General features: G+C 68.0%; 178 protein-coding genes and 3 tRNA genes. 94 read left to right on the top strand and 87 right to left on the bottom strand.

Annotation, left to right across the window (positions count from 1 at the left end; genetic code table 11):
- Positions 1 to 644, top strand: a 644-nt coding sequence (locus RS83_RS05425) for an ABC transporter ATP-binding protein (RefSeq protein ID WP_231587727.1), incomplete at its 5' end; no start/stop codon positions are given.
- A 108-nt stretch (positions 645 to 752) separates the two neighbouring features.
- Here the strand turns inward: RS83_RS05425 and RS83_RS05430 are convergent.
- The 3 genes from RS83_RS05430 to RS83_RS05440 all read right to left on the bottom strand — a co-directional run bounded on the left by RS83_RS05430 (position 753) and on the right by RS83_RS05440 (position 4288).
- The gene (locus tag RS83_RS05430) at positions 753 to 1154 is read right to left on the bottom strand and encodes a DUF779 domain-containing protein (RefSeq protein WP_045278516.1); all 402 of its coding nucleotides are present in this window, start codon (positions 1152 to 1154) and stop codon (positions 753 to 755) included.
- Between the two features lie 137 nt (positions 1155 to 1291).
- Positions 1292 to 2842, bottom strand: coding sequence for an aldehyde dehydrogenase family protein (locus RS83_RS05435; RefSeq protein ID WP_045278517.1), 1551 nt, complete (start codon positions 2840 to 2842; stop codon positions 1292 to 1294).
- A gap of 123 nt (positions 2843 to 2965) precedes the next feature.
- Positions 2966 to 4288: a GAF domain-containing protein gene (locus tag RS83_RS05440; RefSeq protein ID WP_045278518.1), complete on the bottom strand. Its 1323-nt coding sequence runs from the start codon at positions 4286 to 4288 to the stop codon at positions 2966 to 2968.
- A 107-nt stretch (positions 4289 to 4395) separates the two neighbouring features.
- Here RS83_RS05440 and RS83_RS05445 point away from each other — a divergent pair, with 107 nt between their 5' ends.
- A complete protein-coding gene (locus tag RS83_RS05445; protein ID WP_045278519.1) occupies positions 4396 to 4749 on the top strand; it encodes a FitA-like ribbon-helix-helix domain-containing protein in 354 nt (117 codons plus the stop codon).
- Entirely contained in the window at positions 4736 to 5128 is a 393-nt protein-coding gene (locus tag RS83_RS05450) for a hypothetical protein (RefSeq protein ID WP_045278520.1), read from the top strand. Before RS83_RS05445 ends, RS83_RS05450 begins: the two co-directional genes overlap by 14 nt.
- Position 5129: 1 nt before the next feature.
- Here the strand turns inward: RS83_RS05450 and RS83_RS05455 are convergent, their stop codons facing one another.
- The gene (locus tag RS83_RS05455; RefSeq protein WP_045278521.1) at positions 5130 to 6557 is read right to left on the bottom strand and encodes a CCA tRNA nucleotidyltransferase; all 1428 of its coding nucleotides are present in this window, start codon (positions 6555 to 6557) and stop codon (positions 5130 to 5132) included.
- 48 nt (positions 6558 to 6605) lie between these two features.
- Here RS83_RS05455 and RS83_RS05460 point away from each other — a divergent pair, with 48 nt between their 5' ends.
- Positions 6606 to 7211 carry an HD domain-containing protein gene (locus RS83_RS05460; protein ID WP_045278522.1) on the top strand — a complete coding sequence of 202 codons (606 nt, stop codon included), beginning with the start codon at positions 6606 to 6608 and terminating at the stop codon, positions 7209 to 7211.
- Positions 7212 to 7353: 142 nt separating this feature from the next.
- On the opposite strand, the gene RS83_RS05465 is transcribed toward RS83_RS05460, so the two are convergent.
- On the bottom strand, positions 7354 to 7878 hold the full coding sequence (locus RS83_RS05465) for a DUF6578 domain-containing protein (protein WP_045278523.1): 525 nt from the start codon (positions 7876 to 7878) through the stop codon (positions 7354 to 7356).
- A 154-nt stretch (positions 7879 to 8032) separates the two neighbouring features.
- Here RS83_RS05465 and RS83_RS05470 point away from each other — a divergent pair, with 154 nt between their 5' ends.
- From RS83_RS05470 to RS83_RS05520, 11 genes are all read left to right on the top strand, one after another.
- Positions 8033 to 10582: a purple acid phosphatase family protein gene (locus RS83_RS05470; RefSeq protein ID WP_045278524.1), complete on the top strand. Its 2550-nt coding sequence runs from the start codon at positions 8033 to 8035 to the stop codon at positions 10580 to 10582.
- Between the two features lie 173 nt (positions 10583 to 10755).
- Positions 10756 to 11781 carry an Lrp/AsnC family transcriptional regulator gene (locus RS83_RS05475; RefSeq protein WP_045278525.1) on the top strand — a complete coding sequence of 342 codons (1026 nt, stop codon included), beginning with the start codon at positions 10756 to 10758 and terminating at the stop codon, positions 11779 to 11781.
- Positions 11782 to 11896: 115 nt separating this feature from the next.
- Positions 11897 to 13387, top strand: coding sequence for an aldehyde dehydrogenase family protein (locus tag RS83_RS05480; protein WP_045278526.1), 1491 nt, complete (start codon positions 11897 to 11899; stop codon positions 13385 to 13387).
- Positions 13384 to 14142, top strand: coding sequence for a gamma-glutamyl-gamma-aminobutyrate hydrolase family protein (locus tag RS83_RS05485; protein WP_045278527.1), 759 nt, complete (start codon positions 13384 to 13386; stop codon positions 14140 to 14142). Before RS83_RS05480 ends, RS83_RS05485 begins: the two co-directional genes overlap by 4 nt.
- Positions 14139 to 14609: a DUF3830 family protein gene (locus tag RS83_RS05490; RefSeq protein WP_045278528.1), complete on the top strand. Its 471-nt coding sequence runs from the start codon at positions 14139 to 14141 to the stop codon at positions 14607 to 14609. The genes RS83_RS05485 and RS83_RS05490 overlap by 4 nt, the downstream gene beginning before the upstream one ends.
- 39 nt (positions 14610 to 14648) lie before the next feature.
- Positions 14649 to 15734: an extracellular solute-binding protein gene (locus RS83_RS05495; RefSeq protein ID WP_045278529.1), complete on the top strand. Its 1086-nt coding sequence runs from the start codon at positions 14649 to 14651 to the stop codon at positions 15732 to 15734.
- Positions 15731 to 16558 carry an ABC transporter permease gene (locus RS83_RS05500; protein WP_045278530.1) on the top strand — a complete coding sequence of 276 codons (828 nt, stop codon included), beginning with the start codon at positions 15731 to 15733 and terminating at the stop codon, positions 16556 to 16558. The genes RS83_RS05495 and RS83_RS05500 overlap by 4 nt, the downstream gene beginning before the upstream one ends.
- Before the next feature lie 2 nt (positions 16559 to 16560).
- Positions 16561 to 17361: an ABC transporter permease gene (locus RS83_RS05505; RefSeq protein ID WP_045278531.1), complete on the top strand. Its 801-nt coding sequence runs from the start codon at positions 16561 to 16563 to the stop codon at positions 17359 to 17361.
- Positions 17361 to 18401 (top strand): ABC transporter ATP-binding protein, encoded by a 1041-nt coding sequence (locus RS83_RS05510; RefSeq protein ID WP_052678888.1) that lies wholly within the window; start codon positions 17361 to 17363, stop codon positions 18399 to 18401. Before RS83_RS05505 ends, RS83_RS05510 begins: the two co-directional genes overlap by 1 nt.
- Before the next feature lie 59 nt (positions 18402 to 18460).
- Positions 18461 to 20218, top strand: a complete 1758-nt coding sequence (locus tag RS83_RS05515) for an alkaline phosphatase family protein (RefSeq protein ID WP_045278532.1) — start codon at positions 18461 to 18463, stop codon at positions 20216 to 20218.
- 22 nt (positions 20219 to 20240) lie between these two features.
- Positions 20241 to 20702, top strand: coding sequence for an ASCH domain-containing protein (locus tag RS83_RS05520; protein ID WP_045278533.1), 462 nt, complete (start codon positions 20241 to 20243; stop codon positions 20700 to 20702).
- Between the two features lie 16 nt (positions 20703 to 20718).
- On the opposite strand, the gene RS83_RS05525 is transcribed toward RS83_RS05520, so the two are convergent.
- From RS83_RS05525 to RS83_RS05545, 5 genes are all read right to left on the bottom strand, one after another.
- The gene (locus RS83_RS05525; RefSeq protein ID WP_045278534.1) at positions 20719 to 22668 is read right to left on the bottom strand and encodes an MSCRAMM family protein; all 1950 of its coding nucleotides are present in this window, start codon (positions 22666 to 22668) and stop codon (positions 20719 to 20721) included.
- 78 nt (positions 22669 to 22746) lie between these two features.
- Positions 22747 to 23232 carry a GNAT family N-acetyltransferase gene (locus RS83_RS05530; RefSeq protein ID WP_052678890.1) on the bottom strand — a complete coding sequence of 162 codons (486 nt, stop codon included), beginning with the start codon at positions 23230 to 23232 and terminating at the stop codon, positions 22747 to 22749.
- Positions 23229 to 23627: a DUF4440 domain-containing protein gene (locus RS83_RS05535; protein WP_197072068.1), complete on the bottom strand. Its 399-nt coding sequence runs from the start codon at positions 23625 to 23627 to the stop codon at positions 23229 to 23231. The genes RS83_RS05530 and RS83_RS05535 overlap by 4 nt, the downstream gene beginning before the upstream one ends.
- Before the next feature lie 23 nt (positions 23628 to 23650).
- On the bottom strand, positions 23651 to 24706 hold the full coding sequence (locus RS83_RS05540) for an LLM class flavin-dependent oxidoreductase (RefSeq protein ID WP_045278537.1): 1056 nt from the start codon (positions 24704 to 24706) through the stop codon (positions 23651 to 23653).
- Between the two features lie 277 nt (positions 24707 to 24983).
- The gene (locus tag RS83_RS05545; protein WP_156153127.1) at positions 24984 to 26492 is read right to left on the bottom strand and encodes a DUF7059 domain-containing protein; all 1509 of its coding nucleotides are present in this window, start codon (positions 26490 to 26492) and stop codon (positions 24984 to 24986) included.
- A gap of 98 nt (positions 26493 to 26590) precedes the next feature.
- On the opposite strand from RS83_RS05545, the gene RS83_RS05550 reads away from it, so the two are divergent.
- The 4 genes from RS83_RS05550 to trxA all read left to right on the top strand — a co-directional run bounded on the left by RS83_RS05550 (position 26591) and on the right by trxA (position 31858).
- Positions 26591 to 28774: a DUF6049 family protein gene (locus RS83_RS05550; RefSeq protein WP_045278538.1), complete on the top strand. Its 2184-nt coding sequence runs from the start codon at positions 26591 to 26593 to the stop codon at positions 28772 to 28774.
- Positions 28767 to 30383 (top strand): murein biosynthesis integral membrane protein MurJ, encoded by a 1617-nt coding sequence (gene murJ / locus RS83_RS05555; RefSeq protein WP_045278539.1) that lies wholly within the window; start codon positions 28767 to 28769, stop codon positions 30381 to 30383. Before RS83_RS05550 ends, murJ begins: the two co-directional genes overlap by 8 nt.
- A gap of 107 nt (positions 30384 to 30490) precedes the next feature.
- Positions 30491 to 31465: a thioredoxin-disulfide reductase gene (trxB, locus tag RS83_RS05560; RefSeq protein WP_045278540.1), complete on the top strand. Its 975-nt coding sequence runs from the start codon at positions 30491 to 30493 to the stop codon at positions 31463 to 31465.
- A 69-nt stretch (positions 31466 to 31534) separates the two neighbouring features.
- Entirely contained in the window at positions 31535 to 31858 is a 324-nt protein-coding gene (trxA, locus tag RS83_RS05565; protein ID WP_045278541.1) for a thioredoxin, read from the top strand.
- Between the two features lie 83 nt (positions 31859 to 31941).
- Here the strand turns inward: trxA and RS83_RS05570 are convergent, their stop codons facing one another.
- The 11 genes from RS83_RS05570 to rpmH form a co-directional block, all read right to left on the bottom strand.
- On the bottom strand, positions 31942 to 32469 hold the full coding sequence (locus RS83_RS05570; RefSeq protein WP_045278542.1) for a GrpB family protein: 528 nt from the start codon (positions 32467 to 32469) through the stop codon (positions 31942 to 31944).
- A gap of 17 nt (positions 32470 to 32486) precedes the next feature.
- Entirely contained in the window at positions 32487 to 32822 is a 336-nt protein-coding gene (locus RS83_RS05575; RefSeq protein ID WP_045278543.1) for a hypothetical protein, read from the bottom strand.
- A gap of 9 nt (positions 32823 to 32831) precedes the next feature.
- Complete coding sequence (locus RS83_RS05580) at positions 32832 to 34280, bottom strand: sugar porter family MFS transporter (protein WP_045278544.1); 1449 nt, start codon at positions 34278 to 34280, stop codon at positions 32832 to 32834.
- Positions 34281 to 34362: 82 nt separating this feature from the next.
- Positions 34363 to 35325 carry a ParB/RepB/Spo0J family partition protein gene (locus tag RS83_RS05585; RefSeq protein WP_082071541.1) on the bottom strand — a complete coding sequence of 321 codons (963 nt, stop codon included), beginning with the start codon at positions 35323 to 35325 and terminating at the stop codon, positions 34363 to 34365.
- Positions 35325 to 36251, bottom strand: coding sequence for a ParA family protein (locus RS83_RS05590; protein ID WP_045278546.1), 927 nt, complete (start codon positions 36249 to 36251; stop codon positions 35325 to 35327). Before RS83_RS05590 ends, RS83_RS05585 begins: the two co-directional genes overlap by 1 nt.
- A 2190-nt stretch (positions 36252 to 38441) precedes the next feature.
- The gene (rsmG, locus tag RS83_RS05595; protein ID WP_045278547.1) at positions 38442 to 39065 is read right to left on the bottom strand and encodes a 16S rRNA (guanine(527)-N(7))-methyltransferase RsmG; all 624 of its coding nucleotides are present in this window, start codon (positions 39063 to 39065) and stop codon (positions 38442 to 38444) included.
- Between the two features lie 33 nt (positions 39066 to 39098).
- Complete coding sequence (locus tag RS83_RS05600; RefSeq protein ID WP_045278548.1) at positions 39099 to 39596, bottom strand: protein jag; 498 nt, start codon at positions 39594 to 39596, stop codon at positions 39099 to 39101.
- Positions 39593 to 40663 carry a membrane protein insertase YidC gene (gene yidC / locus RS83_RS05605; protein ID WP_045278549.1) on the bottom strand — a complete coding sequence of 357 codons (1071 nt, stop codon included), beginning with the start codon at positions 40661 to 40663 and terminating at the stop codon, positions 39593 to 39595. Before yidC ends, RS83_RS05600 begins: the two co-directional genes overlap by 4 nt.
- A 3-nt stretch (positions 40664 to 40666) precedes the next feature.
- Positions 40667 to 41017, bottom strand: coding sequence for a membrane protein insertion efficiency factor YidD (gene yidD / locus RS83_RS05610; RefSeq protein WP_045278550.1), 351 nt, complete (start codon positions 41015 to 41017; stop codon positions 40667 to 40669).
- Positions 41014 to 41370 (bottom strand): ribonuclease P protein component, encoded by a 357-nt coding sequence (rnpA, locus tag RS83_RS05615; protein WP_082071542.1) that lies wholly within the window; start codon positions 41368 to 41370, stop codon positions 41014 to 41016. The genes yidD and rnpA overlap by 4 nt, the downstream gene beginning before the upstream one ends.
- 6 nt (positions 41371 to 41376) lie before the next feature.
- Positions 41377 to 41514, bottom strand: coding sequence for a 50S ribosomal protein L34 (gene rpmH, locus RS83_RS05620; RefSeq protein ID WP_045278552.1), 138 nt, complete (start codon positions 41512 to 41514; stop codon positions 41377 to 41379).
- Between the two features lie 441 nt (positions 41515 to 41955).
- Here rpmH and dnaA point away from each other — a divergent pair, with 441 nt between their 5' ends.
- The 12 genes from dnaA (at position 41956) to RS83_RS05680 (ending at position 55352) form a co-directional block, all read left to right on the top strand.
- Positions 41956 to 43245, top strand: coding sequence for a chromosomal replication initiator protein DnaA (gene dnaA, locus RS83_RS05625; RefSeq protein WP_419760971.1), 1290 nt, complete (start codon positions 41956 to 41958; stop codon positions 43243 to 43245).
- A 493-nt stretch (positions 43246 to 43738) separates the two neighbouring features.
- Positions 43739 to 44881, top strand: coding sequence for a DNA polymerase III subunit beta (gene dnaN / locus RS83_RS05630; RefSeq protein ID WP_045278554.1), 1143 nt, complete (start codon positions 43739 to 43741; stop codon positions 44879 to 44881).
- A 58-nt stretch (positions 44882 to 44939) separates the two neighbouring features.
- Complete coding sequence (recF, locus tag RS83_RS05635) at positions 44940 to 46241, top strand: DNA replication/repair protein RecF (RefSeq protein ID WP_045278555.1); 1302 nt, start codon at positions 44940 to 44942, stop codon at positions 46239 to 46241.
- On the top strand, positions 46234 to 46746 hold the full coding sequence (locus RS83_RS05640; RefSeq protein ID WP_045278556.1) for a DUF721 domain-containing protein: 513 nt from the start codon (positions 46234 to 46236) through the stop codon (positions 46744 to 46746). Before recF ends, RS83_RS05640 begins: the two co-directional genes overlap by 8 nt.
- A 118-nt stretch (positions 46747 to 46864) precedes the next feature.
- Positions 46865 to 48976 carry a DNA topoisomerase (ATP-hydrolyzing) subunit B gene (gene gyrB / locus RS83_RS05645; RefSeq protein WP_197072069.1) on the top strand — a complete coding sequence of 704 codons (2112 nt, stop codon included), beginning with the start codon at positions 46865 to 46867 and terminating at the stop codon, positions 48974 to 48976.
- Positions 48977 to 49064: 88 nt separating this feature from the next.
- The gene (gene gyrA, locus RS83_RS05650) at positions 49065 to 51629 is read left to right on the top strand and encodes a DNA gyrase subunit A (protein ID WP_045278557.1); all 2565 of its coding nucleotides are present in this window, start codon (positions 49065 to 49067) and stop codon (positions 51627 to 51629) included.
- Positions 51626 to 52030 carry a DUF3566 domain-containing protein gene (locus RS83_RS05655; protein ID WP_045278558.1) on the top strand — a complete coding sequence of 135 codons (405 nt, stop codon included), beginning with the start codon at positions 51626 to 51628 and terminating at the stop codon, positions 52028 to 52030. The genes gyrA and RS83_RS05655 overlap by 4 nt, the downstream gene beginning before the upstream one ends.
- Before the next feature lie 165 nt (positions 52031 to 52195).
- Complete coding sequence (locus RS83_RS05660; protein ID WP_045278559.1) at positions 52196 to 53485, top strand: sensor histidine kinase; 1290 nt, start codon at positions 52196 to 52198, stop codon at positions 53483 to 53485.
- Positions 53473 to 54162, top strand: coding sequence for a LuxR C-terminal-related transcriptional regulator (locus tag RS83_RS05665; RefSeq protein ID WP_045278560.1), 690 nt, complete (start codon positions 53473 to 53475; stop codon positions 54160 to 54162). The genes RS83_RS05660 and RS83_RS05665 overlap by 13 nt, the downstream gene beginning before the upstream one ends.
- On the top strand, positions 54159 to 55094 hold the full coding sequence (locus tag RS83_RS05670; protein ID WP_045278561.1) for a DUF4097 family beta strand repeat-containing protein: 936 nt from the start codon (positions 54159 to 54161) through the stop codon (positions 55092 to 55094). The genes RS83_RS05665 and RS83_RS05670 overlap by 4 nt, the downstream gene beginning before the upstream one ends.
- 85 nt (positions 55095 to 55179) lie before the next feature.
- Positions 55180 to 55253, top strand: a tRNA-Ile gene (locus RS83_RS05675).
- A 26-nt stretch (positions 55254 to 55279) separates the two neighbouring features.
- Positions 55280 to 55352, top strand: a tRNA-Ala gene (locus tag RS83_RS05680).
- A gap of 108 nt (positions 55353 to 55460) precedes the next feature.
- Here the strand turns inward: RS83_RS05680 and RS83_RS05685 are convergent.
- Positions 55461 to 55856, bottom strand: a complete 396-nt coding sequence (locus tag RS83_RS05685; protein WP_045278562.1) for a VOC family protein — start codon at positions 55854 to 55856, stop codon at positions 55461 to 55463.
- A gap of 55 nt (positions 55857 to 55911) precedes the next feature.
- Entirely contained in the window at positions 55912 to 56739 is an 828-nt protein-coding gene (locus tag RS83_RS05690; RefSeq protein WP_045278563.1) for a helix-turn-helix transcriptional regulator, read from the bottom strand.
- A gap of 77 nt (positions 56740 to 56816) precedes the next feature.
- On the opposite strand from RS83_RS05690, the gene ilvD reads away from it, so the two are divergent.
- Positions 56817 to 58721, top strand: a complete 1905-nt coding sequence (gene ilvD / locus RS83_RS05695; RefSeq protein WP_045278564.1) for a dihydroxy-acid dehydratase — start codon at positions 56817 to 56819, stop codon at positions 58719 to 58721.
- Positions 58722 to 58811: 90 nt separating this feature from the next.
- Here ilvD and RS83_RS05700 read toward each other — a convergent pair whose 3' ends face one another.
- Positions 58812 to 59822, bottom strand: coding sequence for a LacI family DNA-binding transcriptional regulator (locus tag RS83_RS05700; protein ID WP_045278565.1), 1011 nt, complete (start codon positions 59820 to 59822; stop codon positions 58812 to 58814).
- Positions 59823 to 60010: 188 nt separating this feature from the next.
- Here RS83_RS05700 and RS83_RS18225 point away from each other — a divergent pair, with 188 nt between their 5' ends.
- Positions 60011 to 66034, top strand: a complete 6024-nt coding sequence (locus RS83_RS18225) for a GH92 family glycosyl hydrolase (RefSeq protein WP_052678892.1) — start codon at positions 60011 to 60013, stop codon at positions 66032 to 66034.
- Positions 66035 to 66175: 141 nt separating this feature from the next.
- Here the strand turns inward: RS83_RS18225 and RS83_RS05710 are convergent, their stop codons facing one another.
- Positions 66176 to 67291, bottom strand: a complete 1116-nt coding sequence (locus RS83_RS05710) for a M24 family metallopeptidase (protein WP_082071556.1) — start codon at positions 67289 to 67291, stop codon at positions 66176 to 66178.
- Positions 67292 to 67353: 62 nt separating this feature from the next.
- Positions 67354 to 67803 (bottom strand): DUF1801 domain-containing protein, encoded by a 450-nt coding sequence (locus RS83_RS05715; protein ID WP_045278566.1) that lies wholly within the window; start codon positions 67801 to 67803, stop codon positions 67354 to 67356.
- 121 nt (positions 67804 to 67924) lie between these two features.
- On the opposite strand from RS83_RS05715, the gene RS83_RS05720 reads away from it, so the two are divergent.
- Both RS83_RS05720 and RS83_RS05725 read left to right on the top strand, forming a co-directional pair.
- Positions 67925 to 69517: an amidohydrolase gene (locus RS83_RS05720; RefSeq protein WP_045278567.1), complete on the top strand. Its 1593-nt coding sequence runs from the start codon at positions 67925 to 67927 to the stop codon at positions 69515 to 69517.
- A gap of 43 nt (positions 69518 to 69560) precedes the next feature.
- On the top strand, positions 69561 to 69995 hold the full coding sequence (locus RS83_RS05725) for an NUDIX hydrolase (protein WP_045278568.1): 435 nt from the start codon (positions 69561 to 69563) through the stop codon (positions 69993 to 69995).
- Between the two features lie 25 nt (positions 69996 to 70020).
- Here RS83_RS05725 and RS83_RS05730 read toward each other — a convergent pair whose 3' ends face one another.
- Positions 70021 to 70482 carry an aminoacyl-tRNA deacylase gene (locus RS83_RS05730; RefSeq protein WP_197072070.1) on the bottom strand — a complete coding sequence of 154 codons (462 nt, stop codon included), beginning with the start codon at positions 70480 to 70482 and terminating at the stop codon, positions 70021 to 70023.
- 56 nt (positions 70483 to 70538) lie between these two features.
- Positions 70539 to 71042 carry a hypothetical protein gene (locus tag RS83_RS05735; protein ID WP_045278671.1) on the bottom strand — a complete coding sequence of 168 codons (504 nt, stop codon included), beginning with the start codon at positions 71040 to 71042 and terminating at the stop codon, positions 70539 to 70541.
- A 146-nt stretch (positions 71043 to 71188) separates the two neighbouring features.
- Between RS83_RS05735 and RS83_RS05740 the strand changes: the two genes are divergently transcribed.
- Positions 71189 to 71746, top strand: a complete 558-nt coding sequence (locus RS83_RS05740) for a peptidylprolyl isomerase (RefSeq protein ID WP_045278569.1) — start codon at positions 71189 to 71191, stop codon at positions 71744 to 71746.
- A 21-nt stretch (positions 71747 to 71767) separates the two neighbouring features.
- Positions 71768 to 72655: a rhomboid family intramembrane serine protease gene (locus RS83_RS05745; RefSeq protein WP_045278570.1), complete on the top strand. Its 888-nt coding sequence runs from the start codon at positions 71768 to 71770 to the stop codon at positions 72653 to 72655.
- Between the two features lie 146 nt (positions 72656 to 72801).
- Here RS83_RS05745 and RS83_RS05750 read toward each other — a convergent pair whose 3' ends face one another.
- Positions 72802 to 73041, bottom strand: a complete 240-nt coding sequence (locus RS83_RS05750) for a cell division protein CrgA (RefSeq protein ID WP_045278571.1) — start codon at positions 73039 to 73041, stop codon at positions 72802 to 72804.
- A 92-nt stretch (positions 73042 to 73133) separates the two neighbouring features.
- Here RS83_RS05750 and RS83_RS05755 point away from each other — a divergent pair, with 92 nt between their 5' ends.
- Genes RS83_RS05755 through RS83_RS05765 form a run of 3 tightly spaced genes read left to right on the top strand, consistent with a single transcriptional unit; the run spans position 73134 to position 74760 of the window.
- Positions 73134 to 73928 (top strand): class E sortase, encoded by a 795-nt coding sequence (locus tag RS83_RS05755; protein WP_045278572.1) that lies wholly within the window; start codon positions 73134 to 73136, stop codon positions 73926 to 73928.
- Positions 73929 to 73975: 47 nt separating this feature from the next.
- Positions 73976 to 74131, top strand: a complete 156-nt coding sequence (locus RS83_RS18930; protein ID WP_045278573.1) for a hypothetical protein — start codon at positions 73976 to 73978, stop codon at positions 74129 to 74131.
- Positions 74128 to 74760: an anthranilate synthase component II gene (locus RS83_RS05765; protein ID WP_045278574.1), complete on the top strand. Its 633-nt coding sequence runs from the start codon at positions 74128 to 74130 to the stop codon at positions 74758 to 74760. Before RS83_RS18930 ends, RS83_RS05765 begins: the two co-directional genes overlap by 4 nt.
- 23 nt (positions 74761 to 74783) lie before the next feature.
- Here the strand turns inward: RS83_RS05765 and pknB are convergent, their stop codons facing one another.
- The 7 genes from pknB to RS83_RS05800 are packed head-to-tail and all read right to left on the bottom strand — an operon-like array spanning position 74784 to position 83661.
- Positions 74784 to 76475, bottom strand: coding sequence for a Stk1 family PASTA domain-containing Ser/Thr kinase (gene pknB, locus RS83_RS05770; RefSeq protein WP_045278575.1), 1692 nt, complete (start codon positions 76473 to 76475; stop codon positions 74784 to 74786).
- A gap of 55 nt (positions 76476 to 76530) precedes the next feature.
- Positions 76531 to 78285 (bottom strand): protein kinase domain-containing protein, encoded by a 1755-nt coding sequence (locus RS83_RS05775; RefSeq protein WP_045278576.1) that lies wholly within the window; start codon positions 78283 to 78285, stop codon positions 76531 to 76533.
- On the bottom strand, positions 78282 to 79736 hold the full coding sequence (locus RS83_RS05780) for a peptidoglycan D,D-transpeptidase FtsI family protein (protein WP_045278577.1): 1455 nt from the start codon (positions 79734 to 79736) through the stop codon (positions 78282 to 78284). The genes RS83_RS05775 and RS83_RS05780 overlap by 4 nt, the downstream gene beginning before the upstream one ends.
- Positions 79733 to 81118, bottom strand: a complete 1386-nt coding sequence (locus RS83_RS05785) for an FtsW/RodA/SpoVE family cell cycle protein (RefSeq protein ID WP_045278578.1) — start codon at positions 81116 to 81118, stop codon at positions 79733 to 79735. Before RS83_RS05785 ends, RS83_RS05780 begins: the two co-directional genes overlap by 4 nt.
- The gene (locus RS83_RS05790; RefSeq protein ID WP_045278579.1) at positions 81115 to 82428 is read right to left on the bottom strand and encodes a PP2C family protein-serine/threonine phosphatase; all 1314 of its coding nucleotides are present in this window, start codon (positions 82426 to 82428) and stop codon (positions 81115 to 81117) included. Before RS83_RS05790 ends, RS83_RS05785 begins: the two co-directional genes overlap by 4 nt.
- 7 nt (positions 82429 to 82435) lie before the next feature.
- Positions 82436 to 82948, bottom strand: coding sequence for an FHA domain-containing protein FhaB/FipA (locus tag RS83_RS05795; RefSeq protein WP_045278580.1), 513 nt, complete (start codon positions 82946 to 82948; stop codon positions 82436 to 82438).
- Positions 82945 to 83661, bottom strand: a complete 717-nt coding sequence (locus RS83_RS05800; protein WP_045278581.1) for an FhaA domain-containing protein — start codon at positions 83659 to 83661, stop codon at positions 82945 to 82947. The genes RS83_RS05795 and RS83_RS05800 overlap by 4 nt, the downstream gene beginning before the upstream one ends.
- A 144-nt stretch (positions 83662 to 83805) precedes the next feature.
- On the opposite strand from RS83_RS05800, the gene RS83_RS05805 reads away from it, so the two are divergent.
- Positions 83806 to 83888: transfer RNA gene (locus RS83_RS05805), tRNA-Leu, on the top strand.
- Positions 83889 to 84203: 315 nt separating this feature from the next.
- Here the strand turns inward: RS83_RS05805 and RS83_RS05810 are convergent.
- From RS83_RS05810 to RS83_RS05820, 3 genes are all read right to left on the bottom strand, one after another.
- Complete coding sequence (locus RS83_RS05810) at positions 84204 to 85556, bottom strand: AAA domain-containing protein (protein WP_231587728.1); 1353 nt, start codon at positions 85554 to 85556, stop codon at positions 84204 to 84206.
- Between the two features lie 1112 nt (positions 85557 to 86668).
- Positions 86669 to 87181 carry a hypothetical protein gene (locus tag RS83_RS05815; protein ID WP_156153128.1) on the bottom strand — a complete coding sequence of 171 codons (513 nt, stop codon included), beginning with the start codon at positions 87179 to 87181 and terminating at the stop codon, positions 86669 to 86671.
- 323 nt (positions 87182 to 87504) lie between these two features.
- A complete protein-coding gene (locus RS83_RS05820; RefSeq protein WP_045278584.1) occupies positions 87505 to 87888 on the bottom strand; it encodes a hypothetical protein in 384 nt (127 codons plus the stop codon).
- 574 nt (positions 87889 to 88462) lie between these two features.
- On the opposite strand from RS83_RS05820, the gene RS83_RS05825 reads away from it, so the two are divergent.
- Together RS83_RS05825 and RS83_RS05830 are read left to right on the top strand one after the other, a co-directional pair.
- Positions 88463 to 89704: an amino acid deaminase gene (locus RS83_RS05825; protein WP_045278585.1), complete on the top strand. Its 1242-nt coding sequence runs from the start codon at positions 88463 to 88465 to the stop codon at positions 89702 to 89704.
- Positions 89705 to 89771: 67 nt separating this feature from the next.
- Positions 89772 to 90845 (top strand): M20/M25/M40 family metallo-hydrolase, encoded by a 1074-nt coding sequence (locus RS83_RS05830; RefSeq protein ID WP_231587729.1) that lies wholly within the window; start codon positions 89772 to 89774, stop codon positions 90843 to 90845.
- Here RS83_RS05830 and RS83_RS05835 read toward each other — a convergent pair.
- On the bottom strand, positions 90829 to 91674 hold the full coding sequence (locus tag RS83_RS05835; protein ID WP_045278586.1) for a M55 family metallopeptidase: 846 nt from the start codon (positions 91672 to 91674) through the stop codon (positions 90829 to 90831). The genes RS83_RS05830 and RS83_RS05835 overlap by 17 nt on opposite strands.
- Before the next feature lie 110 nt (positions 91675 to 91784).
- Between RS83_RS05835 and RS83_RS05840 the strand changes: the two genes are divergently transcribed.
- From RS83_RS05840 to RS83_RS05885, 10 genes are all read left to right on the top strand, one after another.
- Entirely contained in the window at positions 91785 to 93398 is a 1614-nt protein-coding gene (locus tag RS83_RS05840; protein ID WP_045278673.1) for a PucR family transcriptional regulator, read from the top strand.
- Positions 93399 to 93682: 284 nt separating this feature from the next.
- Positions 93683 to 95113: an ABC transporter substrate-binding protein gene (locus RS83_RS05845; RefSeq protein ID WP_197072071.1), complete on the top strand. Its 1431-nt coding sequence runs from the start codon at positions 93683 to 93685 to the stop codon at positions 95111 to 95113.
- 74 nt (positions 95114 to 95187) lie between these two features.
- Entirely contained in the window at positions 95188 to 96126 is a 939-nt protein-coding gene (locus RS83_RS05850; RefSeq protein ID WP_197072072.1) for an ABC transporter permease, read from the top strand.
- A 1-nt stretch (position 96127) separates the two neighbouring features.
- Positions 96128 to 97954 carry a dipeptide/oligopeptide/nickel ABC transporter permease/ATP-binding protein gene (locus RS83_RS05855; protein ID WP_052678896.1) on the top strand — a complete coding sequence of 609 codons (1827 nt, stop codon included), beginning with the start codon at positions 96128 to 96130 and terminating at the stop codon, positions 97952 to 97954.
- Complete coding sequence (locus RS83_RS05860; protein ID WP_045278589.1) at positions 97951 to 98763, top strand: ABC transporter ATP-binding protein; 813 nt, start codon at positions 97951 to 97953, stop codon at positions 98761 to 98763. The genes RS83_RS05855 and RS83_RS05860 overlap by 4 nt, the downstream gene beginning before the upstream one ends.
- A complete protein-coding gene (locus RS83_RS05865) occupies positions 98760 to 102089 on the top strand; it encodes a serine hydrolase (RefSeq protein WP_045278590.1) in 3330 nt (1109 codons plus the stop codon). The genes RS83_RS05860 and RS83_RS05865 overlap by 4 nt, the downstream gene beginning before the upstream one ends.
- Entirely contained in the window at positions 102086 to 102919 is an 834-nt protein-coding gene (locus RS83_RS05870; protein ID WP_045278591.1) for a hypothetical protein, read from the top strand. Before RS83_RS05865 ends, RS83_RS05870 begins: the two co-directional genes overlap by 4 nt.
- A gap of 1 nt (position 102920) precedes the next feature.
- A complete protein-coding gene (menC, locus tag RS83_RS05875; RefSeq protein ID WP_045278592.1) occupies positions 102921 to 104057 on the top strand; it encodes an o-succinylbenzoate synthase in 1137 nt (378 codons plus the stop codon).
- 2 nt (positions 104058 to 104059) lie between these two features.
- Positions 104060 to 105616, top strand: coding sequence for a GMC family oxidoreductase (locus RS83_RS05880; protein ID WP_045278593.1), 1557 nt, complete (start codon positions 104060 to 104062; stop codon positions 105614 to 105616).
- 37 nt (positions 105617 to 105653) lie between these two features.
- On the top strand, positions 105654 to 107072 hold the full coding sequence (locus RS83_RS05885) for an aldehyde dehydrogenase family protein (protein ID WP_045278594.1): 1419 nt from the start codon (positions 105654 to 105656) through the stop codon (positions 107070 to 107072).
- Between the two features lie 9 nt (positions 107073 to 107081).
- Here RS83_RS05885 and RS83_RS05890 read toward each other — a convergent pair whose 3' ends face one another.
- Positions 107082 to 108134 carry a serine hydrolase domain-containing protein gene (locus tag RS83_RS05890; RefSeq protein WP_052678899.1) on the bottom strand — a complete coding sequence of 351 codons (1053 nt, stop codon included), beginning with the start codon at positions 108132 to 108134 and terminating at the stop codon, positions 107082 to 107084.
- A gap of 145 nt (positions 108135 to 108279) precedes the next feature.
- On the opposite strand from RS83_RS05890, the gene speB reads away from it, so the two are divergent.
- The 3 genes from speB to RS83_RS05905 are packed head-to-tail and all read left to right on the top strand — an operon-like array spanning position 108280 to position 110823.
- Positions 108280 to 109251, top strand: coding sequence for an agmatinase (speB, locus tag RS83_RS05895; protein ID WP_419760968.1), 972 nt, complete (start codon positions 108280 to 108282; stop codon positions 109249 to 109251).
- Positions 109248 to 110342 carry a C45 family autoproteolytic acyltransferase/hydolase gene (locus tag RS83_RS05900; RefSeq protein ID WP_052678900.1) on the top strand — a complete coding sequence of 365 codons (1095 nt, stop codon included), beginning with the start codon at positions 109248 to 109250 and terminating at the stop codon, positions 110340 to 110342. The genes speB and RS83_RS05900 overlap by 4 nt, the downstream gene beginning before the upstream one ends.
- Before the next feature lie 40 nt (positions 110343 to 110382).
- On the top strand, positions 110383 to 110823 hold the full coding sequence (locus RS83_RS05905; RefSeq protein WP_045278678.1) for a winged helix-turn-helix domain-containing protein: 441 nt from the start codon (positions 110383 to 110385) through the stop codon (positions 110821 to 110823).
- Between the two features lie 56 nt (positions 110824 to 110879).
- Here the strand turns inward: RS83_RS05905 and RS83_RS05910 are convergent, their stop codons facing one another.
- Genes RS83_RS05910 through RS83_RS05930 form a run of 5 tightly spaced genes read right to left on the bottom strand, consistent with a single transcriptional unit; the run spans position 110880 to position 116227 of the window.
- Positions 110880 to 111635: an SDR family NAD(P)-dependent oxidoreductase gene (locus RS83_RS05910; RefSeq protein WP_045278595.1), complete on the bottom strand. Its 756-nt coding sequence runs from the start codon at positions 111633 to 111635 to the stop codon at positions 110880 to 110882.
- Between the two features lie 20 nt (positions 111636 to 111655).
- Positions 111656 to 112795: an acyl-CoA dehydrogenase family protein gene (locus RS83_RS05915; protein WP_045278596.1), complete on the bottom strand. Its 1140-nt coding sequence runs from the start codon at positions 112793 to 112795 to the stop codon at positions 111656 to 111658.
- Between the two features lie 20 nt (positions 112796 to 112815).
- The gene (locus RS83_RS05920) at positions 112816 to 114138 is read right to left on the bottom strand and encodes a dihydrolipoamide acetyltransferase family protein (RefSeq protein ID WP_045278597.1); all 1323 of its coding nucleotides are present in this window, start codon (positions 114136 to 114138) and stop codon (positions 112816 to 112818) included.
- Between the two features lie 14 nt (positions 114139 to 114152).
- A complete protein-coding gene (locus tag RS83_RS05925) occupies positions 114153 to 115124 on the bottom strand; it encodes an alpha-ketoacid dehydrogenase subunit beta (RefSeq protein WP_045278598.1) in 972 nt (323 codons plus the stop codon).
- Entirely contained in the window at positions 115121 to 116227 is a 1107-nt protein-coding gene (locus RS83_RS05930; protein WP_045278679.1) for a thiamine pyrophosphate-dependent enzyme, read from the bottom strand. The genes RS83_RS05925 and RS83_RS05930 overlap by 4 nt, the downstream gene beginning before the upstream one ends.
- A 160-nt stretch (positions 116228 to 116387) precedes the next feature.
- On the opposite strand from RS83_RS05930, the gene RS83_RS05935 reads away from it, so the two are divergent.
- Positions 116388 to 116891 carry an Lrp/AsnC family transcriptional regulator gene (locus RS83_RS05935; protein ID WP_045278599.1) on the top strand — a complete coding sequence of 168 codons (504 nt, stop codon included), beginning with the start codon at positions 116388 to 116390 and terminating at the stop codon, positions 116889 to 116891.
- A 366-nt stretch (positions 116892 to 117257) separates the two neighbouring features.
- Positions 117258 to 117740, top strand: coding sequence for a hypothetical protein (locus RS83_RS05940; RefSeq protein WP_419760972.1), 483 nt, complete (start codon positions 117258 to 117260; stop codon positions 117738 to 117740).
- 14 nt (positions 117741 to 117754) lie between these two features.
- On the opposite strand, the gene RS83_RS05945 is transcribed toward RS83_RS05940, so the two are convergent.
- From RS83_RS05945 to RS83_RS05975, 7 genes are all read right to left on the bottom strand, one after another.
- The gene (locus RS83_RS05945) at positions 117755 to 117967 is read right to left on the bottom strand and encodes a hypothetical protein (RefSeq protein WP_045278601.1); all 213 of its coding nucleotides are present in this window, start codon (positions 117965 to 117967) and stop codon (positions 117755 to 117757) included.
- A 13-nt stretch (positions 117968 to 117980) separates the two neighbouring features.
- Positions 117981 to 118574, bottom strand: coding sequence for an isochorismatase family protein (locus tag RS83_RS05950; protein WP_045278602.1), 594 nt, complete (start codon positions 118572 to 118574; stop codon positions 117981 to 117983).
- A 76-nt stretch (positions 118575 to 118650) separates the two neighbouring features.
- Positions 118651 to 119916: a family 1 glycosylhydrolase gene (locus RS83_RS05955; RefSeq protein ID WP_045278603.1), complete on the bottom strand. Its 1266-nt coding sequence runs from the start codon at positions 119914 to 119916 to the stop codon at positions 118651 to 118653.
- Positions 119917 to 119924: 8 nt separating this feature from the next.
- Positions 119925 to 120794, bottom strand: a complete 870-nt coding sequence (locus tag RS83_RS05960; RefSeq protein WP_045278604.1) for a carbohydrate ABC transporter permease — start codon at positions 120792 to 120794, stop codon at positions 119925 to 119927.
- The gene (locus RS83_RS05965; RefSeq protein WP_045278605.1) at positions 120791 to 121747 is read right to left on the bottom strand and encodes a carbohydrate ABC transporter permease; all 957 of its coding nucleotides are present in this window, start codon (positions 121745 to 121747) and stop codon (positions 120791 to 120793) included. Before RS83_RS05965 ends, RS83_RS05960 begins: the two co-directional genes overlap by 4 nt.
- A 64-nt stretch (positions 121748 to 121811) precedes the next feature.
- Positions 121812 to 123077 (bottom strand): ABC transporter substrate-binding protein, encoded by a 1266-nt coding sequence (locus RS83_RS05970; RefSeq protein WP_230114224.1) that lies wholly within the window; start codon positions 123075 to 123077, stop codon positions 121812 to 121814.
- 142 nt (positions 123078 to 123219) lie between these two features.
- Positions 123220 to 124257 (bottom strand): LacI family DNA-binding transcriptional regulator, encoded by a 1038-nt coding sequence (locus RS83_RS05975; protein WP_045278607.1) that lies wholly within the window; start codon positions 124255 to 124257, stop codon positions 123220 to 123222.
- 222 nt (positions 124258 to 124479) lie between these two features.
- On the opposite strand from RS83_RS05975, the gene RS83_RS05980 reads away from it, so the two are divergent.
- Entirely contained in the window at positions 124480 to 126576 is a 2097-nt protein-coding gene (locus tag RS83_RS05980) for an RICIN domain-containing protein (protein ID WP_045278608.1), read from the top strand.
- A gap of 112 nt (positions 126577 to 126688) precedes the next feature.
- Positions 126689 to 127153 carry a heme-degrading domain-containing protein gene (locus RS83_RS05985; protein WP_045278680.1) on the top strand — a complete coding sequence of 155 codons (465 nt, stop codon included), beginning with the start codon at positions 126689 to 126691 and terminating at the stop codon, positions 127151 to 127153.
- Here the strand turns inward: RS83_RS05985 and nhaA are convergent.
- Both nhaA and RS83_RS18935 read right to left on the bottom strand, forming a co-directional pair.
- Positions 127150 to 128376 (bottom strand): Na+/H+ antiporter NhaA, encoded by a 1227-nt coding sequence (gene nhaA / locus RS83_RS05990; protein ID WP_331454291.1) that lies wholly within the window; start codon positions 128374 to 128376, stop codon positions 127150 to 127152. The genes RS83_RS05985 and nhaA overlap by 4 nt on opposite strands.
- A gap of 81 nt (positions 128377 to 128457) precedes the next feature.
- Entirely contained in the window at positions 128458 to 128628 is a 171-nt protein-coding gene (locus RS83_RS18935) for a hypothetical protein (RefSeq protein ID WP_197072073.1), read from the bottom strand.
- 371 nt (positions 128629 to 128999) lie between these two features.
- Between RS83_RS18935 and RS83_RS05995 the strand changes: the two genes are divergently transcribed.
- The gene (locus RS83_RS05995; protein WP_045278610.1) at positions 129000 to 129578 is read left to right on the top strand and encodes a hypothetical protein; all 579 of its coding nucleotides are present in this window, start codon (positions 129000 to 129002) and stop codon (positions 129576 to 129578) included.
- Here RS83_RS05995 and RS83_RS06000 read toward each other — a convergent pair.
- The 3 genes from RS83_RS06000 to RS83_RS06010 form a co-directional block, all read right to left on the bottom strand.
- A complete protein-coding gene (locus RS83_RS06000; protein WP_045278611.1) occupies positions 129560 to 130063 on the bottom strand; it encodes a hypothetical protein in 504 nt (167 codons plus the stop codon). The two genes, RS83_RS05995 and RS83_RS06000, sit on opposite strands and share 19 nt — an antisense overlap.
- Positions 130060 to 130656: an RNA polymerase sigma factor gene (locus RS83_RS06005; protein WP_045278612.1), complete on the bottom strand. Its 597-nt coding sequence runs from the start codon at positions 130654 to 130656 to the stop codon at positions 130060 to 130062. The genes RS83_RS06000 and RS83_RS06005 overlap by 4 nt, the downstream gene beginning before the upstream one ends.
- A 100-nt stretch (positions 130657 to 130756) precedes the next feature.
- A complete protein-coding gene (locus RS83_RS06010) occupies positions 130757 to 131134 on the bottom strand; it encodes a helix-turn-helix domain-containing protein (protein ID WP_045278613.1) in 378 nt (125 codons plus the stop codon).
- 120 nt (positions 131135 to 131254) lie between these two features.
- On the opposite strand from RS83_RS06010, the gene RS83_RS06015 reads away from it, so the two are divergent.
- From RS83_RS06015 to RS83_RS06030, 4 genes are all read left to right on the top strand, one after another.
- On the top strand, positions 131255 to 132301 hold the full coding sequence (locus tag RS83_RS06015; protein ID WP_045278614.1) for a hypothetical protein: 1047 nt from the start codon (positions 131255 to 131257) through the stop codon (positions 132299 to 132301).
- A complete protein-coding gene (locus RS83_RS06020; RefSeq protein WP_052678904.1) occupies positions 132298 to 132705 on the top strand; it encodes a GntR family transcriptional regulator in 408 nt (135 codons plus the stop codon). Before RS83_RS06015 ends, RS83_RS06020 begins: the two co-directional genes overlap by 4 nt.
- Before the next feature lie 72 nt (positions 132706 to 132777).
- Positions 132778 to 133578, top strand: a complete 801-nt coding sequence (locus tag RS83_RS06025) for a siderophore-interacting protein (RefSeq protein WP_045278615.1) — start codon at positions 132778 to 132780, stop codon at positions 133576 to 133578.
- The gene (locus tag RS83_RS06030; protein WP_082071548.1) at positions 133578 to 134570 is read left to right on the top strand and encodes an aldo/keto reductase; all 993 of its coding nucleotides are present in this window, start codon (positions 133578 to 133580) and stop codon (positions 134568 to 134570) included. Before RS83_RS06025 ends, RS83_RS06030 begins: the two co-directional genes overlap by 1 nt.
- 8 nt (positions 134571 to 134578) lie before the next feature.
- Here RS83_RS06030 and RS83_RS06035 read toward each other — a convergent pair whose 3' ends face one another.
- On the bottom strand, positions 134579 to 135067 hold the full coding sequence (locus RS83_RS06035; RefSeq protein ID WP_045278616.1) for a MarR family winged helix-turn-helix transcriptional regulator: 489 nt from the start codon (positions 135065 to 135067) through the stop codon (positions 134579 to 134581).
- A gap of 89 nt (positions 135068 to 135156) precedes the next feature.
- On the opposite strand from RS83_RS06035, the gene RS83_RS06040 reads away from it, so the two are divergent.
- Positions 135157 to 135942: an SDR family NAD(P)-dependent oxidoreductase gene (locus RS83_RS06040; protein ID WP_045278617.1), complete on the top strand. Its 786-nt coding sequence runs from the start codon at positions 135157 to 135159 to the stop codon at positions 135940 to 135942.
- Positions 135943 to 136085: 143 nt separating this feature from the next.
- Here RS83_RS06040 and RS83_RS06045 read toward each other — a convergent pair whose 3' ends face one another.
- The 4 genes from RS83_RS06045 to RS83_RS06060 all read right to left on the bottom strand — a co-directional run bounded on the left by RS83_RS06045 (position 136086) and on the right by RS83_RS06060 (position 141369).
- Entirely contained in the window at positions 136086 to 136685 is a 600-nt protein-coding gene (locus RS83_RS06045; protein WP_045278618.1) for a hypothetical protein, read from the bottom strand.
- 224 nt (positions 136686 to 136909) lie between these two features.
- Entirely contained in the window at positions 136910 to 139450 is a 2541-nt protein-coding gene (uvrA, locus tag RS83_RS06050) for an excinuclease ABC subunit UvrA (protein WP_045278619.1), read from the bottom strand.
- A 111-nt stretch (positions 139451 to 139561) separates the two neighbouring features.
- Positions 139562 to 140188 carry a response regulator gene (locus tag RS83_RS06055; RefSeq protein WP_045278620.1) on the bottom strand — a complete coding sequence of 209 codons (627 nt, stop codon included), beginning with the start codon at positions 140186 to 140188 and terminating at the stop codon, positions 139562 to 139564.
- A complete protein-coding gene (locus RS83_RS06060; RefSeq protein ID WP_045278621.1) occupies positions 140185 to 141369 on the bottom strand; it encodes a sensor histidine kinase in 1185 nt (394 codons plus the stop codon). The genes RS83_RS06055 and RS83_RS06060 overlap by 4 nt, the downstream gene beginning before the upstream one ends.
- Before the next feature lie 164 nt (positions 141370 to 141533).
- On the opposite strand from RS83_RS06060, the gene RS83_RS06065 reads away from it, so the two are divergent.
- Both RS83_RS06065 and RS83_RS06070 read left to right on the top strand, forming a co-directional pair.
- Positions 141534 to 142604 (top strand): FtsX-like permease family protein, encoded by a 1071-nt coding sequence (locus tag RS83_RS06065; protein ID WP_045278683.1) that lies wholly within the window; start codon positions 141534 to 141536, stop codon positions 142602 to 142604.
- Complete coding sequence (locus RS83_RS06070) at positions 142601 to 143293, top strand: ABC transporter ATP-binding protein (RefSeq protein WP_045278622.1); 693 nt, start codon at positions 142601 to 142603, stop codon at positions 143291 to 143293. The genes RS83_RS06065 and RS83_RS06070 overlap by 4 nt, the downstream gene beginning before the upstream one ends.
- Before the next feature lie 22 nt (positions 143294 to 143315).
- Here the strand turns inward: RS83_RS06070 and RS83_RS06075 are convergent, their stop codons facing one another.
- Positions 143316 to 144200, bottom strand: coding sequence for an aldo/keto reductase (locus RS83_RS06075; RefSeq protein WP_045278623.1), 885 nt, complete (start codon positions 144198 to 144200; stop codon positions 143316 to 143318).
- A 119-nt stretch (positions 144201 to 144319) separates the two neighbouring features.
- Between RS83_RS06075 and RS83_RS06080 the strand changes: the two genes are divergently transcribed.
- Together RS83_RS06080 and RS83_RS06085 are read left to right on the top strand one after the other, a co-directional pair.
- Entirely contained in the window at positions 144320 to 144580 is a 261-nt protein-coding gene (locus tag RS83_RS06080) for a type II toxin-antitoxin system prevent-host-death family antitoxin (RefSeq protein WP_045278624.1), read from the top strand.
- Positions 144577 to 144840: a type II toxin-antitoxin system RelE family toxin gene (locus RS83_RS06085; protein ID WP_045278625.1), complete on the top strand. Its 264-nt coding sequence runs from the start codon at positions 144577 to 144579 to the stop codon at positions 144838 to 144840. The genes RS83_RS06080 and RS83_RS06085 overlap by 4 nt, the downstream gene beginning before the upstream one ends.
- 55 nt (positions 144841 to 144895) lie before the next feature.
- Here RS83_RS06085 and RS83_RS06090 read toward each other — a convergent pair whose 3' ends face one another.
- The 4 genes from RS83_RS06090 to RS83_RS06105 all read right to left on the bottom strand — a co-directional run bounded on the left by RS83_RS06090 (position 144896) and on the right by RS83_RS06105 (position 149227).
- Positions 144896 to 145477 carry a putative glycolipid-binding domain-containing protein gene (locus RS83_RS06090; protein ID WP_045278626.1) on the bottom strand — a complete coding sequence of 194 codons (582 nt, stop codon included), beginning with the start codon at positions 145475 to 145477 and terminating at the stop codon, positions 144896 to 144898.
- A gap of 63 nt (positions 145478 to 145540) precedes the next feature.
- Positions 145541 to 146806: an NAD(P)/FAD-dependent oxidoreductase gene (locus tag RS83_RS06095; RefSeq protein WP_045278627.1), complete on the bottom strand. Its 1266-nt coding sequence runs from the start codon at positions 146804 to 146806 to the stop codon at positions 145541 to 145543.
- On the bottom strand, positions 146799 to 148355 hold the full coding sequence (locus tag RS83_RS06100) for a cryptochrome/photolyase family protein (protein WP_045278628.1): 1557 nt from the start codon (positions 148353 to 148355) through the stop codon (positions 146799 to 146801). The genes RS83_RS06095 and RS83_RS06100 overlap by 8 nt, the downstream gene beginning before the upstream one ends.
- A gap of 44 nt (positions 148356 to 148399) precedes the next feature.
- The gene (locus tag RS83_RS06105) at positions 148400 to 149227 is read right to left on the bottom strand and encodes an SDR family NAD(P)-dependent oxidoreductase (RefSeq protein WP_045278629.1); all 828 of its coding nucleotides are present in this window, start codon (positions 149225 to 149227) and stop codon (positions 148400 to 148402) included.
- A gap of 224 nt (positions 149228 to 149451) precedes the next feature.
- On the opposite strand from RS83_RS06105, the gene RS83_RS06110 reads away from it, so the two are divergent.
- The 5 genes from RS83_RS06110 to RS83_RS06130 all read left to right on the top strand — a co-directional run bounded on the left by RS83_RS06110 (position 149452) and on the right by RS83_RS06130 (position 160054).
- Positions 149452 to 151002, top strand: a complete 1551-nt coding sequence (locus RS83_RS06110; RefSeq protein WP_082071549.1) for a SpaH/EbpB family LPXTG-anchored major pilin — start codon at positions 149452 to 149454, stop codon at positions 151000 to 151002.
- An 80-nt stretch (positions 151003 to 151082) separates the two neighbouring features.
- Positions 151083 to 152069 carry a class C sortase gene (locus RS83_RS06115; RefSeq protein ID WP_082071550.1) on the top strand — a complete coding sequence of 329 codons (987 nt, stop codon included), beginning with the start codon at positions 151083 to 151085 and terminating at the stop codon, positions 152067 to 152069.
- 101 nt (positions 152070 to 152170) lie between these two features.
- A complete protein-coding gene (locus tag RS83_RS06120) occupies positions 152171 to 155584 on the top strand; it encodes a DUF7507 domain-containing protein (protein ID WP_052678906.1) in 3414 nt (1137 codons plus the stop codon).
- A 143-nt stretch (positions 155585 to 155727) separates the two neighbouring features.
- Complete coding sequence (locus RS83_RS06125; protein ID WP_045278631.1) at positions 155728 to 157452, top strand: sigma-70 family RNA polymerase sigma factor; 1725 nt, start codon at positions 155728 to 155730, stop codon at positions 157450 to 157452.
- A gap of 199 nt (positions 157453 to 157651) precedes the next feature.
- Positions 157652 to 160054 carry a DUF11 domain-containing protein gene (locus RS83_RS06130; RefSeq protein WP_156153130.1) on the top strand — a complete coding sequence of 801 codons (2403 nt, stop codon included), beginning with the start codon at positions 157652 to 157654 and terminating at the stop codon, positions 160052 to 160054.
- 93 nt (positions 160055 to 160147) lie between these two features.
- Here RS83_RS06130 and RS83_RS06135 read toward each other — a convergent pair whose 3' ends face one another.
- The 9 genes from RS83_RS06135 to RS83_RS06180 form a co-directional block, all read right to left on the bottom strand.
- Positions 160148 to 160435 carry a hypothetical protein gene (locus RS83_RS06135; RefSeq protein WP_156153131.1) on the bottom strand — a complete coding sequence of 96 codons (288 nt, stop codon included), beginning with the start codon at positions 160433 to 160435 and terminating at the stop codon, positions 160148 to 160150.
- A gap of 42 nt (positions 160436 to 160477) precedes the next feature.
- On the bottom strand, positions 160478 to 161008 hold the full coding sequence (locus tag RS83_RS06140; protein WP_156153132.1) for a hypothetical protein: 531 nt from the start codon (positions 161006 to 161008) through the stop codon (positions 160478 to 160480).
- A 589-nt stretch (positions 161009 to 161597) separates the two neighbouring features.
- On the bottom strand, positions 161598 to 162254 hold the full coding sequence (locus RS83_RS18710; protein WP_156153133.1) for a hypothetical protein: 657 nt from the start codon (positions 162252 to 162254) through the stop codon (positions 161598 to 161600).
- A 534-nt stretch (positions 162255 to 162788) separates the two neighbouring features.
- The gene (locus tag RS83_RS06155) at positions 162789 to 163742 is read right to left on the bottom strand and encodes a sugar kinase (RefSeq protein ID WP_045278637.1); all 954 of its coding nucleotides are present in this window, start codon (positions 163740 to 163742) and stop codon (positions 162789 to 162791) included.
- Entirely contained in the window at positions 163739 to 164383 is a 645-nt protein-coding gene (locus tag RS83_RS06160; RefSeq protein ID WP_045278638.1) for a bifunctional 4-hydroxy-2-oxoglutarate aldolase/2-dehydro-3-deoxy-phosphogluconate aldolase, read from the bottom strand. The genes RS83_RS06155 and RS83_RS06160 overlap by 4 nt, the downstream gene beginning before the upstream one ends.
- Positions 164373 to 165599 carry a D-mannonate dehydratase ManD gene (gene manD, locus RS83_RS06165; RefSeq protein WP_045278639.1) on the bottom strand — a complete coding sequence of 409 codons (1227 nt, stop codon included), beginning with the start codon at positions 165597 to 165599 and terminating at the stop codon, positions 164373 to 164375. The genes RS83_RS06160 and manD overlap by 11 nt, the downstream gene beginning before the upstream one ends.
- A 79-nt stretch (positions 165600 to 165678) precedes the next feature.
- Positions 165679 to 167073, bottom strand: a complete 1395-nt coding sequence (locus RS83_RS06170) for an MFS transporter (RefSeq protein ID WP_045278640.1) — start codon at positions 167071 to 167073, stop codon at positions 165679 to 165681.
- A 39-nt stretch (positions 167074 to 167112) separates the two neighbouring features.
- Complete coding sequence (locus RS83_RS06175) at positions 167113 to 168117, bottom strand: L-idonate 5-dehydrogenase (protein WP_045278641.1); 1005 nt, start codon at positions 168115 to 168117, stop codon at positions 167113 to 167115.
- Positions 168114 to 169592 carry a mannitol dehydrogenase family protein gene (locus RS83_RS06180; RefSeq protein ID WP_045278642.1) on the bottom strand — a complete coding sequence of 493 codons (1479 nt, stop codon included), beginning with the start codon at positions 169590 to 169592 and terminating at the stop codon, positions 168114 to 168116. Before RS83_RS06180 ends, RS83_RS06175 begins: the two co-directional genes overlap by 4 nt.
- Before the next feature lie 113 nt (positions 169593 to 169705).
- Between RS83_RS06180 and RS83_RS06185 the strand changes: the two genes are divergently transcribed.
- Positions 169706 to 170650, top strand: a complete 945-nt coding sequence (locus RS83_RS06185; protein ID WP_231587731.1) for a LacI family DNA-binding transcriptional regulator — start codon at positions 169706 to 169708, stop codon at positions 170648 to 170650.
- A gap of 12 nt (positions 170651 to 170662) precedes the next feature.
- On the opposite strand, the gene RS83_RS06190 is transcribed toward RS83_RS06185, so the two are convergent.
- Positions 170663 to 171481: an SDR family NAD(P)-dependent oxidoreductase gene (locus RS83_RS06190; protein ID WP_045278644.1), complete on the bottom strand. Its 819-nt coding sequence runs from the start codon at positions 171479 to 171481 to the stop codon at positions 170663 to 170665.
- 90 nt (positions 171482 to 171571) lie between these two features.
- Between RS83_RS06190 and RS83_RS06195 the strand changes: the two genes are divergently transcribed.
- The 3 genes from RS83_RS06195 to RS83_RS06205 are packed head-to-tail and all read left to right on the top strand — an operon-like array spanning position 171572 to position 173269.
- Positions 171572 to 172180: a TetR/AcrR family transcriptional regulator gene (locus RS83_RS06195; protein ID WP_230114985.1), complete on the top strand. Its 609-nt coding sequence runs from the start codon at positions 171572 to 171574 to the stop codon at positions 172178 to 172180.
- Positions 172181 to 172214: 34 nt separating this feature from the next.
- Entirely contained in the window at positions 172215 to 172808 is a 594-nt protein-coding gene (locus tag RS83_RS19090) for an ArsR family transcriptional regulator (RefSeq protein ID WP_156153134.1), read from the top strand.
- On the top strand, positions 172805 to 173269 hold the full coding sequence (locus RS83_RS06205) for a hypothetical protein (protein ID WP_156153135.1): 465 nt from the start codon (positions 172805 to 172807) through the stop codon (positions 173267 to 173269). Before RS83_RS19090 ends, RS83_RS06205 begins: the two co-directional genes overlap by 4 nt.
- Positions 173270 to 173287: 18 nt before the next feature.
- On the opposite strand, the gene RS83_RS18720 is transcribed toward RS83_RS06205, so the two are convergent.
- Complete coding sequence (locus RS83_RS18720; protein ID WP_156153136.1) at positions 173288 to 173437, bottom strand: hypothetical protein; 150 nt, start codon at positions 173435 to 173437, stop codon at positions 173288 to 173290.
- Positions 173438 to 173475: 38 nt separating this feature from the next.
- Between RS83_RS18720 and RS83_RS06210 the strand changes: the two genes are divergently transcribed.
- From RS83_RS06210 to RS83_RS18235, 5 genes are all read left to right on the top strand, one after another.
- Complete coding sequence (locus RS83_RS06210) at positions 173476 to 173892, top strand: amidohydrolase family protein (RefSeq protein WP_231587733.1); 417 nt, start codon at positions 173476 to 173478, stop codon at positions 173890 to 173892.
- Positions 173893 to 173995: 103 nt separating this feature from the next.
- Positions 173996 to 174268, top strand: a complete 273-nt coding sequence (locus RS83_RS06215; RefSeq protein ID WP_045278649.1) for a hypothetical protein — start codon at positions 173996 to 173998, stop codon at positions 174266 to 174268.
- Positions 174265 to 174498, top strand: coding sequence for a hypothetical protein (locus RS83_RS06220; protein WP_045278650.1), 234 nt, complete (start codon positions 174265 to 174267; stop codon positions 174496 to 174498). Before RS83_RS06215 ends, RS83_RS06220 begins: the two co-directional genes overlap by 4 nt.
- 327 nt (positions 174499 to 174825) lie before the next feature.
- Positions 174826 to 180537 (top strand): CshA/CshB family fibrillar adhesin-related protein, encoded by a 5712-nt coding sequence (locus RS83_RS06225; RefSeq protein WP_052678910.1) that lies wholly within the window; start codon positions 174826 to 174828, stop codon positions 180535 to 180537.
- A gap of 193 nt (positions 180538 to 180730) precedes the next feature.
- Entirely contained in the window at positions 180731 to 182479 is a 1749-nt protein-coding gene (locus RS83_RS18235) for a sigma-70 family RNA polymerase sigma factor (RefSeq protein ID WP_052678912.1), read from the top strand.
- Positions 182480 to 182712: 233 nt separating this feature from the next.
- Here RS83_RS18235 and RS83_RS06235 read toward each other — a convergent pair whose 3' ends face one another.
- Positions 182713 to 183531 (bottom strand): shikimate 5-dehydrogenase, encoded by an 819-nt coding sequence (locus RS83_RS06235; protein WP_197072076.1) that lies wholly within the window; start codon positions 183529 to 183531, stop codon positions 182713 to 182715.
- 641 nt (positions 183532 to 184172) lie between these two features.
- On the opposite strand from RS83_RS06235, the gene RS83_RS06240 reads away from it, so the two are divergent.
- Positions 184173 to 184379 (top strand): cold-shock protein, encoded by a 207-nt coding sequence (locus RS83_RS06240; protein ID WP_042540947.1) that lies wholly within the window; start codon positions 184173 to 184175, stop codon positions 184377 to 184379.
- Positions 184380 to 184483: 104 nt separating this feature from the next.
- Here RS83_RS06240 and RS83_RS06245 read toward each other — a convergent pair whose 3' ends face one another.
- Positions 184484 to 185149: an HAD hydrolase-like protein gene (locus RS83_RS06245; protein WP_045278651.1), complete on the bottom strand. Its 666-nt coding sequence runs from the start codon at positions 185147 to 185149 to the stop codon at positions 184484 to 184486.
- 155 nt (positions 185150 to 185304) lie between these two features.
- On the opposite strand from RS83_RS06245, the gene RS83_RS06250 reads away from it, so the two are divergent.
- Positions 185305 to 185649, top strand: coding sequence for a hypothetical protein (locus RS83_RS06250; RefSeq protein WP_045278652.1), 345 nt, complete (start codon positions 185305 to 185307; stop codon positions 185647 to 185649).
- Positions 185650 to 185679: 30 nt separating this feature from the next.
- On the opposite strand, the gene nucS is transcribed toward RS83_RS06250, so the two are convergent.
- Both nucS and RS83_RS06260 read right to left on the bottom strand, forming a co-directional pair.
- Positions 185680 to 186375: an endonuclease NucS gene (nucS, locus tag RS83_RS06255; protein WP_045278653.1), complete on the bottom strand. Its 696-nt coding sequence runs from the start codon at positions 186373 to 186375 to the stop codon at positions 185680 to 185682.
- Positions 186376 to 186422: 47 nt separating this feature from the next.
- Complete coding sequence (locus RS83_RS06260; protein WP_045278654.1) at positions 186423 to 187658, bottom strand: MFS transporter; 1236 nt, start codon at positions 187656 to 187658, stop codon at positions 186423 to 186425.
- A gap of 60 nt (positions 187659 to 187718) precedes the next feature.
- On the opposite strand from RS83_RS06260, the gene RS83_RS06265 reads away from it, so the two are divergent.
- Positions 187719 to 188783, top strand: coding sequence for a LacI family DNA-binding transcriptional regulator (locus RS83_RS06265; protein WP_045278655.1), 1065 nt, complete (start codon positions 187719 to 187721; stop codon positions 188781 to 188783).
- A gap of 32 nt (positions 188784 to 188815) precedes the next feature.
- Here the strand turns inward: RS83_RS06265 and RS83_RS06270 are convergent, their stop codons facing one another.
- Positions 188816 to 190315, bottom strand: coding sequence for a hypothetical protein (locus tag RS83_RS06270; RefSeq protein WP_045278656.1), 1500 nt, complete (start codon positions 190313 to 190315; stop codon positions 188816 to 188818).
- Between the two features lie 233 nt (positions 190316 to 190548).
- Between RS83_RS06270 and RS83_RS06275 the strand changes: the two genes are divergently transcribed.
- The 7 genes from RS83_RS06275 (at position 190549) to RS83_RS18725 (ending at position 197239) form a co-directional block, all read left to right on the top strand.
- Entirely contained in the window at positions 190549 to 193494 is a 2946-nt protein-coding gene (locus RS83_RS06275; RefSeq protein WP_045278657.1) for a Na+/H+ antiporter subunit A, read from the top strand.
- Positions 193494 to 194066, top strand: coding sequence for a Na(+)/H(+) antiporter subunit C (locus RS83_RS06280; protein WP_045278658.1), 573 nt, complete (start codon positions 193494 to 193496; stop codon positions 194064 to 194066). The genes RS83_RS06275 and RS83_RS06280 overlap by 1 nt, the downstream gene beginning before the upstream one ends.
- Positions 194063 to 195616, top strand: a complete 1554-nt coding sequence (locus RS83_RS06285; RefSeq protein WP_045278659.1) for a Na+/H+ antiporter subunit D — start codon at positions 194063 to 194065, stop codon at positions 195614 to 195616. Before RS83_RS06280 ends, RS83_RS06285 begins: the two co-directional genes overlap by 4 nt.
- Entirely contained in the window at positions 195613 to 196197 is a 585-nt protein-coding gene (locus tag RS83_RS06290) for a Na+/H+ antiporter subunit E (RefSeq protein ID WP_045278660.1), read from the top strand. Before RS83_RS06285 ends, RS83_RS06290 begins: the two co-directional genes overlap by 4 nt.
- A complete protein-coding gene (locus RS83_RS06295; RefSeq protein WP_045278661.1) occupies positions 196194 to 196463 on the top strand; it encodes a monovalent cation/H+ antiporter complex subunit F in 270 nt (89 codons plus the stop codon). The genes RS83_RS06290 and RS83_RS06295 overlap by 4 nt, the downstream gene beginning before the upstream one ends.
- On the top strand, positions 196460 to 196849 hold the full coding sequence (mnhG, locus tag RS83_RS06300) for a monovalent cation/H(+) antiporter subunit G (protein ID WP_045278662.1): 390 nt from the start codon (positions 196460 to 196462) through the stop codon (positions 196847 to 196849). The genes RS83_RS06295 and mnhG overlap by 4 nt, the downstream gene beginning before the upstream one ends.
- Before the next feature lie 213 nt (positions 196850 to 197062).
- Positions 197063 to 197239, top strand: coding sequence for a hypothetical protein (locus RS83_RS18725; RefSeq protein ID WP_156153137.1), 177 nt, complete (start codon positions 197063 to 197065; stop codon positions 197237 to 197239).
- Position 197240: 1 nt separating this feature from the next.
- Here RS83_RS18725 and RS83_RS06305 read toward each other — a convergent pair whose 3' ends face one another.
- The 3 genes from RS83_RS06305 to RS83_RS06315 all read right to left on the bottom strand — a co-directional run bounded on the left by RS83_RS06305 (position 197241) and on the right by RS83_RS06315 (position 202856).
- A complete protein-coding gene (locus tag RS83_RS06305) occupies positions 197241 to 198002 on the bottom strand; it encodes an alpha/beta fold hydrolase (protein ID WP_045278663.1) in 762 nt (253 codons plus the stop codon).
- Between the two features lie 156 nt (positions 198003 to 198158).
- Positions 198159 to 200840, bottom strand: coding sequence for a penicillin acylase family protein (locus tag RS83_RS06310; protein ID WP_082071557.1), 2682 nt, complete (start codon positions 200838 to 200840; stop codon positions 198159 to 198161).
- Positions 200841 to 200978: 138 nt separating this feature from the next.
- Positions 200979 to 202856 (bottom strand): YhgE/Pip domain-containing protein, encoded by a 1878-nt coding sequence (locus RS83_RS06315; protein ID WP_045278690.1) that lies wholly within the window; start codon positions 202854 to 202856, stop codon positions 200979 to 200981.
- Positions 202857 to 202902 lie beyond the last annotated feature (46 nt).

The following is a 202902-nucleotide window of genomic DNA, read 5'->3' on the forward strand; positions in this document are numbered from 1 at the left end:
CCCCTGGGTTGCTGAGCCCCGCCACACCCGGGTCGCTGAGCCCCGCCACCCCTGGGTCGCTGAGCCCCTCCGCCCCTGGGTCGCTGAGCCTGTCGAAGCGCCGCGCGCTGATGCGCCGGTTCCGCGCGAGCGTGCAGCCGGTGTTCCAGGATCCGTACTCGTCGCTCGACCCCCGCCAGCGCATCGACCGCATCATCGGCGAACCGCTCCGGTCCCTCGGACTGGCAACCGGCACGGATGCGCAGCGCCGCATCGCCGAGGCGCTCGAGTCCGTCGGCCTGCCCGCCGACGCCGCTCGACGCTACCCGCACGAGTTCTCCGGGGGCCAACGTCAGCGCATCGCGATCGCCCGCGCCATCGTCTCGCGCCCACGCGTGCTGCTCGCCGATGAGCCGGTCAGCGCACTCGACGTCACCACCCGCGTGCAGGTGCTCGAACTGCTCGACCGCCTGCGTCGAGAGAACGGCCTGTCGCTGATCATGGTGTCGCACGACCTGACGGCGATCGCCTCGGCCTGCGACCGCACGGTGGTGCTGCAGCACGGACGCGTCGTCGAGCAGGGCCCGACGGCATCCGTGCTGCATGCCCCGCAGGAGCCGTACACCCGCGCTCTGGTCGACGCGGTTCCTCGGCTCCCCCGCTGAGTCTGCGTGCGCCGAGTTGGCACCTCTGGTCGCTTCACTCTCGGAATTGCGACCAGAGGCGCCAAGCCAACATCTGGCAACCGGCGCGACTTGGCACCTCTCGTCGCTTCAGCCCGCCGACGGCGCCAGCCCGAAGTACGCAAGCTCCGCGTCGTTCAGCATCCGGGAGCGGATCAGGAACCGCATGCCCGTCGGCCCCTCGACGCTGAACCCCGCCCCTCGACCCGGCACGACGTCGACCGTGAGGTGCGTGTACTTCCAGTACTCGAACTGCGACTCCGACATGTAGATCTCGACGGGCTGATCGAGGCCGACGTCGAGCGTCCCGAGGAGCACGTCGCCTGGACCGGTGATGAACATGCCGATCGGATAGCACATGGGCGATGAGCCGTCGCAGCATCCGCCGGACTGATGGAACATGAGCGGGCCATGCTGCACGGTGAGGTCACGCACGAGGGATGCCGCGGCATCCGTCACATCCACCCGCTGGTAGCTGCCGATCTTCACCATGGTCATTCCTTTCGTCCGGATCGCTGAGCCTGTCGAGGGTGCTTCGACAGGCTCAGCAACCCATCGGGTGGCTCAGCAACCCATCGGGTGGCTCAGCAACCCATCGGGTGGCTCAGCAACCCATCATCGGGTCGAACTCAGAAGAAGCCCATCGGGCCTTCCGCGTACGAGACGAGCAGGTTCTTCGTCTGCTGGTAGTGATCGAGCATCATCTTGTGGTTCTCGCGCCCGACGCCCGACTGCTTGTAGCCACCGAACGCGGCGTGCGCGGGGTACTGGTGGTACGTGTTCGTCCAGACGCGACCTGCCTCGATCGCACGGCCAGCACGGTACGCGGTGTCGCCACTGCGGCTCCAGACCCCGGCCCCCAGGCCGTACAGCGTGTCGTTCGCGATCGAGATGGCATCGTCGAAGCCGTCGAACGAGGTGACCGAGAGCACAGGGCCGAAGATCTCCTCCTGGAAGATGCGCATGTCGTTCGTGCCCTCGAACACGGTCGGCGCGACGTAGTAGCCCTCGCTGAGGTCGCCGCCGAGATCGACCCGCTCTCCGCCCGTGAGCAGCCGAGCCCCGCCCTGCTTTCCGATATCGATGTAGCTGAGGATCTTCTCCAGCTGGTCGTTCGACGCCTGCGCGCCGATCATCGTCGCGGGGTCGAGCGGGTTCCCCTGCACGACCTTCTTGACGCGCTCGAGTCCGTCGGCGAGGAAGGCGTCGTAGATCGACCGCTGGATCAACGCGCGCGAGGGGCAGGTGCAGACCTCGCCCTGGTTCAGCGCGAACATCGTGAAGCCCTCGAGCGCCTTGTCGTAGAAGGGGTCGGCGGTGTCGCGCGCGACGTCTTCGAAGAACACGTTCGGGCTCTTGCCTCCGAGTTCGAGCGTCACCGGGATGAGGTTCTGCGACGCGTACTGCATGATCAGGCGGCCTGTGGTGGTCTCGCCGGTGAATGCGATCTTGCGGATGCGCTTGTGCTGCGCGAGCGGCGCTCCGGCCTCGATGCCGAATCCGTTGACGATGTTCACGACGCCGGCCGGCAGCAGGTCGCCGATGATGTCGAACAGGAACAGCAGGGATGCCGGGGTCTGCTCGGCCGGCTTGATGACGACGCAGTTGCCTGCGGCGAGCGCGGGCGCGAGCTTCCACACGGCCATGAGGATCGGGAAGTTCCACGGGATGATCTGACCGACCACGCCGAGCGGCTCATGGAAGTGGTACGCGACGGTGTTCTCATCGAGCTGGCTGATGCCGCCCTCCTGCGCCCGCAGCACGCCGGCGAAGTAGCGGAAGTGGTCGACCGCGAGCGGGATGTCGGCGGCGAGCGTCTCGCGCACCGGCTTGCCGTTCTCCCAGGTCTCGGCGACGGCGATCTCCTCGAGGTGCTGCTCGATGCGGTCTGCGATCCTGTTGAGGACGACGGAGCGCTCCGCCGGGCTCGTCTTGCCCCAGCTCGCGAAGGCCTGCCACGCGACCTCGACCGCCCGATCGATGTCTTCGCTCGTGCCACGGCCGACTTCCGTGAACGGCTTGCCGTTGACGGGGCTGACGTTCTCGAAATACTGGCCCTTGACCGGATCGACGAACTCGCCGCCGATGTAGTGGCCGTAGCGGGCACGGTAGTTCGCGAGGGCTCCGGGCTGGCCGGGGGCCGCGTAGGCAGTGGACACGTCTTCTTCGACGATGGTCATCGTGACTCCTTCGACGGGCCGCGCTTCGGTGCAGCGGCTGTGATCCGAAGGTAGGTCGCGAGGGGTTGCACCCCGATGCGCAACGTTGCAGGAGGTTGCACGGTCGCGTCCGCCCGGTCGGGTCTACTCGAGGCGTTCGATGCGGGCGACGAGTCCGGCCCGTTTCGGCGACCTCGCCGGCAGCATCTCGAGCGCCAGTCGCAGGATCTCGGCGTCCATCTGGCCCTCGGGGATCTCGGCGTACGCGAGCAGCACGTCGAGGCTGGCCTCCGACAGCATCGCCTCTCGCAGCGCCCGTCGCACCGAGTCGCGGAACTCCACGACGCCGGGCGAAGCGGACTCCGGCAACACCGGTCCTCGGTACGCGGTGAGCGCCACCCGGTGCGCGCCGCGGTCGAGCAGCGACAGCACGTCGTGGGCGTCGGTCTCGAGCGGGATCGGAAGGCGGTACGGCCTCGACTCCGGCACGAGCTCGGGCGCGCGCCGTTCGAGCACCTTGCGCAGTCGCACCATCTCGGGCCGCAGGGTGTCCGGCGAGACCCCGGGTCCGTACACGAGCTCGCAGAGGTGCTCGGCTGACAGCCCCCGCGAATGCACCGCGAGCATGAGCAGGATCGCCGCGTGCCGCGCACTGAGCTCGATCATCGACTCCTCGTGCGAGGCCTCGGTCTCCAGCCGAGCACGGTCCCGCCCGAGCACGTGCAGGGTCGCTCGAGACGTGGCACGGGTGCGGGATGCCGCGGCATGCGGGCGGTTGGATGCCTCGCTGCGTGAGCGCAGCCGCGCGACCATCAGTTCCGACTCGACGGCCCTCGCGGTGGCGTCGACCAGCAGGCGCGCCTGCGGGCTCACGACCTCGGCGCCGCCGGTGATGTCGATCACGCCGAGCACCCGCTGCGTCTCCGGATCGCGCACCGGGGCAGCGCTGCACGACCAGGGGTGCACGAGCCTGTTGTAGTGCTCGGCCCCGCGGATCTGCACGGACTGCCCGAGTGCGAGTGCCGTGCCGGGGGCGGTCGTGCCGACGGCATCCTCCGCCCAGTTCGCACCCGCGACGAATCCCATGTCGTCGGTGAGCGACTGCAGCTGTCGATCGCCTTCGATCCACAGCAGGCGTCCGGCCTGGTCGCCGACCGCGATGATCACGCCGGCGTCTTCGGAATCACCCGGCAGCAACAGCGCTCGGATCATCTCCATCGCGGAGGCGAGCGGGTGCGCCAGCCGGTACGCGTCGAGCTCATCGGTGGCGAGGTCCAGCGTCGGCGCCGCCTCCGGACCGACACGGCGACGCCAGGACCTCTCCCAGGATTCGCGCACCAGCGGACGAACCTGCGCCAAGCGTTGGTCGTCAAGGTTGCCGGCCAGCAGCTCCTCGTGCGCACGCTCGATGATCAGGCGTGAGGCCGCAGGGAGCAGGTCACGTGAGTCGTGCCACGACGCAGACACGGCAGTCTCCGTTCATCGACGGTGGAGCGTGTCCCCAGTGTACGAGCCGGATACCCCTGGGGGAATGGGGTTCCCCGGTGCTAGCATTCTGCTGTCAGGAGGCGATCATGGCCACGGTGACCATCCGGAATCTGAGCGACGAGGTCGTCGCCGCATTGAAGGAGCGTGCGCGGCGCAACTCCCGGTCGATGGAGGCGGAGGTGCGCGACATGCTCGTGCGCTCCGTGCGCAGCGAGGAGTCGGCCAGCGGCGTGGAGGACGACCTGGCGCGACGGCTCCCCCCGCCACGGCGGTGGACCGTTCGGGGTGATGAAGTCATGGCTTGGATCGACGCGAATCCGCTGTCTGATCAGCAGAGGCGAACGCGCGCTGAGTGGGCCGCAGAGATCGAAGCGGATCGCGGGAACCCGGTGCTTCGCGACACCATCGAGGATCCGTGGGAGCAGCATGATCCTCGTTGACACGAACGTGCTGATCCGGATCGAGGAAGTGCAACTGCCCAGCGAGCAGATCGTGCTCAGCGCGCTGAGCTACGGTGAACTTCGGTTCGGCATCGAGCGGACCCCGGACGCAGTCGTCCGACGGAGGCGCCGGTCTGAGTTGGTGCGCCTGACCACGATGTTTCCGTTGGGGTGGCTGCCCTTCGATCGCGAGGCGGCCCAGAGCTTCGGCCGCCTCGCCGGTGTCGTATCACGGCAACGACCCGCGCACGCCCGCAGCACCGGCATCATGCTCGCCGGGCAGGCTGACGCACTCGGAGCCTCGTTCATGACCTTCAACGCGAAGGACTTCGAACTCGTGGCCGACCAGGTCGAGATCGTCGTCCCGACCCTGCGCTGACTCAGCTGCGAGCTGCCCACCACTCGCGCAGGCGCTGTTCGGCGACTTCTGCTCCGAGCACTCCCTCGTCGAGACGCAGCTCGAGGAGGAACTTGTACGCCTCGCCGACCTCGCGTCCGGGCGAGATGCCGAGGATCTGCTGGATGCGGTTGCCGTCGATCTCGGGCCGCATGGAGTCGAGCTCCTCCTGCTCGCGCAACGCCGCGATCCGGGACTCGATGTCGTCGTATGCGGCGGCCAGGCGTCCGGCTTTGCGCTTGTTGCGCGTGGTCACGTCGGCACGGGTGAGGATGTGCAGGCGTTCCAGCAGATCACCGGCATCCCGCACATACCGGCGGACCGCCGAATCCGTCCAGGCGCCCTCCGCGTAGCCGAAGAATCGCAGATGCAGCTCGATGAGCGTGGCGACGGCATCCGTCGTGGCCGTGTCGAAGCGCAGCGACTGCAGGCGCTTGCGCGCCATCCGCGATCCGACCACGTCATGGTGGTGGAACGTGACCGCACCGCCGTCTTCGAGCTTGCGGGTGCGCGGCTTGCCGATGTCGTGCAGCAGCGATGCCAGGCGCAGCGCCACATCGGGCTCGGCGCCGGGATGCCGGGCGTGCTCCAGGGCGATGGCCTGGCTGAGCACCGTCAGCGAGTGCTCGTAGACGTCCTTGTGGTGGTGGTGCTCGTCGACCTCGAGCCGCAGCGCGCTCACCTCCGGCAGGAACTCCTCGATCAGCCCGGTCTCGACCAGCACGCGCACGCCGCGGACCGGGTCGTCGGTCTGCATGAGGCGCACGAGCTCGGACTGGATGCGCTCAGGGCTCACGATCTTCAGCGTCTCGCGCAACTCGGCGATCGCGTCGGCGGTGGCGTCATCGACGCGGAAGCCGAGTTGTGCGCTGAACCGCGCGGCACGCAGCATCCGCAGCGGATCGTCACCGAACGAGATGCGCGGGTCGGCCGGCGTGCGCAGGATGCCGGCGACGAGGTCCTCGACGCCGCCGGTCGGATCGACGAGCTTCACCGACGGCACCTGCAGCGCCATCGAGTTCACCGTGAAGTCGCGGCGCACGAGGTCGCCCTCGATCGAGTCGCCGAACTCGACGGTCGGCTTGCGCGTCACGCCGTCATAGCTGTCTGCGCGGTAGGTGGTGATCTCGACCTGCTCACGCTGCACGCGTGCCCCGATCGTGCCGAACGCGCGACCGATGTCCCACTGGGCGGTCGAGATCGGCTTCACGATCGTCAGGATCTCGTCGGGCGACGCGTTCGTCGTGAAGTCGAGATCGTGGGTGGGCCGACCCAGCAGCGCATCGCGTACCGGGCCACCGACGACTGCGAGGTCGAAACCGGCATCCGAGAAGGCCGTCGCGAGCGTACGGACGACCGGATGCTCAGCGAGCGCACCGAGACGAGCGAGGCCGTCAGCCATGTTGAGCATGGGTTCCAGCGTACCGGGCGGGGTCGCGGGGATAGTCTGAGGCCCATCATGCAGCTGAGCACCTTCACCCCACCGGCCACCCCCGCGGCGAGCGCAGCCCGGGCACTGGCGGCGCAGTACCACTCCGAGTCGTTGCAGAACCACGTGGTGCGATCGTGGCTGTGGGCCGAGGCCTTCGCCGCCGTCGAAGGCCGGGCCGACATCGATCACGAGTTGCTGTACGTGTCTGCGATGCTGCACGACATCGGCATCGTGCCCGAGTTCGACAACGTGCACCTGTCGTACGAAGAGGCGGGCGGCCACGTCGCGGTGGCCCTGACGAGGGGCGCCGGGTGGGACGCCGATCGCAGCCGTCGTGCGCTCGATGTCGTCATCCGGCACAACTGGCCGTCGGTCGATCCCGCGATGGATGTCGAGGGCTACCTGCTCGAGATCGCCACCGGACTCGATATCTCCGGCGCGAGGGCCGACGTGCTCCCGGCGACCTTCGTCCGAGAGGTGCTCGCTGCGTATCCGCGCCTGCAGCTCGCTGCCGAATTCGGCGACGGCGTCGTCGACCAGGCGGCACGCAAGCCGCACACCTCCGCGAACCGACTCGTCACCGGTGGCGTCGTCGGCAAACTGGCGAACCACCCGCTCGAACGGCTGATCTGACGGGCTGGTCTGACCTGCGATCCAGGTCGGTTCAGAACAGCGGGTTCTCACCCCTCGCCCTGGCGACGGCCTGCGTTCTCGCCTGCATCTGGCGCACCAGCAGCGCACTCATGTCACTCATTCCCGCAGGCCAGCGACGCGGTCAGGCCCACTCGGACGACCCTCCTTCCGCGGACTCGTCCAGCTGGCGCTGCCGGACGTCGACGTCGACGTCGACCATCCACCCACTCTGCACCCGCCGGCGTCGCTCCTCATGCGCCTCGCCCTCCCCAGACGATTCACGAGTCACCGCCTCCACGCCCTCTCGCACTCTGGACGGCACATGGACGACCTGCTCGAGTCGCGTCGTACCGGGAACGGGCTCGATCCTGACCGATTCGCGCCGCAGGTTCGAGCGCGCTCCAAGCCCCGGTGAGTACCGGAACCTCCGCTCAAGGACTTCATGGGTCACCTCGTACGCTGCGAGCACCCGGCCGCGCACCCGATCCGCGTACTCCTCTTCGTGGTGCGACTCCAAGGCGGCCACGGTGACCACCAGCTCCGGCCCGAGCATCTCGACCAGACTCGTCGGATCACGTGTCCATATGCCGAAGTCGACTCGGTCGCCGACGGCGAACGGATCACCGCAGCACGCCCACTCCCAGCGACTCAGCCACACACGTGTCATTTCGCCAGGCTAACCCCGAGGCACGACAGCGGATGCCGCGGCATCCGTTCATCTCCCGGTCGCCGTGCCGTCAGCGCCCGGTCATGCGGCTTCGATGGGCTGAAGGGGCCCCGTGCGGCTGAGCACGGAACCCCCACCCCCACGAAGGACTCACATGACCTCCCCCACCTCTGCGGTGCGATGGCGTCGTCACGGACTCACGTCTGTCGCGCTCCTCGCAGTGCTCGGCGGTGCCATCGTCGCGCCCACGGCGATCGCCGCATCCGATTCGCCTGACGTGCCGACCGATTCGCTGATCACCGGCGACACGGCCTGGCACTACCTCGACGACGGATCCGACCCTTCGCCGCAGCCCGCTGCGCTGCGCGACTGGACGCTCCCGGCCTACGACGACTCCGCCTGGAAGACCGCCCCCGGGTCGTTCGGCGCGAAGAACGGCAAGCTCGGCGCCGTCGGCCCGCAGACGCCGAAGACGCTGCTGAACCACTACCTCGACGGCACCAAGGCACCGACGGTGCCCACCTCCTTCTTCCGCACGACGTTCGAGATCGAGGCGGGCGTCGCCGAGCAGGTCGCGGCGTTGCAGAGCACGATCACGTACGACGACGCGGTCATCGTGTGGATCAACGGCACGGAGGTCGCGCGCTACGTCGACGGACGCATCACCGACACGAAGAACGTCGAGTACGCCGGCGACTCCAACGGCGATCCGCTCACGAGCACCTTCAGTGCCGAGGGCGATGTGCTGCACGACGGCACGAACACGATCGCTGTGTCGCTCTTCCAGGACCGTGAGTCCAGCTCCGACATCTACTTCGACATGTCGTCGCTGACGCTGGTCGAAGCCGCAGACCCGGGCACCCCGGTGGTCGCGGCACCGACCCGCGTCATCCTCACCCCGACCGAGCAGCCCGCCATCTCGCAGTCGTTCTCGTGGCTCGCCGGCGACGCCTCGCACACCGTCGGCCAGGTCGAGATCGCCCCGGCAGTCGGCGGCGACACGCGCACCGTCGACGCCTACGACGCCGGTGTGGTGAACGGCAACCCGAACAAGCACTTCTCTGCGACGGTCACGAACCTCACGCCGGCCACCGCGTACCGCTACCGCGTCGGGCTGCCGGGCAGCTGGAGCGACTGGTTCGAGTTCCGCACGGCCGACCCGAAGGCCACGGACTTCCAGTTCATCTACTACGGCGACGCGCAGATCGGTCTCGACACCACGTGGCCGAGCGTCGTGAAGCAGGCTGAGGCGAACGCGCCCCGGTCGATCGGATCCGTGCACGCCGGTGACCTGATCAACACCTCGAGCAACGAGAACGAGTGGCTCAACTGGTTCAAGGGCATGGAGGACTCCGCGGTCCGCACCAACGTGATGGCCGCACCCGGCAACCACGAGTACTCCGGCGACAAGCTGCTCACGGCATGGAAGGCCGCGTTCGAGTACCCGCACAACAACCCGTCGACCAGCTCGATCGGTGAGCTCGCGAACCTCGCGAAGGGCGACTCCGAGGTCGCGCAGCAGTACCGCGCGTTCTTCGACCACTGGAGCTCGTTCGCCGCCGAGACCGCGTACTCCACGGACTACCAGGGCGTGCGCTTCATCACCCTGAACGCCACCCGCGACACGACCTTCCTCACCCCCGCCGGGCTCCCGTCCTGCACAGGTGCGGAGTGCCCGTCGAGCCAGATCGGCGTGCTGTGGACCCGCTTCCAGGGTGCGTGGCTCGACCTCCTGCTGCAGAACAGCCCGTCGAAGTGGAACGTCGTCACGTTCCACCAGCCGGTGTTCTCGGCATCCGAGGGTCGCGATGAGCCGGTGCTCCGCGCCGAGTGGCTGCCGGTGTTCCAGCGCAACGACATCGACCTCGTGCTCATGGGTCACGATCACACGTACGCCCGCGGCTATGTGAACACGGATGCCACCGAGACCCCCGGTCTCACCACCGGCCCGGTCTACGTCGTGTCGAACTCGGGTGCGAAGCACTACGACCTCGAGACGCCGGAGAAGAACGTCTGGACCAACAACGGCGCCACCCAGGTGCTGCGCGGCCAGGGCGTGACCACGTACCAGGTGATCGACGTCTCGAAGAACCAGCTCGTGTACCGCTCCTACCTCGCGGAGAAGCAGCCGGGCGCGACGACCGACCTTCCCGTCGGCGCGGTGTACGACACGTTCACGGTGACGAAGTCGGATGCCGGGGAGAAGTGGGTCACCGAGGCCGGCGTCACGTCTCCGGTCACCCCGGAGCCCGAGGTTCCGGCCGAGATCGAGCTGGGCGCGGCATCCGTGCAGGCCGGCGGCACTGTCACCGTCGCGGGCTCCGGCTTCGCGGCCGACGCCGAGCTGCGGTTCGAGCTGCGGTCAGACCCGGTCGACCTCGGTACCGCCACGGCCGACGCGAACGGCTCGTTCAGCCGCACGCTCACGATCCCGGCGGCAACCCCGGCCGGCACGCACACCCTCGCGGTGATCCGCGCTGATGGCACCGAGGTCACCGCCTCGCTCACCGTCACCGCAGCATCGACCGGCAGCGTCGGCACCCCCGGCGACGACAGCTCGGTTGGCGCCGGAGACGGCGATCTCGCCACGACCGGCGCAGACAGCACGCCGTACATCGTCGCGGCGATCGTCCTCCTCGCGCTGGGCCTCGGCCTGTTCGCGATGCGACGCCGCCGCCAAGGCGCCACGGTGGACACCGAATAGTCCACGGCATCCGTCCAGGAGGGCGCCATCGGAGCTTCGGTTCCGGTGGCGCCCATCCTCGTTGTGCAGCTGGGTATCGCCCTGGGTGGCGCGTTCGAGCCGGCTTCCGCACCAGCCGACGCCACCGACTGGGATAGCCTTCACCGGAGCCCGTCCCCGCCGAAGGAGAGCAAGTGCCCGCGAACGATGTGCTGGCCGACGAGACCGATCGGATCGTCGCCGCGGCCCTGCAAGTGAACGGTCGTGCGTCCTGGGGCGAGATCGCCCGCGTGGTCGACCTGCCGGAGCGCACGGTGGCCCGTCGAGGGCAGGGGCTGCTCGATCGCGGTCTCGTGCGCGTCTCGACCTACGTCGACCCGGCCAGGGTGCTGCACGCCAGAGCAGTGTTGTTCCGCATCACGACCGAGCCGCACGCACTGTGGCAGGTTGCACGCACGCTGGCACGGCGGGCGGATGCCTCGTCGGTCTCGGTCCTCGAAGGCAGCAGTGACATCGCCGGCATGCTGCTCCCGCGAGACGATGCCTCGATCCGCGAGCTGCTGTTCACCGACTTCCCCGAGCTGGAGGGCATCGACTCGATCAACGTCACGACGGTGCTGAAGTTCTTCCGATCGGGGCACGACTGGCGTGCCGGAGTGCTCACCGACGAGCAGGCGCGCATGCTCGACGAGTCGTCGGGCTCCGAGGTCGATCCGGCTGACTCGCTGAGCGACGACGAGGAGGCGCTCATCCGTCTGCTGCTCAAGGACGGACGGATGCCGGTGGCACAGCTCGCCCGTTCCCTGGGGTTGAACGTCACCACCACCCGTCGACGAATGGAGTCCTTGAGCCGCCGTGGACTGATGCATCCGCGCACCGAGGTCGTACCGAGCCTGTTCGGGCTCGGTCTCGAGGCGCTCGTGTGGCTTCGTGTGCCCATGGCTCGTCTCGAGAAGGTGGGCACGGCTCTCGCAGCAGCGCCCGAGGTGAAGTTCATCGCCGCGACCACCGGCACGTCGCAGCTGCTCGCCAATGTGCTCGTCCGGGATGCCGACGAGTTCTATGCATTCCTCACCGGACCGGCGGTTGCCGGGCATGAGGGCCTCGAGGTCGTCGAGTCGCTGGTGGTCATCACACCTGTACTGCGCGGCTCGCTGATCGTGGATGAGGCGCCCGATGCACAGGCTGATGACCTGCCAACGGGTGCGATCCGGCTGTAGGCCGATTCTGTTACTGGCATGTAACAAAATGGCGAGATCGTTCTTTATAGCTTGACCTAGTGGCGAAATAGAGCAAGTATCCTCTCCAGGGCCATCACCCCTGGAGAGGACGAACGTGTTCACGGCTACTGGAGACGACTGGGCAGAGCGGGCTGCGGTGCTGCCCCTGCGCACGCGCATGTTCATCGACGGCGTGTGGGAAGAAGGATCGGCCGAACCCCTGACCCCGGTCAGCCCCCGAGACGGTCGCGCGCTCCCACCGATCGGCACCGCATCAGCGGCCGACGTCGATCGCGCCGTGCGCTCGGCGCGCACAGCCTTCGAGGCAGGCGTCTGGTCGCGCATCGCTCCCCGTGAACGCGGCCAGCTGCTGATCGCCTTCGCGCAGAAGATCCACGACAACGCGGAGGAGCTCGCCCTCACCATCTCGCTCGAGATGGGCAAACCCGTGCGTGAGGCGCTGCAGACCGAGCTCCGCGCGGTCGTGAACTGCTTCCGCTGGTACGGCGAGGCCGCGGACAAGGTTCTCGACGAGATGCCCGTCACGGCACCGAACAGTCTGGCGCTGGTCACCCGCGAGCCCGCGGGCGTCGTCGCCGCGGTCGTGCCATGGAACTTCCCCCTGACCATGACCGCCTGGAAGCTCGCCCCGGCACTCGCGGTCGGAAACAGCGTCGTGCTGAAGCCGGCCGAACAATCCAGCTTCTCCGCTCTGCGTCTGGCCGAGCTCGCGATCGAGGCCGGAATCCCCGCCGGCGTCCTGAACGTCACGCCGGGCACCGGGCAGGTCGCCGGCCGCGCACTGGGCGAGCACCGCGACGTCGACGTCGTGACATTCACCGGGTCGCCGGACGTCGGCCGCATGTTCCTCGGCTATTCAGCCGCATCCAACGGCAAGCGGGTCTGGCCCGAACTGGGCGGCAAGACCGCCAGCCTGGTGCTGCCGGATGCCGATCTCGAGCGTGCCGTCAGGTCGACCGCCGATGGCTGTTTCTACAACCAGGGTCAGATGTGCACGGCATCCTCTCGTCTGCTGGTTCCTCGCGACCGGTACGACCGCGCACTCGAGATCGCCGCCGATGTCGCGCGCACCAGCCTTCCGGCCGACCCCTTCGATGTCACCACCTCGATGGGTGCGATCGTCAGTGAGCGCCAGCTCGCCGGCATCGCCGGCTTCGTGGAACGCGCCGAGGCCGAGGGCGGTGAGCTCGCGGCAGGCAGCGCCGAGCGCTTCCGGGCCGTCGACGGCGGCAGCTACTTCGCGCCGGTCGTGCTCGGCGTCACCCCCCGGCACGAAGTCGCCCAACGCGAGGTCTTCGGCCCCGTGCTCTCGGTCATCGCCTATGACGATGTGGACGATGCGCTCTCCATCGCCAACGGCACCGAGTTCGGCCTCGCCGCTGCGCTCTGGAGCAACGACCTCACCGCCGTGCACACCCTCTCGCGTCGACTGCGCGCCGGCATCGTGTGGGTGAACTGCTTCGAGGAGGGCGACATGACCATCCCGTTCGGCGGCGTCAAGGGATCGGGCTTCGGCCGCGACAAGAGCCTGCACGCCCTCGAGAAGTTCACCGACCTGAAGACCACCTGGATCGAGCTCTCATGAGTCGCCCGCTCATCGGCATCACCACCTGGCGCCGGTTCATCGACACCGACCTCGGCACCGGTCGTCCCGCGCACAGCCTCGGCGCGGAGTATGCCGCGCCAGTCGAGGCTGCCGGCGGTGCAGTCGTGCTGCTGCCTCCCACAGCGGGTGTCGATGAGGTGCTCGACCGCCTCGACGGGCTCGTGCTCTCCGGTGGACAGGACGTGCACCCCGGGCGTTACGGCGCCGAGCCGCAGCAGGGCAAGGACTACGACCCCGCCCGCGACGAGTTCGAGACCGCACTCGCGCTCGGCGCCCGTCGCCGTGGGCTCCCCGTGCTGGCGATCTGTCGCGGACTCCAGGTGAGCAACGTCGCGTTCGGTGGATCCCTGCTCGTCGACATCCCCGTCACGGAGCACCACGAGCAGGTCCGCGGCGCCGATCAGCAGCTCGCGGCACGGCATCCGATCCTCCTCGCGGAGGACAGCCGCCTCGCCGCGCTCTACGGCACTCGGCAGCGCACCGTGAACACCATCCACCACCAGTCCATCGACGTCCTCGCCCCCGGCCTCCGGCCCGTCGCCTGGGCGCCGGACGGTGTCATCGAAGCCGTCGAGTCGAACGGCGACTGGCCGTTCTGGGCCGTGCAGTGGCACCCCGAGAAGATGATCGCCCCCGACGAGGCCGCAGAGGAGATGCCGCTGTTCGCGGCATTCGTCTCGGCCGCCAGTGAAAACGCAGCGGAACACCCCGCGGCAGAGAAAGGAACACGATGACCAAGCAGGTCTTCCTCGAGTACGAGAACGGCGTCCGCGCCATCGCCACCCTGTTCGAGGACCTCGCCCCTCGCACCTGTGAAGCCATGTGGGGTGCGCTGGAGAAGCCGGTCACCATGCAGGCGATGCACGCGATGTACGCCGGACCCGAGGTCATGGTCGGACTGCCCGAAGAGGCGCAGAACTTCGACCCCGAGAAGGTGCCGTTCGAGAACCAGCAGGTCGTGCCCGCACCGGGTGATCTGCAGTGGTACTGGCAGCGTCCGATGCAGATGGGCGGCCTGCCGTTCGAGTGGTACGAGATCGGCGTCTTCTACGATCGTGGTGCACGTACTCTCGGACCGCTCGGATGGACACCCGTCAACATCTGGGGCGGCATCACCGAAGGACTCGCCGAGTTCGCCAAGGAGAGTGCGGCCATCCGCATCGACGGAGCGAAGCAGCTCACCATCGGACGCCTGGTCTAGGCGTCACTCAGTGCTGGACCAATCCCGAAGGAGCAGTGCATGAATACCCGAAGAATTCTCACCACCGGAGCGCTCGTCGCAGCCGGAGCCCTCGTCCTCGCCAGCTGTGCGGCCGGTGACGACACAGCAACGGGCGGCGGCGACGACAAGCAGTTCGCCGGCGAGACCATCGTCGTCACGTCGTTCGGCGGCGACTGGGAGAAGGCCTTCATCGAGGCCGTCGTCGACCCCTTCGAGGAGGAGACCGGCGCCAAGGTCGAGCTGATCACGCTGTACAGCGCAGACGCCCTCGCGCAGGTCACCGCCCAGAAGGCGAGCCCGCAGATCGATGTGGTGCACTTCTCCGGTGGCCAGGAGTTCACTGCCGCGAAGGACGGTCTCATCGCGCCGATCGCGGCCGACGAGCTCTCCGAGTCCGGTGACCTGATCGACCTCGCGACGGCTGGGCTCGAGCGCGGCGAAGGCCCCGTCATCCAGCTCGCCCCGATCGGGCTGGTCTACAACACCGAGGCGGATGCCCCCGCTCCCACCTCGTGGCTCGACCTGTTCGACGACGCCTACGCAGGGCACGTCGCGCTCACGGACTTCTCGAACACGTACGGCGTGCTCTCGATGCTCCGTGTCGCTGACGCGCTCGGCGGCGGCATCGACGACCCGTCGCAGGCGATCACCGACCTCGGCGAGCTCGCCTCTTCGGGTGATGCGATCGTCGTCCCGACCTCGCCCGACCTGCAGACCGCGTTCGCCCAGCGCGCGACCTGGATCGCCCCCTACGCGATGGACTACGCCGGAACGCTGCAGGATGCAGGGCTTCCGGTCGAGTTCATCGTTCCGGAGGAAGGCGCCACGGCATCCCTCATCACCGCGAACGTGGTCGAGGGCCGCGACAACCCGGAACTCGCCAAGCTCTTCATCGACTTCGAGCTGCGCCCCGAAGCGCAGACCGTCTTCGCGGAGAACATGCGGTACTCGCCGGTGAACACCAAGGTCGAGCTCTCGGGCGACGCCGCGGATGCGGTGCTGACCGGCGACGAACTGGATGACGTGGTCGTCTACGCCCCCGGTGACATCGCGGCCGGCCGGCCGGCCTGGACCGATGAGTGGAATGCGCTGATCACCAAATGAGCGTCCGAACCCGGAGGGAGCCCTGGCTCCTGCTCCTGCCGGCGATCGCGCTGCTCGCGCTCGCCTTCATCACCCCGGTGGCCGGCATGCTCCTCATGAGCGTGCAGTCGTCGGCAGGCGGGTTCACCCTCGACAACTTCACCCGGTTGTTCACGAGTGACTATCACCTCCAGGCGGCGCTGCGTTCGCTCCGCCTGGGGGTGATCCAGACGATCATCACCCTCGTGCTGGCCATCCCGCTCTCATACGTGATGGCTCGCGCAGGATCGAAGGTCCGCTCGTTCCTGCTGATCGTCGTCATCCTGCCGCTCATGACGAGCGTCGTCGTCCGCACGTTCGGATGGGTGGTGCTGATGGGACCGTCGGGGCTTTTGATGAAGATCCCCGGGGCCGAGTTCCTCGTCGGCGGCACGCAGGGCTTCCTCGGCACCGAGACGGGCGTCGTGATCGCGATGGTCCAGGTGCTCCTGCCGTTCGCCGTGCTCAGCATCCTCGGGGTCATCTCCGGCATCACTCCCCAGTTGGAAGAAGCATCCCGCACGCTGGGCGCAGGTTTCTGGCGCACGCTCCAGCACGTCGTGCTCCCCCTCGCCGTCCCCGGCATCGTCGCCGGCGCCTCGCTCGTCTTCGTACTCTCGGTGAGCTCGTTCATCACCCCCCGCTTCATCGGCGGCGCGCAGATCCCGGTGTTCGCCCAGACGATCTACATCGACGCGACCACCAACCTCGACTGGTCGTTCGCGGCAGCGCAGGCCGTGCTGCTGTTCGCCGGCGTCATGCTCGTGCTCGCGGCGACGTCGCGACTCGGGAAGCAGAAGGTGTGACCATGGTCCGTTCCGTTCCGATCCTCGGCAGAGTCCTCGCCATCATCCTCGGCGTCGTCGTGACGCTGTACATGCTCGTGCCGCTCATGGTCGTCGCCGGCGCATCCATCGGCGAGAACCGCTTCCTCACGTTCCCCGGCCAGGGCTTCACACTCGACTGGTACGTCGAGGCGCTCACCTCCGACAAGTACCTCGAACCGTTCCGACTGAGCCTGATGGTCGGCATCACGGTCGCGGTCGTCGCCGCCTCGATCGGCACCGCAGCCGCGCTGGCACTCACCCGCTTCAAAGTCCCGGGCGGCGCCGCCATCCAGGCACTCCTGATGTCGCCGCTGACGATCCCCACGATCATCCTCGCCATCGGCGCGCTCTCGATCTCCTCCCTCACGATCGGCGCTCCGAACGTCGGCGTGCTCATCGCGATCCATGTGGTCATCGCGATCCCGTACGTCATGCGCACCGTCACGGGTGTCATGACCAGGGCCGACCACTTCACGGAAGAGGCCGCGCGCACACTCGGCGCCAGCGCATGGAACCGCTACCGACTCGTCGTGCTCCCCATCGCGCGCCCCGGTATCGCCGCCGGTGCCTTCTTCGCCTTCAACATCTCGTTCGACGATGCGGTCATCGCCCTCTTCCTGCGCACCCCGCAGCTCGAGACGCTCCCCATCGCCATCTACGGCCAGCTGGAGTTCAGCACCTCGCCCACCGTGGCGGCAGTGTCGACCCTCATGGTCCTGCTCACCGTCGTCCTCATGATCGCGCTCGAACGCATCATCGGCCTGGGAAGGTTGTTCGTCTGATGACAACACTCACCATCACCTCACTCACCAAGGACTTCAAAGGAACGTCGGTGCTCAAGGGCATCGACCTCTCGATGCAGTCGGGGGAGTTCGTCTCTCTGCTCGGCCCCTCCGGGTGCGGCAAGACGACACTCCTCCGCTGCATCGCGGGGTTGGAGTCGCCCAGCGGCGGCACCATCGAGATCGCAGGACAGGACGTGACCAAGCTCCCGCCGGAGAGGCGCCATCTGGGCATGATGTTCCAGAGCTACGCCCTCTTCCCGCACATGAGCGTCGTCGAGAACGTGCGGTTCGGACTGCGGATGTCCGGCGAGAAGTCGAAGGCCGAGCAGAAGGAACTCGCCGTCCGCGCGCTGGAGCGCGTGCAGATGGGCCACCTCGCCGATCGGATGCCGGCACAGCTGTCCGGTGGACAGCAGCAGCGCGTCGCGCTCGCCCGTGCGATCGCGTTCGAGCCCCGCGTGCTGCTGCTCGACGAGCCGCTGTCGAACCTCGATGCCCGCCTGCGGGAGGACATGCAGGTCGAGTTGAAGGAACTGCACCGCACGTTGGGCCTGACCACCGTGTTCGTCACGCACGACCAGGAGGAGGCCATGAGCCTGTCCGATCGGATCGTGCTCATGAACGCCGGGGTGATCGAGCAGGAGGGTGCTCCGGCCGAGCTCTACGGCGCACCTCGCACGCCGTTCGCAGCCGACTTCATCGGGGCGGCGAACCTGCTGCCGGCCACCCGCAGCGGCGCCGTGGCGACCCTCGAGGGCACCGACATCCGGGTGCCGATGACCGAGGACGGCCCGGACGGCCCGGGTGAGATCATGCTCCGCCAAGAGGATCTGCGGCTGTCGCCAGCGGTCGACGGCGCGTCACCCGTGAGCGTCGAGGTCGTCACGCACGTCTACCGTGGAGCGGACATCGTCTACATCGTCGAACTCGCCGGGCGACGGCTGCGAGTGGTCCGGCCGCGACACGAAGCGCCGATCCCCCTCGGCACAGCCGGTCTCAGCTGGCGCGACGGCTCGGTCCGCTGGATCGCCTCCTGACGGCGGCCGCCCAGGAGCATCCGGTTCCGCGTCGGTCTCCCCGGTCATAGGATCACGGTGTGGCCGCCGACGACTCTGCATCCTCTCCCGCCCCCTCCCGTCGCGGGTTCCTCAAGATGGGTGGTGCGGCGCTGGCCGGCGCGGTGGTCGGTGGGGCCGGCGGGGCGGCGATCGGTGCAGGGATGGCGGCGAACGGCCGCAGCGGTTTCGCTGCGGCGCCCGATCCCTTCGCCGCACTGACACCTCGGAGCGAACCGGGCTTCGACCACGTCGTGGTGGTGATGGGCGAGAACCGCTCGTTCGACAACCTGCTCGGCTACCTCTACTCGAAGGAGACGCTGCCCAGCGGCGAGACCTTCGACGGTCTCGCGTTCGGCGACCACAGCAACACCGCGCCGGACGGCACGGTCGTTCCGGCGCACGTGCACCAGGGCGACACCGACCGGATCATGAGCATGCCTGATCCGGATCCGGGCGAGGAGTACCCGCACGTCAACACGCAGCTGTTCGACACGATCGATCCGAAGTCGAACGCCGACCTGTACGTCGACGGCATGTCCGCACCGTTCAATGCCCCGGTGGCGGGCACGAAGGCGACCATGGCCGGGTTCCTCACCGACTACTTCGTCAACCTCAGGCGGCTGCGCAAGGGCGACGAACCCACCCTCGACGAGGCGCGGCAGATCATGGGCTCGTTCTCGCCAGAGATGCTGCCGGTGCTGTCGACGCTCGCCTCGGAGTTCGCGGTGTTCGACAACTGGTACGCCGGCGTCCCGTCGCAGACGTTCTGCAACCGTTCCTTCTTCCACGCCTCGACCTCGCACGGTTTCGTGACGAACCAGGCCGGCGGCGGCTACCGGAAGTGGCTCGATGCACCCGCCGCCCCGACGGTCTTCAACCGGCTCGAGGACGCCAAGCTCAGCTGGAAGGTCTACATCGACAAGCTGCAGCTCGTCTCCTTCACGGGGATGCTGCACGCAGCCGTGCTGGAGAAGTACTGGCGCACCGAGCATTTCGGCACGATGGAGGACTTCTACACCGACACGAAGAACGGCACGCTCCCGGCGTACGCGTTCATCGAGCCGCGGATGGTCTACGACCACAACGATTTCCACCCGCCGTTCGGGTCGGTGCGCGCGAGCGACGTCGACGGCACGGAGATCTTCGACAGCGCGATCTCCGATGTGCGTGCCGGTGACCGGCTCATCCACGACATCTACGAGGCGGTGCGCACGAGCGCCTCGCCGAAGGGGTCGAACGCGGTGAACACCCTGCTGCTGATCACGTTCGATGAGCACGGCGGATGCTACGACCATGTGCCGCCGCCCTCGGCGACGAAGCCGACACCCGACACGGGGGCCGGCGAGATGGGCTTCACCTTCGACCGACTCGGATGCCGCGTGCCGGCGATCGCCGTCTCGGCGTACACGCGTCGCGGCACGATCATCCACGATGAGATGCACCACGGCTCGGTCACCGCGACCCTCTCCCGCCTGCACGGCCTGAAGCCGTTGAACGACCGCGACCAGTCCGCGAACACGCTCCTCAATGTGGTGAACCTCGACCAGCCGCGGCATCCGGCCGACTGGCCGATCACGGCACCCGCCTACACACCGCCGAACCCGGAGCAGGGCGCTCCGCACCCCGGCGAGGCCGATCACGACAAGCCGCTCACACCCCCGGCCCGTGGCCTGCTCGGGCTGCTGATCGCGAAGTACGGTCGCCCTGACGAGCCGGAGCCCGAGACGTTCGCCGACGCCTATCGGCTGCTGCACGAGCACGGTGAAGAGCTCTTCGGGCCGCCGAAGGGTAGCTGACCCCGCCGCCTAGGCTGGGGTCATGACCGACCCCGCCCCGATCGAGACCTTCTGGCACGGGCTGCGGTCGGCCGATCCGACCCTGCCTGAGGCCGTCCCGGAGGCCTGGGCGTTCGGTGCCACACGAGCGCAGGCCGACGACCTGCTGGCCCTGGTCCTCGACGGCATCAAGACCGGCACGGCGTCCTCGCTGTGGGACTACGAGGCAACCGGGGATCCCCTCCCGGCCGTCGGCGATCTGAGCATCCTCCTCGACGGTGATGGGATGCCGCGAGCGCTGATCGAGACGACGGATGTCCGAATCCGGGCGTTCGACGCGGTGCCTTCCGAGCATGCGTTCGCAGAAGGCGAGGGCGACCTGACGCTCACGCACTGGCGAACGGTGCACGAGCGGTTCTGGCGCGAGCATTCCGAGAGCCCTCGAGGCTTCGAACCGGACATGCCGGTCGTCTGCGAACTGTTCCGCCTCCGATACCCGCGTTGAGCGCTCGCGTCGCTCCTCAGTCGCGGTTCGAGCGGCGTCGGGCGGCGATCAACAGGGTCGCGCCGAGCACCAGCACCACGCCACCGCCGATCGCCCACGCGAAGGTCTCCGGTCCGAGCCCGGTCGCCGGCAGTCGAACCCCACCGTTTCCGGGATCGGTCGTCGGGGTGACGGTGTCGGTCGGCGTGGGCGTCGGAGTCGGGACCACCTCGTCTGGGGCGAGCACGAAGTCGAGGTCCACGATCGCCTCACCCGCGGCCGTGATCGACAGCGTCCGCGTGGCGGTGCCGACGACGGTCGTGTCATCGGGCGGCATGACCGTGAGCGTGTAGGTGCCGGGCTCCAGCGATCCGAGGCCGAATGCGCCGTCGGCATCCGTGGTCAGCTGCTGCGGGCCGCCGGGACCGGTGACCTCGATCGTGACCCCGCCGAACGGACCGCCGTCATCGGTGGTGACCGTGCCGCTGAACGCGCCGAGGCGTGCGAGCGCGAAGTCCACATCGGTCACGTCGTCTGCCGCGACCTGCTCGGGTCGGGTGCTCGGACCGTCGACGACGTAGCCGTCGGGCGTCGTGATCGCGATGTCGTAGTCACCGGCGGGGAGCCGCGGGAAGGTGTAGCCGCCAGTGCCGTCGGTCACCGTGGTCAGCGTTCCGCCCGGGCTCGTCGCGGTGACGGTTACTCCGGCCACGCCGGTGCCGTTCGACGTGACGGTGCCCGAGAGCGTCGGGTTCTCTGCCAGCACGAAGTCGACGTCTTCGATGGGCTCCTCACTGCCGTCAGGGACCTCGAACTCGGGAGGAGCGCTCGTGATCGTGAAGCCGGGAGGCGCTGTGATCGTCGCGGTGTGGGTGCCCACGGCGATCTGGTCGAACAGATATCGCCCGTCGGCGCCGGTCGTGGTGGTCTGCCCGTCGATCGTCACGGAGACCCCGGCGATCGGGGTGCCGCCGTCATCGACGACCTGCCCTGAGACGGCGACCGGGATGATGTCGCGAACCTCGAAGTCCGCCACTGCATCGGTGTCGGTGAGGTCGGCGGGGATCACGGTCGCCGTGGTCGCGATCTTTCCGGTCGGCGGGCTGACCCGCACCGTGTAGCCGTCGGTCGCGACGAATCCCGGGAACGAATATGTGCCGTCCGGCGCAGAGGTCGTCGTGCCGACCACCGTGCCGTTCCCGTCGGTGAGGGTGAGCGTCACGCCATCGAGGGGGCCGTCTGCGATGTCGACCACCGAACCTGTGATGTCGCGGGCGAGGGAGGCGAACCAGGTCTGGTACACCGGGAAGCCCGAGCGGCGCGTGAAGATGAAGCTGAGCGAGGTGATGGGCGTGCTCGGTTCGAACCACGCCGCCGAACCGCTCGTGTCTGCGGCCGCGGCGTTGCCGGTGAGGGTGAGCGTGGTCGGATTCCAGGTGGGGACGTCGGTCGCGGCGCCGGTGCATCCCGGCTTGCCGGCGATTCCAGGGGCGCAGTAGTTGAACCCGCCGCGGAAGCCGAGATCGGCGGCCTGCAGCGGCTGCCCGTCCGTGCCGATCGCCTGGATGCGCACCGAGTCGGCGTCGATGTCGCCGAGCACGAAGGTCCAGCCGGAGGTCGGGGTGGGCGCGTTGAACGAGTACGTGGTGGTCGAGGGACTCGTGGCGGTGTCGGCCTTCGGCCGCAGGTTCAGATACGGCTGCCCCTGACTGGTGCCGTACTTGGCGCCGACGTCGGTTCCCTGCGCGAGCCAGACGGTCGCACCCGAGATCACCCCGACCTGACCGGCGCGCGAGTCGCTCGTGACCGTCGCGCTGAGTTCGGGCTGCGCGGCGATGTCGACCGAGGTCGTGAACGCGTCGCCCGACCCTGTGAGCGGCTGCCAATCAGCCCAGTCCGAGGTCGTGGCCGCCGATGCCGGCACGGCGATCGCCACGGCTGCCAGCACGGCGACCGCTCCGACGAGAAGGCTCCTGGGGGCGCGCATGCGGCCAGGCTATACCGATATATCAGGGCAGAACAGGTTTCGCCCCTGACGGATGCAGCGCCGCCCGAGCCGACCGGATCAGGTGAGCCGCATGCAGACGAGCTCGGGACGGGCGTCCCAGGACTCGACGGGAGTGAACCCGAGCGCGAGATACATGCCGATCGCCTGCTCCCGCCACGCCCAGACCGACAGCCGCAGCGGACGCGCAGACTCATCGATCGCATGCCGCAGGAGCGCGCCGCCGACCCCACGTCCACGGCTCGCGGGGCTGGTCCAGAAGCGCTTGATCTCGTCTCCCTCGGCATCCGCCGCCCCGACGATCAGCACGCCGCACGGAGTCCCGTCCAGCGTCGCCAGCAACGTGCGCTTGTCGGCGAACGCCGTCGCAGGATCGGCGATCTCCCTCGCGTAGCGCTGGTCGAGCGAAGCATCCGCGTCCGCCAACCCTCGCTCGGCCTTCTCGGCCTCGGTCTGCAGCAGGTAGTCGCGGACGAGCGATGCCACGGCATCCGTGTCTTCAGGGAAACGCGCGGTCCTGACGACGGGAGCATGAGGATCTGTCACGGTTCGAGCGTATTGCCGCTGATGCGATCAGACGAGCTGGTATCGCGCGCTGCCGGCGTTCCCTGATGGAAGAAGCACTGCACTGATTCCCCCGTCCTCCGCCAGAGCGACGAGCGCAGGCTCGTCCGCCCTCCGAACTGCAGGCGATACGTGAGCAGCACCGTATCGAGCGAGATCACTCGCGCTCCACGTTCGCTGATCCTCACCTCGGCATCAGCTTCGATGTCGTCCACGAGCGCTGCGACGACCTCGGCTCGATCCCAGCGTCTGCCCGACTGCCCGATCTCGGAGAAGTCCGGGGCGAGCAATTCACGGAGGCGTGTCTCGCTGCCGCGTACTCCCGGGGAGAGCAGCGCTTCCTCTCCCCGCCATGCGAGCTCGGTCAGATCATCCATGCGTCCGACCATATCGATGCAGGTCAGACCGGGTCGCCCTGCACCGGCCCCTCGAAGTTCGGCTTCCACCCCAGTGCCGGAGCGACGTGCTCGGCGAACGCCTGCAGCACGTGCAGGTTGTACTCCGGTCCGAGCTGGTTCGGGATCGTGAGCATCAGGGTGTCAGCCGCCATCACGGCCTCGTCCTGCTTCAACTGCTCGATCAGCACGTCGGGCTCGGCCGCGTAGGTCTTGCCGAACGTGGAACGGAAACCGTCGATCACGCCGATCTGGTCGCCGCTGTCGGCGCTGCGCAGCCCGAAGTAGGCGCGGTCCATGTCGTTGATCAGCGGGAAGACGCTGCGGCTCACCGAGACGCGCGGGCTGCCGGTGTGACCGGCCTCCTTGTACGCGGAGCGGAACAGGTCGATCTGCTCGCGCTGGAGCTGGTCGAAGGGTGCGCCTGTCGCCTCGGTGATGAGCGTCGAACTCATCAGGTTCAAGCCCTTGCGTCCGGTCTCCTCGGCCGTCGCGCGCGAGCCGGAACCCCACCAGATGTGGTCGCGGAGCGTCGGCGACTGCGGTTCGATCGCGAGGTAGCGTCCCTCGCCGACCATGCGGGGGTCGCCCTGGGCGAGCCGCTCGCCGTCGATCGCGCGCAGGAAGATGTCGAACTTCTCACGGGCCAGCACGCTGCCGCGTTCCGGGTCCTCCTCGTCGCGGAAGCCGAAGGCCTCGTAGCCGCGCAGTGCGGTCTCGGGTGAACCGCGGCTCACGCCGAGTGCGATTCGGCCGTCGGCGATCCAGTCGAGCGCTGCTGCCTCCTCGGCGAACTGCATCGGGTTCTCGTACCGCATGTCGATCACGCCGGTGCCGACCTCGATGCGCTTCGTGCGGGCGGCCATCGCCGACAGCAACGGCATCGGCGATGCGGCCTGCTTCGCCCAGTGGTGCACGCGGACGGATGCGCCGTTCACGCCGATCTCGTCAGCACCCTCGGCGATCTCGATGGTCTGCTTCAGCATGTCGCCGGCGGTGCGGGTCGCCGAGCCCTGCACATCGCCGTAGTGCCCGAACGAGAGGAATCCGAAAGCCTTCATGTTCTATTCGAACGCATGGATGCTGCGGGCTATTCCGCACCCGCGGATCACAGCATCCTCGGCGTTCCAGCATCCCTCGGCTCTTGCGGCACCCGCAGGTGTCTCACATGGTCGCCTCAGTCTCGCCGACCCGGCCATCTGCGCCACCTCCAGAAGGGGAGGTGACGCGAATGGACGCGTCGTGGCTCATCAAGCGGCCATCTGCGACCCCCGCCGAGGCACGCCCGACAGCAGCAGCCCCCCAAAGCAGGGGAACACCACGCATGGATGCTGCGGGCTATTCCGCCGCCACGAGGAACCCGTCGAACACGAGCGAGCGGATGCGCGGCTCCAGATCGTCCCAGAGCTCGCGGAACGGCACCTCGAACAGGTCAGCCAGTGCCGCGGCGATCTGGCCCACGGTGAGGTCGCCGTCGCAGGCCCCGACGAATGCGGCGAGCGCTGGATCGACGTTCACCGTACGCGCGAAGCCCCCGCCTTGGCGCAGCTCGATCACACTCGGGTCGTCGTTGCCCGGCATCAGGTGCCGCGCCTCGGTGACGTCGGTTGCGGTGAGCAGCATCGCCGGCATCCCCTGCGCGAGCAGGTCGTGCGCCTGGATGCCGACGCCGAGCGCCGCTCCGACCCCGGAGACCGGCTGCGCCAACCGCTCGGTGCGACGCAGCGGCGTTCCACTCCCCCGTCGGAGCAGCACGTACCCGAACCCGATCGACGAGACGTCGCGGGCGGCGAAGTCGTCGAGCCAGGCGGTGAGCAGCGGGGTGAAGGCCGCGTCGCGCGGCGTCGTGCCTCCGTCGCGGATCCACAGCTCGGCGTAGGCGAGCGGTGACAGCTGTTCGCGTTCGATCACCCAGAGGTCGAGCTCCCCCGGCACCCATGCTTCGAGACGAGCGAGTCCGGTGACGCCGCCCTTGGACTCCCAGTTGCCGAGCAGCTGGGCGATGCCACCAGGGGTGAGGAACGCGGGCGCCGTGCGCACGAACTGCTCCACGAGCGCATCGCCGACGAGTCCGCCGTCGCGGTACTCGTACTCGGGAACGCCCTCGCTGCGCGGAGTGATGACGAAGGGCGGGTTCGAGACGATCAGGTCGAACGCCTCACCCGCCAGCGGTTCGAACATGCTCCCCTGCCGGAACTCGATATTCGAGACCCCGTTGAGCTGCGCATTGAGCTCTGCATACGCCAGGGCCCGCGCCGAGATGTCGGTCGCGACGACCGAGCCTGCGCGCCGCGCGACCAGCAGCGCCTGGATGCCGCAGCCGGTACCGAGATCGAGCGCACGCTCCACCTGCAGCGGCACGACGAGCTCGGCGAGGGTGCGCGACGCCCCGCCCACACCGAGCACGTGGTCGGACGGAAGCGCCCCGTCGAGCGCCACCTCGTCGAGATCGCTGGCGATCCACCACTCGCCGATGCCGTCGGCGTCGACGAACGACTGGGGACGCAGCAGGGCGGTCGGGGTCACGAGCTCCGTGTCGGCGGTCGCGAGCCCGAGGGCGACGAGACCGTCGACGCCGAGCCGCGGCAGGGCCGCCTCCACGAGACGTCGCGGCTGCGGCATCCCGAGCACGAGCAGCCGACCGAGCGTCGCGAGCACGCTGGTGTCATCCGCCACCGCGCGCAGGATCGGTTCGCGCATTCCGCGAGCCAGCGCGTCGTCGGCCTCCTCGCCCCAGAGCCTCCTGAGCGGCTCTGAGCGGAGGTCGGCCGCCTCGAGATCGGCGGCGAGCGCGGCGCTGCGAAGGGGCTCTGGAACGGGTGCAGGGGTGTCGGACACGGCCGTCACTCTACGCGTCTTCAGGGTTCTCCTCTGTCCGGCCTCCTAGAATCGCTAGGTCAGTACTCACGGACAGCCTCATTCACTGGCGTTCGAGGAAGACCTTCATGACCGCGACCACCCCCGATGACACCGGCTTCCGTCCGCGCCTCCGCAGGCTCGTGCGCAAGACCGTCGTCTTCGCGATCGCACTCGGCGTCAGCGGCATGCTCGCGCCGACGGGCGCATTCGCCGCGACCGAGCCGCCGAACGACAACGAGGGCAAGGTCGAGCTGTACGTCTCCGCCGGTGCCCGCGGCACCGTCACCCTGGGTGCGGCGACGTCGGCGGTCGTCACGGTCCAGAACGAGACGGATGCCGAGGTCTCGCCCGGTCGCGTGCTGGTCGAGCTGAACCGGACACCGCTCGCAGATGATGCGGCGATCACCTCGTGGCTCGATGGCGACGAGGTCGAGGGCACCTTCGCGGCGCTCGGCACCGAATCGACGGAATCGGTGGATGCCGGAGCATCCGGAACCACGACGATCTCGGTGCCGCCGGAGCTGCTCGCCGACCTGGCCCCTGGCGTGTATCCGCTGCGTGCGGGGCTCTCGGGCGCGACCACCGGTGCGGTCGGCTCCGACGACGTCGTGTCGCGCAACGTCTCGGCGACGAGCGTGCTCGTCGTGTCCGCCGGTGAGTCCGCGCAGGTCGCGGTCGTGGTGCCGATCACCGCCACTCCGGCGAACGGCACGCTGCTGACCAGCGAAGAGCTCGCCTCGCTCACCGCCGAGGACGGCGCCCTCACGGCGCAACTCGACGGAGTGACGGGCACGGCCGCGATCCTCGGCATCGATCCCGCGATCGTCGCCGCGATCCGCGTGCTCGGTACGTCGGCCCCGTCCGAGGCCAAGGACTGGCTCGAGCGCCTCGACGAGCTTCCGAACGAACGGTTCGCCCTGCAGTTCGGTGATGCGGATGCCACGGCGCAGGCACAAGCGCAGCTCCCCGCGCTGCTGCAGCCGACCACCCTCAGCACCTTCCTCACCCCCTCGAACTTCCCGAGCACGCCGGCGACGCCGACTCCGGGCACCGAGCCGGCCGACTCCCCCTCCCCGACACCGACACCGTCACCGACGTCCGGGCCGGCACTCCCTGACGACGAAGCACTGTCGGAGATCGCAGGCGCGACCCCGGGCGTCCTGTGGCCGCGCGGTGGGGCCAGCCAGGCCGATCTCGCGATGTTCGCGGGCTACTTCGAGGGGGCCGCGACCACCATCCTCCCGTCGTCCGACACTGCCGGCGCCGCATCAGCGCACGCACTCGCGGGCGACGCCGAGGTCCTCGTCTCCGATGATGAAGCCGCAGGGGCGCTCTCCCTGGCCGCCGGTGAATCCGATTCCAGCGCTCGGCAGCGTCACCTCGCTGCGGCCAGCGCGCACCTGTTCCTCGCAGCGCAGCGCGCACCGGGAGCACCGCTGCTCGTCGGCCTCGAGCGCGACGAGACGCGAACGGCTTCCGCGCTGCGGGATGCGATCTCCACGGCGGACACCCCCGGGTTCTCCCTGTCAGCGCTTCAGGGGCTCCCGACCGCACCCGTGACGGTGACCGGTGCGGCTGATCCTGCATACGCGGCGGCGGTCGGCACGCTCCTCGGTGACGAGCAGACGCTCGGCCAGTTCGCGACGATCCTCAGTGACCCGCAGCTCCTCCTGAGCCTCGAGCGCATCCGCATCATGCGCACCCTCGCCGTCGGCGTCCCGACGGACTCCTTCGCGAAGGCGGTCGCACAGCATCAGAGAAACACCCAGGAGACGCTCGGAGCCGTGAGCATCCCGCCGTCCAGCACGATCCAGCTGCTGACCGCTGCCGCAGATCTGCCCTTCGGTGTCCGCAACGATCTGCCTTGGCCGGTCACGATCCAGCTGTCGGTGGCGCCGACCGACCCGCGTCTCGAGGTGAAGCCGGTCGTCGAGCAGACGGTGCAGGCGAACACCAGCATGCGCATCAAGGTGCCGGTCGAAGCCCGCGTCGGCAGTGGCGAGGTCGGCCTGCGTCTGAAGCTGTCCAGCCCGACCGGGGTGCCCATCGGTGGCACCGAGGTCGTGCGTGTCGCCGTGCGAGCCGAGTGGGAGGGCATCGGGATCGGCGTCTTCGGCGGCATGATCGTGCTGCTGATCGCGCTCGGCGTGGTGCGAACGGTACGTCGTCGCCGCCGCGAGGCGATCGAGAGCCAGTCGGCGCTTGCCGAGGAAGAGGAAGCCGTGCTGTCGAGACCGTTCCCGCCGGAGAGCAAGGACGGGCGTGAGTAGCCTCGGCCGCGCAAGCGCGGTCATCGGTGCCGGCACGCTCGTCTCCCGCATCACCGGGCTGCTGCGCAGCATCGTGCTCGTCGGGGTGATCGGGTCCGTCGCCTCCGAGGCGGCTGACGCCTTCACCTACGCGAACCAGCTGCCGAACAGCGTCTTCTCGCTCATCTCGGTCGGCATCCTCACCGCTGTCATCGTGCCGCAGATCGTGAAGGCCACAGCGGATGCAGATGGCGGCAACGCCTTCATCTCGAAGTTGTTCACCCTCGGCACCGTCGTGCTGGTCGTGGTGACAGCGATCGCGACCGCCGCCGCTCCGTGGCTCGTGCATCTCGCCGCAGGCAAGGCCAACGAGGCCACCCTGGCTCTCGCCACAGCGCTCGCGTACTGGTGCTTGCCGCAGATCCTGCTCTATGGGCTCTACGCGATGCTCGGCGAGGCTCTCAACGCGCGGAGGATCTTCGGGCCGTTCACGTGGGCCCCTGTCGTGAACAACCTCGTGTCGATCGCCGGCTTCCTCACGCTCGGCGCCCTGTTCGCCCCCGTCTCACGCGATGCCACGGACTGGACGCCGCAGATGATCACGGTGCTCGGCGGCACGGCGACGCTGGGCATCGCGCTGCAGGCCGTGGTGCTGCTGGTCTTCTGGCGGCGCACCGGGCTCGCGTTGAAGCCCGACTTCCGCTGGCGCGGGGTCGGACTCGGCAACGTGGGACGGCTCGCCGGCTGGACCTTCCTGATGGCATTCGCGAGCCTCGCCGCCGGGTTCATCCAGGGGTTCATCGTCAGTGAGGTCGCCGGTCTCGGCGCATCCGCGACGGTGACGGCCAACGCCTGGCTGATCTTCATGCTCCCCTACTCCGTCATCGTGCTCTCGATCGGAACGCCGTATTTCACGCAGATCAGTGCGCATGCGGCCGCTGGACGGCACGACGAGGTGCGCGCCGACATCGGCCGCAGCATCCGCACCCTGTTGTTCTTCATGGTCGCGGCGACCGCCGCCGTCGCCGCCGCCGTGCTTCCCGCCTCCCGCGTCTTCACGGATTCGGCCGCTGACGCGCAGGCCGCCGGTCTGGTGCTGATCGGCTATCTCTTCGGACTGATCCCGCTCACGATCCTGTTCATCGTGCAGCGCACCTTCTATGCCTACGACGACACCCGCACCCCGTTCTGGTTCACGATCTTCCAGTGCGTGCTCATCGTGGGAACGGCTCTCGCAGCGCTCGGCCTTCGGGAAGCCGGCATCATCCCCCTCACCTCGCTCGCTGCTGCCGTTGCACTGGGCCAATCGATCGCGAGCATCGTGCAGACGATCGTCGCGACCTGGCTCCTGCACCGCAAGATCGGCGGCCTCCAGGTGAGCTCCTGGATGGCGGCGATCGGGCGCTTCGCGATCGCCGGCATCCCCGCCGGTCTCGCCGGCTGGGGCGTCTTCCTGCTCCTCGGCGGTGTCGACGGATGGACCATGTCGGGTGCGGTGCAGGGCGCGATCGGCACCGCGATCGTCGGTCTCGCCGTCGTCGTCGTGTACCTCGCCATCCTCGCGCTCCTGCGGGCCCCTGAGCTCAAGGTCGCCGGCTCGCTGGTCCGTCGGTTCCTTCCCGGTCGCTGAGCCCATCCCCAGTCCGCGGTGCGACCCTGGTGAGGGAATGCCCCGCGGTTACCATGGGTTGAAGCAGTCGAAGGTCATTCGACCGCAGTTTCACAGACGGAGAGCACATGCGTCAGGTCATCATCATCGGCTCCGGCCCCGCCGGATTCACGGCTGCCATCTACGCGGCCAGAGCGAACCTCAAGCCGCTGCTCATCGCGAGCTCGGTCGAAGTCGGCGGCGAGCTGATGAACACCACCGAGGTCGAGAACTACCCCGGCTTCCCCGACGGCATCCAGGGCCCTGAGCTCATGGCCAAGTTCCAGGAGCAGGCTGAGAAGTTCGGCACGGAGGTCGTCTACGACGACGTCACCGATCTCGACATCGCCGGCCCCGTCAAGAAGGTCACCCTCGGCAGCGGTACCGTGCACGAGACGCAGACGCTGATCTACGCGACCGGCTCGGCATACCGCAAGCTCGGCGTCACCGGCGAAGAGCGCCTCTCCGGCTACGGCGTCTCGTGGTGCGCGACCTGCGACGGCTTCTTCTTCCGCGAGAAGACGATCGCCGTCGTCGGCGGCGGCGACTCCGCGATGGAAGAGGCCACGTTCCTCACCCGGTTCGCCTCGAAGGTCTACGTCATCCACCGCAAGGACTCCCTGCGCGCGTCGAAGATCATGCAGGAGCGTGCTTTCGCGAACGAGAAGATCGAGTTCATCTGGAACAGCGAGGTCGCGGAGATCCTCGGCGAGACCGCCGTCAACGGCGTCCAGCTGCGCTCCACGGTCGACGGCACGCTGCGCGACCTTCCGCTCGACGGCCTGTTCGTCGCGATCGGCAACGACCCGCGCACGCACCTCGTGCACGAGAAGCTGCAGCTGACCTCCGAGGGCACGATCTGGGTCGACGGACGCTCGTCGGTCACCTCGGTGCCCGGCGTGTTCGCCGCCGGTGACGTGATCGACCCCCACTACCGTCAGGCCATCACGGCTGCCGGTTCGGGTACGGTCGCGGCCCTCGACGCCGAGCACTTCCTCGCCGACCTGGAAGACATGTCGGTCGAGGTCCCCGCTGCAGAGGCCGCAGAGATCATCACCGCCTGACCGGCGGTGGGAACACATTTCCCTCGTCCGCTGTTATAGCTGACGAACCTCGAATCAAGGAGAACTCTGATGAGTGCAAAGGCTACGAGCCAGGCGACCTGGGAGCAGGACGTACTGCAGGCCGACGGTCCCGTGCTGGTGGACTTCTGGGCGGAATGGTGCGGCCCGTGTCGCATGGTCGCCCCGGTGCTGGACGAGATCCAGTCGGACAACCCCGACAAGATCACGATCCTCAAGCTCAACGTCGACGAGAACCCTGAGCTCGCCATGAAGTACCAGATCACGTCGATCCCGGCGATGAAGGTGTTCCACGGCGGTGAGGTCAAGACGACCATCATCGGCGCCAAGCCGAAGTTCGCCCTCGAGAAGGACCTCGCCGACTTCATCGGCTGATCCCCCTCACGCGAATCGGGCCGTCGTCTCTCCTCCGGGAGGCGGCGGCCCTTCGTCGTGCACGGCGCGTCCCGCCCGTCAGCTCACTTGTCGGAGACGTCGACCGAGGGCAGTCCCCGCGCCTGGCGAGCGCGATCCACGATGTCCTGGATCACCGGCGTCTTGGCGGCGTTGTACGTCGATGTCCCACGCGCCGCAGCGGCCACCGCGTCACACTTCGCATGCGTGTACCGCTCGGCGTCCTCGGGGTGCGCCAGGAGCCAGTCGCGCAGGATCCGCTGGTTCACGGCCTCCCACGCAGACGCCGTGAAGAAGTGCGCGATCCGGGTCCGAATGCCGTGCTCCTCGAACACCATGACCGGATGGCTGCGCACACCACTGCCGACCCGCCACCCGATCGCCTCCAGTGCCCCTCGATGAGCGTCGACGTCACCGGCATCCTCGATCCGTACCGCGAGGTCGATGATCGGCTTCGCGCGCATCCCTGGGACCGCGGTGGAGCCGATGTGCTCGATCACCCAGTCGGGGTCGCCGTGCGCCCGCAGCTCCGCCGCGATCACCTCGAAACGCTCCGGCCACGTCGGGTCGTACGACACGAGCTGTCGGGGCATGATCGGCGAGCGAGCGGTCAGGACGCGTCGGCGACGGTCGGATCCCAGCGTCGGTGGCGCTGTTTCTCGTCGAGCAGCCCCCAGACCGCCGGGGTGAGTTCGGGGTACTCCAGGGCGATCTGGCGCAGCACGCGGTAGTGACGGGCCTCGTTCGGGCGTACGCCGTCGTTCGCGGTGATGTTGTCGGCGCGCAACAGGTAGACGACGAGCTCGTCGACGCTCGGCAACTCCTCCATGAACTCCCAGGGGTCCTCCCCACCGAGGAGGCGCTCCTGCACGATCACCGCGAGTTCGTCAGCCGCTTCGGCTCGCAGCACTTCCAGGCTGGCGCGACGGGGGACGGACTCGGTCATGCTTCCAGCCTACGCGCGACTCCGACGTGGTCGGCGCTCGACCTTGGTGTCCTCCTGCATCTCCTCGAGCTCCTTGCCCTTGGTCTCCGCGACCTTGAAGTACACGAAGAAGAACGACAGCAGTGCGAAGAAGGCGTAGAAGCCGTAGGCGAACGGCAGGCCGATCGCAGAGAAGGCGGGGAACGTCGTCGAGATGAAGAAGTTCGCGACCCACTGGGCGGCCGCAGCCACGGCAAGAGCGCCGGCGCGGATGGAGTTCGGGAACATCTCCCCCAGCAGCACCCAGACCAGCGGCCCCCAGGTGGCACCGAAGAACACGACGAAACCGTTCGCGCAGATGAGTGCGACGGTCGCCCACGGATCCGGCAGTGTCACCGCGCCCGCAGCGTCGAGTGTGCCGAAGGAGAACGCGAGCGCCATCAGACCGAGCGTCAGCGTCATACCGACGGAGCCCACGAGGAGCATGATCCGACGGCCGACCCTGTCGACGAGGAGGATCGCCACGATGGTCACCACGATGTTCGTCACGGAGGTGATCACGGTGATCAGGAGGGCTTCGGACTCCCCGAATCCGACCGACTGCCACAGCGTGGTCGAGTAGTAGAAGATCACGTTGATGCCGACGAACTGCTGGAAGACCGAGAGCAGGATGCCGACCCAGACGATCGGCTTCAGGCCGAGACGGTTGCCGCGCAGGTCGCGCAGCGACTCGGTGCGCTCGGTGTTGAGCGTGCCGGTGATCTCATCGATCTTCGCCTTCACGTCGACGGCACCGGTGACGGTCGTCAGCACCTCCGTCGCCCTGTCGATCTGCCCCTTCGCCACCAGGTATCGGGGCGATTCCGGCAGCCGCAGCGACATGACGCCGTAGACGATCGAGGGAACCGCTCCGGCGATGAACATCCAGCGCCAGGCATCCAGACCCCACAGGGGCTCGGCCGCTCCCCCGGCGACGTTGGCGAGCATCGCGTCCGACAGCAGGGCGATGAAGATACCGGTGACGATCGCGAGCTGCTGCAGCGATCCCAACCTTCCGCGCACGTGCGCCGGTGACACCTCGGCGATGTATGCAGGGGCGATGACGGATGCCGCACCGACACCGAGTCCGCCGACGACCCGCCAGATGATCAGATCGACGACCCCGAAGGAGAAGCCGGATCCGAGCGAGGAGAGCAGGAACAGCACGGCGGCGACGACCATGACGGGGATTCGGCCGAAGCGGTTCGCCAGCGGACCTGCGAACCAGGCGCCGACGGCGCAGCCGATCAGCGCCGACGACACCGCGAAGCCCTTGAGGCCGACCCCGAGGTCGAAGCCCGACTGGGTGCCGGCCAGGGCGTCGACAGCGCCGTTGATCACGGCGGTGTCGAACCCGAACAGGAAGCCGCCGAGAGCGGCAGCGATACTGACCGCGATGACGCGACCTCGTATGGGTGAACCAGGCTGTGTGCGCGACATTGTGCCCCTCCTCGACATCATCTGACGCGAGTCTAAGCCTGTCGATCCCGTCTCTGTGGATCAGTCGCGGCCTGGGGACGGATCAGCTCCGACCGTAGCTCTCCTCGCCCAGTTCCTCGAGAATTCGGTTGAGATCCTGGATGGATGCGAAATCGATGGTGACCTGGCCTTTGCGAGCACCCAGAGCGATCTTCACACGGGTGTTGAGTCGGTCGCCGAGCTTGCCGGCGACCTCGTCGAGATAGGCGCGGCGCGCGCCGGGCGTCGCCTTGGGCGTCTTCGCACCGGCAGAGGGCAGGTTCTTCGCGGCTTCCTCGGTCGCGCGAACGGAGAGATCCTCGTTCACGACCTTGTCAGCGAGGCGCTGCATGGCCTCCGGGGAATCGAGACTGAGGATCGCTCGCGCGTGGCCCGCCGTGAGCACGCCGGCTGCGACGCGCTGCTGCACGGGCACCGGCAGCTTGAGCAGACGGATCGTGTTGCTGATCTGCGGCCGCGAGCGTCCGATGCGGGTCGCCAGCTCCTCCTGCGTGATGCCGAAGTCCTCGAGCAGCTGCTGGTAGGCGGATGCCTCTTCCAGCGGGTTGAGCTCAGAGCGGTGCAGGTTCTCGAGCAGCGCGTCACGGAGCAGGTCCTCGTCGGCGGTCTCGCGGACAATCACGGGGATCGTCTCGAGTCCGGCCTCACGGGCAGCGCGCGTACGCCGCTCGCCCATGATCAGCTCGTACTCGCCCTCACCGTTCTTGCGGACGACGACAGGCTGCAGCACACCGAACTCACGGACGCTGTGCACCAGCTCCGCGAGGTCTTCCGGGTTGAAGTGCGTACGCGGCTGGCGCGGGTTCGGGACGATCGAGTTCGGGTCCACCTGCACGAGGTGGATGCCGGGGACTGCGGCGAGATCGGCTGCCGGCTCCGGCGCTGTGGTCTCGGATGCCGGACGCAGGCTCGCTCCGGGGAAGAACACGTCGACCGGCCGCTCAGCCTGGTCTGCGGTGGGGATGAGAGCGCCGATTCCACGGCCCAATCCAGTGCGCTTCGCCATCATTTCTCCTTGCTCTGCGCCGCTGCACGCGACGCGATCTCGACAGCTGCTTCGCGGTAGGCGATCGCGCCGGCGGATTGCCCATCGTAGGCGATCACGGTCTGTCCGAAACTCGGTGCCTCCGACACCCGCACGGAGCGCGGGATGACGGTCTCGAGCACCTGGGTCGGGAAGTGGGTGCGCACCTCATCCGCCACCTGCTGCGCCAGGCGTGTACGCCCGTCGAACATCGTCAGCAGGATCGTGGAGAGGTGGAGTTTGGGGTTCAGATGCTTCTGGATCATCTGGATGCTGCCGAGCAGCTGGCTCAGTCCCTCGAGTGCGTAGTACTCGCACTGGATCGGGATGAAGACTTCGGATGCAGCGGTGAACGCGTTGATCGTCAGCAGGCCGAGCGACGGCGGGCAGTCGATGATGACGAAGTCGACGGGGTTGTCTTCGAGGTACTCCTCGAGCGCACGACGCAGACGGTGCTCACGTGCGACCTGGCTGACCAGCTCGATCTCTGCACCGGCCAGGTGAATCGTGCTGGGGGCGCACAGAAGGTTCGGATTCTCTGGGCTCTCCTGCACGATGTCAGCCAGAGAGGTGTCGTTGATCAGCACGTCGTACACGCTCGGCGTGTCCGCACTGTGGGGCACGCCGAGCGCGGTGGATGCATTGCCCTGGGGATCGAGGTCGATCACCAGCACCTTCGCCCCGAGGCCGGCAAGAGCGGCGGCGGTGTTCACGGCGGTCGTGGTCTTCCCCACGCCACCCTTCTGATTCGACACTGTCAGCACGCGGGTCTCCCCGCTGAACTCCACCTTCGTGGATTCCAGAGTGCGTCGGCGAGCCGAGAGGTCTGCGAGTTCCCGCGCGAGCGGTGTATCCATACCGAACGATTCGTTCGAGGATGCCTTTTCGGACTGTTTCACGTGAAACATCCACTCCTTTCGGGGCCGCGTTCCACTCTAATCGCTGGGGTGGACGTTCACTCACACCACCCGCGCGAATCCCCCGTGGATGGGTCGCTGAGCCTGCCGCGCACAACCGCCCCTCCCTTCGCCCGCCCTCCTCCATCTGGGTCGCTGAACCTGTCGAAGCGCCAGTCGCGAGCGCATCGTCCCTCCCCCAGCCTCCCCCGGCTGGGTCGCTGAGCCTCTCGAAGCGCCAACCGCGAGCGCTCCAGCCCGCCCCCAGCTGGGTCGCTGAGCTTGTCGAAGCGCCTATCGTCTGGCGCTTCCCTACCCAAGGATGATTCGATCTTCAATGCATCCACACTCCAGCGCATCACCGGGACACGCGTGCACAGTGAAACCGCGTCCGACTTGGCGCCCAATTGCCGTAGCCAGAGCCAGGACGACCGATGACTGCACGCTCGAGCCATACGCGGGCGGGTCGCCGAGCGCACCGAGGCCAACAAAACGACGACGGAATCGAGATGTTTCACGTGAAACGCGTGGTGGCCGGCTGCTTTGATGAGCGCCCACGCTCGCCGTCGACCGGTTCAGCCAATAACTCCGTAGCGCCACACACGCCTGGCACATCGAAGCGGCGACGACGGAACAGACCTGCCGTAAGCACAGTCCAACCAGGTGGGTCGCTGAGCTTGTCGAAGCGCCGAACTGATCACTGTCCAGCGGTCCATACCCAACCCAACGCTCGGGAAGTCACGAGCACCGTCAATCGACATCTCAGCTGAGACCCCAGGGTGCGACCGCCGGGCCCCGCACCGCCACTGAGCGAGCATCCATAACGACGAACCCGTGGGTCGCTGAGCCTGTCGAAGCGTCGTGCGCACCCACAGTCTGTCGTGTTTCACGTGAACGCTCGAGACTCCCCGATTCTCTTGAACGATGACCATGTCGCCGCCCGTGTCGAGCGTCACGGCAGAGCACTGCTCGCCTCGAAGGCGTCGAAGACAGCAACAATGGCAGCGGTAGATCAAGGCATCAGCCATCGAGTCGTCCGCTGAGCTTGCAGAAACGCAACAAAGAACCGAAATCGCGAGCCGTTTTACGTGAAACCTCTGGCACTCCCCTACCCGAGAAAACATCGCTATTTGAGCGCACTTCCGGCGAGATGGCCGACACCCAGCGGCCCAGCATCGTGCACATCGAAGGACTTCCATGGCAGCAAACCACATACTGCCTTTCGCGGTACGTACATGGACGGCTTGGGGCTCAGAGACTCTCACTTCCATCCGTGTTGCCCTGACCGTGCGGCTTCCTCCCCCGGCATCGATGTGCCGCTGCCGGCGCAGCGGAACGGCTGTTTCGAGTCGAAGGCAGGTGGCGGCTGATGTTTCACGTGAAACGTAGCCGATTGTGAGGCGCCCGGCGCTTCGACAGGCTCAGCGACCCAGTTGAGGGAATCTACGTCATCTCGGAGCAATGACAATTCTCGAGCCGCGACTCTACCCCCGCATCCGAGGACACTCGGGCCGGCTGAGAGCACGCACCCGCCGTGAAGAATCTGATGTTTCACGTGAACGTAGGCCATAGTGAGGCGTAGGGAGCTTCGACAGGCTCAGCGACCCAAGTATCTCGGAGCATTGACGGTTCTCGAACCGAGCGATCCTATTCACGCATCCGAAGACACGCAGGCCGGCTGAGAGCACCCACTCTCCGCGAAGAGCCTGATGTTTCACGTGAAACGTCGGGGCGGTTGTGAGGCGTGCGACGCTTCGACAAGCTCAGCGACCCAGTTGAGAGTATTTACGTCGCTCCGGGGCATTGATGTTCATCGACGACGGTACCCCCAGGTCGTGACGATGGCCGCGCGTGAGTGCATCTATGAACGACCACGAAGGTGATGTTCCACGTGAAACATCACTTTGTCGGTCGGATCGACGCTTCGACAGGCTCAGCGACCCACGTAGGAGCGAGTCGCGCGATTCTCGCGTCCCGCGTCAGCAACCAAGGGTCCACCCGGACCCGGGGATTCCAAGCTCATATATGAGAACCCCGGGCCGGACGCTCGCACGGGCCTGACTGGTGAGGTGTTTCACGTGAAACATCACTCGATTGTCGGCGGGTTCGGCGCTTCGACAGGCTCAGCGACCCAGTTCGGAGCACACACCTCTGCGCCCGAGCGCATCGGACGAGACCGCGATGTTTCACGTGAAACACCTACTACCGGACAACCGCCCGCACAACGCGAGTCGTCTCAGCGAGAACGCCTTCACCGAGAACCTCGACGCGGACATCCGTCAGCTTGAATTTCTTGATCTGCTTCTGCGCAGCATCGATCTCGTTCGCTGCGTTCATCCCCTTGAGTACTGTGATCTCGCCACCGTCCCGCACCAACGGCGCGGTGAGGGGGATCAAGGTCCGAAGAGCACTCACCGCGCGGGCAGTGACGACATCGAACCCCTTCGGGCGACCGACGTCCTCAGCGCGCGCCCGCACGATCTCGACGTTGTCGAGCGCGAGTGCATCAACCTGCTCTGTGAGCCAGTTGACCCGACGCTCCATCGGTTCGATCAACGTCCAGTGCACGTCGGGGCGAGCGATCGCGAGGACCACACCAGGGAGGCCGGCGCCGGAACCGATATCCGCAACCGACCCGTGGAAGAGTGGAGCGGCAATGACACTGTTCAGGATGTGTCGCGTCCAGAGCCTCGGGAGTTCGATCGGGCCGATGAGCCCGCGCTCCTCCCCCTGCTGCGCGAGGGCATCCGTGAACGCACGCGCGACATCGATGCGATCCCCGAACAGTTCCGCTGCGACGGGAGGCTCGACCTCGACGTCACTCATTGGAGCATCCGACGCAATGTTTCACGTGAAACATCAACGACGGCGAAGAACCGTGTGGCGGTCTGCACCCTCGCCATAAGACTCGGAGACGAGTCCGCGCTCGGAAGCGATGTCATGCACCAGCTTGCGCTCGTAGCTCGACATGGCGGGCAGTGCTGCCTGCGACGCGCCCTCGTCGAGCTTGACGCCGGCAGCATCCACCAGCTTCTCCAGCTGACGACGGCGCGCATCACGCGATCCACCGATGTCGAGAATCAGACGCGAGAACGCGCCGGTCTTGTTCTGCACCGCGAGGCGGGTCAGTTCTTGCAGCGCCTGCACGGTGTCAGGTGCGGAGAGCAGCGCGAGGCCGTCATCCTCAGCCTCGACCGACACGTAGGCACGGCCCTGACGCACGTCGAGGTTGAGGTCGCCATCGATGTCTGCGATGTCGAGGAGCTCCTCGAGGTAGTCCGCCGCGACATCGCCCTCGTTCTCGAGCTGAGCAACGGTGGGCTCGTCGTTCGTGGTGGTGGTGACGCTGTCGGTCATGACGCGCTGCCCTTCTTCTTCGCACGCTTCTTGCCAACCGGCTGCTGACGCTTGGGGGCTTCTGCCTTGGCCTTCTCGGCCTCAGCGAGCAGACGCTGCTGCTCTGCCTCGTACGCGGCCATCGGGATGATCTTGCCCGAGGAATCGATCGCCTTGCCCTTGCGCGCCAGTCGCTCTTCACGAGCCTTGGCTGCTTCGGATCCGGGCGTCGGCATCTCGCGGATGACGAGGAACTGCTGACCCATGGTCCAGAGGTTCGAGATGAACCAGTAGACGACGACGCCGAGCGGGAAGAAGACACCGGAGAAGATGAAGCCCAGCGGCAGGATGTAGAGCATGATCTTCTGCATCTGGTACGCCTGGCCGGTCTTGGCCTCAGGCGACAGGTTCTTCGAGATGATCTGCAGCTGAGTGAAGAACTGCGAGCCGATCATCAGCACGACGAGCGTCACCAGGATGACGATCGCCGTCGTGTTGCCCGTGTCGACGGCGTTGCCCAGGGTCTCGTGGAGTGAGGCGACGTCGAACAGCTTGGCGTCGTAGAACTCCTTGGTGAGCTCGGGGCTCATGAAGCCCACGCCACCGATTCCAGCCTCTGCATGCTTCTTCACATCGCTGAGCACACTGAACAGGGAGAAGAAGATCGGCATCTGCACCAGGAGCGGTAGACAGCTCGACATCGGCGTCGTGCCGTGCTTCTTGTACAGGCCCATGGTCTCGCGGCTCATCGCCTCACGAGAGAGCTGATCCTTCTTGCCGCGGTACTTCTCCTGAACTTTTCGCAGTTCAGGGGCGATTTCCATCATCTTTCGCTGGCTCTTGATCTGCTTCACGAACAGCGGGATCAGCGCAGCGCGGACCACGATGACGAGACCGACGATCGAGAGGACCCAGGTGAGACCTGACGCGGCGGGCATGCCCACCGTGGTGAGCAGCCAGTGCCAGGCGACGAGCACGAGCTCGACGACCCACTTCAGCGGCCAGAGGATGGTTCCGATCAGATCGAAACCACCGGAAGACGGGGCCGGCGACGGTGTGACGCTGGCGAGCAGGAGATCAAGGCCCACCGTTCAGTCCTTTCGGGAAGGGACGACGAAACCGGATGCAGTCAGGTCGTGATGGAAGTGCTTGTGCGGCTGTACGTCGTCGACGCCACCGCGAGTCCAGGGGTTGCAGCGCAGGATGCGCCAGACCGAGAGAGCAGTCCCTCGCACAGCGCCGTGCTGCTGCACCGCACCTACAGCGTAAGCCGAACAAGAGGGATAGTAGGCACACACATCCCCGTACATCGGCGAGATCACCTTGCGGTATCCGGTGAGGAATCCGAGCACGAGGTTCCGAGGCACGAGCGGGATGCTCCGCCAGACGTCGGCGCCGCGCAACTGTGCCGTGCCGATGGAGGAGGCGGGCAGGGCAGTCATGCCGACACCTCGAGCGGAGTTCTCGTCAGACGGCCGAGGCACCGGTTCACATCGGCGCTCAACTCGGCGTAGGTCGCGGTGGCGGATGCAGGAAGGGCACGGATGACGACATCCGTGCCCTCGGGAACGCGTGGCAGCGCCTCCGCGCAGACGGCTTTCAGTCGCCGACGAACGGTGTTGCGCACGACGGCGTTCCCGACCTGCTTGCTGATGATGAATCCGAACCGTACGGCTCTGCTCTCACCCGTCGACCACATCGAGGTGACGACGCGCGCCCCGCCACAACGCGATCCGCGTCGAACGACCAGACGATAGTCGCTCCCGCGGGTCAGTCGATACGGGCGGGCGAGCACAGCGGCTTACGCGGAGAGCTCGGTGCGGCCCTTCGCACGGCGGGCTGCGAGGATGCCGCGGCCGGCACGCGTGCGCATGCGAGCACGGAAGCCGTGCTTCTTGGCACGACGACGGTTGTTGGGCTGGAAGGTGCGCTTAGTCATGGAATCACTCCGAGAATGCTGCCACCGGATTCACTCTGACCGGAGACATGGGGAACTGCCAAAAAAATGGCATAAGTCAACCAAGTAAGGGTACGTCCTGGCGGCGCACAGAGCAAATCTGTGCGCCGTGACGCGGCCTCCGGTGAGTACCGCACAGCCATTATCCACAACCTGGGCGCAGCAGCCTCGCACAACACGCGCGCGTGTTTTCAAGGCCAGGTTGCTGATCGTGGCCGTGGTGACTACCGTGGCAACCGAAGTTATCCACAGGTCACCGGAGTACGAACGGGGCCTCACCGAACCCCCGCGCGGAGCGTCATGTCATCACCAGCCCAGCCCGACGTTCCGATCTGGACCACGGTGCAGGAGCTGCTGGTCGACGACGACCGCGTGACTCCCCAGCTGCAGGGCTTCCTCAGCCTCGCGGTACCGGCGGGCGTGATGGCGGCGACGCTGTATCTCGACGTGCCGAACGACCTCACTGCAGCGCAGATCAACAAGCGTCTGCGCCTGCCGATCATGGAGGCGCTCTCGCACATCGGCGACGAGGTCACCTCCTTCCGCGTCGTGGTGAACCACGAGCTCGCCGAGCAGCCGACCGCCCCGATCTCGATCGGCGACTTCGGCAGGCAGGACGGCGACTTCGCGCGTCAGGAGCATCAGCGGGTCGAGTCGCCCATGGAGCAGCCGACGCAGATGCGCCACGAGTCGCGCCTCAATCCGAAGTACACCTTCGACAACTTCGTGATCGGTCAGTCGAACCGCTTCGCGCACGCCGCGGCGGTCGCGGTGGCCGAGGCGCCGGCGAAGGCATACAACCCGCTCTTCATCTACGGCGACTCCGGGCTCGGCAAGACCCACCTCCTGCACGCGATCGGCGACTACGCGCAGTCCCTCTATCCAGGGGTCAAGGTGCGGTACGTCTCGAGCGAGGAGTTCACGAACGACTTCATCAACTCGATCGCGAACAACCGCGGCGCCGCATTCCAGGCTCGCTACCGCGAGGTCGACATCCTCCTGATCGACGACATCCAGTTCCTGCAGGGACGCGCCGAGACCCAGGAAGCCTTCTTCCACACCTTCAACACGCTCCACGACCACAACAAGCAGGTGGTCATCACCAGCGATGTCGCACCGAAGCACCTGACCGGCTTCGAGGATCGGATGCGCAGCCGCTTCGAGTGGGGCCTCATCACCGACGTGCAGGCGCCCGACCTCGAGACGCGTATCGCGATCCTCCGGAAGAAGGCGCAGAGCGAGGCCCTGCACATCCCCGACGAGGTGCTCGAGTACATCGCGACCGTCGTGTCGTCGAACATCCGCGAGCTCGAGGGTGCGCTGATCCGCGTCTCCGCCTTCGCGAGCCTGAACCGCTCGGCTCTCGACATCTCACTCGCCCAGACGGTGCTCCGCGACATCGTCGACACGGCGGAGGACAACATCATCTCGCCGACCGACATCATCACGGCGACCGCGCAGTACTTCAAGCTCACGGTCGACGACCTGTACGGATCGAGCCGCTCGCAGCAGATCGCCACGTCTCGACAGATCGCGATGTATCTGTGCCGAGAGCGGACGAGCCTCTCGCTCCCGAAGATCGGGCAGCTGTTCGGCAACCGCGACCACACGACAGTGATGTACGCGTACAAGAAGATCAGCGAGCTCATGAAGGAGCGTCGCTCGATCTACAACCAGGTCACCGAGATCACCACGCAGCTGGGTCGTCGCTGACACGCGATCCGCGCGGCCACGAAGGGGGCATGGCGTCCGAAAGGGATGCCATGCCCCCTTCACCGTCTCGACACGCCCTCGATCGAATCCGATAGATGCCTCTATGCACATGTGGATAACTTGTGGATGAAGTGCGCTCGGGTCGGGACGAATGTGTGGGAAATCCAGAAACCTGTGGATAACTCCGGGGAAGTCCACTTCGCCTCGGATGCCGTCCAGCCCCGTATTCCTCAGGGTTTCCACAACTGACAACCGTGTAGTTCCCTACTCGCGTCTGCTTTCCACCGACTTATCCACAGTTTCAACAGTTGTTAACACCGTTAAGGAGTTAACCCTGAGAGAGCTCGATCCGATCACCAGACGGTGGATGGATCCGGATCCGAATCCCAAAAGCCCTGAGCGTAGGGATCAGCAGGACTGTGGGGCTAGCATGGGAAGCCCTGCACCGGGGAAGACGACGATCACGTCTCAGAATGACGACAAGGGAGCACCAGTGAGGTTTCAGGTCAACCGCGATGTCTTCAGCGAGGCTGTCTCGTTCGTCGTCAAGCTGCTGCCGCAGCGCAACCCGCAGCCGATTCTCGCCGGAGTCCTGATCGAGGCCGACGGATCCGGGCTCACACTCTCGGCATTCGACTATGAAGCCTCGGCCCGCACGACGATCGAAGCCACCGTCGACACCCCCGGCACGATCCTGGTGCACGGTCGTCTGCTCTCCGACATCGCGAACCGCCTGCCGAACGCTCCGATCGAGATCGCCGTCGAGGAAGACGGCGGCATCACGGTGACCTGCGGCTCCGCTCGCTTCACGCTCGCGGCCATGCCGGTCGAGGAATACCCGTCGATCCCAGAGGTGTCCGGTTCATCGGGCGTCGTCCCGGCCGACGACTTCGCCACCGCGATCGCGCAGGTCGGCTTCGCCGCCTCACGCGACGATGTGACCCCGGTGCTCACCGGTGTGCAGCTGGAGGTCTCCGGTCAGAGCCTGAGCCTGGTCGCGACCGACCGATACCGTGTGTCGCTGCGTGATGTCCCCTGGGACGGCGAGGCAGTCGAACAGTCGGCGCTCGTCCCGGCTCGCACCCTGCTCGAGGTCGGAAAGACGTTCGGTCACGCCGGCACGATCCAGATCGCGTTCTCCGGCGCAGGCGACCGCGAGATCATCGCGTTCACCTCGGGCAACAAGACCGTGACGTCGCTGCTCATCAAGGGCAATTTCCCGCCGGTCCGCCGTCTCTTCCCCGAGCAGACCGACCACTACGCGGTCGTCAACACCGCTGACCTCGTCGAGGCCGTTCGCCGTGTGGCACTCGTGCTCGACCGTGCTGCTCCGCTCCGGTTCACCTTCTCGCATGACGGCGTCACCATGGATGCCTCCGGCAGCGAGCACGCCCGTGCATCCGAGTCGGTCGACGCGATCCTCAACGGCGGCGAAGAGGTCACGCTCGGTCTGAACCCGCAGTACCTGATCGAGGCCCTCGGCGCGGTCAAGAGCGAGTTCGTCCGCGTGACCTTCACCTCGAGCGACAACGCGAACAAGCTCAGCCCGGTCCTGATCACGAGCCAGACCTCGGTCGACCAGGCAGGCCTCGACTCGTTCAAATACCTGCTGCAGCCCAACCTGCTCCTGCGCTGAGCTCGCGAGTCCGCATCGGGCTCGGCTGCATGTCGGATCCCGAAGGTAGTGTGAATCCGTGATCGTGGAACACCTGAGTCTGGTTGATTTCCGCAATTACGCGACCGCCGATCTGGCTCTCCACCGGGGTCCGAATGTGCTCGTCGGCCGCAACGGGCAGGGCAAGACCAACCTCGCAGAGGCAGTGGTCTTCCTGGCCACGCTGGGTTCGCACCGGGTGTCATCCGATGCTCCGATGGTGCGCGACGGCCAGGAGTACGCGATCATCCGCGCACGGCTGGCGCACGGCGAGCGTCGAGTGCTCGTCGAGGTCCAGCTCAACAAGCAAGGGTCGAACAAGGCACGCATCAACGGTTCGCCGTCGAAGGCGAACGAACTCCCCCGCTATGCGCACGTCGTGCTCTTCGCCCCTGAGGACCTGCAGATCGTCCGCGGCGACCCCTCAGCTCGTCGTCGCTTTGTCGACCAGCTGCTGATCCAGCGCACGCCGCGGATGTCGTCGGTGCTCGCCGACTACGACCGGGTGCTCAAACAGCGCAACGCGCTGCTGAAGTCGGCTCGGGCGAGAGGCATCAAGGGCGAGGGGCTCAGCACGCTGGATGTCTGGGACGACAAGCTCGTCGCCCTCGGATCCGAGATCATCGCCGCCCGACAGCGACTCGCGGCCGACCTGCAGCGGCCGGTCGCCGATGCGTATGCGTCGATCGCCGGCGAGGATCACAGCCCGCAGCTCGACTGGGCGCTCTCGGTCCGCGGTGCGGATCCGGAAGACGGCGTGGATGCTCCTGCCGAGACCTCGGGCGACATCGCCGAGATGTTCCATGCCGCGCTGCGTGAGAAGCGATCGAACGAACTCGAACGCGGACTCACCCTGACCGGACCGCATCGCGACGACCTGATCCTGCGGGTGCGCTCGTTGCCGGTGAAGGGTTATGCCTCGCATGGTGAGTCCTGGTCGATCGCGCTCGCGCTCCGGTTGGCGTCGGCCGAACTGCTGCGCAGCGAGTCGCCCGCCGGCGATCCGGTGCTCATCCTCGACGACGTCTTCGCCGAGCTCGACGCCGACCGCCGGCAGCGCCTTGCCGCGTTGACCGCCGGCTACGAGCAGGTGGTGGTCACGGCGGCGGTGGAGGAGGATATTCCTGCGGTGCTGCACGCCCACGTGGTGCGGATCACCGCCGGCACCATCAGCGATGAGCGGGACCCTTCGACAGGCTCAGGGACCCAGGTTGGGGCCGGATCAGAGGTCCAGGGCGGAAGTGGATCTGAGACGCCGGGGGCGGTGGATTCGGAGCCCGACGGAGCGACAGTGTCGGAGGTCCAGGGCACAGTGGAGCAGGAGGAGGCGACGCATGACTGACATCTCGGCGAACATCGCCGCCGCGGCATCCGATGCTCCGGAGACCGTCGCGACCTACCTGCGCCTGCGCGGTCTCAACCCCAGTTCGAAGAACTGGAAGCGCAAGCGTCGCGTGGCCGTCGATGACGACAACGCGCCGTTCACCCCCGGTCGTGACCCCGGCGCCCTCGGTGCTGTGCTCGACAAACTCACCCGCGACGCCGGCTGGCAGGTGCCGCTGGCGCGGGAAGACCTCGTCCGTCAGTGGGCCGATCTCGCCGGCGCCGACACCGCCAAGCATTCCGAGCCGGTCTCGCTCGAGCGCGGACTGCTCACCGTGAAGTGCGACTCCACTGCCTGGGCGAAGAACCTCCAGTACATGCGTGCGACCATCATCACCGAGATCGGGCGACGGTATCCGGATGCCGGAGTCGAGAACCTCCGCTTCATCGGACCGGACGTTCCCTCCTGGAAATGGGGTCCCAGAGTCGTCCCAGGGCGGGGTCCGCGCGATACCTACGGGTAGGGCACCATCGAGGGGGTTCCGACGGCTGAGAGGGCCACACACGGCCGTTCAGCGGGATTTCGCATCGAAACCCCGCTAGAATGGGAGTTCGTGATATCGATGTGGAGAATGCCCTCTGATGACGCCTGAATCCCCTGCTGACGAGACGGAATCGACCAACGGGAGCACCCCCGACCCTTCGACCGGCTCGGAGGCCGAGACTCCCGCTGAAGAGGTCCGTTCCACCTCGATCTCGCCCAAGGTGAAGCAGCCCGGTGAATACGGTGCCGACTCGATCCAGATCCTCGAAGGACTGGAAGCCGTTCGCAAGCGCCCCGGTATGTACATCGGCTCGACGGGCCCCCGTGGCCTGCACCACCTGGTCTACGAGATCGTCGACAACTCGGTCGACGAGGCACTCGCCGGCTACGCCGACACCATCACCGTGACCCTCCTCGCCGATGGCGGCGTGCAGGTCATCGACAACGGCCGCGGCATCCCGGTCGACCCGCACTCCTCTGACCCGTCGAAGTCGACCGTCGAGGTCGTGCTCACGATCCTCCACGCCGGTGGGAAGTTCGGTGGCGGCGCCTACGCCGTCTCGGGCGGTCTGCACGGTGTCGGCTCGTCCGTCGTGAACGCGCTGTCCACCCGCTTCGACGTCGCAGTCAAGCAGAAGGGCTTCGTCTGGCGGCACAGCTTCGCCGAGGGCGGCGTTCCCCAGCAGCAGCTCATCAAGGGTGAAGCGACCGACGAGACCGGTACGAGCATCACGTTCTGGCCGGACGCCTCGATCTTCACCGAGACGATCGACTTCGACTACGACACGCTGCGCACCCGCTTCCAGCAGATGGCCTTCCTGAACAAGGGCCTGCGCATCGAACTCCTCGACGAGCGTGAGGCATCCTCCTACGAGATCGAGGAGGACGGCGCCACGACGACCAAGCAGCCGGGTGACGTGTTCTTCTACGAGCGCGGACTCGTCGACTACGTCGAGTATTTGAACAAGGTGCGTCACGCCGAGGTCGTCAACGACGAGATCATCGCCTTCGAGTCCGAGGACACCGCTCGCAAGATCTCGCTCGAGGTCGCGATGCAGTGGACCACCTCGTACACCGAGAACGTCTTCACCTACGCGAACACGATCAACACGCACGAGGGTGGCACGCACGAGGAGGGCTTCCGCGCCGCACTGACGACGCTGGTCAACAAGTACGCGCGTGCGAACAACATCCTCAAGGAGAAGGACGACAACCTCTCCGGCGACGATGTGCGAGAGGGATTGACCGCGGTCATCTCGATCAAGCTCGGCGAGCCGCAGTTCGAGGGCCAGACGAAGACCAAGCTCGGCAACACCGAGGCGAAGGCATTCGTGCAGAAGGTCGTCGGCGATCAGCTCGGCGACTGGTTCGACCGCAACCCGGCGCAGGCGAAGAACATCATCCGCAAGGCGTTGGATGCCGCGACCGCTCGTCTCGCTGCGCGCAAGGCCCGCGAGACCGCACGCCGCAAGAGCGTGTTCGAGTCGGCGGCGATGCCCGACAAGCTCAAGGACTGCACCAGCAAGGATCCGTCGATCAGCGAGATCTTCCTCGTCGAGGGTGACTCGGCAGGTGGCTCGGCCGTGCAGGGTCGCGACCCGCACACGCAGGCGATCCTCGCGCTCCGCGGCAAGATCCTGAACGTCGAGCGCGCGCGTCTCGACAAGGCGCTCGGCAACCGCGAGGTCCAGGCGATGATCCAGGCCTTCGGCACCGGCATCGGCGAGGACTTCGACATCGAGAAGGCCCGCTATCACAAGATCGTGCTGATGGCGGATGCCGATGTCGACGGCCAGCACATCACGACGCTGCTGCTCACGCTGCTGTTCCGCTACATGCGCGGACTCATCGAGGCGGGCTTCGTCTACCTCGCGATGCCGCCGCTCTACCGTCTGAAGTGGTCGAACTCGGCGCACGAGTATGTGTTCAGCGACGCCGAGCGCGACGCCCTGCTCAAGCACGGCCTCGATAACGGCAAGCGCATCCCGAAGGACGCCGGCATCCAGCGCTACAAGGGTCTCGGCGAGATGAACCCGAAGGAGCTGTGGGAGACCACGATGGATCACGCGACGCGGACGTTGCAGCAGATCACGATCGAGGATGCCGCCGCGGCCGACGAGATCTTCAGTGTGCTGATGGGCGAGGACGTCGAATCCCGCCGCAGCTTCATCCAGCGGAACGCCAAGGACGTGCGCTTCCTGGACATCTAGCCAGCCTCGGTTCCCTGCGCTCGTCGAAGGGAACCCGGATGCTTCGACAAGCGCAGCGACCCAGAACTGAACGACCGGAATCGAACACATGACTGACGAAGAACGCCCCGAGCCGGCACACGAACACGGCAAGATCGACCAGGTCGACCTGCAGTCCGAGATGCAGCGCAGCTATCTCGACTACGCGATGGCCGTGATCGTCGGCCGTGCCCTCCCCGACGTCCGCGACGGACTGAAGCCGGTGCACCGCCGTGTGATCTACGGCATGTACGACGGCGGGTTCCGCCCCGACAAGTCCTTCTCGAAGTGCGCCCGTGTGGTCGGCGAGGTCATGGGTCAGTACCACCCGCACGGCGACTCGGCGATCTACGACGCCCTGGTTCGTCTCGTGCAGCCGTGGTCCTTGCGGTATCCGCTCGCGCTCGGTCAGGGAAACTTCGGCTCGCCAGGCAACATGGGCGCGGCCGCTCCTCGGTACACCGAGACGAAGATGGCTCCGCTCGCGCTCGAGATGGTGCGCGACATCGAAGAGGAGACCGTCGACTTCACCGACAACTACGACGGTCAGACGCAGGAGCCGACGGTGCTCCCGGCGCGCTTCCCGAACCTGCTCGTCAACGGTTCTGTCGGCATCGCGGTCGGCATGGCCACGAACATCCCGCCGCACAACCTGCGCGAGGTGTCGGATGCCGCACTCTGGGCGCTCGACAACCCAGACGTCACCCGCGAGGAGCTCCTCGAAGGTCTGATGCAGCGCGTCCCCGGTCCTGACTTCCCGACCGGCGCGCAGATCCTCGGCACGAAGGGCATCCACGAGGCGTACCGCACCGGTCGTGGCTCGATCACGATGCGCGCCGTCGTCAACGTCGAGGAGATCCAAGGCCGTACGTGCCTCGTGATCACGGAGCTCCCGTACCAGGTCAACCCCGACAACGTCGCGGTGAAGATCGGCGATCTGGTCCGCGACGGCAAGATCGGCGGCATCGCCGACATCCGTGATGAGTCCTCCGACCGCACCGGGCAGCGTCTCGTCGTCGTGCTGAAGCGCGACGCGGTCGCCAAGGTCGTGCTGAACAACCTGTACAAGCACACCCAGCTGCAGGAGAACTTCGGCGCGAACATGCTCGCGATCGTCGACGGCGTGCCGCGCACGCTCGCGATCGACGGGTTCATCACGAACTGGATCGCGCACCAGATCGACGTGATCGTGCGTCGCACCGAGTTCCGTCTGCGCGAGGCCGAGAAGCGCATGCACATCCTGCGCGGTTACCTCAAGGCGCTCGACGCGCTCGACGAGGTCATCGCGCTGATCCGTCGTTCGCAGACCACACAGGAGGCGAACGAGGGACTGCAGGGTCTCCTCGAGATCGACGAGATCCAGGCGGATGCGATCCTGCAGATGCAGCTCCGCCGCCTCGCCGCCCTCGAGCGTCAGAAGATCATCGAGCAGGCTGCCGAGCTCGAAGCGCTGATCACGGACTACAAGGCGATCCTCGCCGACGAGGGCCGTCAGCGCACGATCATCCGCGAGGAGCTCACGGCGATCGTCGACCGCTTCGGCGACGAGCGCCGCACGCACATCCTGCACGGCTTCGACGGCGACGTCTCGATGGAAGACCTCATCGCCGAAGAGGAGATGGTCGTCACCGTCACGCGCGAGGGCTACATCAAGCGCACACGCAGCGACAACTACCGCTCGCAGCACCGCGGCGGCAAGGGCATCAAGGGCGCGCAGCTGCGGGCGGATGACATCGTCGAGCACTTCTTCGTGACGACGACGCACCACTGGCTGCTGTTCTTCACCGACAAGGGTCGCGTCTACCGCGCGAAGACCTACGAGGTGCCGGAGGCCGGCCGCGACGCGAAGGGCACGCACGTCGCGAACCTGCTCGCGCTGCAGCCCGATGAGAGCATCGCCCAGGTGCTCGACATCCGTGACTACAAGGTCGCGGACTATCTGGTGCTCGCGACGCGCGAGGGTCTGGTCAAGAAGACCCGCCTCGACGTGTACGACACGAACCGCCAGGGCGGCGTCATCGCGATCCGCCTGAACGACGAGGACGAGCTGGTCAGTGCACTGCTCGTCGACGCGACGGACGACATCCTCCTGATCAGCCGCCGCGGCATGTCGGTGCGGTTCGAGGCGACCGATGAGGCGCTTCGTCCCATGGGCCGTGCGACCGCCGGTGTGCGGGGCATGAAGTTCAAGATCGACACGGACTGCCTGCTCTCGGCATCCGTCGCCGCCCCCGGGAAGTTCGTGTTCGTGGTCACCGACGGAGGGTACGCGAAGCGCACCGCCGTCGAGGAGTACCGCGTGCAGGGACGCGGTGGAACAGGCATCAAGGTCGCCAAACTCAACGACGATCGGGGCACGCTCGCGGGCGGTCTGATCGTGTCTGAGGACGACGAGGTCCTTGTGGTTCTGTCCAGCGGCAAGGTGGTACGCTCTGCCGTGGCCGAGGTGCCCGCCAAGGGTCGCGACACCATGGGAGTGGTGTTCGCACGGACGACGGAAGCCGACCGGATCCTCGCCATCGCCCGCAATGGCGAGCGGGGCCTCACCGAGGAAGACGATTCGGCCGAGGTGGAGACGGCACCCGAAGCCGCCGCCTCCGAGACGACAGAGAACCCTGAGGAAGCAGACGCATGAGCACGGTAGCCGACAAGCTGGCGAAGAAGTCCACGCGCAAGACCGGGGGCAAGCAGGTCCGCCTGCGCCTCGTGTACGTCGACTTCTGGTCGGCCGTGAAGCTCTCGTTCCTCGGCGCTGTCGCGCTCGCAGTGGTCACGATGGTCTCGTTCTTCCTGATCTTCCTCGTGCTGCAGGCGACGAACATCATGACGACGGCCGATGAATTCGTGCGGAGCTTCTCCGACGGTGCGATCTCGCTGTCCGAGGTCGTCGGCCTGCCGCAGGTCATGGCCTTCGCGGCGGTCGTCGCGATCCTGAACCTGATCGTGTTCACGGTGCTCGGTGCCGTCATCGCCGGTATCTACAACCTCGCCGTGAAGGTGACGGGCGGTCTGCTCGTCGGCTTCATGTCGAACTGACGCCGACCGGCTCACGAGCCGATCTCCGAAGGGGCGGATGCTGCGGCATCCGCCCCTTCGTCGTTCCCGAACCCCTGAGGACCCCATCGGGAGTAGGGAAAACCCGAACCAGGGTGTCCGGGTTCCTCGGTGTCGGCGGGATGAGCCCAGCCGTACCTTTGAAGCATGACGACACAGACTGCCACGCCACCACGGGCGACGGCCGCGAAGCCACCGTTGCGCATCTTCCTCACGATCCTGCAGCTCGCCGGCGTCGGGATCATCGGCGGCATCATCTTCACGACCCTCTCCGGCATGCTCGGCACAGGCCTCGGACTCCTCTTCGTCGCTGGTGTCGGGGCGATCCTGCTCGTCGGCCTCGTGTACGCGCTGTTCGGCGTCGGTTGGTTCGAGGTCACCCGCGTCAGCACCCTCTACCGGGAGCCGATCGCCCCGCTGCGCTGGCGGCCACGCGATCGCCCCGGTTTCCTCGGCTGGCTCCGCTCGCTCGGACGCCAGGCGATCGACGGTCGCATGTGGCGCGCACTCGCGAACTTCGCGATCGCTGCGATCCTCGGCGTCATCGTGCTGCGACTCGCCTGGACCCTGGTGTGGTCGATCGCGATCTCGTTCGCCCCGCTCACCCCAGCCGGTTCCGTGATGGGACCCTTCGGCGGCGGTGGCATCCCTGTCGCCTGGGCGCCGCTCGTCGGGATCCTCGGCGTCGCGGCATCCGTCGCCGGCATGATCGGCCTCGCGCTGCTCCACCGGGTGCTGGCACTTGCGATCGTGGTCCGCAGTCGTGAGGCCGAGCTGACCGAGCGGGTGCGCACGACCACCGCGCAGCGGGAGGGTGCGGTGCGTGCAGCCGACGTGGAGCGCACCCGGATCGAGCGCGACCTGCATGACGGCGTCCAGCCACGGCTGGTCTCGGTCGGGATGACGCTGGGGCTCGCACAGCAGAAGATCGACACCGATCCGGATGCCGCGAAGGAACTCATCGCGGAGGCGCACACCTCGACCAAGGCGGCGATCACCGAGCTGCGACAGCTCGCTCGGGGCATCCATGCGTCCGTCCTGGATGACCGTGGACTCGACGCGGCGCTGTCGGCGCTCGCCGGCCGGTCGCACATCCCCGTGCACCTGGACGTCCGGATGGACCCGTCGACCGGCCAAGGGACTCAGCGACCGAGTCGCGAGGCGGAGGCAGCCGTGTACTTCTCGATCGCCGAGTCGCTGACCAACGCGGCCAAGCACTCCAGGGCCAGCGAAGCCCGCGTCAGCGTGCGGATCCGTGAGGGCAACACCCTCTGGGCTCGCGTGGAGGACAACGGCATGGGTGGTGCGCAGGTGCAGCCGGGCGGCGGACTCGATGGCATCGCGAACCGCATCCTCGCCGCCGGCGGCACCTTCCGCCTCGACAGCCCCCAGGGCGGTCCGACCAGCCTGGAGGTGAACGTGCCATGCGCATCCTGATCTGCGAGGACTCCGTCCTGCTGCGCGAAGGACTCGTGCGTCTCCTCGAGGACGCCGGACACACCGTGGTCGCGGCGCTCCCCGACACGAACGGCCTCGCCGAGTCCGTCGCCGACACCGACCCTGAGCTCTGCATCCTGGATGTGCGGCTTCCTCCGACGTTCACCGACGAGGGGATCCGCGCCGCACTCGGCCTGCGCTCGCTGCATCCGGCACTCGCGATTCTCGTGCTCTCGCAGTACGTGGAGGAACGATATGCATCCGACCTCATCGCAGCGCAGGGAGGACCCCTCGGCTACCTGCTCAAGGATCGGGTCGCTGACGTGGCCGAGTTCCTCGCCTCGGTGCAGCGCATCGCGGAGGGGGCGACGGTGCTCGACCCCGAGGTCGTCGCCCAGCTGCTCACACGTCGCAACCGGGACGATCGGATGCTCCGCCTCACCGAACGCGAACGCACGGTGCTCGCACTGATCGCCGAGGGCAAGTCGAATCAGGCGATCGCCGGGCTCCTCTTCCTCTCCGAGGCGAGCGTCGAGAAGCACATCACCGCGATCTTCCAGAAGCTGGGCTTCGAGCAGGGCGAGTCGGGCAACCGCCGCGTGCTCGCCGCCCTCGCCCACATCGAGAACACGGGCGGCGCGACGCCGCCCGCAGGTCAGACAGGAGTGGCACGATGACCACCGAGAACGACGACGTCCAGGGCGGGCACACCCCGCTCACTCCCCCGCCCCTCGCGGAGCCCCAGCAGCCGACACCGGCCCAGCAGGCGGATGCTCCCCGGCGTACCTCGGGTGCCACCGCGATCATGGTCGTCACGGCCGTTGTCGGCGGAATCGCCCTGCTGGGATCCGGCGGAGCGGCTGCCGCTGCCGCGACCGGCTCACTGTTCGCGCCGACCGTCGACCGCGTCTTCGGCGCAGACCACGGCGACTCGCTGCGGAGCGTCGACGTCGCAGGGATCGACGGCATCGACGTCGACGTGGACGCGGGCAACATGCGTATCGAATTCGGCGATGTCGACGAGGCGCAGCTCTCGGTCACGAACGGGCGAGGCGCCGACTGGACGTTCGAGCTCGACGGCGGCACGCTGCAGGTGCACAGCCCGGACTTCCGGTTCGGCTGGTGGTTCGGGAGCTGGTTCGGCGATGACGAGTCTGCCGTGCTGACGCTGCCGGAGAGCCTGCGCGACTCCGCGCTCGACGCCGACCTGACGTTGGATGCCGGCAGCCTCGATGTGGTCGGTGACTTCGGTGCCCTCGACGTCGACGTCAATGCCGGTGCGCTCGACGTGCAGGGCGCAGCGGAGCGGCTGGGCGTCGAGATGAGCGCAGGCCGAGCCGACGTGCTGCTCGACGGCGTGACCGAGGCCGACCTCGGCGTCTCGGCCGGCAACCTGACCGCGGAGCTGACGGGCGCCGCCCCCACGCGGACCAGCATCGATGTGAGCGCCGGTTCGGTCGACCTGACCGTCCCGAACGTCGCGTACACGATCGAACAGGACATCAGCGCAGGTTCGCTCGATGCGAAGGTCGAGCAGTCCGAAGGAGCCCGACGGACGATCGAGGTGACGCTCGCTGCAGGGAGCGTCACGGTGCGCCCTGGCCGCTGAACCACGTCGAGCGCGGCGACCCGCCCGGGGTGCCGCGCTCGATTGGGTAATTCCGGAATTCTCCGGTAAAGTCTTGGAGGTTGACGGGGCCATAGCTCAGGTGGTTAGAGCGCTTCACTGATAATGAAGAGGTCCCAGGTTCAAGTCCTGGTGGCCCCACACTTCAACTCAAAAATATCCCTCACGGGGCCTTAGCTCAGTTGGTAGAGCGCCTGCTTTGCAAGCAGGATGTCAGGAGTTCGAATCTCCTAGGCTCCACACTGTGTTGAGACAGTTCAGAACGGCCCCGCTTCGGCGGGGCCGTTCTGTTTCCCCGTCATCCACAGGTGTTAACAACCCTGTTAACAACTCACTGTCGGCCGCGGGTCAGCGCGCGGCGAGCACGGAGAGCACGTTGCCGGCCGGGTCCGTGAACCACGCGATGTCGGGCCCCCGACCCGGCGCCCCGTGCGCGATGCCCTTCTCGTCGGTGCCGGAGTCAGGGTCCGTGTAGATCTTGGTCACGACGCCGCGCGCGTTGAGTTCATCGACCGCGGCCTCGACGTCGTCAACCGGGAAGTTCAGGATCGTGAAGCTCGCAGGCTCGTGGTTCGGCTTGGGGTAGACGAGGATCGACCCGCCCTGGGGCAGTGCGATGTCGAGGAAGCCCATGGCGTTGGTCGTGACATCCATGCCGAGGGTGTCGCCGTAGAAGGAGCGGGCTGCCTCGATCGAGTCGACGCTGAACCCGCTGAACGCGTGCGTGGTCTGGAATGCGGTCATGCCTTCAGGATGCGCTCATCATCGCCGAGTGTCCAGGGGTAGACCGAGCGACCGGTCAGCGATCCCTGGCACCGAAGCGCGTGCGCGTCTCGCCGACCGGCGTGTAGACGACGAGCTGGATGTCGGTCTGATCCGACGGACGAAGCTGGTGGTGCTCGAAGACGAGGCGTCCGAGCTCAGGATGCTGGAACACTCGCTCGCGAGATGTGAACCCGCGGATGTCGTGGCTCTCCCACCGCTCGCGGAAGTCGGGGCTCGCATCGATCAGGCGTTCCACGAGATCGCGGTACCTCGGGTCGCCGAGGCGAGGGCCGACCTCGGCACGGAACTCGGCGAGGAAGCGGCGGCTCGTCACATCCCAGTCGTCGAGCAGTGAGCGCACCGACGGGTCGGTGAAGATCAGCCACAGCAGGTTCCGCTGTTCCGGCGCGGTCTGCGCCACGTTCGGGTACAGCTTCTCGTAGGCCCGGTTCCAGCCGGCGACACCCCAATCGGGGGCGAGGGCGTAGGCGGGGTGATCCTCGAGCGCATCGAGGAAGCGCTGCACGTGCGCCGGCGCCGTCTCCACGGCCGCGACCGAGCCGGGCCGTGCAGGGGCGAAGCCCGCGAGCGTCAGCAGGTAGTCGTGCTCGGCGAGCGTGAGATGCAGCGCGGTGGCCACGGCATCCAACACCTGTCGAGAGGGGTTGATGTCGCGACCCTGTTCCAGCCAGGTGTACCAGGTGACGCTGACGCCAGAGAGGTACGAGATCTCTTCGCGGCGCAGTCCCACCGTGCGCCCACGTCCGGCAGGCGGCAGGCCGAAGGCAGCGCGGTCGAGGTGCTCGCGCCGTGCCCGCAGGAACGTCCCGAGTTCTCTGCGCTGCTCCTCGTCGCTGGCCATGCGTACAAACCTAGTACTCCCACTACTAGTGCCAGCGCCGTCTTCCCAGGCCGGCGAACCGGGGGCAGGGTGGAAGAATGCCCACCCCTCTTCGCTCCCGTACCGTCACGCACGGCCGCAACGCCGCCGGAGCCCGTGCCCTCTTCCGTGCCGCCGGCGTCAACGCAGCCGACTTCGGCAAGCCGATGATCGCCGTCGCGAACAGCTTCACCGAGTTCGTCCCCGGCCACACGCACCTCCAGCCCGTCGGACGCATCGTCTCCGACGCGATCTCGGCCGCCGGCGGCATCCCCCGCGAGTTCAACACGATCGCGGTCGACGACGGCATCGCGATGGGGCACGGCGGGATGCTGTACTCGCTGCCTTCGCGCGACCTGATCGCCGACTCGGTCGAATACATGGTCAACGCGCACCAGGCCGACGCGCTCGTCTGCATCTCGAACTGCGACAAGATCACGCCGGGCATGCTGATGGCCGCGCTGCGCCTGAACATCCCGACGGTCTTCGTCTCCGGTGGCCCGATGGAGGCAGGGCGGGCGACGCTCGTCGACGGCTCCGTGCGCACGCTCGACCTGGTCGACGCGATCTCCGAGGCGGCGAACGACACGGTGTCGGACGCCGACATGAAGCGCATCGAGGAGAACGCCTGCCCGACCTGCGGCTCGTGCTCCGGCATGTTCACCGCGAACTCGATGAACTGCCTCGTCGAGGCACTCGGCCTCGCACTGCCAGGCAACGGCTCGGTGCTCGCGACCCACACCGCCCGCCGCGCGCTGTACGAGCGCGCCGGCGAGGTCGCGGTCGAGATCACCCGCCGCTTCTACGACGAGGACGACACCTCGGTGCTTCCCCGCGAGGTCGCGAGCTTCGCGGCGTTCGAGAACGCGATGGCCCTCGACATCGCCATGGGCGGTTCGACGAACACGATCCTGCACCTGCTCGCCGCGGCACACGAAGCCGGCATCAGCTTCGGCCTCGACGAGATCGACGCCGTCTCTCGCCGGGTGCCCTGCCTCGCGAAGATCGCACCGAACCCGGCATACGGCCGCATGTACTACATGGAGGACGTGCACCGCGCCGGCGGCATCCCCGCCGTGCTCGGCGAGCTGCGCCGCGGAAACCTGCTCGATGAGAACGTCTCGACCATCCACTCCACGTCGTTCGCGAGCTGGCTGGATGACTGGGACATCCGCGGGGGCAAGGCGACGGCGGAGGCGAAGGACCTCTGGTACGCGGCTCCCGGCGGCGTGCGTTCCTCGAGCGCGTTCTCGCAGTCGGAGCGCTGGGCGGCACTCGACACGGATGCCGCGACCGGATGCATCCGCGATGTCGAGCACGCGTACTCGGTCGACGGCGGATTGGCCGTGCTCCGGGGCAACCTCGCGGTCGACGGCGCGGTCGTGAAGACCGCAGGGGTCGACCCCTCGATCCTGGTGTTCTCCGGGCCAGCGGTGGTCTGCGAGTCGCAGGAGGAGGCCGTGGCGAAGATCCTCGGCAAGAAGGTGCTGCCCGGTGACGTCGTGGTGATCCGCTACGAGGGCCCGAAGGGCGGGCCTGGCATGCAGGAGATGCTGCACCCGACCTCGTTCCTCAAGGGGCGTGGCCTCGGCAAGGTGTGCGCGCTGATCACCGACGGACGGTTCTCGGGTGGGACGTCAGGTCTCTCGATCGGCCACGTCTCGCCCGAGGCGGCCGGCGGCGGCGTGATCGCCCTGGTCGAGGACGGCGACATCATCGACATCGACATCCCCTCGCGCTCCATGGTGCTGCGAGTCGACGACGCGGAGCTCGAGGAACGTCGTGCGCGGCTGCTCGAATCCGGCGGGTATCGGCCGAAGGACCGGGTGCGTCCGGTATCGCTCGCGCTGCGTGCATACGCCGCCATGGCCACCTCCGCCGACCGCGGGGCTGTGCGCGATGTCGAGGCCGTCGAACGCGCGCTGCGCGAGCAGGAGCAGCGGCAGGCCGCCGCGCTCGTGTGACCAGGGCGCCGCGAGGGGTCAGAACACGCCGCGAGTGCGCGCGCCCGCACGGCATGTTGTGACCTCTCACGCGCCGGCGATGCGCGAGCGTCAGCCGGCCGTCGACCGCCGCGCGATAAGCCGCATCGGGATCACGACGCTCTCGTACGGGCGGGTCCGGTCGCCGAGCCGGGCGACGGCGAGGCGCGCTGCCTGGCGCCCGAGTGCCTCGACGTCTCCGGTGACGACGCTGATGCCGAGCACCTGTGCCCACTCGGGCTCGTCGAAGCCGATCACGGCGGGGGCGGATGCCGCGTCGTCGGCGATCTCCTCCATGACGCCGAGCAGGATGCGGTTGTTCCCCGCCACGATCGCGGTGGGCGGGTCGTCGAGGGCGAGCAGCTCGCGCATGCACGCGCGGGAGGACGCGACGTCGTGGGCGTCGGTGCGCAGCAGCTCGCGCCAGTCGCCGTCGTGCTCGTCGAGCACGTCGCCCATGCCTGCCAGGCGCGCTCGGTAGGTGGGCAACCAGGCGTAATCGCCGATGAACGCGATGCGGTGATGGCCCGCGTCGATCAGGTGCTGGGCGGCGAGGCGCCCGCCCTCGCGGTTGTCGAAGACGACGGAGTCGGCATCGAGCTGCTCGGCTGGGCGGTCGACGAAGACGACGGGGATGCCGCGGGCCTGCAGCTGCGCATAGCCGCTGTGATCGGTCATGGCCGAGACCGTGATCACGGCGGTGGTCTGCCGGTCGGCGAGGTCGCTCGCGACGCGCTGCTCCTGCTCGCCCGATTCCCGCGAGTTCGCCACCGAGAGGTGCATGCCGCGGGGGCGGATCTCGTCTTCGACCGCCTGCGCGAGCGCCGAGTAGAACGGGTTCGTGAAGTCGCCGGTGATGAGGCCGATCGAGTCGGCGAGGCGTCCGCTGGCCAGCAGGCTCGCCGCGGCGTTGCGCTGGTAGTCGAGCTCGGCGGCTGCTGCCAGCACGCTCGCGAGTGTGCGCTCGCTCACGTACGACTCACCGCCGAGGGCGCGGGATGCGGTCTTCAGACTCACGCCGGCGCGCGCGGCGACCTGTGCGAGCGTGGGGCGCGGTGTCGCGCCATCATCCGGTCGATGCATGCGTCCCCTTGGTGACCGTCGGAGTGGATAGCTCATTATGTCTGCTCGACCAATGGCTGGAGCGCCTTCCGCACTCGGCGGACTCTGTGATAGCGTCCTCAGCATATGACAGCGATGTCATAGCGTCGCGCGGTGCCGATTCCCGCGAGTGACGAACGACACACTGCAGTGGAGTTTGAGGAGCAAGCATGAGGGTCCCCAGCCCGACGAACGCACGACCCGCCCGACGAGCATGGGCGGCAGCCGGCATCGCCGCGACCGTCGGCCTCGCGATGCTGACACCCGTGTCGGCGACCGCCGCTCCGGCGACGAGATTCGGCTCGTCCTTCGAGGCAGCGGATGCCGCACCCGTCCTCGCCGGCACGGGCGAAGCAGTCAACGTCACGGGGAGCCAGTTCTCCCCCGGCAGCGTGCTGCCCGGCGTGACGGCAGTGACGGCATCCGCCCAGAACACCCCGAACGAGGCCGCCGCCTTCATCGCCGACGGCAACGCCTCGTCGAAGTGGCTGGCGTTCACGAACACGGCATGGGTGCAGTACCAGCTCGCCCAGCCGCAGCCCATGGTGCGCTACACGCTCACCTCCGGCAACGACGAGCCCGACCGCGACCCCACGAACTTCCGGGTGCAGGGCTCGAACAACGGCACCGACTGGGTGACGGTCGACGAGCGCAGCGGCGAACTGTTCACCGGCCGCGGCGAGACCCGCACCTTCACCCTCGCGACGCCCAGCGCCGAATACGCGTCCTACCGGCTCGACGTGCTCGCGACCAGGAACCCGAGCAAGAACATCGTGCAGCTGGCCGGCTGGGAGCCGATCGCGGTCGACGGAGCCACGCCCGAGCCCGCTGATCTGAAGCTGCAGATCGGCAACGGTCCCACCAGCTCCGACACCGCCAAGACCGGCGTCGGTTTCACCGGCACCAAGGCGCTGCAGTACACCGGCCGCCACCTGGACGCCGGTCCCGCGTCATCGACCACCGTGCTCTACGACGGCGTCGACATCGAGGTCGAGGGCGACAGCGAGCTCTCCTACCTCGTCTTCCCGAACCTCGACGGTGAGCAGACCTATGCCGCGACCTTCGTCGCGGTCGACCTGACCTTCGACGACGGCACGACCCTCGCCGCGAGCGGCGCCGTCGACTCCTACGGTTACGGCGCGAACGCGCGCCAGCAGGGCCAGGCGAACGTGCTGTGGCCGAACCAGTGGAACAAGGTGACGGTCGACCTCGGCCAGTTCGCTGGACGCACGGTCGACGACATCCTCTTCACCTACGATCACCCCGGTGTCGAGGTGAAGGGCGTCGAGGTGCCCACCGGCGCGACCGCGTTCAGCGGCTGGCTCGACGACGTCGAGATCGGCGCGGCAGAGGCGCTCGACACCTCCGACGGACTCGTCTCCTATGTCGACACCCGTCGCGGCACGAACTCCACCGGCGGATTCTCGCGGGGCAACAACCTGCCGGCGACCGCGTGGCCGAACGGCTTCAACTTCATCACCCCGATGACGAACGCCGACAACGTGGGCACGATCTACCAGTACCAGCGCGCGAACACGGCGCAGAACCTGCCGGCGCTGAACGGCATCGGATTCTCGCACCAGCCGAGCATCTGGATGGGAGACCGCAACCAGATCGCGGTGCTGCCTGCCGCGAACGCCAACCCGACGTCGTCGCTGAACGACCGCAAGCTCACGTTCCACCATGAGAACGAGACCGCGCGCCCCGACATCTACGGTGTCGAGTTCGACAACGGCATCGACACCGAGGTCACCGCGACCGATCACGGCGCGATCTACCGCTTCGAGTTCACCGGTGACGCGAGCTCCGTGCTCATCGACCAGCTCGTGAACTCCTCGAAGCTGACCATCTCCGGCGACACCGTCTCCGGCTGGGTCGACGGCGGATCCGGATGGCCGGGACGCACCCGCATGTTCGTCTACGGCACGTTCGACCGCGAGCCCACGGCATCCGGTGCGACGACGCGCGGTGACCGCAACGGTACTGCCCGGTACGCGGCGTTCGACACCACGAGCGATCGCACGGTCGAGCTGCGCCTGTCGTCGTCGTTCATCTCACAGGAGCAGGCGGAGAAGAACCACGCCTTCGAGCTCGATGGCGTCTCGTTCGACCAGGCGCACGCCGCCGTCCGCGACGCGTGGAACGACCGCCTCGGCGTCGTGCACGATGTGCAGGGCGCGAGCGACACCCAGCTGGTGACGCTCTACTCGAGCCTCTACCGCCTGAACCTGTATCCGAACTCGCAGTTCGAGAACACCGGCACCGAGTCGGCCCCCGTGTACAAGTACGCGAGCCCGGTCTCGGCCACGAGCGGCTCGGCGAGCGACACCCAGACCAACGCCAAGATCGTCGACGGCAAGATCTACGTCAACAACGGCTTCTGGGACACGTATCGCACCGCATGGCCGCTGTATTCGATGCTCTACCCCGAGGTGACGGAGGAGCTCGTCGACGGATTCGTGCAGCAGGCGCGTGACGGCGGATGGATCGCACGCTGGTCCTCCCCCGGCTACGCCGACCTGATGACCGGCACGAGCTCCGACGTCGCGTTCGCCGAGGCGTATCTCGCAGGGTCGCTCAGCACCGAGACCGCACTCGAGGCCTACGACGCGGCGGTCAAGAACGCCACCGTGCTGCCGGCATCCAACGCCGTCGGCCGCAAGGGTCTCGGGCAGTCGATCTTCCTCGGATACACCGAGGCCACGACGCACGAGAGCGCATCGTGGGGTCTCGAGGGCTACATCAACGACTTCGGGATCGCGGAGATGGCGAAGGCACTCTCTGAGGACCCGAACACGCCCGCCGAGCGCGTCGCGCAGCTGCAGGAGGAAGCGACCTACTTCGAGGCGCGCGCCGAGCACTACGTCGAGATGTACAACCCCGACGCTGGCACGTTCACCTCGCGCAATGCCGACGGCAGCTGGACCGCGGGCGCCGAGTTCGACAAGAAGGCCTGGGGCGGTGCCTTCACCGAGGCGAGCGCCTGGACCTTCGCGTTCCACGCTCCGCACGACGTCGACGGACTGGCCGCGCTGTACGGCGGACGCCAGGGCCTGGTCGACGAGTTGCACGAGTTCCTCACGGTCCGCGAGAAGGCCGACTACTCCGGCATCCACGAGGCCCGCGAGGCGCGTGACGTGCGACTCGGCATGCTCGGCATGTCGAACCAGATCGCGCACCACATCCCGTACGTGCTCGCCGAGGCCGGTGATCCCTCGGGTGCACAGGCGCTGATCCGCGACATCCAGGACCGCCTGTTCGTCGGCTCCGACATCGGTCAGGGCTACCCGGGCGATGAGGACAACGGCGAGTTCTCGGCCTGGTACGTCTTCTCGGCCCTCGGGTTCTATCCGCTCGAGGTCGGGTCGGGGGACTACACGATCGGTACGCCGCTGTTCGACAGCGCAACGCTCTCGATCGGCGACACGGACCTCGTGATCAACGCACCCGGTGCGTCGGCTGGCAAGGACTACGTCGCCGGCGTCAGCATCAACGGCGAGCCGATCGACCAGACGACGTTCGACGGCGACCTGGTGCGAACGGGTGGCACGCTCGACTTCACGATGAGTGACACGCCCGCAGCCTGGGGCGCGAAGGACCTCGACGAGCAGCTCGAGGTGCCGACCACGCTCGTGGACGCGACCAAGCCCGGCCGCGGCACGCTCACGGCGACCGACGGCACTCCCGTCGGCTCGCTGGTCGACGACAACATGAACTCGAAGGTGACGTTCGCGGGCAAGACTGCCGAGCTGGTGTGGACCTCGCAGTCCGGACCCGTCTCGATCGGGCAGTACACGCTGACGAGCGCGGCGAAGGGCGATGCCCCGTCGAGCTGGAAGCTCGAGGGCTCGATCGACGGCACCACGTGGACCGAGATCGACAGCCGCGATGGCGAGTCGTTCGCCTGGGACACCCAGACCAGGCCGTTCTCGACCGATGGAGCCGACGGATACACGAGCGTGAAGCTCACACTGACGTCGTCGAGCGACACCCTCGCGCTGTCGGAGGTCGAGCTGTTCGCCTCTGCATCCGCCGCGGATGGACTCTCGATCTCGGCCGGAGCCCCGCAGCGGGTGCAGGTCGGCACCGAGTTCGCAGGTCAGCTCGCCACCATCGTCGGGACCGAGACGGATGCCGCCGGCTACACCGTCACTGTCGATTACGGTGACGGCGATCCGGTCACCGACGTGGCGCTGACGCGTGACGATCTGGGCGGCTGGAAAGTGAGCGCACCGCACACCTTCACGGCCCCCGGTACGTACTCGGCCGTCGTCTCAGTGCGCGACTCGGGCGGAGCGGTGGCGCAGGCCACGGCCACCGTCACGGTCTTCCGCGATGAGACCCTGGTCGGCGCGTTCAACAACGTCTGCTTCGGCGACCTCGGGGTGACCGCGGCCAACTGCGACTCGCAGGGGCACGGCTACTTCCGCGACAAGATCAACGCCGACGGCTTCGTGCAGGGCGAGACCCTGACGATCCCCGGCAGCGAGCTGACGTACGACCTGCCGGCGATCCCGGCCGGTCAGCCCGACAACATCACCGGCGAAGGCCAGACCGTGCGCTTCTCGCTTGGCGACGGCGCGACGCAGCTGGCGTTCGTCGGCACCGCGACCGAGAGCAACCGCGACTCGCAGGCCGTGCTGCACTTCACCGACGGCTCGACGCAGACGGTGACGATCAGCCTCGGCGACTGGGTCGGCGCATCGGGCAGCCCGTACAAGGGCAACACCGTGCTCACGATCTCGGAGGGACGACTCTCCGGCACCGGAGCCGAGTCGAGCGTGAAGAACACGGCGATCTACGCCACGGCTCCGATCCTGCTGGACACGGATGCCGATGGCGCACCGAAGATCGTCGAATCGCTCACGATGCCGAAGGAAGCGGGTTCGCTGAACGACGGACGCGTGCACATCTTCGCGATCGCCTCGGACGGCGACCGCGCGGCATCCGCACCTTTGGGCGTCGAGGCAGGCACAGTCGACGACCAGATCGCGGGAGCGGCGTTCGAGGCCACGCTCGCGAAGGTCACGGGCGGTGCCGGAGAGACGTCCGCGATCGTGAACTGGGGTGACGGTTCGCCCGTCACCGCGGTCGAGGTGACCGAGGGGTCCGTCGCGGCGGGACACACCTACGCGACGGCCGGAACCTACACGGTCACGGTCACGGCTGACGACGGCGTGCAGTCGGCGGATGCCACGCTCGAGATCACGGTCGACGAGCCGGTGCCCGCCTACGATCCGCGGATCGCGGCGCCGGAGCAGGCACGTCCCGGTGACATGGTCGAGATCACCGGCACCGGCTTCGCGCCGGGCGAGCGCGTCTCGATCCGCATCGACGACGAGGAGCCGACGGTCGTGACTGCCGATGATGACGGCGCGATCCGCGGCGACATCACGGTGCCGGAGAACGCGGTGGATGGCGATCACCCCGTGGTGGCGCTCGGCGACGTCTCGAACGTCGAGGCGAGGGCGTCGCTCCGGGTCAGTGCCGACACGACGGCACCGAAGAGCACCTCGGTCGCGCTGTCCGCAGGGTCGGATGACCCGGTCGCCGGTGAGACCATCACGCTGAACGCGACGGTGAAGCCCGCGGATGCCGCCGGCACCGTCGAGTTCGTCGAGGGCGAGACCGTGGTCGGCTCGGCCACCGTGACCGCGGGCGGTGCGTCGGCCGAGGTGCTGATCGCCACCTCGGGTGAGCACACCTTCATCGCGCGGTTCGTGCCGTCCGACCCGGAGGCGTACAGCGGCTCCGAGTCCGACCCGCTCACCCTCGACGTGCGGGCGACCCCCGTGCTCGAGGCGGAGCTCGTGCTCGGCGCGGACAGCGTGGTGCAGGGCGGCTCGCTCGAGGTCGCCGGTCGCGGATTCGCGGCGGGCGAGCGGGTGACGCTGACCCTGCACTCCGACCCGATCCGGATCGCCGAGGTCACGGTCGACGGAACCGGAGCCTTCCGGGCAACGGTGACGGTGCCGGCATCCGCTCCGGTCGGTGCACACACGCTGATCGCGGTCGGCGCGGACTCCGGGCTGAGCGCCGATGGTGCCCTCAAGGTGACCGCGGCGGCAGGCACCGGCGGCGACGGTCTGGCCGGAACAGGCGGGGCGGTCCCCTTCGCGCTCATCGCCCTGTTCCTGGCGCTGCTCGCAACCGGTGGCGTGCTCGTCATCCGTCGGCGCCGCGTGGAGTCCTGACCCCCGCAGGCCTCCACCCGAACCGCCCTTCCCCCTCCCGGGGAGGGCGGTTCGTGTTTCCCCACCCCCCACCCGCTGAGGGGTCAAGACCCGCCGCGCCTGGTCGGGCGCGCGCGGCGAGTCTTGCCCCCTCGGCGAGCGTCAGACGGAGGTCAGTGCGTGCGGGGCGACGTTCAGCCGCTCGCAGCCGTCGGCCGTCATGACCACGATGTCCTCGATGCGGGCACCCCAGGCCCCCGGGAAGTAGATGCCGGGTTCGATGCTGAAGGCCATGCCCTCACGCAGCACCAGGTCGTTGCCCGGCGCGATGTAGGGCTCCTCGTGCACCGAGACGCCGATGCCGTGCCCGGTGCGGTGCAGGAACGCCTCCCCCAGGCCGGCTGCGGTCAGGACGTCGCGGGCTGCGGCGTCGACCTCGGATGCCGCGACTCCAGGTCGAGCGGCATCGACGGCCGCCTGCTGCGCGCGCACGAGCACCGCGATGCGCTCGGCTGCCTCCGGTGCCGGCTCGCCCACGACGTAGGTGCGGGTGCTGTCGGAGTTGTACCCGCTGGGCACTGCTCCCCCGATGTCGACCACGACGATGTCGCCCTGCTCGATCACCCGGTCGGACACCTCGTGGTGCGGATCCGCCCCGTTCGGCCCCGAGCCGACGATCACGAACTCGACCGTGCGGTGCCCCTCGGCCACGATGGCGTCGGCGATGTCTGCGGCGACTTCGCGTTCGGTGCGTCCGGCGCGCAGCCACTCGGGCACTCGGCGGTGCACCGCGTCGATGGCCGAACCGGCGCGACGGAGTTCGATGATCTCCTCGGCATCCTTGATCATGCGGCTCTCGCGCAGCACTGGGGTGGCGAGCTCGAGCCGCACGTCCAGCCGCTCGCCCAGCGGCACGACGTGCAGTGCGGGCAGTGCGTCGGAGACGCCGACGCGAGTGACGTCGCCGACGGCAGCGGCGACCAGGTCGTAGGGATTCTCGCCGTCGACCCAATCCGAGAGCCGCAGCTCGAGGGCGCCGACAGCGGTCGTGCGCACCTTCGCGAGCTCCATGCGGGGCACGACCACGGTCGGCGCCAGTGCGGGCCCGATCACGAGCGCGGTCAGTCGCTCGATGGTGTCGCCCTCGACGCCGACGAGGTACTGCAGATCGGGGCCCGGCCCGACGATGATCGCGTCGAGGCCCGCCTCGGCGGCGAGGGCGGCTGCACGGTCGAGTCGGGCGGCGTACACGGACGCGGGGAAGGGCAGAGTGCTCACGGAGGCCACGCTACTGCGCGGTGCCGCCGCTGTCTCGGCCCTTCCAGCGGGGATGGGTTTCTTCAGCCGATGGCGAGACGAATGCGCTCGGCGAGCAGCTTCCGGTTCGCAGATGTCAACTCCAGCAGCGCGTACGCGGTCGGCCACATCGTGCCGTCGTCGAGGTTCGAGATCGGCTCGAAGCCGAACGTGCCGTACCGCACCTTGAACTTGCTCGCCGGCTGGAAGAAGCACAGCACCTTGCCGTCCTTCCCCCACGCGGGCATCCCGTAGTAGGTGCGCGGCATGAGGTCGGGGGCCACTTCCATGACGAGCTCGTGCAGACCCGTCGCGAGCTCCTTGTCGTTCGCGTCCGACAGCTTCTCGATCGCTGCTTTGAGGTCGGCCTCGCCTTCGGCGCGCTGCTCCTCCGGTGACTTCTTCGCTCGCGAGCGCTTCGCCTTGGCCTCCTTGGCGGCGGCCTGCATGGCCTCGCGTTCCTCGGCGGTGAAGTTCTTCGTGTCCTCGGCCATGACGGTTCCTCTCGACGGATGGCGGGTGATGGATTCAGCGTAGGGACCGTGGACCCAGGGTGGCTTCTCGATTCGTGATCGATTCCGGGACACTGCCCGTCGGCACTGCCAGACTGGCGCCATGACGACAGTCTTCACCGGCCGCATCCGTCCGCTCGCGCCCGCGATCGACACCGACGCCGAGGCGATGGCGGTCGACGGGGGCCGGGTGGTGGCGGTCGGCACGGCGTCGAGTCTGGCTGCGCGGTTCCCGGATGCCGAGACGATCGCTCTCGACGGCTGGGTCATGCCTGGGCTGATCGAACCCCACGGGCATCCCGCGTTCTCGGCGATCGTCCTGTCCGACCTCGTCGTCGACGTCCGCCCGGTCGGGGTCCCGGATGCCGATGGCGTGCTCGCGAGAGTGCGGTCTGCCGTCGCGGACGCCGATGGAGCCGTGTTCGTGAACGGTTGGGACGGGCTCCTGCAGCGCGGACTCCCCGACCCCGACATGCGCTTCCTCGACGGACTGGCCGGGGAGGTGCCACTGGTCGTGATCCACAACTCCGGGCACTCGGCATACTTCAACAGTGCTGCAGCGCTCGCCGCAGGAGTCGACGATTCCACGCCGGACCCGGTCGGCGCCTCGTTCGGCCGTGACGCCGACGGTTCGCTCACGGGCGTCGCACTCGAGGCCGCCGCGGTGGAGCTGATAGTCGCTCCCCTGCTCGCGGCCGCGCAGCAGCGGATGCCGCAACTGCTCCTCGACCACCTGCGCGACCTCGCATCGCGCGGAATCACGACGGTGTCCGATCTGTCGTGGAACACCGGGCTCGATCCGTTGATCGCCGCGCTGCGCGAGCAGGGTGTCCTGCCGGTGCGACTGCGGTGGTACGAGATGTCGCGGCCCGGGGGCATCGCCGCTCCCCCGGCCGATGATGATCCCGTGTTCCGGCAGACCGGCGTGAAGACCTGGTCGGACGGCTCGCCGTGGATCGGCAACATCGCCACGTCGTTCCCCTACCTCGACACTCCTGCCACGCGTGCCCTCGGTCTCGAGCCGCACCACCGCGGCAGCGCGAACTACACGGCCGCCGAGCTCCTCGAGATCGCGGAGCCCTATGCCGCCGGCGGCTGGCAGCTCGCGTGCCATGCGCACGGCGATCTCGCGATCGATGCGACGCTCGACGTCTACGAGCAGATCATCGCGCGGCACGGCCTCGCCGACCACCGCTTCCGCCTGGAGCACTGCGGTGCGATGACCGCACCGCAGTTCGAGCGCGCTGCGACCCTCGGCGTCACCGTGAGCCTGTTCGTCGACCACATCACGTACTGGGGCGAGGTGCTCGTCGACGACCTGTTCGGCGCGGAGCGCGGGGGTGCGTGGGCCGATGCCGGCGCAGCCTTCGCCGCAGGCCACCGGGCGACCTTCCACAACGACGGCTGGGTCACCCCGAACGAGCCGTTCCGGAACATGGCCGTCGCCGAGACACGCACCACGCGCGCGGGCTATCGGATGCCGGGCGGTACCCCGGTCACGCGCGAGCAGGCGCTCGCCGCGCATACCGTGAACGCAGCGTGGCAGCTGTTCAGCGAGCACGAGGTGGGCGCACTCGCGCCAGGGCTGTTCGCCGACTTCCTGGTCGTGGATCGCGACCCGCTCAGCGTCTCGGCGGAGGAGCTCGCGAGCACCGTCGTACGGGCGACCTATCTGTCGGGCGCACGGGTCGTCTGACACACGGTCAGGGGTGTCGCCGGTGCCGGATAGTGTGTGACGCATGGATATGCGTGTCGCGGCATACGCGGTCGTCACCGATGACGACGGCCGGCTGCTGCTCGCGCGCTGGATCGACGGACGCCGGGTGGCCTGGACCATGCCGGGCGGCGGTCTTGAGCCGGGAGAGTCGCCCGAGGATGCGGTGCGCCGTGAACTCCGCGAGGAGACCGGGTACACGGTCAAGGTCGGCGAGCTCCTGGGCATCCACTCCCGTGTGATCCCGGCGACACGGCGCGTGGAGAAGTCGTCCGAGCCGTTGCACACCCTGCGCATCGTCTATCGGGCAGAGGTCACGGGCGGAAAGCTGCAGTTCGAGACCGACGGCTCCACCGACAGGGCCGAGTGGTTCCCGCTGAAGTCCGTCGCCGCGCTGCAGCGCGTCAAGCTCGTCGACATCTCGCTGCGGATGGCCGGGCTGCTCGCGTCGAGGCCCTGACGGTCTCAGCCGTGCAGGGGCGGGGTCAGGCGCGCGGCTGCTCCGGCACGGAGATGTCGGCCACGACCGCGCCGTAGGCAGCGATCAGGTCATCGGCGTCGACGAACAGGCTGTATCCGTGGGCCCCTGCACCCATCGCGATGCGCTGACCGACGATCGACTCGTCCGCGTAGACGGGCCAGTCGGTGGTGCTGCCGATCGGCACGATGGTGCCGCGCTCGTAGCCGGTGGCGGCGAGGGCGAGCTCGGGCTCCGGCAGGCGCAGCTTGTTCACACCGACGACGGCTCGCAGCTTCGGCCAGGAGATCGAGCGACCGCCGGGCACGAGTGCGAACAGGTACGTGTCGTCGGCGCGCTTGACCACGAGCGTCTTCACGATGCCCGAGGGCGCGATACCGAGCAGCTCGGCCGCCTCGAACAGACTGTTCGCCGCAGGGCGTTCCTGGATGTCGATCGTCAGGCCGCGCGCCGCGGCCGCATCCCGCACCCGGGCATGCTGATCCCCTCCGGCACCCGAAGCGGCGGAGGGGAGATCAGACGGGGTCACGCGTCAGGTGCGTTGAGCGGGTCGTCGGCGACCCACAGCTCGTCGTCTGCACGAAGCGCCTGCCATGCGGCGTAGAGCACGCCGGCTGCGGCTGCGGCACCGAGGATGATCGCGACGACGGAGCCGAGTCCGACGCTCTTCTGCTTCTTGCCGAAGGCACCGCGCGGAGCCGGGGCTGCGACGCCGTGACGCTTGGCGTTCGCGACGTCCCATGCCGTGAGGGCACTGCCGACGACACCGCCGACGATCGGGACGACCTTGTCGTCGACGACGTGGCGACCGAGCTTCACTCCGCGGTCGACGACCGGGGCGAGGCGGCGGTTGTAGGTGTCCTGCACGACGGGGAGCACCTGCTCACGACCGAGGTCGCCGAGCTGACGGCTCGCCTCGCGGGCGACGTCTGCAGCATGGCCGACGACGACCTGCTGGGACTCCCAGAGCTGGTTTGCTTCCTTCTGCAGACGACGCAGTTGCTTCTTCCGCTTACGGCTGAGGCTCACGATGCTCTCCTGTCGGTTGGAGTACGGATTCCCCATCTTGCCAGACGAGTCTGTATGGGGGGAGGGAATCGCTCACCCCTTGACATCTGCCGTGAAGTCCGTGTGATCCAGGGCGCAGACACCGGAAGCTCTGAGATGATGGAAGCATGCCTCACGCTTCCCACGTCGCAACCCTGCACACCAACCACGGTGACATCGTCATCAACCTCTTCGGCGACCACGCCCCGAAGACGGTCAAGAACTTCGTCGGACTCGCCGACGGCACCCAGGAGTGGACCGACCCCGCCACCGGCAAGCCGGGCGAGGGCGCGCTCTACAAGGACGTCATCTTCCACCGCATCATCCCGAACTTCATGATCCAGGGCGGCGACCCGCTCGGACAGGGCGTCGGCGGCCCCGGGTACAACTTCGATGACGAGATCAACGCCGAGCTCGACTTCAACAAGCCGTACATCCTCGCGATGGCGAACGCCGGCCTCCGCCGCAACGCCATCACCGGCAAGGCAGAGGGCACCAACGGCTCGCAGTTCTTCATCACCACGGACCCGACTCCGTGGCTGCAGGGCAAGCACACGATCTTCGGTGAGGTCGCGGATGACGCGTCCCGCGCCGTCGTCGACGCGCTCGGCGCCGTCCCCACGGCTGCCGGCGACCGTCCGATCGAGCCGGTCGTGCTGCAGTCGATCGACATCGTCGCGGCCTGACACCCGTTTCCGCCGATCCGGATGACCACTCCTGAGTTCGCGAGCAATCGCGAGAACTTCTGTTACCGGCATCCGGATCGGCAGAGCTTCGTGCTCTGCCAACGCTGCATGCGCACCATCTGCGGCGAATGCCAGACGCCGGCTCCGGTCGGGGTCATCTGCCCCGAATGCATGAAGGCCGAGCGTCAGAACCGCACGCCGGCGCAGAAGCGCGCTGCGCGGCGCTGGGGCGGCGGCTCGACGATCACGGCGACCCGCAGCGGCAAGCCGATCGTCACCTACGTGCTGCTCGCGGTGACCTCGTTCATCGGGCTCCTGCAGCTCATCCCTGGCCTCGGCGACGCGATCACGTCGCAGCTGCTGTTCGCTGCCGGCTACCTGTACCCGACCCTGTCGCTGTACCCGTTCGAGCCGTGGCGCCTGCTCACGGCCATGTTCGTGCACGGCGGGTTCATCCACCTGGCGCTGAACATGCTCGCGCTGTGGATGCTGGGGCAGAACCTCGAGCCGATGCTCGGGCGGGCGCGTTTCCTGGCGCTCTATCTGATCAGCGGCCTCGGCGGGTCTGTCATGGTCGCGGTCCTCGCCCCGAGCACCGCGACGGTCGGAGCCTCGGGCGCGATCTTCGGCCTGATGGCGTCGCTGCTGATCATCGGTCGGCACATCGGTGCGAACGTCACCGGTCTGCTCGTGATCCTCGGCGTGAACTTCGCCTTCGGCTTCTTCGTCGGCGGCATCGCCTGGCAGGCGCACCTCGGTGGTGCCATCGTCGGCGCGCTCCTCGCGCTGATCCTCACCCGTACGAAACGGCCGGAACAGCGGATCTGGCAGGTGATTCTGTTTGCGGCGACCGTCGTCCTGTTGATCGTCGTCGTCGCCTTCGTGCCGCCGCTGATCATTCTCGCCTGATCAGAGGTTGTTAACAGGGTTGTGCACCCCTGTGAATAACACCGGTGTAATTCTCCCCAGGCTGTGGACAGAACTGTGGATAACTCTGGGGATACGAAAAGGCCCCTCGCAGTGCGAGGGGCCTTTCGAGAATCCGGGGGAGCCGGTCAGCGCCAGCGAGTGGTCATCAGGAAGCCGATGAGGGCGATGCCGAGACCGATCGCCAGGTTCCAGTTGTCGAGACCGGGGATCGGGAACTGCATGCCGGAGATGTAGAACACGAGGATCCACACCAGGCCGAGCAGCATGAAGCCGACCATGACCGGCTTGAACCAGACAGCGTTGGGTGCCGCCTCGCCTTCTGCGCGCTCGACAGCAGGTTCTTGGTTCTTGTGGTCTCGGGCCATGCCGACAGTCTACCCACGAGACCTGTCGGACTTCGATGTGGGATGCATGCGTCTGCTGCATCCCTTCAGCGGTGGGAGGTAGGATCGCGCCTATGACTGCATCCGTCGCGCCTGGGGGGCGACGCCCGCACCGCTCTCGGCCACGATCCAGGGCGACGTTCGCGAGCGTGTTGGGTGAGCTGCTGCTCACTGCGGGTGTGCTCGTCCTGCTGTTCGTCGCGTGGCAGATGTGGATCGGCGACATCATCATCGCAGCGCAGAAGAACGAGGAAGGCGCGCAGGTCTCTGCGGAGTGGGACCAGGGCCCGACGCCGGAGCTTCCTCCCCTCGTCGAGACCGGCAGCGGTGAGACCGTCTACGCGCCGGTGATCCCCAAGGTGCCGGCCGACACCGAGAACCTCGGTCAGATGCACATCCCGCGCTTCGGCGCCGACTACAACTTCGGCATCTACGGCGGCACCACTCGCGCCCGCACGCTCGACAAGCTCGGTATCGGTGTCTACACGAACTCGAAGATGCCGGGGGAGCCGGGCAACTTCGCCATGGCCGGGCACCGCACCACGTGGGGCAAGCCGTTCAACCAGCTCGACAAGCTGCAGCTCAACGATGCGATCGTCGTCGAGACGCCGGACGGCTGGTTCACGTACCGCTTCCGCACCCTGGAGTACGTCAAGCCGACGCAGACCGATGTGCTCGCCGACGTGCCGCAGTTGCCGGGCGTCGAGACCGGCGAGAGCTACATCACGCTCACGGCGTGCTCGCCCCTGTACTCGCTGGCCGAGCGCATCGTCGCCTATGGCGTCTTCGAGAGCTTCCAGCCGCGCGCAGAGGGGCCCCCGAAGGCGCTGACCGATCCGCCACCGCCGCCCGCGGCACCGTCGGTGTAACTTGTGGAGAACCACCAGCCCGTGACCCGCGACGAGAGGGAAGACTGATGTACGCCGCACTCTGGCGCCTGCTGCCCGGACCCTGGTGGATCCGGCTGCTCATCGTGCTCGTGGTCGTCTCCGCAGTGCTGTACGCGCTGTTCTACTACGTGTTCCCGTGGGTCAGCCCGCTCATCACCCCCGGCGAGGTCGACCTCGAATGACCCGCGTGCTCGTGGTCGACAACCACGACAGCTTCGTGCACACGCTGGTCGGGTACCTCGAGGAGCTCGGCGCCGACATCACGATGATCGAATCGGATGCCGTGGACGCCGCGGCGCTCGCATCGCTGCTCCCGACGTTCGACGCACTGATGCTCTCACCGGGGCCAGGGTCTCCTGCTGACGCCGGCGTCTCGCTCGAGGCGGTGCGCCTCGCCGCGGCACAACGGATGCCGCTGCTCGGCGTGTGCCTCGGCTTCCAGACCGTCGGTGCAGCCTTCGGGACTCCCGTGACCGAGGCGCCGGAGCTGATGCACGGCATGGTCTCCGCGGTCACGCACGCGGGCATCGGACTGTTCGAGGGGCTGCCGTCACCGCTCGACGTCGGCCGATACCATTCGCTCGCCCTCGCCGAGCGCGACCTGCCGTCGGACCTGATCGTGACCGCGCGCACCGAGAGCGGCACCGTCATGGGCATCACGCATCGAGACCTGCCGATCGACGGCGTGCAGTTCCACCCGGAGAGCGTGCTCACGCACGGTGGCTACCGTCTGCTCGCGAACTGGCTCGCGTCGGTCGGCGACACCGTGGCCGTCGAACGGTCGGAGCAGCTGCATCCGCTGAACCGCTGACGCACCGCGCAGGTCGGTGTGCCTCAGCCGCCGGTGCAGTACCGCAGCTCGACGGTCGAGCCGACGCCCACGTCGCCCGGCGCCGCAGACATCGACGAGACGGTGGGCGGGTCGGTGGCGGGGCAGTCCGGAGATGCGACCGGTGTGGGCACGAGTCCGAGGCTCTCGAGGTTCTGCGTCGCGGCCTCGAGCGTCCAGCCGACGACATCGTTCAACGTCACCTTGCCGCTCGCCACGACGAGATTGATCACGGTCTTCGGCGCCACCTCGGTGTCTGCCTCTTCACTCGAAGAGATCACCGTGTCGGCCTGGAGCGCGTTGTCGTTGCGTTGGACCACCGTGCCGAGTTCGAGCCCGGCGGCGGCCAGCGCCCGCTTCGCATCGACCAGCGACATGCCCTCGAGTGGTGGAACCACCACCGTCTCGACGCCGGATGAGACGTAGACGGTGACCGCACTGCCTTCGTTCACCGCGACGCCGGACTCGGGGTCGGTCCGGATCACGTTGCCCTTGGTGATCGACGTACTCGATTCGATCACGAGGTTCGCCGTGAGATCGAGTTCGGCGAGATCGCTCTGCGCGCGCTCCGACGACACGTTGATGAGGTCGGGGACAACGCGAGAGGTGCTCGGCACGTCCGTCGGACGCATGCTGATCGTGACGACCCAGAACAGCACGGACACGAGCAGCACGGCGAGCAGGGCCACACCGGCCCAGATCCACGCCACCGGGGGACCGGACTGCGTGCGGGCCATCGTGTTGTCGGTGCTCAACTGGCGCAGCGATCGAGCGGTCTCCTGCGCCTGCCGCGGGCTCGGGCCGTACAGCTCGCTCGTGAGCGCACCCAGCTGCTTGCGGCTCGGGGCGCTGCCGGTGACGGCGTCGTCGAGTGCGGCGCGGAAGTGCGCGGCATCCGGGTAACGCTGGTACGGATCCTTCGCGAGCGCGCGCAGCACGATCGGGTCGAGTGCGCCAGGGGCGTCCTCATTGACCTCGGTCGGCGCGAGCGGAGTCTCGCTGACGTGCTGGTAGGCGACGGCCACGGGGGACTCGCCGCGGAACGGCTGACGGCCGGTGAGCAGCTCGTAGAGCACGACGCCGGTCGAGTACAGGTCGGCGCGAGCATCGACGGGCTCGCCCTTCGCCTGCTCCGGTGAGAAGTAGGCGGCGGTACCGATGATCTGCGTGGTCTCGGCGACGGTCGAGGAGGAGTCGGACACCGCGCGGGCGATGCCGAAGTCCATGACCTTGACCTGGCCCTTCTCGGTGACCATCACGTTGCCCGGCTTGATGTCACGGTGCACGACACCGGCGCGGTGCGAGTAGTCGAGGGCTTCGAGGATGCCATCGACGTAGCGGACGGCATCCTCGACCGGCACCGGGCCGGCCGCGATGATGTCCTTCAGCAGTCGCCCGCTGATCAGCTCCATCACGATGTAGGGCGGGTCGTCCGATGCGTTGTCGGGTGTCGACGGGTCGCCGGCATCGTAGACGCGCACGATCGAGGGGTGCGACATCCGCGAGGCAGCCTGCGCCTCCAGACGGAAGCGGGTGCGGAAGGCCGTGTCGCGGGCGAGCTCAGGGTCGAGGATCTTGATCGCGACCTCGCGGCCGAGCGTCAGATCATGGCCACGGTAGACCTTGGCCATGCCGCCGTGCCCGATGAGCTCGCCGACGCGGTACCTACCCGCGAGAATGCGTGGCTCTTCCGACACTTCTTGACCCCCTGGAACGAACGACGAATTGATGGATTACAGGCTACCGCTGCGCTCAGCCCTGGCTGTCTCCGCCGTCTTCGCCATCCACGGGCGTCGCCGGGAGGATGACACCCGACTGGCCCTGATCCGACATCTCGGACGGGCGGTCACCGCAGAATGCGCGGTACGTGGCCGTCACGACCTGGCCGGCCTTGCCGGTGTCGATCTTGATCGGGCTCGTGCGCGTGTTCGGGGTGAAGCTCAGCACGGTGGCAGTGGTGCCGTCCGGCTTGGTGAAGGTCGCGTTCGTCAGCGTCACCTCGTACGAGGCCAGCGCCCCCGTGCCGGAGGGGCACGAGAAGGCGGTCCAGTTGAGGGTGGCGGTGCCGCCCTCGGTGAACGTGCCGGAGAACGTCGGCGGGTTCTGCGGCTTGCCGACGGCGGTCTGGTCCGCGTACAGGTACAGCGTGATGTCGCGACCGACCTCGACCGAGCCGCGGGGGTCGACTCGCTCGACCGCACCGACGAGGTCGGCGGACGGCGCCGTCGTGGTGCCGGTGACGCAGTTGGGCACGAGGCCGGCGTCACGAGCGGCGGCCAGCGCGGCGTCGCAGGTCATGCCGACGAGGCCGAGCGAATCGACGTCGACCGGTTCAGGGTCTGCCGTCGGTGTCTCGGACGGCGTCACGGGCGGAGGCGTGGTCGTCTGCGCGGTCGTCTCCGTGGGCTTCGGGTCGCCGTCGCCCTGGTTCAGCAGGGCGAACACCGCGCCGCCGAGCACGATCGCGAGCAGCACGACGAGTGCGATCAGCGGCCACGTCCAACGGCTCCGCTTCTTCTTCTCGGTCTCGCCCTCGGCCGCCTCGGCGCCGGTGGGGAGCTGCGCCGTGGTCGGCAGGATGCGCGTGGTGCCGTTGTCGCCGCTCGCCGTCAGGATGCGCGTGGCGTCGTCCCCGCCCGCCACCCCACCGGTCGCGATGGCCGGCACCGCGATCGCAGCAGAGTTCAGGTCTCCGCGACGCAGCGCCTGCGCGGCACGGGCGACCGTGGCAGAGGAGGACGGCCGGTCGGACGGCTTCTTGGCGATCATCGCCATGACGAGGTTCTGCACGGGGATCGGCACGGTCGGCGGCAGCGGCGGCGGCTGCTCGTTGATCTGCGCCATCGCGATCGCGACCTGCGACTCGCCCGTGAACGGACGCTTGCCGGCGAGGCACTCGTAGGCCACGATGCCGAGCGAGTACGTGTCGGTCGCGGGGGAGGCCGGGTGACCCGACGCCTGTTCCGGCGACAGGTACTGCACCGTGCCCATGACCTGACCGGTCGCCGTCAGCGGCACCTGGTCGGCGATTCGCGCGATGCCGAAGTCGGTGATCTTCACGCGTCCGTCCGGCGTGATCAGCAGGTTGCCGGGCTTGATGTCGCGGTGCACGAGGCCGGCCGCGTGCGCGGCCTGCAGTGCGGATGCCGTCTGGGCGACGATGTCGAGCGTCTTGTCTGCGCTCAGCGCGCCGTCACGCTCGAGCACGGTCGACAGGGCCTCACCGGGCACGAGCTCCATGACGAGGTAGGCACTGCCGTTCTCCTCGCCGTAGTCGAAGACACTGGCGATTCCCTCGTGGTTGACGAGCGCAGCATGGCGCGCCTCAGCACGGAACCGCTCGAGGAACCCTGGGTCCCCCATGTACTCGTCCTTGAGGATCTTGATCGCGACGGTCCGTCCGATGACGTGATCAGTCGCTTCCCACACCTCGCCCATGCCGCCGATCGCAATACGCGACAGCAGCTCGTAGCGACCACCGAACGACACACCCTGCGTCGGCCTCATCTGCCTAGCACCGCCTCAATGACCTTTTTTGCAATCGGAGCGGCGATGGTGTCACCGGATCCTGATTGTCCCTGACCGCCGCCGTCTTCGACGACGACTGCTACTGCAACCGCGGGGTCGTTCGCCGGTGCGAACCCGGTGAACCACAACGTGTGCGGCCTGTTTCCGTTCTCAGCGGTACCGGTTTTCCCGGCAACATCGACCCCGTCTATTCTTGCACCCTGCGCAGCGCCCGTTGAGACGCTCGCGACCATGGCGGCAGTGACCTCATCGGCCACATCCTTGTCCATCGCGCGCCCGAACTCGCTGTTCTCGAAGGCGCGGATGACCGAGAGGTCCTCGCCGATCACGGCATCCACCATGTGCGGGTTCATGACCACCCCGTCGTTCGCGATCCCGGCTGCGACCATGGCGATCTGCAGGGGCGTCGCGGTGACCTGGCCCTGACCGAATCCGGTCAGCGCGGTCTGCGCGTCGTCGAGGGCGCGGGGGTAACTGGAGGGTGTCGAGACGAGCGGCGTCTCGAAGCTCTGATTGAAGCCGAACTTCTCCGCCATCTCGCGGATCTTGTCGTCACCGAGCTCGACGGCGAGTTCGGCCATCGGGATGTTGCAGCTCAGCCGGATCGCCTCGGCGATCGTGACGGTCTCACCGGGGCCGCACGCGCTGCCCCACGCGTTCGAGACGCGGTTGTTCGAGCCGGGCAGCGTGTAGATCGCCGGGTTCGGGAGCGTCGATTCCGGTGTGAAGTCGCCGCTCGCGAAGGCGGCTGCAGCCACGAGGATCTTGAACGTGGAGCCGGGCGGGTTGAGGTCGCCGGCGATCGCACGGTTCGAGAGCGGTTTCGACGGATCTGCCGCGAGCTGGTCGTAGGCGGTGTTCGCGGCATCCGCGTCGTGCGTCGCCAGCAGGTTCGTGTCGAACCCGGGGGTGGATGCCATCGCGAGGATGCGCCCGGTCTTCGGCTCGATCGCGATGACCGCGCCCTTCAGGCCGTCGAGGGCCTCGTAGGCTGCGCGCTGCGCCGCCGTGTTCAGTGAGAGCTCCACGCTGAACCCGCTCTGCGGCTGGCCGGAGATGATGCGCTCGATCTCCGCGAGGAAGGCGTTGGAGCCGGTGCCGGAGAGGTCGGCGTTCATCGCCTGCTCGATGCCGGTGCGGGCGTCGAGGGGAGCGTTGAAGTACCCGGTGACCGGTGCCCACATCGCGGCATCCGAGTACTCGCGCTGGAACTGGTACCGGTCGTCGCTGGGGATCGAGGTGGCGATCGCGACGCCGTCCACGATGATCGAGCCGCGCTGGATCTCGTAGCTGTCGAGCCGCGTGCGCTGGTTGTTGCTGTTCTGGGCCAGCGAGTCGGACTCGACGACCTGGATCCAGCTCGTGGCGGCGAACAGTGCGATGAACATGAACAGCATCACGATGCTCAGACGGCGGAGTTCCCTGGTCATCCGATCACCACCCTCGGCTGGCGGCGGACGCCGTCGGAGATGCGCAGCAGCAGCGCCACGATGATCCAGTTCGCGACCAGCGATGAACCACCCGCAGCGAGGAACGGCGTCGTCAGACCCGTCAGCGGGATCACGCGAGTCACACCGCCGACCATGATGAACACCTGCAGCGCGATCGTGAACGACAGGCCGGTCGCGAGCAGCTTGCCGAAGTCGTCCTGGCCGGCGAGTCCGATGCGAACGCCGCGGCTCACGAACACCATGTAGAGGCAGAGGATCGCGAACAGTCCGATCAGACCGAGCTCCTCGCCGAGGCTGGTGATGATGTAGTCGCTGTGAGCGAGCGGGGTGACCTCAGGCCGCCCCTGACCCCAGCCGGTGCCCATCAGGCCGCCGTGCGCCAGCCCGAACAGGCCCTGCATCGGCTGGTACCCGGCGCCGTCGGGGTCGACCTGATTCGGGTCGAACAGGAACAACCAGTTGATGAAACGACCGCGCACATAGCTGAGGATCTGCGTCGCGAGGGCGACGCCGGCGACCACGAGCGTGAGGCCGATCACGACCCAGCTGGTCTTGCCGGTCGCGACGTAGAGCATCGCGACGAACATGCCGAAGATCAGGGTTCCGGTGCCGAGGTCGCGCTGCAGCACGATGATGCCGAGCGAGATCACCCACACCACGAGCACCGGGCCGAGCTCGCGCATCCGCGGCCAGGTCATGCCGAGGAAACGCGTGCCGACCGAGGTCAGGCTCTCTCGCGTTCGCACCAGATAGCCGGCGAAGAAGAGCGCGAGGCTGATCTTGGCGAGCTCACCCGGCTGGAACGCGAATGCGCCGCCGAGCGAGACCCACACCGCTGCGTTCGCGTCGTCGATGCGGAGACCGGGGACGAACGGCAGCAGGAGCAGCAGGATGCCGACGAGGCCGAAGATGTACGTGTACCGGAACAGCACGCGGTAGTTGCGGAGCAGCAGCACCACCGTGATGGCGCCGGCCAGCGAGATCGCCGTCCACGCCAGCTGCTTCGTGGAGTAGGCGTCCCAGGCGGTGAGGTGCTTGGCGATGTCGATGCGGTAGATCATCGAGATGCCGAGACCGGTCAGCAGCGTGGCGATCGGCAGGACGAACGGGTCGGCGTCGGAGGCGACGAGGCGCAGCACGATGTGCAGGGCGAACGCGAGCACGGCGAGACCGCCGCCGATCGCAAGCACGACGGGGTCGATCAGGCCGAGGGCGCCGAGCTGCACGAGGGTCAGTGAGGCACCGCTGATCGCGCAGGCGAACAGCAGCAGCCAGAACTCCCGATTGCGCTGTGTCTGCGGGAGCCGCAGTCGCTTGAGGGCCGTGATCACGCTGGTGTCCGCGTTGACGTCGGTGCTCATCCCTCACCTCCTGCTGGTGTCTCCACCGGCACGGGCAGGTCGGTCGGGCTCGGCGTCGGCAGGGGAGTGGGCAGCGCGTTGGCGTCGGCACCGGCGCGGAGCCGCTCGACGATGGCCATGGCATCAGACAGCGAGCGGGCCGAGATGGTGCGCTCCACCGAGGCCCGCTGGTACTCGGGCAGGTTGGCGAGCAGGATGTCGGTGTCCTCGATCGGGCTCGAGAGCGTGATCGGTCCGATGTTCTGCTGCACGCCCTGGAAGATCACGACGCTGTCGTCGTCGGCGCCGATGAAGTACCGCGTCTGGGTCCAGCTGTACGCCGCGAACGCAGCGAAGCCGAGCACCGCGATGACGACGAGCACCCCGGCGATCCAGCCGAGGCGGCGACGCTTGGCACGCCGGCGGTCCTCTTCGATGAGCTCCTCGAGGTACTCGGCGGCGGGCTCGAAGTGGCTCGGCTCGTTGGCCGCCTGGCGCACCGGGTGCAGCCAGCCGGAGCGCTGCGGTCGGGCGGACGGCACCAGGATGCCGGAGGGGTTCGAGGCGGCGCCGACGATGGTCGCGGTGCCGGAGGAGAGCGGATGCTGTCCGCCGACGTCGACCAGGACGATCGTGACGTTGTCGGGGGCACCGCCGTCGAGGGCCTGCTTGAGCAGGTTGTCTGCCGTGCGACCGGGAGCGAGGCCGAGACGCATCGCCCGCAGGATGCGGGTCTCGTCGACCACACCGGAGAGACCGTCGGAGCACAGCAGCCAACGGTCGCCCGGACGCGTCGGCATGACGAACGTGTCGAGCTCCGGGTCGGAGTCCATGTCGCTGAGCACGCGCATCAGCACCGAGCGGCGCGGGTGGTAGCGGGCCTCTTCCGGTGTGATGCGACCGGAGTCGACCAGGCGCTGCACGAAGGTGTGATCGGCGGTGATCTGCGTCAGCGCCTCGTCGCGGTACAAGTAGATGCGCGAGTCGCCGATGTGGCCGATCACGGCGTAGTCGTCAACCATGATGATCGCGCTGACCGTGGTGCCGAGGCCCGCGAGTTCCGGACGCTCCTTGGCGGCGCGGATCAGGTCGCCGGCCGCCGTGGTGACCGCAGCCTGCAGCGACGCCTGCGCGTCATCCGTCGAGGCATAGCCCTGGTCGAGCGGCTCGAGGCGCTGGATCGCGATGCTCGATGCGACGTCACCGCCGGCGTGGCCGCCCATGCCGTCGGCGACGGCGAACAGGTTCGCCCCGGAGTACCCGGAGTCCTGGTTGTTGGAGCGGATCTTCCCGGTGTGGGAGATCGCGGCGCTCGAGCCTTCGAAGACCATGCGGGCGTCAGGCTCGCAACTCGAAGGTCGTGGCGCCCACCTTGATGGGCGTGCCGAGCGCGAGGGAGACGGGCGGACCGGTCACGCGCTGGCCGGCGACGAAGGTGCCGTTCGTGGAGTCGAGGTCCTGGATCGCCCAGGCGTCGCCTCGCAGCATCAGACGCGCGTGATGGCTGGACGTGTAGTCGTCGCGGATCACGAGGGCCGACTCGCTGGACCGGCCGATGGTCAGCGAATCCGCGCTGAGCGGGAGTTCGAGGCCGGCCTTCGGGCCGGAGGTGATCACGAGGCGCTTGGCGGTCGCGACGGTGGCGGGCCCGGTCGACGGGCGCGCTGACGCCGGCTTGGCGACGGGAGCCGCGGGGGCGGGCGCTGCTGCGCCGGCGGTCGCCTCGACCGGGAGCTTGCGCACCTTCACGCCGAACAGGTCGGCGCGCAGCGAGTAGACGACGCCGAAGACGAAGAACCAGAGGATCAGGAGGAAGCCGATCCGAAGGAGAAGGAGGACGAGTTCACTCACGGCATCGCTCCGAACGCGCGGGTGGAGTCATCCGTCGGCCGCGACGGTGCGGCGACCGGGACGATCCGGAACACGAGGTCGGTGCGACCGATCGTGATCGTGGTGTCGGTGGGGAGTGCGGCTTCGCGGAGCTTCTGGCCGTTGACCTTGGTGCCGTTCGTCGAACCCATGTCGCGCATCATGGCGCGCTCGCCGTCCCACAGGATCTCGGCGTGCTTGCGGCTCGAACCGGCATCCGAGATCGTGATGTCGGCATCCGTGCCGCGTCCGATCACGGTACGGGCGCGGGTGATCGTGTGGCGGCGGCCGTCGACATCGACCACGGCCTGCCAGCTGACGCGGCCCTCGACCGTGCCGGAGCTCACGCGTACCGTGCCGGTGGCGACCTTCTCATCGGCTTCGAGGGCGATCGAGAGCGGACCGGCGAAGCTGTACCCCTGCGCCTTGGAGTGCTTGGTGAGCAGCGCGTGCAGCTCGTCGGTGAGTGCGCCGCCGAGTCCGCGCATGCGCTCGGCGTCGTCGGTGCTGAGGCGCACGACGTAGTTGTTGGGCGCGATGATGCGATCGCGGCTCACGACCGCGGCCTTCGTATCTGCTTCACGTCGAAGGGCCGAAGCGATCTCCACTGGTTGGATGCCGCTGCGGAAGGTCTTCGCGAACGCGCTGTTCACAGCGCGCTCGAGACCCTTCTCAAAGCTGTCAAGTAGTCCCACTGGGCTCCTCTGGCATGCCGACCGGTAGGCCCATCGTAGCCAGGTGACCTGGGGGAACGCCGCCGACGCCCTGTTTCAGGTGTGCAGCGAGGCGGAAATCGCGTGATAAACTCGCAAAGTTGAGTTCTTCGGAGCGAGACACACGCGCGAGTGGCGGAATGGTAGACGCGCTGGCTTCAGGTGCCAGTATTCGCAAGGATGTGGGGGTTCGAGTCCCCCCTCGCGCACAGGGGGCCCTGTTCGTAAATACAGGGCAATCTGTTCGTAAATCGAAAGAGCCGGTCAGGATGAATTTCTGGCCGGTTTTTTCGTTCTAGTGATCGCGGCTGTAACAACGCCTACTCTTCGAGGTTGTGTCGGATCACCTTTGGGATGGTTCGTTAAAGGTCCCATTGGTCGTGCGCGTCATTGGCGCCGTCAGTCGCATGGGCGCGCCGCTCGGGACCCCAGTTGTTGCTGCGGACGACAACGGCCCACCCCCCGTTAGGCGAAGACCCTCAGATGGTGGGGTGGCCGTGCTCGGTTTCGGAACGACCCGAGATTCACGTCCGCCATCGCAGTTCGACGGACACATCGCCCAACGGAGACGGAAGCTGGACAAGGAGCTCGTTCGAACAGAACACGTCCACGAAGTCCTTCAGCATCTCGCTGGTGCGGATGGTCTCCAGGTCGTTACTCGTGTGCTGAATGATCTCGCGACTCGCCATGACAATGAGCTTCGCGCGTGCGCGGGTCGCGAGCACATTGAACCGGTTGAGGTTGTGGAGGAAGTCTTCCTCCTCCGCGACGGTGTCGGGGTCGCCCACCGCGTAGGTGGCGAGGATGATGTCCCGCTCTTGACCCTGGAAGCGCTCGACCGTATCGACGGCGCTTTCAATCCATCCAGGGAGCCGCGGGTCCGAGGTGAGGGTCATGAACGCCGCTCTCAACAGTTCGATGACTCGGGAACGCTGAGCGCGGTGAAGGCTCACCACGCCGATGGCTTCAGTCCAGAAGTACTCGTCGGTCATCGGCGCTGTGTGAGTGGAGCTCAACCCAAGAACGAGCGTGTCGTGGTACCAACGAACAAGGTCCGCCGTCGTCATCGCTTCGAAGTCGTTCCACTGCCCGGAGACGCCTTCGAGGTAGGTGACTGCCACGGCCACGCGTTCCGGGTCCGCGACGGCGACGAGGTCCTCGCTGAGTCCCAGCTCGATGCGAACGTCCTCGAGGGAGACATCGTCTCGATACTGGATGCGGAGGTCTGGACGCTCGGCGCGAAGCGCATTCGGGTAGCCGGCGAGTTTGCCCAGCTCTAACAGCGTGGTGTTCGACCGGTAGTTCACGAGGAGTTGCTCCTGCAGAACTCCCTGGTCGTGGAGGAGGTAGTTGTAGATCGAGGCCTGGAGAGGCACCTCGCGTCCATCAACCATGATGAGAACGCCCTGGTCGTCCACGATGACATCGTCGTAGTGCACGAAGGGCAGTTCGCCCGGGCGGAGACCGGCGCCGGCGCACAGGGTGAGCATGAGCATCGCTCTGTCGCGCTTGAGGTCGGTGAGCTGCGCGCCCGCCCATTCGCGGAAAGAGTCCATCTCCCGCTCGGTATAAGGAGCGACCGTGGTCCGCGTGGACAGCGGGGTCTGGCGTTCCGGGTGCTCTTCAGGCATCAGCACCTCGCTGATACGCAGCAGGAACGTGCGGTAGTTGCGGCGGGTGCCTTCGCTGCACTCCTGGTTCGCCGTCGTGGAGTAGATGTCGATGCCGCGCACGGACCAGATGACGTTGGCCTCAAGCGGCCAGCCCTGTCCCTTGCACCAGAGGACGTACCGGGCGGTGTGGGAGAGGAGGAGCTTCGCGGCGTACGGGGTGTGGGGGGCTGCGAGGGTGACGGAGTCGCGGATGAAGTCGTCCATCGGTGAACCGGGGACCACTCCAGGGAGCTTCCGGTCCGTCACGAGCGCCCGCACTTCCTTGCTGAGGCGAGCGTAGGTGTGCTCGTCCAGGATGCGCGCGGTGCGCTTGGGGTGGCCTTCGCCGCGGAAGCGGCCGAGGAACTGCGCGAGCAACTCCGAGTGGGTGGCCGCTGCGGTGGTGTCGTCGAACTTGGTGATGCGGTTGAGGTAGGTAGGTGTTTGCATGCACCTCTCGTGCGCAGCGAGGGCGGAAGCCTCGAGAGAATGCGCAGGATATTCAGTATCTGCTGGTCATCGGGCACAACAAACCGGACCTCGCCGTCATGCCGGACGAGGATCACGGCACCCGCCGCGGGTATGGACATTGGGATTGCCCGTGCACCCTATGCCGCTCGGCGGGGACCAGGATGCGGGCGGACGCGCGCGCCAGAAAACGCGCTGAGCACGATGGTCCCGCCGAGGTCCGCCGTTACAGCTACCGGATCTACCCGGAGCCTGAGGCGATGGACAGTCTTCGGCGCGTGTTTGGATCGTTCGTGCCGCTTCGTCTATAACGCGTACATCGCCCTCGCCCGAGAGCGGTACGCCACAGGTGCGAAGCACCCGTCCGGATACGACGCCACGAAGGTGCTCGTCACCGAAGCTCGACGTAGTTCGGACACCGCGTGGCTCGCAGAGGTGTCGCACATGGCGCTTTCCGCCGCCGTTCAAGACGCCGCGGACGCCTACCAGCGCTTCTTCGACTCCGCCGCCGTCAAGATCAAGGGGCGCCGAGTCGGACACCCGAAGTTCAAGTCACGTCGCACCGCGCGCAAGTCCGCTCGATTCGCCGAGAACGCTTTCATCATCCGAGGGGGATGGCAGAACACCGGACAGGGTGGCGGTCGCCTCCACCTTGCGAACATCACCCAGGACATCGCCGTTAACTGGCATCGCCCCCTCCCCGGCTACCCCAGCGCCGCGACCGTTCGAGAAGACCCCGATGGCAAGTTCTGGGTGTCGTTGCCGATCTTCGTCACCGTCTGCTCCGCGATCTTCGCCGCCATCTCACCTTCGGTGGCGAGCGTCTTGTGGTCAGCTTTCGATGAGTCGAAAAGCGGAATGGGCGCACGTCAGGGTGACGTACCCACGCTCACTCCGTACTTCTCTGCGTTGTCTGTCATCGACAGGCTCACCGACTCGTCACCAGCCCGCTGCACGAAGACCGGAGGACAGTCCAGGTCCTCGAACGACAGCACGCCCGCCCCGATGCGGCCTGTGATCTCCCCACAGCTGTGCCGCGACTGACTAGTGGTCGTTAGTCCACTCGCGCGGTACACGCTGTCCACGATGAAGATCGAGAATGTCACGGATCCGTCGCTGTTCTCCCTCATACCGAAAAGTGCTCGCGTCTGGATCGCGTCCAGTGGTTCGGTCTCGTAGTTCCTCGCATCTGTCAGGAAGATCGAGATGATGTCCTCTGTCGAGATCTCACTCGCCGCAGAGCGCTCCGCGAGAAGGTCGGTGGCCTGCGTCGTCGTGATCTCCAGTGAGAGAGCCACACCCTGCTCCGCCTCAGTCACAGCTTCTTCGTAGATGCGCTGGCCGCCGTCGCACCCGGCGAGCCCGCCGATGAATAACAGCACGGTCGCGGCCGCGGCCGTTCGCGCTAACGGTAAAGATCTCCGGTCCACGTCTGATTCCCTCCTTCCGGACATGCTTTCGTCAGCCGAGCATTCATCGCGTAAGTGTTCCCCGGTAGGTCTGGTGTGTTCAACGAGCATGGCGCATTGCGATATCACAGGAGCGGGGGCGTAGTTTTGCCCCCGGTCATCACACTCTCGCTCCCGAGGGCTCTTGTGTCAGCGACCGAATCAGCGCCGGTTTCTGTAACGTCCGCCAACTCGAACGTTTGCGGTGCCGTATCGCGTGACGCCGGAACGAGGAGTCGGAGCGAGTGATTGTGTCGTCAGTTGGTGATGTAGACGCTGTCCGAGATGCTCTTGGAGTCCTTCGGTCCCTGGGGGCCGGCGAGACTGATGGTAAACGTTTCTCCGTCGGGCCGGATGGACAGTGGCAGGGCGTCGTCGCATTGTGCGAGGTTGCTGCTTCCGTTGAAGAGAAGAAGGCAGTTCTTCCGGGTGTTCTCATCCCCCGTGGTCCGCGCGATGAAAATTTCCCATCCTGATTGCTCTGCGATGAAGCGGGATGATTCCGCACTGTAGGGCGTGGAGTCGAAGGCTTCGCTGTTTGGCAATGCGTCCGCCGATACCTGCGCGCGGTCGAACTCGGGAACCGGGACACCGGCCCCCACACACCCGCTGAGCACGAGGACGAGGAGCGCCACGGCCATTACTGAAAATGTTCTCCGTTTCATGGGCGGACGCTCCTCTTCGTGTTTATCGCTCGTACCAGCACTGTAGTGCGTATTTTTTGGGCTGGTGCGCGCTTGTCGATTTCCACTGACAGTAGGAACTCGTATTCACCAGAGCGTGAGTTAGCGTCGCAGTGCTTCCCCCGCTCTGGGTCCCAACTCCCACCTGTGTGACCTGGGCGTACGTGGTCAGCACGAGGGCCTGTGCACGCCCACCGCTCATCTGCTTGGTTCCCGACGACAGCGTTTGATTCTGGCTTGATGAACCGTCGAAGTAGAGGTTCCAGCTAGCGGCTGACGCGGCCAATGGGAAGCCGAGGACAAGGAGTGCGGTTACGGCAGCAGCCGCGAGCACCTGTCCGAACCCTCGCCTGGCTTTCATTCGACAGGCTTCCTGAGAGAAGTGACCGGATGCCGTCGTCGAGACCGCGGAATGCGGATTGGTCACTTGCCTGAACAGACGTCTGAGTATTGAGTCTCGAGCCCCAATCTCCGAGGACGCCCTCGAGAGATACTCGGACTGGACGTGGAGGGCCGACAGCGAGGAGCTGACATGACGGATGACGTGGTCACTTGGCGAGACCGGGCTTTCCCCGACGGTGGCGTGCCGCTCGCCGAAGTCGGTGCGCAGGGATGGAATCTCCTGAACGGTGACTTCCATCTGCCAGTGGTCGCGTTGCGGGACAACGCCATCGAGCGCAATCTCGGATTGATGCGGGACTATTGCGCGCGCCATGACGTGCTTCTCGCGCCGCACGCGAAGACCACGATGAGTCCGGCCCTGGTCGAACGCCAGCTCGCGGCCGGGGCGTGGGGTGTCACGGTCGCCAACGTCCAGCAGGCGAGGGTCTTTCTCACCGCTGGAGTGCAGCGCATCCTGATCGCCAATCCGGTCGTCGGTCCCGCCGACCTCACCTACCTCGCCGCGTGCCAGCGGGCGGATCCCGACCTTCAGGTGCTGATGCTGGTCGACTCCGTCGAGACGGTCTCCGCACTCGCGGATCGCGTGATCGGTGCCGACGATGATCCTCGCCCCCAATCCGTGATGATCGAGCTCGGCTATTCCGGCGGACGCGGAGGGGTGCGGTCCACGGAGGAGGCCATGCGTATCGCGCAGGCGGTCCACGAGGCCGACGGGTTGCAGCTCGTCGGCCTCGAAGGATACGAAGGACTCGTGCCTGGACGTGACCTCGACGAGCGTCGACGTCACGTCGCAGAGTTCCTCGGATGGTCCGCGACCGTGCTCCACGATCTCTTGGACCGCGGAATGCTTCCCGCGCGCGGTGCCCTCGTGTCGTTCGGCGGCAGCTCGTACTTCGATCTGGTCGTCACGCAGTTCCGCGAAGCCTGGACCGGAGACCGCATCGAGGTGGTTCTGCGCAGCGGGTGCTATCTGACTCATGACCACGGCCTCTACGCGCGCACATCGCCGTTCACAGGGCGCGATCCGGAGCCGCTGCCGGCGCTCGAAGTGTGGGCCGAAGTACTGTCCTGCCCGGAGCCGGGGCGTGCGATCCTCGGCGCCGGTCGCCGCGACGTCTCGACCGACGCGGATCTGCCCCTGCCCTTCGCCGTCCGACGCGGCGGACGCACGCAGCCGGTCGAAGGGCTCCAGGTCACCGGAGTCAACGACCAGCACGCAATGGTCTCCGTCCCGGAGCACCTCTCCCTCGAGGTCGGCGACCTCGTGGGTCTCGGCATCTCACACCCCTGCACGACGTTCGACAAGTGGCGGCTCATCCCGGTCGTCACCGATAGATACGAGGTGACAGGTGCTGTCCGTACCTACTTCTGAGGCGGTTCGGAACCTCGAAGGTTCACGCTTCGAGCTCCTGGAGTTCCTCGCTGACCTGGAACACCTGGTGACGATCGAGTCGCCGTCGGCCGATCACGATGCCGTCGCCCGCTCTGCTGTCGTGCTCTCCGACGTGATCGAGCACCGGCTGGGCAGGCGCCCCGAGACCCTGCGGATCGACGGGGTCGACCACGTCGTGCTGCAGGGTCGTGACAGCCGGGTGCTGCTGCTCGGCCACCATGACACGGTCTGGCCGATCGGAAGCCTTGCGGAATTGCCGTTCACCGTCGACGGAGGAGTCATCCGCGGCCCCGGATGCTTCGACATGCTGGTGGGGGTCGTACAGATCGTGCATGCGCTCGCGATGCTCCGTGCCAGGCACGGTGACGGCGTGCTCGACCAGGTCACGGTCTTGGTGACCGGTGATGAGGAAGTCGGATCCGTCACCTCGCGCGCGCTGATCGAGTCCAGGGCCACCGGATGCCGCGCCGCCCTCGTGCTCGAGGCCGCAGGGCCCGGTGGCGCGCTCAAGACCGAGCGCAAAGGCGTGTCGTTGTACGAACTCGAGGTGCTCGGTCGGGCGGCGCACAGCGGGCTGGAGCCCGAACGGGGGATCAACGCCACGGTCGGCGTGGCGCACCTCGTCATCGCCCTGGCCGCTCTGGCCGACCCCGCCGTCGGCACCACGGTCACACCAACGCTGATGTCATCCGGCACGACAGGCAACACCGTGCCGGACCGCGCAACGGTCGCGGTCGACGTCAGAGCGACGACCATCGCCGAGCAGGAGCGGGTCGACACCGCGATGAGAGAGCTGCGCCTCGGTGTCGAGGGGGCGACGCTCGTCGTGCACGGCGGGGTCAACCGTCCTCCTCTGGAAGCCGCGGCATCCGCCGACCTCTTCGCGCGCGCGGCGGCACTGGCCGCAGACCTCGGCCATCCACCGCTCGTGGGGATGGCCGTGGGAGGAGCATCGGACGGCAACTTCACGGCCGGTGCCGGTGTGGCGACCCTCGATGGGCTCGGAGCAGTCGGCGGAGGAGCGCACGCTCGCGACGAACACGCCGAAGTCAGCGCGATCCAGCCGCGCACCGAGCTGTTGGCAGCCCTGGTGCGCGACCTGATCAGCGACGGTTCGTGAGCACCTGCCGGGCGTTCTCGCTGCCCTGCGCCAGTTCGTAGAGCACGGTGATGAGCCCCAGCAGATCCGCGGCGTTGTCGAGTTCCGCGGTGATGGTGCGGTCGGCGGTGCGATGGCACCCGGGGATGCAGGCGCCGAGCTCGGCCGCCACCGGCGAGGGCATGTCGACCTCGAGGGTGAGGGGGAGCTCGGTGACGGGGCGGCGGAGCGAGGCAGCATCGGCGACCGCGCGAGCGGCTCCTTCGCGCACCAGCTCGCGGGCGACGCTCGGCGCGACGGTGTCGGTGGCGGAGAATCCGTGGGCCCTCTTGACCGTCACGATCGTCGCACCCGAGAACACGTCGGAGGCGATCGCGCCGATCACGTCGTCGCCCGTGACGAGTCCGACCGGAACGCCGAGAGATGCGGCGTAGATCGCGTTGACCTCGGCCTCCGAGACACGGGCTCCGTTGATCCGCACCTCGCCGAAATGGGCCGAGAAGGTGTGGGCCAGGACACCCGGTGCGCCTGCCGGCGCGTGGTACCCCACGAACAGGGCGACATCGCAATCCTCGGTGAGGCCTTCCGCCATGCACTGCGCCTTCGGGGAGCCGAAGACGAGGCGGGCGCGCGGGTCGAGCCGGTCGTGCAGCAGATTGTCCATCGTGCCGTGGGAGTCGTTGACGAGCACGCTGGTCGCCCCGCCCTCGAAGGCTCCGGCGATCGCCGCATTGGCCTCGTGCGTCATGAGCTCCTGGGCTCTGGCGTACCCGGTGCCCCCGCGGACGACCTGGTCGAGGGTTGCCACACCGGCGATGCCCTCCATGTCGATCGAGATGTAGACCTTCACCGTTGACTCCTCATGCTCATGCGCGGACTCTCACCATTCTCGCCTCGGCGGCGACGCAGGCGATCGTGCGATCGACCAGTATCGAAGTCCTCCTGCTGTACGCTCATCCCATGTCGGCCGCGACGTTCACGACCAACCTGGGGCAGCTGACCGAGCGCCTGGGGACGACTCTGCTCACTCTCGAAGCGGGGCGGGCGCAGGCCGCGCGGCCGGTGTCGACCGTCGTGCTGCACGATCCGCTGGATCCGCCGGAGATCACGCAGGACGCGATCGTGCTGGCGGTGGCGGTGGCGACCGATGACGACCTCGCCGATCTGGTGCGCCAAGCAGGTGAGGCGCGTGCGGCCGCGCTGATCGTCCGCGAATCGCTCCCGGTGAGTCGCGAGGTCGCCGCGAGCGCCGAGCAGTACCAGGTCTCGCTCTTCGGCCTGGTGCGCGGCGCGTCGTGGGTGCAGGTCGCGACCCTGCTCATCAGTGCCCTCAACCTCGGTCCGAGCGGTGCGGAGCAGGGCGCCAATGACCCCGCGCGGGATCTCTTCACGCTCGCCGACTCCGTGTCAGCGCTGCTGGGCGCGCCGGTCACGATCGAAGACCGCTCCTCGAGGGTCGTGGCCTTCTCGGCCAACCAGCTCGGCACGGACGAGGCCCGCCGACTCACCATCCTCGGCCTTCAGGTGCCAGAGGTGTACAGCAACCATCAGCGCACGCAGGGTGTCTTCCCTCTCATCTACGGCTCAGAGCGCCCCATCTTCCTGGCCAAGCCGGCGCCCGACACGATGCCGCGAGTGGCGATGCGCATCGCGGCGGGTGACGAGGTGTTGGGCTCGATCTGGGCGGTGACGCCAGAGCCCTTCGACGCCGAGCGCGAGCTGCGCATGATCGAGGCCGCGCAGGTCGTCGGTCTGGCCATGCTGCGCGCCCGGGTCAGTGCGGATGCCGCGGAGCGGGTGGCCGAGTCCTTGGGGATGATGCTGCTCGACGGAGGATCGTCGGCGCGGGAAGCCGCGCAGCAGCTCGGGTTCGAGAGGTCGCCCGCCTGCGTCCTCGTGCTGGGGCCGCTCCAGGATGAGGACGAGATCCGCACGGTGTCCGACACGCAGCGCGCCGCCGCGGCGCTCCGCATGCATCTGCGCTCCGTGCACCCCCGCGCGATCGCGATCCCGATGGGTGGACTCGTCTACGCGGTCGTTCCACTGCGCAGTGCCGACGAGCATGCGGTCGCGGCGGTCGAGCGCTTGGCGACGGAGTTCGTCGGCCGCCTCGACACGTCGACGGAGTTCTGTGCCGGCCTCGGCGATGTGGTGAGCGATGTGAGCGGGCTGTCGCTCTCGCGGCGCAACGCGGAGGCGACGCTGCGGGTGCTCCGCTCGCGACCGGAGCGCGTCGGCAGAGCCGCCAGGTTCGCCGATGTCCAGATCGACGCCCTGATGTTCCGGATCGGCGACCTGCTCGACGCTGACGGTGTCACGCTCGACGGACCGCTCATCGTGCTGCGGGAGTACGACGCGTCCCACCGCACCGAGCTGGTGGCGACCCTCCGAGCCTGGCTCGAGCATTTCGGCGACGTGCTCGCCGCTTCTCGCGAGGTCCACATCCACAAGAACACGTTCCGGTATCGGCTCGAACGCATCGAGGAGATCACGGGCGCGGATCTTCGAGACCCTGACACTCGTTTCGGGCTGCTGCTGCAGCTGCGTCTCGAGGCCCTCGTGCCGTCGAACTGACGCCGGCACGGCCTTCGGGGGCTGCTCTCTCGGAACCACCCCGTCTAGAACTAGGTCGATCGTCCAACGGATCCTGCGATTCATCAGCTGAACGCACGATGAGCGATCTGCGAGCGCGGGTGAAACTGTGAGGAACATCAGCCCATTCAGATCAATGGCGGTCCCGAATCATGAGAACCCGAACTTATGCACTCCCGCTCCTTCTCGCCGTAGCGCTCGGTATCACCGCATGCGGCGGCCCGTCGTCGTCAGGTGAGGACTTCGTGAAGGATGGCTCCTTCTCGGTGGCCATCAACTCGGACCCCGGCGATCTGAACCCGTTGACGACGAACATCGTCAACGCGCAGATCGTGGGCGCATACTCCTACGACACGCTCCTGTACGTCGATCCGGAGACCGTGAAGCCCGAGCCCTACCTCGCCGAGAGCTGGACCGAGAGCCCGACCAAGGTCACCTACACGCTGCGCGACGGCATCACCTGCGCGGATGGCACGCCGTTCACGGCGGAGACCGCCGCCGCGAACCTGAACTGGATCCTCGATCCGGCCAACGAGTCGCCGAGGCTGGAGTCAGTGGTGCCCTCCGACGCCACCATCACGGCCGAGGGCAACACCCTCACCGTCTCGACCACGCAGCCGCGCCCGTTCATGCTCTACGACCTCGGCAGCCAGCAGATGGTGTGCGACGCGGGTCTCGCCGATCCCTCCAGCCTCTCCGCCGGCAGCAACGGCACCGGCCTGTTCCAGATCGATGATGTCGTCGCCGGCGACTCGATCACGCTGACGCGTCGCGACGGCTACGAATGGGGTCCCAAGGCGACGACGAGCACGACGGAGGGTGTGCCGAAGACGGTGACCATCAAGATCGTGCCGAGTCCGTCGACGGCGGCCAACCTGCTGCGTTCGGGCGGGCTCAACGCGGCGGTGGTCAGCGGGAAGGACGAGGAACGACTGGGCGAGCTGAAGTCGCTGTCGTCCCCGACGATCTCCGGGATGATCATCTACAACCACAACGCCGAGATGCCGACCGCCGACACCGGCGTGCGCAGGGCGCTCACACAGGCGGTCGATCTCGACACGCTCACCGACATCCTCACAGAGGGCAAGGGTGAACGTGCGAAGTCGCTGCTCGGTGAAGAACCGAGCCTGTGCAGCTACGACTCGATCGACGGGACGCTGCCGACCTACGACCCCAAGGCCGCAGCCTCGGCATTGGCCGGGGTCAAGGGCGCCGAGATCACCCTCATCTACGACAACAGCACGGCTTCCCGGAGCGCAGCGGCGGAGTACGTCGCCACGCAGTGGGAGGACGCCGGGGTCAAGGTCACCCTCGACGGTGGCGACGAGAACTACGTCCTCGCCAACACCTTCGCCGCAGAGGACCCGACCAAATGGACGGCCAGCCTCGGCCTGATCCTGCAATCGGGAACGCCGGCGATCTTCCCGCAGTACCTGAGCGGTCCGGTGCCCCCCGACGGCACGAACTTCGCCGGGATCGAGAACGAGGCCTACGTGGAGGCCGCCACCGCAGCCGCCGACCTGGCGGGCGAGGAGGCGTGCAACACCTGGCGCGACGCCGAGGCCGCACTGTTCGACGCCGCAGACCTCGTCCCGGTCTCGATGACCCCGTTCAAGATGTACTTCAACGGGGCAGAGTCGATCATCCGGCCGGTCGGCGGATACCTGCCCGGTGCGGCGATCCGCGTCCTCTCATGACCACCACGCTGCCCCGGACGGATGCCCTGGCAACCGTCCGGGGTCGGCGGGCTCGTTCCTCCCGGGGCGGGGCCGTGGGCGCCTTCCTCCTGCGCCGGGTCATCCGCCTGTTCTGGTCGGTGGTCGCGCTCGTGACCGTCGTCTTCCTCATGGTGCGCATGATCCCCGGAGACCCGGTGCGCAACGCGCTCGGCACCAACGCGACAGCGGCCATCGTCGAAGCCCGTCGTGAGAGCCTCGGGCTCAACGACCCGCTCTGGCAGCAGTACCTCTCCTTCTGGAAGGGACTGCTGACCGGGAATCTGGGCGACTCGTTCTCGCTGAACCTCCCGGTCACCACGATCCTCGAACAGCGCCTTCCGGCGACACTCGAACTCGCGTTCCTGTCGCTCGCGACCGTGCTGGTGGTCTCGATCCCGCTGGGCATCGTGATCGCCGCGCTGACCCGCGGCGGACGTCGCCCCGGTCTCGACGTGGCCTACACCTCGGTCAGCGGACTGGTCGCCGTCATCCCGGAGTTCGTGATCGGCGTCGCTCTGGTCTACGTGTTCGCCGTGCAGACGACACTGCTGCCGGTCGCCGGCCGCGAGGGTGCGAACTCCTACGTGCTGCCCGTGCTCGCGCTGTCGATCGGGCTCATCGCTGGGGTCTCCCGCATCGTGCGCGTCGAAGCGCTCACCGTCTTCTCGCAGGACTACATCCGCACCGCCCGCGCCAAGCGCATGTCGCGGCGTCGCCTCTACCTCAACCACGCACTGCCGAACCTCGTGACCCCCGCGCTCACCGTCGGCGGCCTCGTGCTCGGCTCGCTCGTCGCCGGCACGGTGCTCGTGGAGACGATCTTCTCGTGGCCGGGACTCGGGCTCACGATCGTGGACGCGGTGCGGAGCAAGGACTTCCCGCTCGCGCAGGGCATCGTGCTCGTCTACGGGCTGATCGTCCTCGTCGCGAACCTCCTCATCGACTTCGTCCTGGTGTGTCTCGACCCACGCTCGACGCTGAAGGACGCCTGACATGACGACTCTCCCTCCCCCGATCCCCGCGGTGCCCGCTGCATCGTCGTCCTCGCAGCATGCGCTGGTGACAGCGCTGCGCTCGCCGTTGGGCATCATCGCCTCCGTGCTGCTCGTGACACTGATCCTGCTCGCCACATTCGGACCCGTCATCTGGGGCGAGACGGCGAAGGTCGCCGACCTGACCCAGCTGTCGATGGCACCCAGCGCCGCTCACCCTCTCGGCACCGACGCCGGCGGGCGCGACGTGCTCGCGAGGCTGCTGAGCGCGACCCGCATCTCGGTCGTGACGGCCTTGCTCGCGACGTTGATCGGGGTGACGCTGGGCGTCCTCCTCGGCCTGCTGCCGACCGTCGCACCGAACTGGGTGGCCCGCGTGGTCAACAGCATCCTCGGAGTCGCGCTGGCCTTTCCCTCGCTGCTGCTCGCGATCGTCGTCTCGATCATCGTGGGAGTGGGTGTGGTCAGTGTGACCCTGGCGATCGGGCTGGCGATGGCACCCGCTTTTGCTCGCCTGGCGCAGACGCTCGGCGCATCCGCTGCCGGTCGGGACTACGTGGACGCCGCGCGCGTTCTCGGGGTCTCCCGCTTCCGCATCCTGACCCGGCATGTGCTCCCCAACGTCCGCGACCCGCTGATCGTCAACGCCAGCATCGGCGCCGGCACGGCGCTGGTCGCCTCGACCGGACTGTCGTTCCTGGGCTTGGGCGTGCAGGCACCGGACTACGACTGGGGACGGATGCTCAACGAGAGCCTGGACGGCATCTTCGTCAACGCGGCGCCCACCCTCGGACTGTCGGCTGCGATCGTGTTCGCCGGTGTCACGTTCGCTCTCGTGGGTGAGACCCTCGCGCGTGCCTTCGGCCTGAACCGTGCTCCGAGACGGCAGCGACGCCGTCGGGGAGCGCCGATGAACGAGGTCGCACCGCTGCATGTGGTCGACGATCCGGTGCTGCGGGTGCGTGATCTGCAGGTGCGCGTGCCGCGCGGCGACGGCTGGGCTGACCCCGTGCGCGGGGTGAGCTTCGACGTCGGTCGCGGCGAGATCGTCGGTGTCGTGGGTGAGTCGGGGTCGGGCAAGTCCCTGACCTGCATGGCCGTCGCTGCCCTGCTCGAGGAACCGATCGAGGTCGCGGCCTCGACGGTGCAGTTCGAGGGGACGGAGCTGGCGGCCGGCGGGCGGGTGTCCAGCCGGATCTCGTCGGCAGGCGTGGCGCATCAGCTGGGTGCCCGCATGGCCTTCGTGTTCCAGGATCCGGCGACATCGCTGAATCCCGCCCTCCACGTCGGCACACAGGTCGCAGAGGTCGGCCTGCTGCACGGCGGACTCAACCTGAAGTCGGCGCACCGTCGTGCGGTCGACCGGCTCGACGCGGTGCGCATCCCCGATGCCGAACAGCGCGCACAGGCCTATCCGCATGAGTTCTCCGGCGGTATGCGCCAGCGCGCCATGATCGCGATGGGGTTGATGGGGGAGCCGGCGTTGCTGATCGCCGACGAACCCACGACCGCGCTCGACGTCACGGTGCAGCGCGAGGTCATGAGCCTGCTCGCCGAGGTCAACGAGGTCAAGGGCACGGCGCTGCTGTTCGTGTCGCATGACATTGCCCTGGTGTCGTCGTTCTGCACCCGGGTGCTCGTGATGTATCGGGGGGCGATCGTGGAGGATCTCGCCGCCGCCGATCTCGCCGCCGGCCGCGCCCGGCATCCGTACACCCGTGCTCTCGTCGAAGCCATCCCGCATCTCGAAGCGGAGCCGGGAACCGCGTTCGCGACGATCGCCGAAGACGCGGAGTTCCCGACCGAGCCCGTGGGGAGTCGATCATGACAGAGCTGGTACTCGAGGACGTCCGCGTGCGATACGGCAGCGGACCCTCCGCCCATGACGCCGTGCAGGGGGTCAGCCTGACGGTCGCGAGCGGACGCACCGTCGGCCTGGTCGGCGAGTCCGGATCGGGGAAGTCGACCATCGCACGCGCCATCGTCGGTCTCCACGAACCCCACGCGGGGCGCATCCTGGTCGACGGCACGGATGTCGTCCGCGCCCACGGCCGGACCGCCGCGCTGCGCCGCGATGTGCAGATGATCTTCCAGGATGCGAGCTCGTCGCTCGACCCGCGGATGAATGTCGGCGCCTCCATCGCGGAGGCGCTGGAAGTACGGCGGCCCGACCTGAAGGACGGGAAGGCTCGTCGCGCGGAGGTCGCGCGGCTCCTGGAGATCGTCGAGCTCGATCCGGCGCGGATCGGCGACCTGCCATCGCAGCTCTCCGGCGGTCAACGTCAGCGCGTCGCGATCGCCCGTGCGCTCGCCGCCGCGCCCCGCGTGCTGCTGGCCGACGAGATCACCTCGGCGCTCGACGTCTCCGTGCAGGGCACCGTGCTCAACCTGCTTCGCAAGGTGCAGCAGGAACTCGACCTGACGGTGCTGTTCATCAGCCACAACCTCGCCGTCGTGCGCCAGCTCTGCGATGAGGTGGCGGTCATGAAGAACGGTCTCCTCGTCGAGAGCGGACCCACGACCCGGGTGATCGATGCGCCGGAGCATCCGTACACGCGCGAACTGGTGCGCGCCGTCCCCCGACTCGGCGTCCCGCTCGCCGAGACGCCCCTTTCCCGGTCAGGAGACCACCGATGACCTCGCGCAGCGCGCGGCTCGACGACCTGCACCGCGTCGTCGTCGCCACAGAGACCGCGATCTCGCCGGACGGCGGCGACGTGGTGTTCACACGGCGCGAGGTCCGAGACGCGCACACGGTGACCTCGCTGTGGAGCGTCGACCGCGACGGCGCGACCACGGCGCTGACCCACGGACCGTCGGATGACGCCCCGCAGTTCTCTGCGGCGGGTCTGCTGTTCCGACGGGTCGTCGACGGAGTGCCGCAATTGCATCTGCTCCCAGAGACCGGCGAGCCGGTGCCGCTGACCTCACTGCCCTCGGGAGCAGGGCGGCCGTTCGTGAGCCCGGCAGGGGACCGCGTCGCATTCCTGGCACCGGTGGAGCGCGGGTCAGACGATCCGACCGCGCCGATCGTGATCGACACGCTCGATCACACGATCGACGGCGTGGGGTGGGCCGGCAGCGTCCGTCATCACATCCTGGTGCTCGACCTCGCCGACGGCGGCATCCGTCAGATCACCGACGGCTCCTCCGACGTGGGAGAGCCGTCATGGTCTCCTGACGGCACTCAGCTCGCGTACGCGGCGGCGACGTTCCCGCGTTCCGACGTCGAGCGCGAGTGCGCCGTGCACGTCGTCGATGTCGATGACCTCCTCACGCCAGCCCGCCGGATCGGCGCCGCGACCGGCATCACCGGCCCCCTCCTGTGGATGCCGGACGGAGAGTCCGTCGTCGCCGTCGGTCTTCGCCGCATGCGGATCGGGCACACCCGCCTGCTGCGTCTGCATCTGGACGGTCGGGCGGACGATGACCTGACCGCGGGGCTCGACCTCAACGTCATGCCGGGTGCCGTCGGCTACCCCGGGGGCCGGCCCGCGCTCACGCATGACGGCACGCAGATCCTGTTCTGCGCGCGTGACCGCGGCTGGACCCACCTCTACGCGCTCGACCTCGCCGACGGCACGATGCGGCCGGTGGTGGCAGCGGAGCATCGTGTCGTGTCGGCGTTGTCGGTCGCCGCCGCGAGTCCCTACGCCGCGATCGTCGTCACGACTCAGGATTCGTTCGCCGAGGTCGCCCTGGTGAACGTCGAGACCGGTGAACACCGTGAGCTGACGACGCTGACCCGCGATGCCCTTCCCGAGGTCGAGCTGCTGCACCCCGAACCGCGCGTCTTCACGATCAGCGACGGAAACGTCGTGCACGGGTGGCTGCTGTCCGCGCCGGGAACGAAGGGTGCAGCGCCCCTGCTGCTCGACATCCACGGTGGTCCCCACAACGCATGGAGCGGGGTGGCCGACGAGGTGCATCTCTCGCACCAGGTGCTGGCGAGTCGCGGCTGGCGGGTGCTGACACTCAATCCCCGCGGCTCGGACGGGTACGGCGAGGACTTCATGACGGCGGTCCACGGCGCCTGGGCGCGGGTCGATCTTCCGGACTTCCTCGAGCCGCTCGATGCGCTGGTCGCCGAAGGGCTGGCCGATCCGGAGCGTCTCGCCGTGGCCGGCTACAGCTATGGCGGGCTGCTGACCTGCGCGCTGACGGCGCACACCGATCGCTTCGCCGCAGCCGTTCCCGGCGGGCTGCTCTGCGACTTCGCATCCCTGGCAGTTCAGCGGCTGGAGCCGGAGGGCTTCTTCTCCGAGTCGACCGCTGGACTGGAACCGACCGAGATCGTCCGTCTCGCCGAACTCTCGCCGATCGCCCGCGCGGAACGGGTGACGACGCCGACCCTCGTGCTGCACGGCGAACTCGATGAGACGTGCCCGAGCGCGCAGGCAAGGGAGTGGTACTCGGCCCTGCGGATCACGGGAGTGACGAGCCGGCTCGTCATCTACCCCGGCGGTGGGCACCTGTTCATCGTCACCGGACCCGTCGAGCATCGGATCGACTACCAACGACGCCTGATCGAGTGGGTCGAGCGGTACACCGCCCCGCGGATCACGCAGGCGAAGCCCGGTCGTGCCGCCATCGAGCCCGCCGCGCGCGATGCCGCCGAATGGCAGCACCGGCTCGACCTGCTGCGCCGCAGATACGGTGTGGTGGGGGCGCAGTTCGGCATCCTGCAGCTGACCGGCGAGGGGACCATCCTCGATCGGTGCACGGTCTCGTCCGGCGTGCTCGACGCCTCGACCGGGGTGCCCGTGACCGACGACGCGGTGTTCCAGATCGGATCGATCACCAAGGTCTGGACGACGATGCTCATCCTGCAGCTCGTCGAGGAGGGGAAGCTCGATCTCGACGCCACGGTGCGCAGCATCCTGCCGGACTTCCGACTCGCCGACGATCCGGAGCCGACCGTCACGGTGAGAGAGCTCCTGCATCACACCAGTGGCCTCGACGGTGACGTGTTCACCGACACCGGGAGGGGGGACGACTGCGTCGCCGCGTACGTGGAACAGCTGGCGGGAACCGAGCGCCTGCACCCGCGCGGCGAGCGGTTCTCCTATTGCAACTCCGCGTTCGTCGTCGCGGGGCGCATCATCGAGGTGCTGTGCGGGACGACCTGGGACGAGGTGCTCAAGACGCGCCTGATCGACCCCCTCGGGCTGCAGCACACGTTCTCGCTGACCGATGACGCACCCAGGTTCGCCACGGCGACGGGACACACCGGGGGCGGCGCCGCGGCGGTTCCGGTGCGCAAGTGGGGGATACCGCGTTCGATGGGACCGGCGGGGTTGATCTCGGCCAGCATCGGCGACCTGCTGGTCTTCGCCGAGACCGCGCTGCGTGGAGGGGTGACCCCGGAGGGAACCCGCGTCCTCTCCGCGGAGAGCGCTGGTCTGATGGCGACCGAGCACGTCGACCTTCGCGCCAGCGTCGGTGCCACCTCAGGATGGGGCCTGGGGTGGTTCCTGCAGGACTGGCAGGGGAGTCGCGTGTATGGGCACGACGGCGGCACGATCGGTCAGCGCGCCTACCTGCGGATCTTTCCGGAGACGGGTCTCGCGGTGGCGCTGTTGACGTCCGGAGGGCAGCCGGACGGGCTCTACCGCGAACTCTTCGACGATGCCGCGCGGGCGTTCGACGGCGGCGGGATCCACCCCGTGCTGTTCCCCGACCGTGCGCGCACGCCGGAGCAGGTGACAGGCACCTGGGAGTCGGCGGGGTTCGTGGCCGACATCGCCCCGCGAGACGGCGGCCTGCGCCTCGTGCTGCGAGAGCGCAAGAGCTACGCCGACCCCGTCTCCCCCGACGAGGTGCAGGAGGTCGAGCTGTTCGCCTCGAACGTACCGGGGGTCTACGCCTACACGAGCGATGAGACCGCCGGGTGGGAGCAGGTGCGGCCGGTACCGGGCGGCCTCTACCTCGGCTACCGCTTCCTGCGGGAGACGGTCTCATGAGCGGCACGATCGATGCGACACCGCTCGAGGGGGGAGCCGGTGCGCCGGAGGCGGGGATGGAACTGCGGATGCTGCGCCTGCCGTCCGAGATGGTTGCCGCGACGGAGCTCGTCGCCGGCGTGTGGCAGGTCGACGTCGAGCGGGCGCACGTCAACCCCGGGCTCCTCACCGCGCTCGCCCACGCCGGCAACTATGTCGCCGGTGGCTTCCTCGGTGACGAGCTCATGGCGGTCTGCGTCGGGTTCTTCCATCCGCCTTTCGACCGCGCGCTGCACTCCCACCTCGCGGGGGTCCGTCTCGACGCGATCGGCCAGGGATGGGGACACGCGATCAAGAGTCATCAGCGCGCCTGGTGCCTCGAGCGCGGCGTCACGCGCGTGACGTGGACCTATGACCCGCTCGTCGCCCGCAACGCCTACTTCAACCTGCACAAGCTCGGGTGCACGATCGACAGCTATCTGCTCGACTTCTACGGCGACCTCGGCGATGGCGTGAACGGCGGTCAGCGCAGCGACCGGGCGCTCGTGGTGTGGGATCTCGAGCGGCCGGTCGGTCCTCGCCCTGCCGCGACCGCCGGCGTCGAGATGCCGCCGGCGGTCCTGTGGGCCGATGACGAGCGGCCGGTGCTCGACCTCGATCGTGCGCACCACCTGCAGGTCTGCCGCATCGACATCCCGAGCGACATCGAGAAGATGCGGCGGGTCGCCCCCGACCTCGCCGCGCGCTGGCGGGTCGCCCTCGGGCATGCGCTCGGCGGGCTGCTCGCCGAGGGGTGGAGCGTTTCCGATTTCGACCGCCGTGGTCACTACACACTCACGAGGAGTTCCTGAAATGCATATCGATCGCGTCGAGCTGATCACGGTACGGATGCCGTTGGTCCATCCGTTCACCACCTCGTTCTCGACCCAGACGGAGCGGCGTCCGCTGCTCGTGCGCATCACCGCGTCGCGAGACGGCCGCACCGTGACGGGCTGGGGCGAGTGCGTGGCCCTGTTCGATCCCTCGTACTCTCCGGAGTACCTCGACGGTGCCAGGGAGATGCTGCGACGGTTCCTGGTCCCCTCGCTGCTGGAATGGCAGGATGCCGGACGGCCGGTGACCGCCGAGACCGTGGCTGCGGCGACGGCGCATGTCGTCGGCCACCGCATGGCCAAGGCGGCACTCGAGATGGCGGTGCTCGATGCCGGTCTCCGCCTCGACGACCGTCGGTTCGCCGACCACCTCGGTGTCACGCGTGCGGTCGTGCCGTCGGGGGTCAGCGTCGGGATCGAGTCGTCGATCCCCGATCTGCTCTCCCAGGTCGGGGGCTTCCTCGACGAGGGATACGCGCGCATCAAGCTCAAGATCCAGCCCGGCTGGGACATCGAGCCGGTCCGCGCCGTGCGCGAGAGGTTCGGCGACGTGCCGCTGCAGGTGGATGCCAACACGGCCTACCGTCTCTCGGATGCGCCGTTGCTGCGCCGGCTCGACCCCTTCGACCTGCTCCTGATCGAGCAGCCCCTGGCCGAAGACGACCTGCGCCAGCACGCGCTGCTCGCCCAGCAGATCGCCACGCCGGTCTGCCTCGACGAGTCGATCGTGTCGGTCGAGGCGGCTGCCGATGCGATCGCGATGGGAGCGGCGAGCGTCATCAACATCAAACCGGGCCGAGTGGGCGGATACCTCGCGGCCCGCCGCATCCATGATCTCGCCGAGGCCAACGGGATCGCCGTCTGGTGCGGTGGCATGCTCGAGACCGGAATCGGGCGTGCGGCCAACATCGCCCTCGCCGGCCTGCCCGGATTCACGTTGCCCGGTGACGTGTCGGGCTCGAACCGGTTCTATGCGCAGGACGTGACCGCGCCGGTGGTGATGAAGGACGGCGTCGTCGCGATACCGGACGGGCCTGGCTTCGGGGTGGAGCCGCTCGTCGACGTGCTGGCGGACGTCACGATCGACGCAGTCGACATCGCGGCGCACCGGAGCTGACCGTGCGCGCCCGAGGCTCTCACGCCGACGTCATCGTGGTCGGCGCGGGCTCGGCAGGGTCGGCGCTCGCGGCACGACTCGTGCAGTCGGGGCGTCATGTCCTTCTGCTGGAAGCGGGGAGAGACGCTCCGGCATCCGAACTCCCGGAGTCGTGGCGGCTGCCGAATCCGATGGCGGCGATGGAGGAACCGGGGAGCGCATCGCTGCTGTGGGCCGAGCACCTCGCGTCGCGGACGGCGACTCAGGAACCATCCTTGTACTGGCGGGGCAAGGGTCTGGGTGGAAGCTCGGCCATCAACGGGCAGATCGCGATCCGCCCGCCGATGGAGGACTTCGACGACTGGGCTGCCGACGGCTGCACCGGGTGGTCCGCGGAGGACGTGCTGCCGGTGCTCGCCGCCCTGGAGTCGGACCAGGAGTACGGAGAGCGCCCGCACCACGGCGCCGATGGCCCGATCCCCGTGCACCGCTACCCGCAGGAGGTGTGGGGGTCGGTCGATCGCGCGCTGCGCGACGCCGCACTGGCGACGGGTCGGCCCTGGGCGCCCGACGTCAACGCGCCGGGCGCGACCGGAGTCTCGCCCTATCCGGTCAACTCGATCGACGGACGGCGGGTCTCCTGCAACGACGCCTATCTTGAGCCGCTTCGGGGGGACCCCCTGCTCACGATCAGGGGCGAGGCGCTGGTCGACCGCGTCGTGTTCGCAGGGAAGCGCGCCGTGGGGGTGCGTCTCGCGAACGGCGAAGTGCTGAGTGCGGATCTCGTCGTCCTCTCCGCCGGCGCCACGGCGACGCCCTCGATCCTGATGCGCTCGGGGATCGGCCCCGCCCGGCATCTGGTGGAGCAGCGGATCGCCGTGCGCGCCGATCTGCCCGTCGGTGAGGGCATGCAGGATCATCCGATGGTGCTCGTCGGCATCCCGCTCACGCCGGAGGCCACGGCCGGCCCCTGGGACCGTCACACGAACTGCTGCATCCGCTACTCCAGTGGGATGACAACCGACACGAACGACATGATGATGGTCGCTCTCAACCAGAACGCGCTCGCGATGGCCTCCGCGGATCCCCGTGCCGGGGCCGGCGCGGTCGGTGTCTTCGTCAACCGCACCTACTCCCGTGGCACGTTGCGCCTGCAGAGCCGCGATCCCCGGACCCAGCCGCACCTGTCGTTCAACATGCTCGACGCGGCGCTCGATGTGGACCGGCTCGCGGAGGGAGTCCGCCGACTGGCCGGATTGGTGGATCACGAGGCGTTCGCCGACATCACCGCGTCGGATGTCTGGGCGGGTAACACGGCGCTGCGCGCGGCACTCGACGGGCCGGAGGACGCGCTCCGCGCATACCTGCGCGACACCGCGGTCGACACCCAGCACGCGACGAGCACCTGCCGCATGGGTGATCCAGCCGCCGCGACCACCGTGGTCGACCCGGAGGGTCGCGTGCTCGGCATCGACGGGTTGCGCGTCGCTGATGCGTCGATCTTCCCGTTCGTCCCCCGAGCCAACACCCATCTGGCGAGCGTCCTGGTCGGCGAGATGCTGGCCGCACGCCTGACCTGAGACCTGCCCGACTGACACCTGCTGCCGAGGAGCCGCCATGGACCACCAGTGCCACGTGATCGACGGTGTCGCCGTCGCATCGACCGATCCGCAGACCCTTCCGGTCGTCTCGCCCTGGACCGAGGAGGTGATCGCCCGCATCCCGGTCGGCTCAGCCGAAGACGTCGATGCGGCGGTCCGCTCGGCGGTGGCCGCGCAGCGCGACTGGTCCCTGCGCGCGCTGGACGAGCGCATCCATCTTCTCGCGGGGGTCGCCGACACGGTGGAGCGGCACCTCGCGGAACTCGCGCGGATCGAGAGCGACGAGATGGGCAAACCCGTCCCGCTCGCTGAGCAGTTCATCGAGGGCGGGATCGCGGGGTGGCGCCAGGGCCTCGACCTCGCGCGCTCCTACCCCTTCGTGGCCGATGTCACGGTGCCGGGCGAGCCAGGGCAGACCGTGGTCGAGCGCCGACCCGTGGGCGTGGTCGGGCTCATCATCCCGTGGAACTTCACCGTCGCCTCGATCCTCGGGAGCCTGCTTCCCATGCTCGCCGCAGGCAACACCGTGGTGCTCAAGCCCTCGGAGAAGTCTCCGCTGTCGGCGGCCCGGTTCGTCGAGCTGCTCGATCTGCCGCCCGGCGTCGTGAATCTCATGCTCGGCGATGCGCGCGCGGGTGGGCCGCTCGCGGCCCACGACGACGTGGCGCTGCTGCACTTCACCGGCTCGGTCGAGGTCGGCCGCGCGGTCGGGATCGCGGCCGCATCGCGTCTGAAGCGGTCGGTGCTCGAGCTCGGCGGCAACGACCCGGTGATCGTCGACGCGGATGTCGATGTGGCCGCGACCGCTGAGGCGGTGGCGATGTCGTCGTTCGTCAACAGCGGGCAGATCTGCACGTCGTCGGAGCGCATCTACGTGCACCGCGACGTCGCCGAGGAGTTCATCGCGGCCCTGGTCACGGCGGCCGATTCGTACGAGCTCACCGCTGACCGGGACGGCACGGGCCTCGGTCCTCTCGTCGACGCCCGCCAGCGCGCCCACGTGCACGCACATGTCGCGGAGGCGGTCGAGCGTGGCGCGACGGTGCTGCGCGGCGGTGTGCTTCCGGACGGTCCGGGATTCGGCTACCCGGCCACGGTTCTCATCGGGGCGACGGCGGACATGCGGGTGATGCGCGAGGAGACCTTCGGTCCCATCGCTCCCGTCGTCGTCGTCGACTCGTTCGATGAGGCGGTCGAGCTCGCGAACGGCACCGGATTCGGACTCGCCGCGACCGTGTACACGCACGACCCCGTCCACCAGCAGCGCGCGGGAGACATCAGTGCCGCCGTGATCTGGATCAACGGATGGCAGCAGGGCGGTGTCAACGCCGTCTCGGAGCCCTGGGGCCTCAGCGGTGTGGGAGCCGCCGGCGCCGCCGCGGACTTCGACGCGGCGACGCGGCCCGTCTCACTGCTCCGGGCCGCGACCGCCTGACCGCAGCGCTCAGACGATCGCGGGCGCGAGGAGCCCGCGGACGCGCATCGCGATCGTGTCGGCGGGGTTCGTGTGCTCGATCGACTCGTTCGCGGTGGCGAGCACGACGACCGTCGTCCCGGTCTCGGGGTCGTGGCCGGTGAAGGTCTGGAAACCGGGCAGCTGGCCGTTGTGGCCCCTGATCCCGCCGAAGTCGGCGATGCCGAGCCCGTAGGACCAGTCCGTCCCGGCGATCGGGACGCCCGTCATGCGCATGCGCTGCGTCTGCTCCGAGAGGAGGTCGCCGCGCACGAGCGCCTCGACCAGGATCACGAGGTCGTCGGCAGTGGAGAGCGCGTTGCCGGCCGTCCAGGCCCACGAGGGGTTGATGTCGGTCGCGTCGACGAGTGCAGTGTCATCGCGCAGGTAGCCGCGCACCCGAGGGTCGGGCAGCGCGGTCCCCTCGGGGGAGCGCGGAGGCAGCGACGTGCTGTGCAGTTCCAGCGGCTCGAACACGAAACGCGCCGCGAGGTCCTCCACCAGGACACCGGTGACCTGCTCCGCCAGCAGCCCGAGCAGGATGTAGCCGGTGTTGCTGTACTCCCACGAATCGCCCGGTGCGAAGTGCTGCGGGCCGCGCTGCGCGAACTCCACCAGCTCTCGCGGCTTCCAGATCCGCTCCGGTGCGGCGAGCAACGCGGTGAGGAACTCCTCGGTCGTGTACTCCGGCAGGCCCGCTGTCATTCTGAGCAGGCGCCGCACGGTGACCCCGCTCGGCAGGTTCAGGTGCGGCAGGTGGGTCTGAGCCTCGTCGTCGAGCCCGAGCTCGCCCGTCTCCGTCAGGCGCAGGATCACGGTGGCGACGATCGTCTTGGTCACGCTGCCGATGCGCAGCACGGCGTCGACGGCGAGCGGCTCCCCGGTGGCGACATCGCGGGTGCCCAGCGCGGCCGACCAGCGTTCCCCGTCCGGTGTCCGCACCGCGAGCACGACGCCGGGAACGTCGAGCCGCTTCCGCTCGGCATCGACCTCGGCGAGGATCGCGGCGGCGGCGGACGAGAGATCGGGAGGCACGGGTGTCATGCTCCGATCCTGCCGCGATTGCTCGCGCGCCGCATGGTGCCAGGGACCGAGTGGGTCACGTGGATCTCGGTCGATCGGCCGATCTTCGCCCCGGGCGTCCTCCCTATCTTGGGAAAAGCCCGCCCACCGAGAAGGAGTGACTCTCATGTCCGAGGATGCCGCGACCGAGAAGCGAACGATCATCATGCCGCCCAACTCGATTCAGGCGGTGCCGCGGTACGCAGGAGCCTCGACCTTCGCCAGGCTGCCCCGCATCGACGAAGTCGACCGCGCAGACGTCGCCGTGCTCGGCGTGCCCTTCGACTCCGGCACCAGCTACCGTCCCGGCGCGCGCTTCGGTCCGGAGGCCGTGCGGGCCGCCTCGAAGCTGCTGCGCCCGTTCCACATCGGGCTGGAGGTGGAGCCCTGGGTGACGATGCAGATCGCCGATGCAGGCGATGTGGGCGTGACGCCGTTCGACATCGCTGAGGCGATCGCCGGGATCGAGCAGGCCGCCCGTGCTCTCTCCACGAGAGCCGACCGCATCGTCGCGATCGGCGGCGATCACACCATCGCGCTCCCGATGCTGCGTGCGGCCCACGCCCAGCACGGCCCGGTCGCGCTCGTGCACTTCGACGCCCACTTCGACACATGGGACAACCTGTTCGGTGCGCAGACGGTGCATGGCACCCCGTTCCGCCGCGCGGCCGAGGAAGGCCTGCTCGATGTCGGCGGCTCGGCCCATGTCGGCATCCGCAGCACCACGCCCTCCGCGCAGGACTTCACCGACGACGCAGAACTCGGATTCGCGACCTTCACCACACTCGACGTCGCGCGACGGGGGATCGACGACATCATCGACCGCGTCCGGACGCGCGTCGGCGATCGCCCCGTGTACGTCAGCATCGACATCGATGTGCTCGACCCGGCGCACGCCCCGGGCACCGGCACGCCCGAGCCCGGCGGCCTCTCGACCAGAGAGCTGCAGCTCATCCTGTACGGGCTGGCCGATCTGCACGTGATCGGCGCCGATGTCGTGGAGGTCGCCCCCGCATACGATCACGCGCAGATCACCGCGCTCGCCGCCGCAGGCGTCACCTTCGATCTCCTCGCCATGATGGCGAAGGCGGCACGGTGAAGCCACAGGCGGATGCGATCGACGCCGGTGGTGCGGCGCCGATCATCGAGCTGAGCGGCGACGGGCTCACCCGTGGGCGCACGCACGGCGAAGCAGTGCGAACGCTCATCGCCACGTCGATGGAGCGCTGGCGTGATCGGATCGCGCAGCTCACCGGGCGCTCCTCCGACGAGCACGTGGCACGCTTTCTGGGCGCCTCGCGGCTGATCGACACGGTGCGCACAGGCTCCCCCGACCTCTATGACGAGGTGCTGGGCATCGCGGAGGCCAGCGGGCAGCCTCTCGACGACATGTTCGCGTACAACTTCATGGACGAGGAGTGGCGGTACTCGGGTACGTCCGCGATCGGGTGCAGCGTCGTCGGCATCGAGGGGGAGCGGGGTGTGCTCCTCGGTCAGAACATGGATCTCCCCGTGAGCATGGACGGCTCGCAGGTGCTCCTGCACATCCGCGGGGATGCCGACCCCGAGCAGTTCGTCGCGAGTGCTGCGGGGATGATCGGCGTCCTGGGAGTCAATCGCGAGGGTGTCGCGTGTTGCGTGAACACACTCGCCCAACTCCCCAGCGCGCTTGATGGCATGCCTGTCGCCTTCATCGTTCGCGAAGTCCTCCGCAGGCGGACAAGGCCAGAGGCCGGCGCATATCTTCGGTCCGTGAAGCATGCATCGGGACAGCACTATGCCATCGCGGATCGACACGGAATCGACTCGTACGAGGCCTCATCCGTCGGCATCGCCGCTCGCCCGATCTCGAATCCTCGCCTCGTGCACACGAACCATCCGCTGTGGACTCCCGGGTCGGCTGAGCTCGCGGCGAAACCCGAGGAGCTCGAACTCTCCGGTACGCGGTCTCGATACAACTACCTGAGCGTCGCGGTGCCGCAGATCCGAGAAGCGGCGGAACTCGAGTCCGTGTTCGCCTCGCGCGACTCCGGCGTGTGCGTGACACCTCGCCCGCCGCGGATGACCAGTACCTTCTGCGGCGCCCTGTTCGAGATCGGCCAAGACGAGGTCCGCGTTCGGTTCGTGCTGGGGCAGCCAGGGGTCGTCGAGTGGAAAACTGCGCCGTGGATCACTCCGGCGAGGGTGTGACCGTGCTCGGGCTGTGCGCGATCGACTCGCGGTTCGCGACATGAGCGACGAGCAGCAGCGACCGGACCCGGTGCGCACGACGTCCGCGCAGCTCAAGGCATACGCGCATGAGACGCGTCGAGACATGCTGACGTTGCTCCGTCGGCGGGATCGTCTGCGAGCGGCCGATATCGCAGAGGCGCTGAATGTCGCAGCCGGCACGGCCAGCTTCCATCTGCGGGTCCTCGCCGAGGCGGGCTTCATCGAAGAGGCTCCGGAGCATGCTCGCGATCGCCGCGACCGGGTCTGGGTGGTGCGCGCCCCGGTCGAGGTCCGGACGATGTTCTCGCAACGCGCTGTGCGGCTGACCCCTGCCGAGCTCGATGCACTGACGGAACGGATCGAGGGTGTGATCTCGACGGCCGTCGATGCACACGACCGCAACGATCCGGACGGCCGTTCGTGGCAGATCGACCTGCTGGCCGTCGATGGCCGGATCTGACGGGGCCGCATCCAGGGCATCGAGAAGGTGCCCCGGTCGGCGACGAATCCTGAGATCTATCGGGCGCCCATGCGGAGCGCGCCGTCCATGCGGATCGTCTCGCCGTTCAGATAGTCGTGCTGGATGATCATCGTCACCAGTTGTGCATACTCCGTCGGATCGCACAGTCGGTGGGGGAAGGGAACGCTCGCGGCGAGGTTCGCCCGGTACTCGTCGCTGACCGTCGCGAGCATGGGCGTGTCCACGATGCCGGGCGCGATGGTGCAGACACGGATGCCGTGCGTGGCCAGGTCACGCGCGGCCGGCAGCGTCATCCCGACGACGGCTCCCTTCGACGCTGCATATGCCACCTGACCGATCTGACCGTCGTAGGCGGCGATGGAAGCGGTGTTCACGATGACGCCGCGCTGCCCGTGTGCGTCGGGTGTCTGCGCCGCGATGGCTTCTGCGGCCACGGACATCACCAGGAAGGTGCCGACCAGATTCACACCGACCACCTTCTCGAAGAGCGCAGGGTCGTGCGCCCCGGCGCGTCCGACCAGACGAGCCGAGGGGGCGATGCCTGCGCAGTTGACAGCGACACGCAGAGGAGCCCCTGCGCTCGCGGTCCGCACGGCGTCACGCACCTGTGCCGCATCGGTCACATCCGCCGCGACGAGGGTGACGCCGTCGACGGTGGGCGCCGAGGTGATCGCTGCGGGGAGGTCGAGCGCGAAGACCTCTGCGCCGTGCGCGGCCAGGGCGCGGGCTGTCGCCGCACCCAGACCCGAGGCGCCTCCGGTGACGATGGCGGATGAGCCGTTCAGCTGCATGATGGTCCTTTCCTGGTCGTTCAGTGAGCCAGTCCGCGGCTGATGACGAGTCGCTGAATCTGGTTCGTCCCTTCGAAGATCTGCATGACCTTCGCTTCGCGCATGTACCGTTCGGTGGGGAAGTCCTTGGTGTAGCCGGCGCCGCCCAACACCTGCACCGCATCGGTCGTGACTTTCATCGCGTTGTCGGTGCACACGAGCTTGGCGATCGATGCCTCGTGCGAGTATGCACGACCAGCATCCTTCAGCCGCGCCGCGGCGAGGTAGGTCGCGCGAGCCGACGCCACTGCGGCCGCCATGTCCGCGAGCAGAAAGGCAAGGCCCTGATGCTCGATGATCGACCGGCCGAAGGCCTCCCGCTCGCGGGCGTACTTCACCGCCACCTCGAGCGCCTCCTGCGCGAGGCCCGTCGCCACAGCGGCGATACCCAGCCTTCCCGCATCCAGTCCGGACAGCGCGATGGGGAGCCCCTGTCCTTCCGCGCCGAGTCGGCGCTCGGCCGGGATGCGCACCTCCTCGAAGATCATCGTGGCCGTCGTGGAGCTCATGAGCCCCATCTTGCGTTCCGGGTTGTCTGCGGAGAGGCCGGGGCTGTCCGCAGGAACGAGGAAACAGGAGATCCCGCGGCTGCCCTCGCCGGTGCGAGCCATGACTTTGTAGAAGTCGGCCTTGCCGCCGTGCGTCGTCCAGGCCTTGGCGCCGTTGAGGACATATTCGTCGCCGTCGAGCACTGCTCGGGTTCGCATCGCCGCGGGGTCGGAGCCGGCATGCGCTTCGGACAGGCAGTATGCGCCGAGGAGATCGCCGGAGAGCATCTCCGGAAGCCAGCGCTCCTTCTGCGCGGCGCTTCCGGCGGTGAAGAGGCCGAAGCAGGAGAGGATGTGGACGCTCACTCCGACCCCCACGGACGCGGATGCGGATGCCACCTCTTCCAGGACCTGAAGGTAGACCTCGTAGCTCTGCCCGCCGCCGTCGTACTCTTCCGGGTAGGGCAGGCTCAGCAGCCCCGCTCGGCCCAACGTGCGGAACACATCACGGGGGAAGGATGCCGTCGCGTCGAGTTCCGAGACGACGGGGCGCAGCTCCTTGCCCAGGATCTCGCGCGTCAGCTCGATGAGATCGGCGGACTCCTCCGTTGGCATGATTCGGGTGACGGGCATGTCGGCTCCTCGGTGGATGGTCAGAGAACGGCGAGCTCGGGCTCGCGAAGGAACGCGGCGGTGTCGGCCAACAGCTCGGACGCCTGCTGTCCGTCGAGCACCCGGTGGTCGAATGACAGTGACAGGGTCGTCACCCAGCGCGGCATGAGCGTCTCGGCGTCGCCGCTTCCGAGGACCCAGGGGCGGCGAGTGATGCTGCCGACGCCGAGGATGACGGTCTCGCCAGGATTGAGGATCGGCGTTCCCGCGTCGACGCCGAACATCCCGAAGTTGCTGATCGTCGCGGTGCCGTGGTTCATGTCCTCGGGTGCTGTCTTGCCGGCGCGAGCCGTGGCGGCGAGGTCGGCGATGGCCACGCTGAGATCGCGCAGGCCGAGGCGTTGAGCGCTGCGGATGTTCGGAACCACGAGACCGCGAGGTGTCGCAGCGGCGATGCCCAGGTTGATCTCCGACAGCTGCACGATCTCCTGCGTCGCCTCCTCCCATCGAGAGTTGGAGATCGGGGTGCGTTCGATGGCGCGGACGAAGGCCCGGGCGATCAGGCTCAGTGGACTGAGCTTGACGTCGGCGAACTCCTTCCGAGCGGCCAGGCGCGAGCGGAGTTCCATCGAGCGCGTGATGTCGAAGGTCACGTACTCCGAGACGTGCGGAGCGGTGAACGCCGAGCTGACCATCGCCGCCGCCGTGTGCTTGCGTACTCCTCGGATCGGTATCCGGATCTCGGGGGAGGACTCGGCCGTCGATCGGGGCGCGCGGTGCGTGTCCGCCGCGGACAGGACGTCGTCCTGTGTGATCGTCGTCGCGGGTCCGGTCGGCGTGACCGTCGCGAGGTCGACGCCGAGATCCTTCGCCAACTTCCGCACGGGAGGGGTGCAGCGGATCGGCACTGCCGCCTCGATGGGGGCGGTCGTCGCGGGATCGATCGGGGCCGTCGCTGGAGCCGCCTGATCGTCCGCGCCTCGTCGCCGCCTCGGTCGCGGTGCTCCTGGACCGTAGCCGACGAGGAGCTTCGGCTCTTCCTCCGGGTGCTCTTCAGGCTCGATGACCGGGTCGACGACTGCGCCGGCATCGGCTCCCGTATGCGGTTCTCGGTCGAGTGCACCGGTCGAGATGCTGATGATGGCGGCGCCGACGTCGACGGTCTCGCCCTCGGCGAAGTGCAGCGCCACGACCTCGCCGGCGAACGGCGAGGGCAGCTCCACCAGGGATTTCGCCGTCTCGATCTCGACGATGACCTGATTGGTCTCGACGATGTCTCCCGGCTGCACGGACCACGAGACGATCTCAGCCTCGGTGAGTCCTTCCCCGACGTCGGGGAGCGCGAACTGTTGGATCTCTGCCATGTCTTCCTCGACGTTCAGTAGGTGAAGCTGCGATCGATGGCGTCGAGCATGCGGTCGGCGCCGGGGAGCCAGTCCCGTTCGAGTCGGCTGGCCGGGTAGGGAGTGTCGTACCCGGTCACCCGGATTCCGGGGGCGGCCATCGAGTAGAACAGCGTGTCCTGCACGCGGGCGATGATCTCGGCACCGAGCCCGGCGGTCTGCGAGGCTTCGTGGGCGACGACGAGCCGACCTGTGCGCTCGACCGAGGCGAGGATCGTCGCATCATCGATCGGAGACAGGCTGCGCAGGTCGATGACCTCGATCGAGCGGCCGTCGAGCGCGGCCTCCGCAGCGACAGTGAGGGCGGTCGGCACGAGGGCGCCGTAGGTGACGAGCGTCAGATCGCGTCCTGCACGGACCACCCTCGCTGCGCCGAGCGGCAGGGGTGTCGCATCCTGATCGATGTCGCCCTTGAGCCAGTAGTTGTGCTTGGGTTCGAGGAACACCACCGGGTCGTCGCTCTGGACAGCGAGCCGGATGAGGTCGAACGCCTCCTGCGCTGACGAAGGGCACACCACACGCAGCCCTGCCGTGTGGGCGAAGTAGGCCTCCGGCGATTCCGAGTGGTGTTCGATCGCGCCGATACCGCCGCCGAAGGGGATGCGGATGACGACCGGGAGAGACACCATGCCCTCCGAGCGGTGTCGGTACTTGGCGAGCTGGGTGATGATCTGGTTCATCGCGGGGAACACGAATCCGTCGAATTGGATCTCGCAGACGGGGCGGTAGCCGGCCATCGCGAGACCGATCGCGCTGCCGACGATGCCGGCCTCGCCCAGAGGGGAGTCGACGACCCGCAATTCGCCGAACTCCTGCTGCAACCCGTCAGTGACCCGGAAGACGCCACCGAGGCGTCCGACATCCTCACCGATGAGGATCACCTTCTCGTGCTCAGCGAGCAGTGAGCGGAGTCCGTCATTCAGTGCTCGGGCGATCGCTGTGCTCATGATGCTGTCGCCTCTCCGGTGGCGACGAACGCGAGGTGAGCGGCGAGTTGCAGCTCGAGCTCGGCCGGCATGGTGGCGAGCGTGTGCAGAAATGGAGTGGCCGGGTCGGGTTCGGGGAGCGCGCGGCATCCGGACCGGATGCGTTCGGCGAGGAGCTGCTCCTCCGCGGCGACCTCGGCGAAGAAATCCGGGGCGACCCCGCTGCTCTCCAGATGGGTGCGCAGCCGGGCGATGGGATCCAGGGCGCTCCAGTGCTCGGTCAGCCCCGCATCGCGGTAGCGGCCGTCGTCGTCGGAGGTGGTGTGCGGGTTGCGCCGGTACGTGATCGCCTCGATCAGCGTGGGACCACCTCCGGCCCTGGCCCGGTCGAGCGCATCGACGGTCGCCGCATGGCTGGCGACGACGTCGTTGCCATCGACCCGCACACCGCGGAAGCCGAATCCCTGGGCGCGCTGGGCGACCGAGACACGACTCTGCACGGAGTAGGGGGCGGAGATCGCCCACTGGTTGTTCTGGCAGAAGAACACGACCGGCAGGTTCTGCGCTGCCGCCCACACGAACGCCTCATTGGTCTCGCCCTCGCTGAGCGCCCCGTCGCCGAGGAAGACGAGCACGGCTCGATCGCGATCCGGATCCCCGGTTCCGACATCGCCGTCACGGACGATGCCCATCGCGTAGCCGACGGCGTGCAGCGTCTGGGCGCCGATGACCAACGTGTAGAGGTTGAAGTTGTTCTCGCGAGGGTTCCAGCCGCCCAGGGTGGTGCCCCTGAACAGGCCGAGCAACTGCACGGGATCGACACCGCGGCACCACGCGACGGCGTGTTCGCGATACGTGGGGAAGGCGATGTCGCGCGGACGGAGCGCACGCCCGGCGCCCACCTGCGCGCCTTCCTGACCGAGCATCGACGGCCACAGCCCGAGCTCGCCCTGGCGCTGGAGAGCAATCGCCTCGGTGTCGACTCGGCGGCTGAGCACCATGTCGCGGTACATCACGAAGAGATCGCCGCCGACGGTCGTCTCCCGGTGGAGCACGCCGTCGGGGCCGAGGCAGGTGAGGATCTCGTCGTCGAGGGCGGCCTCGGCCGTCTCGGGGTGCAGCATCGTCACGTGGTGATCTCCTTCTCTGCCGTCAACACAGATCCTCAGGTGATCATGTTGTCAAGTTACAATGTCTTGAGCGCGGCGATAGGCGCAATTGATTCCTGAATAACTAAGCGGTCTGTATAGCTACGGCCCGCCGACCACAACGGAGGTGGCGGCAATGATCAACATCGATCGACTCGACTCGGAGATCATCGGACGGATGGTCAGTCACGCCCGACCAGGAATCGCCGAGCTGGCTGGTGCCCTCGGGGTCGCGCGCAACACCGTGCAGTCGCGCCTGCGCCGCTTGGAGGAATCGGGTGTGCTCATGGGCCTGCATCCGATCGTCGACCTGGAATCGGCCGGCGTCGCGGTTCAGGCCTTCGTCGCCCTCGAACTCGACCAGCGGAAGCTGCCCCGGGTCGTCGAAGAACTCGCCGCGATCGCGCACGTGCTCGAGATCAACACCCAGGCGGGACGCGAGGACCTGCTTGTGCGCGTCGCTGCACGGACGCACCGCGACCTGCAGGGTGCCGTCACCCGGATGATCGAGATAGACGGGGTGCGCAGCACTGTGACGACGATGATCGTGTCCACGCCGCTGCGGCTCAGGACTCAGCCGCTCCTGGCCCATCTGACTGCCCAGGCGGGGTTCGGTCGCTCCACACCCGCCCCCGACTAGGGCCGGAGGCTTCGTCGCATGACCTGCGTGAACGCGAACGACGACCTGTGCCTGCGACACGGTGCACTCAGCAGATAACCGTGTCACAGGCGCAAGCCGCCGTTGTTCTCGTCGCATTTCCGACGATGCGTTCTCACACGTCCGTCTTCATTGCCAGTTCTTCGGCCGGCTTCCCGGAGTCTGTCGAACCGTGCGATGCGAGCCTAATAATCGACTGGCCGGCGACTCAACATGTTCCGGTACAACTGTGCGAAGCACGTAGCTGGGCGTCGTGAACGCAACTCCGAACTGTGCAGACTGGTCAGCAGAAGCTGGCAAGATGATCGTGTGTTTTCGAGACCTCGACGTGCAGCGATGGTGAGCGTGATGCTCGTGACGGCCGGGTTGATGGTGAGCGCCTGCGCGCCGACCCCGTCACCGCAGGTGACGCCAGATCCGACTGCGGCTGCGACTCCGTCCGCCTCCGCCGATTCGAGCACGCCGGAGCCCACGGCGCAGCCCGGCCCGGTCGAGAGCTTCCTCGCCTGGATCGACGCATCGCGTGCTCCTGACGTCGAGAAGGCGTGCGCGGGGCTGACGCCGGAACTGGCCGACCGGATGATCGCTGAGATGAACAGCAGCGGCCCGGTGCACGTCACGGACTGCGCCGGGATGATCACCGCCACCGCCGAGCTCTATCGCGCGCTCGGACAGAGCGCCGAGGTCGACGTGACGGTGCAGGAGCAGACGGACAGCGCCGCCACGCTGTTCGCGACCTACGTCGACTCAGGAGACTGCGGCACCGTCGTGATGGAGCGATCGGCGAGCGGCTGGATCATCAACGAGCTCTCCGAGGAATGCGCGGCCTGATCCACCGGCGAGCGTCAGAACCAGTGCAACCAGTCCCCGAGGAAGAAGACTCCGACCGCGACGACGAGCGCTCCGACGCCGATCGACGACCAGAGCATCCCTCGCTTGGTGGTGTCCGAAGGTGAGAGCTCGCGGAACGACGGAGTCATCTCGTTGCCGTTGATGCCCGGCATCTGCGCGAAGTCCTGACGATACGGTTCGAACGCGTCCGACTCATCCCGATCCATGGCGACCTCTCCGTCAGCGCAGGTCGCCGACGTTTGCAACCACCGTGGCATACAGGTCGGCGATACCGGCCAGCGCCGCGCGATGCAGTTGATCGGCTGGCACGTCGCCGGCGACCGACGGCAGGCTGCGGGTGGCGGTCGCCGCCGCGACGACGGTGACGCGGTTGCCGCGGAGGAAGGCGCCCTCAGCCGTGTAGTTCACGCACATGTGGGTCATGAACCCGGCGATCACGAGGTCGTCGTTGCCCGCCGCATCCACCAGCTCGCCGAGTTCCGTGCCGACGAACGAGTTCGGGGCCTGCTTGACGACGACCGCCTCGCCGTCGATCGGTGCGACGCGCTCGTGGATCGCACCGATGTCCTCCCGGATGTCGTACGCCGACCCGATCCCGCCGTCGTGCTGCACGTGGATCACCGTCGCACCCGCGTCCCTCGCCTTTCCGAGCAGGTCGGCGGCGGCGTCGAGCGCGGCATCCCACCCCTCCAGCTCCATCTCGCCACGCGTGTACGTGTTCTGGAAGTCGACGAGCACGACGGTGGATGCCGCGAGGGCGGCCGGGCTGTCGACGATGCCGCTGAGCGAGCGGAGGGTGGCTGACGTGGTCATGGTGGTCCTTTCGCGACCGCCACGGGAAGCGCGGCCGTCATGAGTAGTCTGGCCCACCCTGAGCATCCGTCGGCTGCTATCGCCCCTCCGGCAGTGACAGCGCCCGCTGGCGCGCATGCATCGCGAAGCGGTCGGCGGCGGCGTTTCGTCGCCGCTCGAGCGAGGCGGGTCCTTCGACGAGATCGAACAGCCCCATGCTGAGCAGGTGATCAGCGCGGGGCGCCGTGCTGTGCCGGTACGTCCATTCGTACATGTCGAACAGGGGCCACCACGTGTAGCCGACGACATCGGTGCCCTCGGCGCGCAGCTCCTCGACCGCCCGGACCGAGTCGTCCATCCACGTGATGCGGGTCTCCACGTCATCCGTCACGCAGGTCTCCGCGAGCATCACCGGCGCTCCGTAGCGCTCTGCGTACGACCGCAGCATATCCTTCAGCCCGTCGACCCCGTCGTCTCTGGTCGGGCGCGGGTCGGCGAATCCTCCGCCGTGGTGCACGCCCGCCTCGAACAGCTCGGTGGAGTGCCGCGGGTAGTAGTTCACACCCATCACATCGGGCTGCACTGCGTGGTCGCGGAACCACTCGAGGCGTTCGTCGGAGACCCCGTGCGTCCGCAGCAGCGCCGCGAGCGGATGCCGATCGTCGACCCGGCCGGTGACGAGGTCCTCGACCAGGAATCCCTGATGTGCGTATCGGCCCGCCGTCTCGCGGTGCTCGGGGGCATCGATGTCGCCGGCGTACCGCATCGACGCATCGACGTGGACGAATGTCGCGCGCTCGCCGAGGGCATCCGCCACCGCCTGCTGGGTCAGCACGAACCCGCGGGCGATCGCCGTCGCGATCTCGACCAGCCCCCCTGCCCCCCGACGGTACGGCGGCCAGTACGCGTACTCCCCGCTGAACATCGAGTGGATCATCGGTTCGTTCACCGGGGTGTAGTCGGTGGCGACATCTCGGTAGCGCTCAGCGGCGCGCGCGGCGTACTCCGCGACGAACTGCGGGTAGTCGGGATGCGCGAACTGGTCGTCGATCCACAGCGGAGTGCCGTAGTGCAGCACGTCGACGATGGGGCGGATGCCGAGCTCGCCGAAGCGGTCCATCACTCGGTCGGTCCACGACCACTCCCATCGACCGCGCTCGGGGGAGACGATGTGCCATGGGATGCCCCACCGCATGAACTCGGCGCCGACCGACGCGGCGAGCCCGAGGTCGTCGCTCCACTGCGCGTAGTGCTCGGTGAGGTCGTACTCGTCGATGGGGCGTTCGCCCGCTCGTTCCTGCGGGACGAAGGTGTTCTCGATGCCGAGGCCGAAGTGGAGCAGGCCGTCGCGGTACCAGGTCATGGGGAGGCTCACTTCAGTCCGGTCGAGGCGATGCTCTCGACGAAGCGTCGCTGGATGAGGAGGAACACGATGGCGAGGGGGAGCACCGCGATCAGCGAACCGGCCATCATGACGCCCTGCGGGATGATGCCGCCGGGGCCGGTCAGCAGTGTGAGCCCCGAGGTGACGGTGCCCATCTCGGCATCCGTGGTGAACACCAGCGGCCAGAGCAGGTCGTTCCAGTTGTTGACGAAGACGTAGATGCCGAGCGTCAGCAGCGCAGGCACGGCGTTCGGCAGCACGACGCTCCGGAAGATGCGGAACTCGCTCGCTCCGTCGATGCGCGCCGCATTGTCGAGGTCGCGCGGCAGGGAGAGGAAGAACTGCCGCAGGAAGAAGATGCCGAACGCGTCCGCGGCACGCGGCGCGATGAGTCCCGCGTAGGAGTTCACCCAGCCGAGGTCGGAGACCAGCTGGTAGATGGGGATCAACGTCGCCTGGAACGGGATCATCAGGCTGGCGATGATCGCGATGAGCAGGACCCGGCTGCCCCGGAAGTCCAGGCGGGCGAGTGCGTAGGCGGCGAGCGAATCGAACACCAGCGCGAACACCGTGACGCCCCCGGCGAACACGAAGCTGTTCAGGATGAGCCGTGCGAACGGGAGCTCAGTGAAGATCCGCGTGAAGTTGTCGAGCGTCCATGCGCCGGGGAAGAGCGTCGGCGGGTAGGCGTTCACCTCGGAGACGGGCTTGAAGGCCGTGAACACGATGATGAGGATCGGGAGCATCACGGCGAGGGTCGCCACCGCGGCGACGATCAGCAGGGCGACGGATGCGATCCGCCGACGCGTCGCATGCGGGGAGCGCCGGAGCGCGGCTGACGAGGCGATGGCGGTCATGAGGCATCCTGCTCTCGCCGGGAGAAGAAGAGGAACTGGACCAGGCTGAGCACCAGCGTGATGAGCAGCAGCACGTACGACAGCGCGGACGCGAAGCCGAGTTCGAGCTTGCGGAAGCCCGATTCGTAGATCTCCATGACGATGGTCTGCGTGCTGCCGTAGGGGCCGCCCCCGGTCATCACGTAGATCTGGTCGAATGCCTGCAGCGCGGCGATCAGCGCGACGATGAGGACGAAGCCGAGTGAGTTGCTGAGCATCGGCAGCGTGATGCTGCGGAACCGCTGCCAGGCGCTGGCGCCGTCGACGCGGGCCGCTTCGTACAGGCTGCCTGGGATGTCCTGGAGTCCGGCGAGGAAGATCACCATGTAGAACCCGAAGCTCTTCCAGACGGCGACGAGCACGACGGTGGGCATGGCGAGCACCGGGTCCTGCAGCACGTTGCCCAACTGGATGCCGAAGCCTCGCAGCCAGTAGTTGAGGAGCCCGATCTGCGGATCGAGGAGGTACGACCACGCGAAGGCGGCGACTGCGAGAGAGACGATGAACGGGAGGAACAACATGGTGCGGAAGGCGCCGCGCCCCGGCAGGAGTCGGTTGTTCAGGAGCAGTGCGAACGCGAGTGCGAGCACCACCACCAGCGGGGTGAAGAGCAGTGCGTACACGGCGGTGTTGCCCATCGCGGTGAGCACGCCGGAGTCCGTGAAGACGTCGATGTAGTTCTGCAGTCCGACCCATTCCTCGTCGCCGAATCCGCTCGCGTCGGTGAACGACAGTCGCAGCGCGGAGACCATCGGCCACGCGACGAAGACCGTGAGGATGACGATGGCGGGGAGGAGGAACGCGATCACCGTCAGGCGATACCTGTTGCTGCGACGGAGTGGCGTTCTCCCGCCGAGTTGGGCTGGGGGACGGTAGTGGCGCCGGGTGGGCGGCGCTGCGGTGTGCGTCGACATCGGCGCTCTCTTCTCGATGAAGGACGTGAGAGGGGCGACGTGGGCGCCCCTCTCACGAGTTCGGTCACTTGATGGCTTGCTGGATCTCGCTCTGCGCGGCAGCGAGCAGTTCGTCGATGTCGCCTCCGGCAACGGCCTTCTGGGTGAGGGTGTCGATGGCTGCGAGCACGTCGACGCTGTTGACGACTCCCGGCAGGAGTGCCCGGCCGGTCGGTGCGATCTCGGTCAGCGACGCGACGACCGGGTTCGACTCGACCGAAGCCGGCGGGATGTCCGAGCGCAACGGCGGCCACCCAGACGCGAGTGACCATTCGGTGGCGATGTCCTCCTGGAAGAAGTAGGAGAAGAATGCCTCGGCGCCGGCGACCTGGGCGTCATCGGCCTGCTCGGTGATACCCATGGACACCCCGATGGCGGATGCCGCCTGCTGCTCGGGTCCGGCAGGAATCGCTGCGATGCCGTAGTCGATGTCGTTGTCGGCCGCGATGAACGACATCCAGGGCCCGCCGACGTGCATCGCGGCCTTGCCGGAGCTGAACAGCTCGTCAGCGCCGATGCCGTCCAACCCCGTCGGGGAGATCTTGTCGTTCGTGATGGCGTCGACCCAGTAGGCGATCGAGTCGGCGTTCTCGCTCGAGTCGATGACGGCATCCGTCGCCCCGTCGACGATCGAGCCGCCGCCGCTCAGGAGCAGGCTCGGCCACAGGCCGTTGGCCACCGTCGCGTGGTCGGGGAGTGCGAGGCCGTACTGCTCGGGTGTGCCGTCGCCGTCCTCGTCGACGGTGAGCGTCTTCGCTGCGTCGACCCACTCGTCCCACGTGGTGGGGAACCGGTCGATGCCTGCGGCCGTGAACAGCGCCTTGTTGTAGAACACCGACAGCGGCACGAATCCGGTCGGTACGCCGTACGGGGTCCCGTCGACGGTGACCATGTCGACGGACTGGTCGACGAGTTCGGACGTGTTGCTGTCCTTCGACGCGTAGAAGTCGCTCAGGTCGACGAAGGCGCCGCGGTCGGCGTACACCGGCATCCGCTCGGCGGGCATCGCGACGATGTCGGGGCCCTCATCGGAGGAGAGCGCCGGCAGCAGGGTGTCGTCGATGACTGCCCAGGTCTTGGTCTCGGTCTTGATCACGTAATCGTCCTGCGACTTGTTGAAGTCGTCGACGATCTGGTCGAGGACGTCGCCGTCGGCTTCGGTGTATCCATGCCAGAACGTGAGGGTGGTGGGTCCATCCTCTGCGGCGTCGTCCGCCGGTGCCGCGCATCCGGCGAGAGCGAGGGCTGTCGCACTCACCGCCGCGACGGCCATGATCTGTCGTCTCATCATCGTTGATGCCCTTCTGTGACTGCATTGTCGGTTCGGCTCGGGATGCCGGGTCAGGTGCTCGGGTTTTACAACGTTGGAGGTAAACGTTGTAAATGGATGATCGCGCCTCATCGGGCCGGTGTCAAGAGGGCGCGACTCCGGGTCAGCGCCTGGGCACCGTCGACTCGCGCTCGACGAGCGAGAATCCGGTGAAGATCTCCCGTGGCGGGCCATCGTCGGTTCCCCGGATCCGAGCGACGAGGAGCTCGACCGCAGTCCTGGCGATCTCGGATCGTCCTGGGGCGATGGTCGAGAGCGCAGGCAGGCTGTAGCGGGTCTCGTCGAGGTCATCGAAGCCGATCACCGCGACGTCATCCGGCACATGCACGCCTCGCTCCAGCAGCACACGAAGCGCACCGAGAGCCAGCGAGTCGTTGAAGGCGACGACGCCGTCGAACTCGACCCCGGCATCGAGCACCGCGCGCATCGCGTCGGCGCCGTCTGCGCGGTGCCAGAGGTCGACCGGCACCACGAGTGCGTCGTCGAGCGCGACGCCGGCCTTCGCCAGGGCATCCGCATAGCCGCGCAGCCGCAGCCCGGGGGATCCGACCTCCTCGTCGGGGTGCGACCCGAGGGCGAGGATGCGTCGACGGCCGATTCCGAGCAGGTGGGCGGTTGCTGCTTCCGCGCCCTCGGTGTTGCGCATCGTGACGTGATCGCGCGAGGAGTCGAAGATGCGCTCGCCGAGCAGCACCATCGGCACGGGGACGCGCTCGAGCAGCGCCGCATCACCCGGTTCGAGCGTGAGGACGGAGTGCAGGATGCCGTCGAGTCCGCGAAGGTGCGCATCGCGCAGCGCGGCGAGCTCGCTCTCGCGATCGAGGTCGAACTGCTCGATGAGCACCGAGAAGCCGAGCTCACGCGCTGCCCGCATCACGTCGTCGGCGAGTTCGGCGAAGTAGGGGTTGCGCAGATCGGGGACGATCAGTCCGATCATGTCCGTGCGTCCGGAGCGCAGGCTTCGCGCGGCTCGGTTCGGCTTGTACTGCAGCAGCTCGATCGCCGCCTCGACCCGCCCGCGTGTCTCAGGACGGATGTGCTGATAGCCGTTGATGACGTTCGAGACCGTCTTGATCGACACGCCCGCCGCCCGAGCGACGTCGTGCAGAGTCGCCGTCGCCTCTGCCCCTGCTGGTTTCATTCTGGGCACTCTACAACGTTTCCCCTGCGGCCCAGGGAGACGAGCGGATCCCGAACCGGATGCTTGACGCCGGAGCGACGGCACCATACTGTTGCCGCGGGTCTCTACAACGTTGCAGAACCCGCAATGTCGAGGCTTGCATCACCAGACAGAGTGCAAGGGCACGCGCTACGTGGGCGCGCGCACGCTCTCGCCCCCCGGAGAACTGAGGAGCAGGAGAACATGCAAGATTCCCAACCACCGCGCGGCCGTACGGCCAGGAGAGTCGCAGCCGCCCTGGCAGGCCTCGCCCTGATCGCAGGCGCCGTCATCGCCCCGAGCGCAGCATCCGCCGTGACCACCGGCAACGGCGCACTCGTGTATTCGCCAGCCGCCGGATCGTCGTTCAATCCCGAGGGCGGTGCCCCAGCCGGCACCACCTACGCCAAGATCATCGTGCTGAAGAACAACGGATCGAACAACGGCACCCAGCTCGTGACCTTCGATCAGCTGGTGCTGCAGAACGGGGTGCAGGTCTACCCGATCTACCGCAGCACCAACGACGGAGCATCGTGGACCAAGGTCGCCGACGTCAACCCGAGCGCGACCTTCCCGACATTCACGCGCACCGCGCAGCCGTTCCTGTACGAAGTGACGCAGACCACCGGCAATCTCGCAGCGGGAACCATCCTCCTCACCGGCATGATCATGCCGGAGGACCGGTCGAGCAGCAGGCTCGTGGTCTACAAGAGCACTGACCGGGGATCGACCTGGAGCTTCCTGAGCACCATCGATTCCGGTGGCCCTGCCGTCTACGACCCCTCGCCGTCATCCACGACCACCACGGTGTGGGAGCCGTCGCTCGCCATCGACGCCAACGGCGGTCTCGTCGCGTACTACTCCGACGAACGGCAGAAGGCGAACGGGGTGCTGCAGGCGGTCTCGTATCGGCGGTCGACGGACGGCGGGCAGACCTGGGGTTCGCTGGTGAACGTCTCGGCGCCCACCAATCAGAGCGACAGGCCGGGCATGATCACGGTCGCCAAGCTCCCGGACGGTCGGTACATCGCCACCTTCGAGGTCGTGAACCGGCCGAGCCAGACGCAGAACACCGCTCCGGTCTACTTCAAGATCTCGAACGACGGACTCAACTGGGGCACGACCACCAGCATCGGCACGCCGATCCAACTCGCGGACGGTCGCGGGATCGGATCCTCGCCGTTCGTGAAGTGGGTGCCGTCCGGCGGCCCGAAGGGCGCGTTGATCGTCGCCTCGAAGTGGTCGTTGACTCCATCCGGAGCCATCGACGGCGGCCAGAACTTCTTCGTCAACTACAACCTCGGCGCCGGTCCCTGGGAGCGACTGCCGATGGCCGTGACGTATGACGCGACCGACACGCAGGGCGGGAACTTCAGCGGGTTCGCGCAGGGCATCGACGTCGGTGCAGACGGGCGCACGCTCTATCAGGCGACGAACGTCGAGAACACCGTGACCGGCCTCAACGATGTGCGCGTCGGCTCCATCCCCCTCGACGCGCAGCAGTACGAGGCCGAGAAGGCGACGCTCAACGATGCAGCGGTCGTCACGCATCCGCAGGCCAGCAACGGACAGAAGATCGGGAACATCAACAACGCCGGAAGCTTCGTGCAGTTCACGGTGCGGGTCCCCGCGGCAGGCACCTACACGCTGAATGCGCGATACGACAACGGGTTCGGTTCTGCGGCGACCCACAACGTGAGCGTCAACGGCGGCACGGCATCCTCCATCAGCTATCCGGCGACGGTCGACTGGGGGCGGTACGGGTGGGCGCAGAAGTCGGTCACCCTCAACGCCGGGACGAACACGATCCGGTTCACCAAGGGCACCAACTTCGCGGAGCTCGATGCGATCCACCTGTATCGCAGCACGGCATTGGACCCGCAGTTCCAGGTGGTGAACCGCAACAGCGGCAAGCTCCTGGAAGTCCTCAGCGCTCTCACGACGGACGGTGCAGCGGTCGGGCAGTGGGGATCGACGGGCAACGCCACTCAGCGTTGGAATCTGAAAGCGTCAGGGACGTCGACACAGCTCGTGAACGTCAACAGCGGGAAGCTGCTCGAGATCCCGTCGGCGGCGACCGCTGATGGCGTCGATGCGGTGCAGTGGGGCTCGACCGGTTCCGCGACCCAGAACTGGAACGCGGCCACCAGTGGCGGCTGGTGGACCTTCACCAATGCCAACAGCGGGAAGCTGCTCGAGATCGACGGATGCTCGGCCGCCGACGGCGCAGTCGCTCAGCAGTGGGGCTCGACCGGGGCGACCTGTCAGCAGTGGCGGCTCGTGAAGGAGGGCATCCAGTAAGAGTGAGCGCGCGGATGGCGACGGGTTCCCTGGAGCCCGTCGCCATCCGTGCGTTTCGAGGAGAATGGGCCAAGGCGACCGGCGCCCGCACGACCGACGCGACAGGACGACGATGACCGACGACGCATGGCTGACCCGACTCGAAGACGAGCACCGGGACCTGGAGCTGAGCCGCTTCGACAGGGCCGACGCCTGGCGTCTCGGCAGTTCCATCGCGGAGCGCGCACTGGCCGCGTCGTACCCGGTCGCGATCGATGTGCGCACGGCATCCGGCATCCTGTTCCATGCCTCGATGCCGGGCGCGACCGCCGACAACGACGAGTGGGTGCGACGCAAAGCCGCCACCGCGTTCCGCTTCGAGACGAGCACGGCGCTGCTCGAAGCGCGCGTCGCCGCCGGGGGCCGCGACTTCTTCGAGCCAGGGTGGCTCGATGCCGCCGAGTACGCGGTCGCCGGCGGCGCGGTGCCCATCCGGGTGACGGGCGTCGGGGTCGTGGCCGTCGTGACCGTCTCCGGTCTGCCATCGGCCGATGACCACGCCCTCGTCGTGCAGGCGATCGAGCAGCTGCGGGGCTAGCCGCGCAGTCGCGCTCGTCGGTTCCGCGCGCCCAGCAGCATCCCGCCGATGATCGCCGCGATCAGGGATCCGAGCAGCACCCCGATCTTCACGTGCTCGTCGGCGATCGAGCGCTGCCCGAACGCGAGCTCGCCGACGAGCAGTGACACCGTGAAGCCGATCCCGGCAAGGAACGACACTCCCACGAGGTCGGGCCAACGCAGCGTCTCGTCCATGCGAATCGCTGGGATGCGGCTGAGTGCGAAGGTCGTCGACAGGATGCCGATGGGCTTGCCGAGGACGAGTCCGACGATGATCCCGAGGGTGATCGGGTCGCGCACCGCCGAGACCAGACCGTCGACACCGCCGATCGAGACGCCGGCGGCGAAGAAGGCGAACACCGGCACGGCGACGAGCGTCGCGACCGGGCTCCAACGGTCGGCGAAGTGCGCCGCGAGACCCTCATATGCCCCGCCGGGCATGCGTACCCTCGCGCGCACCGTCGGCAGCACCGGCACGAGGAAGCCGAGCAGCACACCGGCGACGGTCGCGTGCACTCCTGACGCGTGCACGCACACCCAGGTGGCGACCGCGAGCGGCAGCAGTGCCCACCACTGGCGGACTCCTCGCTGCACCAGCGCACCGAATCCCGCGAGGGGGAGGAGTGCGAGCGTGAGCCACGGCAGGCTGATCGACTCGGTGTAGAACGTGGCAATCACGGTGATCGCGATGAGGTCGTCGACGATCGCGAGCGTCAGCAGGAAGACCCGCAGGGCCGGAGGGAGGAAACGACCGACGACCGCGATCACCGCCACAGCGAACGCGATGTCCGTCGCGGTCGGGATCGCCCAGCCGCGCATGGCGTCGGGGTTCCCGAGATTCACGAGCACGAAGCACAGGGCCGGCACGATGACGCCGCCGATGGCCGCGGCGATCGGCAGCGCAGCGGCACGCGGGTCGCGGAGGCGCCCTGACACGAACTCCTCCTTGAGCTCGAGGCCGACGACGAAGAAGAAGATCGCGAGCAGGCCGTCTGACGCCCAGGCGCCGAGGCTCAGCTCCAGGTGCAGTTCGGGGATGCCGAACGTGAAGTCGCGCAGCGACGTGTACCAGCCGGCGGCCGGACTGTTGGCGAGGACGAGCGCCGTCGCGGTCGCGAGCAGCAGCAGCGCGCCACCGAAGACGTCGCTGCGGACGGTGGTGCGGATGCCGCGCCACAGCTCGTGCGGCGCGACGGAGAACAAGGGACGAGAAGAAGACATAGATATACCCCGATGGTGGGCGAGCGCGGATGCAGAGGAGCCACGCCGCCCGAAGGGCGTGGCCTAGCGCGCTGGCGGCGGGCAGCCGGCGATCTCGCCGTGCGACAGGGTGCCCCACACGCTCGTCCACCCGTTCGTCCCAGGATGCAGCAGCACGCGCATCCACTCGACGAACGGCGTCGCGGACGCCAGCAGTCGAGGGGCGCGGGATGCACCGAGCACAGGGGAGAGCATGTCTCCCAGCGTATCGGGGGTGCCTGACACGAAACCAGGAGCGGGTGCGGTGGTCCGTTTGCCCACCCACCGCACCCGCGGAGAGGACCGGAGCGCTCGTGACGGTGTCGCCGCGGGTGCATACCCCCCGGTAAGCGGTTCCGCGACAGCCGAGCACGGCGCGCTGGGACTGATCCTCTGACCCATTCGTCACCCGATGACGGTGGGTTCTTCGAGCCTATGAGCCTCGCGCGCGAACCCCACTACAGAATCCGCGCCAGCATCCGTCGGACATCCGGCGGATTCCCGCCGAACGACCCTCGAACGACCGGAACCCACCGACAGGGCTTGGACATACCGAAGCGAATCCAACCCCTATCGGAGGAGCTTCCATGTCTCTACGTCTCTGGTCTGCAACGGCCGCTCTGGTCACCGCGCTGGTGGTCATCCCGTCGGCGTCCGTCGCCGCTGACACCGCACCCGAACCGCCCGCGGCCTGCACGGTCGGCGGTGTGAGCGTTCCAGACGGATCGCCGCTGCCGACCGACATCCCGACCGTCGTCTCCTGCTTCGACTCGGTCGAGGAAGCCGAGCAGTTCATCGAGGCCGGTGCGCCCGGCGACCTCGAACAACTGCAGCCGGCGCAGGATGCCGCACGTGGGACGACCGCGCGCGCAGCGGCATCCACCGTCATCGTCGGAAAGGCGTGGACGGGCGCATCCCGCAGCGGCACCGCGTTGCTCCACTGGGGAGCGGGGGCCGGGTGCTTCGGGACGACCTTCGGGTTCCCGAGCCTCGCCTCGGGCTGGAACAACACCATCCGCTCGGCAGAGGGGCTGGTGAACTGCTGGTCAGTGCAGTACGACCTCTCCAACTACGGAGGCACCTTCGTGACCTGCTCGTCCTACTGCTCGGGACTGGGCACCATGGCTGCGCGGACGTCATCCATCGTCTACCGGCCGGCAGGCTGATAGGGATGCAGCTTCAGCACTGAGCACTCGACGCGCCCGGGGACGAGCGCCGGTTCCCCATGTTCGGTCACGCAGGTCGTGTACTCGGACGGAGCCACCCCGGGCGCGGGCGAGGGGTCGAGCGGATCGGTCGACTCCATCTGTCCCGACTCCCACACGATGTCGCACATCGCCTCGGCGTCGGTGATCTCGACGACGCCGTCGGGTGTGGCGACGCTCGAGCCGGGACCGGGCAGCGAGCCGTCGGGGTTCAGATACGCGCCCTTGAGGCACCAGACGATGGCGGTCTCGCTCACGGGACGTTCTTCGAGCAGTATCACAGCGGCGATCCCGGATCCGGCGAGGGTGAGCACGCCACCGGCGATCGCCAGGCGACCCCAGATCGTCTTCCACCACTTCGGGCGCGTCAGATCACGGCGCATCCGCTCGATGAGCAGGTCCTGCACCTCGGCGCGGTGCGGCATGCCGTCGAACTCGGGACTCATGCCTTCACCTCCTCGATCATCGGATCGTATTGCTGCAGCGTGCCGCGCAGACGTGCTTTGACCCGTGACAGGCGCGATTTCACCGTACCCTCCGGGATGCCGAGGGCGACAGCGGCCTCGTGCATGGGCAGCTCGTGCACGACGCAGAGGATCACGACGCTGGCTTCCTTCGGATGCAGCTGCATGAGCGCCGCCCGCACATCGGCAGAGATCTTCAGCGTGTCCATCGCGCGGGCCACCTCGTCTGCATGGTCCGGAACATCACCATCGTGGGGGATGCGGCTGAGCAGGCGGTGATAGCGACGGCTCGAGCGCAGCTTGTTCTTGGCCGCATACGAGGTCGTGGCGAGGAGCCAGGGCAGCACCGAATCGTCGACGAGCCGGACGCTGTCGCGCTTGCGCCACAGTTCGAAGAACGCGGTCGCCGCGACCTCCTCGGCATCCCAGGTCGTGCGCATCAGCACCAGTGCGACCCGGTAGACAGAGGCCTGGTGGCGGTCGTGGAGGAGCCGGTATGCGGGTTCGTCGCCGCGCGAGAGTCGGAACAGGAGCTCGCCATCGCTCGACGCAGGCTGCGCGTTGAACTCCGGCACGATCTCACCTCGAACGTCATCGCCGGGTCCATGCTCCCGACTGAGTCGAGTCTATGCGTCTCGTGACCACAGAATCTGAGACCGTTGCGCTCCGTTGCGATCAGCTCGCCTCGGCGAGTCGACGGTGCGACGACCGGAGTGCGTGCTTCCGGTCGAAGCGCGCCTCGCGGGGTGTGCAGCGCAGGTATCGGTGGCACTGCGCACGGAACGTCTCGTAGGTGCCGTAGCCGCAGCTCTTCGCGATCTCGGACATCGGAACGGCCGGGTGGACCGCAGCCAGAGCCACGGCCTGCTTGAGTCGACGCTTCGCCAGCACTTCGGCGACGCCCACCTGGCAGGTGAACGCCCGGTCGAGTTGGCGTCGTGACACGAAGAGTTCACGAGCGAGCCAGTGCGGGTCGACGCGGGGGTCGCGATAGTGCTCGTCGATGAGTGCGAGGCATCGGGTGCGCAGTTCGACGAGGTCAGTGCCGTCCATATAGGGATATGTCCGGATCCGTGGATTCGGTTCCATCTTTTTTCGAATCCACACTCTTGTATCTGAGGAATGACACAACTTGTGATAGACAGGTGGCACAACGTATCGATCGGAGATCGCATGACACGGAGCGGTGCAACCTCGCTCAGCCTGTCGGAGCTCATGGGTGCCGCGTTCTGGACGCCCCTGTTCTCCCTGCTCCTGGCAGTGGTGGTCTGCGGGTTCCTGCTCATCGCGCTGTCACGCCCGGGTCGTGCGGAGCGCCGCGCTGCCCCGTTGTCCGACGGTGCCGCCATGTCGGTCAGGGCCCGGTATCGTCCGGCGCAGCGCACGCTCGGCATCGTCGCGATCGTCGTCACCGTGCTCTTCATCGCGGAACACCTCATTCGCGGGTACGTGCTCGATGTCGCAGCTGTCGTGGCGTGGTGGCGCGTCGCCGCGGTGCTGTGGTTCGCGCTGCTCGGCCTCGGCGTGGTGCTCGGCATGATCCTGCGTCGGCGGACTGCGTCGTCCGAGCAACCTGTCGTCCCGGCCGCGCGACGGACGTGGACGACGTTCGGCCCTCGACGCGGCCTGCTGCTCGCAGGTGCAGTCGCGCTCATCCTGCTGGTGACGACGGTCGTGGCCGGACTGGCGTCGTCTCCTGACCGGGAAGGGCAGTACGCCGGACTCGACATCCCGATCCCCAACAAGCCCGAGATCGATCCGATCCGGGTGCCGTTCTTCGGCTGGGCATATGGAGTGCCGGTGATCATCGGGCTGACTGCGCTCGCGCTCGTGACGTGGGCGGTGCTCCACGTGAATGCGGCGCGGCCCTATATCCGCCCGGAGACCGTCGCGGCGGAACGCCTCCTCCGACGGGAGATCGCCGGGGATGCCGTCGGCATCATGATCGCGGGGATGCTGTTGGCCACGGCGAGTGCGTGGCGATTCGTCGCCCGTGCAGGGTCGGTGTCATCGCTGGAGATCATGGGCGAGAACGACGGCAGTCCGTATGACGCGACGTGGCGATACGCAGAGGCGGCGCTCGCCGCAGGATGGGCCGCTCCGATCCTGGAGATCAGCGCATTCGTGCTCCTCATGCTGGTCGCCAGTCGACTTCGGCGGCGTGACGGCGCGTCGGCGGGGAGCGCGGACCGTGCACCGGACGCGGCGGTCACCCGGTGACGTCGTCGCCGATCCTCGCCAGCGCGGATGAGGCGAGCCCCACGATGGACATCTATCGGCAACTGCGCGGACTCATCGTCTCAGGGCAGCTCGGTGCGAACGAGCGGCTGCCCACCGTCCGCCAGACCGCAAGCGACCTCGGTGTGGCGGCAGGCACCGTCGCGAAGGCGTACAAGATGCTCGAACACGAGGGTCTCGTCGTCACCAGGACGGCCGCGGGCACCCGTGTCGCCGAGTCCGCGGCGGTGCTCCCGTCGTCCGTGATGCGCCGCATTCGAGAGCTGGTCGCCGAATCGTCGGCATCCGGCGCGGACGCCGACGATGTGGTCAATGTGCTCCGTGTGGTCTGGCGGACGGAGGTCGGCGGCGCCGGCGGCGCAGCACGTCAGAGCGACGCCGACTGACCTTTCGGGCCCCGCGCCTCTCAGGCCGGGCAGACTGGAGGGGACCGTGCACGCAGAGACTTCGGAGAAGTGATGACGCAGGAGCAGCCCCGGAGGACGCCGACCCAGGCAGTACTCGCCGTGCAGGAGGTGGAGCAGGTCAGCCCGGACCTCATCCGCATCACTGCCGGCGGTGACGGGTATGAGGCGTTCAACGACAACGACTTCACCGACAAGTACGTGAAGGTCCTGTTCGCCGACCCGAGGCATGGACTCACTCCGCCGTACGACCTGGCGCAGCTGCGCCAGGAGAGCCCCGAGAAGCTCCCGACCCCGCGCACCTACACGATCCGCTCGGCCGATCCGGTGCAGCGACGACTCGTGATCGACTTCGTCGTGCACGGCGACGAGGGGGTCGCAGGGCCATGGGCGCGCGGCGCGCGCGTCGGCGACACGATCGTCGTCAGCGGCGCCGGTGGCGGCTACCGTCCCGACCCCGCTGCCGCCTGGCACCTTTTGGTCGGCGACCACACGGCGCTGCCGGCGATCTCCTCAGCGGTCGAGGCGATGGATCCCGCCGCTCGCGGACACGTGCTGCTCACGGTCGCGGATGCCGATGACCGCATCCTTCCCGAAACGCCTGCCGGTGTCACGGTCGCCTGGACGCAGACCGACGACGAGCTGCTCGCAGTGCTCGGCGAGCTGCCGTGGGCAGAGGGGCACCCGCACGTCTTCGCGCACGGAGAGCGCGGCACGATCAAGCAGGTGCGGGCCTTCCTGAAACAGCACGACGTGCCGCGGGAGTCGCTGTCGATCTCGGCATACTGGGCACGCGGTCGCGCCGAGGACCAGTTCCAGGCCGAGAAGCGCGAGCCGATCGGGCAGATCGACTGATGGGAATCGAGATGAACGACAGTGTGCGGCTGGGGAACACCGGCCTTCGGATCTCACCCGTGGTGCTCGGCTGCATGAGCTTCGGTGCGCCGGACCGCGGCGCGCACCGTTGGTCGCTCGATGAGGAGACCAGCAGGCCGCTCATCCGGCAGGCGCTCGAAGCCGGGATCACCACGTTCGACACCGCGGACGTGTACTCCGACGGCACGAGCGAGGAGTTCGTCGGTCGCGCGCTCGCCGACTTCGCGCGACGCGACGAGATCGTGATCGCCACGAAGGTGCACGGTCGGATGGGGCCGGGAGCGAATCAGGCCGGACTCAGCCGCGCGCACATCCTGTCCGGCATCGACGCGAGTCTCCGACGGCTCGGAACCGATCACGTCGACCTCTACCAGATCCACCGGTGGGATCCCGAGACGCCGATCGAGGAGACCATGGAGGCGCTCCACGACGTCGTGCGCTCCGGGAAGGCGCGGTACATCGGAGCATCCTCGATGTGGGCGTGGCAGTTCGGGAAGGCGCAGCATGTCGCCGCTGTGAACGGATGGACGCCGTTCGTCTCGATGCAGGACCAGTACAACCTCCTGCAGCGCGAGGAGGAGCGCGAGATGCACCCGTACTGCCTCGACTCCGGCGTCGGAGTGCTGCCCTGGTCGCCGCTCGCGCGCGGCCGCCTCACCCGCGACTGGGACGAGACGACCGCACGCACCGCGACCGACGAGTTCGGTGCGACGCTCTACCGTCGCGAGGAGGACTCCAACCGCGCGATCGTCGAGGCCGTGGCTCGCGTGGCCGCCGAGCGCGGTGTGTCCCGCGCGCAGATCGCCCTCGCCTGGGTGGCGCAGCAATCGGCGGTCACCGCCCCGATCGTGGGAGCCACTCGCGCCGAGCACATCGACGATGCGGTCGCCTCAGCCGGCATCCGTCTGGAGTCGACCGAGCTCGCCCAGCTCGAGAGCGCGTACACGCCGCGGGAGGCCGAGGGGTTCTGACTCGGCGGTCAGACGGACGGCGCCCAGCCGCCCTCGTCGCGGATCGCGCTCGTGATGCGGTGGCTCGCGGTGCGCAGCTGCCTCGCCTGGGTCGGGGTGAGTGCTTCGAAGACGAGTCTCCGCACGAGGGCGACGTGTCCGGGGGCCGCGGCGCGCGCAGCATCCGCCCCATCGTCCGTGAGCGTCGCGAGGGTGATGCGGCCGTCGCGCGGATCAGGCGCGCGCCGCGCCCAGTCGCGTGCTTCGAGTCGGGCGACGGCGCGAGAGAGCCGCGACAGGGTGCTGTTCGCATAGCTCGCGAGCTGGGTCATCTGCAGCGTGCGATCGTCTGCCTGCGAGAGTGCGAAGAGGATGCCGTAGTCGAAGTGGCTGATGCCGGAGTCGCGGTGCAGCTGACCGTCGAGCGCTGCCGGCAACCACTCGAGCAGCGTCGCGAGTGCGGACCACGTCTCGAGCTCGTCCTGATCGAGTGATTCCGCCGACTCCGGTCCTGTCATGCTTCCACCCTAGATCATCACTTGCTCAGGAAAGTGATGTTACTTTTACTTGCTCAAGAAAGTAAATCGACAGCAAGGACAGACACGCAATGAATCTCGAACTGGCGGACAAGAAGGTCTTCATCAGCGGCTCGACGCAGGGCATCGGCTTCGCGGTGGCCGCCCTCTGCGCGGCGGAAGGGGCCGCGGTGGTGCTGAACGGACGCACGCAGCACGGGGTCGCGGATGCCGTCGGACGGCTGCGCGCCGAGGTGCCGGATGCCGAGGTCTCGGGCATCGCCGCTGATCTGTCCGACGCCGCTGAGGTCAGCGCGTTGCTCGAGACGCTCGGCGAGGTTGACGTGCTGGTGAACAACACCGGCGTCTTCGACGTGGTGGCGTTCGAGGAGATCGGTGACGCGGAGTGGACTCGCTACTTCGAGACCAACGTGATGGGTGCCGTCCGCCTGTCGAGGGCCCTGCTGCCGGCGATGCTCGAGAACGACTGGGGTCGGATCGTCTTCATCGGCACCGAGTCGGCGGTCGACGTGCCGGCTGGGATGATCCACTACGGCGCGACGAAGGCTGCGGCACTCGCTCTCGCGAACGGACTCGCGAAGCTGACTCGGGGCACCGGTGTCACGGTGAACACCGTGCTCGGCGGCCCGACGTACTCAGACGGGGTCGCGCGCCAGGTCGAACACATCGCCGCCGCGAACTCGATGACTGCCGACGAGTTGAAGGGGTCGCTGATCCGCGAGACCTCGCTGCTGCAGCGCTTCATCGAGCCGGACGAGATCGCGCACCTCGTCGCGTACCTCGCGAGTCCGCTCTCGTCGGCGACGAACGGCGCGGCGCTGCGGGCGGACGGTGGCGTGCTGACGACGATCCTGTAGGCCGGTCGCCTGTGCCGAGCGGCCCCTTTCTGCGCGAGCGGCCCCCCTTCCCTCGGTGCTCAACGGGCCGGGTCGCGGGAAAAGGGGTGGCTCGACAGGGGGGGGGCGGATGCGTCACGAACAGCGGCCGCGCCTGACCAGGCTCAGACCGGGGGACGGGTGTAGGGCACGGTGACGACGCCGTCGCCGTAGCCGGGAGCAGAGAAGCGGATCGTGATGATGCCGTCGTACTCGAGCGTGCCTCCGACGAACGACTCGACGCCGAACATGAAGCCGTTCAGGGTGCTGCCGCCGTAGCTCGAGACGGTGGTCGCCTGTGTCACGCCGGTCGGCACCGTGGTCTGGAAGATATACGTCTCGTGCGCGGCGTCATCGGCCGCGCCCTGCACGAGGGTCCAACCGAGGATGCTGCCGGCCTCGCTCGGCACCGCGCTCGCATAGAGATACAACCCGGTGCTTCCCGAGTTCGCCCCGGTACCGGCCCACGTGATGGTCGCCGAAACCGTGACCGGCGACGCAGAAGGAGCAGGGAGTGCGACCTGGCCGCTGAGTCGGAACTCCGAGCTCCCGCTGCCGAACTCGTCGGTGAAGGTGATCACGACCCCGCTTGCGTCGAGTGCCGCGACGCTCGCGGCGGCGAGCGGCGCTGCGACTGCGGTGGCGATGACGGGCACGGACCAGGCGGCCGCCCCGAGCAGTGTGCGGCGCGAGAGCGAGGTGCGGGTGGCGGAATCGTCGGTCACGGAGCGTCCTTCACGATGGGGGACCACCGGAGGGGATCCGCACCGGGCGATTCGGTGCGGGGCCAGCATATCGGTGGGTCGGAGGCGAGCGTGGACGCATGACGATCAGACGACGTGCGCGAACGGCACGATCGTGATCGACGCCAGGGCCGGGGGCTGTCAGCCGCCGGGGCATGGCCCGCTGCGCCGACTGCAGCATGGAGCCGCCGTCGTGGCTCGACTGCTCAGCGCGCCAGGCGTGCGGCGAGATACGGCGCGGTGCGGCTCGCGGGATCGCTCGCGACGGCATCCGGAGTCCCGGTCGCGATGATCCGCCCGCCGGCATCCCCGCCGGATGGTCCGAGGTCGATCACCCAGTCGGCAGCCGCGACGACATCCATCTCGTGCTCGACGACCACGACCGTGTCACCCGAGTCGACGAGCGCGTGCAGCTGCGCGAGCAGCAGTCGCACGTCGGCAGGATGCAGCCCGGTCGTCGGCTCGTCGAGCAGATAGAGGGTGTGCCCGCGTCGCACCCGCTGCAGCTCCGTCGCCAGCTTGATGCGCTGCGCCTCGCCGCCGGACAACTCGGTCGCGGGCTGCCCGAGGCGCAGATAGCCGAGTCCGACGTCGAGGAGGGTCTGCAGGCTGCGTGCGGCGGCCGGAACCGACGCGAGGAACTCGGATGCCTGCTCGACCGTGAGCGCCAGGACATCGGCGATCGTCTTGCCCTCATAGGTGACTTCGAGTGTCTCGGCGTTGTACCGCGCGCCGTGGCAGGCGGGGCACCGGCCGTAGCTGCCGGGCAGGAAGAGGAGCTCGACCGACACGAACCCTTCGCCGAGGCAGGTCTCGCAGCGCCCACCGGCGACGTTGAACGAGAAGCGTCCGGCGGTGTAGCCGCGCTCCCTGGCGAGGTCGGTCTTCGCGAACGTGGCCCGCACCGCGTCGAACAGACCGGTGTACGTCGCGAGGTTCGATCGAGGCGTGCGGCCGATCGGCTTCTGGTCGACGCGCACGAGCCGGTCGATGTGCTCCAGACCCCTCGCCCGGCGGACGGTGAGGGTGTCGGCATCCGCGTCCGGCACGGTCGCCTCAGCGAGGTCGGCGGTGGTCTCCTCGTCGAGATCGTCGGTGCTGCCCTCGTCGTCGGAGCGCAGATGCTCACGCACCACATCGCGGAGCACCCTGCTCACGAGCGTCGACTTCCCCGATCCGGAGACCCCGGTGACGGCGACGAAGGTGCCGAGCGGAATCGACGCGTCGACGCCTCGGAGGTTGTGCAGCGTGATGCCCTCGACCGTGAGCCAGTCCGACGGTGCACGGGGTTCGCGACGGTCGTCGGCCGAGGTGCGCTGATCGGGGAACAGGAACGGCCGGGTGACGGATGCCTCGACCGCGGCGAGTCCATCGACGGAGCCGCTGTAGAGCACCTCGCCGCCGCCCTCGCCCGCGCCGGGACCGACGTCGACGATCCAGTCGGCGTGCCGCACGACATCCATGTTGTGCTCGACCACGAACACCGAGTTGCCGGAGCGTTTCAGCTGCTCGAGCACCTCGAGCAGTGGTTCAGCGTCAGCAGGATGCAGGCCGGCTGACGGCTCGTCGAGCACGTAGATGACGCCGAAGAGCCCCGACCGCAGCTGGGTCGCGAGCCGCAGCCGCTGCATCTCGCCCGGGGAGAGCGTGGTGGTGACTCGGCCGAGCCCGAGGTAGCCGAGGCCGAGATCCGTGAGCACCGTGATGCGCGCCAGCAGGTCGGTGGTGATCGCGACGGCGACGTCGGTGCGCTCGCCGGAGAGCGTGGTCGGCAGTGCCGGCTCGGCATCCGTCAGCTGTGTCGTCGGGCGGATGATCTCGGCGAGCTCGGTCATCGGGAGGGCGTTGAGCTCGGCGATCGAGCGTCCGGCGAACGTGACCGCCAGGGCCTCACGGCGGAGGCCGGTGCCGTGGCAGAGCGGGCACGGACCCGAGCGGACGAACTGCAGCACCTTCGTGCGCATCATCTGGCTCTTCGAGTCGGCGAGCGTGTGGAACACGTACTTCTTCGCGCTCCAGAACATGCCGTTGTACGGCTTCGCGACGCGATCGCGCTGTGGGGTGATCTGCACCACCGGCTGCTCGTCGGTGAACAGGATCCAGTCGCGGTCGGCCTGATCGAGGTCGCGCCACGGACGGTCGACGTCGTAGCCGAGCTTGATCGTGATGTCGCGCAGGTTCTTCGCCTGCCAGGCTCCCGGCCAGGCGGCGATCGCGCCGTCGCGGATGCTCAGCGAGGGGTCGGGCACGAGCGACTCCTCGGTGACGGTGTGCGCGATGCCGATGCCGTGGCACTCGGGGCAGGCGCCGGCCACGGTGTTCGGCGAGAACGCGTCGGAGTCGAGCCGGGTGGTGAAGCCCTCGGGGAAGGTGCCGGCGCGCGAGAACAGCATCCGGAGCGAATTCGACAGCGTGGTGACGGTGCCGACGCTGGAGCGCGAACTGGGTGCGCCGCGGCGCTGCTGCAGCGCGACGGCCGGCGGCAGTCCCGAGATCGACTCGACGTGCGGATCATGCCCCTGCTGGATGAGTCGTCGTGCGTACGGCGCGACCGACTCGAGGTACCGGCGCTGGGCCTCGGTGAAGATCGTGCCGAACGCGAGCGAGGACTTGCCCGATCCGGAGACGCCGGTGAACGCGACGATCCGGTCGCGCGGCACGTCGACGTCGACGTTGCGGAGGTTGTTCTCGTTGGCGCCGCGAACGCGGACGAACGGGTCGGTCGGGTCGTTCGGGAGTGCGGGCATCGGTCGAGTGTATGTGGGTGGTGGGGTGCATCGCGAAGCCTTGACGGCCCGGTGCACGGTGTGCAGCGATGCCGGTCAGGCACGCCTCGCACAGGTGATGCAGGGGCCGGACTACCGGAGGATGCCGCGTCGGCGGGCAGCGGACACGGCGGCAGTGCGGGAGCTGACGTCGAGCTTCGAGAAGATGTGGGCGAGGTGCGACTTCACGGTCGTGTCGCTGATGAACAGCTCGTTCGCGACGTCGGTGTTGGACTTTCCGGCGGCGACGAGCTCGAGGACTTCGATCTCGCGGCTGCTCAGACTGATCTGCGGAGCGCGCATCCGGTCGAGCAGGCGGGTGGCGATCACCGGGGCGAGTGCGCTCTCGCCCGCGGCTGCCGCGCGGACGGCCGCGATGAGCTCATGCGGCGGCGCATCCTTCAGGAGATAGCCGCTGGCTCCTGCCTCGACGGCGCTGAGGATGTCGGCATCGGAGTCGTAGTTCGTCAGCACCAGCACATACGGGGCTGCGTCGAGCGCCCGGATGCTCCGGGTGGCATCTGCGCCGGTGGCGGTCTCGTTCGCGCCGAACTGCAGGTCCATGAGCACGACGTCGGGGCTCAAACGCTCGGCGAGTTCGACGGCTTCCTGTGGCGTGCTCGCCTCGGCGACGATCTCGACATCGGACTCCAGGCTGAACAGGGCGACGAGCCCGGCGCGGACGATGGGATGGTCGTCGGCGATCACGAGCCGGATCATGCGAGCTCCGTCACTCGCAGGTCGACGGTCAGGGTGGTTCCCCGGCCCGGCGTGGAATCGACCGTGAGCGTGCCGCCGAGCTGCTGCACCCGCTCGGCCGTCGCCTGCAGCCCGAACGAGTCGGACTTCTCCGCGGCATCCTTCGAGGTCGCCAGCGGATCGAATCCGGTCCCGTCGTCGGTGACCGTGAAGTGCAGCCGGTCGGCTTCGACGGCGATCGAGATCGTCGCGGTGGTGGCCTGCGCATGCTGGATCACGTTCGCGATCGCCCCCTGAGCGATGCGGAGCAGTGCAGTCTGCAGATGCATCGGCAGGGTGATCGTGTCGGAGACCCGCACCTGCACGTCGAGCCCTTGGCTGGCCCACTGGGTGGCGGCGAGGCGGCGCAGCGCTCCGCCGAGCGTCTGGTCATCGAGCTGCGGCGGGGTGAGCTCGCGGATGAACCTGCGAGCTTCGACGAGGTTCGCGGCGGCGGTCTCGCGGGCGAGTCGGATGTGCTCGACGCCGGGGCGGTCAGGGTCGGCGCGCTCGGCCGCGTGCAGGAGCATCTGGATGCTGGAGAGTCCTTGGGCGAGCGTGTCGTGGATCTCGCGGGCGAGGCGGGCTCGTTCGGCGAGTACCCCCGATTCGTGCTCGGTCGCGGCGAGCTGTCCCTGCGTGGCGATGAGCTCTCGCACGAGCGCTTCGCGCTGCTCGGCCTCGCGGGCGAGCGCCTGGTAACCGAGGCCGATCAGGAGCGCGACGCCCGCGCCGACCAGGGGCCCGACGACGCCGCCGACGGTCCAGCCGCTGTGCACGCCGAGGGCGCAGATCGCGACGATCGTGGAGGCCAGGATCGCCGCCGAGCCCCACCAGCGGCCGAGCAGATGGAGATCGAGGAAGAACAGCGGGAACACGAGGTACGCGGCATCCGGGATCAACCACAGCAGCACGGCCCATTCGACCGTCAGGATCGCCAACCACGCCAGTGGGGCGATGCCGCGCGCCCGGGTGGTCCTGGTGAGCACCGCACCGAACGCGTAGGTCACCACGAGGACGACCGTGAGGGCGATCACGGTGCCGCTCGCATCGGTGGGGACGAGCAGTGCCCGCACGATCACGAGGCCGGCGAGCGCGAGGAAGAGCACGTGCAGGCCGGTGCGCAGACCCACGAAGACGGGGGTCAGTGCGGTGTGTGCCATGGGCTGAACTCTACGCGGCGGCCCGAGGCAGGTCATCGTCGGAAAGGAGGATCTGCGGGTGCACACTGCGGGCGCGGAACAGCGTTCCGGTGGCCGATGACCACGCCGCCGCGGCGCACGAGAGTGGAATGGTCGTCGCGTTCGGCGGCAGGAAAGGCACACACATGTTCGTCGCACTCCGCGAGCTCCGGTTCGCCAGAGGTCGATTCATCCTCATCGGCGCCGTCGTCGCGCTCATCACCGTGCTCGTCGGCTTCCTCAGCGGCCTGACCGGTGGCCTCGCGACCCAGAACATCTCGGCCGTGGTCGGTCTGCCGGCCGACCGCATCGTGTTCTCCGCCCCCACCGCGGGCGAGACCTCCGCCAGCTTCGCCGACTCGACGATCACCGAGCAGCAGGCGACGGACTGGGCGGCGACCGACGGGGTCGCGAGCGCCCGGCCGGTCGGGATCAGCCAGACCCGCGGCGAAGCGGGAGACATCCGTGCCGCGATCGCCGTGTTCGGTGTGGAGCCTGGGTTCGACGCCACCGCCCCCTCTGCCGATGGGCGACTCGGCCTGTCCGATCCCGCCGCCGAGGCCCTCGGGGCGCAGACCGGCGACGACGTGACGATCGGGGGCACGACGTACACGGTCGAGACCATCGGCGGCGACGGCTGGTACAGCCACACCCCGGTCGTGCAGATGACGCTCCACGACTGGCAGGCCTACTCCGCGGCCACCGGCAATCCCGATGCGTATGCGACGGTGCTCGCGGTGACCGGGAGCCCGGAATGGGATGCTGCCGATGCGTCCAACGACACGGTGTCGGAGTCGACGCTGGGGTCGCTCATGGCGCTGAGCGCATTCCGATCCGAGATCGGATCGCTGCTGCTGATGGTGGGGATGCTGTTCGGCATCTCCGGACTCGTGATCGGGGCGTTCTTCACCGTCTGGACGATGCAGCGGAAGGGCGACATCGCCGTGCTCAAGGCGCTGGGTGCGAGCACGCCGTCGCTGGTGCGCGATGCCCTCGGTCAGGCGCTGGTCGTGCTGCTCGTCGGCATCGGCCTCGGGTTGGGCGCGGTCGTCGCGCTCGGCACGCTCGCCGGCACTGCGCTGCCGTTCCTGCTCAGCCCGATCACGACCGTGCTCCCGGGCGCGATCATGATCGTCCTCGGACTCGCCGGAGCCGCGTTCGCGCTCCGTTCCGTCACCTCCGCAGACCCACTCACAGCCCTCGGGAGCAACCGATGATCCGCCTGAACACCATCACCCTGACGTTCCCTGACGGAGACAGTCGTGTCACCGCCGTCGACGGCGTCTCCCTCACCGCCCACCCCGGCACCGTCACCGGCATCACCGGACCCAGCGGGTCAGGCAAGTCGAGCCTGCTCGCGGTCGCTGCCACGCTGATCCGGCCGGACGCCGGACAGGTGTTCATCGACGACATCGATGCCACCGGGCTGAACGCCCGCGAAGCGACGGAACTGCGACGCGACCGGATCGGGATCGTGTTCCAGCAGTCCAACCTGATCCCCGCACTCACGGCCCGCGAGCAGCTCACGGTCATGAACGAGCTCGGCGCCACGGGCAGTCGCCGCCGGCGCGCGGCCACCTCGAGCCGCGCCGACGCGCTGCTCGACGCCGTCGGACTCGGCGACCACGGCGACAAGCGGCCGCACCAGCTCTCCGGCGGGCAGCGTCAGCGCGTCAACATCGCCCGCGCGCTGATGAACGACCCGAGCGTGCTCCTGGTCGATGAGCCCACCAGCGCCCTCGACCAGGAACGCGGAGCGAGCATCATCGACCTCATCCTGCGCCTCACCGACGAGCTGAACACCTCGACCCTGCTCGTGACACACGACCTGGTGCACCTGCCGCGCATGCACGGCGTCGTCCAGCTCGTCGACGGCCGCCTCGTCGAGACTCCCGTCGCGGTGTGAGGTCGCGTCGCGGCATCCGACCTCAGTCCTGATCGAGCGCGGCCAGTTCGTCGCGCGTCAGCTCGAGGTCGGCAGCCGCGGCGGAGTCCAGGACCGACTGCGGACGCTTGGCCCCAGGGATCGGGATGACCACGGGCGACTGCGCCAGCTCCCAGGCCAGCGCCACCTGCTGGGCGCTCACGCCGTGGGCCTCGGCCACCTGCTGGAACGCCGGGTGGTGGGTGGCGAGCTCCTTGGCGTCCGACAGACCGCCGAGTGGACTCCAGGGCAGGAACGCCAGGCCCAGCTCGGCGCAGACGTCGATCTCGGGCCTGCTGCTGCGGAACTTCGGGCTGAACTGGTTCTGCACGCTCACGAGGCTGTCGCCGAGCGCCGCATGCGCGGCACGGATCTGCTCTGGGTCGACGTTCGACAGTCCGATCATCCGCACCTTCCCGCTGCCGGCGATCTCGACCAGCGCGCCGATGGTCTCCGCGAAATCGACCTTCGGGTCGGGGCGGTGGTGCTGCCACAGCGCGATCTGCTCGACGCCGAGCCGGGACAGGCTCGCCTCGACCGCCCGGTGCAGGTGTTCGGGGCGTCCATCGATGTCCCAGCCGCCGCCGTCGATGCGGAACGCACCGCCCTTCGTGGCAAGGAACACGCGGTCTCGTACGCCCAGCTCGTCGAGGATCGAGGCGATGAGCTTCTCGTTCTCTCCCTGCGCGTCGGCCCCCAGTTCTGTCCCGGGCCCATAGGCGTCGGCGGTGTCGAACAGGGTGATGCCGGCGTCGAGCGCGGCGCGGACCGTGTCGAGCAGCTGCTCGCGGGGCTGATGTCCGGTCTGGTCGAAGGTCATCAGGCCGAGCCCGATCGCTCCGACCTCGACGCGGCCGACGGTGTCATTGCCGAGTGTGCGTGTGTGCATGGGTCGACCATAGGTGCGGCGGGCGGGCGCCGAGAGGGGGTGGACACCGTGGTGGGGGCGCGCGAAGATGCCGAGACGCCTCTCATCCCCCTTCTGTACATAACGGGTATTATGGACATATGAACTCGATCAGCCGCAGCGTCGCATCGAAGGATCTCCGAGACGGCCTTGCCGACATCCTCGGCGGCGTCGCCTACGGGTCCGAGCGAGTCGGCGTCACCAGGCACGGCAAACTCACGGCCGTCGTGATCAGCGTCGATGACCTCGAGTTGCTCGAAGAGCTCGAAGCCGCCCGCGACGCTGCCGAGTTCGCCGCTGCTCGAGCCGTCGATGACGGGCAGCGCGTGTCTCTCGATGACCTGCGAGCGGAAGTCGCTTGACGCGCTACCGGGTCGAGTTCACCGCGGCGGCCGCCGAAGAGATCCGCAAGCTGGATCCGCAGATCCGACGTCGGATCCTGGCCGGGGTGTCGGAGCTCGAGCGTGAACCGCGTCCACACGGGGTGCGCAAGCTCGCGGGCTACGACAACGCATGGCGCGTTCGGATCGGCGACTACCGCGTCCTGTACGAGGTGATCGACGACCAGGTACTCGTGACTGTGGTCCGGGTCGCGCACCGACGTGACGTGTACGAGATCTGATCGCGCGCGCTGGCAAGGTGGGGAGCACCGTCGAGGTGCCTTCCCCCGCCGGGCGCTACGACGCTCTCCTCGCAATTCCCGGGTAGTCCACGACGAGTCCGGCGCGGTCGTACTGCAGATCGCAGGCGAAGTCGAACGTCGACGATTCGTAGTGGAACACGAGCCGTTCCGCGGTGTCGTCGATCAGGGTGTATCGCTGTTCGAGACGTTCCACGCTCCGACCATCCGCTCGCACGAACGCCGCAGGCACCTCGACCCCCGTGCCCACGACGAAGTCGAGCCGATGGATCGGAAGCATGTTGGTGACAGCCGACGACTCGAAGTCCACGTCGACGCAGCCGTCGAGCTCGGGTCGAAGCTCGCCGTCCACGCTCCACCTGCCATCCGAGGTCCGCACGAGCGCCAGTTGTCTTCTGCCTGCGACCGCCAGGGTGGATGCCTGAGCCTCGAGCGTCGTCCAGGAATCGTCGACGGTCACGTCGTAGCCGGCGGACCAGGCAGCACCTGCTTCGTGTGCCGTGGTGTGACCGGTCAGGCGGTGCCCTTGGGGGAGGGCGGCGAAGAAGACGGCTTCGAAGCCGACGCGTGCCCCGCGATGCTGCCAGCTGGCGGACGTCGGTGGGGGTGTCAGCCTCATGCGTCGAATCCTACGAGGCCCGGCCGGCGATCGCCGCCGACCTCGGCCGCGAGATGGAGGTCGTCACCCGACCGTGCTTTTCGGTGACCCCGCGTCCGTCAGAACGGCCCGGGCGGTGCGCTCGCCGGACGCCAGCGCGCCCTGGATCGAGGCGGTGTCTCGATGGTCGCCGGCGACGTACAGACGGTCGCCGAAGCGCGGCGATCGCGGTGCGCTCAGCGGTGCCCGCTGGGCGGGGAGTGCGTCGACGATGTCGTCGCGCCGGATCGTTTCCCACGCGGTGACGTCGACATCCCAGATCTCGCTCAGATGGTGGCGGACGTCGCTCTCGTCGGCGGGAGTGCTGCCGTTCGGCAGGAGGCAGGTCGCGGCGATGAGGTGACGCCCGGCCGGAGCGTACGAGGGCACGGTGTGCGTCATCACGACGGTGTTCACCACCGGTCCGCGACCGCGTCCGTCGACCGTGAGCAACGCGGATGCGGTCGGGGGCGAGGCGGCGGCGAACCACCAGGTCTGCAACCCGTTCGTCGATGGTCGAGGCAACCCGGTGAGATCGGCGACAGCATCGGGACCCACCGCGACGACCACCCGAGCGGCGCGCATGGAGTCGCCGCCGGCAACCTCCACCTCGACACCGTCGCCGATCGTCGAGACGCGCTCGACCCTGGCCTCGAGACGGATGTCGGCGCCGGCCCCTCGAGCATTCGCGGCGAGCTGCGCCGGCACCGCGGCGATCCCCTGTGCGGGCAGGCCGGGTCGGCCGAGCGCGAAGTACCGGACGAGCCGTTGCGCGAACGCGTTCGAGGTCTCGCCGTGCCGCTCCGCCAGCACTCCGGCGAGGAACGGCTCGAGCACGGCGGTGCGGAGGGGGCCACGCAGCCCTGCGGCATCCCAGCCCTCGCGCAGCGACACATCGTTCTGGGCGAGACGCGAGATCGGTTGCAGCAACGCCGGCGCGGCCCAGCGCGCCAGCGCGACGGCATCCGCTCCGGTCACCAGGCCGCTGCGCAGCGAGGCGATGATCGAGAACGGATGCCGGATCGGATGCCGCAACTCGGCCATCCCGGTCTCGGTGCGCACCCGCACACCGACCGGGAAGCTCCCCAGCGCGAGGGAATCGAGATCGAGGGCTCGGCGGAGCGCCGGGTAGGCCGGATTGAGCACCTGGAAGCCGCGATCCAGCCGGAACCCGTTGACGATGTCGGTGCGCTGGCGTCCGCCGACGGCATCCGCCGCTTCGAGCACGACGACATCGAGTCCCTGTGCGGCCAGCAGTCCGGCGCAGCGGAGGCCCGAGAGCCCGGCACCGATCACGATCACGTCATGCATCCGTCACCACTTCCCCTCGGCGGATCGCCGCCGCGCGCAGGCTGATCTCCGCGCGTTCGTCGTCGTCGATCCGATCGATGTTGCGCACCTGCAGCACCATGCGCGGGTTCGCCGCGAGAGCCGTCCGGTGACGCATCAGAAAGTCCCAGTAGAGCGTGGTGATCGGGCAGGCATCCGCCCCGACACGCTGCTTCGGGTCGAACCGACAGGTGCGACAGTGCGGGCTCATGCGTGAGATATAGGCACCGGATGCCGCATAGGGCTTGCTGCCCATCAGCCCACCGTCGGCGAACTGGCTCATCCCCAGGGTGTTGGGCAGCTCCACCCACTCGACCGCGTCGACGTAGACCGCGAGGTACCAGGCGTGCACTTCCGTCGGTTCGACGCCGAGCAGCAGGGCGTAGAGGCCCGTCACCATCAGCCGCTGGATGTGGTGCGCGTAGCCGTTCTCCAGCGTGGTGCTGATCGCGTCGGCCATGCATGCCATCGAGGTCTCGCCCGTCCAGTACCAGTCCGGCAGCGGTTCGTGGGCGTCCAGGGCGTTGCGAGCGGCGTACCCCGGCATCTGCGTCCAGTAGACCCCGCGGACGTACTCGCGCCACCCGAGGATCTGCCGGATGAAGCCCTCGACGGATGCCAGCGGTGCATGCCCGTCGCGGTAGGCGGCCTCGGCCGCGGTGACGACCTCACGCGGGTGGAGGAGCTTCAGATTCATGGCGGCAGACAGGTGGGCGTGCCAGAGCCAGGGTTCGCCGGGCCACATTGCGTCCTGCGCGTCGCCGAACCACGGCAGGCGCTCGTCGATGAACAGCGCGAGCGATTCGAGGGCCTGCGAGCGGGTCACGGGCCACGCGAACGTGTCGAGCCGACCGGGATGGTCGGCGAAGCGTTCGGTGACGAGCGCGAGCACGTCGCGGGTCATCGCATCCGGTTCGAAGACGGCTCTCGGCGGCACCATTCCCGGCCCCTGCGCGGGAAACGGCTTGCGATTGGCGGCGTCGAAGTTCCACGCACCGCCTTCGGGCTTCCCGTCCGGCGTCATCAGGATCCCGAATCGCTGGCGTTGCTCTCGGTAGAAGTACTCCATCCGCAGCGTGCTGCGCTCGTTCATGTGCGCTGCGAAGTCGCGCACTGTGCAGAAGAAGTGGCGATCCTCGCGGATCTCGAGAGGGATACCGGCATCCGCAGCCACCTGACGCACGGACTCCAGCACCCGCCAGTCCCCGGGGGCGGTCATCAGCAGCGATGCGGGAGCAAGTCGCGCGATGTCTGCGGTGAGCTGGTCGGCGAGCGTGCCGCGGTTCTCCGGATCATCGAGTGCCGTGTAGTGGACCGTCCGGCCGGCACCGCGCATCTCGGCCGCGCAATGGCGCATGGCCGACAGGAACAGCGCGGTCCGCGGCCTGCTGCTCCACACGTGCGTGGATTCTTCGGCGACCTCGGCCATCCACACCGCATCGAGACGCGGATCGAACCCGTCGAACCCACTGGCGTCGGGGTCGAGTTGGTCCCCGAGCACGACCACCAGCGTGCGCAGGGTCGGCTCCATGGCACCAGCGTACGTCGGGGTTCCGGGAAGCGGGCGCGATGCCCTCACCCCGCCGCGATCCACCCCCGGGTGACGCCGAGCACGCGGCTGCCGTCGGTGTCGGCCAGCGAGGCGCTGACGAACGCGGTCGCCCCGTCGGAGGTCTGCCACCGGAAGCGGTACTCGTCGGACAGCACTGCTGCGGCGATGGCGGTGCCCGCCGACTCCGACGTCTGCGCGTTCGCGAACGCTCCCGCCGTGCGGGCGATGTACGCGTCGAGCAGAGCGCTGTACGGGCCGCCGTCATCCGGTCGCTCGGCGTTGCTCACGAAGTCGCTCGCGACCGCGGCCGGTTCGATCACGCTGACGCGGATGCCGAACTGCTCCGCCACGGGCGCCAACGACTGCATGAATCCCTCGACGGCGAACTTCGCACCGCAGTAGGTGTCGGCGAAGGGCTGTCCGACCGCGCCGCCGACACTCGTGATCGTGAAGATCCGTCCGTTGCCGCGCTCACGCATGCCGGGCAGCACCAGCTTGGTGAGGTTGACCGGGGCGAGGTAGTTGACCTCGAGCTGATCGCGGACGAGCTCCATGCTCGCCTGCTCGGCCGTGGCGACTCCGCCGCGACCGGCGTTGTTCAGCAGCACGTCGATCCCGCCGAGCTCGGCCTCGATCTCGGCGACCAGCGTGGCGGCCGCCGCGTGGTCGACCACGTCGAGGGCTCGCACGTCGACCTCCACCCCGGCAGCCGACGCCGCGGCTCGGAGCCGGTCGGCCTTGCCCACATCGCGCATCGTGGCGACGACGTGGAGTCCGTGCCGTGCCAGTTCGATGGCGGCGTGCAGGCCCATGCCCGAGGAGGTTCCGGTGATCAATGCGACTTCAGTCATGAGGGCACAGTACGCCGCTTCCTGATGTCGCCACCGAGAGGATGTCGCCGCACGGCCCGGCCGGACGAGGTCGCGACTCGCGACTGGGGAGGACGCCCGTCACAGCAGTGCCGAACGTGCGGAAAAAGAATCTCGACAACTCGCGTCACGATTTCCCTCGACGTGGGTCCGGAATGGCGAAGAGGTCACTGCTGGCGAAAACCCGCGGTGCGCCATAGGGGGCCATGTGGCCATACAGGGAGGGAGACGTTCAGGTGGCTGAACGCAACACGACACAGAGAATGCTGTCCATCATCGGGGTGACGGCACTCGGCCTGGGCGCAGTGATGAGCGCAGGCACAGCCGCATACGCGGCTCCGCAGGACTACGGCAACATCGACTTCGATCGCACCGGTTCGCTCACGGTGCACAAGTACCTGCACCAGGACGGCGATGTCGAGGGCGACATCAGTCAGGCCCCGGCTGCCGGTGAATTCACCGATCCGGTCGCGGGCGTCGTCTTCACCGCGTACCCGCTGCTCGAGACCGGTACGCCGATCGACCTGAGTGTTCCCGAGAACTGGAACGACCTCAGCGGCCTCGCCGCCGGCGCCGGATGCACGGCACCTGCCGGATACACGCTCGGAGCGCCGATTCAGCTTCCCGCGACCGACGCGCAGGGCGCCGCGAGCATCGAGCTCGCGATCGGCGTCTACCAGGTGTGCGAGACCGCCGCTCCGGCGATCATCGTCGATCGGGCGACTCCGTTCATCCTCACCGTCCCGATGCCGCACGAGAGCGGGTGGGTGTACGACGTGCACGCCTACCCCAAGAACGGTGAGGGCGCTATCGAGAAGACGGTCGACCCGCAGCAGGACACCGGACTCGGAGCGGTGGTCCGCTTCCCCGTGACGGTGCCGGTGCCCACCATGCAGCAGCAGTGGACGGGCTTCGCGATCCGCGACACGCTGGACGACCGGCTCGAGCCGATCGCACCGGCTGATGTCGAGGTCACCGCGGGCGGCACGGTGCTCGACCCGTCGTTCTACGAGGTCACGGTCGTCGGCCAGCAGGTCACGATGAACTTCACCGCCGCCGGCCTCGCCTGGTTGAACGAGGGCCCGAACGCCCACGTCGGCACCCCGATCCAGGTCGTGTTCGCGGGAACCGTCGTCGCGGTCGGCGATGGCACGATCTCGAACCAGGCCGAGCTCTGGCCGAACAACCCGGGCTTCGACCCGGACGGGCAGCCTCCGCTGCCCTCCAACGAGGTGAACACCTACTGGGGAAACCTCGAGGTGCAGAAGCGCAGCGCAGGGACCACCGGCTCTGAGGGGCGCCTGAACGGCGCGACCTTCGAGGTGTACAACGCCGCAGACCCGTACGCAGACGACTGCACGGCTGCCGTCGCTGCCGGCGACCCCGTCGTCGTCGACGGCAAGACCGAGTTCACCTCGGCCGGCACCGGAGTCATCTCCATCGCCGGACTGTTCGTGAGCGACAGCGTCAACCCTGCCATCGACGCCACCAAGCGCTGCTACGTGCTCAAGGAGATCGCCGCACCGTCCGGGTACGTGCTGCCCGCTGACCCGTTCACCTCGGTGGCGGTCCAGGTCGGTGCGACCACGACCTCCGACAACGTCGAGATCGTGAACACCCAGCAGGAGGTGCCGCCGCTGCCCCTGACCGGTGCGAACGGTCAGCTCATCCTGATCACCGCTGGTGCGGGCGCGCTCATCGTGGCGGTCGGACTGCTGCTGATGAAGCACCGCCGTCGCGTGGCCGCCGGCGAGTAACGACGAGAGGTTCCGGGCTGAGGGGCGCTGCGCCTCGGCCCGGAATACCTCCGTATCAGCACACCAGGGGAGAGAGCGGCATGCAGACACGTGATGCGCCTGAGACGGCGGCACCGGCCGTGGGCACGGCACTGCGCGGCGACCGTCGCGCGGCGGCAGCAGCGCGACGGTGGAAGCCTGGCGGGCTGACCATCGTCATCGCCGTCCTCGCCCTCGGTGGGCTCGGTGCCGGTCTCTACCCGATGACGGCGGCGTGGATCACGTCGTACAACCAATCGCGGGTGCTGGTCGGCTACGAGTCGGCGATCGCCGATGTCGAGCCCAGCGCCGATGACCAGCTGCGGCAGGCTCGGGAGTACAACGATGCCCTGAGTGCCGGTGTCGTGCTGGGTGAGAATGCGAACATCCCGGTCGGTGACGGCACGCTCTCGGACGACTCGCTGGACTACACGAAGATCCTCAGCGCGAACGGGGCCGGCCTGATGGCCAGGGTGAAGATCCCGCGCATCGATGTGGATCTTCCGGTCTATCACGGCACCAGCGATGCCGTCCTGAATCGTGGCGCCGGCCACCTCGAAGGATCCCATCTGCCCGTCGGCGGGATCGGGACGCGCTCGGTGATCACCGCGCATCGCGGTCTCGCCAACGCGACGATGTTCACCGACCTCGACCGGGTCGAGGTCGGCGACACCATCACCGTGGAGACCTTCGGACGGGTGCTGACCTATCGGGTCAGGGAGACGAAGGTGATCGAGCCCGACGAGACCGACACCTTGCGCGCCGAGCCGGGGGCTGACCTGGTGACGTTGATCACCTGCACGCCGCTGGGGATCAACACGCACCGCATCGTCGTCACGGGAGAGCGGATCACGCCCACACCGGAGGCTGACCTCACGGCGGCGGGACAGGAGCCGGTGATCCCCGGCTTCCCCTGGTGGGCGGTGCTGGGCGGCGGAGGGACTCTCCTCGTCGCGGCATACGTGTTCCGGCAGGGCTTCGCCGATGCACGGATGCGGATGCCGGCGCAGCACACCGGCACACAGGACACCACGAAGACGACGTCATGACGACACACACCACAGGGGGAGAGATGCGGGAGAACAACACATTCGGACCGCGGCGTTCGCGCCGAGGGCCGGGAGGATGGATGCGAAGAGCCGGAGCGGTCTTGGCCACTCTGGCGGTCGTCGGAAGTCTGGGCATCGTCTACGGCGATGCCGCGCAGGCAGCGACGGTGTACGAGATCGAAGGGCAGTGGCAGAACCCGGTGCCCACCGAGGTGTCATCCGGAGACGCGCTCGTCTCGGAGTGGCGGTTCAACATCAACGACGATTCGGCCGCGCCCACCAACGAACCGGTCGACAACGTCACGGTCACGTTCACCGCGAAGAACGCGAAGTTCACCGCGGTCCCATCCGTCTGCCTGGTCTCGGGCGTCGATCCGATCTCGTCGATCTCGGCCGACGGCCACACACTCGTCTGCAACCTGGGTACGCGCGACCAGGGGACGGCGGAGCTGATGCTGGCCGGCCTCGAGGTCGACGGCTCCACCGGCTCCGGGGTGACGATCTCGGGATCCATCGGCGGTGTGCAGGCGGTGCTCCCTGAGATCCCGATCATGAACACGTTCGCGATGGATATGAAGTTCGACGGCGGTCGTCCTTCGAACTCGAACGCGGGCGCTCGTCAGGAGCTCTCCTTCCCGTGGTCGCTGCGTCACGCGCCGGGCTCGGCGGCAGGCCCGAACAGCGTCACCTACGACCTCACGTTCTCGTCGGCAGCGGGTAACACGATCACCGCGATGGCGCCGGGCTGCGTGGCCCAGAACACCACCCAGGCGGGGCATCCGCATTCGGGAGCCGGCCATCCGGCGGCCGAGACGGCGCCGTTCCCGGCGACCTGCACGCTCACCGCGAACGGCACCAACCGGATGCGTCTCACTCTGACGGGCATCGACTACTCGAAGACCCTGAACCCGAGCCTCGACTCCGGCGGCAGCGCTCTTCCGGTCGAATGGGACGTGGTCGCTGCCGGCCTGATCAAGGTGCAGTTCACCTACACCGACGCCACCGTCACCTCGTTCCAGGCGACGACGACGCCCTACACGTCGCAGGCGGGAACGACGTCGGTCGATGACACCGCGAACAACTCCAACAGCGTCTCCTCGACGCGAGGGATCTGGACGGGCGGATGGAGCCTGAACACCCTCAACCCTCCCGCCAAGGGGTCGATCTGGACGGACACGTTCCGCACGCTCGCCGGACAGCCCGCCATGTCCGTGTCCGGTATCCGCCTCCCGTTGGCCGGGGCGACGCAGAGCACGCAGGTGTGCACGATCGTCGACTCCCGCTACGTCGACGTCACGGATGCCGGCATGGGAACGGTGTCGGGTGGCCAGGTCACCACCTATCCGGGCGTGCAGTACATGTACTACACGGGCACCGGAACCTCGAACAACCTGAACCCCGCGCACGCCAACTACAACCCGAACACCTTCACGTGCAACGGGACGGGGTGGACGAGCACTCGCCCCACCGACATGAGCACGGTGCGCGCGGTCAAGGCGATCATCACCCCGGCCGTGGGCCTCACCATTCCCGAAGCGGTGGCGCGGCTGTACGTGAAGTCCGTGGTCAAGCCGACCGTGGCTGTCGGACAGGACATCTGGACCTGGACCTCCTACACCCTCGACGGCGGAACGACCTGGGCAAACCCGAACCGTGAACTGACACCGGCCAATGCCCCCGTCTCCGGTGTCCTGACGCCGGGGTCGCGGTATCCCTTCACCGGCGGTGGTCGCGACGTGCTGCGCATCATCGCTGCGACCCCGCAGATCCACAAGACGGTCGATCAGCAGGAGTCGATTCCCGGGGCCACCCTGAATTACACGCTCACCTATCGCGCGGAGGCACCGGCGAACGCCACCATCGGTCAGATGGTCGTGCGCGATCTGCTGCCGGCGGGCCTGGAGTACGTCGTGGGCAGTGCCTCGACAGCGCCGACGTCGATCACGGGTCAGAACATCGAGTGGGCTCTGACCAACGTGCCGACGAACACGGAGTTCATCATCACGTTCAGCGCGCGCATCCCCGCTGATGCGAAGCCGGGAGACGTGTTCGCGAACAAGGCGACGGCTTCGACCGGGGGTGTCGTGGTCGATTCGAGCGTCTCGACGAAGATCCGAGACGGCGGATACACGATGCTCACCAAGACCGCGGCTCAGGCGAAGGTCCCCCACCAGAACGGCGTCGCGCAGGATTCCTGGACCGTGCGCATCTCCTCCAAGGACACCCGCACGCAGTCGTTCACCGACGCCGTCGACATCCTCCCGTACAACGGCGACGGACGCGGCACCGACTTCACCGGCGACTACGTGCTCAGCGCACCGGTGCAGGCGGTCGCTGGAGCCACGGTGTACTACACGACCGCCGACCCCGCGACCCTCGTCGACGATCCCGCTGACGCGTCGAACGGCGCGGCCGGCACCGTCACGGGGAACACGGTCGGATGGTCCACGACGTACGCCGCGAACGCCACGGCTGTGCGCGTGATCGGACCCGCCCTCGCCCCCTCGGCGATGCAGGAGTTCACGATCGCCGTCGTCACGAGCGGCGCGACGTTCGAGGATGTCTACGTCAACCGGGCCGAGGCGCGATCCGACCGTACGAAGCTCGTCATGCGCACCTCGAGCCGCTTCGAGATCGGCGCGGTGAACTCCGTCGCGCTGAAGAAGTACGTGCAGGACGCGGACGGGGAGTGGCATGACGCGAACGACGTCGACGACTACCCCCGGTTCCACACCGGTTCGACGCTCACGTACCGTCTGGTGGTCACCAACACCGGTGACCAGCCGCTGCGCGACCTCGTGATCACGGATGACCGCGTCGATCTGGCCGCCCTCGATCCGCTGCCAGCCGGCCTCGTCGCGGGAGCGGTGCTCCCCGAGCTGCTGCCGGGCGAGGCGAACGCGGTGACCATCGAGTACCAGGTGCCCCTCGCCGAGCGACCGGACGGCGGCTACCTCGTCAACACCGCCTGCGTCGCGCCCGCGGATGCACCGGCACCGGCGCCGGGTGAGCCTGCCCCGGTCGAGGAGTCGTGCGATCCAGCCGGCATCGAGGTGCTGCCCTCGAGCCTGTCGTGGGAGAAGATCAGCGTCGAGAACGGTACGCGGCTCGCGGGGTCGGAGTGGGAGCTCACCCCCGTCGCCGCGAACGATCAGCCCGCCGGAGCATCCGTCGCGGTCGTCGACTGCGTCGCGGCCGACGCGTCCGGGTGCACCGGACCGGACGTCGACCCTGAAGCGGGTCTGATCCGGGTGGCACCGCTGGAGGACGGACGTTACCGTCTGGTGGAGACCCGCGCTCCTGCCGGGTTCCAGCTCGACCCGACACCGCGATTCGTCGATGTGCAGGGCGTGACGGCCCTGTCGGAGGCGATCGAGAACGAGCTCTCCGACGTGCCATCGATCCCGCTCACCGGCGGGGTGGGAAGCTTCAGCTTCTGGATCGGCTCCGCAGCGCTGGTCGCGCTGATGAGCGTGGGTCTGCTGTGGCAGCGGCGCCGGAGAGGCATCGTCTGATACCGGTATCAAGAACGTGCCACCCGCCGCGCGCGGCGGGTGGCACTTCCGGCATCGGGCCTCGCAAGACTCCAATATGCTCGATGAGAAGTCGCTCTCGGAGAGCGGGTCAACCTGGTCGCCGACGAGAAGGAGAGCCGACGATGAGTGCTGGGGAGACGCGCGACTCCCTCTCTGATCAGGAGCTCGTGCAGCGCGTCCGCGACCAGGATCGCGACGCCTATGCGGAGTTGTGGCGGCGTCATGCCGGCCCTGCCTACTCGGTGGCGCGGACCTTCGACTCCCTCGAGGCTGACGACATCGTCTCGGAGGCGTTCGCCCGCGTCCTGCGCTCGATCAAGGCGGGCGGCGGACCCACGAGCGGATTCCGCCCGTACCTGATCATGGCCGTCCGCAACGTCGGGCGGCGATGGTACGTCCGCGAGACCTCCATCGCCGTGGATGATTTCGGGTACGTGGCCGACCCGAGTGCTCCGGAGGGCGAGCTGTCGGCGGTGGAGAGTTTCGAGGGCGGGGCCGCGCTGGAGGCGTTCCGTGCGCTCCCTGCCCGCTGGCAGGAGGTGCTCTGGTACAGCGAGGTCGACGGCATGAAGCCGCGCGACATCAGCGTGCTGCTGGGAGTGGCGCCCAATGCCGTGTCCGCGTTGATCGTGCGCGCCAAGCGGGGACTGCGTGACGGGTGGATCAGTGCGCAGCTCTCCGGTGCGAAGACACCCGAGTGCCGCGAAGCCCTGAAGAACATGGGAACGCATACGCGCGATGGGCTGTCGGGGCGTGCGCGTGCCACGCTCGAGTCGCATCTCTCCTCCTGTCCGACCTGTCCGCAGGCGCTCGAGGAAGCGCGGAACCTCTCGAACCTGACCATGTCGGTGCTCCCCGTCGTCGCGGGCGTCTCCGGCGCGGCCGGCTACCTCTCGACTCTGGGTCCGCCTCCGCTCTCGGCGGCTTCGGCCGCAGGCCTCGATGCCCTGGTCTCCGAGGCCGTTCCCGGCACGGCCCCTGCGGCACGGCGTCGTCGGCGCATCCTCCTCCTCGTGCTCCTGCTGCTCCTGCTGCTCGCCCTGGCGGCTCTGGGAGCGTATGCCGCGCTCACCTCGCACCCCGACACGGCGACGGATGCCGGAACGCAGCAGCCGAACGCGCAGTCTCCGCCGTCGTCATCGCCACCGGACGCCACTGCGCCGGCATCCCCAAGCCCTGATGAGACCCTGCCGCCGAGCACGTCTCCGCAGATCTCCTCTCGTCCGCTGCTGCCTGGCGCGGGTCCGGATGCGGGTGACTCCGGCGGCACGGCAGCTGTTCGTCCGAACCCGTCCGGCCCGGGAGAGAGCCCGTCGACTCCGATGGCGCCCGGGGCCGCGGTGGCGCAGTTCGACGCACGGATGTACCCGAGGATCTCGGGCGATGACGCAGTGCCGCGTGCCGTGATCGAGATCCTCGACAGTGGAGGCGACGTGATCGCGAGCACGACGGCGCGCGCGGACGGAACCTGGACCGCACACCTGACGACCGCCGAGGCGGGCACGTACTCCGTGACCGTGCGACAGGTCGTTTCGGGGAGGACCTCGCCCGCGGTCGGACCCCTGACCTTCACGGTGTCGTCACCGCCGCCGGCGGCGACGCCGGTGTCAGGGGCGACGGTCGATGCGGCGCGATTCCGTTTCGCCTTCACGGCGGAGGCGGGAACCGTCCTCCAGCGTCAGATCGTCGGGGTGACGCCCGTCCACACCATCCGGGTCCCGAGCAGTGGGGCCTGGAATGAGTACCTCTCTGTGGAGCCCGGGGAGCACTCGATGCGCCTCCGCTACGCCAACCCGGCGACCGGCGACTACGGGCCGTGGACGACGTGGAGCTTCACCGCCCGATGAACGACAGCACAGCACTCGTGAACGACAGCACAGCATTCCATGACGCGGATCGCCGATTCGCCGGTTCCGGAGGGGGAGGTCGACCGTGGTGATCGCCCACGCGCGAAGAAGAGGTGCGCATGATTCGCGCGGCTCCCGTCGGCGCCCGGTTGCGGCCGCCGGCGCTGTCGCGGCTCTCGTCGTTGGTCTTCTGGCGGCGGTGAGCACGGTGGGAGCTCCGGTCCCTGCCGCTGCGGCTCCCGGCGACGCGTTCGATCCGGCAGCGCCGGTGGTGTTCATCGCGCAGAACAGCCCCTCGCAACTGCAGCGTGCGCAGACGATCGGGGACGGGTCCTTCGTGTTCAGCGACGAAGGCGGGGCTGCGCCGGTCGGCTACAACGCGATCGGCTTCAATGAGGCCGACGACTTCATCTACGCCATGGTGTCGGGCAATGCGACCCCCGGGCTTCCGCTCGGCTCGCTGGTCCGTGTCGGCGAGGGGGGAACGGTCACGCGCGTGGGCACTTCGGTGTACACGCACCCCGCGACCGGGTCCACCCGGTTCTTCTCCGGGGCGTTCAATCCCGCCGACGGCCTCTATTACATCTCCGATTCCGGCCCCAACACCACGGTGCATGCGATCGATGTCGCCACCGGAGACGTGGTCGACACGATCGACCTCGGCGTGCAGCCGGGCGTGCAGGACTTCGCGTTCGCGGACGGGTTCGCCTGGGGTGCGAACAACGCCGGTGACCTGCGCCGCATCGATGTGCAGGCCGGGAGCGTCACCGTCTTCCCCGGAGTGATGCCGCCCACGACCGGCGGCTATGGCGGAGTGTGGAACTTCGGAAACGGGAACCTGGGCTTCTCAGCGAACGCGACCGGCGACGTCGTCCAGCTCGAGATCACCGATGGCGCCGCAGCAGTCCCCGGCTTCACGATCGTCTCGACCGTTCCCGGCCCCGGGTCCGACTTCAACGACGGCACGGCCATTCCGGGGCGTCCCGTCGACCTCGACATCGACAAGACCACTCCAGCGACGCATGAGCCTGGCGCACGCGTCAGCTACGGGATCATGGTGACGAACAACGGGACCGGCGCCTCGAGCGGCTGGACCGTCACCGACACCCTCCCCGCCGGCCTCAGCAACCCCGCCGTGGTCGGAGACTTCACCGTCGAGCTGAGCGGGAGCACCCTGACCGTGAGCGGTGGGCGTCTGGCCCCCGGCGAGTCCGCCACCTTCCAGATCGAAGCGGATTCCGGCGCGCCCGTCGATACCTGCCTGTCGAACACCGCGACGGTGCTCGGCAACGAAGACGATCCCGTCACGGGGAACGACTCGGCGACGGCCGTCACCTGCGTCGTCGCCGTCCCGGTCGCGTCCTTCTCCCTCAAGAAGTCCGTCGAGCCGGAGATGGCCGCCCCCGGTGACGTCGTCACCTACGACATCGCGGTCGCGAACACCGGAGAAATCGCCTACACCGACGACGACCCGGCGTCGTTCATCGATGACCTCTCGGGTGTGCTCGACGACGCGGTGTACAACGACGATGTCTCCGCCGGCGGGGCGATCGACGGTGACCTGCTGACATGGTCGGGCCCGCTCGAGGTGGGGGAGACGCTCCAGGTGACCTACTCCGTGACGGTCGACGATCCGGTCGGCGGCGACTTCTCGCTGCGGAACACGGTCGCCCCCGCGGCCACGGGCGGAGTGTGCGTCGATGGTGGTTGCGGCACCGACACCGCCGTCTCGGCGTACTCGGTCGAGAAGCGGGCCGATGTGCAGAGCGTGGTGGGCGGAGGCGTGGTCACGTACCAGGTGACGGTGACCAACACCGGACGGAGCGCGTACACCGCGGAGGCCCCGGCATCCTTCGTCGATGACCTCTCCGGCGTGCTCGATGACGCGACCTACAATGGTGACGCCACCGCAGGGGCCGTCGTGATCGGTGACGAGCTGTCGTGGAGCGGAGCGCTCGGCGTCGGCGAGTCCGTCACCGTGACGTACTCGGTGACCGTCGATCGGCCGGAGAACGGCGACCGGATGCTGCGCAACACTGTGGCCGCCGATGGACCGGGCGGCGCCTGTGCGGATCCGGCGGCGTGTCTCGTCGAGACGCCGGTGGCGGACTTCCAGGTGCGCAAACAGGTGTCCGCCGAGCGCGCGTCCGTCGGCGACACCGTGCACTTCACGGTCACGGTGACCAACACCGGTGCGGTGCCGTTCACGAGCGACGTCCCGGCGTCGTTCACCGACGATCTGACCGACGCACTCCGCTTCGGCACCTACGACGGCTTCGCCAGCGGCGGCGCCACCTACGACGAGCCCGTCCTGTCGTGGTCCGGCGCGCTGGGCGTGGGCGAGACGGCGACAGTGAGCTACTCGGTGACCCTGAACCGTGTCGGAGAGTTCCGCAACGTCGTGACGACTCCGAGTGGATCGGGCGGCAACTGCGTGCTCGGTTCGACCGACGAGGACTGCGGCACCGTGACGACGGTGTCTCCGCCAGGCCTCGCCGTGACCGGCGGCCCCCTGTGGATGGGCGGCGGGCTCTGTGGAGCGCTGCTCATGGGGGCGGGGCTGTGGCTCGCCGTCCGTCGACGCGTGGGGCAGAAGGAGTAGCGGCTCGGCGGATCACTTCGGCCGTCGGTGGCAGCGGGTTCGGATGCCGGTGACGTGCCGCAGCATCGTCGAGACGCTACTCCGCGGTGCCGGTCAGCTCACAGTGAAGCGGTGCTCTTCGACGCTATTGAACGTCAGACCGAACCAGAACAGGAGCAGCGGCAGCAGGTTGTACAGGGTGAGGGCTGCAGCGATGCCCCACAGCCAGATCTGTTTGCGCCGGGATTTCCTCAGACGGGTGAGCCGTGACGCGAGAGCAACAAGCAACGGGGCGCCGATGAAGAGCCACGCGGAGGCGATGACGAGCAGGAGCCACAGTGCGAAGAACCAGTCGGCTGCCTGTTGCAGGTACCTTCGCCTCGCAGTCTGTTCGTGTCTCATCATCGCCCTCCGCGAAATCTCATCGTCTGGGTCGGTTTCAGCCTAGCCACCGACCTGCCACGTCGACCGGACGCCGCCCTTGGTGTATGCGTTATGCAGGCCGACGGTGAAATTGGCGGGGATCGGTGTGGCCAGTGCAAGGTTGAACGTCTCAACTGAGTCCGCCTTCGACGATGCTCCCGGCTTCGGGCACTTTCGGTCGGATACGGTCGCGCCAACGGCATAAGAGCCTGGCTTGCCGCAAGTGTGTTCCCCCGTCAGGCCCCGGTAAGTGCCAACCCAGGCATAGGAGCCATCCCAGTACGTAGTACCGGCGTGGACTTCCTTGACGGTGCCCGCCCAGTAGCTGTGGGTCCACGTTGCGCCCTGCACGGCGCCCGCTGCGGCTTTCGCGACGAACGAAGAAGTCTCAGCGCGGTTCATGCCGAGCTCGTCGGCGGCCTTCGTGGCCTGATCGGTCCCGAGCGTGAACCGCTGTTCAGTCACGATCTCAATCCCGTCGCACAACCCTGCTTGGGATGCGGCGCTCGGGTCACACCCTTCCAACGCCACATCCTCGGTGGTCGTCGTCACTGATTGGTACCGCGTCGTAGAAGCGTCCTGCATGGCCGCGGCGCTTGCTGGGAGGGGGAACGCGAGAGCAGCGAGAAGTGCGACAGCCGCCCCCGCGGCTACGCGAGTGGTCCGGCGGTCGGTTTCATTCAACATTCGAGAGTCTCCAGTCTGTGCAAGCGGTACTTGCAAGCGACTTACAATACGCACAGATGGGCTAGTTAATACCTCATATGACTACAGAGAATGAGACAAGAAGTGAGTATCGTTGACGGTTCGGTTGAGCCCAACGCGACGCACGATGATCGCAGAGCTGGCGGTCGCGGCGCTCCGAAACGCCGTCGTGCTGCGAGAGCCCGTCGGGACGACGTTGCCCTCGCATCGAGGGTCTCAGTGTCTGTCGCGGAAGTTCGTCGATCAGCTCCGCCAAGCAGGCTTACCGGATCGATGAGACTCGTCGGCGGCTGTTCCGAGAACTTCCGTCCCGGCCGCCCCGTCGGCTTCGGCAGCATCCCCTCGATCAGAGACCACTGACCATCCGAAAGCAACTGAAACCGCGACACAGAATCAGGTTGTCAGCCGATGTCCCCAACCATTTGTCAGACGCGCCCTAACCGCACTGGAGCTTGTAATCGCCGGAGCTCAGTTCGGCTTCTGCAGCGATGACATCTTTTGCCCCGGAGGCTTTGAAGTACGAGACGACGCGGAACGTGTGCTGCCCGGTCCCGTTGCACGCGTACAGGACGCTCTTCTGCTCCATGTTCCACGTGCCAAAACTTTCGACGGCCTTAGTCACGGGAACCCACAGCCATCCGTTGTGCATGAACACGACTGATCTGATGTACGTCTTCTTAACCGCGCCCCAGCAGCTTGTGATGGAGGGCTTGGCGCCCACACCGCCGGACGGTAGCCCCTTCGCGGAAGATCGTTTCCACAAGTTTCCTACCGCGAAGTGGCAGTTTCCTACCACCGTCGCTCGCGCTGTCGCCCCCGGCGTCGATTCAGAAGTGCTGACATCCGTGCCCGATCCGAGCGCATCCATCTCCGCATCCGTCATCACCACAGCGTCAGCCGGGAGGGGTGTTCCATCCGGGTAGATGAGGTACTCATCAGGTACGTCCACCGAACTTGTCGCCGTGAGCGGCGGAAGGTCGAGCTCATCGCTTCCCGCTGAGGCCGCATAGGCCGGGCTACCAGCTGCCACGGTTCCGAGGAACAGTGACCCAGCGATAAGAAGACCGATCCCGCGATAGTGAAGGTGCCTCATCGCGAATTACCTCATTCTGATCAATGGCAGCGTGCTTCACGATGGCCAATGCCAATCGAATCGAGCTACGCACTCTCAGTCCTACTGAGAGTAGAGATCCATGTTCAGGCCTGTTGCCCGATACGGAACCGTGACTGGTGTCAGCAAGACGGACAGGCCACTGTCCGCTGCGTACTTCTCCTGAAACTCGTACGCGTCATCTTCGACGTCGAACACTCCGAGGAAACCAGGAGCATCCTCCAAGTACACGATCCACACCATCATGAAGGGAACGTAGCAGTTCCGGCCCAGTGATGAGAACTTGGCTGCGCTGCGGAGGGATCCGCGTGCAGCAGACCCGTCACATCACCCTCGGGCTGCACCGACGAAAGTGGGTAACACTGCCCCGGGAGGGGGCCCGCACCGCCAGAGTCGACCTAAGTTGACATAGGTACTGCTATCAGTACCGCAGCGCCCGTCGCATCTCGAACACGTTCACCGAGCGAAGACCGTCGTGCGGCATCCGCGCCGCGCCTCGCCTGCACCCCCAACCCCTCAGCGCCGAACCGGGTCCGAATCGCCGTCGAGAAAGCGAGCGAGGTCGCGCAGCGTTGGCGCGGCCTCCCAGTCGCCGGGGGTGAGGCAGGCCATGGCGCCGCAGGCGTTCGCGCGGCGCAGGGTCGTGTCGACATCGAGTCCTTCGAGCAGCGCGCTCAGGTAGCCGGCGACGAACGCGTCTCCGGCGCCGACCGTATCGATCGCGTCGATCACGAATCCGGATGACTCGACGACCGCATCGCCCGCGAACACCGTCGCACCGGCCGGGCCCTGCTTCAGAACGGTGGTCGCGCATCCGGCGTCCCGCAGCAGCGCAGCCGCCTCGGCGGACGACGCCTCCGGGTACAGGATGCCGAACTCGTCCGCACCGCCGAACACGATGTCGGCGAGTTCCGCGATCTCGCGCAGCACGGGGCCGGCGACGGTCGCAGCTGCCAGCGCCGAGCGGTAGTTGATGTCGAAGCTCACCCGCACCCCGGCGGATCGAGCGCGAGCGACCGCAGCGAGCACCGCGGAACGGGCCGTCGACGACAGCAGCGGCGTGATGCCGGTGACGTGCAGCAGCGAAGCATCCTCGATCCACCCATCGGGCAGATCCGCATCGGCGATGCGAGAGCCGGCCGACCCGGCCCGGTAGTAGTGCACGGCGGTGGATGCGGCGGACGGCCGCTCCTTCACCATCAGGCCGGTCGGAGCATCCGTATCGACCACGGTGCGGACGTCGACACCCTCGGCGCGGATCTCGCGCGCCACCCGCTCGCCGAGCGAGTCGTCGCCGACCCGGCCCAGCCACGACACAGCGACGCCGAGGCGGGCCAGCCCGATCGCGACGTTCGTCTCGGCGCCGCCGATGCCGAGGGCCATGCCGTGGGCGTGCCGCAATGAGCCGATCTCGGTCGTGCGCACGAGCGCCATGGTCTCGCCGAACGTGACGACGGATGCAGCGGTCACCGCGCGCAGACCTCGACGAAGGCCTGGGCGCGGTCACGCAGCGCCACCAGGTCGCCGCCAGCGAACGCGTCGCCGAGCAGCGGCCCGCCAACGCTCACGGCGACAGCGCCCGCGGCGAGCCATGCGGCTGCTCCGTCGAGATCGACACCGCCGGACGGCACCGCGACGAGGTCGGGGAACGGCCCCCGCAGATCCTTCAGATACGCGGGGCCGACCTGCCCAGCGGGGAAGATCTTCACGGCGGATGCTCCGGCCGACCACGACGCGAACAGCTCGGTCGGGGTGAGGCCTCCGGGGACGATCGGCACACCGGCATCCGTCGCCTGCTGCACGAACTCGGCGGAGGTGATCGGGGTCACGAGGTAGTGCGCCCCGGCATCCACCGCCCGCGACAGCTGATCGGACGACGTCACCGTGCCGATCCCGAGATCGGCCGCGCCACCGAACTGGGCGAGCAGTCGAGGGAAGTGGTCGAACGTGCCTGGTGTGGTGAGCGTCAGCTCGACGCTGCGGATGCCGGCATCGATCAGCACATCGAGCACGGCGTCGTAGTCCTCGGCACGCTGCGCCCTGGCGACGACGATGAGCCGCGAGTCGACGCTGCGCGATGGCAGCGCGACCCGGGCGACCTCACCAGTCATGAACAGTGCCGTCGAGCAGGCGGTTCACGGGCAGGTACGCCTTCGTGTAGTCGTACCCGGCTGCTGCATCCTCATCGAGCTCGACACCCAGACCCGGGTTCTCGCCGGGGTGCAGGAAGCCCTTGTCGAAGGTGAACGAGGTCTGGAACACCTCGAGCGTCTGCTCGTTGTGCGGCATGTACTCCTGGATGCCGAAGTTGTGGATCGCGAGGTCGAGGTGCAGGGCTGCGGCCATGCCGACCGGCGAGATGTCGGTCGGACCGTGGATGCCGGACTTGATGCCGTAGATCGCGGCGAAGTCGAGCAGCTTCTTCATGGCCGTGATGCCACCGGTGTGGGTGACCGCCGAGCGGACGTAGTCGATCAGGCGCTCGGTGATGAGGGTCTGGTAGTCGTACACCGAGTTGAAGACCTCGCCGATCGCGAGCGGCGTCGTGGAGTGCTGGCGCACGAGGCGCAGCGCGGTCTGGTCCTCGCCGGGGGTGCAGTCCTCGAGCCAGAACAGGTCGTAGGGCTCGATGTCCTTCGCGAAGCGCGCGGCTTCGATCGGCGTCATCCGGTGGTGGCCGTCGTGCAGGATGCGCAGGTCGGTGCCGAAGTCCTCGCGGATCTGCGAGAAGATCCCCGGCATGTGGTTCAGGTAGTTGCGGGTGTCCCACCGCTCCTCGCTCGGACGGTCGCCTGAGCGCTTGGCGGGCTCGTAGTCGTAGCGCACCCCGGGGCCGGCGTTCGAGACGCCGTAGATCTGGCCGAGGCCGGGAACACCGGTCTGCACGCGCACCGCGGTGTAGCCGAGCTCCTCGTAGCCGGTGATCGCGTTCTTGAGGGCGGCGTAGTCGGTGCCGGAGGCGTGCGCGTAGACGCGGACGCCCTCGCGGCTGGCCCCGCCGAGCAGCTGGTACAGCGGCATGCCGGCCTTCTTGGCCTTGATGTCCCACAGCGCCATGTCGACGGCGGCGATCGCGGCCATCGTGACCGGGCCGCGGCGCCAGTACGGTCCGCGGTAGAGGTACTGCCAGGTGTCTTCGATCCGGTCCTCGTCGCGACCGATGAGCATCGATGCGACGTGATCGGCGAGGTAGGAGGCGACCGCGAGCTCGCGGCCGTTCAGGGTGGCGTCGCCGAGCCCGGTGATGCCGTCGGAGGTCGTGATCTTCAGCGTCACGAAGTTGCGGCCGGGGCTGGTGATGTTGACGTCGACGAGCTCGATGGTCATGGCAGGGGTTCCTCAGCAGTGGGGGTGGTGCGGGGTGCGGCCGTTCGGGTCGGCCGCACCCCGAGTGGGGGTGGTTCGATCAGATCGCGTCGCGCGGATCCGTCAGATCGCGTCCGGCGACCTCCGGCATCCAGATCGACGCGATGAGCGCGCTCAGCGTGAAGATGAAGAGCATGATGATGATCGGGATGAACGAGCCGGTCACGGCCGACACCCACGCGGCGGCGATGACGGGGCCCGCACCGGTCGCGATGATGGCGGCGATCTCGCGTGCCATCGCCGTGAACGTGTAGCGGTTGCGGGCGCCGAACAGCTCGGGCAGCGTGAGGTTCTCGAGCGATGCGAAGCTCATCACCGCGAGGTTGTGCAGCACGACGTAGCCGATGAAGACCTGCAGCGTGACGCCGCTGCTGATCATGAGCATCGTCGGGATGATGATGATGAGCGCGATGACCGCCCAGATCATGTACATGCGCTTGCGGCCGAACCGGTCACCGAGCCAGCCCGAGAGCGGAACGGTGATGAACGCGACGAGCGACGAGACGATCACGGCGTTGACGCCGATCGAGCGGTCGAGCAGCAGCACGACGGTGATGTAGCTGATCAGGTACGTCTGGATCATGCCGGAGTTGCCGGCCTGGCCGAACCGCAGCAGCAGGGCGATCGAGAACGCCTTCCAGGGCTTGCGGTTCATGGCCTCGAGCGTGCGCACGTCGCCGGTCTCGGTGGCGAGCTGGATCGTCTCCTCGCGGGAGAGCGCCTTGCCGTCGACGACATCCTCGCGCTCCTCGAAGACCGGGGTCTCCTTGAGGTTGAAGCGCACCCAGATCGCGAAGAGCATGATGATCGCGCTGCCGATGAAGGGGATGCGCCATGCCCAGTCGATGACCTCCTGCTCGCTGTACGCGACGAGGAGGATCGCCCAGATGCCGGAGGCGAGCAGGGTTCCGCAGTTGGTGCCGAGTGCGACGAGCGAGGCGATGATGCCGCGGCGCTTCGCCGGTGCGTACTCGGCGAGCATGACGCCGGCGCCCGAGATCTCAGCGCCCGCGCCGAAGCCCTGCGCGATGCGCAGCAGCACGAGCAGGATCGGCGCGAGGACGCCGACCTGGTTGTACGTCGGCAGGAAGCCGATGAGGGTGGTCGCGAGCCCCATCAGGAGGATCGTGTAGAACAGCACCTTCGTGCGGCCGGTCCGGTCGCCGAGGCGGGCGAAGAAGAACGCGCCGACCGGGCGGGCGACGTAGCCGACGCCGTAGGTGGCCATCGCGGCGACGACCGCCACTGCGGGGTTCTCGGAGGAGAAGAACAGGTCGGCGAACACGAGCGCGGCTGCCAGCGAGTAGAGCTGGTAGTCCATGAACTCGAGGGCGGTGCCGAGCCAGCCGGAGACGGCGGCGCGGACGAGGTCTTTGACCGACCTCTTCGCGGTGGGGTCGTCGACGGACGGTGCCGTCGTCTGGGGTTCGGACATGGAAGGTACTCCTTTGGACCAGGAACAGGGGGGGTATCGCTAGAGGGAGAGCAGGACCTTGGCTGAAGCGGACGAGTCGCGAGCGAGCGCGAACGCCTGCACGGCGTCGGATGCCGGGATGACGTGCGAGACGACGGAGTCGAGCGCATCCGACTCGGCCAGCATGCTGACCGCGTCGTCGATCTCGGTGGAGAAGCGGAAGGCGCCGCGGATCGTGAGCTCCTTCGCGAGCATGGGCGCGAGGTTCACCCCGATCTCGGCGTTCGGCAGCATGCCGACCTGCACGATCGTGCCGGCTCGACGCGCGGCGCGGACGGACTGCGTGAGGGAGACCCCGACGCCGGAGCACTCGAACACGACGTCGAACGATTCGTCGTCGATCGTGTCGGTGCCGACGAGGAACGCCTCGGTGGCACCGAGCGACCGGGCGCGGTCGAGGGGCTCGGGGCGCAGGTCGCTCGCGCCGACGACCTCGGCTCCGGCGTGCACGGCAGCGGCGACGACGAGCAGGCCGATGGGGCCGGATCCGATCACGAGCGCGCGCTTGCCGGTGATGTCGCCCGCGAGGCTCACGGCGTGGATCGCGACCGCGAGCGGCTCGGCGAGCGCTGCACGTTCGAGCGGCAGCGACGCTGGCAGCACGCGGATCATCTGCTCCTCGACCACCAGGTATTCGGATGCTCCGCCCTGACGGTGCGGGTTCGCCGCGGCGCTGCCGAAGTAGTCGCCGCCGGGGCGCAGGTGCGGGCGGTCCTCGAGGCCGGGGATGCTGGGGCCGTAGCGGGCGGGGTGCACGGTCACCGGGGTGCCCGGCGCCAGGCGGCCGGAGGGGTCGAGGTCGACCACGCCGGACAGCTCGTGTCCGGGGGTCAACGGTTCACGGATCGTGTACTCGCCGTTCGCGCCGTGGAAGTAGTAGTGCAGGTCGGATCCGCAGATGCCGACGTAGTTCACCCGAAGGCGCACCTCGCCGTCACCGGGCGTCGGGACCTCGCGGTCCTCCCAGCGGATGTCTTCCTTGCCGTGGATGGCGAGAGCCTTCATGGCTGCATCTCCTTCGTGGTGGTCTGGGATGCCGAGAGGGCATCGGCGATCGCTGCGTCGACGCTGCGACGGCGGATCGTGTCGATGAGCTCCCCGACGCGATCGATGAACGAGTCCTGTGCTGCGAGTTCATCACCGAACAGCTGCTGCTCGGCGATCACACGCTCGGCGAGCTCACGGCCGTCGCGCGCGGTCGCGGCGAGGGCCTGGAGGCGGTCGCGCGCGGCATCCGTCATCGCTGCCGCATGCGCTCCGGGGTCGAAGCCGGGCAGCGGGGCGATGCACGAGAGGTACCCGGCGACGGTCAGGGCGATCAGGTGCGGCATCTCGCCGGCGCGGAGGGCGAGCATCGCCGGCTCCGGGATGCGCTGGCGCAACTTGACCGAACCGTCGGTGCCGACCTGGCTGGTGCGGTGGCCGAGTGCGCTGTTGCCCCAGCGTTCGAAGAGCTCGCGCTCGTAGGCGCGGATGTCGACGCCCGACGGCACCTCGATCGAGGGCTCGTATTCGCCGCGCAGGACCGCGAGTGCGGCATCCGCGATCTCGCCGAGACCGATGGCCTCGGGGATCGTGCCGACACCGCGGAGCGCGCCGAGGTACGCGATCAGGGAGTGCGTGCCGTTGAGCAGGCGCACCTTCATCTGCTCGTAGCGGCCCACTTCATCGGTGAACACCGCGCCGCCGGCCTCCCAGGCGGGGCGCCCGCCGGCGAAGCTGTCTTCGATGGCCCACATCGTGAACGGTTCGGCCGGCACGGGGATCTCGTCGTGCGTCCCCAGGAGCGCGCTGACGCGGGCTCGCAGCTCGGGGGTGGTCGCCGGCACGATGCGGTCGACCATGCTCGAGGGGAACGTGACGGCGCGGTCGAGGAACGCGAGTGCGTCGGCGCCCTCGGCCTGCGGCAGCGCCTGCAGGAATTCGCGCACGAGCTTCTCGGTGTGCTTGCCGTTGGCGGCGAGGTTGTCGCAGCTGAGGATCGAGATCGGTTCGCCGCCGGCTGCCGCACGAGCCTGCAGGCCGCGGGCGAGCTGACCGATCGTCGAGCGGGGGTCGCTGCCGCCGAGGTCGGCGCGCACGGTGGCGTCGTCGAGGTCGAGCGCCTGCGACGAGGGGGAGTAGCTGTAGCCCTTCTCGGTGACCGTCAGGGTGACGATGCGGATGCCGGCGTCGGCGATCTGCGACACGACGCGGCCGGGCTCTTCGGCGCCGACGAAGGCGTCGGTGTGCACGCCGGGGATCATGAGCGAGGTGCTGTCGGGGGCGATGGTCGCGACCGTGTAGAGGTGGTCCTGCGCGTGCATCGCGTCGACGACCGTGCGCGAACGGGAGGCGACGCCGACGATGCCCCAGTCGCCGCCGGCGTGCTGGATCGCTGCTGCCGTGTAGACGGCCTGGTGCGCGCGGTGGAAGCTGCCGAGTCCGAGGTGCAGGATGCCCGCGCGGCTCGGTCGAGGGTGATCGGCGATGATCGTCATGTAAATGATGATGTATGAGTTGTACAAACTTGTCAACCCGTTTCACATCGGGATGCACGATCATAGGATGACGGGGGAAGGTGAAGGCGATAGTGGCAGCGACATTGACAGACGTGGCACGGCGCGCAGGCGTCTCGATCGCCACGGCATCACGCGCCTTCGGTGAGCCCGATCGACTTGCCGGCAGCACGCTCGAGCGGGTCCTGCAGGCCGCGACCGACCTCGGCTACGCCACGACGCAGTCGGCCACCGCGACCCGCACCTTCGGTGTCGTCGTGCCCGACGTCGCGAACCCCGTCTACGCCACGCTGCTCAAGGCGATCCAGGGTCAGGCGTGGCACGGGCGTCACCGCATCGTGCTGTTCGATGCCGATGAGGATCTCCGCCGCGAACGGGAGCAGATCGAGCAGGCCCGCAAGCTCGACGGCATGCTGCTGTGCTCGCCCCGACTGCCGGATGCCGAGGTGCTGGCGCTCGTCGGCGACACCCCCTACGTCGTGGTGAACCGCCAGATCGACGGCGCGCCCTGCGTGCTCATGGACACCGAGAACGGCCCGAGCCAGGCCATCGAGCACCTGGCCGCGCTCGGCCACACCCACATCGCCTACGCCGCGGGACCGCGCGGATCCTGGGCCGATGTCCGTCGCGCCGACACGATCGCGCGGGCCTGCGAGCGTCACGGCATCCGGCTCACCCCGCTCAGTCACCATGCCGCGTCGATCCAGGGCGGCCGCGCGGCCGCAGCACCCGCAGCGGCGAGCGGTGCCACGGCCGTCGTCGCCTACAACGACCTCGTCGCGCTCGGCCTCGAGGCCGGCCTGCTCGAGCTCGGTCGACGCTGCCCCGCCGACATCAGCATCGTCGGCATCGACGACATCGACCTCGCCGGCGCCGTGACACCGGCGCTCACGACCGTGCGGATGCCGATCGAGCGCAGCGGCGCCCTCGCAGTGGACCTGCTGCTGCAGGCGATGGCCGGCGGCGTGATCGAGGCCGTCGCCACGCTCGGCTCGCAGCTGATCGTGCGGGGCTCGACGGCCGCGCCGCGAACCGCCTGACCTGCCGCCCGCTCAGCCGACGGACGCCCGGGACTGCCCGAGACGAACATCGCCGAGAAGGCGGGCGCTCGTCTGCGCGAGTGCGCGTCGCGACAGCAGACGGGTGCCGAGTGCGAGCAGGTGGTTCCTGATGCCCGAGACGACGCTCGGCTTTCCGTTCGCGCGGTCGAGTTCGCGGAAGGCCGTGTCGATCACCTCTCCAGCGGTCTGCTGGCGGCCGACGGATGCCGCGTCGGTGCCGACCACCTCGAAGAACTCGGTCTTGGTCGAGCCGGGGCTCACGGCGAGCACCCGCAGCCCGGTGCCGCGGGCCTCGGCCCAGAGCGCCTCGGTGAAGCTCAGCACGAATGCCTTGGTCGCGCCGTAGACCGCCATTCCAGGGGTCGGCTGGTACGCCGCGGTGCTCGCGACCGTGACGAGTGCGCCGTGACCCTGCAGGAGCTGCGGCAGGAACGCGCGGGACAGCTCGACGAGGGTGAGCACGTTCAGCTGCATCTCGCTGGTCATGCGTGCGGGGTCGACCTGATCGAAGGCGACGTGGGATCCGAAGCCCGCGTTGTTGACGAGTGAGGTGATGCGGATGCCCCGGTCGGTGACCTCCTGCAGGAGGGCGGATGCCGCGCCGGGGACGCCGAGGTCTGCCGGCACGACTTCGACCTCGACCCCTGCGGTCGTCCGGAGTTCGGCGGCGAGCTGCTCGAGGCGCTCGACGCGGCGGGCGACGAGCACGAGGTTCGAGCCGCGTGCGGCGAAACGTCTGGCGAACTCGACGCCGAGTCCAGAGCTCGCTCCGGTGATGAGTGCGGTGCCTCCGCGCAGGTCCAGCGCCATGATGCTGCCTTTCGTATGTTGTCAGTGACATCATTGTGCGCGCATCGCGAGGTGTTGTCAATGTCTACATCAAATCGCTACGATGGACCCGTGCCCGAACAGCGCTACCACCACGGCGATCTGCGCCGCACGCTCCTCGAAGCCGCACGGTCGAGCATCGAGGTCGACGGCGTCGATGCCCTGTCGCTGCGCCAACTCGCGCGCGACGCCGGCGTGAGCCATGCCGCGCCAGGTCGGCACTTCCGCGACAAGCAGGCGCTGCTCGACGCGCTCGCCGAGGACGGCTTCCACCGCCTGACCGCCGCACTCGACGAGGTGACGCGGGGTGAGGTCGCGACCTCGGAGGAGGTGCGGCGTCGATTCGACGAGCTCGCCGGCGGATACGTCGCGTTCGCACTCGCGCAGCCCACGCTCCTGACGCTCATGTTCGGACTCAAGCACGCGCCGGATGCTCGGGCGGAGCTCATCGCGGCCGGGCATGCCTCGATGGAGGTCACCATGCGCGTGGTCGATGCCGCGCAGCGGATCGGCGCGATCGGACCCGGTGACCCGCAGCGGATCGCCCTCACCGCGTTCGCGACCTTCCATGGCGTCGCGACGCTGGCCTCAGGTGGGCTGCTCGATGGAGTGCCGGCCAGCGATCTCGTCGAGACCGCGAGCGAGATCTTCTGGCACGGGCTGCAGCCGACGAGTCCCTGACGACCGAGATCCGGCGCCCGACGAAGCCTGAACTATGCACATTCTTTGTTGTAATATAAAGAATATGCATAGCTCGTCTCTCCCGATCTTCCGTTCAGATTCTCAACTGGCGGTGCTGGAGGCTGTGTTCAGTGCGGAAGGGGCCATCTCGACGTCTGAGATCGTCCGGCGGGCCCGGATATCTCAGCCACTCGCCAACCGTGAGCTGCGACGCCTGGCCGATGCCGGGATATTCACCGCCTCTCGGATCGGACGCTCGGCGCTTTTCGTGGCTGACGAGAAGAACCCGGCCACGCCTCACCTGAGGGCGCTTGTGTCGATCGCGACCGGTCCGCAACGACTTCTCGCGCAGGTGCTCCGAGGCGTTCCGGGGATCGATCGCGCCCTGATCTTCGGTTCCTTCGCGGCGAGAAGTCACGGCCTTCCTGGCGCGAACCCGAACGACATCGATCTCCTGGTCGTCGGCGATCCGGTGCGTGCGGCCGTGTACGAGGCGATCGAGTCGGTCGAGCAGGAGGTCGCACGGGAGATTCACGTCACTTTCCTCAGCCGGGCCCGGTGGGAGCGGGGAGACGAAGAGCTCGTATATCGGGTGCGAAGCAGTCCTGTGCTTGACTTGCTGCCATGAGTTTCGGGCAACGCGAGCTGGAAGGCATGATCGCGAGGGGAGAGCTCGAAGAGTGTCCGCCAGACGCCGCCGGCGCTGACAAGCTGATCGCAAAGGCGCGGGTGCACCACGCGACGGCCGCGGCCGTGGTCGGAACCGATCCGGAGACGGCAGCTGACGCGTTGCACGCCGGAAATCGGAAGGCCCTCGAGGCCGTTCTGCTCGCCCGCGGACTTCGACCCACGAAGTCGGGCGGGCATATCGCCGCCCGTGACGGTGTCAAGGTCACGATCGGCGGCGGGAGGACTCTGCGGGTGTATGACGTGGTCCGTCGGGTCCGCCACGAGGGTGACTACCTCAGTGCCGACTCCGATGTCGACCCCGAGGATGTCACGGCGAACCTCGGAGATTCTGAAGCGCTCGTCGACAGCTGTGCGGCGGCGAAGGATGCCGTTCCGGTCTTCGTCCGCGGCCGTCGCTAGTCGGATCGCTCGCCTCGCTCAGCCCCTGATCGCGGCGAGTCTCGCCCGCAGGCTCTCCACGAGCAGGCCGACCCCCAGCTCGAAGGTGCGGTCGGAGCGGGCGTCGCCGCGTTCGGAACCGTCGAGGATCCGACCCAGGGTGCGGGTGTCGTCCTCGGGGCGCCACACGTCCGCGGGTGATCGGCATACAGCGATGACGGACGGCGATCTTCTCGAACTGGGCGGCTCAGCTCGGCGGCGACGAGCGCACGCAGCGGGCATTCGCGTGGCCGGAGTACGAGGAGGCCGGTGCGCTGCTCGCCTTCTCGACGGATGCGCCGACGGCGCCGTTCGAGGCGCTCGCGAACATGTACGTCGCCACGACCAGGGCATCCGCGCTCGACCCCGCGGTGCCGGCCGTGCACCCGCAGTTCGCACTGCCGCTGGAGCGCGCGATCACGCATGCCACCGCAGATGCCGCCGCATCCGTCGGCGACGGCTCGTGGCTCGGACGGATCGCGCTCGGCTATGCGGCCGACTTCGCCGTGCTCGACACGGATCCGTTCGACGCCGACCCGGAGCTGCTGCTCGTCGCACGGGTGGTGCGGACCGTGATCGACGGGCGCACGGTGTTCGAGGTCTGACGAGCGCTGGCTACTCGCACCGTCCGCTGCTGTCAACGGCCGTGTGCTGTACCGGTATCCGCATGATCCTGGAGCTCGGAATTCCCGATGAGCGGAGGACACCATGTCGAATCCCGATGCACTCGCGAACAGCCAGGCGCCGTTGCCCGACCTTCCCCACGTTCCCGAAGAGCCGCTCCTGCCAGAGGAGGAGGAGACCGTCGAAGCGCGCGAAGCGGCAGCGGCCCCCGTCGGCGGCGAGCAGCCCGAGACCCAGGGCGATGAGCCGCTCGACGCGGAACTCGGTGAGAACGGCGAGGGCGACCTCGCGCCGGGCGATGAGCCCGACACATCCGGCGCAGACCAGCCGACCGACCTCAGGAGCGCGGACGAGTGAGCGTCCCGGCATACGGCGACGACGAACGAGGATCGGGCCCGGCGAACGTCGCGACACCGGCCGAGTCGGATGCTGCTGCCCGCATCCGAGAACACCTCGAGGCGCGTGAAGGCGAGGGTGACGGCGAGCTCCTGTACGTCGGAGACACCCCGGCCGGCGGTGGCGGTGCGGACTCGGGCGGCGGTGCCACCGTGCGCGTGGATCCGTCGTCCGACGGCCCCCGTCCCTGACAGACCCGCGTCGATCCGCCCGCGTCCTCGAGGCGCGGGCGGATTCTGTCGCGCCTCCACGCGATCGGATCCAGTCCTGAGGCCCGACTGATCGGCGCCCCGCGAGAGCGCCGAGACGTTCTGACGAACTTCCTGATTTCGCGTCACGAAACGGGGAGCGCGTAATCGGGTATGTGTTGGACGAACGTCCGACCGGTGGCTGTCGGGAGGATGGCGATGTTGCGTGCACGGGGTTCCGGTAGACGGAAGACGAAGAGACGGGGAGCGACCGTCTCCATGACGTCGGGAGGGGCCCTTCGAGCGCCGCGGACGCGGTTCTGCCTGAGCGTGGTGCTCTCATTCGTGCTCGCTGGCGGCGCGCTCACCGCGATCCCGATCGTCTTCGACGCAGAGGCCGCGCATGCGGAGTATGCAGCCGGCGGCTCCGGTCGACTCCTCGACTCCCTCGACTGGTTCGAGTGGGGCGAGCCAGACGCAGCGATCCCCGCAGAAGGTGCGACTCGCACGAACACCCGCGTCATCGACGGGCAGACACTCGCGACCACATGCACGGTGAGCAACATCACCGGGGGGCCGCTGTCGGCCTACCGCCCCGGAGACTGGGCCGGAGATGCCCTCGACGACCTGTACAACGTCGGTGGCACCGATGGCGCCAACCAGCTGGTCGCCGGACTGTCGAACCTGGACAGCGGAGACACCATCGACTTCCGGTTCTCCTGCGCGGTGACGCTCGACGGGGTGGCAGTCCCGCTGCGGGGTCTCGTCGTCGCTGACGCGGAAGCGAGCAACTGGCCGAACGGGGCCGAGCCCGGCACCTTCCCGGAATACATCCAGGCGACCCCGCGGCAGCCTGCGGTCTGGCGGATCATCGACCGGCACACGGCTGCTGATTGCGCGACCGACGGTCTCGGCCTGCTCAGCGCCGACAACACGCTGAGGCTGCGTCCTGACGGCCGCGAGTGCTTCTTCTCGACCGGCGAACCGGGTCCGATGGCCGTCGGTTTCATGGACGGCGCGACCAGTGCCGACATTCAGATCAAGGGGGCAAGACGCAGTGCGATCGCGCTCGGCGTGATGCTCCAGACCGACTTCGGCGACGCTCCTTCGAGCTACGGCGAGGCCGGCGCGCTGTTCGAGCCGACGTGGCAGGGTGGCACGATGCCCGTGGGCGAGACCGTGATCTCCTCGGATTCGTTCGGACTCGCGACGCAGGGACAGCCCAACACGCGACTCGGCGCGACCGTCGACGCTGAGTCTGTGTACCAGGGCAGCCCGGACGCACTGGGTGACGACGTCAACGGGAACGCGGCGTCCGATGAAGACGCGATCGATCCGATCGGCCTGCTCTCGGTGACGCCGGGAGACACCCACACCCTCCCAGGAGTGCGCTGTACCGGACCGGGATTCGTCTCGGGGTGGATCGATTGGAACGGCAATGGAGTGTTCGATACCGGTGAACGGTCCGACGTCGTGCCGTGCGTCGGGACCACGGAGGTCGCTCTGACATGGACCGTGCCGATGGACACGGTCGACTCGCTCGGCGACGACTCCACCTTTCTGCGCCTGCGCATCGCAGACACGGCAGAAAGCGCAGGTGAACCGCGCGGACTCGCGACATCCGGCGAGGTCGAAGACCACGCGCTGAATGTCCAGATCCCCCAGCTCTCGGTCGACAAGCCGTCGGACGCCACGGCCGACACCCGCGTCGGCGACGTCGTGACCTACAGCGTCACCGCGACGAACACGGGCGCCTCGGCGTTCACCGATGAATACCCTGCCATCGTCTTCGACGATCTGGCGGGAGTGCTCGACGACGCGACCTACAACGACGACGCGACCGCGAGCGTCGCGGGAGCCCTCTCGTACGCTCAGCCGCTGATCGCATGGTCCGGTTCCTTGGACGCAGGAGCGTCGGTCACCATCACCTACACCGTCACCATCCGCGCAGGGGGAGACAGGGACGTCCGCAACGTCGCATGGCGCCCGGTCGACCCCGAGAACCCGGTGACACCGGCGTGCGACGCCGACGGTGGCACCGACCCGAGCACGGGTGAGCCCTGCGCCGTCGAGCAGTATCCGCTGCCCGCGCTGACGATCGACAAGTCCGCGGATCAGACTGCGCTCCCTGCGGTCGGCGCCGAGGTCGAGTACAGCATCACCGTCACCAACGTCGGCCCCGGTGCGTACACCGCTTCGGCGCCCGCCTCGGCGACCGACGATCTGACCTCGGTCCTCGACGACGCGACGTTCGATGATGCGTCGCTGACCGCAGACGTCGGATCAGCCTCACGCAACGGAAACACCCTCTCGTGGAACGGCGCGCTCGCCGCCGGCGCGTCGGCGACCATCACCTACTCCGTCACGTACACGGGCGAGGGCGACAACACGCTGACCAACCTGGCGTGCGTCCCCACCGATGAGGTCGGCGTCGGTCTCGTGCGATGCGACACCGTCACGATCCCGGGCGCTGGTCTCACGCAATGGAAGACGGCCAGCCCGTCCTCCGACCCCGTGGTCGCCGGATCGACGATCACCTACACGCTGTTCTTCGACAACGACGGACAGAGCGCGGCCGACGTCGACGCGATCGATGACCTGACCCACGTGCTCGACGACGCGACCGTCACCACCGAGCCGGCGTCGGCCGACGGCCTCGCCGTCGTCCGCGACGGAGCACGGATCTCGGTGACCGGTTCGGTGCCAGCAGGCGAGCGGTACACCGTCACCTACACGGTCACCGCGCTCCCCGACGCGGATCGCGGAGACAGTATCGCGGCGAACTTCCTGCTCGCACCGGGGGAGACCCCTCCGACCGGCCCGGTCTGCGAGCCGACGAACCCGGCTCGTCCTGACTGCACCGTCACACCGATCACGGGTGTGACGTACGCCAAGACCGTCGAGGCATCCGAGACGCCTGTCGTCGAGGGAACGGAACTGGCCTACACGATCACCGTGCGGAACACCGGAGCGACGGTCGTCGACGTCGATCGCGACGACAGCCTCGTCGATGTGCTCGACGACGCGACGTTGACGGTGGACCCGGAGTCCGACACTTCTTCCGTGACCGTCGACGGCCCGACGGACGACATCCTGGCCATCCGAGGGACGCTCGCAGCGGGCGAGACCGCTCGGATCACGTACACGGTGACCGTGAAGGCGGTGTCCGATCGGGGCGACAGCAGCGCGGACAACTTCCTCGTCGTCCCGGGAACCACCCCGCCCGCTGAGTGCGACCCGGCGACCGTGCAGTGCACCGTCACCCCCATCGCGTCGTTCACCGTGTCCAAGACGGCTGACGTGGCGACCACGGCTCCGGGCGGCGTCGTCACGTACACGGTCACGCTGACCAACACCGGTCAGTTCCCGTACACCGACGCCGTGCCGGCGTCGTTCTCCGACGATCTGTCCGCCGTGCTCGACGACGCCACCTACAACGGTGACATCACGGCTGGCGGCGCTGTCGCCGGCGACGAGCTCACCTGGACGGGCGCCCTGGCGGTCGGTGCGACCGTCACGGTCACCTATTCGGTCACCGTGAACGCCCCCGCGACCGGTGACGGCACGCTCGCCAACGCGGTCGTTCCCACGGCCCCCGGTGGCGAGTGCGACCCGGATGGCGAGTGCATCGTCGAGACGCCGATGGCGTCGTTCACCGTCGCCAAGTCCGCCGACGCCACGACCGCGATGCCGGGCGATGTCGTCGAGTACACCGTCACGGTGACGAACACCGGAGACGTCGACTACACGGATGCCGCCCCGGCATCCTTCACGGATGACCTCTCGGGTGTGCTCGATGACGCCGCCTACAACGGCGACGCCTCTGCAGGCGCCTCCGTCACCGGCACCACGCTGACCTGGTCGGGCGAGCTCGCGGCCGGAGAGGCGATCGAGGTGACCTACTCCGTCACGGTCAACGACCCCATCACCGGCGACCAGGACCTGCTCAACACCGTCGTGCCGACGGCACCTGGCGGAACCTGCGACGCCGAGGGTGGCTGCGCCACGACCACGCCGGTCGCGTCGTACACGGTCGACAAGTCGGTGGACACGACCAGCACCCTCCCCGGAGGCGTCGTGACGTACACGGTCACGGTGACCAACACCAGCAGCGTCGACTACACCGACACCGCACCGGCGTCCGTCACCGACGACCTGTCCGGTGTGCTCGACGATGCGGTCTACAACGACGACGCGTCCTCGGGAGCGACGGTCACCGGCAGCACCCTGACCTGGTCCGGCGCACTTCCCGCAGGGGAGAGCCTCGACATCACGTACTCGGTGACGGTCGACGACCCCGTCACGGGTGACTTCCTCCTCCACAACGCCGTCAGCCCGACGGGCCCCGGCGGAACGTGCGCTGACGTCTGTGAGACGGTCACTCCGATCGGATCCTTCCATGTGGTCAAGTCCACCGACAGCACCGAGGTCGTCCCGGGTCAGACCGTGACGTACACGATCACGGTGACCAACATCGGTCAGGCCGCGTACACCGACGTCGCACCGGCGGCGTTCTCCGACGACCTTTCCGCTGTGCTCGACGACGCCACCTACAACGGTGACGTCGCCAGCAGCACGGGAGCGGGCGTCGTGTATGCGGCACCGAGCCTCGGCTGGTCGGGAGCGCTCGGCATCGGCGAGGTCGTGACGATCACCTATTCGGTGACCGTGAACGACCCGGCCTCCGGTGACCGTTCGCTCGAGAACGCGGTCGTGACTCCTCCCGGAACGGGCGGCAACTGCGAGTCGGGATCCACCGATCCCGACTGCGTCGCCAACGTGCCGGCCGGATCGTTCACGGTCGAGAAGACGGTCAGCCCCGGCGCTGTCCTCCCGGGCGACGTCGTCACCTACACGATCACCGTGACCAACACGGGCAAGGTCGCGTACACCGCCGACCAGCCCGCCGCGTTCGCCGACGACCTGTCCCGCGTGCTCGACGACGCCACCTACAACGACGACGTGTCGCTCGGCGGCTCGGTCGCCGGCACGACGCTCACCTGGTCGCGTCCTCTCGCGGTCGGCGAGATCGTGCAGGTGACGTACTCGGTCACGGTGAACGACCCGGTCACCGGAGACTTCATCCTCCGGAACGTCGTCGCACCGTCGGCACCCGGCGGAGCGTGCGGTGAGGCAGGCTGCGTGACGAACACTCCGATCGCGTCGTTCACGGTGCAGAAGAGCGCAGATACCGACAGTGTCGTGCTCGGTGGCGTCGTGACCTACGCCATCACGGTGACGAACACCGGCAAGGTCCCGTACACCGATGCCGACCCGGCGTCGTTCTCGGACGACCTGACGGGCGTGCTCGACGACGCCACCTACAACGGCGACGTCACGAACGGCGCCACGGTGTTCGGCGGCACAGTGGACTGGTCGGGCCCGCTCCAGGTCGGGGAGGAGACCACGGTCACCTACTCGGTGACGGTGAATCAGCCAGCCACCGGCGACCGGTTGCTGCGCAACGTCGTCGTGCCGGACGGCCCCGGCGGGACGTGCTCCGAGGACTGTGTCGTCGAGACGCCCATCGCAGCCTTCACTGTCGCGAAGCAGGTGTCGCGCGCGAGCGCCGCCGTCGGTGACACGATCACCTACACGATCACCGTCGCCAACACCGGACGCGTGCCGTACACGGAGGATGAGCCGGCGTCGTTCACCGAGGACCTGACATCCGCCCTCAAGATCGCGACCTACAACGGCGACGCCACGAACGGCGCCACCTACGACCGTCCCGTGCTGTCGTGGCAGGGTGCCGTCGACGTCGGTGGCACCGTGAGCGTCACGTACTCGGTGACGCTTCGCGACGTCGGCGCGATCCGCAACGTCGTCATCACTCCGGTCGAGTCCGGCGCGAACTGCGCTCCGGAGTCGATGGACCCGGATTGCGTCACGGTCACGACGGCGGTGCCTCCGGGCCTCGCGAACACCGGCGGGGCCGCGTGGATCGGAGGAGGTGTGGCCGGTGCACTCCTGCTGGTCCTCGGCTTCCTGTTCCTCGCGCGCCGCCGCCGTGAGACACAGCTCGACCCCGGCGAGCTGTGACATGTGGTTCCTCGAACACTGCACACGCAGTGTCCGGGGAACCACTGGGCACCGCATTCAGCGGGCCCACCGGTATCGGGCCAATCGGTCCGACCGTGTAGGGCCGTCAGTGGCACACCCCACTCCCCTCCGCCCCTGACGGCTCTACTTCCCCTGTGTCTGCAGCTACCCCACTACCGCAAGGCCCGAGTTGATGAACACCACCCCTCAGAGCATCGAGATGCACGGACTCTCCGACGAGGAGCTGCTGGAGCAGGCGCAACGCGGCTCCCCCGACGCCTTCGCGGCGCTCTGGCGTCGGCACGCGGGCGTCGCGTATTCGGTCGCGCGGACCTTTCGGCACCTCGACGCGGATGACATCGTCTCCGAAGCCTTCACTCGTGTCCTCGAGGCGATGAAGGACGGGAAAGGACCCAGAATAGCGTTCCGTCCCTACCTCGTCACAGCGGTGCGCAACGTCGGCCGCTACCAGTTCAACAGGCAGTCGGCACTCGCCGAGCGGGAGCACGAGGCGACGGTCGAAGTCGCCGCCCCCAGTGGGGAGGACGTCGTGATCGAGGCCTCCGAACGCAGCCACGTGGCCGCGGCGTTCCTGTCCCTCCCCACCAGGTGGCAGGAGGTTCTCTGGTATCGCGAGGTCGACGGACTCAAGCCCCGCGTCATCAGCGAGTACGTCGGCATCCCTGCGAACGCCGTCTCCGCTCTCGTGGTGCGAGCCAAACGAGCGCTGCGTGACGCGTGGATCACCGCCCAGCTCGCCGACGCGCCGACACCCGGGTGCGCCGACGCGATCACGCATCTCGCAGGCCACGCCCGTGGGGCGTTGTCCCCGCGCACGGAGCGGAAGCTCACCGCTCATCTCGCCACCTGTGAGACGTGTCCGGCCGCACTCGAGGAAGCCGAGCGTCTCTCGAACCTGACGCTCGCGCTCCTTCCTGTCCTGGCGGGGGTTGTCGGTGCCACCGCGTACTCCACGCTCCGCGCCGCACCCGCACCGCCGCAAGCAGCGCTCCCACCGGTCGAGGCAGCCCCGGTGTCGACCGGGGTCGCCGCTGCCGGAAAGCACGATCTCCGACGTCCCCAGGTCGCGGCCGCCGGGCTGGGCGTCGCAGCTCTCGTCGTCGGCGTCGTCATCGCAGCGAACACGATCACCGCCTCCCCGGACCCGCGTCGCGCCGCGGGAGCCGCGTATTCCAGCAGCGTCGCAGCAGCGCCGTCGAGTCCGGCGCTCGCTCCCGCGCCGAGTGCCAGCCCGAGCGCGAGCCCGAGTCCGAGTGACAGCGCGGATCCGATCTCGACGCCGCTGGCCGAAGACACCGGAGTCCAGACGCGCCCGCCGCGTGGCCCGTCGGATCAGACGCCGCCCGGGGCCGGCTCACCGCCCCCGTCTCGGGAGCGACCTCCCCGGCCGCCGCTCGAGGCTCCGATCGCCGCTCTGCAGCAGCCCGACGCACGACTCTATCCGCGTGCGGGTGGCAGCCAGGCGCGGCCTGGGGCGAAGGTCGAACTCGTCGACGAGAGCGGGGCGGTCGTCGGCACCGCGACCGCGAACAGCACCGGAGCCTGGACCGCGCGGGTCACCACCGGAACCGTCGGCACGCATTCGGTCCGGGCTCGTCAGACGGCCGACTCGGAGACCTCGCCCACATCCGCGCCGATGGCGTACACGGTGTCGGCGCCTCCCGAGCTGCTCTCACCCCGTCCTCTTCAGAGAGTCTCGGCGGCGGAGTTCCTCTTCTCGTTCTGTGCGCCGGCTGGGACGGTGCTGCAACGGGAGATCGAGGGTGCGACCGCGTTGCAGACGATCACCACCCCCGCGAACGGTCTCTGGCGGGAGTACTTCGCCGTCAGACCTGGGAGGCATACGGTCAAGGTGCGTCACTACGACCCGCACAGCGGGGACTACGGCCCGAGCAACATCTACAACTTCATCGCGCATTGAGGCGGCAACGTCGGGTGGGAACCGCCCCCCGCGGTTCCCACCCGACGATTCCGACACGCACGAGGCTGTCCGGTCGGGGAGGTGGCGCCCCCCACGCATCCCTCATCGACGTCCAACTTCGAGATGTCCACAGGAAGCGCCCCCTTCCGCTCCCTGTCTCAACTAGATCGAGTGAACCGCGGAACGTGACGGAGAAGCGCTCGTCGGGGATGCCGACTGCGCGGGTGCGGCCCTCACTGCGCCCGCATGAACTCCTCGGCAGCCTGCACCTGCTCGGCAGTGGGACGGATGCCGGTGTAGAGCACGAACTGCTCGAGCGCCTGCAGCGTCGCGACCTCGGCCCCCGTGATGACCGTCGTGCCGGCAGCCCGTGCCGCGGCGATCAGCGGCGTCTCGGCGGGGAGGGCGACCACATCGAAGGCCACCGAGGCGGCGGCGATCTGCGCGTCCGTGAACGACAAGGCGTGCTCGTCTGCGCCTCCGGCCATGCCGATCGGGGTGATGTTGACGATCACGTCCGCGGTGACCGACTCGGCATCCGCTGTCCAGTCGAAGCCGTACAGATCGGCCAGTGCGCGACCGCGGCTCTCGTTGCGCGCGGCGATCGTGACCTGCGCGAACCCGGCGTCGCGGAAGGCGGCGGCGGTGGCCTTGGCCATGCCGCCCGACCCGCGCAGCAGCACGGTCGAGGCGGGATCCAGCGCGTTCCGCTCGATCAGCTGCGCGATCGCGGAGTAGTCGGTGTTGTATGCCGTGAGCACGCCGTCGTCGTTGACGATCGTGTTCACCGAGGCGATGGCGGTCGCCGACGCGTCCATGCGATCGACGAGATCGATCACATCCTCCTTGTACGGCATCGAGATCGCGCAGCCCCGGATACCGAGACCGCGCACGCCGGCGATGGCCTGACCGAGGTCGGTGGGCGCGAACGCCTTGTAGATCCAGTTGAGGTCGAGCGCCTCGTAGAGGAAGTTGTGGAAGCGGGTGCCGTTGTTGCTCGGTCTCGCCGACAGCGAGATGCAGAGCGTCATGTCCTTGTTCAGCATGGTCACCGCTTCAGGGTACCGGCGGGCCTCGCGGATTCGAGGGAGACAGGACGACGGAGGTGCCTCCGTGCTGTTCGCCCTGCCTCCTCCCGAAACCTGCGATCCTCGCGGATCAGTTCCCCACCTTCCACGGCCCGCCGTCTGGAACAAGATTCCATAGCGTGATCGTGCTTACTCCCCTATGGTGAAGGTGCATGCACAAGGGGAATTGATCGTCTCCGTCATCCCCAGAAGACGGGAAGCCTTCCCCAGAGGCAGGACGATCCGTGCATGCGATTGGGCCCTCTCGAGTAGTTCAGTCCCCAATGGACTATTCGAGGGGGCCGCTATCGACCATCCTCGCATCTTTTTTTCGTTTTGTCCCCCATTTGGGGGACAAAGATCGAAAAGAGGGGTTATGCTGGAACCTGACGCACCCTCCGGTCGTCTTCGGCCCCCATCGCTCCCCCCGCGGTGGGGGCCACACCATTTTCTGGGGCAGGTCGACGTCGCTGTCGGCCGGTCCGAGGGATGACGACCAGATTCCGCTCATGCAACATTTGGGTTACCTTCTCGATGGGGGTGTTCCCCTCGGGGCCTCCTCCACTAGCGTTAGCGTTGTCGGGGCATACCTGCGTCGGCTTCTTCATCAGCAGAACAGGCAGTACATGAGCACCCAGGGCACGGTCAAGTGGTTCAACTCGGAGAAGGGCTTCGGCTTCATCTCCCCCGACGACGGCGGCGCTGACGTTTTCGCGCACTACTCCGCCATCGAGTCATCCGGCTACCGGTCTCTCGAAGAGAACCAGCGAGTCGAGTTCGACGTGGCGCAGGGCCCCAAGGGCCTGCAGGCTGAGAACATCCGCCCCCTCTGAGGCGGCGATTGCACAGAACTCCCCGACGGGATTCGCGCGAAAGCGTGGTTCCGGTGGGGAGTTCTGTGCGTTCGGACGTGATTCCTCCCGCTGTCCGCCCGTGATCAGGCGAGCAGCAGCGCCCGCAGATCCTCGACCGTCGCTGCGCGGAACGCCGCCTCGTCGCCTTCGCTCGGCTCGCTGAAGCCCCACTCCACGAAGATGACCGGCACGCCGTTCGCGTTGCCGCCTTCGACATCGTGGTGGCGATCTCCGATGAGCACGGGTCGCGAGACATCGGCACCGAGCACGGTCAGGCGGCGCAGTGCCTCCGCGACGATGTCGGTCTTCGACGCGAGCGTCGACTCGTCGGGCGTTGCGCCGACGGTGGTGAGGAAGGCGGGGCGCAGTTCGAAGTGATCGATGAGTGCGTCGACCTGGTTCTCGGGCTTCGAGCTCGCGGTGGCCTGCGGCACTCCGGCGGCGTGCAGGTCGTGGATGAGTTCGGTGACTCCCGGGTACGTGCGCACGTCGGTCGTGTACCCGTCGGCCTTGCCGAGGGCGCGGTAGAACGAGACCGCCTCGGCGGACTGCTCCGGCGTCATGCCTGCCTGGTCCTGGAAGGACTGGAACATCGGCGGACCGATCCAGTGCACCAGCTCCTCGCGGGTCGGAGCCGGGTGCCCGAAGTGTGTGAGGGCGACGTTCAGGCGACGGAGGATGCCGACCGATGCGTCGACGATGGTGCCGTCGACGTCCCAGAGCACGCAGGAGTACGGAGAAGAGGCCATGCCTTCCAGCCTATGGGCTTCGGGTGGTCGACTTCGTCCGGCCGACTGTTCCTGCACAGGTGTGCAGAGAGCGGCACACTCCGCCATCCGTGCGCGTGTGAAGACCCCCATTCCCGGGGCATGACAGGCTCGGTCGACCGGATCAGAATGGAGGGATGTTCGTGTCGATGGAAGTGATCACCATGATCGGAAGCGTCGTGACGATCGTCATCGCGATGTTCGGCTGCTTCGGCTGGTTCGCCAATCAGATGGACACGCGGATCGCGCAGCTGGAAGTGAAGATGGACGCACGGTTCGCTGCGGTCGACGAGCGATTCGTTGCGGTCGACGCACGGTTCGTCGCGTTCGATGCGCGGTTCGATGCGCAGGACGAGAAGCTCGGAGCGCGACTCGACCGCGTCGGCGATCGCCTGCTCGCGGTGGAGCATGCGGTCACCGAGGTCAAGGTCGCGATCGCGCGACTGGAAGGCCCACCGCGGCACCTGATCCCGGTGCGCTGAGGCGCACGGGCAGCCGACGATCGCCGATGCTCAGAACAGTCGGGGGATGCCGGACTCGATGCCCTTCATGTCGTCATAGTCGAGCACAAGGCAGCGGATGCCGCGGTCCTCGGCGAGCACGCGGGCCTGCGGCTTGATCTCCTGCGCGGCGAAGACGCCCTGCACGGGGGAGAGGTGCGGATCGCGACCGAGCAGTTCGAGGTAGCGGGTGAGCTGCTCCACGCCGTCGATGTCGCCACGGCGCTTGATCTCGACCGCGATCGCGGCGCCGTCGGCATCCCGAACCAGCAGATCGACGGGGCCGATCGCCGTGGGGTACTCGCGACGGACCAGCGTCGCCCCCTCGGAGATGCGATCCACCTGCTCGGCGAGGAGTCGCTGCAGATCTGCCTCGACGCCGTCCTTCTGCAGGCCGGGATCGATGCCCAGCTCGTGCGAGGTGTCGTGGAGGATCTCGTAGATCTGCACGCGCAGCGCGTCGCCGGTCTTCTTGTGCGTGACGCGCCAGACCTCGACGACGCCAGCGCTCGACTCCTCCTCGCCCGGCTCCTCACTGGAGAGCGAGCACGGCGGGCTCATCCAGTTCAGAGGCTTGTAGCTGCCGCCGTCGGAGTGCACGAGCAGACTCCCGTCTCCCTTGTGCACGAGCAGACGCGTGGCAAGCGGAAGATGGGCATTGAGCCGGCCCGTGTAGTCCACGGAGCAGCGGGCGATGACGAGACGCACCCGTCGAGCCTAACGGCATCCGACGCCGTGACCGCCGCCTTCGCCGATCACGCGCGCGTCGCCGGCACGACGGTCTTCTCGTCCTCGCGCAGCGGGCGGGCAGCTCCCGAGAACAGACCGGATGCCACGACGAGGGCGACCAGGATGAACAGCGTGTTCAGCAGGCCGATGTGCTCGCTGATGAAGCCGAGCACCGGCGGTCCGCCGAGGAAAGCGACGTAGCCGATCGTCGCAGCGGCGCTGACCCGCGCGGCTGCCTTCGCGGGGTCATCCGCTGCGGCCGACATACCGAGCGGGAACCCGAGCGAGGCGCCGATGCCCCAGAGCGCGGCGCCGACGAGGACGAGCGGCAGGGAGGGGCCGAGGATGAAAAGCAGGATGCCGGATGCCGCCGCCACCGCGAGGATACGAAGCACGGCGACCCGGCCGAATCGATCGACGAGCGGACCACCGAAGATGCGGACCACGGTCATGCCGACCGAGAACACCGCGAGCGCGATCGCCCCGGTGCCTGACGTGAAGCCGTGACCCTGCTCGGTGCCGAGGGCGATCCAGTCGTTCGCACCACCTTCCGCGAACGACATACCGAGCATGACGACGCCGATCAGGTAGGTGCGGGGTTCGCGCCACGCCTCGAGCGCCACGTGCATGCGGGCCCGCCACGACTGCTTCTCGCCCGGAGTAGGGTCGAGAGCAGCCTCGCGCGACGGCACCTGGAAGAAGCAGACCACCGCGACGACGACGATGAGCGCGCCCATGATCGATGCGTGCACGGCCACGGTCGCGGCGAGGTGCGCGGCGAGAGCCCCGACGCCGGCTCCGATGACCGTGCCGAAGCTGAAGAACGCGTGGAACACGGGCAGCACGGTCTTCCCCATCTGCTGCTCGATCGCCGTCGCCTCGACGTTCATCATGACGTCGAGGCTGCCGTTGCCGAAGCCGAACAGCACCATGCCGACGAGCACCAGGGGGACCGAGGCGAACAGCGTGGCACCCAGCCCGACGAGCGTGATGCCGACCGCGAAGAGCAGCATCGTGACGAGCATCCCCCGCCGAGCGCCAGTGCGGGCGACGACTGCAGGGCTCGTCGAGATGCCGATGATCGATGCGATTCCCATGCCGAGCAGAATCAATCCCACCTGCGCATTGTCGAGACCGAGATCTGCCTTGATGCTCGGCACACGAGACGCCCAGGTCGCGATCGAGAGCCCACTGGCGAAGAAGATCGCGAAGATCGCTGCACGCCAGCGGACGAACTGGGAACGGGTGAGGACGGATTCCATGTCGCACAGCCTATCGAATCGATTCGACCCGTGGGAACGGAAGACGGCTATCCTCGAAGGATGACCAGTCACGAGACGCCGCGTCGAGCGACCATCGCAGACGTCGCGCGCCAGGCGGGAGTGGCCACCTCGACCGCATCCGTGGTGTTCAGCGGCAAGGCCAAGGTCGCCGAGGCGACGCGGGAGCGCGTGCTGGCAGCGGCGTCCGATCTCGGCTATACCGGACCCGATCCCCGAGCGGCGTCGCTGCGCCGAGGGCGGAGCGGCATCGTCGCGGTCGTGCTCGAGGGGCATCTCCGCGCCGCGTTCCTCGACCCGGTGACGACAGCGATGATGGACGGCCTCACCGACGGACTGGCCGAACTCAGCGCCGGCATCCTGCTCATGCGCGACGAACCCGGCGAAGACGGCTCCGCGCTGGCCAGCGCACCGGTCGACGCGTTCGTGTTGATCGGATGCTCCGGACGCACCAGGGCCTCGCTCGAGATCGTCCGGGGCCGCGGCCTTCCGGTCGTCGTGATCGAGGGTGACGCTGGCGGGGACATCCCGCGAATCACGCTCGACAACGCCGCCGCGTCAGCCGCGGTCGCGCAGCATGTGAAGGACCTCGGGCATACGGACGTCGCGTTCGTCACGCTCTCACTCGACGCGGACCGCACGCGGGGACCGATCACCGAGGAACGCCTCGCGACCGCGACCACCGACGTGACGATCGATCGGCTCGAAGGGCTTCGGCGCGTCTTCCCTGCGGCGCCGGCGATCTCGGCATCCGGCAGCCTGATCGACGAGGGGATCATCGTCGGCCGCGCGCTGCTCGCCGACCCGGACAGCCGCCCGACCGCGGTGATCGCGCAGAGCGACCTGCTCGCGGTCGGCGTGATCCGCGCCGCCGAGGAACTCGGACTCCGCGTGCCGGAAGATGTTTCCGTCGCCGGGTTCGACGGGATCGAGGTCGACGGTCTCGGCGGCCTGCTGCTGACCACGAGCGTGCAACCCGCGGTCGACAAGGGGCGCGCGGCGGGCGAGCAGGTCGCTCGGATGCTGAACGGGCTCCCCGGCGAGACGCAGCATTTCACGTGCCGCTTCCGCGCCGGCACCACGACCGCTCCGCCACCCGCGCGCTGAGTTCGCTCCCGCGCCAGCGCGCGCAGCTCGAGTCAGCTGTGCGCGGGCCCGAGCTGGAGCGTCGTGTCACCGAAGTCGAGGATGCGGTAGCGCCCGCAGTCGACGATCTGCTCAGGGATGGCTGGGTTCGGGAGCTGCCATTGCACCGTCTGCGCGTCCTCGATGAGGAACGACACCGCGCCGACATCGAGATCTCGGCGGTCGACCAGCCAGGTGTAGCCGTTCAGCATGTGGTCGACCTGCACCAGGCGCGCAGGATCATCGAGGTGCAGCTTGGGCAGGCGAACCGTCCAGAACTGCCCGGCGCCGGTGCGACCGGACTCGTTCACCCAGTCGGTCGCGCAGGTGAGATCGGCGTCGGGCGCCTCTGTGGACGAGATCAGGCGGGGGATGCTGAGCGCCGACCCGAACAGCAGCACCACGGCGACCGCTGTGACCGACTGCCGGGCGGCGCGAGCGGGGAGCGCCAGCGCCCGTGGGTATGCGACGAGCGCCAGCACCGGTGCGAAGGCGACCGGCTGCAGGTACCGAGCGGCATGGGTACCCAGCGCGATCGCTCCGATCACCACGAGCACCGGGATGACCCACGCGGACAGGGCGACCAGCCGCGCTCCCGTCTGCGCGGCGCGGATCGACCGCAGCACGGCGAGCACGAGCAGCGCGAGCGTGAGCACGCCCGCGATCACGCCGAGCGGCGAGGCCAGACGCTCGCCGAGCAGGTGGGCGTAGGAGGCGAGCGACTCCATCCAGTGCTCGGGCTGCACGTAGCCTGCGCCGGTGTTGGCGATCCATGCCGAGAATGGAATACGTGCCAGGAAGCCGATGATGACGCCACCGAGCAGTACGGCGAGCACGGAAAGCATCCGCGTCCTGCCACCGCGACGGATGCTCAGGGCGCCGAGGATGACGGTGAGCGGCACGCCTGCCCACACCGCGAAGAGCGGGTTCGACAGGGTCGAGATCGTGGCCACGGCGCCGAGCACGAAGAGCAGCGCGAGTCCGCGTCCGGTGTGCTCGAGGTATCTGCGCGCCAGCCCGACCGCCAGCACCACCGCGACGACGGTCGCGGAGTAGTACGTCGTGGTCAGCTGCAGCGATGCGAGGTCCAACGCATCGCGCGAGCCCGAGAGATCGGAGACGGCGAGCAGTCCGAACACGCCGAGCGCGATGACCGACCAGGCCACTGGCGCCATGCCGTCACTGGCGCGCCCTGCCGCCACGCGGAACGCGCCGTACAGCGCGAGCAGATTCAGCACCGCGCTCGCCGCGAGCACGCCGTTCACGTCGAACGGCAGCACCGCATCGAGGCCGGCGAACACGGTCGACTCCGGCAGGAAGAGCACACTCGACATCGCCCAGTCCGAGGCGGTGCCACCGAGGATCGCGCGGGCGAACATCGCCACGACGAGCGAATCTCCGTCGCGGAACAGCAGATCGGCACGAGCGGATGCCGCCACCTGGCCGCTCACGATCAGGGCGATCGCGAGGGCGCCGAGCCACCCCGCCGTCTCCCGCACCCACGCCCGTTGCATGGTCGCTACTCTCCCACGACGGCGCGGCATCGCACGTGGTGCAGGCGGACGAGACTGAATGTTCTTTCCAGGCGGGTTTCATTGGGCAGAATGCTGTGATTCGGGGCGGAAAAGAGCCATTGAGTGCTCCCGAACGAAGGACCATGGAGCCGAAGACCCCGATCGCCCGGTAAACTGGACACACATCCGCCCGCCTGAGCCCACCGGCCGACGAGCTTCGAGGAGCCGCGTATATGCTGACGCTCCTCGCCGTGTTCCTCCTCGGGTCGCTGCTGATGCCCGTGCTGGTCCGCTGGCTCGGGGCGCAGGCCTTCGCGTTCGCGGCCCTCGTTCCGGCCGCCGCCTTCGCGCATGCGCTCGTGATGACGCCGCAGGTGCTCGACGGCGATTCGCCGTACGTCTCGCTGTCGTGGATCCCGCAGCTCGGACTCAACCTCTCCATGCACATGGACGTGCTGGGCTGGGTGCTCACCCTGATCGTGACCGGCGTCGGAGCACTCGTGCTCCTCTACTGCCGCTGGTACTTCCACGACGACTCGGCCGGGATCGGCCAGTTCGCCGGGGTCCTGCTCGGCTTCGCCGGCGCCATGTACGGCCTCGTGCTCACCGACGATCTGGTGATGCTCGTCATGTTCTGGGAAGTGACGAGCATCCTCTCGTACCTCCTGATCGGTCACTACCGACGACGTGCCGCCAGCCGACGTGCCGCCCTGCAGGCACTGCTGGTCACGACCCTCGGCGGGCTCGTGATGTTCGTCGGCGTGGTGCTGCTGGTCGTCGACGCCGGCACATCCAGCATCCGCGAGATCCTGGTGCTCGCCCCCACCGGACCGGTGATCGATGCCGCGATCGTGATGCTCCTGATCGGTGCCATCAGCAAGTCGGCCCTCTTCCCCTTCCACTTCTGGCTCCCCGGTGCGATGGCAGCGCCCACCCCGGTCAGTGCGTACCTGCACGCAGCCGCGATGGTGAAGGCCGGTATCTACCTGATCGCGCGCTTCGCGCCGATCTTCGCGTTCAGCGCCCCCTGGCGGCCGATCGTGATCACGCTCGGCATCATCACGATGCTGCTCGGCGGCATCCAGGCGCTCCGCGAGACCGACCTCAAACGCATCCTCGCCTTCGGAACCGTGAGCCAGCTCGGCTTCTTCGCCCTCGTGGTCGGCTACGGCACCCAGGCGTCAGCGCTCGCCGGCCTCGCGCTGGTGATCGGGCACGCCCTGTTCAAGTCGGCGCTGTTCCTGATCGTCGGCGTGATCGACCGTCAGCTCTCCACCCGTGACATCACCGAGCTCTCCGGCGTCGGACGACAGGCTCCGGTCATGGCGACCGCCGCGTTCATCTCGGTGGCCTCGATGGCCGGCATCGCCCCGACCATCGGATTCGTCGCGAAGGAGTCCACCCTCACCGCACTGCTCGACGACGCGCTGGGCGGCTCCGTCTGGGGGCTCGTGGCGATCATCGGCGTCGGACTCGGTTCCATGCTCACCGCGGCATATGGCGTGCGATTCCTCTGGGGAGCGTTCTGGACCAAACGCGACGCGCAGGGTCAGCAGATGCCCGCGACGGCGTGGCCGGACCCGCCGGTCGGATTCCTGTCGGCACCGATCATCCTCGCCGGCGTCACGCTCGCGGCAGGCATCGGCGCTCCGGCGCTCGACATCGCGCTGCAGGGCTACGCCCTCACCGCGACCCCCGGCCTCGACCCCGCGACCGGCGACGCGACCGAGGGGCCTGGGCACTTGGCGCTCTGGCACGGCTTCGAGCCGGCCCTCGGCATCTCGATCCTGACGATCCTGCTCGGCATCGGCCTGTTCCTGCTGACGCGCCGCACCGGCTGGGACCGCAAGCCGCGTCTGCTGCGCTTCACCGCCGCCGACGCCTACTACCTCGTCATGCGCGGCGTCGACCGGCTGTCGGTGCTCAGCACGACGCTCACGCAGCGTGGTTCGCTCCCCGTCTACGTCGGCACGATCTTCGTGGTCTTCGTCGCGGCCGAGGTCACCGCGCTCGTCGCGAGCGACATCGACCGGTTCAACCTCTCCGCCTGGCACACCCCCGCGCAGATCGTCGTCGCGCCGATCATGGCCGCCGCCGGCATCTTCGCGGTCCGCGCGCAGAAGCGGTACACGGGCGTGGTGCTCGTCTCGGTGACCGGGCTCGGCATGGTCGCGCTGTTCGCGACCAGCGGCGCCCCCGACCTCGCGCTCACGCAGATCCTCGTCGAGACCGTGACGATGGTCACCTTCGCACTCGTGCTGCGTCGCCTTCCCGCCCGCATGGGCGAGCACAACGCCTCGGTCGGCCGCATCCCGCGTGCCCTGCTCGGCATCGGTGTCGGCCTCACGATGGCCCTGATCGCCGTGGTCGCGACGCAGTCGCGCGTCGCCGACCCGATCTCGGGCGCCTTCCCGAAGCTCGCCTACGAACTCGGCCACGGCAAGAACGTCGTGAACGTGGCGCTGGTCGACCTTCGTGGCTGGGACACCATGGGCGAGCTGTCGGTGCTCGTGCTCGCCGCGACCGGCGTCGCATCCCTCGTGTTCGTCACCCATCGGGCCGACCTGCTCGCCGCGACCAAGGTGCTCCCGCGCGCCACCCGCAAGGCTGCGCGCAGCCGGCCCCTGGTCGAGACGACCGACGGCATCCGCTTCCAGACCGCGGAGAACGAGAGCAGCCCTCGGGCGTGGCTCGTCGGCGGTCAGAAGATGAAACCGGAGAACCGGTCGATCCTGCTCGAGGTGATCGTCCGCATCCTCTTCCACACCATCATCGTGGTGTCGATCTTCCTGCTCTTCGCCGGCCACAACCTGCCGGGCGGTGGCTTCGCCGGTGGTCTGGTCGCCGGCATGGCGCTCGTCATGCGCTACATCGCCGGTGGCAGGTGGGAGCTCGGCGCCGCCGCGCCGACGGATGCCGGTCGACTGCTCGGCGCAGGGCTCATCCTCGCGGTCGGCACGGCGATCATCCCGCTGTTCTTCGGCCTCGCACCGCTCACCAGCTCGTTCTGGGAGTGGGAGATCCCCGGCATCGGGCACATGGAGTTCGTGACCTCGACCATCTTCGACATCGGCGTGTACCTCGTGGTGATCGGGCTCGTGCTCGACGTGCTGCGCAGCCTCGGCGCCGAGGTCGACCGCCAGGCGCAGGAGATGCGCGAGCGGGTGGTGAGCAACTGATGGATGTCTCGCTGACCCTGATCGTCATCATGGCCGTGCTGTTCGCCTGCGGCGTCTACGCGATGCTCGAGCGCAGCCTCACCCGCGTGCTGATCGGCTTCCTGCTGCTCGGCAACGCCACCAACCTGCTGCTGTTGATCGTGATGGGTGTGCCGGGACGAGCCCCGTTCTACGACGCGGACGGAGACGTGAGCGACCCGCTGCCTCAGGCGCTCACCCTCACCGCGATCGTGATCACCTTCGCCGTCTCCGCCTTCCTGCTCGCGCTGATCTACCGCTCCTGGCAGCTGGGTCAGGCCGACACGGTCGAGGACGACGAGGCAGACATCGCGCTCCGCGAGCGCACCGATGCAGACGAAGACCTCATGGACGACGAGGCCGACACGGAAGACGACGAGGCCACCACCGACTTCGTGGGCGTGCAGACCGCCCCGATCACGGTGCTCCACATGCGAGACCACTCCGCCATCCAGGACGACGCCCCCACCGACCTGCCCTCGCGCCCGTACACGGGGGACGACGAGCCGCACCCGCAGCGCAAGCCGGCCGATGACGGGGAGGACCGCTCGTGAGCGTGCTCGTTCCCCTGCTCGTCGGCCTGCCGCTGCTCGGCGCCGCGATCACCCTGATCTTCGGTCGCAACGCCCGGCTGCAGGTGCTCGTCACGGTGCTGACACTCGCCGCTGTGTCGGTGATCGCGGCCGTGCTGCTCGTGGCGGTGGATGCCGGCGAGCCCATCGCGGTCTCGGTGGGCGGATGGCCGGTGCCCTTCGGCATCGTGCTCTACGTCGACCGGCTCGCCGCCCTGCTGGTGCTGATCTCGAGCATCGTGCTGCTCGCGGTGCTCCTGTTCTCGATCGGTCAGGGCGTCGCCGACGGTGCCGATGAGACCCCGATCTCGATCTTCAACCCCTCGTACCTGATCCTCGCGGCAGGTATCTTCAACGCGTTCATCGCGGGCGACTTGTTCAACCTCTACGTCGGCTTCGAGATCCTGCTCGTGGCGTCGTACGTGCTCATCACGCTCGGCAGCACCGAATCCCGCATCCGCACCGGCGCGGTGTACATCGTCGTGTCGCTGGTGTCGTCGATCCTGTTCCTCGCAGCGATCGCCATGATCTACGGCGCGCTCGGCACCGTGAACATGGCGCAGATCGCCGAACGGATGGCCGAGCTCCCGCAGGAGACGCAGCTGGTGCTGCACCTGATGCTCGTGATCGCCTTCGGCATCAAGGCCGCGATCTTCCCCGTGTCGTTCTGGCTGCCCGACTCCTACCCGACCGCGCCCGCCCCGGTCACCGCGGTCTTCGCAGGCCTGCTGACGAAGGTCGGCGTGTACGCGCTGATCCGCACCGAGACGCAGCTGTTCGCCGACAACAGCATCGACACCCTGCTGCTGATCGTGGCGCTCGCGACCATGATCGTCGGCGTGCTGGGTGCTGTCGCGCAGGCCGAGCTCAAACGAATCCTGTCGTTCACCCTCGTGAGCCACGTCGGGTACATGATCTTCGGCTTGGCGATCGCCACACCGGCGGCGATCGGCGCGACCGTGTACTACATCGTCCACCACATCGTCGTGCAGACGACCCTGTTCCTCGCGGTCGGCCTCGTGGAACGTCGAGCCGGCAGCACATCGATCCTCAGGGTGAAGGGGCTGCTGAAGGTCGCGCCGGTGATCGCGGTGCTCTACTTCGTGCCGGCGATCAACCTGGGCGGGCTCCCGCCGTTCTCCGGATTCATCGGCAAGTTCGCGCTCTTCGAGGCGGCGGCATCCGTCGGCACCCCGCTCATGATCGTGCTGATCATCGGTGGCATCGTCACCTCGCTGCTCACCCTCTATGCCCTGATGCGCGCCTGGAACCTCGCCTTCTGGCGCGAGGAGGAGGACTCGAGCGAGACCGAGGGCCGCATCTCGTACCTCGGCAACGCGCCGGCCGCCGACGAGCAGCAGGAGCGTCGCCGCATCCCGAAGATCATGACGGTCTCCACCGCAGGCATGGTCGGAGTGACCATCGCGCTCACCGTCTTCGCCGGACCCCTCTACGCCCTGTGCGATCGGATCGGCGCGACGCTGCTCGAGCCGGTCAGCCTGGTGCAGCTGCAGGATGAGGTCGGCGGATGAGCCCGCGCAACAAGGGCCACCTGTGGCGCGACATCGGCTCGCAGCTGCCGTTCCTCGCGTGGCTCGTGGTGCTGTGGATGCTGCTGTGGGCCCAGTTCACCGTGCTGTCGTTCCTCACCGGACTCGTGGTCGCGATCTTCGTCACGAGGGTCTTCCGACTGCCGACGATCGCGCTCTCCGGCCGGATCAACCTCTGGTACGGCTTCCTGTTCGTGGTCCAGTTCCTGTTCGCGGTCGTCAGGGGCGCGCTCTCGGTCACGGTGCAGGTGTTCGACTTCCGCCGCCAGCCCGGAGCCGCGATCATCGCGGTGCCGCTGCGCTACGCCGACGATCTGGTGATGACGCACGTCGCCGTCACCGCTTCGCTGATCCCCGGATCGCTCATCGTCGAGGCCGACCGCGACCGTCGCATCCTCTACCTGCACGTGATCGGCGTGCGCAACCGCGCAGACGTCGAACAGCAGCGAGCCGGCGTGCTGCTGTGGGAGCGACGCATCGTGCGTGCACTGGGAGACCCGGCGCAGTACCGTGCACTCAAGGCCGATGAACGCGCCGGTTCGTTGAAGGGCGGTGTCCGATGAACGTGCTGCTGCTCCTGATCATGATCGTGTTCGGTATCGCGGCGATCCTCACGTTGATCCGCGTCGTGCGCGGCCCGTCGATCCTCGACCGAGCCGTCGCATCCGATGTGCTGCTCACCGAGGTGATGTGCGTGCTCGGTGCCGAGATGGCGATCAACGGCCACACCCGCAGCATCCCGGTGATGCTGATCATCGCTGCGATCGGCGTCTTCGGCTCGATCGCGGTCGCACGCTTCGTGGCGAGACGGGACAACACGGCACCATGAATGTCTTCGGTCTGATGATCCCCGATGCCGTCATCGACGTCGCCGTGCTCGTGCTGATCCTGCTGGGTGCGATCCTCTGCCTCTCGGCCGCGGTGGGCCTGCTGCACTTCCGTGATGTGCCGTCGCGGCTGCACGCGGCGACCAAGCCCCAGGTGCTCGGCCTGGTGCTCATCTGCCTCGCCGTGGCGCTCTCGCAGCGCAGTGTCGGCGGCATCCTGCTCGGTCTCGCCCTGGTGACGCCGGTCGTGCTGATGCAGTTCGCGACCGCGCCGCTGTCGGCGCACATGGTCGGCCGCCAGGCGTACCGCAACGGCACCACCGATCAGCACACGCTCGTGGTCGACGAGCTCGCCGACTCGAAGCAGACGCCGCCCGCCGCAGGCTGAGGCGCAGCGGGCTCGGGTTCGGGCGTTCGGGCGTTCGGCCGTTCGGCCGTTCGGGCGTTCGGGCGTTCACAATTCAGCAAGAACTCGGACAAGCCGCCCGCAGGGGCCTTCGAGTCCGATTCACGGTGATTCTTGCTGAATCGTGAACAGGGCGCGCATGCGACCGCGGACGAACGCTGGACAACACGTCGAGGTCGCGGTACCGTGCCCAGCATGGACACCTTCTTCGTGATCACGGGGGCGGTCATCGTCGTGTGGTTCGGGGTGCTGATGTGGCGGCCCCGCCCGGCGCGGAAGCCCGACCCTGACGGCTTCGCGGCGGACCCGGCGCTGACGAAGGCGATCGACGAGTCCAACAGGGACTTCGTCATGTTCCGCCGTTACCCCTGAGTCAGAGCCGATCCGCGAAGTGCTGGATCAGCCGTGCGGCCGGCTGGGAGTCGCTGATCAGCGTCCCGTGACCGTGGTCCGGGATCACCTTCAGGTCTGCACCGGGGATCTCATCGATGATCTCCTGGCACCAGCTCATCGGCGCCAGCGGGTCGCTCTCGCCGCGCAGCACCAGCACGGGGCACTCGATCCGAGCGAATGCCTTCTCCGGCTGATGGGCGATGGTCGCACGCATCTTGCGGAACAGGTGCGGACCGCCGCGCAGGTACTCCCGCGCGCCGCGCCAGATCACGAGCGGTCTTTCGCCGACCAGGTCGGTGAGTAGATAGCTCGCCTGCGCTGCGATGTTGCGGGCGGCCTTGTTGACCGTGGGCCCCGCGAGGATCACGCCTTCGACGAGGGACGGATGCCGCGCCGCGAGCTCCGCCGCGATCTGGCTGCCCATCGAGTGGCCGATCACCACGACCGGTCCGGCATCGACGTGACGCAGGTAGGCGGCGACGAGATCGGCGTGGCGCTCCATCGTCAGGGTGCGCGTGGGCTCGGGGGCCTCGCCGAACCCGGGAAGATCGAGGGCGATCACGCGACCGCGGAGCCGCTGCACCACATCGAGATAGACGCTGCGACCCATGCCGATCCCGTGCAGCAGCAGGAACGTGTGCGCTCCCTCGCCGAAGGACTCGGCGATCAGCGTCGCTCCGGCATGCTCGAACTCGAGGAGCGTGACAGGGGTGCCCTTCGGGGCGAGGTAACTGGATGGCACCCGTCAACGCTATCCGACCCGGCTGGGTGGCCCCTTCGCCCTTCGACAGGCTCAGGGACCCAGGAGGCCAGCCCTTCGACGGGCTCAGGGACCCAGGGGTTCGACGGGGTCAGCCCTTCGGCGGGCTCAGGGACCCAGGGGGCGGAGGCCCGGGCATCAGCCCGCCGGCGTGAGCACCAGCGTGTCGACGGTCGCGGCATCCACCTTCTTCGGCGAGAACGCCCAGGGCTGCTGGACGCCGGCCGCCCAGTCCGCGGTCTGGTCCGTGTAGTTCGCATGGAACGCGTGCCCGGATGCGCCGGTCAGGTGGTTCCACGACGAGGCGTCCAGGTCGGCGAGATCGACGACCATGCGCATCGACGGAACGGTCGTCGTCGAATAGTCGGATCCGATCTCCCAGCCCGTCGCGTTCACGACCGAGGCCCCACCGCTCACCGAGTACGGTCCGCGGTTGAACAGCGCCTCGATCGGTGCGATCCCGGACGAGCCGAGTGTGTCGCTCGTGAGCGTGATCGCGTGCAGATCGCCCCAGTTCCACCGGTCGACGTCGGTGCCCTGTCTGGCGGACAGCTCCTCGTAGGCATCCTCCGCCGACCGCGCCAGCATCTCGGGCATGCCGGAGACGCCGAGCTTCTCATTGGTCCAGAGCGGGTCGGCGGGGTCGTCGAGCATGCTGGAGACGACCGTGAACAAGCGACCGTGCCCGTCGCTGGGCAGGGGCTGGGCACGGTCGGCGAAGATGTTCTGCACGAGGTTCGACCACAGCACGTTCGCGTAGGCGGCACCGGCGGAGGATGCCGCATTCTGCGCATCCCAGTTCTGCAGCAGCTCGATGGCGGCCTTCGGTCCGGCACCGGAGACCTCGACGTCGTCGAGTGCCGTGGCCAGTCGGTTGCCGATCCACATCTCGCTGTCCATCTGGATCTCGCGCATGTCCTCCGCGGTGAGCGGGGCTGCCGCCGCCCTGCGCTCGATCAGGTGCACGATCCGCGCCGCACGATAGCCGTAGTCCCAGTCCCGCGACAGGAAGTAGGCGTAGTCGTCTGCGACGATCGCGTTGTTCGCCGTCACGATGTACCCAGAGCTCGGGTTGTACGACACCGGAAGCTCGTCGAAGGGGATGAATCCGGTCCAGTCGTACCTGCTGTCCCACCCCGGTTGCGGCATCCATCCGTCGCCGGCTCCGCGGATCGGCAGCCGGCCGGGTGTCTGGTAGCCGATGTTGCCCGAGGTGTCGGCGTAGATGAGATTCTGTGCCGGCACGTCGAAGAGGGATGCCGCTGCTCGGAACCCATCGAAGTCCTGCGCGGTCGAGAGCGCGAAGATGGCGGTCGCGGCGGTGCCGGGATCGAGCGCGGTCCACCGGAGGCTCACCGCGTACTCGGCATCCTCGCCGGGCACCGTCAGGGCCCCTGAGCCTCCGCCCTGGGTCCCTGAGCTCGTCGAAGGGTCGACCGTCAGCCCGGGAAGCGGGTCATCCGCGATGGCGGTGTCGTCGTCGGTCAGTCCGGAGATGATCGGCCCGTGGCCGGTCGAGCGGATGGTCAGCTCGATGTCGTCGCCACCCGCGACCTTGATGGTCTCGGTGCGCTCGTCGAGCGGCACGAGCGCGCCGTCACGCCAGTACTGATCGCCTTCGATCCGCTCGACGTAGAGGTCGGTCACATCGGTGGTGAGGTTGGTGAAGCCCCAGGCGATGCTCTGGTTGTGCCCGATGACGACCCCTGGAAGTCCAGAGAACGAGAATCCGCCGACATCGAAGGGGCAGTCGTCATCGACCGTCGAGCACTTGAGCTGCACCTGGTACCAGACCGACGGCAGCGAGGCGCCGAGGTGCGGATCGTTGGCCAGCAGCGGCATCCCTGATTCGGTGAGCGAGCCGGAGACGACCCACGAGTTCGACCCGATCCCCTCACCCAGATCGCCGACCAGGATGCTGGCCGCCTCGATCACGCCGGAGGTCTCCTCCCACTCGATCGTGGTGCTCGCCTCCTGCATGCCCGGGTCCTGGGGCGACGTCGCCGATGCGGCATCCGCGTCGGTTCCGGCATCCGGCACGGTCGAGATCTTCGGAACGATCACCGGGTTCTCGTCGAAGGGATAGGCGGGATAGAGCTTCTCCAGCAGGGCCTGCGTCTCCGGAGCTGCAGCCGCGCCCTCGCCGCCGTCGAGTTCGGCGGCGAGGAGAGCACGCTCGGTCTCGTCCTCGATGTTGCCGCGGAGGTCCCAGGCCATGGCCTTCAACCAGGCGACCGAATCCGCGGGCTCCCAGGGCTCTGGGCGGTAGTCCGGATTCTGCATGCCGATCACGGCATACTCCAGCGAGAGCTCGGCTCCGGAGCGCGACGCGAGATACGCGTTGACCCCGTCGGCATAGGCCTCGTAGTAGCCGAGGGTCTTCTCGTCCATCGCGGCGACCTCGGCCTCGGCGACCGCGCGCCAGCCGAGCGTGCGGAGGAAGGCATCCGTCCCCGCCTGCGATTCGCCGAACATCTCGGCCACGCGTCCTGCCGTGACATGGCGCCGGAAGTCCATCTCGAAGAACCGGTCCTGCGCGTGCACGAACCCCTCGGCGAAGAACAGGTCGTCGGTGGTGTCGGCCGTGATGGTCGGGATGCCCTGCGAGTCACGCTGCACGGTGACCTCGGCGGAGAGCCCGTCGAGTTCGAGCGAACCGGATGTCTGCGGGAACGAGCGCTGAATGGTCCAGGTCACGAAGAACGCCGCAGCGACCGCGACCACCGTGATCCCGGCCACGACGAGGAAGGCGATGCGTCCGATGCGGACGCGGAGCGAGGGGCGCGAGGGGACGGCGGTCGTCTGCGAATCGGTCATCATCGTCGAGAACACTTTCGGGTAGCCAGGTGGGACTCAGTCCCACCGAGCCCCAAAGCGCGTGTCGGGGACGCGCTCTCGCATCCTATCCACACGCATCCGCGCGCGGGACCCCCGAGAGGCCACCGCGCGCGGAGCGGATCACCCGATCAGGCTCGGCTGCAAGTCGCGCAGGGTGCGTCGATGCGTCATCCGGGTGACGCCGAGCATCGCGAACAGCAGGGCCCCGACGAGCCATATCCCGAGCACCGCGAGGTCCCAGCCGGCACGACCCATGCTGCCGCCGTACATGAGCTGACGCATCGCATCGACGACATAGCCGAGGGGCAGGACGTGGTGCAGCGCGGCCAAGGGGGCGGGAAGCGTCTGCCAGGGGAACGTGCCGCCGGCGGTGACCAGTTGCAGCACCATGAGCACGAGTCCGAGGAACTGCCCCACCGACCCGAGCCAGACGTTGAGCGCCAGGATGATCGCCGCGAACGTCGCCGAGGCGAACACCATCACCCCGAGCGTGCCGAGCGGATGGTTGAACGTGAAGCCGAGCGTGAGGGCGAGGATGCCCATCAGCCCGACCATCTGCACGGCGCCGAGCATGGCAGGGGTCATCCAGCCCGCGAGCGTGATGCGCACGGGGGAGTGCAGGGCGGTGATCGCCCGACGTGAGATCGGCTTCACGATCAGGAAGAGCGCGTAGATGCCGATCCAGGCCGACAGCGCGGCGAAGAACGGGGCGAGGCCTGCGCCGTAGTCCTCGGCGGAGGCGACCTTGTCGCTCGACACCTGCACCGGGTCGGCGATCGTGTCGGCCTGCAGGGTGCGCAGTTCGGGAGTGGATGCCGGGATGGCGTCGACGCCGCTCGAGAGCCCGTCGCGCAGCTCGGCCGTGCCGGACGCCAGCGTCTGGAGTCCGTCGCGCAGCTGCGCCGCCCCGGAGTTCGCAGACGCAGCGCCGGTCGCGACCGTGCCGGCGCCGGAAGCGAGCGTACCGGCACCCGAGGCGAGCTCGGAGGCACCCGATGCCAGGGATGCGGCGCCGGCGGCGAGCTGATCGACCTTGCCGACAGCGCCCTGCACCTGCGCATTGCCCTCCTGCAGGCGGGCGCCCAGCGGGTCGAGCTTCGCGAGCACCTGATCGACCTCCTCAGGGGTGAACCCCTGCTCGGTCAGCGCATTCGCGATGTCGGTGCGCACCTGGGGCAGGGCGTTCGCAGCCTGCTGGACCGCAGAACCCGCGCGGTCGGCGACGTCGGCGAGCTGCCGGTTGCCGTCACTGACCTGCTGCGCTCCGCTCGCGAGCGTCTGCGCACCGCTCGCGAGCGTCTGCGCGCCGGTCGCGAGCTGCGCCGTGCCGTCGGCGAGCTGCGCCGCGCCGTCGGCGAGCGTCGTGCTGCCGGATGCCGCGGTGTTCGCGCCGTCCGTCAACTGCGTCGCGCCGTCCACGGCCGTCACCAGGTTGTCGCGCACATCGCTCAGACCGGTGAGCAGCCGTTCCGCCGCCTCGCTGCCGACCATCTCGGCCACCGAACTGCGGATCTTCTCGACGGCCTGCGTGCCCATCGACGACGCGAGATAGTTGTTCGCATCGTTGGTCTCGAGTTCGATGCGGGCCTGATGCGGGGCATCGCCCGCCGCCGAGGTCAGCGCCGCCGAGAAGTCGGTCGGGATCGTCACGGTGAAGTCGACGGTGCCGTCGCGGAGCGCATCGGATGCCTCATCGGCCGTCATCCGCTGCCAGTCGAAGGCGTTCCCCTCGATCAGGTTCTCCGCGACATCCTCGCCGTAGTTCACGGTCTCACCGGTCGGCGCCTCGTTGCCGGTCGTCGGCGTCGGGGCGCCCTCGTCAGCCACCACGAGCGCCACCGGCACATCCGGGAACTTCGCGTACGGGTCCTGGTTCGCCCACAGGTAGAGGCCGCCGTAGAGGATCGGCACGCACACGAGTGCGATGAGCGCGATCACGCCCATCCTGCTCGCGGTGAGCCGCCGCAGCTCGGCGGCGATCATGGAGGGAACCTTCATCATGCGGCTCCGTTCTCGGTGGGGTCTGTGTCGGTGGGGGTGGGGG

Origin of the sequence: Microbacterium oxydans, from assembly GCF_000956525.1 — a bacterium.
Taxonomy (GTDB): Bacteria; Actinomycetota; Actinomycetes; order Actinomycetales; family Microbacteriaceae; genus Microbacterium; species Microbacterium oxydans_A.

Coding starts and splice junctions, on each gene's coding strand:
- RS83_RS05430 (WP_045278516.1), bottom strand. CDS start 1,154: ATGGTGAAGATCGGCAGCTACCAGCGGGTGGATGTGACGGATGCCGCG.
- RS83_RS05435 (WP_045278517.1), bottom strand. CDS start 2,842: ATGACCATCGTCGAAGAAGACGTGTCCACTGCCTACGCGGCCCCCGGC.
- RS83_RS05445 (WP_045278519.1), top strand. CDS start 4,396: ATGGCCACGGTGACCATCCGGAATCTGAGCGACGAGGTCGTCGCCGCA.
- RS83_RS05450 (WP_045278520.1), top strand. CDS start 4,736: ATGATCCTCGTTGACACGAACGTGCTGATCCGGATCGAGGAAGTGCAA.
- RS83_RS05455 (WP_045278521.1), bottom strand. CDS start 6,557: ATGCTCAACATGGCTGACGGCCTCGCTCGTCTCGGTGCGCTCGCTGAG.
- RS83_RS05460 (WP_045278522.1), top strand. CDS start 6,606: ATGCAGCTGAGCACCTTCACCCCACCGGCCACCCCCGCGGCGAGCGCA.
- RS83_RS05465 (WP_045278523.1), bottom strand. CDS start 7,878: ATGACACGTGTGTGGCTGAGTCGCTGGGAGTGGGCGTGCTGCGGTGAT.
- RS83_RS05470 (WP_045278524.1), top strand. CDS start 8,033: ATGACCTCCCCCACCTCTGCGGTGCGATGGCGTCGTCACGGACTCACG.
- RS83_RS05485 (WP_045278527.1), top strand. CDS start 13,384: ATGAGTCGCCCGCTCATCGGCATCACCACCTGGCGCCGGTTCATCGAC.
- RS83_RS05490 (WP_045278528.1), top strand. CDS start 14,139: ATGACCAAGCAGGTCTTCCTCGAGTACGAGAACGGCGTCCGCGCCATC.
- RS83_RS05495 (WP_045278529.1), top strand. CDS start 14,649: ATGAATACCCGAAGAATTCTCACCACCGGAGCGCTCGTCGCAGCCGGA.
- RS83_RS05500 (WP_045278530.1), top strand. CDS start 15,731: ATGAGCGTCCGAACCCGGAGGGAGCCCTGGCTCCTGCTCCTGCCGGCG.
- RS83_RS05505 (WP_045278531.1), top strand. CDS start 16,561: ATGGTCCGTTCCGTTCCGATCCTCGGCAGAGTCCTCGCCATCATCCTC.
- RS83_RS05510 (WP_052678888.1), top strand. CDS start 17,361: ATGACAACACTCACCATCACCTCACTCACCAAGGACTTCAAAGGAACG.
- RS83_RS05520 (WP_045278533.1), top strand. CDS start 20,241: ATGACCGACCCCGCCCCGATCGAGACCTTCTGGCACGGGCTGCGGTCG.
- RS83_RS05525 (WP_045278534.1), bottom strand. CDS start 22,668: ATGCGCGCCCCCAGGAGCCTTCTCGTCGGAGCGGTCGCCGTGCTGGCA.
- RS83_RS05535 (WP_197072068.1), bottom strand. CDS start 23,627: ATGGATGATCTGACCGAGCTCGCATGGCGGGGAGAGGAAGCGCTGCTC.
- RS83_RS05540 (WP_045278537.1), bottom strand. CDS start 24,706: ATGAAGGCTTTCGGATTCCTCTCGTTCGGGCACTACGGCGATGTGCAG.
- RS83_RS05550 (WP_045278538.1), top strand. CDS start 26,591: ATGACCGCGACCACCCCCGATGACACCGGCTTCCGTCCGCGCCTCCGC.
- trxB (WP_045278540.1), top strand. CDS start 30,491: ATGCGTCAGGTCATCATCATCGGCTCCGGCCCCGCCGGATTCACGGCT.
- trxA (WP_045278541.1), top strand. CDS start 31,535: ATGAGTGCAAAGGCTACGAGCCAGGCGACCTGGGAGCAGGACGTACTG.
- RS83_RS05570 (WP_045278542.1), bottom strand. CDS start 32,469: ATGCCCCGACAGCTCGTGTCGTACGACCCGACGTGGCCGGAGCGTTTC.
- RS83_RS05575 (WP_045278543.1), bottom strand. CDS start 32,822: ATGACCGAGTCCGTCCCCCGTCGCGCCAGCCTGGAAGTGCTGCGAGCC.
- RS83_RS05580 (WP_045278544.1), bottom strand. CDS start 34,280: ATGTCGCGCACACAGCCTGGTTCACCCATACGAGGTCGCGTCATCGCG.
- RS83_RS05585 (WP_082071541.1), bottom strand. CDS start 35,325: ATGGCGAAGCGCACTGGATTGGGCCGTGGAATCGGCGCTCTCATCCCC.
- RS83_RS05590 (WP_045278546.1), bottom strand. CDS start 36,251: ATGTTTCACGTGAAACAGTCCGAAAAGGCATCCTCGAACGAATCGTTC.
- rsmG (WP_045278547.1), bottom strand. CDS start 39,065: ATGAGTGACGTCGAGGTCGAGCCTCCCGTCGCAGCGGAACTGTTCGGG.
- RS83_RS05600 (WP_045278548.1), bottom strand. CDS start 39,596: ATGACCGACAGCGTCACCACCACCACGAACGACGAGCCCACCGTTGCT.
- yidD (WP_045278550.1), bottom strand. CDS start 41,017: ATGACTGCCCTGCCCGCCTCCTCCATCGGCACGGCACAGTTGCGCGGC.
- rpmH (WP_045278552.1), bottom strand. CDS start 41,514: ATGACTAAGCGCACCTTCCAGCCCAACAACCGTCGTCGTGCCAAGAAG.
- dnaA (WP_419760971.1), top strand. CDS start 41,956: ATGGCGGCGACGCTGTATCTCGACGTGCCGAACGACCTCACTGCAGCG.
- RS83_RS05640 (WP_045278556.1), top strand. CDS start 46,234: ATGACTGACATCTCGGCGAACATCGCCGCCGCGGCATCCGATGCTCCG.
- gyrB (WP_197072069.1), top strand. CDS start 46,865: ATGACGCCTGAATCCCCTGCTGACGAGACGGAATCGACCAACGGGAGC.
- gyrA (WP_045278557.1), top strand. CDS start 49,065: ATGACTGACGAAGAACGCCCCGAGCCGGCACACGAACACGGCAAGATC.
- RS83_RS05655 (WP_045278558.1), top strand. CDS start 51,626: ATGAGCACGGTAGCCGACAAGCTGGCGAAGAAGTCCACGCGCAAGACC.
- RS83_RS05660 (WP_045278559.1), top strand. CDS start 52,196: ATGACGACACAGACTGCCACGCCACCACGGGCGACGGCCGCGAAGCCA.
- RS83_RS05665 (WP_045278560.1), top strand. CDS start 53,473: ATGCGCATCCTGATCTGCGAGGACTCCGTCCTGCTGCGCGAAGGACTC.
- RS83_RS05670 (WP_045278561.1), top strand. CDS start 54,159: ATGACCACCGAGAACGACGACGTCCAGGGCGGGCACACCCCGCTCACT.
- RS83_RS05685 (WP_045278562.1), bottom strand. CDS start 55,856: ATGACCGCATTCCAGACCACGCACGCGTTCAGCGGGTTCAGCGTCGAC.
- RS83_RS05690 (WP_045278563.1), bottom strand. CDS start 56,739: ATGGCCAGCGACGAGGAGCAGCGCAGAGAACTCGGGACGTTCCTGCGG.
- ilvD (WP_045278564.1), top strand. CDS start 56,817: ATGCCCACCCCTCTTCGCTCCCGTACCGTCACGCACGGCCGCAACGCC.
- RS83_RS05700 (WP_045278565.1), bottom strand. CDS start 59,822: ATGCATCGACCGGATGATGGCGCGACACCGCGCCCCACGCTCGCACAG.
- RS83_RS18225 (WP_052678892.1), top strand. CDS start 60,011: ATGAGGGTCCCCAGCCCGACGAACGCACGACCCGCCCGACGAGCATGG.
- RS83_RS05715 (WP_045278566.1), bottom strand. CDS start 67,803: ATGGCCGAGGACACGAAGAACTTCACCGCCGAGGAACGCGAGGCCATG.
- RS83_RS05720 (WP_045278567.1), top strand. CDS start 67,925: ATGACGACAGTCTTCACCGGCCGCATCCGTCCGCTCGCGCCCGCGATC.
- RS83_RS05725 (WP_045278568.1), top strand. CDS start 69,561: ATGGATATGCGTGTCGCGGCATACGCGGTCGTCACCGATGACGACGGC.
- RS83_RS05740 (WP_045278569.1), top strand. CDS start 71,189: ATGCCTCACGCTTCCCACGTCGCAACCCTGCACACCAACCACGGTGAC.
- RS83_RS05745 (WP_045278570.1), top strand. CDS start 71,768: ATGACCACTCCTGAGTTCGCGAGCAATCGCGAGAACTTCTGTTACCGG.
- RS83_RS05750 (WP_045278571.1), bottom strand. CDS start 73,041: ATGGCCCGAGACCACAAGAACCAAGAACCTGCTGTCGAGCGCGCAGAA.
- RS83_RS05755 (WP_045278572.1), top strand. CDS start 73,134: ATGACTGCATCCGTCGCGCCTGGGGGGCGACGCCCGCACCGCTCTCGG.
- RS83_RS18930 (WP_045278573.1), top strand. CDS start 73,976: ATGTACGCCGCACTCTGGCGCCTGCTGCCCGGACCCTGGTGGATCCGG.
- RS83_RS05765 (WP_045278574.1), top strand. CDS start 74,128: ATGACCCGCGTGCTCGTGGTCGACAACCACGACAGCTTCGTGCACACG.
- RS83_RS05775 (WP_045278576.1), bottom strand. CDS start 78,285: ATGAGGCCGACGCAGGGTGTGTCGTTCGGTGGTCGCTACGAGCTGCTG.
- RS83_RS05780 (WP_045278577.1), bottom strand. CDS start 79,736: ATGACCAGGGAACTCCGCCGTCTGAGCATCGTGATGCTGTTCATGTTC.
- RS83_RS05785 (WP_045278578.1), bottom strand. CDS start 81,118: ATGAGCACCGACGTCAACGCGGACACCAGCGTGATCACGGCCCTCAAG.
- RS83_RS05790 (WP_045278579.1), bottom strand. CDS start 82,428: ATGGTCTTCGAAGGCTCGAGCGCCGCGATCTCCCACACCGGGAAGATC.
- RS83_RS05810 (WP_231587728.1), bottom strand. CDS start 85,556: ATGGACGACTTCATCCGCGACTCCGTCACCCTCGCAGCCCCCCACACC.
- RS83_RS05820 (WP_045278584.1), bottom strand. CDS start 87,888: ATGGCCGTGGCGCTCCTCGTCCTCGTGCTCAGCGGGTGTGTGGGGGCC.
- RS83_RS05825 (WP_045278585.1), top strand. CDS start 88,463: ATGACGGATGACGTGGTCACTTGGCGAGACCGGGCTTTCCCCGACGGT.
- RS83_RS05840 (WP_045278673.1), top strand. CDS start 91,785: ATGTCGGCCGCGACGTTCACGACCAACCTGGGGCAGCTGACCGAGCGC.
- RS83_RS05855 (WP_052678896.1), top strand. CDS start 96,128: ATGACGACTCTCCCTCCCCCGATCCCCGCGGTGCCCGCTGCATCGTCG.
- RS83_RS05860 (WP_045278589.1), top strand. CDS start 97,951: ATGACAGAGCTGGTACTCGAGGACGTCCGCGTGCGATACGGCAGCGGA.
- RS83_RS05865 (WP_045278590.1), top strand. CDS start 98,760: ATGACCTCGCGCAGCGCGCGGCTCGACGACCTGCACCGCGTCGTCGTC.
- RS83_RS05870 (WP_045278591.1), top strand. CDS start 102,086: ATGAGCGGCACGATCGATGCGACACCGCTCGAGGGGGGAGCCGGTGCG.
- menC (WP_045278592.1), top strand. CDS start 102,921: ATGCATATCGATCGCGTCGAGCTGATCACGGTACGGATGCCGTTGGTC.
- RS83_RS05885 (WP_045278594.1), top strand. CDS start 105,654: ATGGACCACCAGTGCCACGTGATCGACGGTGTCGCCGTCGCATCGACC.
- RS83_RS05890 (WP_052678899.1), bottom strand. CDS start 108,134: ATGACACCCGTGCCTCCCGATCTCTCGTCCGCCGCCGCCGCGATCCTC.
- speB (WP_419760968.1), top strand. CDS start 108,280: ATGTCCGAGGATGCCGCGACCGAGAAGCGAACGATCATCATGCCGCCC.
- RS83_RS05905 (WP_045278678.1), top strand. CDS start 110,383: ATGAGCGACGAGCAGCAGCGACCGGACCCGGTGCGCACGACGTCCGCG.
- RS83_RS05910 (WP_045278595.1), bottom strand. CDS start 111,635: ATGCAGCTGAACGGCTCATCCGCCATCGTCACCGGAGGCGCCTCGGGT.
- RS83_RS05915 (WP_045278596.1), bottom strand. CDS start 112,795: ATGCCCGTCACCCGAATCATGCCAACGGAGGAGTCCGCCGATCTCATC.
- RS83_RS05920 (WP_045278597.1), bottom strand. CDS start 114,138: ATGGCAGAGATCCAACAGTTCGCGCTCCCCGACGTCGGGGAAGGACTC.
- RS83_RS05925 (WP_045278598.1), bottom strand. CDS start 115,124: ATGAGCACAGCGATCGCCCGAGCACTGAATGACGGACTCCGCTCACTG.
- RS83_RS05930 (WP_045278679.1), bottom strand. CDS start 116,227: ATGCTGCACCCCGAGACGGCCGAGGCCGCCCTCGACGACGAGATCCTC.
- RS83_RS05935 (WP_045278599.1), top strand. CDS start 116,388: ATGATCAACATCGATCGACTCGACTCGGAGATCATCGGACGGATGGTC.
- RS83_RS05940 (WP_419760972.1), top strand. CDS start 117,258: ATGCTCGTGACGGCCGGGTTGATGGTGAGCGCCTGCGCGCCGACCCCG.
- RS83_RS05945 (WP_045278601.1), bottom strand. CDS start 117,967: ATGGATCGGGATGAGTCGGACGCGTTCGAACCGTATCGTCAGGACTTC.
- RS83_RS05950 (WP_045278602.1), bottom strand. CDS start 118,574: ATGACCACGTCAGCCACCCTCCGCTCGCTCAGCGGCATCGTCGACAGC.
- RS83_RS05955 (WP_045278603.1), bottom strand. CDS start 119,916: ATGACCTGGTACCGCGACGGCCTGCTCCACTTCGGCCTCGGCATCGAG.
- RS83_RS05960 (WP_045278604.1), bottom strand. CDS start 120,794: ATGACCGCCATCGCCTCGTCAGCCGCGCTCCGGCGCTCCCCGCATGCG.
- RS83_RS05965 (WP_045278605.1), bottom strand. CDS start 121,747: ATGTCGACGCACACCGCAGCGCCGCCCACCCGGCGCCACTACCGTCCC.
- RS83_RS05970 (WP_230114224.1), bottom strand. CDS start 123,077: ATGATGAGACGACAGATCATGGCCGTCGCGGCGGTGAGTGCGACAGCC.
- RS83_RS05975 (WP_045278607.1), bottom strand. CDS start 124,257: ATGAAACCAGCAGGGGCAGAGGCGACGGCGACTCTGCACGACGTCGCT.
- RS83_RS05980 (WP_045278608.1), top strand. CDS start 124,480: ATGCAAGATTCCCAACCACCGCGCGGCCGTACGGCCAGGAGAGTCGCA.
- RS83_RS05985 (WP_045278680.1), top strand. CDS start 126,689: ATGACCGACGACGCATGGCTGACCCGACTCGAAGACGAGCACCGGGAC.
- RS83_RS18935 (WP_197072073.1), bottom strand. CDS start 128,628: ATGCTCTCCCCTGTGCTCGGTGCATCCCGCGCCCCTCGACTGCTGGCG.
- RS83_RS05995 (WP_045278610.1), top strand. CDS start 129,000: ATGTCTCTACGTCTCTGGTCTGCAACGGCCGCTCTGGTCACCGCGCTG.
- RS83_RS06000 (WP_045278611.1), bottom strand. CDS start 130,063: ATGAGTCCCGAGTTCGACGGCATGCCGCACCGCGCCGAGGTGCAGGAC.
- RS83_RS06010 (WP_045278613.1), bottom strand. CDS start 131,134: ATGGACGGCACTGACCTCGTCGAACTGCGCACCCGATGCCTCGCACTC.
- RS83_RS06015 (WP_045278614.1), top strand. CDS start 131,255: ATGACACGGAGCGGTGCAACCTCGCTCAGCCTGTCGGAGCTCATGGGT.
- RS83_RS06025 (WP_045278615.1), top strand. CDS start 132,778: ATGACGCAGGAGCAGCCCCGGAGGACGCCGACCCAGGCAGTACTCGCC.
- RS83_RS06030 (WP_082071548.1), top strand. CDS start 133,578: ATGGGAATCGAGATGAACGACAGTGTGCGGCTGGGGAACACCGGCCTT.
- RS83_RS06035 (WP_045278616.1), bottom strand. CDS start 135,067: ATGACAGGACCGGAGTCGGCGGAATCACTCGATCAGGACGAGCTCGAG.
- RS83_RS06040 (WP_045278617.1), top strand. CDS start 135,157: ATGAATCTCGAACTGGCGGACAAGAAGGTCTTCATCAGCGGCTCGACG.
- uvrA (WP_045278619.1), bottom strand. CDS start 139,450: ATGCCCGCACTCCCGAACGACCCGACCGACCCGTTCGTCCGCGTTCGC.
- RS83_RS06055 (WP_045278620.1), bottom strand. CDS start 140,188: ATGATCCGGCTCGTGATCGCCGACGACCATCCCATCGTCCGCGCCGGG.
- RS83_RS06060 (WP_045278621.1), bottom strand. CDS start 141,369: ATGGCACACACCGCACTGACCCCCGTCTTCGTGGGTCTGCGCACCGGC.
- RS83_RS06065 (WP_045278683.1), top strand. CDS start 141,534: ATGTTCGTCGCACTCCGCGAGCTCCGGTTCGCCAGAGGTCGATTCATC.
- RS83_RS06070 (WP_045278622.1), top strand. CDS start 142,601: ATGATCCGCCTGAACACCATCACCCTGACGTTCCCTGACGGAGACAGT.
- RS83_RS06075 (WP_045278623.1), bottom strand. CDS start 144,200: ATGCACACACGCACACTCGGCAATGACACCGTCGGCCGCGTCGAGGTC.
- RS83_RS06080 (WP_045278624.1), top strand. CDS start 144,320: ATGAACTCGATCAGCCGCAGCGTCGCATCGAAGGATCTCCGAGACGGC.
- RS83_RS06090 (WP_045278626.1), bottom strand. CDS start 145,477: ATGAGGCTGACACCCCCACCGACGTCCGCCAGCTGGCAGCATCGCGGG.
- RS83_RS06095 (WP_045278627.1), bottom strand. CDS start 146,806: ATGCATGACGTGATCGTGATCGGTGCCGGGCTCTCGGGCCTCCGCTGC.
- RS83_RS06100 (WP_045278628.1), bottom strand. CDS start 148,355: ATGGAGCCGACCCTGCGCACGCTGGTGGTCGTGCTCGGGGACCAACTC.
- RS83_RS06105 (WP_045278629.1), bottom strand. CDS start 149,227: ATGACTGAAGTCGCATTGATCACCGGAACCTCCTCGGGCATGGGCCTG.
- RS83_RS06110 (WP_082071549.1), top strand. CDS start 149,452: ATGTGGCCATACAGGGAGGGAGACGTTCAGGTGGCTGAACGCAACACG.
- RS83_RS06115 (WP_082071550.1), top strand. CDS start 151,083: ATGCAGACACGTGATGCGCCTGAGACGGCGGCACCGGCCGTGGGCACG.
- RS83_RS06125 (WP_045278631.1), top strand. CDS start 155,728: ATGAGTGCTGGGGAGACGCGCGACTCCCTCTCTGATCAGGAGCTCGTG.
- RS83_RS06135 (WP_156153131.1), bottom strand. CDS start 160,435: ATGAGACACGAACAGACTGCGAGGCGAAGGTACCTGCAACAGGCAGCC.
- RS83_RS18710 (WP_156153133.1), bottom strand. CDS start 162,254: ATGAGGCACCTTCACTATCGCGGGATCGGTCTTCTTATCGCTGGGTCA.
- RS83_RS06160 (WP_045278638.1), bottom strand. CDS start 164,383: ATGACTGGTGAGGTCGCCCGGGTCGCGCTGCCATCGCGCAGCGTCGAC.
- manD (WP_045278639.1), bottom strand. CDS start 165,599: ATGACCATCGAGCTCGTCGACGTCAACATCACCAGCCCCGGCCGCAAC.
- RS83_RS06170 (WP_045278640.1), bottom strand. CDS start 167,073: ATGTCCGAACCCCAGACGACGGCACCGTCCGTCGACGACCCCACCGCG.
- RS83_RS06175 (WP_045278641.1), bottom strand. CDS start 168,117: ATGAAGGCTCTCGCCATCCACGGCAAGGAAGACATCCGCTGGGAGGAC.
- RS83_RS06180 (WP_045278642.1), bottom strand. CDS start 169,592: ATGACGATCATCGCCGATCACCCTCGACCGAGCCGCGCGGGCATCCTG.
- RS83_RS06190 (WP_045278644.1), bottom strand. CDS start 171,481: ATGGCGCTGGACCTGCGCGGAGGCACCGCACTCATCACCGGAGCGAGC.
- RS83_RS19090 (WP_156153134.1), top strand. CDS start 172,215: ATGCACATTCTTTGTTGTAATATAAAGAATATGCATAGCTCGTCTCTC.
- RS83_RS06205 (WP_156153135.1), top strand. CDS start 172,805: ATGAGTTTCGGGCAACGCGAGCTGGAAGGCATGATCGCGAGGGGAGAG.
- RS83_RS06215 (WP_045278649.1), top strand. CDS start 173,996: ATGTCGAATCCCGATGCACTCGCGAACAGCCAGGCGCCGTTGCCCGAC.
- RS83_RS18235 (WP_052678912.1), top strand. CDS start 180,731: ATGAACACCACCCCTCAGAGCATCGAGATGCACGGACTCTCCGACGAG.
- RS83_RS06240 (WP_042540947.1), top strand. CDS start 184,173: ATGAGCACCCAGGGCACGGTCAAGTGGTTCAACTCGGAGAAGGGCTTC.
- RS83_RS06245 (WP_045278651.1), bottom strand. CDS start 185,149: ATGGCCTCTTCTCCGTACTCCTGCGTGCTCTGGGACGTCGACGGCACC.
- RS83_RS06250 (WP_045278652.1), top strand. CDS start 185,305: ATGTTCGTGTCGATGGAAGTGATCACCATGATCGGAAGCGTCGTGACG.
- RS83_RS06260 (WP_045278654.1), bottom strand. CDS start 187,658: ATGGAATCCGTCCTCACCCGTTCCCAGTTCGTCCGCTGGCGTGCAGCG.
- RS83_RS06265 (WP_045278655.1), top strand. CDS start 187,719: ATGACCAGTCACGAGACGCCGCGTCGAGCGACCATCGCAGACGTCGCG.
- RS83_RS06270 (WP_045278656.1), bottom strand. CDS start 190,315: ATGCAACGGGCGTGGGTGCGGGAGACGGCGGGGTGGCTCGGCGCCCTC.
- RS83_RS06275 (WP_045278657.1), top strand. CDS start 190,549: ATGCTGACGCTCCTCGCCGTGTTCCTCCTCGGGTCGCTGCTGATGCCC.
- RS83_RS06280 (WP_045278658.1), top strand. CDS start 193,494: ATGGATGTCTCGCTGACCCTGATCGTCATCATGGCCGTGCTGTTCGCC.
- RS83_RS06290 (WP_045278660.1), top strand. CDS start 195,613: ATGAGCCCGCGCAACAAGGGCCACCTGTGGCGCGACATCGGCTCGCAG.
- RS83_RS06295 (WP_045278661.1), top strand. CDS start 196,194: ATGAACGTGCTGCTGCTCCTGATCATGATCGTGTTCGGTATCGCGGCG.
- mnhG (WP_045278662.1), top strand. CDS start 196,460: ATGAATGTCTTCGGTCTGATGATCCCCGATGCCGTCATCGACGTCGCC.
- RS83_RS18725 (WP_156153137.1), top strand. CDS start 197,063: ATGGACACCTTCTTCGTGATCACGGGGGCGGTCATCGTCGTGTGGTTC.
- RS83_RS06310 (WP_082071557.1), bottom strand. CDS start 200,840: ATGATGACCGATTCGCAGACGACCGCCGTCCCCTCGCGCCCCTCGCTC.
- RS83_RS06315 (WP_045278690.1), bottom strand. CDS start 202,856: ATGAAGGTTCCCTCCATGATCGCCGCCGAGCTGCGGCGGCTCACCGCG.